Annotated in this window: 144 protein-coding genes, 1 tRNA gene, 1 pseudogene and 2 riboswitches (1 of these 148 cut by a window edge); of the genes and pseudogenes, 82 read left to right on the top strand and 64 right to left on the bottom strand. The window is 67.6% G+C overall.

Annotated elements, in window-relative coordinates; all coding sequences use genetic code 11:
* Positions 1–103 precede the first annotated feature (103 nt).
* Positions 104–178 (bottom strand) — tRNA-Gly (locus ACEVQ6_RS10380).
* Positions 179–537: 359 nt separating this feature from the next.
* Here ACEVQ6_RS10380 and ACEVQ6_RS10375 point away from each other — a divergent pair.
* The 4 genes from ACEVQ6_RS10375 (at position 538) to ACEVQ6_RS10360 (ending at position 3,086) form a co-directional block, all read left to right on the top strand.
* Positions 538–1,041: a prolyl-tRNA synthetase associated domain-containing protein gene (locus ACEVQ6_RS10375; protein WP_374888895.1), complete on the top strand. Its 504-nt coding sequence runs from the start codon at positions 538–540 to the stop codon at positions 1,039–1,041.
* Positions 1,042–1,109: 68 nt separating this feature from the next.
* A complete protein-coding gene (trxA, locus tag ACEVQ6_RS10370; RefSeq protein ID WP_374888894.1) occupies positions 1,110–2,087 on the top strand; it encodes a thioredoxin in 978 nt (325 codons plus the stop codon).
* 119 nt (positions 2,088–2,206) lie between these two features.
* Positions 2,207–2,887, top strand: coding sequence for an LON peptidase substrate-binding domain-containing protein (locus ACEVQ6_RS10365; RefSeq protein ID WP_374888893.1), 681 nt, complete (start codon positions 2,207–2,209; stop codon positions 2,885–2,887).
* A gap of 10 nt (positions 2,888–2,897) precedes the next feature.
* Complete coding sequence (locus ACEVQ6_RS10360) at positions 2,898–3,086, top strand: Trm112 family protein (RefSeq protein WP_374888891.1); 189 nt, start codon at positions 2,898–2,900, stop codon at positions 3,084–3,086.
* A 38-nt stretch (positions 3,087–3,124) separates the two neighbouring features.
* On the opposite strand, the gene ACEVQ6_RS10355 is transcribed toward ACEVQ6_RS10360, so the two are convergent.
* Positions 3,125–4,333: a ubiquinone biosynthesis hydroxylase gene (locus tag ACEVQ6_RS10355; protein ID WP_374888890.1), complete on the bottom strand. Its 1,209-nt coding sequence runs from the start codon at positions 4,331–4,333 to the stop codon at positions 3,125–3,127.
* Between the two features lie 98 nt (positions 4,334–4,431).
* Between ACEVQ6_RS10355 and tesB the strand changes: the two genes are divergently transcribed.
* The 5 genes from tesB (at position 4,432) to ACEVQ6_RS10330 (ending at position 11,041) form a co-directional block, all read left to right on the top strand.
* Positions 4,432–5,316, top strand: a complete 885-nt coding sequence (gene tesB / locus ACEVQ6_RS10350) for an acyl-CoA thioesterase II (protein WP_374888889.1) — start codon at positions 4,432–4,434, stop codon at positions 5,314–5,316.
* Positions 5,317–5,546: 230 nt separating this feature from the next.
* Positions 5,547–5,897 (top strand): P-II family nitrogen regulator, encoded by a 351-nt coding sequence (locus ACEVQ6_RS10345; RefSeq protein ID WP_374888888.1) that lies wholly within the window; start codon positions 5,547–5,549, stop codon positions 5,895–5,897.
* A gap of 29 nt (positions 5,898–5,926) precedes the next feature.
* Positions 5,927–7,291 carry an ammonium transporter gene (locus tag ACEVQ6_RS10340; protein ID WP_374888887.1) on the top strand — a complete coding sequence of 455 codons (1,365 nt, stop codon included), beginning with the start codon at positions 5,927–5,929 and terminating at the stop codon, positions 7,289–7,291.
* A gap of 219 nt (positions 7,292–7,510) precedes the next feature.
* Positions 7,511–10,111: an FtsK/SpoIIIE family DNA translocase gene (locus ACEVQ6_RS10335; protein WP_374888886.1), complete on the top strand. Its 2,601-nt coding sequence runs from the start codon at positions 7,511–7,513 to the stop codon at positions 10,109–10,111.
* A 279-nt stretch (positions 10,112–10,390) separates the two neighbouring features.
* Entirely contained in the window at positions 10,391–11,041 is a 651-nt protein-coding gene (locus ACEVQ6_RS10330) for an outer membrane lipoprotein carrier protein LolA (RefSeq protein WP_374888884.1), read from the top strand.
* A gap of 337 nt (positions 11,042–11,378) precedes the next feature.
* Here the strand turns inward: ACEVQ6_RS10330 and ACEVQ6_RS10325 are convergent, their stop codons facing one another.
* From ACEVQ6_RS10325 to ACEVQ6_RS10315, 3 genes are all read right to left on the bottom strand, one after another.
* Positions 11,379–12,521 carry an OpgC family protein gene (locus tag ACEVQ6_RS10325; protein WP_374888883.1) on the bottom strand — a complete coding sequence of 381 codons (1,143 nt, stop codon included), beginning with the start codon at positions 12,519–12,521 and terminating at the stop codon, positions 11,379–11,381.
* A gap of 96 nt (positions 12,522–12,617) precedes the next feature.
* Positions 12,618–21,125, bottom strand: coding sequence for a GH36-type glycosyl hydrolase domain-containing protein (locus ACEVQ6_RS10320; RefSeq protein WP_374888882.1), 8,508 nt, complete (start codon positions 21,123–21,125; stop codon positions 12,618–12,620).
* 439 nt (positions 21,126–21,564) lie between these two features.
* On the bottom strand, positions 21,565–22,476 hold the full coding sequence (locus ACEVQ6_RS10315) for a LysR family transcriptional regulator (protein WP_374888881.1): 912 nt from the start codon (positions 22,474–22,476) through the stop codon (positions 21,565–21,567).
* A gap of 113 nt (positions 22,477–22,589) precedes the next feature.
* On the opposite strand from ACEVQ6_RS10315, the gene hglS reads away from it, so the two are divergent.
* The 3 genes from hglS to amaB are packed head-to-tail and all read left to right on the top strand — an operon-like array spanning position 22,590 to position 26,996.
* Entirely contained in the window at positions 22,590–23,987 is a 1,398-nt protein-coding gene (gene hglS / locus ACEVQ6_RS10310; protein WP_374888880.1) for a 2-oxoadipate dioxygenase/decarboxylase HglS, read from the top strand.
* A 5-nt stretch (positions 23,988–23,992) separates the two neighbouring features.
* The gene (locus tag ACEVQ6_RS10305; RefSeq protein ID WP_374888879.1) at positions 23,993–25,444 is read left to right on the top strand and encodes an FAD-binding oxidoreductase; all 1,452 of its coding nucleotides are present in this window, start codon (positions 23,993–23,995) and stop codon (positions 25,442–25,444) included.
* 19 nt (positions 25,445–25,463) lie between these two features.
* Entirely contained in the window at positions 25,464–26,996 is a 1,533-nt protein-coding gene (gene amaB, locus ACEVQ6_RS10300) for an L-piperidine-6-carboxylate dehydrogenase (RefSeq protein ID WP_374888878.1), read from the top strand.
* An 18-nt stretch (positions 26,997–27,014) separates the two neighbouring features.
* Here amaB and ACEVQ6_RS10295 read toward each other — a convergent pair whose 3' ends face one another.
* A complete protein-coding gene (locus tag ACEVQ6_RS10295) occupies positions 27,015–28,496 on the bottom strand; it encodes a hypothetical protein (RefSeq protein WP_374888876.1) in 1,482 nt (493 codons plus the stop codon).
* 419 nt (positions 28,497–28,915) lie between these two features.
* On the opposite strand from ACEVQ6_RS10295, the gene ACEVQ6_RS10290 reads away from it, so the two are divergent.
* From ACEVQ6_RS10290 to ACEVQ6_RS10270, 5 genes are all read left to right on the top strand, one after another.
* Positions 28,916–30,229, top strand: a complete 1,314-nt coding sequence (locus tag ACEVQ6_RS10290; protein WP_374888874.1) for an ABC transporter substrate-binding protein — start codon at positions 28,916–28,918, stop codon at positions 30,227–30,229.
* Between the two features lie 244 nt (positions 30,230–30,473).
* Positions 30,474–31,355 carry a branched-chain amino acid ABC transporter permease gene (locus tag ACEVQ6_RS10285; RefSeq protein ID WP_374888873.1) on the top strand — a complete coding sequence of 294 codons (882 nt, stop codon included), beginning with the start codon at positions 30,474–30,476 and terminating at the stop codon, positions 31,353–31,355.
* The gene (locus ACEVQ6_RS10280) at positions 31,352–32,302 is read left to right on the top strand and encodes a branched-chain amino acid ABC transporter permease (RefSeq protein WP_374888872.1); all 951 of its coding nucleotides are present in this window, start codon (positions 31,352–31,354) and stop codon (positions 32,300–32,302) included. Before ACEVQ6_RS10285 ends, ACEVQ6_RS10280 begins: the two co-directional genes overlap by 4 nt.
* Positions 32,290–33,033 (top strand): ABC transporter ATP-binding protein, encoded by a 744-nt coding sequence (locus ACEVQ6_RS10275; protein ID WP_374888871.1) that lies wholly within the window; start codon positions 32,290–32,292, stop codon positions 33,031–33,033. The genes ACEVQ6_RS10280 and ACEVQ6_RS10275 overlap by 13 nt, the downstream gene beginning before the upstream one ends.
* Before the next feature lie 2 nt (positions 33,034–33,035).
* A complete protein-coding gene (locus ACEVQ6_RS10270) occupies positions 33,036–33,734 on the top strand; it encodes an ABC transporter ATP-binding protein (RefSeq protein WP_374888870.1) in 699 nt (232 codons plus the stop codon).
* Here ACEVQ6_RS10270 and ACEVQ6_RS10265 read toward each other — a convergent pair.
* The gene (locus ACEVQ6_RS10265) at positions 33,727–34,182 is read right to left on the bottom strand and encodes a MarR family winged helix-turn-helix transcriptional regulator (protein ID WP_374888869.1); all 456 of its coding nucleotides are present in this window, start codon (positions 34,180–34,182) and stop codon (positions 33,727–33,729) included. The genes ACEVQ6_RS10270 and ACEVQ6_RS10265 overlap by 8 nt on opposite strands.
* A gap of 319 nt (positions 34,183–34,501) precedes the next feature.
* On the opposite strand from ACEVQ6_RS10265, the gene ACEVQ6_RS10260 reads away from it, so the two are divergent.
* From ACEVQ6_RS10260 to ACEVQ6_RS10245, 4 genes are all read left to right on the top strand, one after another.
* Entirely contained in the window at positions 34,502–34,663 is a 162-nt protein-coding gene (locus ACEVQ6_RS10260; RefSeq protein WP_374888868.1) for a hypothetical protein, read from the top strand.
* A 249-nt stretch (positions 34,664–34,912) separates the two neighbouring features.
* Positions 34,913–35,848: a 5-oxoprolinase subunit C family protein gene (locus tag ACEVQ6_RS10255; protein WP_374888867.1), complete on the top strand. Its 936-nt coding sequence runs from the start codon at positions 34,913–34,915 to the stop codon at positions 35,846–35,848.
* Positions 35,849–35,858: 10 nt separating this feature from the next.
* Entirely contained in the window at positions 35,859–36,806 is a 948-nt protein-coding gene (locus ACEVQ6_RS10250; RefSeq protein WP_374888866.1) for an NAD(P)-dependent oxidoreductase, read from the top strand.
* The gene (locus tag ACEVQ6_RS10245; protein WP_374888865.1) at positions 36,803–38,065 is read left to right on the top strand and encodes a hydantoinase/carbamoylase family amidase; all 1,263 of its coding nucleotides are present in this window, start codon (positions 36,803–36,805) and stop codon (positions 38,063–38,065) included. Before ACEVQ6_RS10250 ends, ACEVQ6_RS10245 begins: the two co-directional genes overlap by 4 nt.
* Here ACEVQ6_RS10245 and ACEVQ6_RS10240 read toward each other — a convergent pair.
* From ACEVQ6_RS10240 to ACEVQ6_RS10230, 3 genes are read right to left on the bottom strand one after another with little or no spacing between them, the layout of a single operon-like run.
* On the bottom strand, positions 38,032–38,901 hold the full coding sequence (locus ACEVQ6_RS10240) for a D-amino-acid transaminase (RefSeq protein WP_374888864.1): 870 nt from the start codon (positions 38,899–38,901) through the stop codon (positions 38,032–38,034). The genes ACEVQ6_RS10245 and ACEVQ6_RS10240 overlap by 34 nt on opposite strands.
* Positions 38,902–38,932: 31 nt before the next feature.
* Positions 38,933–39,877 carry a 2-hydroxyacid dehydrogenase gene (locus tag ACEVQ6_RS10235; RefSeq protein ID WP_374888863.1) on the bottom strand — a complete coding sequence of 315 codons (945 nt, stop codon included), beginning with the start codon at positions 39,875–39,877 and terminating at the stop codon, positions 38,933–38,935.
* Entirely contained in the window at positions 39,865–40,671 is an 807-nt protein-coding gene (locus tag ACEVQ6_RS10230; protein ID WP_374888862.1) for a LamB/YcsF family protein, read from the bottom strand. The genes ACEVQ6_RS10235 and ACEVQ6_RS10230 overlap by 13 nt, the downstream gene beginning before the upstream one ends.
* Before the next feature lie 131 nt (positions 40,672–40,802).
* Here ACEVQ6_RS10230 and pxpB point away from each other — a divergent pair, with 131 nt between their 5' ends.
* Positions 40,803–41,582, top strand: a complete 780-nt coding sequence (gene pxpB, locus ACEVQ6_RS10225; RefSeq protein ID WP_374888861.1) for a 5-oxoprolinase subunit PxpB — start codon at positions 40,803–40,805, stop codon at positions 41,580–41,582.
* 69 nt (positions 41,583–41,651) lie between these two features.
* On the opposite strand, the gene ACEVQ6_RS10220 is transcribed toward pxpB, so the two are convergent.
* The 7 genes from ACEVQ6_RS10220 to ACEVQ6_RS10190 all read right to left on the bottom strand — a co-directional run bounded on the left by ACEVQ6_RS10220 (position 41,652) and on the right by ACEVQ6_RS10190 (position 46,743).
* Positions 41,652–42,065, bottom strand: a complete 414-nt coding sequence (locus ACEVQ6_RS10220) for a VOC family protein (RefSeq protein ID WP_374888860.1) — start codon at positions 42,063–42,065, stop codon at positions 41,652–41,654.
* Between the two features lie 42 nt (positions 42,066–42,107).
* Positions 42,108–42,785, bottom strand: coding sequence for a GntR family transcriptional regulator (locus ACEVQ6_RS10215; RefSeq protein WP_374888859.1), 678 nt, complete (start codon positions 42,783–42,785; stop codon positions 42,108–42,110).
* A gap of 62 nt (positions 42,786–42,847) precedes the next feature.
* A complete protein-coding gene (locus ACEVQ6_RS10210) occupies positions 42,848–43,636 on the bottom strand; it encodes a transporter substrate-binding domain-containing protein (RefSeq protein ID WP_374888858.1) in 789 nt (262 codons plus the stop codon).
* A gap of 28 nt (positions 43,637–43,664) precedes the next feature.
* A complete protein-coding gene (speB, locus tag ACEVQ6_RS10205) occupies positions 43,665–44,636 on the bottom strand; it encodes an agmatinase (protein ID WP_374888856.1) in 972 nt (323 codons plus the stop codon).
* Positions 44,637–44,654: 18 nt separating this feature from the next.
* Positions 44,655–45,311 carry an amino acid ABC transporter permease gene (locus ACEVQ6_RS10200; RefSeq protein ID WP_374888855.1) on the bottom strand — a complete coding sequence of 219 codons (657 nt, stop codon included), beginning with the start codon at positions 45,309–45,311 and terminating at the stop codon, positions 44,655–44,657.
* Positions 45,311–46,120: an amino acid ABC transporter ATP-binding protein gene (locus ACEVQ6_RS10195; protein WP_374888854.1), complete on the bottom strand. Its 810-nt coding sequence runs from the start codon at positions 46,118–46,120 to the stop codon at positions 45,311–45,313. The genes ACEVQ6_RS10200 and ACEVQ6_RS10195 overlap by 1 nt, the downstream gene beginning before the upstream one ends.
* Positions 46,117–46,743: a DUF1989 domain-containing protein gene (locus ACEVQ6_RS10190; protein WP_374888853.1), complete on the bottom strand. Its 627-nt coding sequence runs from the start codon at positions 46,741–46,743 to the stop codon at positions 46,117–46,119. The genes ACEVQ6_RS10195 and ACEVQ6_RS10190 overlap by 4 nt, the downstream gene beginning before the upstream one ends.
* A 386-nt stretch (positions 46,744–47,129) precedes the next feature.
* On the opposite strand from ACEVQ6_RS10190, the gene ACEVQ6_RS10185 reads away from it, so the two are divergent.
* Both ACEVQ6_RS10185 and ACEVQ6_RS10180 read left to right on the top strand, forming a co-directional pair.
* Positions 47,130–49,523, top strand: a complete 2,394-nt coding sequence (locus tag ACEVQ6_RS10185; protein WP_374888911.1) for a PAS domain-containing protein — start codon at positions 47,130–47,132, stop codon at positions 49,521–49,523.
* Positions 49,524–49,597: 74 nt separating this feature from the next.
* Positions 49,598–51,256, top strand: a complete 1,659-nt coding sequence (locus tag ACEVQ6_RS10180; RefSeq protein WP_374888910.1) for an AMP-binding protein — start codon at positions 49,598–49,600, stop codon at positions 51,254–51,256.
* A gap of 196 nt (positions 51,257–51,452) precedes the next feature.
* On the opposite strand, the gene ACEVQ6_RS10175 is transcribed toward ACEVQ6_RS10180, so the two are convergent.
* The 3 genes from ACEVQ6_RS10175 to secA all read right to left on the bottom strand — a co-directional run bounded on the left by ACEVQ6_RS10175 (position 51,453) and on the right by secA (position 57,017).
* The gene (locus tag ACEVQ6_RS10175; protein WP_374888909.1) at positions 51,453–52,724 is read right to left on the bottom strand and encodes a GNAT family N-acetyltransferase; all 1,272 of its coding nucleotides are present in this window, start codon (positions 52,722–52,724) and stop codon (positions 51,453–51,455) included.
* Entirely contained in the window at positions 52,724–54,145 is a 1,422-nt protein-coding gene (locus ACEVQ6_RS10170) for a lipopolysaccharide biosynthesis protein (protein WP_374888852.1), read from the bottom strand. Before ACEVQ6_RS10170 ends, ACEVQ6_RS10175 begins: the two co-directional genes overlap by 1 nt.
* A 190-nt stretch (positions 54,146–54,335) precedes the next feature.
* Entirely contained in the window at positions 54,336–57,017 is a 2,682-nt protein-coding gene (gene secA, locus ACEVQ6_RS10165; RefSeq protein WP_374888850.1) for a preprotein translocase subunit SecA, read from the bottom strand.
* 253 nt (positions 57,018–57,270) lie between these two features.
* Here secA and ACEVQ6_RS10160 point away from each other — a divergent pair, with 253 nt between their 5' ends.
* The 6 genes from ACEVQ6_RS10160 to ACEVQ6_RS10135 all read left to right on the top strand — a co-directional run bounded on the left by ACEVQ6_RS10160 (position 57,271) and on the right by ACEVQ6_RS10135 (position 61,395).
* Positions 57,271–58,131 carry a peptidylprolyl isomerase gene (locus ACEVQ6_RS10160; protein ID WP_374888848.1) on the top strand — a complete coding sequence of 287 codons (861 nt, stop codon included), beginning with the start codon at positions 57,271–57,273 and terminating at the stop codon, positions 58,129–58,131.
* 98 nt (positions 58,132–58,229) lie between these two features.
* The gene (argJ, locus tag ACEVQ6_RS10155) at positions 58,230–59,471 is read left to right on the top strand and encodes a bifunctional glutamate N-acetyltransferase/amino-acid acetyltransferase ArgJ (protein WP_374888847.1); all 1,242 of its coding nucleotides are present in this window, start codon (positions 58,230–58,232) and stop codon (positions 59,469–59,471) included.
* Between the two features lie 5 nt (positions 59,472–59,476).
* Complete coding sequence (locus ACEVQ6_RS10150; protein ID WP_374888846.1) at positions 59,477–60,250, top strand: GNAT family N-acetyltransferase; 774 nt, start codon at positions 59,477–59,479, stop codon at positions 60,248–60,250.
* Entirely contained in the window at positions 60,247–60,666 is a 420-nt protein-coding gene (locus ACEVQ6_RS10145) for a (deoxy)nucleoside triphosphate pyrophosphohydrolase (RefSeq protein WP_374888845.1), read from the top strand. Before ACEVQ6_RS10150 ends, ACEVQ6_RS10145 begins: the two co-directional genes overlap by 4 nt.
* Before the next feature lie 181 nt (positions 60,667–60,847).
* Positions 60,848–61,162 carry a hypothetical protein gene (locus tag ACEVQ6_RS10140; RefSeq protein ID WP_374888844.1) on the top strand — a complete coding sequence of 105 codons (315 nt, stop codon included), beginning with the start codon at positions 60,848–60,850 and terminating at the stop codon, positions 61,160–61,162.
* A 59-nt stretch (positions 61,163–61,221) separates the two neighbouring features.
* Complete coding sequence (locus ACEVQ6_RS10135; protein ID WP_374888843.1) at positions 61,222–61,395, top strand: Flp family type IVb pilin; 174 nt, start codon at positions 61,222–61,224, stop codon at positions 61,393–61,395.
* A gap of 208 nt (positions 61,396–61,603) precedes the next feature.
* Here ACEVQ6_RS10135 and ACEVQ6_RS10130 read toward each other — a convergent pair whose 3' ends face one another.
* Positions 61,604–62,488 carry a class I SAM-dependent methyltransferase gene (locus tag ACEVQ6_RS10130; protein ID WP_374888842.1) on the bottom strand — a complete coding sequence of 295 codons (885 nt, stop codon included), beginning with the start codon at positions 62,486–62,488 and terminating at the stop codon, positions 61,604–61,606.
* Positions 62,489–62,551: 63 nt separating this feature from the next.
* Between ACEVQ6_RS10130 and ACEVQ6_RS10125 the strand changes: the two genes are divergently transcribed.
* The 4 genes from ACEVQ6_RS10125 to ACEVQ6_RS10110 are packed head-to-tail and all read left to right on the top strand — an operon-like array spanning position 62,552 to position 64,921.
* Positions 62,552–63,322, top strand: coding sequence for a ComF family protein (locus ACEVQ6_RS10125; protein WP_374888840.1), 771 nt, complete (start codon positions 62,552–62,554; stop codon positions 63,320–63,322).
* Positions 63,323–63,365: 43 nt separating this feature from the next.
* Entirely contained in the window at positions 63,366–63,623 is a 258-nt protein-coding gene (gene grxC, locus ACEVQ6_RS10120; RefSeq protein WP_374888838.1) for a glutaredoxin 3, read from the top strand.
* 12 nt (positions 63,624–63,635) lie between these two features.
* The gene (locus ACEVQ6_RS10115; protein WP_374888837.1) at positions 63,636–64,496 is read left to right on the top strand and encodes a carbon-nitrogen hydrolase family protein; all 861 of its coding nucleotides are present in this window, start codon (positions 63,636–63,638) and stop codon (positions 64,494–64,496) included.
* A complete protein-coding gene (locus tag ACEVQ6_RS10110) occupies positions 64,493–64,921 on the top strand; it encodes a DUF1178 family protein (protein ID WP_374888835.1) in 429 nt (142 codons plus the stop codon). Before ACEVQ6_RS10115 ends, ACEVQ6_RS10110 begins: the two co-directional genes overlap by 4 nt.
* Positions 64,922–64,928: 7 nt before the next feature.
* On the opposite strand, the gene ubiG is transcribed toward ACEVQ6_RS10110, so the two are convergent.
* On the bottom strand, positions 64,929–65,678 hold the full coding sequence (gene ubiG, locus ACEVQ6_RS10105; RefSeq protein ID WP_374888834.1) for a bifunctional 2-polyprenyl-6-hydroxyphenol methylase/3-demethylubiquinol 3-O-methyltransferase UbiG: 750 nt from the start codon (positions 65,676–65,678) through the stop codon (positions 64,929–64,931).
* A 205-nt stretch (positions 65,679–65,883) separates the two neighbouring features.
* Here ubiG and rsfS point away from each other — a divergent pair, with 205 nt between their 5' ends.
* The 6 genes from rsfS to ACEVQ6_RS10075 all read left to right on the top strand — a co-directional run bounded on the left by rsfS (position 65,884) and on the right by ACEVQ6_RS10075 (position 71,677).
* Entirely contained in the window at positions 65,884–66,324 is a 441-nt protein-coding gene (rsfS, locus tag ACEVQ6_RS10100) for a ribosome silencing factor (protein WP_374888833.1), read from the top strand.
* A gap of 72 nt (positions 66,325–66,396) precedes the next feature.
* Positions 66,397–66,879: a 23S rRNA (pseudouridine(1915)-N(3))-methyltransferase RlmH gene (gene rlmH / locus ACEVQ6_RS10095; protein WP_374888832.1), complete on the top strand. Its 483-nt coding sequence runs from the start codon at positions 66,397–66,399 to the stop codon at positions 66,877–66,879.
* A gap of 133 nt (positions 66,880–67,012) precedes the next feature.
* Positions 67,013–68,434: a murein hydrolase activator EnvC family protein gene (locus tag ACEVQ6_RS10090; protein WP_374888908.1), complete on the top strand. Its 1,422-nt coding sequence runs from the start codon at positions 67,013–67,015 to the stop codon at positions 68,432–68,434.
* Positions 68,424–69,746, top strand: a complete 1,323-nt coding sequence (locus tag ACEVQ6_RS10085; RefSeq protein WP_374888831.1) for a S41 family peptidase — start codon at positions 68,424–68,426, stop codon at positions 69,744–69,746. Before ACEVQ6_RS10090 ends, ACEVQ6_RS10085 begins: the two co-directional genes overlap by 11 nt.
* A 142-nt stretch (positions 69,747–69,888) precedes the next feature.
* Positions 69,889–71,079, top strand: coding sequence for a divergent polysaccharide deacetylase family protein (locus tag ACEVQ6_RS10080; protein ID WP_374888830.1), 1,191 nt, complete (start codon positions 69,889–69,891; stop codon positions 71,077–71,079).
* Between the two features lie 76 nt (positions 71,080–71,155).
* Positions 71,156–71,677, top strand: coding sequence for an RNA pyrophosphohydrolase (locus ACEVQ6_RS10075; RefSeq protein WP_374888828.1), 522 nt, complete (start codon positions 71,156–71,158; stop codon positions 71,675–71,677).
* Between the two features lie 10 nt (positions 71,678–71,687).
* On the opposite strand, the gene ACEVQ6_RS10070 is transcribed toward ACEVQ6_RS10075, so the two are convergent.
* Positions 71,688–72,341, bottom strand: coding sequence for a glutathione S-transferase (locus tag ACEVQ6_RS10070; protein ID WP_374888827.1), 654 nt, complete (start codon positions 72,339–72,341; stop codon positions 71,688–71,690).
* Positions 72,342–72,461: 120 nt separating this feature from the next.
* On the opposite strand from ACEVQ6_RS10070, the gene ACEVQ6_RS10065 reads away from it, so the two are divergent.
* Together ACEVQ6_RS10065 and leuC are read left to right on the top strand one after the other, a co-directional pair.
* Positions 72,462–73,676, top strand: a complete 1,215-nt coding sequence (locus ACEVQ6_RS10065) for a polyhydroxyalkanoate depolymerase (protein WP_374888826.1) — start codon at positions 72,462–72,464, stop codon at positions 73,674–73,676.
* Positions 73,677–73,929: 253 nt separating this feature from the next.
* On the top strand, positions 73,930–75,339 hold the full coding sequence (leuC, locus tag ACEVQ6_RS10060; RefSeq protein WP_374888825.1) for a 3-isopropylmalate dehydratase large subunit: 1,410 nt from the start codon (positions 73,930–73,932) through the stop codon (positions 75,337–75,339).
* Positions 75,340–75,554: 215 nt separating this feature from the next.
* Here leuC and ACEVQ6_RS10055 read toward each other — a convergent pair whose 3' ends face one another.
* Positions 75,555–76,106, bottom strand: a complete 552-nt coding sequence (locus ACEVQ6_RS10055; RefSeq protein WP_374888824.1) for a L,D-transpeptidase family protein — start codon at positions 76,104–76,106, stop codon at positions 75,555–75,557.
* 148 nt (positions 76,107–76,254) lie between these two features.
* Here ACEVQ6_RS10055 and ACEVQ6_RS10050 point away from each other — a divergent pair, with 148 nt between their 5' ends.
* From ACEVQ6_RS10050 to ACEVQ6_RS10040, 3 genes are all read left to right on the top strand, one after another.
* Positions 76,255–76,938, top strand: a complete 684-nt coding sequence (locus ACEVQ6_RS10050; RefSeq protein WP_374888823.1) for a response regulator transcription factor — start codon at positions 76,255–76,257, stop codon at positions 76,936–76,938.
* Positions 76,939–76,984: 46 nt separating this feature from the next.
* Positions 76,985–77,254 (top strand): hypothetical protein, encoded by a 270-nt coding sequence (locus ACEVQ6_RS10045; protein WP_374888822.1) that lies wholly within the window; start codon positions 76,985–76,987, stop codon positions 77,252–77,254.
* A 106-nt stretch (positions 77,255–77,360) separates the two neighbouring features.
* Complete coding sequence (locus ACEVQ6_RS10040) at positions 77,361–77,816, top strand: cyclic nucleotide-binding domain-containing protein (protein ID WP_374888821.1); 456 nt, start codon at positions 77,361–77,363, stop codon at positions 77,814–77,816.
* Positions 77,817–77,837: 21 nt separating this feature from the next.
* Here the strand turns inward: ACEVQ6_RS10040 and ACEVQ6_RS10035 are convergent, their stop codons facing one another.
* Positions 77,838–78,647: an exodeoxyribonuclease III gene (locus ACEVQ6_RS10035; RefSeq protein ID WP_374888819.1), complete on the bottom strand. Its 810-nt coding sequence runs from the start codon at positions 78,645–78,647 to the stop codon at positions 77,838–77,840.
* A gap of 108 nt (positions 78,648–78,755) precedes the next feature.
* Complete coding sequence (locus ACEVQ6_RS10030; protein WP_374888818.1) at positions 78,756–79,925, bottom strand: CaiB/BaiF CoA transferase family protein; 1,170 nt, start codon at positions 79,923–79,925, stop codon at positions 78,756–78,758.
* 231 nt (positions 79,926–80,156) lie between these two features.
* Between ACEVQ6_RS10030 and ACEVQ6_RS10025 the strand changes: the two genes are divergently transcribed.
* Together ACEVQ6_RS10025 and bfr are read left to right on the top strand one after the other, a co-directional pair.
* Positions 80,157–80,468 (top strand): (2Fe-2S)-binding protein, encoded by a 312-nt coding sequence (locus tag ACEVQ6_RS10025; RefSeq protein WP_374888907.1) that lies wholly within the window; start codon positions 80,157–80,159, stop codon positions 80,466–80,468.
* Entirely contained in the window at positions 80,434–80,919 is a 486-nt protein-coding gene (gene bfr, locus ACEVQ6_RS10020; RefSeq protein WP_374888817.1) for a bacterioferritin, read from the top strand. The genes ACEVQ6_RS10025 and bfr overlap by 35 nt, the downstream gene beginning before the upstream one ends.
* 130 nt (positions 80,920–81,049) lie before the next feature.
* Here bfr and ACEVQ6_RS10015 read toward each other — a convergent pair whose 3' ends face one another.
* From ACEVQ6_RS10015 to ACEVQ6_RS10005, 3 genes are read right to left on the bottom strand one after another with little or no spacing between them, the layout of a single operon-like run.
* A complete protein-coding gene (locus ACEVQ6_RS10015) occupies positions 81,050–84,391 on the bottom strand; it encodes an error-prone DNA polymerase (RefSeq protein WP_374888816.1) in 3,342 nt (1,113 codons plus the stop codon).
* On the bottom strand, positions 84,388–85,872 hold the full coding sequence (locus tag ACEVQ6_RS10010) for a DUF6504 family protein (protein WP_374888815.1): 1,485 nt from the start codon (positions 85,870–85,872) through the stop codon (positions 84,388–84,390). Before ACEVQ6_RS10010 ends, ACEVQ6_RS10015 begins: the two co-directional genes overlap by 4 nt.
* Positions 85,844–86,788, bottom strand: coding sequence for an ImuA family protein (locus tag ACEVQ6_RS10005; RefSeq protein ID WP_374888814.1), 945 nt, complete (start codon positions 86,786–86,788; stop codon positions 85,844–85,846). Before ACEVQ6_RS10005 ends, ACEVQ6_RS10010 begins: the two co-directional genes overlap by 29 nt.
* Before the next feature lie 170 nt (positions 86,789–86,958).
* Between ACEVQ6_RS10005 and ACEVQ6_RS10000 the strand changes: the two genes are divergently transcribed.
* Positions 86,959–87,393, top strand: coding sequence for a metallopeptidase family protein (locus tag ACEVQ6_RS10000; protein ID WP_374888812.1), 435 nt, complete (start codon positions 86,959–86,961; stop codon positions 87,391–87,393).
* Between the two features lie 4 nt (positions 87,394–87,397).
* Here ACEVQ6_RS10000 and ACEVQ6_RS09995 read toward each other — a convergent pair whose 3' ends face one another.
* Together ACEVQ6_RS09995 and ACEVQ6_RS09990 are read right to left on the bottom strand one after the other, a co-directional pair.
* Positions 87,398–87,604 (bottom strand): DUF1737 domain-containing protein, encoded by a 207-nt coding sequence (locus tag ACEVQ6_RS09995; protein ID WP_374888810.1) that lies wholly within the window; start codon positions 87,602–87,604, stop codon positions 87,398–87,400.
* Positions 87,601–88,506 carry an HpcH/HpaI aldolase/citrate lyase family protein gene (locus tag ACEVQ6_RS09990; protein ID WP_374888808.1) on the bottom strand — a complete coding sequence of 302 codons (906 nt, stop codon included), beginning with the start codon at positions 88,504–88,506 and terminating at the stop codon, positions 87,601–87,603. The genes ACEVQ6_RS09995 and ACEVQ6_RS09990 overlap by 4 nt, the downstream gene beginning before the upstream one ends.
* Positions 88,507–88,603: 97 nt before the next feature.
* On the opposite strand from ACEVQ6_RS09990, the gene ACEVQ6_RS09985 reads away from it, so the two are divergent.
* The 4 genes from ACEVQ6_RS09985 to ACEVQ6_RS09970 all read left to right on the top strand — a co-directional run bounded on the left by ACEVQ6_RS09985 (position 88,604) and on the right by ACEVQ6_RS09970 (position 90,191).
* A complete protein-coding gene (locus ACEVQ6_RS09985; protein WP_374888806.1) occupies positions 88,604–88,849 on the top strand; it encodes a hypothetical protein in 246 nt (81 codons plus the stop codon).
* A 112-nt stretch (positions 88,850–88,961) separates the two neighbouring features.
* Positions 88,962–89,567, top strand: a complete 606-nt coding sequence (leuD, locus tag ACEVQ6_RS09980) for a 3-isopropylmalate dehydratase small subunit (protein ID WP_374888804.1) — start codon at positions 88,962–88,964, stop codon at positions 89,565–89,567.
* Between the two features lie 2 nt (positions 89,568–89,569).
* Positions 89,570–89,812, top strand: coding sequence for a DUF2798 domain-containing protein (locus ACEVQ6_RS09975; RefSeq protein ID WP_374888802.1), 243 nt, complete (start codon positions 89,570–89,572; stop codon positions 89,810–89,812).
* 1 nt (position 89,813) lies between these two features.
* On the top strand, positions 89,814–90,191 hold the full coding sequence (locus ACEVQ6_RS09970; RefSeq protein ID WP_374888801.1) for a RidA family protein: 378 nt from the start codon (positions 89,814–89,816) through the stop codon (positions 90,189–90,191).
* 12 nt (positions 90,192–90,203) lie between these two features.
* Here ACEVQ6_RS09970 and phaR read toward each other — a convergent pair whose 3' ends face one another.
* Positions 90,204–90,779: a polyhydroxyalkanoate synthesis repressor PhaR gene (phaR, locus tag ACEVQ6_RS09965; protein ID WP_374888799.1), complete on the bottom strand. Its 576-nt coding sequence runs from the start codon at positions 90,777–90,779 to the stop codon at positions 90,204–90,206.
* Between the two features lie 224 nt (positions 90,780–91,003).
* On the opposite strand from phaR, the gene ACEVQ6_RS09960 reads away from it, so the two are divergent.
* The 7 genes from ACEVQ6_RS09960 to ACEVQ6_RS09930 all read left to right on the top strand — a co-directional run bounded on the left by ACEVQ6_RS09960 (position 91,004) and on the right by ACEVQ6_RS09930 (position 100,125).
* A complete protein-coding gene (locus tag ACEVQ6_RS09960) occupies positions 91,004–92,185 on the top strand; it encodes an acetyl-CoA C-acetyltransferase (RefSeq protein ID WP_374888798.1) in 1,182 nt (393 codons plus the stop codon).
* A gap of 129 nt (positions 92,186–92,314) precedes the next feature.
* Positions 92,315–93,040, top strand: a complete 726-nt coding sequence (phbB, locus tag ACEVQ6_RS09955; RefSeq protein ID WP_374888797.1) for a beta-ketoacyl-ACP reductase — start codon at positions 92,315–92,317, stop codon at positions 93,038–93,040.
* Between the two features lie 892 nt (positions 93,041–93,932).
* Positions 93,933–97,079 carry a helicase-related protein gene (locus ACEVQ6_RS09950; protein WP_374888906.1) on the top strand — a complete coding sequence of 1,049 codons (3,147 nt, stop codon included), beginning with the start codon at positions 93,933–93,935 and terminating at the stop codon, positions 97,077–97,079.
* Between the two features lie 8 nt (positions 97,080–97,087).
* Positions 97,088–97,510 carry an RNA-binding S4 domain-containing protein gene (locus ACEVQ6_RS09945; protein ID WP_374888796.1) on the top strand — a complete coding sequence of 141 codons (423 nt, stop codon included), beginning with the start codon at positions 97,088–97,090 and terminating at the stop codon, positions 97,508–97,510.
* A gap of 181 nt (positions 97,511–97,691) precedes the next feature.
* Complete coding sequence (fdxA, locus tag ACEVQ6_RS09940) at positions 97,692–98,030, top strand: ferredoxin FdxA (protein WP_374888795.1); 339 nt, start codon at positions 97,692–97,694, stop codon at positions 98,028–98,030.
* Positions 98,031–98,443: 413 nt separating this feature from the next.
* The gene (locus ACEVQ6_RS09935) at positions 98,444–99,013 is read left to right on the top strand and encodes a CarD family transcriptional regulator (RefSeq protein ID WP_374888794.1); all 570 of its coding nucleotides are present in this window, start codon (positions 98,444–98,446) and stop codon (positions 99,011–99,013) included.
* 248 nt (positions 99,014–99,261) lie between these two features.
* The gene (locus tag ACEVQ6_RS09930) at positions 99,262–100,125 is read left to right on the top strand and encodes an RNA polymerase factor sigma-32 (RefSeq protein WP_374888793.1); all 864 of its coding nucleotides are present in this window, start codon (positions 99,262–99,264) and stop codon (positions 100,123–100,125) included.
* A gap of 15 nt (positions 100,126–100,140) precedes the next feature.
* Here the strand turns inward: ACEVQ6_RS09930 and ACEVQ6_RS09925 are convergent, their stop codons facing one another.
* The 7 genes from ACEVQ6_RS09925 to thiB form a co-directional block, all read right to left on the bottom strand.
* On the bottom strand, positions 100,141–100,902 hold the full coding sequence (locus ACEVQ6_RS09925; RefSeq protein WP_374888792.1) for an SDR family oxidoreductase: 762 nt from the start codon (positions 100,900–100,902) through the stop codon (positions 100,141–100,143).
* 131 nt (positions 100,903–101,033) lie between these two features.
* On the bottom strand, positions 101,034–102,050 hold the full coding sequence (locus ACEVQ6_RS09920) for an aldose epimerase family protein (protein WP_374888791.1): 1,017 nt from the start codon (positions 102,048–102,050) through the stop codon (positions 101,034–101,036).
* Positions 102,051–102,145: 95 nt separating this feature from the next.
* On the bottom strand, positions 102,146–103,069 hold the full coding sequence (gene metA, locus ACEVQ6_RS09915; RefSeq protein WP_374888790.1) for a homoserine O-acetyltransferase MetA: 924 nt from the start codon (positions 103,067–103,069) through the stop codon (positions 102,146–102,148).
* 49 nt (positions 103,070–103,118) lie between these two features.
* Positions 103,119–103,196: riboswitch (SAM riboswitch) on the bottom strand.
* An 80-nt stretch (positions 103,197–103,276) separates the two neighbouring features.
* A complete protein-coding gene (locus ACEVQ6_RS09910; protein ID WP_374888905.1) occupies positions 103,277–104,776 on the bottom strand; it encodes a M48 family metalloprotease in 1,500 nt (499 codons plus the stop codon).
* A gap of 237 nt (positions 104,777–105,013) precedes the next feature.
* Positions 105,014–105,748: a thiamine ABC transporter ATP-binding protein gene (gene thiQ / locus ACEVQ6_RS09905; protein ID WP_374888789.1), complete on the bottom strand. Its 735-nt coding sequence runs from the start codon at positions 105,746–105,748 to the stop codon at positions 105,014–105,016.
* Complete coding sequence (gene thiP, locus ACEVQ6_RS09900) at positions 105,741–107,375, bottom strand: thiamine/thiamine pyrophosphate ABC transporter permease (protein ID WP_374888788.1); 1,635 nt, start codon at positions 107,373–107,375, stop codon at positions 105,741–105,743. The genes thiQ and thiP overlap by 8 nt, the downstream gene beginning before the upstream one ends.
* Positions 107,376–107,388: 13 nt before the next feature.
* Complete coding sequence (gene thiB, locus ACEVQ6_RS09895) at positions 107,389–108,393, bottom strand: thiamine ABC transporter substrate binding subunit (protein ID WP_374888787.1); 1,005 nt, start codon at positions 108,391–108,393, stop codon at positions 107,389–107,391.
* 44 nt (positions 108,394–108,437) lie between these two features.
* A riboswitch (TPP riboswitch) is annotated at positions 108,438–108,558 on the bottom strand.
* 102 nt (positions 108,559–108,660) lie between these two features.
* On the opposite strand from thiB, the gene ACEVQ6_RS09890 reads away from it, so the two are divergent.
* The 3 genes from ACEVQ6_RS09890 to ACEVQ6_RS09880 are packed head-to-tail and all read left to right on the top strand — an operon-like array spanning position 108,661 to position 112,331.
* Positions 108,661–109,314 (top strand): thiamine diphosphokinase, encoded by a 654-nt coding sequence (locus tag ACEVQ6_RS09890; RefSeq protein WP_374888785.1) that lies wholly within the window; start codon positions 108,661–108,663, stop codon positions 109,312–109,314.
* Between the two features lie 3 nt (positions 109,315–109,317).
* Complete coding sequence (locus ACEVQ6_RS09885; protein ID WP_374888783.1) at positions 109,318–111,138, top strand: ABC-F family ATP-binding cassette domain-containing protein; 1,821 nt, start codon at positions 109,318–109,320, stop codon at positions 111,136–111,138.
* Entirely contained in the window at positions 111,135–112,331 is a 1,197-nt protein-coding gene (locus ACEVQ6_RS09880) for a multidrug effflux MFS transporter (protein WP_374888782.1), read from the top strand. Before ACEVQ6_RS09885 ends, ACEVQ6_RS09880 begins: the two co-directional genes overlap by 4 nt.
* A gap of 56 nt (positions 112,332–112,387) precedes the next feature.
* Here ACEVQ6_RS09880 and ACEVQ6_RS09875 read toward each other — a convergent pair whose 3' ends face one another.
* Positions 112,388–113,611 carry an argininosuccinate synthase gene (locus ACEVQ6_RS09875; RefSeq protein WP_374888781.1) on the bottom strand — a complete coding sequence of 408 codons (1,224 nt, stop codon included), beginning with the start codon at positions 113,609–113,611 and terminating at the stop codon, positions 112,388–112,390.
* Positions 113,612–113,789: 178 nt separating this feature from the next.
* Here ACEVQ6_RS09875 and ACEVQ6_RS09870 point away from each other — a divergent pair, with 178 nt between their 5' ends.
* Positions 113,790–114,431: a LysE family translocator gene (locus ACEVQ6_RS09870; protein WP_374888780.1), complete on the top strand. Its 642-nt coding sequence runs from the start codon at positions 113,790–113,792 to the stop codon at positions 114,429–114,431.
* Between the two features lie 49 nt (positions 114,432–114,480).
* On the opposite strand, the gene rlmN is transcribed toward ACEVQ6_RS09870, so the two are convergent.
* The gene (gene rlmN, locus ACEVQ6_RS09865) at positions 114,481–115,704 is read right to left on the bottom strand and encodes a 23S rRNA (adenine(2503)-C(2))-methyltransferase RlmN (protein ID WP_374888904.1); all 1,224 of its coding nucleotides are present in this window, start codon (positions 115,702–115,704) and stop codon (positions 114,481–114,483) included.
* A 423-nt stretch (positions 115,705–116,127) separates the two neighbouring features.
* On the opposite strand from rlmN, the gene ACEVQ6_RS09860 reads away from it, so the two are divergent.
* The gene (locus ACEVQ6_RS09860) at positions 116,128–116,820 is read left to right on the top strand and encodes a DUF1223 domain-containing protein (protein WP_374888903.1); all 693 of its coding nucleotides are present in this window, start codon (positions 116,128–116,130) and stop codon (positions 116,818–116,820) included.
* Positions 116,821–116,932: 112 nt separating this feature from the next.
* Complete coding sequence (locus tag ACEVQ6_RS09855) at positions 116,933–117,325, top strand: DUF2794 domain-containing protein (RefSeq protein WP_374888778.1); 393 nt, start codon at positions 116,933–116,935, stop codon at positions 117,323–117,325.
* A gap of 70 nt (positions 117,326–117,395) precedes the next feature.
* Here the strand turns inward: ACEVQ6_RS09855 and ACEVQ6_RS09850 are convergent, their stop codons facing one another.
* The 3 genes from ACEVQ6_RS09850 to ACEVQ6_RS09840 form a co-directional block, all read right to left on the bottom strand.
* Positions 117,396–118,130, bottom strand: a complete 735-nt coding sequence (locus ACEVQ6_RS09850) for a Bax inhibitor-1/YccA family protein (protein ID WP_374888777.1) — start codon at positions 118,128–118,130, stop codon at positions 117,396–117,398.
* Positions 118,131–118,341: 211 nt separating this feature from the next.
* A complete protein-coding gene (locus ACEVQ6_RS09845) occupies positions 118,342–120,897 on the bottom strand; it encodes an ABC transporter permease (RefSeq protein WP_374888776.1) in 2,556 nt (851 codons plus the stop codon).
* Complete coding sequence (locus ACEVQ6_RS09840; RefSeq protein ID WP_374888775.1) at positions 120,894–121,619, bottom strand: ABC transporter ATP-binding protein; 726 nt, start codon at positions 121,617–121,619, stop codon at positions 120,894–120,896. Before ACEVQ6_RS09840 ends, ACEVQ6_RS09845 begins: the two co-directional genes overlap by 4 nt.
* Before the next feature lie 83 nt (positions 121,620–121,702).
* Here ACEVQ6_RS09840 and ACEVQ6_RS09835 point away from each other — a divergent pair, with 83 nt between their 5' ends.
* Together ACEVQ6_RS09835 and thpR are read left to right on the top strand one after the other, a co-directional pair.
* Complete coding sequence (locus tag ACEVQ6_RS09835; RefSeq protein ID WP_374888774.1) at positions 121,703–122,341, top strand: arylesterase; 639 nt, start codon at positions 121,703–121,705, stop codon at positions 122,339–122,341.
* A gap of 100 nt (positions 122,342–122,441) precedes the next feature.
* Positions 122,442–123,032, top strand: a complete 591-nt coding sequence (thpR, locus tag ACEVQ6_RS09830) for an RNA 2',3'-cyclic phosphodiesterase (RefSeq protein ID WP_374888773.1) — start codon at positions 122,442–122,444, stop codon at positions 123,030–123,032.
* Here thpR and ACEVQ6_RS09825 read toward each other — a convergent pair.
* Positions 122,969–123,460, bottom strand: coding sequence for a low molecular weight protein-tyrosine-phosphatase (locus ACEVQ6_RS09825; protein WP_374888772.1), 492 nt, complete (start codon positions 123,458–123,460; stop codon positions 122,969–122,971). The two genes, thpR and ACEVQ6_RS09825, sit on opposite strands and share 64 nt — an antisense overlap.
* Before the next feature lie 160 nt (positions 123,461–123,620).
* Between ACEVQ6_RS09825 and ACEVQ6_RS09820 the strand changes: the two genes are divergently transcribed.
* Complete coding sequence (locus tag ACEVQ6_RS09820; RefSeq protein WP_374888771.1) at positions 123,621–123,938, top strand: 4a-hydroxytetrahydrobiopterin dehydratase; 318 nt, start codon at positions 123,621–123,623, stop codon at positions 123,936–123,938.
* A gap of 49 nt (positions 123,939–123,987) precedes the next feature.
* A complete protein-coding gene (locus ACEVQ6_RS09815) occupies positions 123,988–124,377 on the top strand; it encodes a YkvA family protein (protein WP_374888902.1) in 390 nt (129 codons plus the stop codon).
* 16 nt (positions 124,378–124,393) lie between these two features.
* Here ACEVQ6_RS09815 and ACEVQ6_RS09810 read toward each other — a convergent pair whose 3' ends face one another.
* Complete coding sequence (locus ACEVQ6_RS09810) at positions 124,394–124,966, bottom strand: sigma-70 family RNA polymerase sigma factor (RefSeq protein ID WP_374888770.1); 573 nt, start codon at positions 124,964–124,966, stop codon at positions 124,394–124,396.
* 442 nt (positions 124,967–125,408) lie between these two features.
* Here ACEVQ6_RS09810 and ACEVQ6_RS09805 point away from each other — a divergent pair, with 442 nt between their 5' ends.
* A complete protein-coding gene (locus tag ACEVQ6_RS09805; protein WP_374888769.1) occupies positions 125,409–125,912 on the top strand; it encodes an invasion associated locus B family protein in 504 nt (167 codons plus the stop codon).
* 360 nt (positions 125,913–126,272) lie between these two features.
* Here ACEVQ6_RS09805 and acnA read toward each other — a convergent pair whose 3' ends face one another.
* Positions 126,273–128,963 (bottom strand): aconitate hydratase AcnA, encoded by a 2,691-nt coding sequence (gene acnA / locus ACEVQ6_RS09800; protein ID WP_374888768.1) that lies wholly within the window; start codon positions 128,961–128,963, stop codon positions 126,273–126,275.
* 287 nt (positions 128,964–129,250) lie between these two features.
* Between acnA and ccmA the strand changes: the two genes are divergently transcribed.
* From ccmA to ACEVQ6_RS09770, 6 genes and pseudogenes are all read left to right on the top strand, one after another.
* Positions 129,251–129,889 (top strand): heme ABC exporter ATP-binding protein CcmA, encoded by a 639-nt coding sequence (ccmA, locus tag ACEVQ6_RS09795; protein WP_374888767.1) that lies wholly within the window; start codon positions 129,251–129,253, stop codon positions 129,887–129,889.
* Positions 129,886–130,545, top strand: a complete 660-nt coding sequence (gene ccmB, locus ACEVQ6_RS09790; protein ID WP_374888766.1) for a heme exporter protein CcmB — start codon at positions 129,886–129,888, stop codon at positions 130,543–130,545. Before ccmA ends, ccmB begins: the two co-directional genes overlap by 4 nt.
* 101 nt (positions 130,546–130,646) lie before the next feature.
* Positions 130,647–131,408, top strand: coding sequence for a heme ABC transporter permease (locus ACEVQ6_RS09785; RefSeq protein WP_374888765.1), 762 nt, complete (start codon positions 130,647–130,649; stop codon positions 131,406–131,408).
* A gap of 1 nt (position 131,409) precedes the next feature.
* Entirely contained in the window at positions 131,410–131,571 is a 162-nt protein-coding gene (gene ccmD / locus ACEVQ6_RS09780) for a heme exporter protein CcmD (RefSeq protein WP_374888764.1), read from the top strand.
* Positions 131,568–132,188 carry a DsbE family thiol:disulfide interchange protein gene (locus ACEVQ6_RS09775; protein WP_374888763.1) on the top strand — a complete coding sequence of 207 codons (621 nt, stop codon included), beginning with the start codon at positions 131,568–131,570 and terminating at the stop codon, positions 132,186–132,188. The genes ccmD and ACEVQ6_RS09775 overlap by 4 nt, the downstream gene beginning before the upstream one ends.
* Positions 132,189–132,547: 359 nt before the next feature.
* Positions 132,548–133,306 (top strand): annotated as a pseudogene (locus tag ACEVQ6_RS09770) (IS5 family transposase).
* A gap of 369 nt (positions 133,307–133,675) precedes the next feature.
* Here the strand turns inward: ACEVQ6_RS09770 and ACEVQ6_RS09765 are convergent.
* From ACEVQ6_RS09765 to ACEVQ6_RS09755, 3 genes are all read right to left on the bottom strand, one after another.
* Entirely contained in the window at positions 133,676–136,516 is a 2,841-nt protein-coding gene (locus ACEVQ6_RS09765; protein WP_374888762.1) for a beta strand repeat-containing protein, read from the bottom strand.
* 843 nt (positions 136,517–137,359) lie between these two features.
* A complete protein-coding gene (locus tag ACEVQ6_RS09760) occupies positions 137,360–137,668 on the bottom strand; it encodes a hypothetical protein (protein ID WP_374888761.1) in 309 nt (102 codons plus the stop codon).
* A gap of 29 nt (positions 137,669–137,697) precedes the next feature.
* Positions 137,698–139,734 carry a DEAD/DEAH box helicase gene (locus ACEVQ6_RS09755; RefSeq protein ID WP_374888901.1) on the bottom strand — a complete coding sequence of 679 codons (2,037 nt, stop codon included), beginning with the start codon at positions 139,732–139,734 and terminating at the stop codon, positions 137,698–137,700.
* 619 nt (positions 139,735–140,353) lie between these two features.
* Here ACEVQ6_RS09755 and ACEVQ6_RS09750 point away from each other — a divergent pair.
* Positions 140,354–141,364: an SIS domain-containing protein gene (locus ACEVQ6_RS09750; protein WP_374888760.1), complete on the top strand. Its 1,011-nt coding sequence runs from the start codon at positions 140,354–140,356 to the stop codon at positions 141,362–141,364.
* 162 nt (positions 141,365–141,526) lie between these two features.
* On the opposite strand, the gene ACEVQ6_RS09745 is transcribed toward ACEVQ6_RS09750, so the two are convergent.
* Entirely contained in the window at positions 141,527–141,985 is a 459-nt protein-coding gene (locus ACEVQ6_RS09745; RefSeq protein ID WP_374888759.1) for a hypothetical protein, read from the bottom strand.
* A 317-nt stretch (positions 141,986–142,302) separates the two neighbouring features.
* Here ACEVQ6_RS09745 and ACEVQ6_RS09740 point away from each other — a divergent pair, with 317 nt between their 5' ends.
* Complete coding sequence (locus ACEVQ6_RS09740) at positions 142,303–143,208, top strand: S1C family serine protease (protein ID WP_374888758.1); 906 nt, start codon at positions 142,303–142,305, stop codon at positions 143,206–143,208.
* Positions 143,209–143,290: 82 nt separating this feature from the next.
* Here ACEVQ6_RS09740 and ACEVQ6_RS09735 read toward each other — a convergent pair whose 3' ends face one another.
* Positions 143,291–143,509, bottom strand: a complete 219-nt coding sequence (locus ACEVQ6_RS09735; RefSeq protein ID WP_374888757.1) for a hypothetical protein — start codon at positions 143,507–143,509, stop codon at positions 143,291–143,293.
* Positions 143,510–143,723: 214 nt separating this feature from the next.
* The gene (locus ACEVQ6_RS09730) at positions 143,724–146,834 is read right to left on the bottom strand and encodes a response regulator (RefSeq protein WP_374888900.1); all 3,111 of its coding nucleotides are present in this window, start codon (positions 146,832–146,834) and stop codon (positions 143,724–143,726) included.
* 436 nt (positions 146,835–147,270) lie between these two features.
* Between ACEVQ6_RS09730 and ACEVQ6_RS09725 the strand changes: the two genes are divergently transcribed.
* On the top strand, positions 147,271–151,287 hold the full coding sequence (locus ACEVQ6_RS09725; protein WP_374888756.1) for a M10 family metallopeptidase C-terminal domain-containing protein: 4,017 nt from the start codon (positions 147,271–147,273) through the stop codon (positions 151,285–151,287).
* Positions 151,288–151,552: 265 nt separating this feature from the next.
* Here the strand turns inward: ACEVQ6_RS09725 and ACEVQ6_RS09720 are convergent, their stop codons facing one another.
* From ACEVQ6_RS09720 to ACEVQ6_RS09710, 3 genes are all read right to left on the bottom strand, one after another.
* Positions 151,553–152,755: a GTP-binding protein gene (locus ACEVQ6_RS09720; RefSeq protein WP_374888755.1), complete on the bottom strand. Its 1,203-nt coding sequence runs from the start codon at positions 152,753–152,755 to the stop codon at positions 151,553–151,555.
* Between the two features lie 595 nt (positions 152,756–153,350).
* Positions 153,351–154,223, bottom strand: a complete 873-nt coding sequence (locus tag ACEVQ6_RS09715; RefSeq protein WP_374888754.1) for a transposase — start codon at positions 154,221–154,223, stop codon at positions 153,351–153,353.
* Between the two features lie 154 nt (positions 154,224–154,377).
* Positions 154,378–154,869: a thioesterase family protein gene (locus ACEVQ6_RS09710; RefSeq protein WP_374888753.1), complete on the bottom strand. Its 492-nt coding sequence runs from the start codon at positions 154,867–154,869 to the stop codon at positions 154,378–154,380.
* A gap of 206 nt (positions 154,870–155,075) precedes the next feature.
* Between ACEVQ6_RS09710 and ACEVQ6_RS09705 the strand changes: the two genes are divergently transcribed.
* Entirely contained in the window at positions 155,076–155,882 is an 807-nt protein-coding gene (locus ACEVQ6_RS09705) for an enoyl-CoA hydratase/isomerase family protein (RefSeq protein ID WP_374888752.1), read from the top strand.
* 11 nt (positions 155,883–155,893) lie between these two features.
* Positions 155,894–156,679 carry an enoyl-CoA hydratase/isomerase family protein gene (locus ACEVQ6_RS09700; RefSeq protein WP_374888751.1) on the top strand — a complete coding sequence of 262 codons (786 nt, stop codon included), beginning with the start codon at positions 155,894–155,896 and terminating at the stop codon, positions 156,677–156,679.
* Positions 156,680–156,702: 23 nt separating this feature from the next.
* Here ACEVQ6_RS09700 and ACEVQ6_RS09695 read toward each other — a convergent pair whose 3' ends face one another.
* From ACEVQ6_RS09695 to ACEVQ6_RS09665, 7 genes are all read right to left on the bottom strand, one after another.
* Positions 156,703–157,566 carry an amidohydrolase family protein gene (locus tag ACEVQ6_RS09695; protein ID WP_374888750.1) on the bottom strand — a complete coding sequence of 288 codons (864 nt, stop codon included), beginning with the start codon at positions 157,564–157,566 and terminating at the stop codon, positions 156,703–156,705.
* Positions 157,563–159,155: a phytoene desaturase family protein gene (locus tag ACEVQ6_RS09690; protein ID WP_374888749.1), complete on the bottom strand. Its 1,593-nt coding sequence runs from the start codon at positions 159,153–159,155 to the stop codon at positions 157,563–157,565. The genes ACEVQ6_RS09695 and ACEVQ6_RS09690 overlap by 4 nt, the downstream gene beginning before the upstream one ends.
* Complete coding sequence (locus ACEVQ6_RS09685; protein WP_374888748.1) at positions 159,156–160,799, bottom strand: class I adenylate-forming enzyme family protein; 1,644 nt, start codon at positions 160,797–160,799, stop codon at positions 159,156–159,158.
* Positions 160,800–160,877: 78 nt separating this feature from the next.
* Positions 160,878–162,365, bottom strand: a complete 1,488-nt coding sequence (locus tag ACEVQ6_RS09680; RefSeq protein ID WP_374888747.1) for an aldehyde dehydrogenase — start codon at positions 162,363–162,365, stop codon at positions 160,878–160,880.
* Between the two features lie 136 nt (positions 162,366–162,501).
* Positions 162,502–163,611 carry a CaiB/BaiF CoA transferase family protein gene (locus ACEVQ6_RS09675; RefSeq protein WP_374888746.1) on the bottom strand — a complete coding sequence of 370 codons (1,110 nt, stop codon included), beginning with the start codon at positions 163,609–163,611 and terminating at the stop codon, positions 162,502–162,504.
* A gap of 114 nt (positions 163,612–163,725) precedes the next feature.
* Complete coding sequence (locus ACEVQ6_RS09670; RefSeq protein ID WP_374888745.1) at positions 163,726–164,487, bottom strand: SDR family NAD(P)-dependent oxidoreductase; 762 nt, start codon at positions 164,485–164,487, stop codon at positions 163,726–163,728.
* 91 nt (positions 164,488–164,578) lie between these two features.
* Positions 164,579–166,666: a 3-hydroxyacyl-CoA dehydrogenase NAD-binding domain-containing protein gene (locus ACEVQ6_RS09665; RefSeq protein ID WP_374888743.1), complete on the bottom strand. Its 2,088-nt coding sequence runs from the start codon at positions 166,664–166,666 to the stop codon at positions 164,579–164,581.
* A gap of 189 nt (positions 166,667–166,855) precedes the next feature.
* Between ACEVQ6_RS09665 and ACEVQ6_RS09660 the strand changes: the two genes are divergently transcribed.
* Complete coding sequence (locus ACEVQ6_RS09660) at positions 166,856–167,773, top strand: LysR family transcriptional regulator (protein WP_374888742.1); 918 nt, start codon at positions 166,856–166,858, stop codon at positions 167,771–167,773.
* A 75-nt stretch (positions 167,774–167,848) separates the two neighbouring features.
* Here ACEVQ6_RS09660 and ACEVQ6_RS09655 read toward each other — a convergent pair whose 3' ends face one another.
* Positions 167,849–167,927, bottom strand: partial view of an ABC transporter ATP-binding protein gene (locus tag ACEVQ6_RS09655; RefSeq protein ID WP_374888740.1) — the end only. The gene runs 1,592 nt beyond the window's last position; only the last 79 of its 1,671 coding nucleotides appear in the window; its start codon lies beyond the right edge, outside the window; its stop codon occupies positions 167,849–167,851.

Here is a 167,927-nt window from a genome sequence, read left to right as displayed (position 1 = left end):
TTAAATCAAACCGCTAGCGAGCCGCAAAATCCGTTCTTACAAAGCCTAAAAAGTCTCAAATCATTCGACGACGGACAACCGAGGCTTGGCAATCTGGAAGAATTGGAGCGGGTGAGGCGATTCGAACGCCCGACCCCAACCTTGGCAAGGTTGTGCTCTACCCCTGAGCTACACCCGCTCATCCTGCACGGCCCGGGGTAACTGCGTGGCCGTGGGCCGCTGCCATCCGGCGGCGACGGGGGCTATATGGCCTAAGGCATTTTGAATTGCAACAGGGAAATGAAATGTCCGCGCGAAAAAATGCGAACTCCCGTGCTGGCGTCGAATCGGCGCCCTGATGCGGCCGGCGGCATTGCGGAGGTCCGCCATTCGCCGTAAGGCCAGATGCGGGGAGATGTCCGCCGCTGCCGCCCTGAACGTGCGTCCGGCCGGAACGCGGTCGCTCGGCCCCGTCGCAATACGGCGAGAACAGCAGGGAGCATGGGTCGTGATCGGGTTTCATCGACGCGTGTTTCGAACTTCGGGAGCAAGCCACGAATGACCACACCCAAGACGGCCGAGGCGCTCTTCGCCTTTCTCGACGCGCTCGGCATCGCCCATTCGACGAAGCGGCATGCGCCGGTGTTCACCGTCGCCGAATCGGTCGCCCTTCGCGATGAAATCCCCGGCGCCCACACCAAGAACCTGTTCCTGAAGGATCGCAAGGAGCAGTATTTCCTCCTGACGGTCGAGGAGCATGCGACCGTCGACCTGAAGACGGTGCATACGATCATCGGAGCGGCCGGCAAGATCTCCTTCGGCAGGCCGGAAAAGCTGATGGAGTATCTCGGCGTCATTCCCGGCGCCGTCACTGCCTTCGGCGCCATCAACGACACCGAGGGCAGGGTGAAGATCGTCGTCGACGCGGATCTGATGGGCTCGGAGATCGTCAACGGCCATCCGCTGTCGAACGACGCCACCACTTCGGTCGCTCCCGCCGATCTCCTGCGTTTCCTGGAGGCCACGGGCCACGAGCCGCTTGTCTTGAAAGTCACGGCCTGACATACGATCTTCGGGCCTGAAGGATCGACAGCGCCGGGAGTGCGGCGAAGCAGGAAGGATTGCGAAGCATGAGCGGCAGCCAGAACCCCTATGGCGGATCATTCGGAGCGCAGATGACCGGAACGGTCAATTATGGCGCGCCGGCCGCAGCCGCGGCGCCGCCGGCCGGAGACCTGATCAAGGACACGACGACCGCGACCTTCTCCCGCGACGTGCTCGAGGCCTCGCGCCAGCAGCCCGTGCTGGTCGACTTCTGGGCGCCCTGGTGCGGCCCCTGCAAGCAGTTGACGCCGATCCTCGAAAAGGTCGTGACGGAGGCCGCCGGCCGTGTCCGGCTCGTGAAGATGAACATCGACGACCATCCTTCGATCGCCGGACAGCTCGGCATCCAGTCGATCCCGGCCGTCATCGCCTTTTCCGCCGGCCGCCCCGTCGACGGCTTCATGGGCGCCGTGCCGGAAAGCCAGATCCGCCAGTTCATCGACCGCATCGCCGGTCCGGCGGTCGACGAGCGCCAGGCGGAGATCGACGCGGTTCTCGCCGAGGCGGCGGCGCTTGCCGAAGCGGGCGATCACGAGAACGCGGCCGGCCTCTTCGGTGCCGTTCTGGATGCCGAGCCCGGCCATGCGGGCGCGATCGCCGGGCTCGCCGGCAGCCTGGTCGAGCTCGGCAGGCTCGAGGAGGCCCGCGGCGTGCTCGACGGCGTGCCCGAGGAGGCAGCGAAGGATGCGGCCGTGGCCGCCGTTCAGAAGAAGCTCGGCCTCTTCGAGGAGGCGCGCAAGTTCGGCGATCCGGCTGAACTCGAACAGCGCCTTGCCGCCGATGCGGACGATCACGACGCGCGTCTGAAGCTCGCCAAGATCCGCAACGCGCTCGGCGACCGGCAGGCGGCGGCCGATCATCTGCTGACGATCATGAGGAAGGACCGCGCCTTCGACGACGACGGCGCGCGGCGCGAGCTCCTGCAACTGTTCGAGGTCTGGGGCGCCAAGGATCCCGTGACCATCAATGCCCGGCGCCGGCTCTCCTCCATGCTGTTTTCCTGACCGGAGCGTCCGGGCGGACCTTGAGATTTGCGCCCGGAAGCCCATTTCCATGATGTCGAAGCCGGAGGCCGGCTTCGCGGGGAGGGCGGGTGTGATTCCCGCCGGAAATGGACGCCAGAATGCAGATCGGCAACGCACGCTACCTCGGGGCGAAGGATCTTCCGACGACACTGCCCGTCTTTCCCTTGACGGGCGCCCTGCTCCTGCCCGGCGCCCAGCTTCCCTTAAACATCTTCGAGCCGCGCTATCTCACGATGTTCGACGATGCGATCGCCGGTAACCGCATCGTCGGCCTCGTGCAGCCGGCGTCGGGCGTCGTTCGGGAGGGTTCCGGCGGCGTCCAGATCGACGATCTCTGTCAGGTCGGCTGCATGGGACGGATCACCTCGTTCGGTGAAACCGGCGACGGCCGCTACCTCGTGTCGCTGACCGGCATCTGCCGTTTCCGCCTGATCGAGGAGGTGGCGTCGGCAGCGCCCTACCGCACGTTCCGCACAGCCCCGTTCCTCGGCGACCTCGACTTTCCCGAGGATGACAGCCAGGTCGATCGGGCCTCGCTGCTGGCGACGTTCAAGGCCTATCTCGACGCCAACAAGCTCGAGGCGGACTGGGAGAGCGTCGAGCGGGCGAGCAACATGACGCTCGTCAACTCCATGGCGATGATGTCGCCCTACGGGCCGGCCGAGAAGCAGGCGCTGCTTGAGGCGCCGGATCTCAAGACGCGGGCGGAAACCCTGATCGCGATCACGGAAATCGTGCTGGCGCGCAATTTCGGCGATTTCGATTCGACGCTGCAGTAGGAGTACGACAATGGACGGCAGGACGAGCACGGTCGATCCGAAGCTGCTCGAGCTTCTCGTCTGCCCCTTGACCAAGGCGCGGCTCTCCTATCATGCCGACACCAACGAACTGGTCTCGGAGCGCGCAAGGCTCGCCTATCCGATCCGCGACGGCATCCCGATCATGCTGGTTTCCGAGGCGCGCAATCTCACCGACTGAGCGCTTCGGGGGCGGCACGGTTCCCGCCGGCGGCCCCGTCAGATCGGCTGGCCGGCGAGCAGCTTCGGTCCGCCGCCGGCGACGCCCGCGGCCTGGCGCATGAACATCGCCTTCAGCGACGGCATCCGGTCGACGAGGCCGAGGCCGACGTCGCGCAATACCCGGATCGGCGTCACGTCGTTGGAGAACAGCCGGTTCAGCACATCCGTCGTCACGCCCATGCGCACCGTGTCGAAACGGCGCCATTGCTGATAGCGTTCGAGCACGTCGAGCGCACCGATGTCGAGGCCGAGGCGCTCGGCGTCGACGATCGTTTCGGCGAGCGCGGCCGCGTCCTTGAAGCCGAGATTGAGGCCCTGTCCGGAGATCGGATGGATGCCGTGCGCGGCATCGCCGGCAAGGGCAAGGCGCGGCCGGACGAAGTCGCGTGCGAGCGTCAGGCCGAGCGGAAAGGCACGGCGGCCGCCGGTGACGCGGAGCGTTCCGAAGACATGGCCGAAGCGGCGTTCCAGTTCCTCCTCGAAGACGAGGTCGTCGGCGGCGACCAGGCGCTCGGCATCGGCCGTCCGCTCGGTCCAGACCAGCGACGAGCGGTTGCCGGGAAGCGGCAGCGTGGCGAAGGGGCCGGCGGGGAGGAAATGCTCGTTGGCGACGCCCTCGTGCGGCCGTTCGTGCTCGACTGTGCAGACGATGCCTGACTGGCCGTAATCGATGTCGACGGTGCGGATCCCGGCGGCGCTGCGCAGGGCGGAACGGACGCCGTCGCAGGCGACGAGCAGCCGCGCGCGTTGCGTTGTCCCGCCGGTCGCAACGGTGACGCCGTGCGGCTCGACGGAGAAGCCGGAGACGGGCGTCGAGGCGGAGAGCGGAAGGTCCAGCGCGGCACAGCTGCGGCGCAGCGCCCCGACCAGCACCGGATTGGGCACCATATGGGCAATGGCGCCCCCTGGCTCCTCCGTCGTCTCGAAGGTCAGAAAGACCGGGCGCACGGGATCGGCGGTGCGCGAATCGGTGATCACCATGCGCCGGATCGGCTCGGCGTCGCGCACGATATCCTGCCAGAGGCCGAGCGCATCCAGCATGCGCGCCGCCGCCGGCGCGATGGCGGAGGCGCGGCCGTCGCGCTGCCAGGCGCCCTCCGGTGCCCCGTCGACGACGCGGACGTCGAGATGCGGCGCGGCCTTCTTGATGGAAACGGCAAGCGACAGGCCGACATAGCCGCCTCCCGCGATCAGGACATCGATCATCGTCTCATCTCCGCATGCGGGGTCGCCCGCTTGAGCATCGCGTCCCGGCATTATAGACCATCCGCCATGCCGTTCCTACCCGAGGAGGGTCAGCCCGAATGCCGCACCTTCAGACCAAGGCGCAGGCGATGGCGACGCTGGTCGCCACGCTCGACCTCGAGACGCTGGAGGCCGATCTGTTCCGCGGCGTCAGCCCGGATGTCGGCTGGCAGCGCGTCTTCGGCGGCCAGGTGATCGGCCAGGCGCTCGTCGCGGCGCAGCGCACCGTTGCGGCGGAGCGCCCCGTCCATTCGCTGCATGCCTATTTCATCCGGCCGGGCGACCCCTCCGTTCCGATCCTCTACGAGGTCGACCGCATCCGCGACGGCGCCGGCTTCACCACGCGCCGCGTCGTGGCGAGCCAGCACGGCAAGGCGATCTTCGCGATGTCCGCCTCCTTCCAGATCGAGGAAGACGGGTTCGAGCACCAGATCGCCATGCCGGACCTGGCCGACCCAGACACGCTGCCGGGCGAGGACGAGTTCCGGGCGCGCTATCTCTCCGCCGCGCCGCCGGCGATCCGCGCCTATTTCGAGCGGCCGCGGCCTGTCGAGATCCGGCCGGCCTCGCTTTCGCGCTATGTCTCCCGCGACGGGCGCGACACGGTGCAGAATGTCTGGATCCGCGCCGCTGCCGCCGTTCCGGGCGACAGCGCCCTGCAGGCCGCCGTGCTCGCCTATCTCTCCGACATGACGCTGCTCGACACCGCGCTCTATGCGCATGGCACCTCGGTCTTCGATCGCGACCTCCAGGTGGCGAGCCTCGACCACGCCATGTGGTTTCACCGGCCGTGCGACCTCTCCGACTGGCTGCTCTACGCCCAGGACAGTCCGAGCGCGTCCGGCGCGCGCGGCATGACGCGGGGCAGCCTCTTCGACCGGGGCGGCCGGCTGATTGCCTCCGTCGCCCAGGAGGGGTTGATTCGGAAAAAGGCAACTGAGTAAATTTTGATCAAAAAAACAAATTTGCATATTTTTTAGACGTTTGTTCCGGTGTTTTTCTGGCGCTTTTCCGGGCGTTTTTCGCCAATCGTGACTTTTTCATGTCTTATCAGCCGGTTAACAGCACCGGCGCCAGTTGGCACGCCCCTTGTATAGCAAGGGGCGGCTCGGCGATGCGCACGCGCATGTCACGGCTTTGAAAGACGGCTGAAGCGCCGGCGTGAACACGAAGGATGGGAAACCAGATGAAAATTGTGATGGCGATTATAAAGCCGTTCAAGCTCGATGAGGTTCGCGAAGCCCTCACGGCGGTCGGCATTCAGGGCCTGACCGTCACCGAGGTCAAGGGGTACGGCCGGCAGAAGGGCCACACGGAAATCTATCGCGGCACCGAATACGCCGTCAGCTTCCTGCCCAAGCTCAAGATCGAGATCGCCGTGGCGAGCGAGATCGTCGACAAGGCGGTCGAGGCGATCGCCGCCTCCGCCAAGACCGGCCAGATCGGCGACGGCAAGATCTTCGTCTACTCGATCGACCACGCCGTGCGCATCCGTACCGGCGAAACCGACACCGAAGCGCTGTAAGCCAAGACCGTTCAGGGAGCTTTTTATCGATGTCCTCATTTAAACTTGCCACCTCTCTCGGACGCCTTGGCGCCGGCGCCCTCGCCGCGACGCTCGCGCCCGTCGTCGCCTTCGCCCAGGACGCCGCTCCGGCCGCCGCCGAGGCTGTCGCCGCCGCGCCCGTGCCGGACAAGGCGGATACGGCCTTCATGTATCTCGCCACGATCCTGGTGCTCTTCATGCTGATCCCGGGCCTCGGCCTGTTCTATGGCGGCCTCGTGCGCGCCAAGAACATGCTGTCGGTGCTGATGCAGTGCACGGTGATCGGCGCCGCGATGATGATCGTCTGGGTCGTCTACGGCTATTCCTTCGCCTTCGGCGGCTCGACCAGCGCCTATTTCGGCGGCTTCGGCAAGCTGTTCCTCTCCGGCGTGACGCTCGACAGCACGGCCGCGACCTTCACCGACGGCGTCGTCATCTACGAATACGCCTTCATCGCCTTCCAGATGACCTTTGCGGCGATCACGCCCGCGCTGATCGTCGGCGCGTTCGCAGAGCGCATCAAGTTCTCCGCGGCGGTGCTCTTCTGCATCCTGTGGGCGACCTTCGTCTACTTCCCGATCGCCCACATGGTCTGGGACGCCTCGGGCCTGATCTTCAACATGGGCGCGCTCGACTTCGCCGGCGGCACCGTCGTTCACATCAATGCCGGCATCGCCGGTCTCGTCGGTGCGATCATGGTCGGCAAGCGTACCGGCTACGGCAAGGACATGATGGCCCCCCACTCCATGACGCTCACCCTCGTCGGTGCCGCCATGCTGTGGTTCGGCTGGTTCGGCTTCAACGCCGGTTCGAACCTCGAAGCCTCCGGCGGCGCGGTTCTCGCCACGATCAACACCTTCCTTGCCACCGCCGGCGCGATTGTCGCCTGGTGCCTTGCGGAAACCTTCACCCGCGGCAAGGCCTCGATGCTCGGCGCTGCCTCGGGCATGATCGCCGGCCTCGTCGCCGTCACCCCGGCCGCCGGTTCCGTCGGCCCGATCGGTTCGATCGTGCTCGGCCTGATCGCCTCGCCGGTCTGCTACATCTTCTGCTCGACCATCAAGAACAAGTTCGGCTATGACGACACGGCAGACGTGTTCGGCGTTCATGGCGTCGGCGGCATCATCGGCGCCGTCGCCACGGGCATCCTGACGGCCCCGGTCTTCGGCGGCACGGGCGCCGAGGACTTCTCGATCGCTTCGCAGACCTACACCCAGATCGTCGCGGTGCTGATCACCATCGTCTGGTGCGCGGTCGTCTCGGCCATCCTCTACAAGATCGTCGACGTCGTCGTCGGCCTGCGCGTGCCGGTCGAGGCCGAGCGCGAAGGTCTCGACCTGTCGTCGCACGGCGAAGCGGCCTATCACAGCTGAGAATTCCGGCGCCGCTCCAAGAGGCGGCGCCGTCCACCGTCCCGTCGCGGCCGAAAGGCCGCCCTTCGCCCGGATCCAAAAGATCCGGGCTTTTTTCGTCGGCCGGGCTCTACGCCAAGGCAGATCTCGGGCGTCATGGTTAATTCGGCATTAACCGTCTTCGGCCTAGGGTGATGGCTGGCGCAGGCATGCGCCGGATCTTCCAACCGGGCGACAGACATGACGATGAGGAGCAATCCGGCAGCGATCGACAACCGGGCGACGCGCTTCGTTCTCTCCACCTTCCTGTGGCGCCAGGCGGTGGCGCTGACGGGCTATGCGGTCTTCATCGGCCTGGCGCTGGCGATCGCCGCGCTGTCGACCTGGAACGTCGCCGATCCGAGCCTTTCCTACGCCACCGACATGCCGGCCTCCAACATCCTCGGCCGGCCGGGCGCGATCTTCGCCGACCTGATGATGCAGTTCTTCGGCATCGCCAGCGTGCTGGCGCTCCTGCCCGTCGTCGCCTGGGCCCTCGTGCTGATCGGCGGCAAGCCGTTCGACAAGGTGATCAAGCGGGGGATCTGCTGGTTCCTCGGCGCCGTCGCCGCCGCCGCCGCGCTGAGCTGCGTCCCGGCGCCGGTGACCTGGCCGCTGCCGAACGGCCTCGGCGGCGTCTTCGGCGACATGATTCTCCGGGTGCCGGCGCTCTTCACCGGCGCCTTCCCGACCGGCGCCTTCGCGCTGACGCTGGGCGGCCTGCTCGCCGTGCCGGCCGCGATCCTGCTTGTCTACAGCGCCGGCCTCTTCGGCGTCGCGCCGCCGTCCGCTCCCGTCACGGAGGAGCGGATTCCGGCGAGCAAGGCGCGCACGGTCAAGCCGGACGATGCCGACGACGACGGCGAGGGGCCCTTCGTCCTGTTCATGGGCGCGATCGCCCACATGCGCTACACCGCCTCGGCGCGGCTGCGCCGCGTCTTCGGCGTCGCCGGCGCCCTGCGTCGCCGCGAGATCGAGGAGCCCTACGATTTCAACGACGACGAGTTCGGCACGCTGAACGAACCCTCCCGCCCGCGTTTGGCCGCCGACCGGATCGAGCCATCGCTCGACGGCTCCCCGTCGCGCCCGCGCGGCGAACGCCGCGACATCGCGTTCGACGACGACACGGTCGCCTTCGACGACGATCCGGACGAGGACGGGCCCGCCCCGTCGCCCATGCGGGGCAAGCCGGCCGCGCGCGCGACATCGACGCGGGTCGCCACGCCTTCGCCCCGACCGGAGATGAGCCGCCGCTTCCCGGACGAGGACGAGGGCGGGGAGGGGCGCTTCGCCCTGCCCTCGATCGCCTTCCTCGCCGAGCCGAAGCTTATCGGCCGGGACGCCACGCTCTCCGCCGACGCGCTGGAACAGAATGCCCGCATGCTGGAAGGCGTGCTCGACGATTTCGGCGTCAAGGGCGAGATCATCCATGTCCGCCCCGGCCCGGTCGTCACCCTCTACGAGCTCGAGCCCGCGCCCGGCATCAAGTCCTCGCGCGTCATCGGCCTTGCCGACGACATCGCCCGCTCGATGAGCGCGATCGCCGCCCGCGTCGCCGTCGTGCCGGGCCGCAACGCGATCGGCATCGAGCTGCCGAACCAGCGCCGCGAGACCGTCTACTTCCGCGAGATGATCGGCAGCCGCGACTTCGAGACCAGCAATGCCCGCCTCGCCATGGCGCTCGGCAAGACGATCGGCGGCGAGCCGGTCATCGCCGATCTCGCCAAGATGCCGCATCTCCTCGTCGCCGGCACCACCGGCTCGGGCAAGTCGGTGGCGATCAACACGATGATCCTGTCGCTGCTCTACCGGATGACGCCGGAGCAGTGCCGGCTGATTATGATCGACCCGAAGATGCTCGAACTCTCCGTCTATGACGGCATTCCCCACCTGCTTTCCCCCGTGGTCACCGATCCGAAGAAGGCCGTCGTCGCGCTCAAATGGACCGTGCGCGAGATGGAGGAACGCTACAAGAAGATGTCGAAGATCGGCGTGCGCAACATTGACGGCTTCAATTCCCGCGTCGAGCAGGCGCTGGAGAAGGGCGAGGCGATCTCGCGCACCGTGCAGACCGGCTTCGACCGCCAGACCGGCGAGGCGATGTACGAGACGGAGGAGTTCGACCTCCAGCCGCTGCCCTACATCGTCGTCATCATCGACGAGATGGCCGACCTGATGATGGTCGCCGGCAAGGACATCGAGGGCGCGATCCAGAGGCTCGCCCAGATGGCGCGCGCCGCCGGCATCCATGTGGTGATGGCGACGCAGCGCCCGTCGGTCGACGTCATCACCGGCACGATCAAGGCGAATTTCCCGACGCGCATCTCCTTCCAGGTGACGTCGAAGATCGACAGCCGCACCATCCTCGGCGAGCAGGGCGCCGAGCAGTTGCTCGGTCAGGGCGACATGCTCTACATGGCCGGCGGCGGCCGCATCCAGCGCGTGCACGGCCCCTTCGTCTCCGACCGGGAGGTGGAGGACATCGTCGCCCACTGGAAGTCGCAGGGCGCGCCCGACTATCTCGATGCCGTGACCGAGGAGGACGACGAGGAGGGCGGCGCGCTCGGCGGCGGCCCGGGCTCGTTCGAGGAATCGGACGACCCCTACGACCAGGCGGTCGCGGTCGTGCTGCGCGACGGCAAGGCCTCGACCTCCTATGTCCAGCGCCGCCTCGGCATCGGTTACAACCGCGCCGCCTCATTGATTGAGCGGATGGAGCGGGAAGGCATCATCGGCGCGGCCAATCATGCGGGCAAGCGCGAGATCCTGGTTCCGACCGAGGACGGGATCGTCGGCCGCTAGCCCATGTCCGGCGATCACCGGTTCACAGGGAATGCTCTATGTCTCTGTTTCCACGGATTTTCGGGACGCACACTCCGATCCGGATCTGACGGGAGATGCTTCCGTGCTTTCCGGGCCGCAGCGGATCGCTCCGGAACCGGAGACCGCCCCCGATCACGGGCAGGCGCATTCGGCAGGACAGGCGGTGGCGCTGCCGGCGCCGGCATCGAAGGCGCGCAGGCCTTGAAGGCGCCGCACTTGCGCGCCACATCATCGACGAACACGAAGGAGACGTTCACCATGCATACCGAAGCGACCGGGTCCCCCCTCCTTGCCGCGTCGTCGTCGCGCCGCCGCTTCGTGGCCGGCCTCACGGCGTTCGGCATGCTGGCGGCCTTCGGCGTGCCGGATCTCGCGCTGGCGCAGCAGAACACGATCGCCCAGAGCATCGCCGACCATTTCGCCTCGGTGAAGACGATGAGCGGCGAATTCGTCCAGTTCGGGCCGCGCGGCGAGCAGACGGGCGGCAAGTTCTACATCAGCCGGCCGGGCAAGATCCGTTTCAACTACGAGGATCCCTCGCCGATGCGCGTCATCGCCGACGGCAAGGCGGTCGTCATCGGCAATCGCAAGCTGAAGACGTGGGATCTCTACCCCTTGTCGAAGACGCCGCTGAACCTTCTCCTCGGCGACAAGATCGATCTCAGCAGCAAGACGGTGCGCCAGGTGAAGGAGGATCCCGACCTCATCACCATCGTGCTCGGCGACCGCAGCATCTTCGGCGATTCCACCATCACGATGATGTTCGACCCGAAGACCTACGAATTGCGCCAGTGGACGATCACCGACGCGCAGAAGAAGGACACGTCGGTGATGATCTTCAACGTTGCCACCGGCCTCAAGCTCGACGACCGCGTCTTCGCCATCCCCTATGACGAGGTCCGAAACTAGGGTTTTTCCAGTCAAATCCGCATCGGATCTGACGTCCGGACAATGCGTTAAAACAGAGAGATAGAGCCTTTCCGGAGGGGCGCTCCCTGCGGCGCAGGGCCATGGCGCAGCATTTGAACAACCTGGCATTCCGTTGGATCCGGTTCAACGGAGATCTGTATATCGTCCTCCCTATGCCGGCGGACGCTCCCCGCGGCCTCGCCTTTTTCCCCATGACGCGCCAAGCGCGATCGCGCCCCGGCGGAGCCTTGCGCCAACCGGAAGGCATGGGCGCCTCGATCGGAAGCGTGCAGCAGCGCGCGCCGCACGTCCGCCGCATCGCCCGCGCGTCCGCTCCTCAGCCGGGCGCGGTTACCCTGCTCCTGCCGAGCGACTGGATCGCATCGAGATAGCGGGCATAGACTACATGGAGGATGAGGCCGGCGGCGACGAAGGCGGTGCCGATCGGTGCGTTTCTGTCTGTGACGAAGACGACGACCTGGCCGATCATCGCGAGGATCGTGCCGAAGATGAACACCGGCAGCGAATGGCGGCCGATCGCGACCAGAGGATGGTCGATCCTGAGCGCCGCAGCGCGGTTCAGCGGCGCAACGACCGCGATCAGATAGGCGAGCGCCAGAACGTGCAGGAGGCGCGGCGTCGACAGGAAGGTCTTGTCGAAGCCGGTGAGGACGGCCGGCAGCCCATAGGAAAGATCGATGTCCCACCAGGAGAACACCACCCAGACGAAGGACAGACCGACATAGGCGGCGGCGAGCGCGATCAGCGCCGGGTGGCGCGGCAGCGCCCCACCCCGCCGGACATGGACCATCGCGGCGATGCCGATGACGAACAGGAACTGCCAGGAGAACGGGTTGAGGAACCAGTAGCCCTCGTCCATGAAGTTCGGCGGCACGACGGGGCCGATGCCGGCGACGAGCCAGAGAAGGCCGGAAAGGACGATCACCAGCGCCATGCTCCGGTTCATGAGGAAGAGAATGCCCGGCAGCATCAGGAACAGCACCGCATACATCGACAGGATGTTGTTGTAGCCGAGCTGGTGGCCGAGCAGCACCATGGCGACGACGCCCTGTTCGGTGTGATCGACCATGGGCCGTATGTTGATCTCGCTCAGGATATCGGGCCGGCCGAAATAGAGCGCCGCGCCGGCGAAGATCGCCAGCGTGACGATGCTGGTCATGATATGGGCGACATAGAGCGTCAGCGCCCGCCGCCAGATCCGGACGGTGACGGCGAGCCGGTGGCCGGCGGTGAATTTCGGCGCATAGGCGAGCCCGACGGCGAGCCCCGAGATCAGCACGAAGGCCTCGGCCGAATCGGAAAAGCCGGCATTCTTGTGGGTCAGATATTCGAAATACTGGCCTGGGACGTGGTTGATGAAGATCGACAGCAGGCAGAGCGCCCGGAACACGTCAAGGCGCGTGTCGCGCGGGGGAGGAATCGCGGTGACCCTCGGCTCCGCGGCGGTTTTCTGAAGCATGGTGGTCCGGTCGCTCCTCGCATGAGGGCCGCGCGACCGTATCGACCGGACATTCGCCCCCGGAAAACAGGCCGGAGGGCGGAGGTCCGGCCGGGGTCAGCGTGCCGTCAGCAGGTGACCTTCGTCGGGATTTGTGACAGTTTTATTGATCGTCACCGTGGGTGCGACGTTTTTACCGTTACCCGTCACCACGATCTCAAGGTCCTGCCCGTCGAGCCGGAGGCGTGCCGTGTAGCCGTCCCAGGCGGTGGGCAGTACGGGACGGACGAATAGGCGGTCGCCCTCCTTGCGGATGCCGAGAATGCCTTCGATGCCGACGCGATAGAGCCAGCCGGCGGATCCCGTATACCAGGTCCAGCCGCCGCGGCCGATCAGCGCGCCTTCCCCATAGATGTCGGCGGCGACCACATAGGGCTCCACCCGGTAGGTTTCGGCGGAGGCCGGATCGAGCGCATGGTTCACGGGGTTGATCATCGAGAAGGCCTGGTAGGCCTCGTCGCCGCGGCCGAGCTCGGCGAGCGCCAGCACGACCCAGGTGGCCGCATGGGTGTATTGCCCGCCATTCTCGCGCACGCCCGGCGGATAGGCCTTGATATAGCCGGGATCGCGCGGGGTCTTCTCGAAGGGTGGCGTGAACAGGCGGATGATGCCGTGTTCCGCATCGGCAAGCGTCGTCATCACCGCGTCCATCGCCTTTTGCGACCGCTCGGGCTCGCCCTCGCCGGAGAGCACGCTCCAAGACTGGGCGATCGAGTCGATGCGGCATTCCTCGTTGCGCGAGGCGCCGAGCGGCGTGCCGTCGTCGAAGGTGCCGCGCAGGTAATGGCCGCCATCCCAGCCCGTCGAGGAGAGCGCCGCCTTGAGGGCATCGAGATGGCTGGTCCAGCGTTCGAGGCGCATGGTGTCGCCGCGTTGCTCGGCATGCGGCAGGAAGGCGCGCAGCGTCGCCGCCAGGAACCAGCCGAGCCAGACGCTGGTGCCGCGCCCCTCGATGCCGACGCGGTTCATGCCGTCGTTCCAGTCGCCGCCGAGAATCAGCGGCAGGCCGTTGTCGCCGCGGCGGGCGATCGCGAGGTCGAGGGCGCGGGCGCAGTGTTCGTAGAGATCGGCGGTGTCCTGCGAGACGTTCGGCTGGAAAAAGCTGTCGTGTTGACCAGGCTCCAGCGCCAGCCCCTCGATGAAGGGGATCGCCTCGCCAAGAATGCCGGTCGTGCCGGTGACGGTGCAGTAACGCGCCGCCGCATAGCCGAGCCAGACGACGTCGTCGGAGATCAGGGTGCGCACGCCGGCCCCCGTCCCCGGCAGCCACCAGTGCTGCACGTCGCCCTCAGGGAACTGCCGGCCGGCGGCGTTGAGGATCTGCCGGCGGGCGAGGTCCGGGTCGTGGATCAGGAAGGCGAGCGTGTCCTGCAGCTGGTCGCGGAAACCGTAGGCGCCGCTCGCCTGATAGAAGGCGGAGCGGGCAAGGATGCGGCAGCCGAGGCTCTGGTAGGGCAGCCAGCCATTGACCATGTGGTCAAAGGCGCGGTCGGGCGTCTCCACCTGCAGCGTGCCGGCAAAGCCGTCCCAGAACCGGGCCGCTGCCTGGCACACGCCGTCCACGTCGAGCGCCTTCGCCTTTTCCAGCAGGCCGGACGCGCCTTCCGCGTCGTCGGCATCGCCGAGAAGGAGGGTGAGGTGCTTGACGTCGCCGGGGGCGAGCGTGACGTCGAGGGCGATCACCGCCGCCGGATCGCCGGCGGCATCGGTGGTGCCGGAAAGCGCATCGCCGTTCAGTACCGCCATCGGGGCGACGATGCTGCCGGTCCTGCCGATGAACTCGCGCCGGCTCGCCGTCAGGCTCGTCACCGGGGCGCCGGTCGCGGCGAGGAAGGCGGTGCGGCCGCCATAGTCGATGCTGTAGGGGTTGGTGGCGAAAAGGGCGTCCTCGCCCCCGCTCGACAGCACGAAAGGCGCGGTCCGGGCGCGGTTGTTGCCGAGAACCCATTCCACCGCCGCATAGACGCGCAGGGTGCGGGCACGCTCCGTCCGGTTTTCGAGCGACAGGCGGGTGAGCTTCACCGGCAGGTCGCGGTCGACCGTCTGCGTCGCGGTCAGGCGGATGCCCTCCTGCTCGCTTTCGAAGGCCGAGACGCCGAAACCGTGGCGCGCCTCGAACAGGATGCCGGGATCGCGCGACAGGGCTGCATAGGGCGTCAGCACGGCGCCGCTGACCATGTCGCGCACGAAGATCGCCTCGCCCGGCCGGTTGACGACCGGGTCGTTGGTCCAGGGCGTCAGCTGGTAGTCGCGCGAGTTGCGGCTCCAGGTGAAGCCGGCGCCGTCGGCGGCGACGTGGAAGCCGAAATTCTGGTTGGCGATGACGTTGATCCACGGGTGGGGCGTCGTCTCGCCGCCCGTCAGGCGCACCACATAGGTGCGGCCCTCATCGGAGAAGCCGCCATGGCCGTTCCAGAAATCGAGACCGTCTCCGGCGACCGCGACCGGCGTCGCGGGGGCTAGCCTGCGGGCAGGCGCCGGCAGGGCGTCCGTCCCCGCCTCGTCCTCGCCGGTTTGGCCTGGCAGCGTGAAGGAGAAGAGCGAGCCCGCCCGGGCGATCTGGTCGGCGAGCGTGCCGTTGCGCGCATGGAAGACGGCGCGCGCGGCGGCCATCAGCGTCGCCAGGGTCGCCGCGTCCATCAGGTCGCGGCGCACGGCGAAGATATGCTGGCGCGGCCCGTCGGAGAGCCCGCGCAGCCGCAGGTTCTCGCACATGCCGTCGATCGCGTGCTGCATGTCCTGCGCATAGGAGGAGGCGCGTTCGTTGACGATTACGAGGTCGGCGGTGACGCCGCGGGCACGCAGATATTCCTGCGCGCGCAGCGCCTCGCGGGCGATGCCGAGGTCGACGTCGTCGTTGATGCGCAGCACGAAGATCGGGAAATCGCCCGAGATCGCCAGCGGCCAGAGCGCCGACTGGCGGCCGAGGCCGGCGCGCACGGCGGCCGGATCGGCGCGAAGCTGCATGTCGGGATAGGTGAGATAGCGGCCGAGCGTCTGGAAGCTCGCCGCCTCCTGCGAGGTCACGCCGACCTGGCGCATCTGCACCTGGCTGCGGGTCCAGGCATGGACCATCTCGTGGTTGAAGCTGTCGGGATGGCGATAGCGGTCGACGGCACGGTCGACCTCGGCGCGCGACGGCGCGGCGATTGTCCAGAAGAGGACGCTCACCTTCTTGCCGGCCGGAACGCGCACGCTGCGGCGCAGCGCCATCACCGGGTCGAGCGTGAAGCCGTCCGTGCCGGACAGCGCGACGCCCTCGTCGAAGGCGCGCGCCTCCGCGAGCGTGCGGCCGACGCCGATGAAGGCGCGCCGGTCGGTCTCGGCCTCCGTATGCCGGCTGCTTCCGGCATTGTCGGTGATCAGGTGGGCGACGGCGATGTCGGGATCGGAGGGTGAACGCTTGTTGCGGGAGACGTGGATCACGTCGCCGCGCTTGCCGATCTCGGTCTTGAGGAACATCTTCGAAAACAGCGGATGGGCGCTGTCGGCATCGTCTGTCGACAGCACCGGTTCGGCATAGGAGGTGACCTCGATGAAGCGGTCCTCGGAGCCGGTGTTGAGAAGCGTCACGCGCCGGCCCTCGGCATCGTGCTCGGTGGCGACGATGCATTCGACCTCGCTCGTCAGCGTGCCGACCGTCTTGATGAATTCCGCCTTGTCGTCGCCGAAGCGGACGGTCGCCTTCTCGCCCTCGGCACGGCGCGGCTCCGCGCTTGCCGACCACCACGCGCCGCTCGCCGTGTCGCGCAGGAAGATGAAGGTGCCGTAACGGTCCTCGGACGGGTCGGGCTTCCAGCGCACGACCGACTGGCCGTTCCAGCGCGAGTAGCCGGCACCGCCCGAGGTGAGCATGATCGAATAATGGCCGTTCGACAGGAAGACCGTCTGGCGTTCCTTCGACAGCGGATTGACGATGGTGCGCACTTCCGGGCGCAGGAGATCGGCCTGGCCCTTGCCGAGCGTGCCCGGATCGTTCTTGGCGTTGATGATCGGAATGTCGCGCGGCGCCTTTTCCTGCAGCAGCAGTTCGGCCGCCTCGATCACTGGGTCGGCATGGAAGAGCTCGCGCAGCCTCCCGTTGAAGACGACATTGGCGACGGCGGCGATCGACATGCCGTGGTGGTGCGCCATGTAGTTGCGCACGACGGCGCAGGTCTGGCCCTCCGGCACGCGGGTCGGGGTGAAGTCGACGGCGTCGTGGAAGCCGTATTCGCCGAGCGCGCCGAGCGCCTGCAGCCGCTTGAGGTTGTCGAGCGCCGCCTTCGGATCGTACATGGAGGCGAGCAGCGAGGCATAGGGCGCGATCACCGCGTTCTGGCCGAGTCCCCGTTTCAGGCCGAGCTTCGGCACGCCGAAATTGGTGTACTGGTAGGTCAGCTCGTGGTCGCGGGCGTTGAAGGCGGCCTCGGAGATGCCCCAGGGCGTGCCGAGCCGGCGGCCGTGGTTGATCTGCTCGACGACGACGAGATTGTTGGTCTGGTTGAGGATGCCGCCCTGGCGTTCCTGCATGACGAGCGGCGGCATCAGATATTCGAACATCGAACCCGACCAGGAGACGAGCGCGCCGCGCGCGCCGATCGGCACGATCGGCCGGCCGAGCTTGTACCAGTGCTCGGTCGGGAGATCTCCCTTGGCGATGGCAAAGAGGCTCGTCAGGCGCGCCTCGGAGGCGAGCAGGTCGTAGCAGGCCTCGTCGAGCTCGCCGGTGGCGACGCGGTAGCCGATCGACAGCAGCCGGCGCTCGCGGCGGAAGAGGAAGGAGAAGTCCATCGAGAAGGCGAGGTCGCGCGAGCGGTCGCGCAGCACCACCAGGCGCTGGCGCAGCGCGTCGATGGCGGCGAGGTCGAAGACGCTGTCGGAGATATGGGCTTCGCAGGTGTTGACCAGCGACTGTGCCCAGTCGACGATCGCCGCGCTGTGGGCCGTCCGGATCTCGTGGTCGAGATTGCCGGCGAGCTTGTGGATGTCGCGGGCGAGCACGGCGAGGTTGATGACGCGCAGCGACGCGAATTCGCGCTCGCGCTGCACGGCGGCAAGCGCGTTGCGGAAGCCCTCGATGCGCTCGTCGATCTGCCGGCGCAGCGGCCGGATGGTGCGCCGGTCGTCCGGCAGGCCGGCGAGCACCTCGGCGAGGATCTCGGCGACGTCGCCGATGCCGTCGAGGCTGCCCTGGACATGGGCGGACGGCGCCTCCGCCCATTCGCGGCAGAGCGAGGATACGGCGATCAGGTGGCCGGCGAGATTGCCGCTGTCGACGGCCGAGACGTAGCGCGGCTCCATCGTGTCGAGCGTGTCGGTGCGATACCAGTTGTAGAGATGGCCGCGGAACTTCGGCATGCGGTCGATCGTGCCGACCGTCTGCTCCAGACGCCGGATCGTCTCCTCGAAGCCGATCCAGCCGAAGTCGCGCGCGGAGATCACCGACAGGAGATAGACGCCGATATTGGTCGGCGAGGTCCGCGTCGCGAGCACGGGGTTGGGGATTTCCTGGAAATTGTCCGGGGGCAGGAAATTCTGCTCCGCATTGACGAAGTGCTCGAAGTAGCGCCAGGTGCGCCGCGCGATCCGGCGCAACGCCTCGGAGACGTCCTCGGGAACGGCGAGCGTGTCCTCGGTCTCGGCCGACTGGCTGACGAACCAGGCGATCGCCGGCGAGACGATCCAGAGCGCCGCGAAGGGAACGCCGATGAAGGGCAGGCCGGTGTCGGAGACGGCGGCGAGCGCGACGGAGGCGATGGCGAGCGCCGGGGCGGCCCACATGGCCCGGTAATAGTCGAGCACGCCGCCATGGCCGGCGCTCTGCACCTGGGCGGCGGTGCGCCATTCCAGCATCAGCTTGCGCGAGACGAAGGTGCGGTAGAGGGAACGGACGATCGCGTCCGCCATCATCGCCGCCGAATGGGCGATGAAGACGATGCGCAGCGCGACCTGCGCGTTCGCCGCCTGGATTTCCGAAAGCACGGCATGCAGGTGGGCCCGGGCGACGATGTCGTTGCGGCGCGGCAGCAGGCCGTTGATCAGGGAGAGGGTGGGCGCGACGAAGAGCGAGAAGATCAGCACTGCCTGCCAGACCAGCGCTTCGGCCGGCTGCATGTAGTACCAGCCCATCACCGAGGCGACGAGCCAGGCGCAGGGGATCAGCGAGCGGCGGAGATTGTCATACATCTTCCAGCGGCCGAGCATGGAAAGCCCGTTGGCGGGGTCGACCATATAGGGCAGGAGCTGCCAGTCGCCGCGCGCCCAGCGATGCTGGCGCGACATCTCCACCTCGTAGCGCGTCGGGAAATCCTCGACGAGCTCGACATCGGTGACGAGGGCGCAGCGGGCGAAGGAACCCTCGAGCAGATCGTGGCTCAGCACCGCGTTCTCGTCGATCCGGCCCTTCAGCGCCGCCTCGAAGGCGTCGACATGGTAGAGGCCCTTGCCGGTGAAGGTGCCTTCCCCGGCGATGTCCTGATAGACGTCGGAGACGGTGAAGACATAGGGATCGACGCCGCGGTTGATCGAGAAGATGCGCTGGAAGGCCGAGGCGTTGCTTCCGGTCGTCAGCGAGGGCGTCACGCGCGGTTGCAGGATGCTGTAGCCGGCCGTCACCTTCTGCGTCTTCGCGTCGATGACCGGGCGGTTGATCGGATGGGAGAGCTTGCCGACGAGCTTGGTCACCGCGTCGCGCATCAGGCGCGTGTCGGAGTCGAGCGTCATCACGTACTGGACGCCCCTCGGCAGCACCGTCTCCTTGTCGAGGATGAAGGTCGTGTCGCTGTCGCCGCGCAGAAGGAGGTTCAGCTCGTGCAGCTTGCCGCGCTTCCTTTCCCAGCCCATCCACACGCCTTCGGATTCGCTCCAGAGGCGGCGTCGGTGCAGCAGGAAGAAGCGGGTGCGCCCGTCATGGCGGTAGCGCGCCGAGAGCGCCTCGATCTCGCTGCGCGCATAGGCGAGGACGTCGAGGTCGGCCTGCGTCTCCTCGACCGGGCTGTCGGCCCAGTCGCTGAGGAGTGCGAAGGAAATCTCGCCCTTCGGGTTGGCGAGGTAGTGGACCTCGAGATTGCGCACCAGTTCGTCGACATGGTCGCGCCGGGAGATGAGACAGGGCACGACGACGAGGGTGCGGGCATCGGCGGGAATGCCGTCGAGGAATTCGTAGCCGACGAGCCGTGTCGGGCGAACGAGCAGGGTGACAAGCGTGTTGAAGAGGCCGGTCGCCGCCTCGGAGGCCGGCAGGGCGACCAGCAGCAGCATGATCAGCGCCGCGCCGGACGGAATGTCCATGGCGCTGATGAAGGCATAGACCGCGACCATCGCCAGAATGGTGAGGAGGACGTTCGGCCCGGCGATCGCCAGCCATTCGAGCTGGCGGCTGAAGCGCAGGACCTTCTGCAGCACCGTCGGGCGGTAGCCGATGCGGGCCTCGAGCGCGAGACGCCTGCGGCCGACGAGCATCATGCCGACATTCGGCGCGGCATCTTCGGCCGGACCGGCCTCCATTTCCGCAACCATGGCAAGCGCGGTGCGGGTCACCTCGATCTCGCTGTGGCCGGAGCGCTTGGCGAGCTTCTCGATCGTCTCGCGATACTTGTTGCGCGAGCCGAAATCGAGGCGGGTATAGTCCGATCCCTCGCGCAGCGCCGCGTCGATGACGCTGACGCTCTCGACCCAGACCGCCCATTCGGTGTCGTCGATCTTGCGCAGGCTGCGCACGATGTTGCCCATCGTGACATTGCCGGAGGAAAGACGGTTCTGTTCGGCGACGAGCGCGCTCTCGATGTCGCTGCCGCGGTTCTCGAGCTGCTCTTCCAGCCAGTTGATGACGATGCTCGCCGATTGCGAGCCGTCGCGCAGCCGGTAGAGCAGCTGGGCGACGAAGGTGTTGTCGGCGGTGTCGGCGACGAACTGCGGGAGAAGCGCCTTCAGCCGGTCCGGATCGTTTTCGCGCGCGATGCGGTCGGCGGCCTCGTTCGCCTTCTGCCGCATGGCGCGCGAGCGGTCGACGCGGATGGCGATGCGGCGCAGGTTCTCGATCAGTACGAAGCGCAGGATCGAGGGCAGCGCCCATAATTCGCCGATCTTGAAGGCCTTGTGCGCCTGGAACCCCTCGACCATTTCGGTGAGGCTCTCGCGCGAGACGGTGCTGTGGGTATGGGCGACGTAGAGGAAGGCCATCGCCATCGTGCGCGGGATCTCCGCGCCGCCGACGGTGATGGTCGGCAGTTCGCGGTAGAACCTGCGCGGGAAATCGCGCCGGACCTCCTGGATCGCCTCCTCGATGACGTAATGGTTGTCGAGCAGCCATTCGGCGGCGGGCGTGATCGTCGCCCCGGCCTCGACATCGGCGGAGACGACCTTGTAGACGCGGAAGATCTCCCGCTCGTTCTCCTTGTGCCGGGCGCGGAAATCGAAGGGGCGGAAGCCGGGAAGAGCCGTGGCGCCGTTCTGCGCGAGGTCCTCGCCGAGCTGGCGCAGTTCCTCGACCGTGAAATAGGTCGCGCGGATCGAATCGTTGAAGTCCATCGGCCTGGACTCCTGGTCGCGGGGGGAGGCGGTCGGCGTTGAGAGCGGCGGCATGGGTTCTGTATCTGGGTCCAGGCGGGGTTGATCGGCAGGAACGTCGACGGCATCGTGCCGGCCCGACTGTCGTTTGGGCGGCATCCTTCGTGCCGCGGCGTCGTCAGCCATGAAGCGTCACCGCCAGGAGCGGCGCGGCGCATGCCTCGGCAGCGCCGCCACGACGACAGGGCGGACCGGAACGGGGCCGCGGACACTCGGGCAGGCAATGCCACGCTCGTTATCACGGCCGCGTGAGGGATGAAAACGGCATTTTTTGGCCGGGGTGCGGAATCTGCGGATGAGGCCGGCCTCGGATGCGTGCGTCGTCACGGTCCGGCCGCGGCCGGGTGAGGATCGTCGTTCCATCATGCGCTTCCGGTGTTGAGGGAGAAATCGTCGATTGCACGCGCAAGACAATGCGCAAGGCGGCGATCGGTTCCCCGTGCATCCGGATGAATCAGTCCGGCGGCAGGATTTCCTCGACCTCTCCGGCGATCCAGCGGCGGAAGGCCTGGCTTGCCGGGTTCTCCATTTTGGCCTCGGGAACGACGGTGTAATAGGCGTATTCGGTGCGCATCGGCAGGTCGAAGACGATGGCGAGCCGTCCCGATGCCAGCTCCTGGCCGATCAGGTAGCGCGGCAGCAGCGCGAAACCCAATCCCGCGACGGCCGCCTCGATCACCATCGAGAACTGGTCGAAGCGGTGGCCGGTGAAGCCGCCGGAAAGCGACAGGCCGCGCGCCTCGAACCATTGCGCCCAGAGGCGCGGCCGTGTGGCGAGCTGCAGCAGCGGCTGCCCGTCGAGCGCGGTGGGCGTCCGCTCGGACAGGCGTTCGATCAGCGCCGGGCTCGCGACCGGCACGATGATCTCGCTGCACAGATAGGTGCAGGTGGCATGGGCCCAGACCGGCTTGCCGTGGTGGATGGCGAGATCGACATTCTCGTCCTCGAAGCTGAACGGCTTCGAATGGGAGACGATGTTCAGCACCGTGCCCGGATGGCGGGCGAGGAAATCCGGTAGGCGCGGCGTCAGCCAGCGGCTGCCGAAGGTCGGCAGGCAGGCGATCGACAGCGAGGAACGCGCCTGCACCGAGGTCATGGCGCGCACCATCAGGTCCTCCGACTGGGCGAGCAGCCGGCGCACCTCCGGCAGCAGCCGCTCTCCCGCCGCCGAGAGCACGACGCGCTGGCGCACCCGCTCGAACAGCAGCGCGCCGATCTGGATCTCCAGGTCCTTGATCTGGCGGGAGACGGCGCTCTGTGTCAGATTGAGTTCGCTTGCCGCCCGGGTGAAGCTGCCATGGCGCGCCGCACATTCGAACGCCTGCAGCGTGATGACGTCTGGAACCAGCCTTCGGCTCAACTTCATTCCGGCCTCGCATGAACTTAGTCAGAAACGTCGCGATCAAAGCATAATTCCATCCTATATGATCGCGAAATCGAATGATCGCTGTTTTGCGCTGAAATTTTTGGGTCCGGACCATGCAAGAGTTGAATTTCGTGTCGCCCGACGACATCCGCGCCGCCTTCTCCGCCGCGATGTCGGCGATGTACCGCGCGGAGGTACCGGCCTACGGCACGCTGATGGATCTCGTGAAGGCGGTGAATGCGGAAACGCTTGAGCGCGATCCCGCCCTTGCCGGCCAGCTCCGCCAGACCGACGGGCTCGAGCGCATTTCCGGCGAGCGCCACGGCGCGATCCGGCTCGGCACGCCCGCCGAGCTGAAGATGATGCGCCGCGTCTTCGCGGTCATGGGCATGGAGCCGGTCGGCTATTACGACCTGAGTGCGTCCGGCGTGCCGGTCCATTCGACCGCCTTCCGCCCCGTTGGCGCCGCCGCGCTCGCCCGCAATCCGTTCCGCGTGTTCACCTCGCTGCTGCGCCTCGACCTGATCGCCGATGCCGGGCTGCGGGCGGAGGCGGAAGCGGTGCTGGCCGCGCGGTCGATCTTCACCGCCGAGGCCGCCGCGCTCACCGCCACCTTCGAGGCGAAGGGCGGGCTGACGCGCGCGGAAGCTGACCGTTTCGTCCTCGCGGTCCTCGAAACCTTCCGCTGGCACGACCGGGCCGCCGTCCCGGCGGCGCTCTATCGGCGGCTGCATGCGGCGCACCGGCTCGTCGCCGATGTCGTCTCCTTCCGCGGACCGCACATCAACCATCTGACGCCGCGGACCCTCGACATCGACGCCGTGCAGGCGCGCATGCCTCACCACGGCATCGCGCCGAAGGCCGTCGTCGAGGGGCCGCCTGCGCGCAACTGCCCGATCCTCTTGCGCCAGACCTCGTTCAAGGCGCTGGAGGAGCCCGTCTCCTTCCGCGACGCCGACGGCACCTGGACGCCCGGCTCGCACACGGCCCGCTTCGGCGAGATCGAAAGCCGCGGCATCGCGCTGACGCCCAAGGGCAGGGTGCTCTACGACACGCTGCTCGATCGTTCTCGCGCGCTCGTGCCGCCGAAGGCCGACGGTTCCAATGCCGACGCTTACCGCGCGGCGCTGGCCGACGCCTTCTCGCCCTTTCCCGACACGTGGGCGGAGATCCGCGCCGAAGGGCTCGGCTATTTCGAATATTCGCTGACGGACACGGCGTTCGGGGCGCCTGCCGCCGGCATGGACCTCGACGCGCTGGTCGCGGCCGGCTTCGTCCGCTTCGATCCGGTGATCTACGAGGATTTCCTGCCCGTCAGCGCCGCCGGCATCTTCCAGTCCAATCTCGGCGACGCGGCGGCGCAGGCCTTTTCCGCCGACCCGAACAAGGCGCGCTTCGAGGACGAGCTCGGCGCCGCCGTGCTCGACGAATTCGCCCATTACGCCGCGATCGAGCAGGCCTCGATCGACCGGTGCCTGTCGCGCCTTGCCGGCGCGATGGCGGCGGAGTGAGGCCGGTGGCGCATACGCTCGACCAGACCGTCCTCGATGCCTTCGAGGCGATCCTCGGATCGGCCGGCGTGATCACCGCCGAGGCCGACCGGCGCCCTTACGAGACCGGCGCCCGCTATGACGCGGGCAGGGCGGCGGCCGTGCTGCGGCCGCGCAGCACGGCGGAGGTTTCGGCGGTCCTCGCCGTCTGCGTCCGCGACGGCATCGCCGTCATCCCGCAGGCGGGCAATACCGGCCTCGTTTCCGGCTCCACCCCTTCGGCCGCCGGAGGAGACGTGGTGCTCAGCCTCGACCGGCTGGCGCGCAGGTTCGACCTCGATCCGGTGAACCGAAGCCTCAGGCTCGATGCCGGCTTCCGCCTGTCCGACGTCAACCGGATGCTGGAGCCGCACGGCCTGTTCTTTCCGATCGACCTGTCGGCCGATCCGCGCATCGGCGGGATGATCGCCACCAATACCGGCGGCTCCCGGTTCCTGCGCTATGGCGACGTGCGCCGCAACGTGCTGTCGCTCACCGTCGTGCTCGCGGATGGCGACGGCACGATCCTGCAGCTCGGCTCGGACCTGCGCAAGAACAATACCGGCGTCGACTGGAAGCAGGTCTTCATCGGCACGTCGGGCGCCTTCGGCATCGTCACCGAGGCGACGCTGTCGCTGGAGCGGCTGCCGCGCCAGAGCGCTACGGCCTATCTCGTGCCGTCGGGACCCGAGGCGGTGCCGCTGCTGCTCGCCCAAATGGAAGAACGGCTCGGCAGCCTGCTCAGCGCCTTCGAGGGCATGTCGCGCAATGCGGTCGCGGCCGCGCTCGACCATGTCCCGTCGCTGAAGAACCCGTTTCGCGGCGGCGAGATCCCGGATTACCTGATCCTCGCCGAGATCTCGCGCACCTCGGCGCCGCGCGAGGGGGAGGAGCCGCTCTCCGACATGCTGGAGGCGGTGCTGGCGGAGATCTGGGAGCAGGCCGAAGCCCCGCTCGCCGATGCCTTCGTCGGCCCGCCCGAGGAGATGTGGGCGCTGCGCCATGCGCTCTCCGAAGGAGTGAAGCACAAGGGCCGGCTGATTGCCTTCGACCTCTCCTTCCGCCGCGGCGACGTGACCGCCTTCTGCGCCACGCTCGGCGCGGAGATCGCCGAGGCCTTTCCCGGCATCGCCGTCTGCGACTTCGGCCATATCGGCGACGGCGGCGTGCATTTCAATCTCGCCGTGCCGAAGGACAGCCCGCTCTGGAGCGATCCGGGCTTCGAGGCGCGCCTGCGCGACCGGGTCTTCGAGGCGACGGTCGAGCGTTTCGGCGGCAGTTTCAGCGCCGAGCATGCGATCGGCCGCAAGAACCAGAGCTATTACGACCGCTACACGCCGGAGACTATCAAGGCGATGGCCGAGGGGCTGAAGGCGATGACCTCGCCGGGCACGCTCGGCAGCGTCCGCTTCGGCCGCGCGGCCGTCGACAACCGATAACCCGATGGGAGACGAACACATGGACAAGGCATCCACCAAGGCGACCATGGCGGCGGAAGCCGCCGCCATCCTCGGCCGGCTCGGCGTCGCCGAGACGCTTTATACCGGCGGCGGCATGGTGTCGCGCAGTCCGGTCAGCGGCGAGGCGATCGGCCATCTGGCGCCGGTCTCGGCGCAAGATGCCGCCGCGGCCATCGGGCGCGCCGACGCCGCGTTTCGTGCCTGGCGGCTGGTGCCGGCGCCGCGCCGGGGCGAGCTCGTGCGCCTCCTCGGCGAGGAACTGCGCGCCGCCAAGGCCGATCTCGGCCGGCTCGTCTCGATCGAGGCCGGCAAGATCCCCTCGGAAGGGCTCGGCGAGGTGCAGGAGATGATCGACATCTGCGACTTCGCCGTCGGCCTGTCGCGCCAGCTCTACGGCCTGACGATCGCGACCGAGCGTCCGGGCCACCGGATGATGGAGACCTGGCATCCGCTCGGCGTCGTCGGCATCATCTCCGCCTTCAATTTCCCCGTCGCCGTCTGGTCGTGGAACGCGGCGCTGGCGCTGGTCTGCGGCAATTCCGTCGTCTGGAAGCCCTCGGAGAAGACGCCGCTGACGGCGCTCGCCTCGCAGGCGATCCTGGAACGCGCGATCGCCCGCTTCGGCGACGCCCCGGACCATCTCTCGCAGGTGCTGATCGGCGACCGCGCCGCCGGCGAGGTGCTGGTCGACCATCCGAAGGTGGCGCTCGTCTCGGCGACCGGCTCGACGCGGATGGGCCGCGAGGTCGGCCCGCGCCTGGCCAAGCGCTTCGCCCGCTCGATCCTCGAGCTCGGCGGCAACAATGCCGGCATCGTCTGCCCGAGCGCCGATCTCGACATGGCGCTGCGCGCCATCGCCTTCGGTGCGATGGGCACGGCCGGCCAGCGCTGCACGACGCTGCGCCGCCTCTTCGTCCATGAAAGCGTCTACGACGCGCTGGTGCCGCGGCTGAAGAAGGCCTATGCGAGCGTGTCGGTCGGCAATCCGCTGGAAACGTCCTCCCTCGTCGGCCCGCTGATCGACAAGGCCGCCTTCGACGGCATGCAGAAGGCGCTCTCCGAGGCGAAGGCTCAGGGCGGCACGGTCACCGGCGGCGAGCGCGTCGATGCGGGGTCGGCGGACGCCTATTACGCCCGTCCCGCGCTGGTCGAGATGCCGGCACAGGCGGGGCCGGTGCTGGAGGAGACCTTCGCGCCGATCCTCTACGTGATGGCATACAGCGACTTCGATGCGGCGCTCGCCGACCACAACGCCGTCTCCGCCGGCCTGTCCTCGTCGATCTTCACCCTCGACATGCGCGAGGCCGAGACCTTCCTCTCGGTGGCGGGCTCCGACTGCGGCATCGCCAATGTCAATATCGGCACCTCGGGCGCGGAAATCGGCGGCGCCTTCGGCGGGGAGAAGGAGACCGGCGGCGGCCGCGAATCCGGCTCCGACGCCTGGCGCGCCTATATGCGCCGCGCCACCAACACGATCAACTATTCGAAGGCATTGCCGCTCGCCCAGGGCGTCTCCTTCGACATCGACTGACCGGCCCGCCGGCGCCGGTCACGCGACCGGCGTCGACAGCAGCCAGAGGCCGAACACGGTGTAGAACACCATGACGGCCGCGAGCGGGAGCTGGCTCCGGCTCGCGGCCGTCGCCGTCTTCAGGGTCCGGAGCGCCAGCCCGTGGGCAAGCACGACGCCGACGACATGGCCGGCGGCGATGATCGCCGTCTGCGCCGTCCAGAGCCGGCGCGCGCCGTCGAGATGGGTCATGAAGGAATCGGAGACGTGGATCCCGGCGGTGCCGAACAGGTCGGCGCCGGTGCCGAGCGGATCCGAAAGGGCCGCAAGGAAGAACTGGCCGTTGACGAGCAGAACCGGCAGGTAGTGGGCCGCATGGAAGGCGATCGAGATCGGCACGATCGAATAGACCAGCGCGCCGGCGGGCAGTTCACGCCCTCCGGCGAGGGCTGATCCGAGGCGGACGGCGGCGAGGAAGACGGCCGGGAGCAGCGCCGCCGCCGCGAGAAGGCCGATCGTGTTGGCCTCCACGACCGCGCTGCGGCCGGGAAACTCCAGCGGATTGATGCCGAGCCGGCCGAGCCAGGCGAAGGTCGCGGAAAACCCGTCGAAGGTGACGCTCGACAGCGTGACGAGGAGGAAGAGCGTGCCGCCGGGCGGCAGGGGCGGTGCGGAGAGGCAGTGGCGTCCCGGCATCACGAGGGCGAGCCTCGGCCTTCGCCGGCACCGCACCACCGCCAGCGGCGACAGCATGCCGATCAGCCGGTAAAGGATCGAGAAGGGTTCGGCGAAGCGCATCCAGGCCGCCTCGCCGAAGATGGCGATGCCGCCGGCATGGACGAGCCACCAGAGCGAGACGGCCAGCGCCAGCCCGCGCGGATCCTGCGGCGACAGCGACACCAGTTCATACCAGGCGAAGGCGAGGAAGAAACCGGTCGCCGGCACGTAGCGCAGCCGCCGGGGGAGGGGAAGGCGCGCCTTTCTGCCGATCGGCCGTCCCGTCGCGCGGCGCAGCAGCGCGAAGGCGCCGGTCCACGGGTTGAGCCAGGGCCAGAGGTTGCCGGTCAGTGCCTGCAGCAGCGTCAGCCCCACCCAGACGATCGACCACAGCGTCAGCGGCAGCAGGTTCCTGCCCGGATCGGTCGGGCCGACGGCGCCGACCGTTACGAGGGTGACAAGGACGGCGAGGCTCGCGGCGCTGGCGAAGGCGCGCGACGGCGGCCTGAACGGCACGAGGACGAGCCGCCACCGGCGGAGGCGCTCGAAAAGCGTTGCCGGCGCGAGCATCAGCACCAGGAAGGAGGCGGCGACGGCGAGCGCTGCTCCGGCGGTGGTGAAACCGGTCGGCAGCAGCATGACGAGCCCGCGTTCGCTGACATGGGCCGAGGCCGCCTGCGGCGGCAGCAGGATCGCGGCGAGCGCGGCCGCAAGCGCCATCATCGGCCCCGGACGGCGGACCTTGTCCGTCCGTTCGCGGGAAAAGACGGCGGCGGCAAAAAAAATCGTCCTGCGTCCCGTCATGGCTGCCACCCGCTTTCCCCAGCGCTTTGGTTTGCGCACGAATGCGCGCATCCGGTCGTGTTCCCCGGCGCCGGATGCGCCCGTCATCGCGGCGCCGGTGCGATCGCGCGCCGGCAAAGGCCGGCAGATGGCCGCAAAAGCCGTCCTTCCGCAAGAGCCACCTCTGCGGCCGGCCGCCGTCGGCAGGCCGGCCGTCTTTGATGCATCGCGGCGAAATTCGTTTGCGTGGCAGCAAATTTGCGCCTTGCCACCCTTCCTGCCTCGATTCCCGGCCGCTCTGGCGCTTCGATGACGCCTGTGGCAGGAGAAGGGCCGGCGGAAAGCCGGCTGCGAAGCGATTGATTTTGCTTCGTTCGCAGACGAACGAATGCGTTCCGGCGGATGAGCCGCGGCACGTCCTGTGCAGGGAAGGAAAAAACATGACGACACGGATCATCACCCCGGCAAGGGGCCTGACGCGGCGTTCGACGCTCATCGGCATGGGGGCTGCGGCGGGCGCGGGGCTTGTTGCCGGCGCGGCTCCCGGCTTCGTCCGCTACAGCCAGGCGCAGACCTCCGCGCCGATCCGCATCGGCCTGCAGCTGCACCGCACCGGCATCGGCGCCTCCTATGGCCGCTGGTACGACCGCGTGACGGCGGCGGCGGTGAAGCGCATCAACGAGGAAGGCGGCATCAACGGCCGTCCGGTCGAGATCGTCGTCGAGGACGACGGCACGGACCCCCGGCGCGGCGCCGAGGTGGTGGAGAAATTCGCCACCCAGCACAAGGTCGACGTGACCTACGGCACGCTCTTTTCCCACGTCGTCACCGGCTCGGCGCCGCGCGCGGGCGAACTGAAGATGCCCTATGTCGTCGTATCCGAGGGCTATCACGTCGCCTCCGGCGCGCTCAACCGCTACTGCTTCCAGCCGGGCATCACCGACGTGCGCTCGCAGGTCATGTCGATGGCGCCGTGGATCGCCGGCACTCTCGGCAAGAAGGTCACGATGATCTTCCCGGACTACGCCTTCGGCCATGACCATCGCGACTATTTCTCTGAAGCCATCAAGGCCCAGGGCGGCGAGGTGCTGGCGCTGATCGCCATCCCGCCGACGGAATCCTCCTTCACCCGCTATTTCCCGCAGATCCCGGCGGAGACCGAGGTGCTCTACCACGTCATGGTCGGGCCGGCGGTGCTGACCTTCGTGCAGGAACTCGGCCAGTTCTACGGCGCCAACCGGCCGCAGATCTTCGGCTTCATCGACAGTCTCGAGGCGGTCGACCTCGTCACCCCCCAGCTCGAATTCCTCGAAGGCACCTATTTCTGGGAGGGCATGCCGCGCTACGCCCAGAAGGACCAGACCGAGCACGACAAATTCTACCGCGCCGCCATCGGCGTCGACGACAACGGCGCGAGCACGGCGGATCCGAAGGACATCTCCACCTATGCCCACATGTTCGGCTGCTGGGAGACGCTGTTCGTCATCAAGCAGGCGATGGAGCTCAGCGGCTATTCCGGCCAGACGGCGAAGGACAAGCAGGGCTTCGTCGAGGCGATGGAATCGCTGACCCGCTTCGACGAGGGACGGGCGCATCCCCAAGGCGACAAGCTCTTCAACGGCCGGAACCACCAGTGCTACGGCCACCAGTACATTTCCAAGGTCGTCGACGGCCGGCTCGACGTGGTCCACAGGACGGCGATCGAGGACGGCCTTTACGAGGTGACCGCCGACTACACGACGATGCCGCTCTGACGGAGGGCGTTCCGGCCGGGATGCCGCTCCGGCCGGAGCCGGAGACGCGCGCTGTCGGGCACGGGCGAAACCGTCCGACGCGCCGTCACGGCGCCGCGATCCGCCGGCGCCGGCGATTTCATTTTCGCCGGATGTGCCCTACCTTCTCGTTTCCGAGGGCGCTGTCCGCCGGGGCGACCCTGCGCCGGCCTGATATGCGCTCGCTTCAACCGCCCGCCGGGCACATTGCCACAGGAGACCGGACGTGGCCTTCGGCCCATACTTGCTCCTCGCCACGCTGGAAGGGCTGGTGCAGGCGGCCGTGCTGATGCTGACGGCGCTGGGCCTGAGCCTCGTCTTCGGCGTCATGCGTGTCGTCAATGTCGCCCATGGCGAATTCTACATGCTCGGCGCCGTCGTCGCCTGGTTCGTGGCGGCGGAATTTCCCGGCCATCCGGCGCTCGGCTTCGCCGCCGCGCTCCTCGTCGCGCCGCTCGTCGTCGGCGCCCTCGCCCTCCTTGCCGAGCGCGCGGTCCTGCGCCGGCTGAACTACGATCCGGAAGCGACCATCGTCGCGACCATCGGCATGCTCTATATCCTCCAGCAGAGCGTGCTGATCCTGTTCGGCCCGGATGCGCGCCCGGTGCAGGCGCCCTTTTCCCTTCGCGTCCAGCTCCCCTGGTTCGGCTATTCCGGCTACAATCTCTTCGTCATCGCCGCCGCCTTCGCGCTTGTCGGCCTGTTCTGGTTCGTGCTGACGCGCACGCGCATCGGCCTCCTGATGCGCGCCACCCAGTTCGACCGCGAGACGGCGGAGGCCTTCGCCATCCCGGTCGGCCGCGTCTATGCCGGGGTGTTCGCCGCCGGCGCCATGCTGGCGGCCGTCGCCGCCGTGCTGATCGTGCCGATCCGGCAGGCGCATTACCTGATGGGGCTCGATCCGCTGCTGCTCTCCTTCATCGTCGTCATCATCGGCGGGCTCGGCAGCATCCGCGGCACGGTGATCGCGGCCCTCGTCATCGGCCTTTCCGACGGCATCGTCTCGGTGTTCTTCTCGCCGACGCTCGCCAAGATGATCTCGACGCTCGCCGTCGCCCTTGTGCTGGTGTTCAAGCCGGAGGGGCTCTTCGGAGTGAAGGCGCGATGAGGCTCAAGGTCCTTCTCCTCCATGCCGGCGTGCTTCTCCTGCTCTTCGCGCTGCAATTCGTGCTGCCGGCCTATCACCAACTCGCCCTGACGCGGATCATGGTGCTCGCCACCTTCGCCATGGGCTACAACCTGCTGTTCGGCTATACCGGGCTGCTCAGCCTCGGCCATGCGATGTTCTTCGCCGCCGGCCTCTACGGCGCCGGGCTTTCGGCCTATCATCTCGGCTGGAGCGTGCCGGCGGCCTTCCTCGCCGGCATCGCCGCCGGTGCCGCGCTGTCGCTCGTCATCGGCCTCGTCGCGCTGCGCACCAGCGGCGTCGCCTTCATGATCGTCACCATGATGTTCGCGCAGGTCGCCTATCTCTCGACGCTCTACTTCACCAACTACACGCGGGGAGACGAGGGGCTGGTCATGCCCGCCGCCGCCCGTGCCTTCACGCTTGCCGGCCATCGTTTCGACCTCACCGATCCGGCGCTGCGCTACAATCTCGCGCTCCTGCTGCTCGCGCTGACCATGGCGGTGGTGCTCGCCATCGTGAAGGGACCCTCCGGCCGGCCGCTGGTGGCGATCCGCGAGAACGAGCCGCGCACGCTGATGCTCGGCTACGACACGTTCCGGCTGAAGCTCAGGGCGCTGGTGCTCTCCGGCACGATCTCGGCGACGGCGGGTGCCGCCTACGCGCTCCTCTTTGCCTATGTCGGCTCGTCCTTCGCCGCGATCTCCTATTCGATCGACGCGCTGCTGCACACGCTGCTCGGCGGGGCCGGCACGGTGCTGGGTCCGCTTGTCGGCACGCTGGTGATGTTCTACCTCGTCGACCTGATCAGCGCCCATACCAGCGCCTACCTCCTGGTGACCGGCGTGGTGCTGGTCGCGCTCGTCCTCTTCTTCCCGAAGGGCCTGCTCGGGACGGTCCGGGAAAGGTGGCTGCCATGGCTGCCGTGACACTCCTGTCGACACGCGGGCTGACGCGCCGCTTCGGCGGGCTGACGGCGGTCGACGCCGTCGATTTCGACCTTGCCCAAGGGGAGATCCGCGCCCTGATCGGCCCGAACGGCGCCGGCAAGACCACCTTCGTCTCGCTTCTGTCGGGCCGCATCGCGCCCGACGCCGGCACCGTCACCTTCCTTGGCCGGGACATCACCACCGAGCCGGCGCACCGGCGCGTCGCCGCGGGCATCGCCTATACGTTCCAGATCACCAGCATCTATCCGCGCCTCACCGTCCTGGAGAACGCAGCCCTTGCGGCGCAGAGCGCCCTTTCCCGGAAAAACGGCCTTCTCGGCCGTGTGCCGGAGGCGACGGTCACCGCGCGGGCGGGCGCGGCGCTGGCACGCGTCGGCCTGTCGGAGCGCGCCGCCACCCCGGCGGGCGCCCTGTCCTATGGCCACCAGCGCCTGCTCGAGGTGGCGATGGGGCTCGCGCTCGAGCCGAGGCTCCTGATCCTCGACGAGCCGACCCAGGGGCTTGCCGACGGCGAGATCGAGGCCTTCTGCGTCCTCGTCCGCGAAATCGCGCGCGATGCCACCGTGCTCCTCATCGAACACAACATGCCGGTCGTCATGCGGCTCGCCGACCGCATCACCGTGCTCGACGGCGGCCGGGTTCTCGCCAGCGGCACGCCGGCCGAGATCCGCGCCGACGCCGCCGTGCAGGCGGCCTATCTCGGAGGGTGACCATGCTGACCATTGCCGGACTGGACGTCGACCATGGCGCGAGCCCGACGCTGAGGGACGTGTCGCTGACGGTCGCGGCCGGCGAGGTGCATTGCCTTCTCGGCCGCAACGGCGCCGGCAAGACGACGCTGCTGCGCGCCGTCATGGGGCTGATGCGGGCGCGCTCGGGCAGCATCCTGTTCGAAGGGCAGGAATTGACGGCGCTGCCGGCCCATGCGGTGCCGCGCCTCGGCATCGGCTATGTGCCGCAGGGTCGCCGCCTCTTTTCCGAACTGACGGTGCGGGAAAACCTCGAGATCGGCCTGATGGCGCGGCGGCGGCCGCGGGCGGCGCTGGAGGCTGCGCTCGCCCTCTTTCCGAGGCTTGGCGAACGGCTGGGCCAGGTGTCCGGCACGCTCTCCGGCGGCGAGCAGCAGATGCTCGCCATGGCGCGTGCGCTCTGCCTCGAACCGTCGCTGATCCTGCTCGACGAGCCGACCGAAGGGCTGATGCCGTCGATGATTTCGACGATCCGCCAAGCGATCGAAACGCTGCGCGGCGGGGGAAAGGCGATCCTGCTCGTCGAGCAGCGGGTCGATGCGGTGCTGTCCGTCGCCGACCGCGTGACCTTCCTTGAAAACGGCCGGACGCGGGCAAGTCTTCCGGCCTCGGCGCTCGGCGCCGATCCGTCGCTCCTGTCGCGCTATGTCGGGATCAGCTGATCTTCTGCAAGAGTTCGTAGAGCATCATCTGCTCGGCCGGCGTCAGCGGCTCCAGCGCCTTTTCGGTGATGGCGAAAGCGGGTCCGAGGTTGCGGCGGATCGCCGCGACGCCCTCGGGGGTGACGGAGAGGACACGGCGGCGCCCGTCCGTCTCGTCGGGCTCGGCCCGCACATAGCCGCGTAGCACGAGGCGATCGACCACGCCCTTGATGGTGGCGACATCGAGCGCGATCTCGCGGCCGAGCTTGTTCTGCGAACAGGGCTGCACCTCGTAGAGCTTGATCAGCGCCGCCCATTGCGTCGTCGTCAGCCGGTCGCCGATCATGCTGGTGAAGATGCCGACATAGCGCTGGTTGGCGAGGCGCAAATGGTATCCGACCTGCTCGAGGAGCCGGTACTCCTCGATCCTCGTCCTGTCGCGCTCCTCGCCCGCCGCTTGCTCCGTCACGCCGCGCCCGCCCTTTCGCTCCTGCAATTCCAGAGGTTTAGGCCCCGGCCGGCCGTGCCGCAAGCGGATTTCGCCACACAGGCGCAAACAATCGGGCCGCCCGACGTTCCCGCGTCCGGAGCGCGCTTGATCTCGGCGCCCGGTCTCCTTAAGCCCTGCCCCATGCCGTACCCGATCCCGAATCGGCGGCGCCGGGGTCCTTGCCCTCGGTTCCGCCCGACTGCCCCGTTGCGCCCTGCGCCGTCCAGCCCGGCGCAAGCCGTCGCGCCTAGCCTGCGGATCCTGCCGGAATGCAAGCCGGCCGCGACGGGACGAAGAGATGTCGAATGAATTCGAGCCGCAGGCCGGCCTTCACGAGAGCCTGCTGGCGCTCTACCTCGAGGAAAACGACGCCGATGCGCTGACCGACATCCTCGTCGGCGCGCTGACGGATGCCCATCGCATCCTCTGCGACGCGCTTCCGCAGCCGAGCGTCCACTGACGCCCTTGTCCCGATCGTCCCATCGCTCTCCAGGCGGCCTTCCACGCCTGTTGCAGGGATACATCTGGTATACCGAAAATCGCCTGAAGACGGCCGGGTCCCGTCTTTTGTGACGCCCGCACGCCGGACAAGGCTTGGGCGGGAGGGGTTGCGACGTTAAGCTCAGGCGACGATGCCTTCTCTGGACAATGCCATGCCCCGCGCTGATGCTTCCTCCCTTTCCTGCCGACCTTGCGCCGGACGCCCGGAATGACGGCGCTCACTCTCCTCCAGCCCGGGCTGATGATGACGGTGCAGGATCGCGGCCGGCTCGGCCTGCTGCGGTCCGGCGTCTCCCGCTCCGGTCCGATGGACGCCTCCGCCTTCGCGATCGCCAATGCGCTGGTCGGCAACGGCCCCGCGGCCGCCGCCCTCGAATTCGCCGTCATCGGCGGACGCCTCTCGGTCGACAGGCCGGTGCTGGTCGCCGTGACCGGGGGTGCCGTCGACATCCGCATCGACGGGCGTGCCGTGCCGGGCTGGGAGAGCCATCGGCTGTCGCCGGGCGAGGTTCTCTCGATCGGCGCGATGCGCGGCGCGGTCTGGGGCTATGTCGCGGTTTCCGGGGGCATCGACACGCCGCCGGTGCTCGGCGCCCGCGCGACGCATCTGCGCACCGCCGTCGGCGGCCTCGACGGGCGCGTGCTCGCGGGCGGCGACGTGCTGCCGCTCGGGGAGGGAGCGCCCGGGCCGGCGCGGCGCCTGACGGCGATCTGGCGCCGCAGCGGCGGGCCGGTGCGGGTGATCCCGGGTCCCCAGGCGGATCATTTCGACGCGGCCGGCTGGGCCGTCTTCCTTCGCCAGGCCTTTGCCGTCTCGTCCCGCCGCGACCGCATGGCCACGGTGCTCGAAGGGCCGCCGGTCGTCGCGGCGAAAGGGCACGACATCGTCTCCGACGCGACGCTCGCGGGCTCGATCCAGGTGCCCGGCTCCGGCAACCCGATCGTGCTGATGGCCGACCGGCAGACGACCGGGGGCTATCCGAAGATCGCCACGGTCGCCTCGGTCGACCTGCCGCGCCTGGCGCAGATGGTCACCGGTGCAAGGCTCCGCTTCGCCGCGATCGATCAGGCCGAGGGCGAGGCGCTTCTTCTGGCGGAACGCAAGGCGCTGGCCGACGCGATCGACAGCCTCGCCGCGTCATGAGGAGCCTCGGATGAAATGCCTGATCGTCCAGCCGGTCCATGCGGACGGCCTAGCCCTTCTGCGCGAGGCCGGCGTCGAGCCGGTCTCCTGTCCGTCGAGCGACATGGACACCGTCGCGCGCCTCGTGCCGGGCTGCGATGCCGCGATCACGCGCGACGCGGGCTTTTCCGCCGCCGCCTTTTCCGCCGCCGACAGGCTGCGCGTGGTCGTCGTCCACGGGGCCGGCCATGACGCGGTCGACAAGGAGGCCGCCAGCGCGCGCGGCATCCTCGTCTGCAACACGCCGGGGGCCAATGCCCGCTCGGTTTCGGAAATGGCGCTCGGTCTGGCGCTCGCCGCCGCCCGGCTCATTCCGGCGGCCGACCGGGCGGAGCGGGCCGGCGAGCACGGTTTCCGTGAGCGGGCCGGGACCGTCGAGCTTTCGGGCAAGACCGCGCTGATCGTCGGCTGGGGCGCGACGGGGGCCGGCCTCGGGCAGATGCTCGCTGCCGCGTTCGGCATGCGCGTGCTCGTCCATTCGCCGCGCGTTGCCGATCTCGGCGGTTTCGAACGCGCCCTCTCGCTGGAGGAAGGACTGGCGGCGGCCGACCTCGTCTCGCTGCACACGCCGCTCCGGCCCGAGACCCGCGGCCTGATCGGCCCGGCGGCGCTGGCGCGGGTGAAGCCCGGTGCCCTGCTCGTCAACACCGCCCGCGCCGGTCTCGTCGACGAGGCGGCCCTCGCCGAGGCGATCGCGGACGGCCGCGTCGCCGCCGCCGGCCTCGACGTCTATTCCCACGGCGCGCCGCAGGGGCCGCTCGCCCGCTCCGGCCGGGTGATCTTCACGCCGCATCTCGGCGGCGCAACGGGCGAAGCGCTGCGCCGCGTCGCCATCGGCAGCGCCCGCAACGTGCTCTGCGCCCTTGCCGGCACCCGGCCGGCGACGGCACTCAACCTGCCGGACTGGAGCCTCGCATGACCGATCCCGTCCGCGACACGCTCGAACGGCTGCTTGCGCGGATCAACGCGATCTCCGCCCCCGGCCCCGGCTTCACCCGCCCCTCCTACAGCCCGCTCGAAAGCGCCGCGCACGGTGTCGTGGCCGAGGCCGCCGGGCGGCTCGGGCTCGACGTCGGCCGCGATGCCGCGCTCAACCTCTTCGCCCGCCTGAAGGGGCGCGACCGCGATGCGCCGGCGCTGCATGTCGGCTCGCATCTCGACACGGTTCCGGCCGGCGGCGCCTTCGACGGGGCCGCCGGCGTCGCCGCCGCGATGGCGCTCGCCGCGCTCTTCGTCGAAAGCGGGGAGCCGCCGCCGGTCGATCTCGTCGTCACGGCGACGCGGGCGGAGGAGAGCGTCTGGTTTCCGGTGTCCTATGCCGGTGCGCGCGCCGGTCTCGGCCGGCTCCGGCCGGACGAGCTTGCCGCGCCGCGCGCCGACAGCGGCCGGTCGCTCGCCGATCACCTGCGCGAGGAGGGCGGCGATCCGGAGGCGGTGCTGGCCGGTTCCGGCCTGCCGCCCGCGACCTTCCTCGAATTCCACATCGAGCAGGGGCCGGTGCTGGCGGCGGCCGGCGAGGCCTTCGCCCTCGTCACCGGCGTACGCGGGGGATTGCGCTACCGCGCCGCCCGGATCGACGGCGTCTGGGCCCATTCCGGCGGCGCGCCCCGTCATCTGCGCGCCGACGCCGTCTTCGCGCTCGCCGATCTCGTCACGGCGCTCGACCGGCACTGGGGACGGGTGCTCGACGAGGGCGGCGATCTCGCCGTGACCGTCGGCCGCGTCGATGCGGCAAGCCCCGACCACGCCTTCGCCAAGGTGCCGGGCCGGCTCGATTTCTGCCTCGACCTGCGCAGCGACGACGCGGCCCTGCTCGATGCCTTCGACGGTGTCCTGAGGCGGGAGATCGGCGCGATCGAGGCCGCGCGCGGCGTGCGCGTCATCCTCGGGCCCGCCTCGCGCAGCGAGCCCGCGCCTCTGTCGCCGGCGCTGATCGACGGGCTCATACGGGCGGCGGGCGGCATGCCGCCGCGCCGGATGCTCTCCGGCGGCGGGCACGACGCGGCCGCCTTCGCCGCCGCCGGCTGGCAGGCCGGCATGGTGTTCCTGCGCAACTGGAACGGCAGCCACACTCCCGACGAGGCGATGGACCTCGACGACCTCGCCGAGGCCGTCCGCCTCGTCCATGCCGCCTTTCGCGACGGTCAGATCGCCGCGCCGCGCGCCCGCCCGATATAGATCTCGCGCAGCCTGCCGGCGACCGGGCCGATCGTCCCGTCGCCGACCGGCGTGCCGTCGATGCGGGTGACGGCGGTGACGAAGGAGGTGGCGGAGGTGATGAAGGCCTCGGCGGCCGCCTTCGCCTCGTCAAGGGTGAAGGCGCGCTCCTCCAGCCGGTAGCCGGCTTCACCGACGAAATGCAGGACCGCCTTGCGGGTGATGCCGTGCAGGATCGCGTTCGACAGCGGCCGGGTGACGAGGGTCCGGTCGCCGGTGACGATCCAGGCATTGGCGGAGGACGCCTCGGTGACGACGCCGTCCTCGACGAGGAAGGCATCGTCGGCGCCGGCCTTCACCGCTTCCTGCTTGGCGAGCGAGGGATAGAGGAGCTGCACCGTCTTGATGTCGCGCCGACCCCAGCGGATGTCGGGCAGGCTGATCACCGAAAGGCCGCGCCGGGCAAGCGGGCTGTCGATCACCACCTTTTCCTGCGTGAAGAGGAGGATGCCGGGCGGCGTCGCGGCCGGCGGGAAGGCGAAGTCGCGGTCGGCGACGCCGCGCGAGACCTGCAGGTAGATCAGGCCTTCCTTAAGGCCGTTGCGGTCCACGAGCTGCCGGTGGATCGAGAGCAGCGTCTCGCGGTCGACGCCGGCCGGCGTCATCGACAGCGCCTCGAAGGAGCGTTGCAGCCGGGCCATGTGACCGTCGAAATCGACGAGCCTGCCGTCGAGCACGCAGGTCACCTCGTAGACGGCGTCGGCGAAGAGGTTGCCGCGATCGAAGATGGAGATCCTCGCCTGCGATTCGGCGCAGTAGTCGCCGTTGACATAGACGATGCGTTCGGTGCTGCTCATGTCGGTCATTCCTGAGGTGGGATCGAAACGGTCAATAGCCGCGCCGGCGGTCGACGGTGGCGGGAAGGGATCCGGTGGCGCGGAACGCACGGATGTTTCCGGCGACGATCGCCGCCGCCGTGTCGCGGTCGGTCGGGGCGGAGATGTGCGGCAGGACGGTCACGGAAGGATGCGCCCAGAACGGATCGTCGGCCGGCAGCGGCTCCACGTCGAAGACGTCGAGCACGGCATGCCTGAGCGTGCCGGCGTCGAGGGCTGCGATCAGGTCCGGCGCGACCAAGACCGGCCCGCGGGCGAAATTGATCAGGCAGGCGCCTTTTGGCAGGTGCCGCAGCACGGCGCCGTCGACGCGGCCGCGCGTCTGCGCCGTCAGCGGCAGCAGGCAGACGAGGATGTCCGTCGAGGACAGCATCGCCTTGAGGCCCTCCTCGCCCGAAAAGGCGGCGACGCCGTCGAGGTGTTTTTCCGTCCGGCTCCAGCCCTGCACCCGGAAGCCGGCCTCGATCAGCCGGCCGGCGGCGGCGGCCCCGAGCGTGCCGAGCCCGAGCAGGGACACCGTCGTGTCGCCGGCGCGGCGGTAGGGCAGCGGGTTCCAGCGCCGCTCCCGCTGCTGGCGGGCATAGTCCGGCATGTCGCGGAAGAGGTAATAGGTCCAGGCCAGCACCGCCTCCGCCATCGTCGCGCTCAGCTGCGGATCGACCAGGCGGACGATCGGCACAGGCAGGTCGGCGAGCTCCAGCACCAGCCGCTCGACGCCGGCCCAGAGGCTGTGGATCCAGACGAGGTTCGGCAGGGCCGAAACCTCGGCCGGGTCGGGATTGGCGACGATGGCGATGTCGACGCGCGCCCGCGCAGCCACATCAAGGTCGCGGAACGGGACGATGGTTTCGTCCGGCAGCGCCGGGCGGAGCCGGTCGAGCCAGGCGTTTTCCGCCTCCGCGCCGGCGCGGGTGACGAGGGCGATCAGGCGCTGCATGGGCGATCCTCCGGGGAAGGGTGAAACGGGAGGCGGAAGGGACGGACGGCGATACCGGCCGCGTCGAGCTTGTCGCGCAGCCGGCGGGCGATGTCCACCGCCCCTTGCGTGTCGCCATGGATGCAGAGCGTGTCGGCGCTGACCGGCAGCCTTTTGCCGCCGACCGTGGGGACATGGCCGTCGAGCACCATCGACAGCACCTGGCGCAGGCTTTCCTCGGGATCGTGGATCACCGCGCCGGCGAGCCCGCGCGGCATCAGCATGCCGTTATCGGCATAGCGCCGGTCGGCATAGACCTCGCAGACGACGGTGACGCCGGCCGCCTCCGCCGCCCGCATCAGGGCGGAATAGGGCATGGCCACCAGCGCCAGCGTCGGGTCGACGGCGCGGAGCGCGCCGACGCAGACGGCGGCGAGCGCCGGATCTTCCGCCGCCATGTTGCCGAGCGCACCGTGGGTCTTCACATGGGTGATCGGCCAGCCGAGGCTGTCGGCCATCACCTTCACCGCGCCGATCTGGTAGACGAGCTGCGCCTTGAGATCCTCCGGGCGCTCGCCCATGATCCTGCGGCGGCCGAAACCGTAGAGGTCCATGAAGGAGGGATGGGCGCCGACGGCGACGCCTGCCGCCTTCGCCAGGGCGAGCGTCGCGCCGATGACCGGCGGATCGCCGCCATGGAAGCCGCAGGCGACATTGGCGCTCGTGATCAGCGGCATCATCGCCGCGTCGTCGCCGATCCGGTGAGCGCCGAAGGATTCGCCCATGTCGCAGTTGAGGTCGATGCTGGCCGTCATGGTGAAACCATTCCCGTCGCGACGGGTGGGACCGGCAGGAAGCCCCGGTTTTCTGGAAATACCTCGGGTATACCAAGAGCGCCTGTGCTATGCGAGAGGATATCCGCCTGCTGCGGCAGGTCGGGCGACATGTGGACACGAGCGGAGGCGAGACGGGGATGCAGCGGGCGGGCGGACAGGCGGCGAGTTCGGCGGATGATCCGGTGGTGCTGCCGGCGGGCGACCAGGCGATCGTCCTCGAATTCGGCACGGCGATCGACCCGGAGATCAATGCCCGCGTGGTCGCGCTCGACCGCGCGCTGGCGCGAAGGCCGGTCGCCGGCATCGTCGAGACGGCGCCGACCTACCGCTCGCTGATCGTCTGCTACGATCCGGAAGTGACGCGCGGCGCCGATCTCGGCCGCCGCTTGGTCGAGCTCAACCGGACGATCGAGGCGGGGCGTGAGGCGGCCCGCCTCTGGCACGTGCCGGTGCTCTACGGCCATGAGGCCGGCCTCGATTTCGAGGCGATGGCGCAGATGAAGGGGATCACGACGGACGAACTCGTCGCCCTTCATTCCGGCGCCACCTACCAGGTCTACATGATCGGCTTCACGCCCGGCTTCGCCTATCTCGGCGGCCTGCCGGAGATCCTGCACACGCCGCGGCTGAAGGTGCCGCGCCAGCTGACGCCGGCCGGCGGCATCGGCATCGGCGGCATGCAGGCCTCGGTCAATTCCGTCGCCTCGCCGAGCGGCTGGCGCTATCTCGGCCGGACGCCGCTGAAAAGCTTCGACACGCGGAGAGAGATGCCCTTCGTCTTCGAGGCCGGCGACCGCATCCGCTTCCATCCGGTCGGTCCCGCCGAGGCCCGGCGCCTCGATGCGCTGAGCGAGAAGGGCGAGATCTGCGCCGAATGCGAAGAGGCGTAGGCCAGCGCCGGCGAGGCAGGGCCGTCGGGCGGCCGGGATGCTCGGAGGTTTCCCCTTCACCGGACCGGCCTACCTGGCGAAGACGCCGTCGAAATCCTTGAAACCCTTCACCTCGATCGGGTTGCCGCTCGGATCGAAGAAGAACATGGTGCGCTGCTCGCCGGGCTCGCCCTCGAAGCGGACGACGGGAGGAATGTCGAAGGCGATCCCCGCCTCCTCCAGACGCGCCGCCAGCGCGAACCAGTCGTTAAGCGGCAGCACCACGCCGAGATGGGGCATCATCACCAGGTGGTCGCCGACCTTGCCGGTGCGGGTGGTCTCGAACGGCGTGCCGAGATGCAGCGAGATCTGGTGGCCGAAAAAGTCGAAATCGACCCAGGTGTCGGTGCTGCGGCCTTCCTCGCAGCCGAGCACGCCGCCATAGAAGCGGCGGCAGTCGTCGAGGTCGTTGACGTGGTAGGCGAGGTGGAAGAGCGAGCGCATGGGGCTTGTCCTTGTCATGGAGTTCAGGCGGAAACGGGCTGATCAGATCTCGCTCAGCTTGTCGATGATGCTGGTCTTCACATTGTCGATATGGCCGCGGATGCCGTTTCTGGCCGCCTCCGCGTCGCCGCGCCGCAGCGCGTCGATGATGGCGAGATGTTCGCGATGGCCGACCTCGAAACGTTCCGGCACGCGGAACATGTTGAACATGTGCGTCTTCAGCCGCAGCGTCTCGATCATGCCGGCGAGGACGGCATTGCCGCTGTACTGCGCGATCATGCCGTGGAAGCGGCTGTCGATGCGCCAGTCGTCCTCGGCGGTCGGCGTGTCGCTGGCGAGCAGCAGGATGATGTCGCGTTCGCTGGCGTCGAGCTCGGCGGGCGGGATGCGGCCGATCGAAAGCCGCGTCGCCTCCATCTCGAGGACGGCGCGCACATGCAGCGTCTCGATCAGCTCGCGGGTGGAGAAGGCCTTGACCACCAGGGCGCGGCCCGGCGTGCGGTCGAGAAAGCCCTCGTTCTCCAGCCGGTTCAGCGCGTGGCGCAGCGGCGTGCGCGAGATCTTCAGGAACTCGGCGAGCGGGCGTTCCTGCAGCACCGTGTTGACCGCCAGTTCCCGGCGGATCATCATGTCGAGCAGGCGCTCATAGGCCATTTCGCCGAGGCTGCTCACCTTCTCGTCACCGAAGATCTCCGGTGCCGTGTCGCCGGGGCTTGCCATGCGTCTCTCCCGTTCCGTCATCCCCGGGCACCCATAGCGATGCCCGGGCCCCTGGTCAGCCCTTATTCGATCGTCCGGATCGGTTCCTTCGGCGCCGGATCGATGCCGATCAGATCGGTGGTCAGCGTCGCATAGGTGCCGTCCGCCGTCATGTCGGCGAGCGCCTTGTTTACGGCGGCCACGAGGTTCGGCTTGCCCTTCTTGAAGGGAAAGCCCTTCTGCACGTGGCTGACATAGTCGTCGGTCATCTTCAGCGGCATGTTCGCGGTCTTGATCGCATAGGCGGCGGCGATCGCGTCGGTGATGACGGCGTCGACATTGCCGTTGACGAGATCCTGCATCGCGTCCGATTCCGCCTTGTAGCCCTTGACCGTCGCGCCCTTCTCCTCGGCGATCGCCGTCCAGCTGGAGGCGACCAGCGCGCCGACCGTGCGGCCCTTGAGGTCGGCGGCGCTCTTGATGTCGGACCCCGTGCCGACGACGACCCGGCCGCCCGATTCCAGCCAGCCGTCGGCGAAGGCGACCTGCTGCTGGCGCTTCTCGGTGATGTCCATCGCGGCGCTGATCACGTCATACTGGTCGGCCTCGAGCCCGACGAGCAGCGAATCCCATTTGATCAGCACGGGCACGTATTCGAGGTCGAGGCGCTTCGCCACCTCCTTCATCACGCGGATCTCCAGCCCGTCCAGCGTGCCGTCCGGCGCGCGCATGCTGAAGGGCGGATAGGTACCCTCGGTCGCGACCTGGAGCTTTCCGGCCTCGAGGAGTTCGAGGTCGGCGGCCGCGGCGGCGGAGGAAAGGGCTGCGGCGGCAAGGGCCGCGAGCGCGAAGGCGAATGTCTTCAGTGTCATCTGTCTGTTCCCTTGTTGTTGTCTGTCGTCATTCTGCATGCGGCCGGACGGCTCGGGACCGCCCGGAAGCGAGGAGGGCGAGAAGCTCGGCCATGACGGTGGCGGCGAGCAGCGCGGTGATCTGGCCGGGCCCGTCATAGAGCGGGTTCACCTCGACGACGTCGCAGCCGACGAGGTTGATGCCATGCAGCGCGCGCAGGAGCTTCAGCGTCTCGCGCGCCGTCGGCCCGCCGGATTCCGGCGTCTGCACGCCCGGCGCGGCCGCGGGATCGATCACGTCCATGTCGAAGGTGAGGAAGGCGGGGCGACCGGCGGTGCGCGCGGCGATCCGGTCGGCGAGCGCGGCAAAGCCGATCTCGAACATCTCGTCGGTGGTGACGACGTCGTAGCCGAGCTCGATCGACTGGCTGATGTCGGTGGCGCGGAACAGCGATCCGCGCAGGCCGATCTGGATCGAGCGATGCGGATCGACGATGCCCTCCTCGACGGCGCGGCGGAACGGCGTGCCAGCGCTGTACTGTTTGCCGGCGAAATATTTATCCCAGGTGTCGCTGTGGGAATCGAACTGGATCAGTGCCAGCGGCCCGTGTCTGGCCGCGACCGCCCGCAATTCGGCGAGCGTCACGGAATGGTCGCCGCCGATGCCGCAGGGCACGATGCCGGCCTCGACGAGGGCGGCGACCGACTGCCCGATGCGCTCGAGCGATTCGACCTCGTAGCCCGGCACCACCGCGGCATCGCCGACATCGGCCATGCGCAGCGCCTCGAAGACGTTGAGATTGCCGCGATAGGGGTTGATCGGCCGGAGCATGATCGACATGGCACGCACCGCGTTCGGCGCGAATCGGGCCCCGGTGCGGAACGGCGCGCCGGAATCGGAGGGCAGGCCGATGATGGCGGCGTCGAGCCCTTCAAGGGTCGTTGCCTGCGGCAGGCGCATGAAGGTCGGCACGCCGCAGAAGCGGGGGGTTTCAAGCGAGTCGATCGGCAGTACGGACATGGCGGTTCCCGGTGAAGATCAGCGCTGGACGGCGTAGCGCCGTTCCAGGAAGGCGGCGAGCTGGGTCAGGATGGTGGTCAGAACCAGGTAGATCAGCGCGACGGCGATGTAGAAGTCGAAGGGGCGGAAGGTCGCGGCGATCAGCGTCTGGGCGTAGAGCGTCAACTCGACCACGGTGATGGTCGACAGCAGCGAGGTGTTCTTCAGCGTGGCAATCGCCTCGTTGGTGAGCGAGGGCAGGATGATGCGGAAGACCTGCGGCAGGATGATGCCGCGCATGGTGTCCGCCGGGCTGAAGCCGAGCGCCAGCGCCGATTCCGTTTGGCCGCGCGGGATGGCGGAAAGGCCGGAGCGGATGATCTCGGCGACGTAGGCGCCGCTGTTGATGCCGAGCGCCAGCACGCCGGCGGCAAAGGGCGACAGCCGGATTCCGACCTGCGGCAGGCCGAAATAGATGATGAAGATCTGGATCAGCGTCGGCGTGCCGCGGACGAACCAGATGTAGAAGCCGGCCATCGCGCGCAAGGTCCGGTTCGCCGACGCGTGGCCAAGGGCGGCGGCGAGGCCGGCGATCCAGCTGACGAGGATGGTGGCGAAGGTCAGCCAGAGCACGGTCCAGGCCGCGTGGAGGAAGCCGGGGCCGTAGATGCCGGTCTCTTCGATCAGCCGCTCCATCAGTGCGGTCCCCTGCCGGCGGCCGCACCCGGCACGAGGTCGTCGCGCAGGATGCGGTGCAGGAACTGGCGCAGGCGGTCGCTTTCCGGCGCGCGCAGCACGCTCGCCGGGTCGCCGCTCTCGGCGATGACGCCGCGATCGAAGAAAAGCACGCGGCTCGACACGTCGCGGGCGAAGGCGATCTCGTGGGTGACGAGCAGCATCGTCATGCCCTCGGCGGCGAGCGAGGCCATCAGCACCAGAACCTCGTGCACCAGTTCGGGATCGAGCGCGGAGGTCACCTCGTCGAAGAGCATCAGCTTCGGCCGCATCGCCAGCGCCCGGACGATGGCGACACGCTGCTGCTGGCCGCCGGACAGGCGGTTCGGATAGGTGTCGCGCTTCTCCAGGAGGCCGATGCGCGCGAGCAGCGCCTCCGCCTCCTCGGTCGCCGCGCGGCGCGTGAGCTTGCGCAGCCGCATCGGCGCGTAGACGACATTGTCGAGGACGGTCATGTGCGGCCAGAGATTGTAGCTCTGGAACACCATGCCGATCCGGCTGCGCAGCGCCTGCAGCTGGGCGGGCTGCGGGTAGAAGCGCGACTCCCTGCAGAAGTCGAATTCCGCGCCGTCGAAGATCATCGTGCCGGATTGCGGCATTTCCATCGCGTTGATCGCCCGCAGGAAGGTGCTCTTGCCCGAGCCGCTCGCGCCGATGATCGAGACGACCTCGCCGGCCTCGACGTCGAGCGAGACGCCCTTCAGCACGGCGTTCTCGCCGAAACTCTTGCGGATGTCGCGCAGGCTGAGGAGCGGGCCGGCGGCACTCATCGGCGCGCCTCCGCCGGGGACGCGTCGAGGATGTCGCAGGCGATGTCGCGCGGCCTGCGTTCGGCACCGTTGATCGGCGTCACGTCCTGCGGGCAGGCCGACAGCACGAGGACGATGTCCATCTCGGCCCTCAGCGTCACGTGGTCGCCGGGCTTCGAAGCCGGCGGCACGCGGTCGACCCGGCCGTCCGGGGCGACGGGCACGTTCATGAAGAGGTTGAGGGAGGCCGGCGTGAAGGGCAACGTCAGGCCGAGCGCGCCGATCGCCTCGTGGAAATTGTCGGTGCAGCTGCGATGGTAGCCCTCGCATTTCAGTTCGCGGTAGATGGCCGCGTTGCAGGGGCAGAGCAGCGTGTCGTGGCGGCCGGGCGAGGTGTCCTCGACGAGCGTCGCCATCGGCCGGCGCACGGTGCTGACGCAGGCCATCGCGCGCTCGACGAAGATGTTGCTGTTGACGGAGCGCGTGTGTTCCATCGAGGCGTATTCGAAGGGATCGTCCGCGGAGAGCATCCAGGTGTCGACCACCTGCGATCCGTGGATGTTGCGGATGCGCGCCTGCTGGCCCCGGCGCAGGCGGAAGGCCATCCCCGTGCCCGCCGGAACGATGTGCCGCTCTCCGTTCATGCCGATCCTTCCCTAAGGGTGCGATGTGCGGACATTTGACGACTATGCTCGCGTGCCGCTCGGATAGTCTTGAGCGTTCACGGAGAAACATCAATCTAGACTGGAGATTATCTGGTATACCGAGGGAATTCAACATAATTTTCATCTATATTTAGATTGTTATTTCGGCATTCTGCCCAGACTTTGTGCGGCGGATTGCGCAGCTCTTGGGCATCACGAGCCGGGTGGCCTGCGTCCGGAGGCGTGTCGTCGTCTTGCTGCCTCAGTCTCCATCAAAATCGGCCGTCACCCCGCGAGGAGGTTGCCTTGGCGTATGAGTCGCCGTTAATTGACGCATCGCGGGAGCGCAGGGCCGTCCTTGTCGCCGGGAGGCGCGTGTGAAGGGCATGGATCAGTCGATCGCAAACCGGGATCTCGACAGGCGCGACGTCATTCTGGCGGCGGGCCTTGCCTATGCCGCGTTCGCCCTGCTCGGCATCGCGATCCAGGAAAGCGCCGAACCCCTCTCCTCCCTCTGGCTCGCCAATGCCACGGCTGTCGGCATCCTGTGGGACCGGCGGGAGGCGCGTTTCGGCGGTATCGCGGCCGTCGGCGCGGCAAGCCTCGCCGCCAATCTGCTGATGGGGCACACGCTCGCGCCCTCCGTCTTCTTTTCCGCCGTCAACCTCGTCGACGTGACGGCGGGGCTCCTGCTTTCGGAACGCGTCGTGCGGGTCACCCCGTCCGCGCCCCTGACGCCGCTCGGCTTTCTGGCGCGGGTCGTGATCGTCGGCTTCGTCGCGCCGGCGCTCTCCGGTCTTGTGGCGATGGTGCTCGGTCGCGCCGCCGGCTTCCCGGCCGGTTCGGGTTTCTTCATCGACTGGTGGCTCGGGGCAGCCCTCGGCGCGATCGTGATCCTGCCCGTCCGCCTTGCGCTGACGCGCGAGGCGGTGCGGGAGCTCCGCCGGCCGCGGGCGCTCGCGGGACTGGTGTTCTGGACCTTCGTCTGCGCGTTGACCGCCTCCCTCTCCCTCACCCATCTTGCCTATCCCTTCATCGTCATGCTGCTGCCGCTTTTGCTGGCGGCCCTCGTGACGGGCCCGCTCACCCTCGCGATCGCGGCGGCCACTTGCGTCACCGCCATCGTCGGGATCGGCTGGCTCGACATGCACAGTCCGCCGGCCTTTCAGGCCTATCCGCTGCGGGGAAACCTGCATGTCTTCGCAGCGCTCGTCGTCGTGGCGCCGGTGACGGCGAGCATCCTGATGGACACGCTGCGCCAGCAATACCGGCGCCTGCGCGAGATCGAGAGCCGCTGGGCTGTGGCGCTCGAGAGCGGCAACCAGGGGGTCTGGGATTTCGACGCCGGGACCGGGTCGACCTACACCTCGCCGGTGTGGAAGCGCATGCTCGGGCTTGCCGACGACGCCGTCGGCGGGCATCCGGACGCCTGGCTCGCCTTTCTCCACCCGGACGATGCCGGACGCGTGCGCGAGGCGCATCGGCGGTCCATCGAGGAAGGTGACGACGCCTACGAGGAAACCTTCCGCATGCGGCATGCCGATGGGCGCTGGATCTGGATCCTCGACCGGGCGCGCGTCATCGAGCGCGACGTCGCCGGTCGCGCCCGCCGGATGATCGGCACCCATACCGACATCACCGCGCAGAAGGAGGCCGAGGAACAGCTGAGGCTCCTGTCCCGGCGCATGCAGCTTGCCACCCGCGCCGGGGGCGTCGGCATCTGGGAATGGAACGAGACGCGCAAGCACCTCACCTGGGACGACCAGATGATGGCGATCTATGGCATCGACCGGGCCGGGTTCACCGGGACGGCGGCCGACTGGGAGGCGCGCCTCCATCCCGACGACCGCGAGCGCAGCATCGTCGAGTCTGAAAGGGGCCTCAGACACGGGACGCTGGTCGATTCGGAATTCCGCATCGTGACACCGGCGGGACAGGTCCGGACGGTGCGGTCGCTGTCTTCGCGCGTGACGCTGCCGGGGGTGGGAACCCTGCTCATCGGCTGTACCTGGGACATCACCCCGGCCAAGAAGGCGGAGGAACGGCTGCGGCTCGCCAATGAGAGCCTCGGCCATTTCGCCGCGATCGCCGCGCATGATCTCCAGGCGCCGCTGCGCCACATCGCGCTGTTCGCCGGCCAGCTCGACGACGACATCGGTGCGACGCTTGGCGGCGAACAGCGCGATGCGCTGCGCCATATCGCCGCCAGCGCCGAGCGGCTGCGCGTCCTCGTGAAATCCCTCCTGGCCTTCTCCGCCACCACCGATCCGCAACCTGTCTGCGCGCCGGTCGCGCTGCGCACGGTGGTGGATGCGGCGATCGCCCATCTCTCCGCCGAGATCGTCGCAAGCCGCGCCCGCATCGATATCGGCTGGCTGCCGGTCCTGCCTGTCGATGCGGTGCTGATGACCCAGGTGTTCCAGAACCTCATCGGCAATGCGCTGCGCTACGGCCGGCCCGAACGGCCGCTGATCCTCATCCGCCATGACGAGGACCGCGGCTTCCATCTCCTCTCCGTCACCGACGACGGACCGGGCATCGATCCCGCCGGCGCCGAAACGATCTTCGAGCCCTTCGTCCGGATGCCGGGCGCGGGACCCGGCGGGCTCGGCATCGGCCTTTCGCTCGTCCGGCGCATCGTCCAGGCCCATGGCGGCCGCGTCTTTCTCGACACGGACCACCGGCCCGGCTGCCGCATGGTCGTCGGTCTGCCGTCGCCGGCCGACGGTCGCGGGATGCCGGCCTCCCTGACGGCGGGCGAGGAGGCCCTGTCGCCATGACCACGGACGGGCGGACCGATCCGCCGCCATCCGCGAGCATGCCCGCCGTGGCGACAGGCGCCGAAGCCGGCCCGCTGTTGCCGCGCCTCGCCGATTACGACGCGCTGTACCGTGCGTTTGCCTGGCGGCTGCCGGCCCGCTTCAACATCGGCCGCGCCGTTAGCGACGACTGGGCCCGCCGTGACCCGGGCCGCGTCTGCCTGGAGCATTTCAGCCCGGACGGCGCCCATGCGCGCCTCACCTATGGCGAGTTTTCCGCGCGTTCCTCCTCGCTCGCCCATGGGCTGGCGGCGGCGGGCATCGGCCGCGGCGACCGGGTGGCGATCTTCCTGCCGCAGGGGTTCGAGGCGGCGATCGCCCATGCGGCGATCTACAAGCTCGGCGCCATCGCCCTGCCGCTGGCGCTGCTCTTCGGCGTCGAGGCGCTTGCCTTCCGGCTCGCCCATGCCGAGGCGCGCGCCATCGTCACCAGTCCCTTCGGCTTTGAAAAATTGTTGTCCGTGCGCGCCGACTTGCCGCATCTCGAAACGGTGGTCGTCGCCGGCACCGGTGCTGCGGCCCCGGAGGGGGCCTCCTCCTTCGAGGCGCTGGCGGGCGGCCATCCCTCCACCTTTCCGGTGGCCGACACGACGCCGGACGATCCGGCGATGATGATCTACACTTCGGGCACGACCGGCCCGCCGAAGGGCGCGCTGCATGGCCACCGCGTCCTTCTCGGCCATCTCCCGGGCTTCGAGTTCCACCATGATTTCCCGCCGCAGCCGGGCGACCGCCTGTGGACGCCGGCCGACTGGGCCTGGGCGGGCGGCCTGCTCAACGCGCTGCTGCCGGCGCTCTCTCTCGGCATTCCGGTCGTGTCCTCGCCCGGGCAGAAGTTCGATCCCCTTCTCGCCTTCCACATTCTGGAGGAGATGGAGATCCGCAACGCCTTCATCCCGCCGACGGCACTGCGGCTGATGAAGGCGGTCGAGGCCCCGCGCGACCGCTTCCGGCTGGTGCTGCGCAGCATCGGCTCGGCCGGCGAGATGCTCGGCCGCGAGACCGTCGACTGGGCGCGCGCGGCGCTGGGGCTGACCGTCAACGAGTTCTACGGCCAGACCGAATGCAACATGGTCCTGTCCTCGGCGGGCGCGCTCGGCGTGGCGAAGCCCGGCGCGATCGGCAAGGCGGTGCCCGGCCACCGCGTCGCCGTGATCGGCCGCGACGGACAGGTTCTGCCGCCGGGCGCCGTCGGCGAGATCGCCGTCGCCCGGCCGGACCCGGTGATGTTCCTCGGCTACTGGCGCGACGAGGCGGCGACGACGGCGAAATTCATCGGCGACTGGATGACGACCGGCGACCTCGCCACCATGGACGCGGACGGCTACGTCACCTTCTTCGGCCGCAACGACGACGTCATCACCTCGTCCGGCTACCGGATTGGTCCGGGCGAGATCGAGGACTGCCTCGCCGGCCATCCGGCCGTTCAGATGGCGGCGGCGGTCGGCAAGCCCGATCCTGTGCGCACCGAGATCGTCAAGGCCTATGTGCTGCTGAAGCCCGGCCACGTGCCGGGCGAGGCGCTCGCGCAGGAGATCCGCCAATGGGTGCGCCTGCGCCTGTCGCAGCACGAATATCCGCGCGAGATCGCCTTCGTCGACGCCCTGCCGCTGACGACCTCCGGCAAGGTCATCCGCCGCATCCTGCGCGACGCGGCGGCCGCGGAGGAGCCGGGGCCGCGCGAAAACGGGTGATCCGCGTTCCGGCGGGAGGAGAGGTGCGCCCGGCCTGCCCGGTGAACACGAGGATCACCCGACATGCTCCTGCGTTCCGTTTTCGAACGCGCCGTGCCGCGCCGGATCGATCCCGCTTCGGCCGGACATGCGCTCTCTCCTTTTGTTTCGCCGCATTGTCCGACGCCGAAGCGATCCCGCTTCGGCTGGACATGCTCTAGCGCCGGGCGAGGGCGCGGATCTTGTCGCGCAGCAGCCGGGCCATGTTGCGGGTGTTGCGGTAGAGATGGAGCTGGCCGGCGACCTGGCGCACGTCGCGGTCGCGGTTCTGACCGAGGCCGACCACCAGCGTTCCCATCTCGTCGCGCTCCTCCCAGAAGCGGCTCATCACCGGATGGTCGGGCACGGCGCAGCTGTCGGAGCGCATGATGTTGGCATCGTCCAGATGCCATTCGGTCAGCTCGCTGACGAGGAGCTTGCCGGGCGAGAACTTCGCGTAATCCTCGTTGAAGGCGGTTTTCCAGGTATAGGCATCGCCGCCCATCAGGAAGACGATCATCGAGGCGATCGCGGTGCCGTCGACGTCGAGCGTGTGGATGCGGACGCTGTCGGTCTCGGCGAGGTTGGTGATCGCCTCGCGGGCGAAGGCGGCGCGGTAGCGGTCCATCACCATGGCGCTGCGCTGGCGGCCCTTCCAGCCGCTCGCCTCCAGCGCCAGGAATTCCTCCATCCGGACGCGGATCTCGGCCGGGTTGCGGGCGACGTTGTAGCGGACCTCGCCCTTCGATTCGAGCAGGTGCCACTGGCGGCGCAGCTCGCGCAGATGCGAGGGGCGGATCGCCTTGCGCAGGTAGCTCGGCCCGTCCTCGAGGCTGTCGAGCATCGGCCGCTGATAGGTGTTGGTCACCGTCAGCGGCAGGTTGCGGCCGATGGCGACGGCGCGGGCGAGCTGGGCGAACTTGCCCTTCAGGCGGATGTCGGGCAGCACCAGCACGCCCGGCAGGCCCGCGTCCCGGCTGGCGAGCGCCTCGTAGAGATTGTCGACCGTCTCGGCCGCGTCTTCCGCGTCGAGAAGCGGTACGCCGAGCGGGCCGAAGGGATTGGCCCAGCCGCGGATGATCGGGCTGCCGATCGAGAAGCCGGGCTTTTCCACCGAGAACGGCATCAGGAAGCGGATGCGGCCGCTTTTCTCCTTGACGTCGCGGATCAGCGCCAGCCGGATCACGCGGTCTTCCAGCCGCGGCATGGCCGGGGCGAGGAAGCGGCCGGTGAAGAACACGTTCGGTTCGAGGGCGCGGTTGGAGAGGAAGTCGAGCTCCTGCTGCAGGTCGTAGCCGGCCTTGGCCGGGTAGACGCAGAACTGGCGTCCCGGGCGGCCGACGGCGACGCTCGTCTCGGCCTCCGGCGTCGCCATGGGCGGCGCGGCGAAGCTCGCGATCAGGCGGCTGGTGCGGCTGTCGGGATCGGCGGGATTGACGGGCGGTGACATCATCTTGGTCCGGCCTCCGTTGTGCGGGCCATGGCGTTCGGATTGGCAAAGGCGAAGAGCACGATGCCGAAGGTATGGCGCACGGCGAGATGCAGAAGGATCGCCTCGACCATCAGCGCGCCCGCGCCGGCGGCGGCGGCACCTTCCAGGCCGAAGCGCGGGATCAGCACCATGTTGAGCGCGATGTTGACGGCGAGCGCCACCGCATAGAGCGGCACGCAGAGATTCTGGTGGCCGGCCATGGTGAGGAATGCCTCGCCCGGCCCGACCAGCGCCTTCGCCATGATGCCGGCGAAGAGGATGACCATCACGACATAGCCTTCGGTGAAATCCGGCCCGAACAGCGACAGGAGGAACGGTCCGGCGGCAAGGACCGAGAGGCCGACGCCGAGCGAGGGCCAGAATGTCCAGCGCGCGCTCTCGACGGCGATGACGGCGAGCTGCCGGCGGTCCGGATCGGCCATGGCGGCGGAAAAGCGCGGCGCCACGGCCGCCTTCACCGAGAACATGACGAAATGGACGAGCGCCATCGTCTTGGCGGCGGCGAAATAGACGCCGACGCGGTCTGGCTCCAGATAGAGGCCGACGACGACGGTGTCGGAATTGGTGAGCAGGAAGCCGAAGGCCTCGACGACGAAGATCGGTACGGCCGCCTTGAGCCAGAGGGCGAATTCGAGGCTGCGCGGCCCCTGCTCGTAGCGCCGTTCGAGCCGGCGCGTCAGGATCAGGAACTGCGTCACCGTGGTGAGGTAGGTGGCGCCGAGCGCCGCCGCCATGGCGGTCGCGGCGGTGTGCGGCTCGCCGAGCGACACGGCGAGCACCATCAGCACCAGAATCAGTACGGGACGGATGATGTAGGTGGGGCTCAGCGCCTGCACCGGCCAGCTGTGCGCCCGCGCTGTGCCCTCCATGATGTCGCCGAGCGCGACCATCGGCAGGCAGAAGAGGGCAAGGAACAGCGGCGCGACGTAATAGGCCTCGATCAGCGGCGCGAGGAGATGCAGTGCGGCGAGGCCGACCACCATCAGTCCGGTCGCCGAGACGAGGGCGAAGATGCGGGTGGCGGTCGTCAGGCCCCGGATCTCGGCAACCGCGTCGCGGGCGTGGTAGAGCGGCAGGAAGCGGATGATCGCCGAGTGGAAGCCGAGGCAGGACAGGTTGCCGAAAAGGACGGCGAGCACCCAGACGAAGACGAAGATGCCGTATTCGAAGCCGCCCATCATGCGGGCGAGGATGATCTGCGAGACGAAGGCGATGGCCGCGCTCACCACGCGGATGGCGAAGGCGACGAGCGCCATGCGCTGGGCGAGGTGCCGGGGATCGCTGCTGCGGATCAGCGCCGGCAGCTTGCGCAGCACAGGCGAAAGCCGCGCCCGCATCACCGCGGGCAGGATCCGTTCCGCCGATTGAAACACCGCCATGAGCAAGACAGCCCCGCGCCAAACGCATCACCAGAGCCGTAGTCATGCCAGAGCCGAGTTAACAAATCATAGGAAGGTGCTGCAATCTTTTCGGGATTTTCCTTTTATGAACCCGTTTTGAGGGTATTTCCTTAAGTAAAAAAAGCCGGCCTCGCGGGCCGGCCTTGCCGAGGCGGCCAATCCCGATGCCTCAGGCCTCGAAAGCGCCGTGGCAGTGCTTGAACTTCTTGCCCGAACCGCAGGGGCAGGCCTCGTTGCGCGAGACGAAACCCCAGGTTGAGGGATCGTTCGGATCGCGCACGGGCGGCGACATTTCGTCGTCGCCGGTCAGCGGGTCCTCGTGATGGGCCTGCATCTCGGGCAGGTCCGGATCGGCCGGCGGCGCGTCGCGCACCAGCTCGACCCGCATCAGCTGCGAGGTGACGGCCTGGCGTAGGTTGCCGAGCAGCGTCTGGAACAGTTCGAAGGCTTCCGCCTTGTATTCCTGCAAGGGGTCGCGCTGGGCATAACCGCGGAAGCCGATGACCGAGCGCAGGTGGTCGAGATTGACGATGTGCTCGCGCCAGAGATGGTCGAGCGTCTGCAGCACGACCGAGCGCTCGACATAGGTCATGATCTCCGGCCCGAAGCGCTCGGCGCGCTCCGTCACCGCCGCATCGACCGCCGCCGTCAGGCGCTCGCGGATGTCGTCCTCAGCGATGCCTTCCTCGGCGGCCCATGCATCGACCGGCAGGTCGAGGTTGAAATATTGCCGCACGTCCTCCTTGAGGCCGGCGATGTCCCACTGCTCGGCATAGGCGCGCTCGGGGATGCGCCTTGCGACGACGTCCTCGATCACCTCGCGGCGCATGTCGGCGACGGTCTCGCTGACGTCCTTGGCGTCCATCAGCTCGATGCGTTGCTCGAAGATCACCTTGCGCTGGTCGTTGAGCACGTCGTCATATTTCAAAAGGTTCTTGCGGGTGTCGAAGTTGCGCGCCTCGACCTTCTTCTGTGCCCGCTCCAAGGCCTTGTTGATCCAGGGATGGACGATCGCCTCGCCTTCCTTGAGGCCCAGGCGCTGCAGCATCGAATCCATGCGCTCGGAGCCGAAGATGCGCATCAGGTCGTCCTGCAGCGACAGGAAGAATTTCGACCGGCCGGGGTCGCCCTGGCGGCCGGAGCGGCCGCGCAGCTGGTTGTCGATGCGCCGGCTTTCATGACGTTCGGTCGCGAGAACGTAGAGGCCGCCGGCGGCGAGCGCCTGCTGCTTCAGCCGCTGCACCTCCTGGCGGATGCGTGTCTCTGCTTCCGTCCGGTCGGGGCCGGGCTCGACGTCGGCGAGCTCGCGCTCGAGGCGCATGTCGAGATTGCCGCCGAGCTGGATGTCGGTGCCGCGGCCGGCCATGTTGGTCGCGATCGTGACCGCGCCCGGCACGCCGGCCTGGCTGACGATATAGGCTTCCTGTTCGTGGTAGCGGGCGTTCAGCACCTGGAAATCATCGAAGCCGTCGCGCTTCAGCAGCGCCGCGAGCGTCTCCGATTTCTCGATCGACGTCGTGCCGACGAGGACGGGCTGGCCGCGGCTGCGCGCATCCCGGATCTCGGCGATGATCGCCTTGTACTTCTCCTCGACGGTGCGGTAGACCTCGTCGTCCTCGTCGATGCGCTGGATCGGCAGGTTGGTCGGCACCTCGACCACTTCGAGGCCGTAGATGTTGCCGAACTCCTCCGCCTCCGTCGAGGCTGTTCCGGTCATGCCGCCAAGCTTCGCATACATGCGAAAATAGTTCTGGAAGGTGATCGAGGCGAGCGTCTGGTTCTCCGGCTGGATCTGCACGTGCTCCTTGGCTTCCAGCGCCTGATGCTGGCCTTCGGAGTAGCGCCGGCCCGGCATCATGCGGCCGGTGAACTCGTCGATGATGACGATCTCGCCGTTGCGGACGATGTAATCCTTGTCTCGGGTGAAGAGCTTGTGGGCCTTCAGCGCGTTGTTGACGTGGTGGACGATCGCGACATTCTCGATGTCGTAGAGCGTCTCGCCCTTCAAGAGGTTCGCCGCGCGCAGGAGGTTTTCGAGCTTCTCGGTGCCGACCTCGGAGAAGTTCGCCGAACGCTGCTTCTCGTCGATCTCGTAGTCGTCCGGCGTCAGCTGCGGGATGAAGGTATCGATCGTGTTGTAGAGTTCGGAGCGGTCGTCGAGCGGTCCGGAGATGATCAGCGGCGTGCGCGCCTCGTCGACCAGGATCGAGTCGACCTCGTCGACGATGGCGAAGAAATGGCCGCGCTGCACCATCTGGCCGCGCTCGTATTTCATGTTGTCGCGCAGATAGTCGAAGCCGAGCTCGTTGTTGGTGGCGTAGGTGATGTCGCAGGCATAGGCCGCGCGGCGCTCCTCGTCGGAAAGTCCATGGACGATGACGCCCGTGGTCATTCCGAGGAAGCCGTAGAGCCGGCCCATCGTCGCGCTGTCGCGCGTCGCCAGATAGTCGTTGACGGTGACGACATGCACGCCCTTGCCGGCGAGCGCGTTGAGGTAGACCGGCAGCGTCGCCACCAGCGTCTTGCCCTCGCCGGTCTTCATCTCGGCGATGGCGCGCTCGTGCAGGATCATGCCGCCCATCAGCTGCACGTCGAAGGGCCTGAGCCCGAGCACCCGCTTGGCCGCCTCGCGCACCACGGCGAAGGCGGGCGCCAAAAGGTCGTCCAGCGTCTTGCCGCCGGCGAGCTCGGCGCGCAACGCGGCGGTCCTTCCCTTCAGCGCCTCGTCGGAGAGGGCCGACATCTCGGCCTCGAGCGCATTGATCTCGGCGACACGGGAACGGTAGCTGCGGATGCGGCGGTCGTTCGCCGAACCGAACAGTTTGCGGGCAAGCCCGCCGAGGCTGACCATCCGGATGGTCCTTTCTCTGGTGCGTGTCGGCGTCCGGAGGTCACGTTTCAGCCGGCGATCGTCGCGCGCAATGCCTGAAAATGCCCGGAAACGGTTCTGGACGCGGGTTTGCGTGACAGATAAGAGGGGGGTCGAATGATGTCAACGGCATCGACCGGGACCCCAAGCTATCAAATGGCCACATTGTGATGATGTTGAGCCGGGCGGAACGCGGGGATCGGATCGCGCGGCACGACTGTGAAAGGTTTTGAACATGCTGAAATTTCTGAGGCTCGCCCTCGTGGCGTCGGTGGCCGTGGCCGGGCTTGCCGCGCCGGTCCTGGCCGAGGACAAGCCCGATCCGGTGGTCGCCACCGTCGGCGGCGAGGAGATCCGCCAGTCGGACATCGATCTCGCTATCACCGGGCTCGATCCGCAGCTCGCCCAGCTTCCGCCGGAACAGAAGCGCGTGGCCGCGCTCTCGGCCATGGTCGACGTCAAGCTGCTTGCCCAGAATGCCGGCAAGGAGGGGCTGGAAAACGATCCGACCTTCAAGCAGCGCATCGCCTATCTGACCGAGCGCGAGCTGCACAACGCCTATTTCAAGAAGCATGTCGTCGACGCCGTCACGCCGGAGCAGGTCAAGGCGCGCTACGACAAGGAGATCGCCGCCATCCCGGCGCAGGAAGAGGTGAAGGCCCGCCATATCCTGCTGAAGACCGAGGACGAGGCGAAGGCGGTGATCGCCGAGCTCGATGCCGGCAAGGACTTCGTCACGCTCGCCAAGGAGAAGTCGACCGATCCGAACAAGGACGACGGCGGCGACCTCGGCTATTTCACCAAGGGCCGCATGGTGCCGGAATTCGAGGCGGTCGCCTTCACGCTTGACAAGGGCGCCTATACGAAGACGCCGGTGAAGACCCAGTTCGGTTATCACGTCATCCTCGTCGAGGACAAGCGCCCGCAGGCGCCGCCGGCGCTCGAGCAGGTCGAGCAGCAGGTGCGCCAGCTCGTCATGCGCGACGCCTACATCGCGCTCCTCACCGATGCCCGCAAGGCTGCCGGCGTCGAGATTTCCGACCCGGCGCTGAAGAAGGCCTATGACGAGGCCAACGAGGAAAAGCCGGCGAACTGATCCGCCGGTCACACGCCCGTCACGCGCGGGATGAGAGAAGAGAATTGAGACGGGGCCGATCGGCCCCGTCGACCGTTGATCGAACCGCCGAGGACCAGATGTCGACCGCCGTTTCCCCGCTCGCCCCGAAACTTTATCCCGACATGCCCGTGCTGCGCGGCGTGCGCATGGCGACGGCGGCAGCCGGCATCAAATACAAGAACCGAACCGACGTGCTGATGATGGTCTTCGACCGGCCGGTGGCGGCGGCGGGCGTCTTCACCCGCTCGAAATGCCCCTCCGCGCCGGTCGATTTCTGCCGGGCGAACCTTGCCGGCGGCGTCGCCCGCGCCGTCGTCGTCAATTCCGGCAACGCCAATGCCTTTACCGGCCGGCGCGGCCGCGAGGCGACCGAGATGACGGCGCAGTCCGCCGCCGCCGCCGTCGGCTGCGCGACGGGCGAGGTCTTCCTCGCCTCGACCGGCGTCATCGGCGAGCCGCTCGACGCGACGAAGTTTTCCGGCGTGCTCGACCGCCTCAACGAAACGGCCAGCGGCGACTTCTGGCTGGAGGCGGCCAAGGCGATCATGACCACCGACACCTATCCGAAGGTCGCCACCGCGCGGGCGACGATCGGCGGCGTCGCGGTCACCATCAACGGCATCGCCAAGGGCGCCGGCATGATCGCGCCCGACATGGCGACGATGCTCTCCTTCGTCGTCACCGATGCCGACATCGCGCCGGCCGCGCTGCAGGCGATGCTCGCCGAGGGCGTCGGCCCGAGCTTCAATTCGGTCACCGTCGACAGCGACACCTCGACCTCCGACACGCTGATGCTGTTTGCGACGGGTGCCGCGGCCGAGGACGGGCAGGCGCGCATCGAGGAGGCGCAGGATCCGGCGGCCGCGGACTTCCGCCGGGCGCTCAACGCGCTCCTGCACGATCTCGCGCTCCAGGTGGTGCGCGACGGCGAGGGCGCGCGCAAGATGGTCGCCGTCACGGTCGAAGGGGCGGAAAGCGACGCGGCGGCCAAGCGCGTGGCGCTGTCGATCGCCAATTCGCCGCTCGTCAAGACGGCGGTCGCCGGCGAGGACGCCAACTGGGGCCGCGTCGTCATGGCCGTCGGCAAGTCCGGCGAGAGGGCAGAGCGCGACCGGCTGGCGATCTGGTTCGGCGACGTGCGTGTCGCCGTCGACGGCGAGCGCGATCCGGCCTATTCGGAAGCCGCCACGACGGCTGTTATGAAGGAGGAGGACATCACCGTTCGCGTCGATCTCGGCCTCGGCGCGGGGCGGGCCACCGTCTATACCTGCGACCTCACCAAGGACTATGTCGAGATCAACGGCGACTACCGGAGCTGACCGGGATGGGGCAGGGGGCCCCTCGCGCGAACCTTGCGACGGTGCGCCGGCTGGAGGCGGCCGGGTTTCGCGCCTGGCCGGCGCGCCAGTCGCTCTATGACGGCACCTGGCTGCTGCGGCTGACGCCGGATCACGCCTCGAAGCGTCTCAACTGCGTCAATCCGCTCGATCCCGCCGACGGTGCCGAGGCCGCTCCCCGGCTCGCCGAGGCGGCGCGGCGCTTCGCCGCTGCCGGGCAGGTGCTGACGGTGCGCCAGTCGCCGCTCGCGCCGGCGCCGCTCGTCGCGCATATGGCCGCGGCGGGCTGGCGGTCCTTTTCCGAAAGCATCGTCATGGCCGCCGATCTCGGCCGGGCGGAGCCGCCCGGCGGGGTCGACCTGCTGCCGGTGCGCGATCTCGACCGCTTCGCGGCGGCGCGGGCGCGAATCGAGGGCGAGGCCGACGGCGGCGCTGCGGCGATCGCCGCGGTCATCGGCCGGATCGAGGCGGAGACGGGGCTTTTCCTGCTCGACAACGACGCCTTCGGCCCGGCGGCCGTCTGCCTCCTCGTCCATGACCGCACCCTCGCCGGCATCCTCCAGCTCGCCGTCCATGCCGGCCTGCGGCGCCAGGGCACCGGCTCGGCCATCCTGTCGGCCGGGCTGCGCTGGGCGCGGCTGCGCGGCGCCGAGGCGGCGTGGCTGCAGGTCGATGCCGTAAACCTGCCCGCGCTCGCCCTCTACCGCGCCTTCGGCTTCGAGGAAATCTACCGCTACCGCTACTGGAGGCCCGCGCCGTGACCGATGCATCGAAAGACAGGAAGATCGTTCTCGTCGCGGCCTGCGCGCTGATCGACGCCGACGGGCGCGTGCTTCTGGCACAGCGCCCCGAGGGCAAGGCGATGGCCGGGCTCTGGGAGTTTCCCGGCGGCAAGGTCGAGCCGGGCGAGACGCCGGAGGAGACGCTGGTGCGCGAGCTTTCGGAAGAGCTCGGCATCGTCACCCGCGTCCCCTGCCTCGCGCCGCTCACCTTCGCCAGCCATGGCTACGACGATTTCCACCTGCTGATGCCGCTCTATGTCTGCCGGCGCTACGACGGGGTGGCGACGGGCCGCGAGGGGCAGGCGCTGAAATGGGTGCGGCCGCAGGCGCTGCGCGACTATCCGATGCCCGCGGCGGACGAGCCGTTGATCCCCTTTCTCCTCGACCTCCTGTGAGCCCGGCGCCGGTATCCGAAGAAATCCCGTCCGGGAATTAACCCCTCGTTTATCATTCCCGCGCATGATGGGTGCGTGAGGCTATCTGGCAACAGTTTCGACATGGATCGTCGAGACGGCCGGACGGGCCGAGGGCGGCCGGCGGACGGCCAGCTCCTCCCCCGATCGTGAGAGGCTGGGAATGGTGGACGAGGATTTCTGGAGAACGGTTCAGGAAAAGGACCTGGTCGCGGCGCAGTCGCGCCGCACGGGCGCGCTGAACCTCGCCCTGCTCTTCGGCACGGCGGTGATCGCCCTCAGCCTGATCCTGACGCCCATGCTGTCGTCGAAGGACGACAGTCTGTTCGCGCGGGCGCCGCTCGCCTATGACGACGTCGTCACGGGATCCGTGCCGAAGGACAGCGGCAAGACCTACACGATCCGCCGCAGCATTCTCGAGGAAACGCCGGGCGCCGTCTGCATCATCGACGGGGAAGGCAATTCCAGCGGCTGCTGAGGGGCGCCGGTCTGTCTGGCCGTGAATCTGTCTGGCCTTGAAGGAGCAGGGGCGCCGTGATGAGCATTCTTCGCCGACTGATCAGGGACCGCTCCGCGGCGACCGCCGTCGAATACGGACTTCTGACCGCGCTGATCAGCATCGCCATGATCAGCGGCATGACCGCGTTTTCGACCGAGATCCAGGCGGCCTTTGACGCGATCCGGGAAGCGATCGTCACCGCGCGCGACTGACGCCCGAAGCATGATCCGGCCGGAGCCAAGCGCGCTTCGGCACGATGACGCTGCGAAACAGAGCGTTCCGAGCGCCGTTCCGTGTCAGCCGGATCGAGCCGCGGCCTGCGGCATTTCCCGTAGAAGCGGGATCGCTTCGGCCTCGGACACTGCGACAAGAACAAAAGGTGAGAGCACGTTCGGTGAGCCGGTGGTCACCGAACGTGCTCTATCCGTCGTCCTTGAGTTTTTTCTCCACTGTCGACAGCGCGTCGGCCAGTCTGCGGCGGGCCGAGCCGGGACGCAGCGGCTTCTGCTGGCTCTCATGCGGCTTCCAGGCCGAGGCGTAGATGAACGAGAAGGTGGCGCGCACCCGCCCGTCGGCGTCGGAGTAACGCTCCGCATAGATCTCGGCCGCGCGCGCCAGCACGTCGCGGCGCAGCGGCCGCCGGCTTCGCGCGGCGAGCGGATTGCTCATGCCCATCGCCCTCAGGTCCGCCATCAGCGGGAAGAGGGAATCGTAGCGCACGGTGTGGTGCTCGGCATCGACGACCGGAAGCGCCAGGCCCGCCCGTTGCAGCAGCGCGCCGACCTCGCGGATGCCGGCGAAGGGGATGACGCGCGGGCTCGCGCCGCCGGTCAGTTCGGTCTCGGCGGCAAGCAGCGCGTCGCGCAGTTCCTGCAGCGTGCCGGCACCGGGGATCGCCGCGAGGAACAGGCCGTCGGGTGCCAGCGCCCGCGCCACCTGCACCAGCACCCCCGGCGTGTCGTTGGTCAGGTGCAGCGACAGCGGCGAGACGATCAGGTTGGCGCTTGCCGCGGGGAGCGGTACGGTGTCGGGGCGTGCGATCTCGACCGGGTCGTCGGCCGTGCCGAAGGCGGCGTCGGCCTCGATGCGGGTGACACGGCCGACCTTGCCGGACTGGCGCAGCAGCCGCGCCGTCAGTCCGGTATGGCCGTTGAGCTCGACAGCATGGTCGAAATGGCGCTCGACCACGCCGAGCCGCTCGACGAGTTCGCCGGCCGCCAGCCGCAGCAGGAAATCCTCGCCGCCAGCGCGGAGCGCCCGGCGCCGCCGCGCGGCGATGAAGCTCTGGTCAAACAGGATTTCCACGATAGTCTTCTCCAGGCGCGATGATGGCGAGCGAATGGGGCGATGACGGCGGGAAGTCAATCCATGGCCGGGGAAGACGGCGAAAAACCGGCGGCAGCCTCGCAGGCGGCGGCAGTGTTGCGCTGGCTCGCCGCCTGTCTCTATCCGCCGGTCTGTCCCGGATGCGGCCGGCTCACGGGCCGGCACAGCGCGCTCTGCGCCGGCTGCTGGCAGGAAATGCCCTTCATCGCCCGGCCCTATTGCGAGATCCTCGGCCTGCCCTTTGCCCGCGACCATGGCGAGGGTGCCGTGAGCCCGCTTTCGATCGCCGCGCCGCCGGTCTTCGACAGGCTGCGGTCGGCCGCGCTGCACGAGGGGGTGGCGCGGCGGCTCGTCCACGGGCTCAAATATCGCGACCGCACCGATCTCGTCGAGATGATGGCCGGCTGGATGGTGCGGGCCGGCGGCGACATCCTGCCCGCCTGCGACGCCGTCGTCGCCGTCCCCTTGCATCCGTTGCGGCTGATGGGTCGGAAGTTCAACCAGTCGGCCGAACTTGCCCGCTCGGTGGCGCGCCAGGCGGGCAAGCCTTTCCTCGCCGACGGGCTCCAGCGCCATCGCCACACGATGCGCCAGGTGGGCCTCGGCGCGCGCCAGCGGGCGGAGAACGTGCGCGGTGCCTTCGCCGTTCCGGCCGCGGCCGCGCCGGAGGTCTTCGGCCGGGCGATCGTCCTCGTCGACGACGTCTATACGACCGGCGCCACCGTCTCGGCCGCGACACGGGCGCTGAAGCGCGCCGGCGCGGCAAGCGTGGCGGTTTTGACCTTTGCAAGGGTGATGACGGCTCCTATATGATGGCGGTTGGACGAAACGGGGGCCGCGACAGGCGGCGGGATCGATGGCATCGGTGGATATCTATACGCGTCAGTTTTGCGGCTACTGCTCGGCGGCGAAGAAGCTGCTCGAGACCAAGGGCGTCGCCTTTGTCGAGCACGACGCCACTTATTCGCCGGAGATCCGCAAGGAGATGATCGCGCGCGCCAATGGCGGCTCGACCTTCCCGCAGATCTTCATCAACGGCACCCATGTCGGCGGCTGCGACGATCTCCACGCGCTGGAGCGCGCCGGCCGTCTCGATCCGCTGCTCGCCGCCTGAGGATCCCTGCCCATGCCCTTCGTCGCCGCCGCCATCCAGATGTGTTCGGGCACGCAGCCCGCCCGCAATATCGACGCGATGGAGCGGCTGGTGCGGGAGGCTGCATCGCAGGGCGCGACCTATGTGCAGACGCCGGAAATGACGGGTGCGCTCGTACGCGACCGCGCGGCGCTGAAGGCGATGCTGAAGGGCGAGGCGGAGGATCCGGTCGTCGCTGCCGCGCGTCGTCTCGCCGTCGAACTCGGCATCCATATGCATCTCGGCTCGACGGCGATCGCCGTCGAGGACGGCAAGGTCGCCAATCGCGGCATCCTGTTCGGCCCGGACGGGGCGCGGATCCTGGCCTACGACAAGATCCACATGTTCGACGTCGATCTCGACGGGGGCGAGAGCTGGCGGGAGAGCGCCACCTACCGGCCGGGAGAGACCGCCCGCATCGCGCGGACCGCGCTCGGCACCCTCGGCTTCGCCATCTGCTACGACCTCCGCTTTCCCGAGCTGTTCCGCCGGCAGGCGGTCGCCGGCGCCGAGGTGATGACGCTGCCGGCCGCCTTCACCCGCCAGACCGGCGAAGCCCATTGGGACGTGCTGGTCCGGGCGCGGGCGATCGAGAACGGCGCCTTCGTCGTCGCCGCCGCGCAGGGCGGCCTGCATGAGGACGGCCGCGAGACCTTCGGCCATTCCATGATCGTCGATCCCTGGGGGCGGGTGCTCGCCTCTGCCGGCGGCATCGGCGAGGCGGTCGTACTCGCCGAGATCGATACCGGCGCGGTGCAGGCGGCCCGCGCGAAGATCCCCAACCTCAGGAACGCCCGCGCCTTCGCGCTCGAGGACGTCGAAGCGCCGCGCCCGACGGGAGAGGCTGCGGCTTGATCCACTTCAGTCTCGCCTGCGACAACGGCCATGGCTTCGACGGCTGGTTCGCCTCCGGCGCGGATTTCGACGCCCAGTCCGAGCGCGGTCTCGTCTCCTGTCCCGTCTGCCAGTCGGCGCGGGTGCGGAAACGGCTGATGGCGCCGGCGGTGGCGGGCACACGCGAGCGCGAGGAGCGCCATGCGCTCGCCGTGGACGCCCAGCAGAGGGAGGCGCTCGGCAAGATCCGCGCCCTCGTCGCCGCCATCCGGGAAAATTCCGACGATGTCGGAGAGCGTTTCGTCGAGGAAGCGCGCCGCATCCATTACGGCGAGGCGGAGGCGCGCGGCCTAATCGGCAAGGCGACCATCGACGAGGCCCGGGAACTCAGCGCCGAAGGCATTTCCGTCGCGCCGCTGCCTTTTCTTCCGGACGACGTCAACTGAGAACGGCTCAGGCGGCCGGCCGGCGGGCGACCAGCATGTAGTTGACGTCCATATCCGGCGAGAGCGCCCAGCGGTTGGCGAGCGGATTGAAGAAGACGCCGGTTCGCGCCGTCACCTCCATGCCGCTTGCCGTGATCGGCCGTTCGAGTTCCTCCGGACGCACCAGCTTCTCGTATTGATGCGTCCCGCGCGGCAGCCAGCGCAGCAAGTATTCCGCGCCGATGATCGCGAGCGCTGCCGCCTTCATCGTGCGGTTGATCGTCGCGACGAACATCAGCCCGCCCGGTTTGACCAGGCTGGCGCAGGTCTCCATAAAGAAGCCGACATCGGCGACATGCTCGACCACCTCCATGTTGAGGACGATGTCGAAACGTTCGCCCGCCGCCGCCAGCGCCTCCGCCGTCTCCGCGCGATAGTCGACGGCAACGCCGCTGCCCTCGGCGTGGATCCGGGCGACGGCGATGTTCTTCTCCGAGGCATCGGCGCCGACGACGTCGGCCCCCATGCGCGCCATCGGCTCGGAGAGCAGCCCGCCGCCGCAGCCGATGTCAAGCAGCCGAAGGCCGCTCAAAGGGCGCGGGCCGTGCGGATCGCGGCCGAAATGGGCGCTGGCCGTGTCGCGGATATAGGCGAGGCGCACCGGGTTGAAGCGGTGCAACGGCTTGAACTTGCCGGTCGGATCCCACCATTCGGCCGCGAGCGCGGAAAACCTGTCGACTTCGCCCTGGTCGATCGTCGTGCGCGCCGTGTCGCTCATGAAAGGTCTCCTTTGCGTCGTCTTCGTTGAGTTGACCCTCGCCGCGCGGAAGTCAAGGCGCCACGATGCCGCTGTCTTCGGGCGTCGGGGCGGAAAAAGCGGGGCAACATTGCATCGGTCATTTCTCGCGTCTTGAAACGTGAACGCATTGATGCCTACATTTACCATACGATCCGGCGACGACTGCGGATCGTGATGTGCTTGTTTGGTCACTTGGAAAGGAAGACCCCTGACAACAGTACACGCCAAGGGAAACGCCTTCGGCGCCTTCCCGAAAAGCCCGGATCGCGGCTCCGACGCTGCCGATCGCGCGCTTCAACTGGTCCTTGAAAGCCTCGAGGACTCCAAGGCGGAAGATATCGTCACCATCGACATTGCCGGGAAATCCGCGCTGGGCGACTACATGGTCGTGGTCTCCGGGCGCTCTGGGCGGCATGTGTCGGCGATCGCCGACCATCTCCTGAGGGATCTCAAGGAGGAAGGGTTCGGGTCGCTGCGCGCGGAGGGCCTGGAAACGGGCGACTGGGTGCTGATCGACACGGGCGACATCATCGTCCATATCTTCCGGCCCGAAATCCGGGAATTCTACAACATCGAGAAGATGTGGGCGGCCCCGGATATGGAGGACGGCACGCTGCTGCATTGACGGCACCGTGCAATCCGTGAAGGACATGCTCCTGTGGCCGGATGACGGCATTCGACAGGGGGCGGACGAGGCATGCGGATCGGACTTTTTGCTGTCGGACGCCTGAAGGCGGGTCCGGAGAAGGACCTCGCGGCCCGCTATCTCGACCGTTTCGCCAAGGCCGGCCCCGCCGCGGGCCTCGACCTCTCCCGCGTGGTCGAGGTGGCGGAAAGCCGCGCCTCGAACGCCGAGACCCGCAAGCGCGAGGAGGCGGCTGCGCTCGAGAAGGCACTGCCGGACGGAAGCCTGCTCGTCCTGCTCGACGAACGCGGCAGGGCGATGGGGTCCGAGGATTTCGCCGGCCTGATCGGTGCCTGGCGCGACGGCGGCCGGCGCGACCTGATGATCGCCATCGGCGGCGCCGACGGGCTCGACTCGGCGCTCCATGCCCGGGCCGATGCCGTGGTCTGCCTCGGCAAGCTCACCTGGCCGCACCAGATTGTCCGCATCCTGATCGCCGAGCAGCTTTACCGCGCCGTCACCATCCTTTCCGGCCATCCCTACCATCGCGGTTGACGTTTCCTTCACGCGAATGTGCGCGAAGTCGGTCCGGCGCAAGCCTGATGCGGCAGCCTCTGCCGATTGGCATCCCCTGGCAAATCGGCGAGAATGCCCGATCTGACGCGGAACGCGCGTGAACGGGAAAGACATGGCGAAGCATCCGGCAAGGCGGATCAGGCGAAGAGATGCGCGTCCGCGCCCCGGCGCGGCGCTGCCGTCATGCCTTCTCGCCTGTCTCCTCCTCCTCGGCCTGCCGCTCGTGAGCCCGCTTCGGGCGCAGGAGCCGGTCGCGACGGCGCTTACGCCTGCCGATCCCGCCGCCGATCTCACCCGCAAGCGCGAAACGACGCGCCAGGAACTTGACGGCCTGTCGCAGACGATCACGCTGTCGCGCGAGCGCGCCGCGGCGCTCGAGGAGAGCATCGCCGATCTGGCGCGGAGCGCCGACGCGATGCGCGACGCGCTGGTGACCTCGGCGGCGAAACGGCGCGAGATCGAGGAGAAGATCGCTGCCGGCGAACTGCGCCTTGCCGACCTGCGCGGCCGCGAGCAGGCGGTGCAGCTGTCGCTGAAGGCCCGGCGCGGCCTTCTGGCCGAGGTGCTCGCCGCCTTGCAGCGCATGGGACGCAATCCGCCGCCCGCCCTCCTGGTGACGCCGGACGACGCGCTGTCTTCGGTGCGCAGCGCCATCCTGCTCGGTGCCGTCGTTCCCGGCATCCGCACCGAGACGGAGAACCTCGCCGCCGACCTCGCCATCCTCGCCAATGTCCGCCGCGAGATCGGCGCGGAACGCGCCTCGCTCGCCGCGCGCATGACCGACCGGCTTGAGGAGGAGCGGCGCATGACGCTGCTGATCGCGGAGAAGGAAAAGCTCGGACAGGAGAATGCCGAGGCGCTTGTCGCCGAGCGCCGCCGCGCCGAGGATCTCGCGGTCCAGGCGACCAGCCTCGAAGGGCTGATCGGCACGCTCGAAACCGAGATCGCCTCGGTCAGGCAGGCCGCCGCCGCGGCGCGGGCGGCGGAGGACGAGCGCCGCCGCATGACGCTCGCCGAGCGCGAGGCGGCGCGCGAACGCGCCAAGCGCGACGTGCCCGACAAAAACCGTATTGCACCCGCATATGCGTTCTCGGATCTGCAGGGCAAGCTCGCTTACCCTGCGGCTGGCGATGTGGTCTCGCGTTTCGGCGACATCGACGGGACGGAGCATCCCCTGCAGGGCATCATGGTGGCGACGGCACCCGGCGCCCTGGTGACGGCGCCTGCCGATGGATGGGTGGTCTATTCCGGCCGCTTCCGCAGCTATGGCCAGATGGTCATCCTCAATGCCGGCGATGGCTATCACATCGTTCTTTCCGGCATGGAGGGTGTCAGCGTCCGGCAGGGCCAGTTCGTCGTCTCCGGCGAGCCCCTGGCGGCGATGGGCGCCAAAAGAGTGGCGAGCGCCGCGGCTTTGGCGCTGGAATCGGACAGGCCGACACTTTACATTGAATTCAGGAAAGACGGTAAACCGGTTGATTCCCGACCCTGGTGGACCGCCGCACACACCGGAAAGGCACGCAATGATTCGTAGGGCTTCACTTGTTCTGGTCGGCGCACTGATGGGTGCCACCGCCATGAGCGTCGTCTACACGGCCACCGCTCCCGCCATCGCCGCCAATGCATCGACCTACCGCGAGCTGTCGATCTTCGGCGACGTCTTCGAGCGCGTCCGCGCCCAGTACGTGACGCCGCCCCAGGACGACAAGCTGATCGAGAACGCGATCAACGGCATGCTCTCCTCGCTCGATCCGCATTCGAGCTACATGAACTCCCGCGACGCCGAGGACATGCGCACCCAGACGCGCGGCGAATTCGGCGGCCTCGGCATCGAGGTGACGATGGAGGAGGATCTCGTCAAGGTGACGAGCCCGATCGACGACACGCCGGCCGCGCGCGCGGGCGTGCTTGCCGGCGACCTCATTTCGAAGATCGACGGCCAGGACGTGCGCGGCCTGAAGCTCGAGGAAGCGGTCGAGAAGATGCGCGGCGCCGTCGGCAAGCCGATCAAGCTCACCATCCTGCGCAAGGGCGCCGAGAAGCCGATCGAACTGACCATCGTGCGCGACGTGATCGCGGTGCGGGCCGTCAAGTTCCGCACGGAAGGCGACGTCGGCTATCTGCGCGTCATCTCCTTCACCGAGAAGACCTTCGAGGACCTGAAGAAGGGCATCGAGAAGATCAAGTCGGAGGTTCCGGCCGACAAGCTCAAGGGCTATGTCCTCGACCTGCGCCTCAATCCGGGCGGCCTGCTCGACCAGGCGATCAACGTCTCCGACGCCTTCCTGGAGCGGGGCGAGGTCGTGTCGACCCGCGGCCGCAACCCGGACGAGACGCGCCGCTTCAACGCGACGGCGGGCGACCTCACCGACGGCAAGCCGGTCATCGTGCTGGTCAATGGCGGTTCGGCCTCGGCCTCCGAGATCGTCGCCGGGGCGCTGCAGGACCTGAAGCGGGCGACCGTGCTCGGCACGCGCTCCTTCGGCAAGGGTTCGGTGCAGACGATCATTCCGCTCGGCGATGCCGGCGCGCTGCGCCTGACCACCGCGCTCTACTACACGCCCTCCGGCAAATCGATCCAGGGCACGGGCATCACGCCGGACATCAAGGTGGAGCAGCCGCTGCCGCCGGAACTGCTCGGCAAGGTGGAGGCTTCGGGCGAATCCAGCCTGCGCGGCCATATCCAGGGCCAGAACGAGACCGAAGAAGGCTCGGGTTCAATCGCCTATGTGCCCCCGGAAACCAAGGACGACCTGCAGCTGAACTATGCGCTCGACCTCCTGCGCGGCAACAAGACGGACCCGGCCTTCCCGGCCAATCCCGAAAAAGCGGAACTGAAGCCTTAAGGGCTGCGGTAAAGCCCCGCCGCGGTTCGGCCCTGGCGGGGCCACCCGATGCCGGCGCCGAGGGGGCGGCGGCCGGGATTTCTCGCGCTTTGGCGCAGGCATCTTGAGACGATGGACGTGAGACGATCGACTGGGGCCACTCTTGGGGACTGATCTCAACGCTCCGCTCGGGCAGAACCGTGCCGGCCGGCCGGGAAGCGGGCGGTCCTTTCCCCGGCCGTCGGCCCAACGCCTGCTTGGCGGCATCGCGGTCGCCGCACTTGCGGGACTGTCCGCCTATTCGGTGATCCGTACCGATCCGCTGCGTCTCTCCATGCCCGAAGCACCGGCGGTGGTGGCGGATGCCGGAGAGAAGGCGCCGGAGCGCCGTCCGTCCGACCGTGGCCGCAGGCAGCAGAATGGCGGCGCCAATGTCGAGACGATGCTGACCAATGACGGTTCGGTCGTGACGAAATATTCGCCGCGCGCCCGCGAGACGGGCGGGCCCGCCTTCCTCAAGGTCGGGCCTGTGCGCGGCCAGGATCCGCGCATGGCCGCCTTTCCGAACGAGGACCTGCTGGAGGAGACGCCGGACGGCCGGCTCCCTGTCGTCGGCCCGGACGGATTGCGGCCGATGGACCAGTATGCCCGGCCCTGGTCGGGCGCGCGCGGCACCCGCATCGCGCTCGTCGTCGGCGGGCTGGGCCTCAGCCAGACCGGCACGCAGAAGGCGATCCGCGACCTGCCGGCCGATGTGACGCTCGCCTTTGCCGCCAGCGGCAACAGCCTGACGCGCTGGATGCAGGAGGCCCGCCGCGGCGGCCACGAGATCCTGCTGCAGCTTCCGCTCGAGCCCTATGATTATCCGGACAACGATCCCGGCCCCGACACGCTGCTGGTCGACAGGCCGGCGCAGGCGACGCTGAAGACCTTCCGCGCCGCGCTCGGCCGCATCACCAACTATACCGGCGTGATGAACTATCTCGGCGGCCGCTTCCTCTCGGATGCCGATGCGCTGGAGCCGGTCATGCGCGATGTCGGCAAGCGCGGCCTGCTCTTCCTCGACGACGGCACCTCCGCCCAGTCGCTGTCGGGCACAGTCGCCGATGCGATCGACGTGCCGCACGGTTTCGCCGATCTCGTCGTCGACACCGACGTCAACGAGACGGCGATCCTGAAGCGGCTCGACGACCTGGAGCGGATCGCGCGGCGCAACGGCAGCGCCATCGGCGTTGCCTCCGGCTTCGACCAGAGCGTCAGGGCGATCACGCGCTGGATGGGTGAGGCGGAGGCGCGCGGCATCGAGTTCGTCGGCGTGGCGGCCCTCGTTAAGGATCCCGAGCAGCAGCCGTGAGCGGATGGCCGCTGGCGCCGGCGCGCCGGCGGTGCTATCGCCACGGACGCGATGCGTCGTTCGAGCGAGGAAACCGATGAGCAAGGCAAGGGTGCGCGCCGAGGATCTGCCCTATCGGCCCTGTGTGGGCGTCATGGTGCTGAATGCGGAAGGACTGGTCTGGGCCGGCCGGCGCATTCCGGACGGCAATTCGGAATATGACGGCTCGCCGCAGCTCTGGCAGATGCCGCAGGGCGGCATCGACAGGGGCGAGGATCCGCGCGCGGCGGCCTATCGCGAGCTCTACGAGGAAACCGGCATGCGCTCGGTGACGCTGATCGCCGAGGCGCCGGGCTGGATCAACTACGACCTGCCCGAACCGATGATCGGCATCGGCCTCAAGGGAAAATATCGCGGCCAGACCCAGCGCTGGTTCGCCTTCCGCTTCGAGGGCGACGAGAGCGAGATCGCCATCAACCCGCCGCCGGGCGGTCACGAGGCGGAATTCGATGCCTGGGAGTGGAAGCCGATGGCCGATCTTCCCGGCCTGATCGTGCCCTTCAAGCGCAAGGTCTATGACGAGGTGGTGGCCGCCTTCGCCCATCTTGCCGGCCGCTGATGCCGGCCGTTCAGAAGTCCACCTCGAGCTCGACGATCTCGTCGGGCTCCGCCACCGCGCCCTCGGTCCATTCGCCAAGCAGCGGCCAGGAAAAGACCGTCTCGCAATAGGCGGCGAGCTTCGGTTCCAGGTCCACGGCATAGGTGCGGAAGCGGGTGCAGACAGGGGCATACATCGCGTCCGCAACGGTCGGCGCCGCGCCGAACAGCCACGGGCCGCCGCTCGCCTCCAGGCATTCGCTCCAGATCGCCTTCACCCGCTCGACGTCCGGGCGCGCGCCGGAAAAGATCTTGAAGCGCTCGTGGCGCGCCTTGAGGTTCATCGGCAGCGCCGAGCGCAAATTGTGGAAGCCGGAATGCATTTCGCCGGAAACGGACCGGCAGCGGGCGCGCGCCACCGCGTCCTTCGGGAAGAGCCCGGCCTCGGGCGCGATCTCGTGCAGATACTCGGCGATCGCCAGCGTGTCCCACACCGTCACCGTCCCATGCGTCAGGCGCGGCACGAGCACGGAGGGCGAGAGCAGCAGCAGTTCCTGCCGGGCCTGATCGGTCAGCTCGACCAGCACTTCGGCGAAGTCGAGCCCGGCCATGCGGCAGAGCAGCCATCCGCGCAGCGACCAGGAGGAGTAGTTCTTCGAAGAGATCGTCAGTGTCGCCCGGCTCATCGCGTGCTGCTCCTCATCAAGCGGAAGGATTGCGCCCGGCATCTTCTCCGATCGGCATGGAGATTGCACTAGCATTTTTTGCATCGCCACATATTCTGTCGCGATGCGGGAGACCACGCGATGCTCTACCATGCCTATCAGTTCCAGGACGACCTGATCGCCCCGCTGCGCGACGGGGCGAGCGTGATGCGCGGCCTCTGCCGCTCTCTTCTTTGGCACTTTGGCGAGGATCAGGCCCGCCGCGCCACCGCCGCGCTGGAAATGGTCTCGCGCTTCCGGCTGACGCATGAGCGGCCGGATTTTACCATCCGCCCGGTCCGGATCGGCAACCGCGACGTGCCGGTGACGGTGGAGACAACGCTGTCGCTGCCCTTCGGCCGGCTCCTGCATTTCGTCGCCGACGTCGACACGCCCCGGCCGCGCATCCTCGTCATCGCGCCGCTCTCCGGCCATTTCGCCACGCTTCTGCGCGGCACGGTGCAGACGCTGATGCGCGACCATGACGTCTACATCACCGACTGGGCGAATGCCCGCGACGTGCCGGTTTCTGCCGGGCGTTTCGGCATGGACGACTATGTCGACTACGTCATCCGCTTCCTGGAGGAGATCGGGCCGGGCGCCCATATCCTCGCCGTCTGCCAGCCCTGCGTCCAGGGGCTCGCGGCGGTCGCCGTCATGTCGGAGGAGAAGCATCCGGCCACGCCGCGCACGATGACGCTGATGGCGGGTCCGATCGACCCGCGCGAAAGCCCGACCGAGGTCAACGAACTCGCCGTGTCGAAGTCCCTCTCCTGGTTTAAGGCGATGCTGATCAGCCGCGTGCCCTGGCGCCATGCCGGCGGCGGGCGGCGCGTCTATCCGGGCTTCCTGCAGCTGACCGCCTTCATGATGATGAACATGGACCGCCACGAGACGGCGCACAGGAAGCTCCATGACCATCTGGCGAAGGGCGAGGCGGCGGAGGCGGAGAAGATCAAGTCCTTCTACGACGAGTATTTCGCCGTGCTCGACCTGACGGAGGAATTCTACCTCGAGACGATCGACCGGGTGTTCCAGAAGGCGGAGCTTGCCACCGGCGCCTTCACCCATCACGGCCGCCCGGTCGATCCGGGCCAGATCCGCAACACGGCGCTTTTGACCGTCGAAGGGGGGCGCGACGACATCTGCGCGCTTGGCCAGACCTCGGCCGCCCACGACCTCTGCCGCTCGCTGCGCCCGCACCTGAAGCGCCACCATCTCCAGGCCAATGTCGGCCATTATGGCGTCTTCAACGGCCGGCGCTGGGAACAGGAGATCTACCCCGTGGTGCGGAACATGATCCTGGCGATGGAATAGCGCGTCGCGACGGCGGACCGCGCGTCCCCGTTGCCGAAGGGCGGCAAAATTGTTATAGGGCGGCGATGGAGTCCAAATTCGGATTGAACGCGCGCCATGTCGTCGTGCTGCAGGATCACAAGCGCCTGCCGGCCCGCTTCTTCGCGCGCGTTTCCGGCGCGCTCAACAGCCGGATCGGCTGACGGCGCTGCCGTCGCCGGCGGCCCTTCCGGCACGCATCCATTCTCTCAAAGACATCACGGGATGAAACGCCATGAGCGCACCGCGTACACTCTATGACAAGATCTGGGACGATCACGTCGTCAGCCGCCAGGACGACGGCACCTGTCTTCTCTACATCGACCGCCACCTCGTGCACGAGGTGACGAGCCCGCAGGCCTTCGAGGGCCTGCGCATGGCCGGCCGCAAGGTCCGCCATCCGGAAAAGACGCTCGCCGTCGTCGACCACAACGTGCCGACCTCGCCGGACCGCAAGACCGGCATCAAGAACGAGGAAAGCCGGATCCAGGTCGAGGCGCTGGCGAAGAATGCCGCCGATTTCGGCGTGGAATACTATTCCGAGAACGACATCCGCCAGGGCATCGTCCACATCGTCGGCCCCGAGCAGGGCTTCACCCTGCCGGGCATGACCATCGTCTGCGGCGACAGCCACACCTCGACGCACGGCGCCTTCGGCGCGCTCGCCCACGGCATCGGCACGTCGGAGGTCGAGCATGTGCTCGCCACCCAGACGCTGATCCAGAAGAAGGCGAAGAACATGCTGGTGCGCGTCGACAACCGGCTGCCGCCGGGCGTCACCGCCAAGGACATCATCCTCGCCATCATCGGCGAGATCGGCACCGCCGGCGGCACCGGCTACGTCATCGAGTTCGCCGGCGAGGCGATCCGCGCTTTGTCGATGGAAGGCCGCATGACCATCTGCAACATGACGATCGAGGGCGGCGCCCGCGCCGGCCTGATCGCCCCGGACGAGACGACCTTCGCCTATGTCAAGGACAAGCCGCGCGCGCCGAAGGGTGCTGCCTGGGACATGGCGCTCGACTACTGGAAGACGCTGACGACCGACGAGGGCGCCCATTACGACCGCGTCGTCGTGCTCGACGCCGCCAACCTGCCGCCGATCGTCTCCTGGGGTTCGTCGCCGGAAGACGTCATCTCGGTCCAGGGTGCGGTGCCCAATCCCGACGACATCCAGGACGAGGTCAAGCGGGCGTCGAAATGGCGCGCGCTCGACTATATGGGCCTGAAGCCGGGCACGAAGATCACCGACATCGCCGTCGACCGCGTCTTCATCGGCTCCTGCACCAATGGCCGCATCGAGGACCTGCGCGCCGTCGCCAAGGTGGTCGAAGGCAAGTCCGTGGCGCCGACCGTCGATGCGATGATCGTTCCGGGCTCCGGCCTCGTCAAGGAACAGGCGGAAGCCGAGGGCCTCGACGTCATCTTCAAGGCCGCCGGCTTCGACTGGCGCGAGCCGGGCTGCTCCATGTGCCTTGCGATGAACGACGACCGGCTGAAGCCGGGCGAGCGCTGCGCCTCGACCTCGAACCGCAATTTCGAGGGGCGCCAGGGCTTCAAGGGCCGCACCCATCTCGTCTCGCCGGCCATGGCCGCCGCCGCCGCGATCGAGGGCCATTTCGTCGACATCCGCGACTGGGCCTGACGCGACTGGATCTGGGTTTTCGCGACGCCGGGGCGGCCTTCGCCCCGGCGTCGTCGGCATTGTCTTTGCCGCAGGCTCCTGCGCCGAGGCGACACCGCCTCGGTGGGCCGGACGCTGAAACGTGTCGCGATCTTTCAGATTCGCTCCTACGGTTTAGGTCTTTGTTTTACGCGTGTCTTTTCGCAAAGCTGCTGCACACCTTTGCGAGACACGCTTTAACGCGTGACGCGCACCAGCGTGCCGCGTGCCATCGCCCGGATCAGCCGTTTCATCGCCGGGAGGCTGACGGCGATGCAGCCCTCCGTCGGCCGGTAGCCGTCGCGGGCGATGTGGAAGAAGATCGCCGATCCGCCATCACGCTTCCGCGAGGTGATGTTCCAGTCCATGACGAGGCAGATATCGTAGAGCGCGTCGTCGCGCATCAGCCGCTCGTGGCTCGGGGCGAACGGCGCCGTGACCGGCCGGTTGTAGGCGCCGTGCCGGGGCGCGTCGCACCAGAGCATGCCGGCGCGGATCGGCCGCATCGGCAGCGCGGTCTGCGGCCGCGGCGTCCGGTCTCCGCGATAGTAGCCGCAGAGGAGCCGCATCGCGGCAAGCGGCGTCGCCCCGTCGCCCTCGCGCTTCGTCGCGCCGATGCCGGAGCGGCCGATCGCGGCGCGTTCGACCCGGCCGTTAAGGATGACGAGTGCCTCGGTGCGGCTTCCGGGCTTTGCGCGGACGAGGAGGGTGCGGCGCGGTCTGGGCCCGGCTTTCAGCGGTCTGCTCACAGAATTTTGCCTTGTCCGTGATGGAAATTTCGAAGGATAGCACGCAGATGACAGGGCGACGCAAAAGCCGCCGCGCGTGGAAAGCGGTTTGGCTTTGCCGGCGCCTGCGCTACTGTGCCGCCCGAGAACCGTTCAAGGATACGCGATCATGACGTCCCGGACCATCCTTCTCGTCGACGATGACGAAGACCTGCGCGAGACGCTGGTCGAGCAACTGTCGCTCTACGAGGAATTCGACATCCTGCAGGAGGCGACGGCGACGAAGGGCATGGCGACGGCGCGCTCCCGCCAGATCGACCTGCTTGTCATGGATGTCGGCCTGCCGGACATGGACGGGCGCGAGGCGGTCAAGCTCCTGCGCAAGGGCGGCTTCAAGCCGCCGATCATCATGCTGACTGGCCACGACACCGATTCCGATACGATCCTCGGGCTGGAGGCGGGCGCCAACGACTATGTGACGAAGCCGTTCCGCTTCGCCGTTCTGCTCGCCCGCATCCGGGCACAGCTGCGCCAGCACGAGCAGAGCGAGGACGCCACCTTCTCCGTCGGTCCCTACACGTTCCGGCCCGGCCAGAAGCTGCTGACGCTGGAGAACGGCCAGAAGATCCGGCTGACGGAGAAGGAGGCGGCGATCATCCGCTACCTCTACCGCGCCGACCAGAAGGTCGTCACCCGCGACGTGCTGCTGGAGGAGGTCTGGGGCTACAATTCCGGCGTCACCACCCACACGCTCGAAACCCATGTCTATAGGCTGCGGCAGAAAATCGAGCGCGACCCTTCCAATGCCGAGATTTTGGTGACAGAAAACGGGGGTTACAAGATCATTCCCTAGGGTCTATTGACAAAATGCGAGAGCCATATCGGATATGAGCGAAAGCATGGCAGCAGCGCCAGTGGAAACTGATGAGTACAAGGAAGTTCTCTACGTACTCGGGTTGGTATTTGTAGAAATAAGAGTGACCGAAAGCCTATCGAAGGCACAAGCCCTTGCCGATGTCTTTCACAATGTCCCCGCCATGATGAATCGGCATTTCGGCCTGGAGGCGATCATGGCGGAGATTGATCAAAAGTCCGCTCGTCATGGTTGTGGACGAATGGTTTCGGCGCTTTTCGAGACGGCTTACAAAAAAAGCGGACGGTGTCTGTGACGGTTTTGTCAATGGAACCTAGAGCACAATCTGATCGGCGCAGAGCGAGAATCGACGGGATCGTGGTTTTGAAAAAGCTTCCCGGCGCGCAGGGAGGGCGGTCCCCGTGTCGCTGAACGACGATATCGCCCTGCTCGCCAGCCTGCCGCTCTTCGCCGATCTCGGCGGCGACAAGCTGCGGCTGATCGCGTTTGGCGCCGAGCGCCGACGGGTCGCCGAGGGGCAGGAGCTCTTTCGCGAAGGTGCGCCCGCCGACTGCGCCTATGCGATCGCCGCCGGGCGCTTCCGGCTGACGCGGGCCGACCGCAGCGGCCGGGAGGTGGAGACGGGCATCGTTTCGCGCGGCACGCTGCTCTCCGAACTGGCGATGATTTCCGTCGTCGAGCGCAAGGCGACCGCCACCGCGCTGGAGGACGGCGAGGTGCTGCGCATCAACCGGCCGCTCTTCCACCGCATGCTCGAGGAATTCCCCGATGTCGCGACGCTGGTCGACCGGCGCATCCGCGACAATCTCGCCGGCATGATCGCGCGTGCCGGCGCGATGGCCGGCCGTTTCGCCTGAGGTTCCGTCGCCCGAGATGCGTCAGAGGCTGAAGCGGGCGATGACGGGCACGTGGTCGGAGGGGCGTTCCCAGCCGCGCGCCTCCTTCAGGATCTCGACGCCCGCAAGTTGGGCGGCGAGGTCTGCCGACGACCAGACATGGTCGAGACGGCGACCGCGATCGGCCGCCTCCCAGTCCTTGGCGCGGTAGCTCCACCAGGTGTAGAGCCGCTCCGGCTCCGGCCAGTGCCTTCGCATCAGGTCGACCCAGCCGCCCCCGGTCATCACGGCAATCAGCCCTTCCGTTTCCACCGGCGTGTGGCTGACGATCTTCAGGAGCTGCCTGTGCGACCAGACATCGCTCTCGTAGGGCGCGATGTTGAGGTCGCCGACGAGGATCGACGAGACGCCGGCCTCGGCTTCGGCATGGAGGAGCTTCATCTCGTCGATGAAATCGAGCTTGTGGCCGAATTTCGCGTTGATCGTCCGGTCCGGCTCGTCGCCGCCGGCCGGTACGTAGAAATTGTGCAGGCGGATCGTCTTTCCGCCCCAGGCGAAACCGACCGAGAGGTGGCGCGCATCGCCGACGCCGCAATAGTCGCGCCGCTCGGTCAGTTCATGCAGCGGCAGGCGGGAGATCGTCGCCACGCCGTGATAGCCCTTCTGGCCGTGGATGGCGATATGCGGATAGCCGAGCGCCTCGAAGGCCGCGCGCGGAAACATCGGATCGGCGCATTTCGTCTCCTGCAGGCAGAGGATATCGGGCTGGCGCGTCAGGATGAGATGCTCGACGATCGGCAGGCGCAGCCGCACGGAGTTGATGTTCCAGGTGGCGATGGAAAGCGTCTGCATCGGAAGGACCAAGCCTCGTCGGTGGCGGGGCCTTCCGATAGCCGAGTTTACCGCGAAGGTGAAGGGCGGCGCTGCCACCTCCGCAGCGTGGACGTGCGTGCCGCCGTTTCAGTCCTGCCGCTCGGGCCAGCCGCCTCCCGCCGCAAGGGCGTCGAGGATGTCCGACGTGTGTTCGCCGAGCCGGGGCGAGCGGTGGCCGAGCGCCAGCGGCGAGCGTGAGAAGGTGATCGGCGTGCGCAGGCCCGGAATGCCGTCCGGTTCGATCTTCATGCCGCGGGCGGCAAACTGCGGATCGGCGAAGACGTCGGCGACCGTGTTGATCGGCCCGGCCGGCACGCCCGCCGCCTCCAGTTCGGCGAGGAGCGCGTCGCGCTGCCATGTTTTCGTCCTCGCCGCCAGCAGGTCGTTGAGATCGGCGCGATGGCGCACCCGCGCGGCATTGGTGGCGAAGCGTGGGTCTTCGGCGAGCGCCGGCGCGCCGAGGACGGCGCAGACGCGCCGGAACTGGCCGTCATTGCCGCAGGCGATGATCAGGTGGCCGTCCGCGACGGCGAAGGTCTGGTAGGGCGCGATGTTCGGATGGACGTTGCCGAGCCGGCGCGGCGCGATGCCGGAGGCGAGATAGTTCATCGCCTGGTTGGCGAGGATGCCGGCCATGCAGTCGAACAATGCCATGTCGACCGACTGGCCGAGGCCGGTCTTCTCGCGCTCGATCAGCGCCGCCTCAATGGCGATGACACCGTAGAGGCCGGTATAGATGTCGGCGATCGCCACGCCGACCTTCTGCGGCTCGCCGGCCGGGTCGCCGGTGATGTCCATGATGCCGGCCATGCCCTGCACCATGAAGTCGTAGCCGGCGCGCGCCGCATAGGGCCCGTCCTGCCCGAAGCCGGTGATCGAACAGGTGATCAGACGCGGGTTGCGGCGGCGGAGCGCCTCGGCGTCGAGGCCGTATTTGACGAGGCCGCCGACCTTGAAGTTCTCGACGACGACATCGGCGCTGTCGGCGAGCCTCGTGACCAGCGCCTGACCTTCCTCCGTGGCGAAATCCGCCGTGATCGAGCGCTTGCCGCGGTTGCAGGCATGGAAATAGGCGGCCGCCTCCTCCCCGTCCGTCTCGATATAGGGCGGGCCCCAGCGCCGTGTGTCGTCACCCTCGGCGCTCTCGACCTTGATGACGTCGGCACCGAGATCGGCGAGCGTCTGGCCGATCCAGGGGCCCGCGAGAATGCGCGCGAGTTCGAGGACCTTCAGGCCTTTGAGGGGGGCATCGGACATGGGAGGCGGCGATCCTTGCATGGTGTGCTGACGGCGCGCACTATGCCGTCCGCGGCCGGGATCGGCAAATCGCCTTTCGGCATGGGGCGATCGCGAATGCGCATGGCGGGCGGTCCCCGTCTGGCGCGGAGCCTGCGCCATCACGACCGGGCGGCCTTTTTTCTTGACATTGACAGTCCGCTTTTGCTTTATGGGGCAAATGGATGCCTGAGCCTGACGGACTGTCGTGACATGCTGGTATGCAGCTGCAACTTCATCACCGAAAAAGAGATCGTCGACGTGATCAACGGTCTGCTCGACGAGGATTGCTGGCAGCTGATCGTGCCCGCCAAGGTCTATCATGCGATGGAGAAGCGCGGCCGTTGCTGCGGCTGCTTCCCGAACGTGGTCGACATCATCATCCGCACGACGGAAGCCTATCACACCCGGCGCGACTCGACGGAAGCCGAGATTTTTGATTTCATGTCCCGCCTGAAACGATTCCATGAAGACAACAGGAGAGCGGACATTGAAAGGCGACAAAAACGTCATCGAGCGGCTTAACGAGGCCCTCTTTCTGGAACTTGGCGCCGTCAACCAGTACTGGTTGCATTATCGTCTTCTCGACGACTGGGGCTTCAAGCAGCTCGCCAAGAAGGAGCGGGCCGAATCGATCGAGGAAATGCATCACGCCGACAGGCTGATCGACCGCATCATCTTCCTCGAAGGCCACCCCAACCTGCAGACCGTGGCGCCGCTGCGCATCGGCCAGAACGTGCAGGAGGTTCTGGAAGCGGATCTTGCCGGCGAGTATGACGCCCGCACGGCCTACAAGACATCGCGCGACATCTGTCACGACGCCGGCGACTATGTCAGCATGAAGCTCTTCGAGGAACTGCTGATCGACGAGGAAGGCCATATCGACTTCCTCGAGACCCAGATCGACCTCCTGAAGGCGATCGGCGTCGAGAAATACGGCCAGCTCAACGCCCTGCCGGCCAGCGAAGCCGAATAAGCCCGCAGCGACACGGTTGCGGACAGAAAAGGCCCCGGTGTCCGGGGCCTTTTTCGTAGAAGCCTTTTCGTCTGGCCCTTTTTCGTCTGGTCCTTGTCGTCGAGTGAGGCGCACCCTCACTTTGCCGGTGTCAATGGAAATTGCGGCCGCCGGGCATCACCCTGGCCGTCTTAGCGGCGGAGGGCAGAAGGGTGCCGTCCGCCGGCGCGCGGGGTGCTGTTTTCTTGCTGCGCTGATCGACGGCCGGGCGCAGCACCTCGTCGGCGCGGTCGCCGGCGCCGAAGCGGCGTGCCTCGCGATGCAGCAGGCCGAGCATCGCCGTCATGTCCTCGATGCGCCGGGCGACGAGGTGGATGACGCCGTTCTGCCGTTGCAGTTTTCCGGTGACGCTGACGAGCCGCGCCGCCATGATCTCGGGGCGAAAGCGCTGGAACACCTTCTGCCATACGATGGCATTGGCAATCCCCGTCTCGTCCTCGATCGTCATGAAGATCACGCCCTTGGCCGAGCCCGGCCGCTGGCGCACCAGCACCAGGCCGCAGACCGAGACGGTTGCGCCATCGGGCAGGACGGAAAGATCGCGCGTCGGCGCGATGCGGCGCCGGTCGAGTTCCTCGCGGAGGAAGGAGACGGGATGCGCCTTCAGCGACAGGGTCAGCGCCCGGTAGTCCTCGATCACCTCCTCGCCCGCCGGAATGGCCGGCAGTGCCACGGGCGGTTCGCGCTGCAGCCCGTCGCCGGCCCCGACGAAGAGCGGCAGGCTTTCGGCGGCCTGTCCGGCATCGAGGCCGCGCGCCTCCCAGAGCGCCGCGCGCCGGCCGGTGCCGATCGAGCCGAAGGCGTCGGCGTCGGCGAGCCGTTCGACGGTCGCGCGCGGCAAGCCGGAGCGCAGCCAGAGGTCGCGGACGGAGGCGTAGCCGTCGCCCCGCCTTTCGACCAGCCGGTCCACGGCCTCCCGTTTCAGGCCCTTGACCAGCCGGAAGCCGAGCCGGACGGCAAGGCGCGACCGGATCACGCCGCGCATGGAGGCATGGGCGGGGGCGATGCGGTCGGGATCGAAGCCGTCGCCGTCGGCTTCGAGCTGCGCGTCCCAGGTGGACCGGTTGACGTCGACCGGCAGCACGGCGATGCCGTGCTCGCGCAGGTCGCGGACGAGCTGTGCCGGCGGGTAGAAACCCATCGGCTGGGAGTTGAGCAGGGCCGCGCAGAAGATGTCCGGATAGAAGGTCTTGAACCAGGAAGAGGCATAGACGAGCAGGGCGAAGGAGGCGGCATGGCTCTCCGGAAAGCCGTATTCGCCGAAGCCCTCGATCTGGCTGAAGCAGCGCTCGGCGAAATCGCGCGGGTAGTTCTTCGCGACCATGCCCTCGACCATCTTCGTTCGGAAGCCGGACACCTGCCCGCTGCGCTTGAAGGTCGCCATGGCGCGGCGCAGGCGGTCCGCCTCGCCGGGGGAGAAGCCGCCGGCGGTGATGGCGATCTGCATCGCCTGCTCCTGGAAGAGCGGCACGCCGAGGGTTCGTTTCAGCACCTCTTCCAGTTCCGGGCTCGGATAGGCGATCGGCCTGCCCCGGCGCAGGTCCTCGCGCCGCTTCAGGTAGGGATGCACCATGTTGCCCTGGATCGGCCCCGGGCGGACGATGGCGACCTCGATGACGAGGTCGTAGAACTCGCGGGGCCTCAGCCGCGGCAGCATGCTCATCTGCGCCCGGCTCTCGATCTGGAAGACGCCGATCGTGTCGGCCCGGCAGATCATGTCGTAGACGGCGTCGCCGCTCCTTTCCGCCCGCATCAGGCCGTAGAGCGACTGGACGATGCCGTAGTGACGGTGCAGAAGGGAAAAGGCCCTGGCGAGGCAGGTCAGCATGCCGAGCGCCAGCACGTCGATCTTCAGGATGCCGACCGTGTCGAGGTCGTCCTTGTCCCATTCGACTATGAAGCGGTCGGCCATGCCCGTCTTCATGATCGGCACGACCTCGTCGAGCCGGTCGCGGGTGATGACTAAGCCGCCGGTGTGCTGGGACAGGTGCCGGGGAAAGCCGATCAGATCGCCGGCGCAGTCGAGCACCTTCCGCGTCGTCGCGTCCTTCATGTCGAGGCCTGCCGCCTTCGCCTGCTCGTCGGTCGGCGCCTCCGTCCACCAGCCCCAGATCGAGCCCGCCAGCGCGTCCTGCACGTCCTGCGACAGGCCGAAGGCGCTGGCGACCTCGCGGCCCGCCGAGCGGGCGCGGTAGGTGGTGACGGCGGCGGCAAGCCCGGCATGCTCGCGGCCATAGGTGTCGTAGATATACTTGATCACCTCCGGCCGCCGCTCATGCTCGAAATCGACGTCGATGTCGGGCGGCTCGTCGCGCTCGGCCGAGATGAAGCGGGCAAACAGCAGCGTGGTCTTCTGCGGATCGACCTCGGTGATGCCGAGGCAGAAGCAGACGGCGGAATTGGCGGCCGAACCGCGCCCCTGGCAGAGGATCCCTTGCGAGCGGGCAAACCGCATGATCCGGTGCACGGTGAGGAAATAGGCTTCGTAGCGCTTCTGCGCGATGATCGCGAGCTCCTCGGCGATCAGCGCCCGCACCTTCTCCGGAACGCCGCCGGGAAAGCGCGTCGCCGCCCCGGCATGGGTGAGGCGGGACAGGGTCTGCGCCACCGTCTCGCCGTCCCGGCTTTCGTCCGGATACTGGTAGCGCAGGTCCTCGAGCGAGAAGGAAAGCGGCGCGAAGAAACGCTCGGTCTGCGCCACCGCCTCCGGATGGTCGCGAAAGATCCTTGCGATTTCCGCCGGCGGCTTCAGGTGGCGCTCGGCATTGGCGAGAAGACGGTAGCCGGCTTCCGAAAGGCTCGAACGGGTGCGGATGGCGGTGACGACGTCGGCGAGGGCCTTCCGGCCGGGTTCGTGGAACAGCGGCCGGTTGGTGGCGACGGTGCGCACGCCGGCGCGGGCGGCGATCGCGGCGAGGGTGGCGAAGGAGAGCCGGTCGAGGCCGTCGTAACGCGGCGTCAGCGCAAGGTGGACGGCCTCGCCGAAACGGGCGGAAAGCCGGGCGAGCCAGCCCTCGAGGGCCGCGGCTTCGGCATCGGTCGTGACCGGGCCCGGCAGCACCGCCATCCTGAGGCCCGCGCCCCATTCGAGGAGGTCGGCCTCGTGGAGATGGCATGTCCCCTTTTCGGCGCGCAGGTTGCCGGCGCTGAGCAGGCGGCAGAGCCGGGCCCAGCCGGGCCGGTCCTCGGGGAAGGCCAGCATGTCCGGCGTGCCGTCGCAGAAGACGAGGCGGGCGCCGGGCTGGAGGCGAAACCCCTCGATCCTTGCCCGCGCATGGGCGCGCACCACGCCCGCGACCGTGTTGCGGTCGGCGATCCCGAGACCGGACAGGCCGAGCCTGGCTGCCGCGACCACCATTTCCTCCGGCTGCGAGGCCCCCTCGAGGAAGGAGAAGTTCGTCGCCGCGCCGATCTCGAAGACGCGTCCGCTCATGCGAAAAGACCATGCAGGAACCAGCGCGGCGGCTCGTCCCCGTCCCTGCCGTAAAGGCCCTGCCGGAACAGCCAGAAGCGGCGGCCGGCCTCGTCCTCGACCCTGAAATAGTCCCGCGCCGGAGCAGGGCCTGCCGCGTTCCACCATTCCGCCGTCAGCCGTTCGGGCCCTTCGGCCGCGCGCACGCGATGGACGGCGCGGCGCCAGCGGAACTGCCGGGGCGCGCCTTCGGGGATCTCGATCGCCGTCGCCTCGACCGGCTCGGGCCGTTCGAGCAGCCGCAGCGGCCGGTCGGCGCGCGGTCCTTCCGCCCCGGTGCGGCGCGGCGCCGCCGGCCGCTGGGCGTAAGGGGCGAAGCCGGCGGCCCGTTCGGGACAATGGCTCTCGGCGAAGACCGGCACGAGCAGGCCGTCGCGGCCGAAGCGGGCGAAGAGCCGGTCGGCAAAGGCGGCCAGCGCCGCCTCGCCGGCAGCGCCGCCGGCAAGATCCGCCTGCAGCCCGTCGAGACGCTCGGCCCGAAGCACCGAGAGGCGCAGGGTTTCGAAACCGAAGCCCGCATCGATGTCGTCATGGAGCGCCTGCAGCCGCTCGGCAAAGAGGCCAGCGATGCGCTCCGGCGCCCGGAGGGGAGCGGCCGTGCGGGTCTCGATGCGCAGGACGCGGCCGTCGACGCGGAACAGGGCGAGCTCGAACAGCCGTCCGCCCTCGCCGCGCCGGTCGAGGCGGACCTTCAGCCCTTCCGCCAGCCGCGCGGTGACGGCGAGAATGTCGTCCTCGCCGGTGACGGGATCGGCGAGGTGACGCTCGCAGGAGAGATCGGCCGCCGGCAGGCGCGGCGAGATCGGCTCGTCCTCGCGGCCGAGCGCCTGGTCGAGCCGCTTCAACGGCAGCGGACCGAACCGGCGCGCAAGCGGGGCGCGCTCTGCCCGCATCAGTTCGCCGACACGCTTCAGGCCGACCCGGGCGAGGGCCGCGACCGTATCGGCCGGCAGCCGGAGGGCCGCGACCGGCAGGGGCTCCAACACGCGCGCGCCGCCCTCGGGGGCGACGACGGGGCCGCCGCCATAGCGGGCGGCCGCCCAGGCGAGGCCGGGCGTGGCGGCGATGGCGGCACGCCCCTCGATGCCGAGATGGAACAGGCGGGAGAGGAGGTCGTCCAAGAGCGCCTTCTCGCTGCCATGCAGGTGGATGCAGCCGGTGACGTCGAGAGAGAGCCCGTCCGGCGCGTTGCTCGCCACCAGCGGTGTGTAGCGGCCGCACCAGTCGGCAATGCCGTTCAGCAGGGCCTGGTCGGCCGCCGGATCATGGGGCACGACCTCGATGTCCGGCCGGATCGCCCGCGCCTCGGCAAGCGCCTGGCCCGGCCGCAGCCCGGCGGCGCGCGCCGGATGGTCGAGGGCGGCGATGCGCATCGCGGTGCCGTCCTTCTCGGCGAAGACGACCGGCGGATGCTCAGGACGCCCGTCCAAAAGCCAGGACATGCCCCAGCGCCGGCGCGCCAGCCGGTTGGCGGCCAGCCAGGGCAGATGGAGCGAGACGATCCGCTGCGGCCGGGACGGGCCCGGAAACGGCAGGGCGGGCGGGCGAGGCGTCGTGGAAGCGGGGTTCATCGGCATTCCATTCGAGGGCGAAGGTGGGGGGAAAGGCAAGGCGGCTTTTTTCGAGCGTCACGGCGAAGGCCGGCGCGCCGAGGCTTTTGGGCAGGCTTCCGCCTCCGGGCAGGCGCCGGGGTGCCGCCGGAAGGGGAGCGACATGGAGGCGGAACCGGGCGCTGCTCGCCTCCTCAGCGCCGGCCTGGCGCAGCAAGAAGAGCGGCGCGCCGGCATCGCGCGCCTTCAGGTGAAGCCGGCGGCTTTCGGTCAGGCCGCAGGCCTTCGGATTGCCGCGCAGTTCGAGGACGACCGCGGCGAAGACCGGCGCGGCAAGGGCCGCCTCGGCGATGAAGAGGAGATCCTCCACCCTCCCGGCCACGGCGAGAAACAGGGCATGCGTGTCGATGCCGTAGGATTTCAGTCCTGACGGATGCGGCAGTCCCGCCTCGCGCAGGGCGAGGCTTTCGGCAATCCACAGCACGCTCCTTCCGGCCGTGCGTTTCTGGCAGAGGGCGGCGAGGGCAAGGGTAAAACCGGCCGCCGCGCCACTGCCGGCGGTATCGGCGCTGCGGATCTCCGTCAGGCCCTTCAGCGGCAATCCGCCCCCCGTCGCGGCGTCGAAGGCCGGAATATCGAGGGAAAGACGGTCGGTCGGCTGGTTCTCGGTCCAGGACGCCACGATGTCCCGCCCGTCCTGCCCTTCGTCCAGAAGATCCGTTCCCACAGGCGCGTCCCGGTTTTCGATCGCCGCGATGGTCTGCCGTAGCGCATGAAGTTCCGGCCGCTGCACGGCCTTTTTCGCCATGACGGGTCTTCCTCTGTCTTTGTTCGCTTTATGTTCTTATAGATTCCAGAGGTGCCGGGAAGAGTCAACGGCGGAATTCTATGAATTTATTCCTTGTTTATAAGCGCCTGAATTGTTTCCTCGAAATCGGCGGGTGAAATGGCTATATCAGGGGAAAAAGGAGTGGCTTTATGGCCCAGATGGACCAGACCGGGGATTGGCGCGAACGCCACGCCCCGACGATCAGCACGTTCGAATCCCTCGTCATCGAGGCCTATGGCAATCTGCCGGAGGAATTTCGCGCGCTGGCGAACGACCTTTCGATCGAGGTCACTGATTTTCCGACCGACGAGGTGTTCGAGGACATGGCGCTCGAAACGCCGTTCGACCTGCTCGGCCTGTTCGAGGGGCGCGGCATCGGCGAGCGCTTCAGCATGGAGACCGGCCAGCTGCCGAACCGGATCACGCTCTACCGCCGGCCGATCATCGACTACTGGGCCGAAAACGACGAGACGCTCGGCGACATCATCACCCATGTGCTGATCCACGAGATCGGCCACCATTTCGGCCTGTCGGACGAGGACATGGAGCGGATCGAGGCGAGCGCCGACCACGTTTCTCCGTGACGCCTCACTGCTCGGACAGTTTCATGTCCGGATGGTAGTCCTTGCCCTCGACCGTCTTCACCACCGCCTGGCCGCCCTGCATCTGGCCAGTGGCGCTGTTGAAGGCATAGGTCGGGGCGCCGTGCAGGTCCCAGCCATTGTTGAGCGCGGCGGTGACCTTGTGGCAGAACTGGGCGTCGTCGACGCCGGTGAGGAAACGGTAGAGTTTCACGGCATGTCCTTTCGTGCGGCCATCGCCGCCCGGGCGGCGGTCGCGGTCGCCTCCTCGAGATGTAGGCGCTCGACCATCCGTCCGGCAAGGTCGATCACGGCCTTTCCGGCATTTTCCGGCAGCGCGAAGGCGGAAACGATCGCCTGCGCCTCGGCAAGCCTCTGCGGATCGACGCCGAAATGGCGGTTGGCGGGGGCGATCTGGTCCGGATGGATCAGCATCTTGCCGTCGAAGCCCATCTCCGCCCCCTGCCGGCAGTCCGCCTCGAAGCCGTCTTTATCGGTGTGGGCGTTGAAGACGGCGTCGATCGCGTCGAGGCCGCTGCCGCGCGCGGCGAGCAGCACCTGCATCAGCCAGGGCACCAGATAGGTCCGGCCGGGCAGGGGCCGGACGCGCGTCTCCTTGCGCAGGTCGTTGAGGCCGACGACGAGGCAGTCGAGGCCGCCGCCGAAGGTGCGGCCGGCTTCCGCGATGGCGCCGGCATTGAGGACGCCGCGCGGCGTCTCGATCATCGCCCAGAGGCGCAGCGTGTCGCCGAGATCGTTCTCGGCTAGCCAGTCGGCGGCGGCCTGGACCGTGCCCGGGCTTTCCACCTTCGGCAGCAGCACGGCATCAGGCCTGCATTCGGCCATCAGCGCCAGATCGGCGGCGGCGGCCTCCGACCCCATCTCGTTGATGCGGATGATGCGCTCCTGCGGTCCCTTCGGCGTCGACGCGAAATGGGCGGCGAGCGCGGCGCGTGCCTCCCTCTTTCCCTCGATGGCGACCGAATCCTCCAGGTCGTAGATGACGGCGTCGCAGGAAAGCCCGGGCGCCTTGGCGAGCGCGCGCGGATTTATCGCGGGCACGCTCAGGACCGAACGGCGCAGGCGCTGGGGATGGTGGTCGAAGATCCGGCTCATGGCCCTTCTTGCCCGCAATCGCGCCGGCCGGCAAGCGTCCGCCCCTTGCAAGCCGACCCGCGCATCCACATATCGCCTGTGACAGAAAGGGAAGACCATGACCTCCATCCGCTCGTTCCTCATGACCGTCCTCGGCGTGACGATCGCTTTCGCCGCCTTCGTGCTGACGGCCTCGATCGGCCTGGCGCTTGCCGGCATCGCGCTCGTCGTGATGGTCGCCGGCACCGTCGCGGCGCGGCTGTCGCCGGGATCCGCCGCCGCGCCGGCCTATGTGCGCACCCGCGACGGGCGCCGGCCGGCCCGCGTCTGGAACGACGGCCGCGGCACGATCATCGACATGTAAGGCCCTGGCGCCTGGGCGGCCGCCGCACGTTCCGGCGATATTTTTCTTCATTTCGGGGCGAAACTGATCTAAATGCGGGGCAGAAACCCGCTGGATCGAAGGCCGCATCTCCATGGACAAGTTCGTCAAGCTCACGGGCGTCGCCGCCCCCCTGCCGGTCGTCAACATCGACACCGACATGATCATCCCGAAGGACTACCTGAAGACCATTAAGCGCACCGGCCTCGGTACGGGCCTCTTCGCCGAGGCCCGCTACAACGAGGACGGCACGCCGAACCCGGATTTCGTCCTCAACAAGCCCGCCTACCAGAATGCCAGGATCCTAGTCGCCGGCGACAATTTCGGCTGCGGCTCGTCGCGCGAGCATGCGCCCTGGGCGCTGCTCGACTTCGGCATCCGCTGCGTCATCTCGACGAGCTTCGCCGACATCTTCTACAACAACTGCTTCAAGAACGGCATCCTGCCGGTCGTCGTCAGCCCGGAAGACCTGGACAAGCTGATGGACGATGCCGGACGCGGTTCCAATGCCATCATCACCGTCGACCTCGAGGCCCAGGAGATCACCGGGCCGGACGGCGGCCGGATCTCCTTCGAGATCGATGCCTTCAAGCGCCACTGCCTGCTGAACGGCCTCGACGACATCGGCCTGACGCTGGAAAAGGTCGGCAGCATCGACACGTTCGAGAAGGCCAACGCCGCCGCCCGCCCCTGGGCGTGAGGGTGAAACCGTTCCTGCCCGGGCGTTACGAGGCGGTCGCCTTCGGCCTGCTCCTGTCGGGGACGATGTCCTTCATCGTCTCCGGCCTTTCGACGCTGCTCTCCTCGGGAGTGTCCGCCGACCTGCCGCTTCTCTGGCTCCGGGCCTGGTCGGCGTCCTGGATCGTCGCCTTCCCGACCGTCCTCGTCGTCGCGCCCTTCGTGCGCCGCACGCTCTCGCGGATCGTCATCCGCAGAGAGGGCTGACATGCGCCGGCTGATCTCCTCCGGCTCGCCCTTCGAGCGCACGGCCGGCTATTCCCGCGCCGTCGTCGAGGGAAACTGGTGCTTCGTCGCCGGCACGACCGGCTACGACTATGCGACGATGACCATGCCGGAGACTGTGGAGGCGCAGGCGCGCAACTGCCTGAAGACCATCGCCGCGGCGCTGGACGAGGCGGGGTTCTCGCTGAAGGACGTGGTGCGCGCCCGCACCCATGTCACGGAAGCAGGCTTCGCCGAGCGGGTCTTCCCGATCCTCGGCGAGGTCTTCGGCGACATCCGTCCGGCCGCGACCATGATCGTCTGCGGCCTCATCCGTCCGGAAATGCTGATCGAGATCGAGGTGACGGCGCTGCGCGGCTGAGGCGCCCGCATCTCAGCCCAGGCTGTCGAGCTTGGTCTGCAGGGCGCGCAACTGTTCCTTGAGCTCGTCGATGTCCTTGGCGCCGGCCTTGCGCGGTTCCTTCTGTTGCGGCGCCATGAAGGGCGAGAACATCTGCATCGCCTTGTGGAACATCTCGGTGTTGCGCTTCACCTGTTCCTCGACGAGCTGCAGCGGCGCCGTCAGGTTCTTCGTCAGCGGCGTGTCGCCGAAGGCGCGGTTGATCTGTTCCTTGATCTGCGCCTGCTGCTCGGTGAAGGCCTGCATCGAATGTTCGAGGTAGCTCGGCACGACCATCTGCATCTGGTCGCCGTAAAACGAGATCAGCTGGCGCAGGAAGGAGATCGGCAGCAGCGTGTTGCCGGTCTTGGATTCCTGCTCGAAGATGATCTGCGTCAGCACGGAATGGGTGATGTCGTCGCCGGACTTGGCGTCCTGGACGACGAAGTCCTCCCCCTTCTTCACCATCACGGCCAGATCGTCGAGCGTGACATAGGTGCTCGTGCCCGTGTTGTAGAGCCTCCGGTTCGCGTATTTCTTGATGATGATCTGGCCTTCGGTTTTTGCCATTCCAGGTCTCCTCTCACCTGTCATCCCGTTTTTATTATTGGAATTCAGAGTATCCGGAAAAAAGAGGTCCTGACAATGGACTTTGTGCGATGCGGCGACGGGCTGTGGACAGCCCGCCCGGCACGAAGGGCGGGGGGCACTTCAGGGCGTGCTGATATCCGTTTGACTTGGCCTCCAGGCTTTGCCAGTCTTCCGTTCCGAACGATAAATAGAGGAGAAACCCCATGAGCACCCCCTCCATCGTCATCGCGAGCGCGGCCAGGACGGCCGTCGGCGCGTTCAACGGCGCCTTTGCCAGCACGCAAGCGCATGAACTGGGCGCGGCCGTGATCCGGGGCGTGCTGGAGCGCGCGGGCGTCGAGGCGGCGGAGGTCGACGAGGTGATCCTCGGCCAGGTGCTGTCGGCCGGCGAGGGGCAGAACCCGGCGCGCCAGGCGGCGATCAAGGCCGGGGTACCGAAGGAGGCGACCGCCTGGGGGATGAACCAGCTCTGCGGCTCGGGCCTGCGCGCGGTTGCCCTCGGCATGCAGCAGATCGCTACCGGAGACGCCTCGATCGTCGTTGCGGGCGGCATGGAATCCATGTCGATGGCGCCCCATTGCGCCCATATGCGCGCCGGCGTGAAGATGGGCGACTTCAAGATGGTCGACACCATGATCAAGGACGGCCTGACCGACGCCTTCTACGGCTATCACATGGGGATCACGGCGGAAAACATCGCCCGCCAGTGGCAGCTGAGCCGCGACGAGCAGGACCAGTTCGCGCTCGCCTCGCAGAACAAGGCGGAAGCCGCGCAGAAGGCCGGCCGCTTCGCCGACGAGATCGTTCCCTTCGTCATCAAGGGCAGGAAGGGCGACACGACCGTCGACCAGGACGAATATATCCGCCACGGCGCGACGCTCGACAGCATGGCGAAGCTGCGCCCCGCCTTCGACAAGGAGGGCACCGTCACCGCCGCCAATGCCTCCGGCCTCAACGACGGCGCGGCGGCGACGCTGCTGATGAGCGAGGCGGAAGCGGCCAGGCGCGGCATCGCGCCGCTCGCCCGCATCGTCTCCTGGGCGACGGCCGGCGTCGACCCGCAGATCATGGGCACCGGGCCGATCCCCGCCTCGCGCAAGGCACTGGAAAAGGCCGGCTGGACCATCGACGACCTCGACCTCGTCGAGGCGAACGAGGCCTTCGCCGCCCAGGCCTGCGCCGTCAACAAGGATCTCGGCTGGGATCCGTCGATCGTCAACGTCAATGGCGGGGCGATCGCCATCGGCCATCCGATCGGCGCGTCCGGCGCGCGCGTCCTCAACACGCTGCTGTTCGAACTGAAGCGCCGCGGCGCCTCGAAGGGGCTGGCGACGCTCTGCATCGGCGGCGGCATGGGCGTCGCCATGTGCGTCGAGCGTCTCTGACGCTTCGTTCTTCCGTATCGTCAAGGACATGAACCATCCGGCGGGCATTCACCCGCCGGAAACGAGAAACCGACGCCGGCCGGCCGGCGTCCCATCCATCACCAGGGCAGGAACGACAGGGAGTGAGACATGGCAAGGGTGGCATTGGTCACGGGCGGATCGCGCGGCATCGGCGCGGCGATCTCGATCGCGCTCAAGGAGGCGGGCTACAGCGTCGCGGCGAACTATGCCGGCAATGACGAGGCGGCGAAGGCGTTCAGCGACGCGAACGGCATTCCGGTGTTCAAATGGGACGTCTCGGACTATGCCGCCTGCGCGGCCGGCATCCAGGCGGTCGAGGCGGCGCTCGGGCCGGTCGATGTGCTGGTCAACAATGCCGGCATCACCCGCGACGCCATGTTCCACAAGATGACGCCGGAACAGTGGGGCGCGGTCATCGGCACCAACCTGACCGGCCTCTTCAACATGACGCATCCGGTCTGGTCGGGGATGCGCGACCGCGGCTTCGGCCGGGTGATCAACATCTCCTCGATCAACGGCCAGAAAGGGCAGATGGGCCAGGCGAACTATTCGGCCGCCAAGGCCGGCGACCTCGGCTTCACCAAGGCGCTCGCCCAGGAGGGGGCGGCCAAGGGCATCACCGTCAACGCCATCTGCCCGGGCTATATCGGCACGGAAATGGTGCGCGCCATCCCGGAAAAAGTACTGAACGAGCGGATCATCCCGCAGATCCCGGTCGGCCGCCTCGGCGAGCCGGAGGAGGTGGCGCGCTGCGTCGTCTTCCTCGCCTCCGACGATGCCGGCTTCATCACCGGCTCGACGATCTCCGCCAATGGCGGCCAGTTCTTCGTCTGAGGCAAAGGTTAACGGTACCGGTCGCTACCGGTGCCGTTTTGTCCCGAAAGCGACGCACTCCTATGGTTAATGAATTGTTTTTCCACAAGATCCTGTGGTGAACAAAGCGCGAAACCGGCCGGGTCGGCGATTCGTCGCCGATTCGTTCCCGCTTTGGCGCAAGCGTTAACGCGCCTGGAGGTGGCGCATCGCCCCCGTTCCCGGCGGACGATGCGCGCGCCCCTCCCGCGTCAGCCTTTGCGGTGGGTCAAGCGTCACCGACGCATTCGACGGCATTTTTCCGCCCCGAACGGCATCGTGGTTAATAAATTCATAATATACTATATGTGGTATGGAACAAAAAGGGAAAGAGCGTCGGTCGGCGATTCGTCTTTGTTTCGTTCCCGGTTTGGTCAAGAGACGGATCGGGATTTTCTTTACTAATTCTTCACGATCACGGCCGTGCAACGGTTAATTTTTCTTAAACGGTCCAGAGTCTTGGATTCGGAATCTCAAGCGGCGGCTTACGCTGCGTGAGGCGAATCTCGCCGGATCCCGGCCTTTCCGGCATGGAGCGTTTGCCGATTCACGATGTGGTGGATGGTCCGCCGTCGAAATCCACATCTTGTGTAGAACAAAGAAGGAACAAGAATGCGTCAGCGATTCGTCGCCGATTCGTTCCGGCGCTGTTCTATTTCGAGACGCGGTGGCCGCTGCCACACTTTCCGGCCTCCGGGGCGCGAGAGGACGGGCCCCGCCCCTTGCCATATCGACCGGCGATGGGCATCTGTTGGCAAGGAGAGGACCGTGCCGCCGGCGCGCATGCGGGCTTCCCTCTCGCCGGCGTCCCTCCTGTCGGCAGGGGCATGAACCCGCACAGGCCTTGGAACGAACGAACGTGCCCCATCACCCCATGATCCTGAGCGGCCGCGGCGTCACCGCCGTCCTCGGGCCCACCAACACCGGCAAGACGCACTACGCGATCGAGCGCATGGTGGCGCACGAGTCCGGCATCATCGGCCTGCCGCTCAGGCTGCTCGCCCGCGAGGTCTATACCCGCCTGGTCGAGAAGGTCGGCGTCCACAACGTCGCGCTCGTTACCGGCGAGGAAAAGATCACGCCGCATCTCGCCCGCTATTCGGTCTGCACGGTCGAGGCGATGCCGCGCGAGACCCTTTCCGCCTTCGTCGCCATCGACGAGGTGCAGCTCGCCGGCGATCTCGAGCGCGGCCATATCTTCACCGACCGGCTGCTGCATCTGCGCGGGCGGGCGGAAACACTGCTGCTCGGTGCCGCGACCATGCGGCCGATCCTCGAACGGCTGCTGCCCGGCATCACCGTCGTCGAGCGGCCGCGCCTGTCGCAGCTTCTCTATGCCGGCTCGAAGAAGATCACCCGGCTGCCGCAGCGCTCCGCCATCGTCGCCTTCTCGGCCGACGAGGTCTATGCGATCGCCGAACTGATCCGCCGCCAGCGCGGCGGGGCCGCCGTCGTCCTCGGCGCGCTGTCGCCGCGCACGCGCAACGCCCAGGTCGCGCTCTACCAGGAAGGCGATGTCGAATATCTGGTCGCCACCGACGCGATCGGCATGGGCCTCAACCTCGACGTCGACCACGTCGCCTTCGCCCAGGACCGCAAGTTCGATGGCTACCAGTTCCGCAACCTCAATCCGGGTGAGCTCGCCCAGATCGCCGGCCGTGCCGGGCGGCACCTGCACGACGGCACCTTCGGTGTCACCTCGCGCGTCGAGCCCTTCGAGCCCGAGCTTGTGCACCGGATCGAGGCGCACCAGTTCGATCCGGTCCGGGTGCTGCAATGGCGCTCCAAGGCACTCGACTACACCTCGCTCGACGCGCTGCGCGCCAGCCTCGACGCGCCGCCCTCGGTCGCCGGGCTGACCCGGGCGCTTCCCTCCGTCGACCTGCAGGCCTTCGAGCATCTGGTGCGCTATCCGGAGGTGCGCGAGCTTGCCTCGACGCCCAAGCGAATCGAACGGCTCTGGGAGGCCTGCGCCCTGCCGGATTACCGCCGCATCGCGCCCGCCCAGCATGCCGACCTGATCCTGACGCTTTACACCGACCTCGTGAAACGGGGCACGGTGAACGAGAATTTCCTTGCCGAACAGGTCCATCGCGCCGATCGCACCGACGGCGAGATCGATACCTTGTCGGCGCGTATTGCCCAAATCCGAACTTGGACCTATGTGTCCAATCGACCGGGCTGGCTTGCCGATCCGACACACTGGCAGGAAAAGACGCGCGAAATCGAAGATCGCCTGTCCGACGCCCTGCATGAACGGTTGACGAAACGCTTTGTTGATCGCAGGACATCTGTCCTCATGAAGCGCCTGAGAGAGAATGCGATGCTTGAAGCTGAGATCAGTGTGAACGGTGACGTCTTCGTCGAGGGCCACCATGTCGGACAGCTCGCCGGCTTCCGGTTCTCGCTCGCAAACGGCACGGAAGGTCCCGACGCCCGCGCCGCCCTCGCCGCCGCCCAGAAGGCGCTGGCGCTCGAATTCGAGGCGCGCGCCGCGCGGCTGCACGCCTCGGGCAACGGCGATCTCGCGCTCGGCGCCGACGGCTATGTCCGCTGGCTCGGCGAGCCGGTGGCGCGCCTTGCCGCCAGCGACCATGTGATGCGCCCGCGCCTCATCGTGCTTGCCGACGAGCAGCTGCAGGGGGCTGCGCGCGACCACGTCGCCGCCCGCCTCGAGCGCTTCGTCAACCATCACATCTCCACCGTGCTGAAGCCGCTCGACGACCTTTCGCGCGCGGAGGATCTCGAGGGGCTCGCCAAGGGGCTCGCCTACCAGCTCGTCGAGAATCTCGGCGTGCTCTTCCGTCGCGACGTCGCCGAGGACGTGAAGTCGCTCGACCAGGAGGCGCGCGCCTCGATCCGCCGCCACGGCATCCGTTTCGGCGCCTACCACATCTTCATGCCGGCGCTGCTGAAGCCCGCGCCGGCGGAACTGATCACGCTGCTCTGGGCGCTGAAGAATGACGGGCTCGACAGGCCGGGCTATGGCGAGCTGATCCCGATGCTCGCCGCCGGCCGCACCTCGGTCGTCACCGATCCCGGTTTCGAGCGCGCCTTTTACAAGCTCGCCGGCTTCCGCTTCCTCGGCAAGCGCGCGGTACGCATCGACATCCTCGAACGGCTCGCCGACCTGATCCGTCCGCTGCTGCAGTGGAAGCCCGGCACCGGTGCGCGCCCCGACGGCGCCTATGACGGCCGCCGCTTCATGACGACGACCGGCATGCTGTCGATCCTCGGCGCGACCCCGGACGACATGGAGGAAATCCTCAAAGGACTCGGCTACCGCGCCGACAGCGTGAAGGCGGAGGAGGTCGCGGCCTTCCTCAAGCCGGAAGCGGACGCCGCGCCGGTGGCCGACGCCGCGCCCGCGGCTGATGCCGAAGCAGCGCCCGAAGCAGCGGTGGAGGCAGACGTTTCGGCCGAGCCCGAGCCCGAAGTCGTTGCTCCGGCGGACGGGGCCGTCGCGACGGAAGCGGCGCCGGGTGCCGAGGAGGCCGCGGCCGAGCCGGTGACGACCGCCGCAGACGGCGAGGCGCAGCCCTCGGCCGAGCCGGTCGAACCGAAGCCGGTCCTGCTCTGGCGTCCTGGCGGGCGCAACGACAATCCGCAGCGCAATGCCGGCCGTCCCCACCAGGGCAACAGGCGCCAAGGGCAGGGGCACGGGCAGGGGCAAGGGCAGCCGCGCGCGGGCCAGCCGGCAGCCGCCGCCGAAGCGGGCGCACGCGGCGAGGGTCGCGAGGAGCGACACGATCGGGGCGGGCGGCCGGACCAGCGCAACGACCGGCCGAAAGGCCGCGACGGAAAGCCGCAGCACGGCAAGCGCAACGATCGCGGCGAGCGCGACCCGAACCGGGGCGATCGGCCGGAGCGCGGCGAACGCTCCGAGCGTCCGGACCGCAAGGACAATCGCGGTGGCAAGCCCGCCCATTTCGAATCGCGTCCGCCGCGCGCCGAAAAGCCGGTCGATCCGGATTCCCCCTTCGCCAAGCTCGCCGCTCTCAAGGAGCGGATGAAGTCCTGACGCCGGCGATGGCCGACGACGCGCCGGGGCCTGCCGCCGTGCCGCGCCAGCGGCTCGACAAGTGGCTTTTCTTCGTCCGCATGGTCAAGTCGCGCTCGCTTGCGCAGAAGGCGATCGAGGCCGGCGACGTGCGGGTGAACGGCACGCGCGCGACCTCCGCCTCGTTCCAGGTGAAGATCGGCGACGAGGTCTCGGTGTCGCTGCGCGAGCGCGCGGTCCTGCTGCGCGTCCTGTCCGGCGGCACGCGGCGCGGCCCCTATCCCGAGGCGCGCCATCTCTACGAGGACCTGACGCCTCCGCCGGACGCGCCCGCTTCCGCCGGGGCCCTGCCGCATGCGTCGCGCGTGCCCGGTGCCGGACGCCCGGAGAAGAAGGAGCGGCGCGAGATCGCCCGCCTGCTCTCGCCGGCCTGGTGGCAGCAGGACGACTGAGGCTTTGCGTCAAAGGGCCTTGAGGCGCGCTATTCTTTCTTGCCAAGCACCGCCAAAGCCATTACCTCACGGTCGATATCGCGGGGCGGAGAATCGCTGACCGCAGGGCGGTAGCCGGCCGGACATCGATCGTTTCCTCCGGTTCGGGCGCGCCTTCCGAACGTGTGACCTGGAGTGCCTCATGACGTATGTCGTGACCGACAACTGCATTCAGTGCAAGTATACGGACTGTGTGGAGGTCTGCCCCGTCGATTGCTTCTACGAGGGCGAGAACTTCCTCGTCATCCATCCGGACGAATGCATCGATTGCGGCGTCTGCGAGCCGGAATGTCCGGCGAACGCCATCAAGCCGGACACCGAGCCGGGACTGGACAAGTGGCTGGCGATCAATGCGGAGTTCGCCGCCAAGTGGCCGAACATCACCGTCAAGCGCGACTCCCTTCCCGACGCCAAGGAGATGGACGGGGTCGACGGCAAGTACGAGAAATATTTCTCCGAGGCACCCGGCGAGGGCAGCTGACCCGCGCCGCCGCGGCCTCCGGCGCCATGCCGGACGCCCTGATCGATACCGGTCCTGCAAACCGGACGCGTCGCGCGCTGCTGCATCGCACCTGAAACGGGGCGGTGCGGGAGCCCTTTGGCGGTGTTGCAGCAAATTATTGATTTCGACAGTTTTTTGTGGTAGGTATAACACACTGATCCACTTTGCGGCGTCGCGCGCGCCCGAAACCATCACGAACGCGAAACTCTCAAGCACGGCTCCATCACCTCCGCAACGGGCCTTCCCCGTGACTGTCGCGACGGTTTCCGTGTTTTTTGTGTTCTCCTGGATGGACCAGACCGCAGAGAACCAGACGGTGTCCCGTCGATACCGGGCCGAACGGCCCGGCCCCCGTCCCCATCGGGGAGCGTAACAGGGAGTTTTTGAAACGAATGACGACCCAGCAGAAGAAATCCTCCAACCGCCACGGCTTCAAGACCGGTGAATCCATCGTCTATCCGGCGCATGGCGTCGGTCAGATCGTGGTCATCGAGGAACAGTTCGTCGCGGGCATGACGCTCGAGCTTTTTGTCATCGATTTCGAGAAGGACAAGATGCGTTTGAAGGTGCCGGTGGCCAAGGCGGTGTCGATCGGCATGCGCAAACTGTCGGAGAACGATTCCGTCGAGCGGGCGCTGAAGGTCGTGCAGGGCAAGGCACGGGTCAAGCGCACCATGTGGTCGCGCCGTGCGCAGGAATATGATGCCAAGATCAATTCCGGCGACCTGATCGCCATTGCCGAGGTCGTGCGCGACCTCTACCGCGCCGAGAACCAGCCGGAGCAGTCCTATTCCGAACGGCAGCTCTACGAGGCCGCCCTCGACCGGATGGCCCGCGAGATCGCCGCCGTCAACAAGATGTCGGAGACCGAGGCCGTTCGCCTCGTCGAGGCCAACCTGACGAAGAATCCGAAGCGCGGCAAGGCCGTCGAGGAGGACGAGTCCCAGGAAGAGGCCGCCTGAACCGGGCACGCGCCCGGCTCCTGTGTCCCGTCATGAAAATTTCAAGGCCCGATCTCCGGATCGGGCCTTTTTCTATGGAACCAATCTCCCCTTGCCGCGTTCCTGGATCGTCCCGTGTAAAGATCAAGGCGCGTTGCCTCTCTCTTTCGAAGGACTTTCTGGATGACGGCATCCGGTTCGCCTCCCCGGCGATCCTTCCGGCTGTGCGCATCGAATGGACGCACGGGGCCGTGCCGAGAGGGAGCAAGATGAGACAGGTTTCCGCAGACCGCCGCATGATCAAGGCCGCGATGGCCGCTCCCTATCTCGCCCGGGACGAGGAACAGGAACTTGCCAGGGCCTGGCGCGAAGCGAGCGACCAGAACGCCCGCAACAAGATCGCCATGGCCCACATGCGCCTCGTCGTCTCGATGGCGGTGAAATTCCGCAATTTCGGCCTGCCGATGGGCGACCTGATCCAGGAAGGCCATGTCGGTCTTCTGGAGGCGGCCGCGCGCTTCGAGCCGAGCCGCGACGTGCGCTTTTCCACCTATGCGACCTGGTGGATCCGCGCTTCGATGCAGGATTACGTGCTGCGCAACTGGTCGATCGTGCGCGGCGGCACAAGTTCGGCGCAGAAGGCGTTGTTCTTCAACCTCCGCCGGCTGCGGGCAAAGCTCGCCCAGGGCGACCGGCAACTGACCGCCCAGGCCGTGCACGAGGAAATCGCCGCCGCCCTCGGCGTCAGCCTCGCTGATGTGCAGACGATGGATGCGCGCCTCTCTGGAAGCGACACGTCGCTGCAGGCGCCGATCTCCTCGTCGGATTCCTCCGGCGGCGAGCGGCTCGACCTTCTGGCGAGCGAGGCCCCGCTTCCCGACGAGCAGGTCTCGATCCTCATCGACGAGGAGCGCCGCCGCGCCTGGCTCGACCATGCGATGACCAACCTCAACGAACGCGAGATGAAGATCATCCGCGCCCGCCGCCTTGCCGACACCGGCGCGACGCTCGAGGAACTCGGCGCCGATCTCGGCATCTCGAAGGAGCGCGTGCGGCAGATCGAGACACGCGCCATGGAAAAGCTGAAGGTCGCCCTGCTGGCCCAGGCTCCGGGGCTGGCCGTCGCGCACTGACGCGACGGCAACGCCTCATCCCCGGCCGACCAGCGGCATGCCCGTCGCCATGATGGTCATAGTGAGGATATTGACGTCGAGGGGCAGGGACGCCATCTGCACGACCGCCTCGCCGACATGGCGGACGGGCATCACAGGCTCGGCCGCCACCGTTCCGTTCGCCTGCAGCACCCCGGTCTGCATGCGCGCCGTCATCTCCGTTTCCGCGTTGCCGATGTCGATCTGGCCGCAGGCGATATCGAAGGCGCGACCGTCGAGCGCCGTCGATTTCGTCAGGCCGGTGATCGCATGCTTGGTGGCTGTATAGGGCGCGGAATGCGGCCGCGGCGTGGTCGCCGAGATCGATCCGTTGTTGATGATGCGGCCGCCGCGTGGAACCTGCGCCTTCATCAGCCGCATCGCCTGCTGGGTGCAGAGAAAGGCGCCGGTCAGGTTCGCGCCGACGATCGCGGTCCATTGCGCGAAGGTGATCTCTTCCATGGGCACCGGGGGGGCACCGATCCCGGCATTGTTGACCAGCAGGTCGAGCCGGCCGAAGCGCCGCCGGATCGCCTCGAACAGGGCGTCGACGGAGCCCGGATCGCCGACATCGGCGGGGATGGCCGTCACGCGGCCCTGATGGTCGGCACCGATCGCCCTCGCCGCCGCCTCGATCACCTCGACGCGCCTTCCGCTGACGACCACCTGCCAGCCGGCCGCCGCCAGCGCCCGGGCAATCTCCTTGCCGATCCCGCTTCCTCCGCCGGTGACCAGCGCGATCCGTTCCGCGTCTGCCATATCCTGATGCTCCCCTCAGGCATGTCTCGCGGGGCGGGCAGCGCTCTCGCGAAAGACATGCGTCCAAAACAAAGACCGGAAGCGCGGGGGCGAACGTCGAGGATCGCGGCACGCTCCCGTCGTCCGCGGTGTCAGCCCTTGCGGAAGATATAGTCGGTTTCCTGGCGCAGGACCTTGCCCGGCCTGAGCACGGCATCGGGGAAGTTCGGATGGTTGATCGCGTCCGGCCAGGTCTGCGTCTCCAGGCAGAATCCGGCGAAGGGTCCGTAGCGGCGGCCTTCGAGGCCCGGCACGGCGAGGTCCATCTTGAAGCCGGTGTAGAGATGCATGCCGGGTTCGCCGGTCCTGACCTCGAGCGTCACGCCGGAGGCATGGCTGCGGACGCGGGCCGCGAGGCGTTTCGGCGTCCGGGTCAGCGACAGGGGAAAGGTGTGGTCGTAGAGCACGCGGTCGCCTTCCGTCTGGCGTCGCAGCGGCGTCATCGACCGCAGGTCGAAGACGGTGCCTTCGACCGGCAGGACCTCTCCGGTCGGGATCTGCAGCGCGTCCGTCGGAATATAGTGATCGGCGGGGATCTCGATCTCGTGGTCGAGCGCGTCGGGCGCGCCGTCGAGATTGAAATAGCTGTGCTGGCAGATGTTGCAGGGGGTCGGCTTGTCGCTTTCCGAGTCGTAGGTGACGGAGAGCACGCCGCCGTCTTCGAGGCTGTAGGTGCAGGTCGTCGTGCAGGCGCCGGGATAGCCGGCCTGTCCGTCGGGGTCGGTCACCGTCAGCGTCACGGCATTGTCCGTCTGCGCGGCGATCGTCCAGTTGCGCCGGGCGATGCCGTTCTCGCCGCCATGGAGATGGGTGACGCCGTTCTCGTTCAGTTCGAGCTGGTAGGCCTTGCCGTCGATCGTGAAGCGGCCGCCGGCGATGCGGTTCGAGCAGCGTCCCGGCGTCGCGCCGAAATAGGGCGAATGGACGAGATAGTCTTCGAGGGTGTTGAGGCCGAGGACGAGCGGCGGGGCGTGGCCGTCGAGCCTCAGGTCCTGGATCACGGCGCCGAAGGTCAGTATCCTGGCGGTCAGGCCGCCGCCCCTCAATGTCAGCCGCTCGACGGTTTCGCCCGACGGCAGACGGCCGAAAACCGTGTTCCCTTCCCGCATGTCTTCCTCCCCGATGCGTTGCGGGCCGCACGCTAGCCGATAATGCGGCCGAGCGATATCGCGCGCCCGCAAAAATCGCCCGTGCCGCCCCGCCCTCAGCCGGTGCTGCCGATCGCCTGCGGATCATAGGGCGTGGTCTGGTAGATCTCGTTGATCCAGTTGCCGAAGAGCAGGTGGGCGTGGCTGCGCCAGCGGTTCTTCGGCGCCAGTTCCGGATCGTCATGCGGGAAATAATTGTGGGGAATGCGGATCGGCGTGCCGGCGTTCACGTCGCGGAAATACTCGTCCGACAGCGAGGTGGAGTCGTATTCGACGTGGTTGAAGACGTAGAGACGGTTGTAGGCGCGCTCGTGGATGAGGCAGAGGCCCATCTCGTCGGAGTCCATCAGGATCTCCAGGCCCGGCACCCGCTCGACATCGGCGCGCCTGACCTCGGTCCAGCGCGACACCGGCACCTCGAAATCGTCGGAAAAGCCGTTGAGGTAGACGGAGGCCGGGTTGAGATTGCGGTGGCGGTAGACGCCGAAGGCCTTGTGGTCGAGCGTGTATTTCGGCACGCCGTGGAAGTGATAGATCGCCGCCATCGCGCCCCAGCAGATGTTCAGCGTCGAATGGACGTTGGTCTTCGTCCATTCGAAGATCCTCTGCATCTCGCTCCAGTAGGTCACGTCCTCATAGGCGAGCGTCTCGATCGGCGCGCCGGTGATGATGAAGCCGTCGAACTTCTTCTCGCGCACCTCTTCCCATGTCTGGTAGAAGGCGAGCAGGTGTTCCTCGGAGGTGTTGCGCGCCTTGTGGCCGCCGATCCTCACCAGCGACAGGTCGACCTGCAGCGGCGAGGCGCCGACGAGGCGCGCCATCTGGATCTCGGTCTTGATCTTGTTCGGCATCAGGTTCAGGAGGCCGATCTGCAAGGGGCGGATGTCCTGACGGATGGCGGCCGTTTCCGTCATGACCCGCACGCCCTCGCTCACCAGCGTCTGGACGGCGGGCAGCGTATCGGGAATCTTGATGGGCATCGAAGCACTCGATCAAACAAAAAGCCGGCTCGCGAGGAATCGCTACCGGCCTTGCTTGCGCACGGCCCTTTAGCGACTTGTTTAACGTGGCTGCAAGCCGGCCGGCCAAATCACCACGGTGCGTGTCATAATCCCGGGCGCCGGCGAAATCAAGCGGCGCCTTTTCGACGCAGGCGTGCCCCTGTCTGGAGCAACGGAGGCGAAGGCCTATTCGGCGATGATCTTCACCCTGTCGCCTGGGCGGATCTGCGAGGTGACCTGCATCGCATTGATCAGGCGGAAGAGGTCGAGCTTGCGCTCGGTGCCGAGCATGCGCCCGGCAAGTGCCGCGATCGTCTCGCCCGGCTTGACCTCGACGACGCGCACGCGCAGCGGCTTCAGCGAGGCCGCCTCCTCGGGCGTCATGCGGCGGAAGCTCGCCTTCAGCACGGACGCGGTCGCCTCCAGCGCCGGCGATCCCTTCGGAACGGCCGTCAGGAAGCGGTAGATGCGCTGGTCGATGCGGATGACGGTGACGTCGAAATCCCAGCGGTCGGCGGTCGCCCGGGCGCTTGCCGCATCGAGGCCATTCAGCCTGAAGGCGCGGATGGTCTCCGGCTGCAGGCCGGTCACCCAGCCGCTGGCGATGTAGTCGGTCAGGCTGCGGTTCTTCGCATCCGCGACGCCGTCGAAGCGGATCGCCACGTCGTCCGGTCCGGTCGCGAGCACGGCTTCCGCCTTGTTGTCGATCTGGAATCCCGGCGGCACGTCGAAGCGGATTCCGAGCGTGCCGTGCAGGAAGGTCTGGCCGCGCACATAGCCTTCCTCCGGACTGTCGCCGTAAAGGAGGCCGTCGATGCCGGCGAGATAATAGTCCCGGCCGCGATCGCCGACCGTTCCCTCCGCGCCGAAGGCACGGGCGTGGCGGCGGGCGAGATCGACGCGCTGCGGCGCGTTCGGATGGCTCGACAGGAAGTCGAGGCTCATGTCGGCGTCGGGGTCGACGGAGGAAAAGCGGGCATAGGCGGCCATCGAATCGAGGAAGCGCGCCGCCGCATAGGGATCGTAGCCCGCCTCGCCGAGCATGCGCACGCCGATCACGTCGGCCTGGAGCTCCTGGTTGCGCGAGAAGGCGGCAAGGCGTAGCTTGCCGCGCGCCAGCGCCTGCTTGCCGGCGAGATCGCTGGAAAGCACCTCCGAGACGACGCGGCTGGCGATCACCTCGGCCTCCTCGCGCTGCTGGCGCTCGATGCCGTGATTGGCGGTGACATGGGCCATCTCGTGCGACAGCACCGCCGCCACTTCCGAGGCGTCGTTGGCAAGCGCCAGCAGGCCGCGCGTCACGTAGAGATAGCCGCCGGGGAGCGCGAAGGCATTGATCGCCGGCGAGTTGAGGATGGTGATGCGATAGGACTGCTGCGGGTTTTCCGAGACGGCGGTCAGCGCGCCGGCGATGCGGGCGACCAGCCGCTCGGTCTTGGCGTCCTTGTATTCGCCGCCATAGCTCGCGACGATGCGCGGGTGCTCGCGGGCGCCGAGCTGGGCGCGCGGATCCTTCTTCTGCACCTCCTCGACGATCTGCGGCGTGGCGGAGGGCGCGACCACCGGCTCGTAGGTCTGCTCGATCGCCGACTGGCAGCCGGCAAGGAGCGTGAGCACGGCCAGGCCCGCGACGGCGAACAAAGGCCGGGCCGTCCCGCGGATCCGGGTATCCCTGCGACCGATCATCCTCATCGCTGCCAAGCTCGCTTTCCGTTCCTTCGCGTCGCCGAAGGCCGCCCACTCTGCCAGAACGGCGGGAAGCGGAAGAAAATTCGGCATTTTTTACAACAATCTAACCACGGCGTCCGGCAAGGTGGCCGCTTTTCTCCTGTATCCTATTCGAAGGATCGTCTCCAGCATGCTTTCCCACAAATAGTGTCGTCGTGGTAAGGCGGCAACGCATCGGCGGGGAATAAGGGCGGTTCAGCCCCTGCCCGCCTGCGGCAGTCCGAGGAAGCGGGCGACCTCCGGCCTGCCGCCGGCCTCTGCGAAGAGCCCCTCGACCGTCTCGTGCAGCAGGATCCTGCCGCCCTCGAGGAAGAGCACGCCGTCGGCGAGCTTGCCGAGGTCGTCGGGCTGGTGGGTGATCACCAGCACGGTCAGGCCTTCCTCGCGGGCGAGGTCGCGGATCAGGCCGATCATGTCGTCGCGCCGTCCGGGATCGAGGGCGGCGAAGGGCTCGTCGAGGAGCAGCAGCGGCCGGCGGCGCACCAGCGCGCGGGCGAGCGCCACGCGCTGGCGTTCGCCGCCGGACAGCGTCCCGGGCTTGCGTGCCCCGAAGCCGCCGAGGCCGACGCGAGCAAGCGCCTCGGTGATGCGGGTGCGCTCCGCCGCCGTCAGCCGCAGCGCCGGATGGATGCCGAGGCCGACATTGGTGAAGAGGTCGAGATGGGCGAAGAGATTGTGGTCCTGGAAGACGATCGAGACCGGGCGTTCGGCCGGCGGCCGGCCGGCCATGTCCTCGCCGAAAAGCTGGATGCCGCCGCTCTCCGGCGTTTCGAAGCCGGCGATGAGGTTGAACAGCGTCGACTTGCCGGCGCCGGACGGGCCGACCACGGCGACGGTCTCGCCGGCGGCCACCACGGCATCGAAACGGAAGGCGATGCCCGGATAGGAGAGGCGGACATCCGAGAGGACGAGGGCGGGCGTATCAGGCATCGGTGTCGATCCGGGCGGCTCGGGAGCGCTGACCGAGGGTGCCGATCACGGTCAGGCCGAGGCAGAGAACGCCCATCAGCAGCGCCAGCCCGTCGGCATCGGTGGTGCGGTAGCTGCCCATGCGGCTGTAGAGAAGATAAGGAAGGGTGACGATCTCCTGCGAGCCAAACAGCGCCACCGCGCCGAGATCGCCGAGCGACAGCGCGGCCGCGAAGGAGAAGGCGGTCACAAGCGGCAGGGCCAGCGCAGGACCGTCGATCCATCGCAGGCGATGAAAACCCTTGACGCCGAGGCTCTCGGCAAGCCGTGCGGTGCGTGCCGCATGTTCCGCCATGGCGGGTTCGACCACGCGGTAGCTGAAGGGAAGCGCCATCAGGCTGTTGATCGCGACGATGATGGCGGGTGCGAAGCGCGCCACGTCGCCGAGGGAGCGCAGGGCGAGGAACCAGCCGGCGCCGAGGATCAGCGGCGGCACGAGGAGCGCAAGCGATGCACTGGAGGCGATCGCTCCCGAAAGCACGCGCGCGGCCGGTCCGGGCCGGCGCAGCCGCAATGCCGCAAGCCGCGCGTCGATGAGGAGGAATGTCAGCGCCACGGTCAGCGCCGCCGAGATCGCCGACAGGATGAGGCTGGTCGATAGCGCGCGATGCACCATCGGATCGCCGGCGAGCTTTGCGAGGTCCGCCTGAAGGCCGGCGGTCAGCACGGCGGCGAAGGGCGCGCCGACGAAGAGGACGGCGAGGAGGATGACCGCGGCATCGGCGGCCTTGCCTGCCGCAGAAGCTCCGTCCGGGCGAAGCCCTGTCCGGCCGAGCGTCTGGCCGGGTTCCGGCACCGGTGCCGCGAGCCGCAGGGCGAGGAGCAGCAGGCCCGTCAGGCCGATCTGCAGCGCGGAGAGCGCGATCGCGCGCGGCGGATCGAAATCGAAGCGCAGGGCCTGATAGATCGCCACTTCGAGCGTGCTGGCCGCCGGTCCGCCGCCGAGCGTCAGCACCAGGGTGAAACTGGTGGCGCAGAGCATGAAGACCAGCCCGGCGACGCCCGGCAGAAGGCCGCGGATCGCCGGCCATTCGATGAAGCGGAACAGCGCGAGGGGCCCCATGCCGAGATTGGCGGCGATCCGCCAGTATTCGCCGGGAAGCCGCTCCAGTCCGGCAAGCAGCAGCCGGGCGGCGAGCGGCAGGTTGAAGAAGACATGGGCGATCAGGATGCCGGTCAGGCCGTAGATGCCGAAGGGCGGCAGGCCGGCCTCGGCGAGGAGGCCGTTGACATGGCCCTGCCGGCCCCAGACGGCGACGATGCCGAGCGCGCCGACCAGGGCCGGGAGGCCGAGCGGCAGCGCCATCAGCCGGACGATCCAAATCCGTCCCGGAAAGGCGGGCCGCCGCGCCAGCGCCCGCGCCACGGGAATGGCGAGCAGCACCGAAAGCAGGGTCGAGAGCATCGCCTGAAGCAGGGTGAAGCGGGTCACGCGCCAGACATAGGCGTCGAACAGGCCGGCACCGCCGGTCAGCGCGGCCCCGTCTCCCGCGGGCACGCCGAAGGAGAGGAGAGTCACAAGCGCGACGCCGACGAAGCCGCCGATTGCGGCGAGCCCGATCCACCCGCCGCCTGCCGTCCGTCCCATCAGCGCGGCGCGCTCAGTTGAGGCTCATCGCGGCCAGCCATTCGTCGATCCAGGCCTTGCGGTTGGCGGCAACGGTGTCGGACGGGATCAGCAGGGTCTTTTCCGGCGTCACCAGCCGGCCGAAGGCGTCCGGCAGCGGCGTCCCGGTCGCGGCGACGGGCATCATCCAGTTCGTCGTCGGGATGATCGACTGGAAGTCCGGGCCGGTCATGAAGGCGAGGAAGGATTTCGCCAGTTCCGGATCGCGCGCGCTCTTCGTCAGGCCCGCCACCTCGATCTGGATGTAATGGCCTTCCGAAAATGCCGCTGCCTGATAGCGGTCCGTGCCTTCCTCGACCATGTGGTAGGCGGGCGAGGTGGTGTAGGAGAGAACCATCGGCGCCTCGCCCTTGGTGAAGAGGCCGTAGGCCTCCGACCAGCCCGGCGTGACCGTCAGGATGCGGCCCTTCAGCCTGCCCCAGGCTTCGCCGGCCTTGTCGCCATAGACGGCCTTCATCCAGAGGAGCAGGCCGAGGCCCGGCGTCGAGGTGCGCGGGTCCTCGATGACGATCTTCTGCGACGGATCGCCCTCGACGAGGTCCCTGAGGCTCGCCGGCGGGGTCTTGAGCGCTTCGGTGTCGTAGACGACGGCGAAATGGCCGTAGTCATAGGGGACGAAAACGTCGTCGGAAAAGCGGCCCGGAACGGTCAGCGTCGTGCTGATGCCGCCATGCGGGGCGAAGAAGCCGGTCGCCTTCGCCTCCGCGACCAGATTGGTGTCGAGTCCGAGGACGATGTCGGCCTTCGAGGCCGGGCCTTCGAGCTTCAGCCGGGTCAACAGTTCGACGCCGTCGGCGACGCCGACATAATCGACCGTGCAGCCGCAGGTCTTCTCGAAGGCGTCCTTGACCTTCGGCCCCGGGCCCCACTCGCTGACGAAGCTCTCATAAGTGTAGATGGTGAGCGTCCTGTCGGCGGCGGCGGCCGGTGCCGCCAGCGCCATCAGGGTCGCGATCGAAAACAGAATCCTGCCGCGCATCCGCGCCTCCTCCTCAACGTCATCGTTCAACGGGAATAGGGCGCTTGAGCGTGCCGTCTAATCCCTCCGCCGGTACAAACCGGATCAGGTTCCGCGGGTTGGCCTTCTGCCTCTCAGCCGGCCGATCCCCTGAAAAGACGATCCCCGGCACCCCGTTAGAGCAGGTTTGACATAGGCTTTCCCTCCGACCTTGGCAAGGCGGGCGGCGTTCCCCCTTCAGGGAAAAAGGCGTTCAACTTTCGGCCCCGATGCGCTATGGCCTTGGCGATGACCGAAACCTTCTTCGCAATCCTGATGGGCGGGGCGCTGACCGTGACGCCGCGCCTGACGCGCCAGATCGCGGGCGCGCGGGTGATCGCCGCCGATGGCGGCATCCGCCACGCCCGCGCGCTCGGCGTGACGCCGGAGGTCTGGGTCGGCGATTTCGATTCCGCCACCGCCGCCATGGTCGCCGACTGGCCGAAGGTGCCGCGCGAGCCCTATCCGCCGGCGAAGAACGAGACCGACGGCGAGATCGCCGTCGCCGGCGCTATCGCGCGCGGCGCGCGAAAGGTCCTGCTCGCCGGTGCGCTCGGCGGCGAGCGCAGCGACCACGCCTTCATGCACCTTCTCTACGCCGTCAGTCTCGCGCTCGACGGCATCGAGGTGATCCTGACGACCGGCGAGGAGGAAGCTTATCCGCTGCTTTCGGGCGCGCTTGCCCTCGAACTGCCGCAGGCGAGCCTCTTTTCCGTGCTCGGCCTCGACCGGCTCGACGGGCTGACCATCGAGGGCGCCCGCTATCCGCTTACCGATTTCCACCTGCCCTTCGGCTCGTCGCGGACGATCTCGAACGTGGCGGCGGCCGAAACGGTGACCTTTTCGCTTGTCTCCGGCCGCGCCGTCGTGCTCGCCCGGCCCTACGACCTCTCGGGAGCCTGATCCTTGGCGCCGCCCATCCTCAAACTCGACGATATTCGTTTAAGCTTCGGCGGCACGCCGCTGCTCGCCGGCGCCCATCTCCAGGTGGAGCCCGGCGACCGCATCTGCCTCGTCGGCCGCAACGGTTCCGGCAAGTCGACGCTGATGAAGATCGCCGCCGGCCTCGCCGAGGCGCAGTCCGGCGAGATCTTCCGCCACCCCTCCATCACGCTGCGCTACCTGCACCAGGCGCCGGATTTCGACGGTTTCGACACCGTGCGCGCCTATGCGGAGGCAGGGCTCGGCCCCGGCGACGATCCCTATCGCGTCGCCTACCTGCTCGAACATCTCGGGCTTTCCGGCGACGAGGATCCCGCCTCGCTCTCCGGCGGCGAGGCGCGCAGGGCGGCGCTTGCCCGCGTCATGGCACCGGAGCCGGACATCCTGCTCCTCGACGAGCCGACCAACCATCTCGACCTCACCACCATCGAATGGCTGGAAGGCGAGCTGACCCGCAGCCGCTCCGCCATCGTCGTCATCTCGCACGACCGGCGTTTCCTCGAAAAGGTGTCGAACGCCACCGTTTGGCTCGACCGCGGCCTTTCCCGCCGGCTCGATCGCGGCTTCGGCGCGTTCGAGGCCTGGCGCGACAAGATCCTCGAGGAGGAGGAGATCGAGCAGCACAAGCTTGGCAAGGAGATCCAGCGCGAGGAACACTGGCTGCGCTATGGCGTCACCGCAAGGCGCAAGCGCAACATGCGCCGTCTCGGCGCGCTGCAGGACCTGCGCGCCCGCCATCGCGGCCACAAGGGGCCGCAGGGCACGCTTCAGGCGACCGTCTCAGAGGGGCGCGAATCCGGCAAGCTGGTGATCGAGGCGGAAAAGATCGCCAAGCGCTATGGCGACCGCACCATCGTCGCGCCGTTTTCGCTCAGGGTGCACCGGGGCGACTGCATCGGCCTGATCGGCCCGAACGGCGCCGGCAAGACGACGCTCCTGAAGATGCTGACCGGCCAGCTTTCCCCCGACGAGGGCGTGGTGAAGCTCGGCACCAATCTGGAGATCGCCACGCTCGACCAGCGCCGCGAGGACCTCGACCTCGACGCGACGCTGGCGCATTACCTCACTGACGGGCGCGGCGAGAACCTCCTCGTCAATGGCGAGCAGCGCCATGTCACCGGCTACATGAAGGAATTCCTGTTCCAGCCGGAGCAGGCCCGCACGCCGATCCGCAACCTCTCCGGCGGCGAGCGCGCCCGGCTGATGCTGGCGCGCATCCTCGCCCGGCCGGTCAATCTCCTGATCCTCGACGAGCCGACCAACGACCTCGACATCGAGACGCTCGACCTCTTGCAGGAGATCGTCGCCGGCTTCTCCGGCACGGTGCTGCTCGTCAGCCACGACCGCGATTTCCTCGACCGCACCGTCACCTCGACGATTGCGCCGGCGAACCCCGATGCACCCGACGGCCGCTGGATCGAATATGCCGGCGGTTATTCCGACATGATGGCGCAGAGGAACGGCGCGGCGGAGGAAAAACGGCGGCAGGAGCGGGCGGAAAAGGCAAAGGCGCCGGCCGAGATGTCCGCCGGCCCCGCCAAGGCGAAGGGCAAGCTTTCCTTCAAGCAGAAATTCGCGCTCGAAAACCTGCCGAAGGAGATGGCGAAGGCGCAAGCCGGGATCGCCGCCCGCGAGGCGAAGATGGCCGATGCGGCGTTGTTTGCCCGCGATCCGCAGGGCTTCTCCAGGCTGGCGGCCGAGATGGAAACGCTGCGCGCCTCGCTTGCCGCCATGGAAGAGGAGTGGCTGGAGCTCGAAATGCTGCGCGAGGAACTGGAGGGGTGAGCCCCTCGCGCATGGGGGAACGGCGCACCAGCCTGCTCGGCGCGCTGCTCGCCACGCTCGGGCCGATCTCCATGTCGATCTATACGCCGGCCATGCCCGACCTGGTCACGGCCTTCGACAGTGATGCGTCGATGATCAAGGTGACGCTGTCGGTCTATTTCGGCGGCTTTTCCCTTGCCCAGCTTGTCGCCGGGCCGATGGCGGACGCCTTCGGCCGCAGACGTGCGACGCTCGCCTTTCTCCTCATCAACATTCTCGGCAGCCTGATCTGCCTTGCCGCGCCGGCCGTCGAATGGCTGGTCGCCGGGCGGCTGGTCCAGGGCATCGGCGCCTCGGTCGGCATCACGGTGGCGCGCGCGATCGTGCGCGACCAGTTCGTGGGCGACGAGGCGTCGCGGATCATGAACCTGATCGGCATCATGCTGGCCGTCGGGCCGGGGCTGGCGCCGACGGTCGGCGGGCTGGCACTCGCAGCCTTCGGCTGGCAGTCTATCTTCGTCCTCCTCGTCGGCTTCGGCATGGTGACCGCCGCGGCCGTCCTCGTCTTCCTGCGCGAGACGGGTTCGCCCGATTCGCGTCGTGCCCTGCCGGGGCCGCTGGTCGCGACCTATGCGACGCTCGCCACGGATCTGCGCTTCATGGCGGCGGCGGTCGTGCTCGGCGGCTCGGTCGGCGCGCTCTACGCCCAGTCGACCATGCTCGCCTTCATCCTGATCGACCGCGTCGGCCTGAGCCCGACCGCGTTCGGCGTCGGCATGCTGATGCAGTCCGGCTCCTATTTCCTCGGCTCGGTGGTGCTGCGGCTGGTCGCGCGCCGCCTCGGCGGCGAGGGTTCGGTGCGTGCCGGCCTCGGATTGCTCGGCGCGTCGGGGCTGATGATCCTCGTCTCGGTGCACGCGCTCACACCAAGTTACCTTTCGATCATGCTGCCCGTCGCCTTCCTCGGTTTCGGCATCGCGTTCCTCACGCCGCACATGACGACGGCGGCGCTTCAGGGGTTCCCGCAGGTCGCCGGCTCGGCCTCGGCGATGATGGGCTTCATCCAGATGGCGGGCGGTTTCCTCGGCGGCTCGGCCGCCGCGCTGGTCGGCGAACCGCTCGACGCCTTCGGCCTGATCATTCCGCTGATGGCGGCGATCGCCATCGCAAGCTACGCCGTATTCGCCGCGGCGAGCCGGCGCGCGGTCGTATGAATGAAAAAGCCCGCGTCGCGAGGAGGCGGGCTTTGTGGAGAGGCGATTGACCGGGGTCAGCTGCGGCGGTTGCGGGCGGCGAGCGTGCGCAGGCGCAGCGCGTTCAGCTTGATAAAGCCCGCCGCGTCCTTCTGGTCGTAGGCGCCCCGGTCGTCCTCGAAGGTGACCAGCGCGTCGGAATAGAGCGACTTCGGGCTTTCGCGGCCGATGACCATGACATTGCCCTTGTAGAGCTTCAGCGTCACCTCGCCCTCGACGTCCTTCTGGCTGAGGTCGATCGCCGCCTGCAGCATCTGCCGCTCCGGCGAGAACCAGAAGCCGTAATAGATGAGCTCGGCATAGCGCGGCATCAGCTCGTCCTTGAGATGCGCCGCGCCCCGGTCGAGCGTGATCGATTCGATGGCGCGGTGGGCGGTGAGCAGGATCGTGCCGCCGGGCGTCTCGTAGACGCCGCGCGACTTCATGCCGACGAAGCGGTTTTCGACGAGGTCGAGGCGGCCGATGCCGTTGTCGCGGCCGTAATCGTTGAGTTTCGCCAGCAGCGTCGCCGGCGACAGGCGCTCGCCGTTGATCGAGACGGCATCGCCCTTCTCGAAGCCGATCGTGATAACGGTCGCGACGTCGGGAGCGGCTTCCGGCGAGATCGTGCGCATGTGCACATATTCCGGCGCCTCAACGGAGGGGTCTTCCAGCACCTTGCCCTCGGAGGAGGAGTGCAAAAGGTTGGCGTCGACGGAGAAGGGGGCCTCGCCCTTCTTGTCCTTGGCGACCGGGATCTGGTTCTGCTCGGCGAAGGCGAGCAGGTCGGTGCGGCTCTTGAACGACCAGTCGCGCCAGGGCGCGATGATCTTGATGTCCGGGTTCAGCGCATAGGCCGACAGTTCGAAGCGGACCTGGTCGTTGCCCTTGCCGGTCGCGCCATGGGCAATCGCATCGGCGCCGGTCTTCTTCGCGATCTCGATCAGGTGCTTGGAGATCAGCGGCCGGGCGATCGAGGTGCCGAGCAGGTAGACGCCCTCGTAGACGGCGTTGGCGCGGAACATCGGGAAGACGAAATCGCGCACGAATTCCTCGCGCACGTCCTCGATGAAGATCTCCCTGATGCCGAGCATCTCGGCTTTTTTCCGCGCCGGCTCCAGTTCCTCGCCCTGGCCGAGATCGGCGGTGAAGGTCACCACCTCGGCGCCGAGTTCCGTCTGCAGCCATTTGAGGATGATCGAGGTGTCGAGCCCGCCCGAATAGGCGAGCACGACCTTCTTTACGTCTTTGGGAAGTGCCATGGTTGTCGGTCCGTCCGTAGTGCGAGCCTTGCAGCGCTCGAAGAAATCGGCGGCACTCTTAGCGAGATTGGCGCGCCATGCAAGGCGAAGCGGCGACAAAGCCCGCCGAACGCGCCAGCGACTTGACATTCCGCCGGCGACCGCCGATGGCAATGCGGTTTCACGGAGCTTCCGCATCATGGATGTCCTGCCGAGCCTGCCGACCTTTCTCGCCTTCACCGCCGCGACCCTGCTTCTGGCGCTCACCCCCGGGCCGGACATGACGCTCTGGATCAGCCGCGCGCTCGGGCAGGGCCGGCGCAACGCGATGATGGCGGTGATCGGCACGCAGGGCGGGCTCGTCGTCCACACGATGCTGGTCGCCTTCGGCGTCTCCGCGCTCATCGTCGCCTCGCCGACGGCCTTCCTGATCCTCAAGACCGGGGGGGCGGCCTATCTCTTCTTTCTGGCGGTGCAGGCGCTGCGCAAGGGCTCGTCCTTCGCGCTCGACGGGACGGCGCCGCCGCGCGGCTCCGGCCTCGACGCGCTGTTTTCCGGCTTCTGGGTCAATCTCCTCAACCCCAAGGTCATCATCTTCTTCATGACCTTCCTGCCGCAATTCGTCAGCGCCTCGGATCCGCACGTCACCGGCCGGCTGCTCTTCCTCGGCGCCTGGTTCATCGTCGCCTCGCTGCCGGTCTGCTTCCTGACGGTCTTTGCCGCGCACGCGCTGTCGTCCTGGCTCGCGAACAACCGCAAGGTGCTGCGGTCGATCGACTATCTCTTCGCCGGGGTCTTTTCCGTCTTCGCGCTCAAGATCCTGACGGCGCAGGCGCGCTGACCCGCCTTGCGGGGCATTTCGGGTGTCGGGGAAGGGGTGGCACCCCTTCTCAGTCGTCCTCGCCATGGCCGGCGATCATCATCGCCTCGAAGGCCATGCGGTCAACCTTGCGCATGCGCTCCGATTCCGATTTCAGCTGGCCGCAGGCGGCGAGGATGTCGCGGCCGCGCGGCGTGCGGATCGGCGAGGCATAGCCGGCCTGGTTGACGAAGTCGGCGAAGCGCTCGATCGTCTCCCAGTCGGAACACTGGTAGTTGGTGCCGGGCCAGGGATTGAACGGGATCAGGTTGATCTTCGCCGGCACGCCCTTCAAGAGCTGCACCAGCAGCTTGGCGTCCTCCAGGCTGTCGTTGACGTCCTTCAGCATCACATATTCGAAGGTGATGCGCCGCGCGTTCGAGAGGCCCGGATAGGCGCGACAGGCGGCGATCAGCTCCTTCAGCGGGTACTTCCTGTTGATCGGCACCAGCATGTCGCGCAGCTCGTCGCGCACCGCATGCAAGGAGATCGCCAGCATCACGCCGATCTCCGAACCGGTGCGGAGAATCTCCGGGACGATGCCGGAGGTCGAGAGCGTCACGCGGCGCTTCGACAGCGACAGGCCGTCGCCGTCGGTGGCGATCAGCAGCGCCTGCTTGACGTTGTCGAAATTGTAGAGCGGCTCGCCCATGCCCATCATGACGATGTTGGTGATCTTGCGGCCCTCGTTCGGCACGATGGCGCCGGCCGGCGTGTCGCGGTCGGGAAAGTCGCCGAGCCTGTCGCGGGCGAGCAGCAGCTGGGCGAGGATCTCCTCGGCCGTCAGGTTGCGCACCAGCTTCTGCGTGCCGGTGTGGCAGAAGGAACAGGTGAGCGTGCAGCCGACCTGGCTGGAAATGCACAGCGTGCCGCGGCCTTCCTCGGGGATATAGACCGTTTCCACCTCGACCGGGCGGCCGGCGCCGCGTGGCGGAAAGCGCAAAAGCCACTTGCGCGTGCCGTCGTTCGACACCTGCTCCTCGACGATCTCCGGCCGGGCGATGGTGAAATGGGTCTTCAGCATCTCGCGCATCTCGCGCGAGACATTGGTCATGTCGTCGAAATCGGAAACGCCGCGGACATAGAGCCAGTGCCAGAGCTGGCTGACGCGCATGCGCACCTGCTTCTGCGGCACGCCGCGTTCGGCGAGCGCGTCCCCCATCGCCTCGCGCGAGAGGCCGACCAGCGTCGGCTTTTCGAGGGCCGCCGCCGGACGGCGGAGCGGAGGGGCGGCAACGGCTTCACTGCGGGGCATATCGATGGCGGCCATGGCGGCGATCTATCCTGGCGTGGTCAAGGGTGCGGACGAGGACCGGCGCGCGCGGCCGGAAAGCCGGATGCGGAAGGGCCGGGCGACAACCGTTGCGGATCGTCCGGTCAGGCGCCTCCTGACAGCAATTCGGGATCCCGCGTCCATGGCAGGGCGCATAGCACGGATTCTTTACCGCGTCACCCTCATGCTCGCCTTATCGTCCGCGATCCTCACTCCCCCGCGACCCTCACTCCAACGTGACTTCCTGTTGAAGGTCGGCGGGCGTATGTACGGCGGGCCTCCTGCCGGCCGTGCGCGCCGGACCGACGTTGAACCATGGAATTCGCGATGCCCCCGACCCTCCGCCTCCGCCGCGCCGTCCTGAGTTCGGGCCTGGGCCTTGCCCTTGGCCTGTGCCTGGCCGCCATGCCGGCCGGCGCCGGGGAGGCGGCCAGACCGGCCGGCGTGGTCGAGCTCTTCACCAGCCAGGGCTGCGCCTCCTGTCCGCCGGCCGATGCGGCGCTGAAGACGCTGATCGACGAGGGCAGCGTCGTGGCGCTCGCCTATCACGTGGATTACTGGAATTATCTCGGCTGGAAGGACACGCTCGCCTCCAAGGAGAACACCAGCCGGCAATATGCCTATGCCAAGATGTTCGGCAAGAACGGCGTTTACACGCCGCAGGCCGTGCTGAACGGCCGCGACCATGTCAACGGCGCCGATCTTGCCGGGATCCGCAAGAAGATCGCCGGCCTCACGGCGCTCGGCAAGGGCATGCAGGTGCCGGTCTCCGCCGAGATCCGCGACGACGAGATCACGATCTCGATCGGCGCTGGCAGCGGCAAGGCGAATGTCGTGGCGGTCTATTTCGACCGGCGGCAGACGGTCGACGTCGAACGGGGCGAGAACAGCGGCAGCCGCATGTCCTACTGGCACGCCGTGCGCGCCGTCGAGACGATCGGCATGTGGGACGGAAAGCCCGCGACCTACGTGCTGCCCGCCTCCGTGCTCGCCGGCGAGAAGGGCGAGGGCTGCGCCATCCTGCTGCAAAAGATGAAGAACGCCGAAACGCCGGGCCCGATCCTCGGCGCGACGACGGTGATGGCCTCGCGCCGATAGGCCGCCCCTGCCGCCGCATCTTGCATTTCGGCGGTTGTCAGGCACACTGTCATCCGCCCGTCATCATCGGTTTGCGTCGGCGGGATCGTGCAGGGAGCATGCCGGAGCCGAGATGAACGACCAGCCGGATCCACCGTCTTTCGAGAGCCAGATGCATGGCGGCGCCGATGTCGTCGACCTTCGGGACTATCGCAACACCCGCGTCGCCCTGCCGGTCACCTTCCACCGGCGCGAGCTCGACCAGATCCTCTGGATCTACGGCCGCATGGTCGGCGAAGGCGAATGGCGCGACTATGCGATCGACCATCTCGCCGACAGGGCGGTGTTTTCCGTCTTCAAGCGCGCCGGCGAACTGCCGCTCTACCGCATCGAGAAGAACCCCAAGCTCGCCGCCAAGCAGGGCGCCTTCAGCGTGGCGAACACCGCCGGCATGATCCTAAAGCGTGGCCATGACCTGAAGCAGGTGCTGAAGGTGTTCGACAAGTCGCTGCGGCTGATCGACTGACCGAAATTCAAACGGCGCGCATGAAAAAAGGCGGCCAAGGCCGCCTTTCTCTTATGCGTCCGCTTGCCTGTCAGTTGCGGTTGCCGAGGAAGCGCAGCAGGAACAGGAAGAGGTTGATGAAGTCGAGGTAGAGCGTCAGCGCGCCCATGATCGCCTTGCGGCCGGCCATCTCGTCGCCGTCGGCCTCGACATACATTTCCTTGATCTTCTGCGTGTCCCAGGCGGTCAGGCCGGCGAAGACGACGACGCCGATGGCCGAGATGGCGAAGGCAACCGCCGAGGAGGCGAGGAAGATGTTGACGATCGAGGCGATGATCAGGCCGAAGAGGCCCATCACCAGGAACGAGCCCATCGCCGAGAGATCGCGCTTCGTCGTGTAGCCGAAGAGCGACAGCGCGCCGAAGGAGGCGGCGGTGACGAAGAAGGTCTGGACGATGCTTTCGCCGGTATAGACGAGGAAGATCGACGACAGCGACAGGCCCATCAGGCCCGAATAGATCCAGAAGGTCGTCTGCGCGGCGCCGACGCTCATGCGGTGGATGCGGAAGCTCAGGAAGAAGACAAGCGCCAGCGGCGCCAGCATCACGACGAAGCGCAGCGGCGAGCCGAACAGGAGCTCAGCGAAGGCGGGGTTGTTCACCGCGCCCATATAAGTGGCGTAGGCGGTCACGCCGGTGATGCCGAGCGCCAGCGCCATGTAGTTGTAGACGCGCAGCATATGCGCGCGAAGCCCCTGATCGATGACGGCACCGGCATCTGCACCGGCGGTCCTCATCCGGGTTTGATACTGTCTCGGGTCGGCCATGGTGATCCTCACGTCAGGCGGTTGCTCGATGAGCGCAGGCGCCCTGGGCACCCGCGACGGGCGGCGTCACGCCGTTTCGTCCGTTCTCCGGGAATATGAGGGCGAAAGGGGGCGGACACAAGGCCCGGCTCGGACGCCGGGGAGGCGAATCGGGCCGGACGGCCCGATTTTGAGGCGAAGGTTACCAAGGTTTAAGATTGCCCTGCCGCCTCTAGAGCGTCCGCAGCACCGGCGCCGCCTTCTGGCCGAGGATGCGCCAGGTGCCGACGAGGCCGATGCCGACGGTCATCACCAGAGCGACGACGATCGTCGTCACCGCCACGTCCGGCAGGAAGCGCGACGGCAGCGTCATCACCCTTGCGACGACGAACCAGGCGGAGACGCCGCCGGCAAAGAGCGCGAAGACGGCGGTCGCAAGCCCGAGGATGGCGTATTCGTAGCTGAAGGCGCGGATCAGCGTCGAACGGGTCGCGCCCAGCGTCTTCATCACCACGGCATCGTGGACGCGGGCGCGATTGCCGGCGGCAAGGGCGCCGGCGAGCACCAGCACCGAGGCGGCGAGCGCCACGGCGGCGGCGGCGCGGATCGCGGTCGCGAGCTGGCCGAGCAGTTCGTTGACGATGTCGAGCGCGTCCTTCACCCGGACGCTGGTGATCGTCGGGAAGGTGTTGGTGATCCGCCTCAGCGCCGCCGCCTCCATCTCGGGCGTCGCCGCCGGATCGATGACGGTGGCGAGCCAGGCATGCGGCGCGCCGGCGAAGGTGTTGGGCGAGAACACCATGACGAAGTTGATCGACAGCGATTCCCACTCGACCTTGCGGAAATTGGCGATCTTCGCCGTGATGTTGCGGCCGAGCACGTTGACGGTGACGGTATCGCCGAGCTTCAGGCCGAGCTCGCCGGCCTCCTCCGCCGAAAACGAGACGAGCGGCTCGCCGGTATAGTCCGCGCCCCACCACTGGCCTTCCGTCAGGACGGAGCCTTCCGGCAGGTTGCGGGCATAGGTGATGCCGCGATCGCCGCGCAGCACCCACTGGCCGGAGGGCGGCACGTCCCTCTTCGCGACATCCTCGCCGTTGAAGGCGAGGATGCGGCCGCGCAGCATCGGCACCTCGATCACCTTGCCGCCGGGCAAGGTCTCGTTCAGCACGGCGCGAAACCCCTCGATCTCGCTGCCCTGGATGTCGACGAAGAAGAAGTTCGGCGCGCGCTCGGCCATGTTGCCGGTCAGTTCGCGCCGGAGGTTGCCGTCGATCAGCGCCAGCGTGACGAGGAGGGCGAGGCCGAGGCCGAGCGACAGCACCACCGAAGGGGTGAGCGCGCCCGGCCGATGGATGTTGCCGACCGCCAGCCTCAGTGCCGGGGAGGAGAGGCGCGGACTGCGCCTGGCGAGCGCCGTGATCAGCATCGACACGCCGCGCAGCAGGATGAAGGCGAAGGCGATGGCGGCGAGGAAGATCATCGAGATCTGCCGGTCATAAGCGGTGGCGATGGCAAGCCCGGCGATCGCCGCGAGGCAGAGGCCCGCCGCCGCGAGGAAGCGCCAGTTCGGCCATCGCGCCGCGTCGAAGCCCTGCTGGCGGATCAGCGCCGTCGCCGGCACCCGCCTTGCGCGGCCGAGCGGGGCGATGGCGAAGGCGAGCGCCGTCAGCAGGCCGAAGACGGCGGCGAGCAGGAGCGCGCCGGGGAAGATCTCGAAGCCCGTCGAGACCGGCAGCACGCCGGCGAGGAACTGGGCGGCGACATAGGGGATCAGCATGCCGGCGACGAGGCCGATCACGATGCCGATGCCCGTGACGATCAGGATCTGGAACAGATAGATGGTGACGACGAAGCCGGCCGGCGCCCCGAGGCACTTGAAGGAGGCAATCACGCCGCGCTTCGATTCGAGGAAGGCGCGCACCGCATTGGCGACGCCGACGCCGCCGACGATCAGCGCGGTCAGGCCGACCAGCGTCAGGAACTGGGAGAAACGGGTGACATTGGCCGTCAGCGCCGGCGCTGCATTGTCGCTGGCGCGGATCGACCAGCCGGCGCTCGGGAAATCGCGCTCGGCACGGCTGCGCGCCTCGGCCGCCGTGATCCCGTCGGACAGCCGGATCTTGTAGGCATGCTCGACGAGGCTGCCGGTCTGGACGAGACCAGAGGCGGCGAGCGCTTCGGGCGACAGCATCAGGCGCGGCGCGAAGCCGAAGCCTTCGGAAAGCGCGTCCGGCTCGCTGACCAAGGTCGCCCGGACGACGATGCGCGCCTTGCCGAGGAGGATCTCGCCGCCCGGCGCGATGCCGAGCCGGTCAAGCAGCAGCGGCGCGGCGATCGCGCCGTAGGTGTCGCCCGTCCGGCCGACGAGCTCGGCCAGGGGGCCGGCCGGTTCCGTCTTCACCGCGCCATAGAGCGGATAGGCGCCGTCGACGGCCTTCAGTTCGACCAGCGCCTGGTTGGAGCCGTCCGGAAGGCGCGCCATCGAGCGCAGGCCCGAACTTTCGGAGACGGTGCCGAGGCCGTCAAGAAAGGCGCGCTCCTCGGGCGTCGCGACACGGTTGTTGAGCTCGAAGCGGATGTCGCCGGCGAGCAGTTCCTGGCCCTGCGTGGCGATCGTCGCGGTGATCGAACGGGAAAGGGAGTTGACGCCGGCGATCGCCGCCGTGCCGAGCGCAATGCAGGCGAGGAAGATGTAGAAGCCGCTTAACCCCCCGCGCATCTCGCGAAGGGCGAAACGCAGCGCGAGGCCGGGACGCAGGCGGGCGAGTGCGGCGCCGGCACTCATGCGGGCACCCGCTGGTCCCCGGTCCGGTCGCCGGCGGTCCGGGCGGCCCCGTTGCCGGCGATCTCGCCGGAACGCACCTGGATCTGCCGGCCGCAGCGCGCCGCAAGGTTCGGATCGTGGGTGACCAGCACCAGCGTCATGCCGCGCCCCGCCTGTTCGGCGAAGAGCAGGTCGGCGATCTGCCGGCCGGTCTCGCCGTCGAGATTGCCGGTCGGCTCGTCGGCGATCAAGAGCTTCGGCGACGGCGCCAACGCCCGGGCGATCGCCACGCGCTGCTGCTCGCCGCCGGAGAGCTGGCCCGGATAGTGGCTCAGCCTGTTGCCGAGCCCGACGGCCGTCAGTTCCTTTCGGGCGATGTCGAACGCGTTTGCCCGGTTGGCGAGCTCCAGCGGCACGGCGACGTTTTCCAGCGCCGTCATGTTGGGGATCAGGTGGAAGGACTGGAAGACGATGCCGATGTTGCGGCCGCGGAATTCGGCGAGCCCGTCCTCGTCGAGCGCATGCAGCGCGGTGCCGTCGATGGTGATCTCGCCGCGATCGAGCCGTTCGAGCCCCGCCAGCACCATCAGCAGCGTCGACTTGCCGGATCCGGACGGGCCGACGATGCCGACCGATTCACCCGCGCCGATCGACAGGCTGATCGATTTGAGGACATGGACGGAGGCCGCCGCCTGGCCGAGCGTCAGGTCGGCGTTTTTGAGCTCGATGATGGTTTTCGTCACCAATAACGATCCTATATCTTAAGAAATGGAATGGGATATTGCCGGCCATGGCGATCATGCGTTCGGGATGTAGGATGAGTGCCATGGGTTTGAAAGCTCTTGCAGGTGTTTTCGTCGCGCTCGCGGTCACGTTTTCGGGAGCGTCCGCCCGCGCCGAGCCGATCGCGCTGGTAGGGTTTGGCGACAGCCTGATGGCCGGCTACCAGCTGCCGCCGGGCGATGCCTTTCCCGCCCGCCTCGAGGCGGCGCTGAGGGAAAAGGGCCATGACGTGGCGATCGTTAATGCCGGCGTCTCCGGCGACACGACCTCCGCGGGCCTTGCCCGCGTCGACTGGTCGGTGCCGGACGGCACGAAGGGCGTGATCCTCGAGCTCGGCGCCAATGATGCGCTGCGCGGCATCCCGCCTGAGGAAAGCCGCCGGAACCTCGAGGCGATCGTCGCGCGGCTGAAGGAGCGCGGCATCGCCGTGCTCCTCGCCGGCATGCTGGCGCCGCCGAACATGGGTGGCGACTATGCCGAGCGGTTCAACCCGATCTACCCCGAACTTGCCGAAAAGCATGGGCTGGAGCTCTATCCGTTCTTCCTCGACGGGGTGGTCAACGAGGCCGCGCTCCAGCTCGAGGACGGCATGCATCCGAATGCCGACGGCGTCGGCGTCATGGTCGAGCGTTTCCTGCCTGCGGCGGAGCGCTTCCTGGCCTCGCTCAAGGCCGGAGGCTGAGGCCGCCGGGGACAAAAGTGACGGGTGGGAAATAACAGTTGCACCGCCTGTCCTCGCATGTTTCGTTGAAGGGCAGCAGTCGAGAATCGAGGAGGTCCCCATGCCGAGACTTTTCACCGCCCTCGAAATTCCGCGCACTGCCGCGTTGAGTCTCTCCCTGCTGCGCGGCGGTCTCCCCGGCGCCCGCTGGATCGACGTCGAGAACTATCACATCACGCTGCGCTTCATCGGCGATGTTGACGGACGCACCGCCGACGAGGTCGTCGACCGGCTCGACAGGATCGAACGGCCGGAATTCCCGCTGCAGCTGAACGGCATCGGCGCCTTCGGCTCGAAGAAGCCGCATTCGGTCTGGGCCGGGGTCAGCGCCCATCCGGAGATCTTCGCCCTTCAGGCCGAGATCGAGCGGATCTGCCAGAGGCTCGGCCTTGCGCCGGACCCGCGCAAGTTCACGCCGCATGTGACGCTGGCCCGGCTGCGCGCCTCGCGCGTCGAGGATGTCGTCTCCTATCTCTCCGGGCGCGGCAATTTCCAGACGCCGACCTTCACGGTGTCCCGTTTCGTCCTGCTGTCGTCACGCGATTCCGTCGGCGGCGGGCCCTACCTGACCGAGGAAGTCTTTCCGCTTCACGAGGCGAGCCCGTCGCTGGCCGCCAGCAGCGCGCCGCAACCCTTGAAGAGCTGGCTGTAGACCGCCTCGAACCCGTCCGCGCCGCCGAAATAGGGATCCGGGACGTCCTCATCGAGCCCGAGCGTGTGATCGAGGAAGAGCGCGATGCGCGCCGTCGTTCCGGCCGGAGCGAGTGCGCGCAGGGTTGCGACGTTCTGCCGGTCCATGCCGAGGATCAGGTCGAAACGGGTGAAATCGGCCCGTTCCACCTGCCGCGCCGCCTGCGCCGAGATGTCGACGCCATGGCGCCGCGCCACCGCGATCGAGCGCCCGTCCGGCGGATCGCCGATATGCCAGCCGCCGGTTCCGGCGGAATCGACGTGGATGGGGGAGGGCGCGCCGCCGGCCAGGTGACGCGCGATACCCTCCGCCAGCGGCGAGCGGCAGATGTTGCCGAGGCAGACGAAGAGGATGCGGAGCGGGGCGGGATCGGTCGTGCTTCGCGCCATCGGCATCCTTTCCTGTGGGCCTTCGCGAACCTTGGCAAGGATCGCGCGTTGTTGGTAACCCATGACGGGCGCCGGGGAAACCGGGTCCGGGAAACGGATTGCAGGAAATGGACGCAGAGGCAACGGGCCGGGAGCGCGGCCATCGCACAGGGAGGGACGAATGAAACCGGAAAAGCTGGACGCAGAGGCGATCAAGGCGGGGCTGGCGGCGCGACCGGGCTGGGCGCTCCTGACGGACGGGCAGGCGATCCGCAGGGCTTTCCGCTTCGCGAGCTTCGTCGAGGCCTTCGGCTTCATGACCGAAGTGGCGCTTTCGGCGGAAAAGCTCGACCACCATCCCGAATGGACCAATGTCTATAACCGCGTCGACGTGACGCTCTCCACCCACGATGCCGGCGGGCTGACGGAGCGCGACTTCGCGCTCGCGGAAAAAATCGACCGGGCGGCCGCGCGCCGGGCGGCGGCGGATTTGAAATGACGGCCGGGGCCCCCATATCTCGTTTCGACGAAGGAGCAAGGTCGCGATGATCGACAACGTGAAGATCGGAGAAATCCTGATGCCGGGCGAGGAATCGGAGCAGGAAAAGCGGGCGCACAGGGTCAAGCGGCGGTTCTGGCCGACGTTCCGGCGGGCCGTCCGGCAGATCCCCTTCTCGCGCGACCTCGTCGCCGCCTACTACTGCGCGATGGATCCGGCGACGCCGACGCGCACGCGCGGCATCCTGCTCGCGGCGCTCGCCTATTTCGTGCTGCCGTTTGATCTTCTGCCGGATGTCCTGGCGGTCGTCGGCTTCTCCGACGACATCGCGGTCCTGACGGCCGCCTTCGCCGCGATCAGCGGACAGATCAAGGAAAGCCATTACCAGCGCGCCGACGAGACGCTGGCCGGCGAGGCCGAGACGTCCCGCGCCGGCTGAGTGGGTTTTTTCCCTCTCATGCCCTGCCCTGCACCCCCGGTTCGAGCTGGGCGCGAAGCCTGCTGAAGGCGAGGCGGATGCGCGACTTGACGGTGCCGAGCGGCAGCCCGGTCTCCTCGGCGATCTCGCTGTGGGACTTTCCCTGGAAAAACGCCAGGCGCACGAGGTCGAGCTGCTCCTGCGGCAGGACCTGCAGCGCCTTCCTGACGGCAAGCTCCCGGTCGGCCGCTTCGAGGATCTCGTCGGCGGCCGGCGGCTGCGCCGGCACCAGGGCCGGATGGTCCTCGGCAGTCAGCGCAGGGCCGCGCTGGCGGCGCGCCGCATCGATGCGGCGGTTGCGGGCGATGCGGAACAGCCAGGTCGAGAGCGACGAGCGCGCCGGATCGTAGAGATGGGCCTTCTGCCACAGGATGACCATCACCTCCTGCGCCAGGTCCTCGGCCTCCTGCGCCGGTTGTCCCTGGCGCATGAGGAAGGATTTGAGCCTCGGCGCGAAGAAATCGAAGAGTTCCCCGAAGGCGGCGCGATCGCGCTGCTCTGCGACCCTGGCGGCAAGGCCAGCGAAGCGTTGTCGTGCGTCAACATTCATTCGCCGCCTCCCATGGTTCCGCGTTGCCGTCTGCCGACAACAGGTACATCGCTTTTGCCAAAGGTCAAACTCTCGCCTGAATCTTTGTGTTTGAAATCGAAACACGGCTTCCGGCCGGCCTCCTTCCAGGGCGAAGGCGGCGGGACGGGCGGGAGATGCGCGGAAACGGCCGTCCCATCCATTGCTCCATCCCGGGTGGAACGCCGGGCCTTCGGGGTCGCCGCATCAGGGGGCGCGGTCCCGGATCATCGCAGTCGCATAGCCTTGGAACAGAGGGGAAACCGGCAGATTTTTTGGCAGTCTACCAGGCATCACGGGGCGGAAAATCAGCGCGCATTGACGGTTTGGTAACCAAAATAACGTCAAGTTCCTTCAGATCGTGACCTACTGTGCCCGGCCACCCGTGAAGGGGTCGGACAGGGAAAAAACCGGCAGGACAACAATGTTTGTAAAGAAACTCACCACCGCGCTCGTTTTTGTCGCCGCCTCGGCCACATTCGCCCTGGCGCAGTCGCCGACCCGCATCCAGCAGTTCAACGACTGGGGCGCCTATTCCTATCAGTCCGGCGGCAACAAAGTCTGCTACGTGCTGTCGGTGCCGAAGGAAAAGAGCCCGGCCAGCGTCAACCATGGCGACATCTTCTTCCTCGTCTCCCAGCGCCCCGGCCAGAATATCAGCTATGAACCCCAGGCGATGATGGGCTATGCGCTGCAGGAGAACTCGAAGGTGACGGTCACCATCGACGGCCGCGCCTTCTCGCTGTTCACCAAGGGCAATTCGGCCTGGGTGGAAAACGCCGCCGAGGAGCCCGCGCTCGTCAACGCGATGAAGTCCGGCAAGGCCATGTCGGTTGCGGCGAAATCGGGCCGCGGCACGGCGACGTCCTACTCCTATTCGCTCTCCGGCATTTCCGCCGCCCTGAAGCAGATCGAGCGCTGCAAGTAAGCGCCAAAGACGGGGGGACCTCCCCCGCCGCTGAAGCCTTCGCGCCTCCCTCGCCCATGGACCCGGGCAGGGGAGGCGTTTTTGCGTTTTGGAGCATTTCCAGCCGAAGCGGGATCGCTTCGATGTCGGATCATGCGGCAAAAACAAAAGGAGAGAGCATTTCCAGTCAGATCCGGATCGGATTTGACGCCCGGACAATGCGTTGAAACGCAGGAGAGAGCATTCCCGGTGAGCCAGTGATCACCGGGAATGCTCCAGGACATCGCCGCCCCTTTCCCGGGGTGCACGGCTCGGGAACGCAAAGAGCCGGCGGACAGGATCCGCCGGCTCTTTTTATTGCCCGATATGGAGGTGACCGGATCAGGCCGCGAGGTCGCGCAGCACGGTCTGCAGGATGCCGCCATTGTTCATGTAGGTGACCTCGTCCAGCGTATCGATGCGGCAGATCAGCGGCACCTCCTTCACCGAGCCGTCGCCATAGGTGATGACGGCGGTGCGCTTCTCGCGCGGCTGGACGTTGGCGAGATTGTCGATCGTCACCAGTTCGTCGCCCTTGAGGCCGAGCGTCTCCCAGGTGGTTCCCTCCTCGAAGACGAAGGGCACGATGCCCATGCCGACGAGGTTGGAGCGGTGGATGCGCTCGAAGGACTGGGCGATCACGGCCTTAACGCCGAGCAGGTTGGTGCCCTTGGCCGCCCAGTCGCGCGAGGAGCCGTTGCCGTATTCGACGCCGGCGAAGATGACCAGCGGCACGCCTTCCGCCTTGTACGTCATCGCGGCGTCGTAGATCGACATCTCCTCCTTCGAGGGGTAGTGGATCGTGTAGCCGCCTTCCTTGCCGTTCGGACCCATGATGTGGTTGCGGATGCGGATATTGGCGAAGGTGCCGCGCATCATCACCTCGTGATTGCCGCGCCGCGTGCCGTACTGGTTGAAGTCGGCGACCGCCACGCCGTGGTCGATGAGATAGGCGCCGGCGGGGGAGGCCGCCTTGATCGAACCGGCCGGCGAGATGTGGTCGGTGGTGATCTTGTCGCCAAACAGGCCGAGGACGCGCGCGCCCTTGATGTCAGAGATGCCGGAGCCGGTCTTGCCCATGCCGACGAAATAGGGCGGGTTCTGCACATAGGTCGAGGCGTCGTCCCAGGCATAGGTCTGGCCGGCCGGCACCTGCACCGCCTGCCAGTTGGCGTCGCCCTTGAACACGTCGGCATATTTGGTCGCGTAGAGCTCGCGGGTGACGTATTTCATGATGAATTCCTGGATCTCCCGCGAGGAGGGCCAGATATCCTTGAGATAGACCGGGTTGCCGTCAGAACCGGTGCCGATCGGCTCCGTGGTCAGGTCCTTCTGCACCGAGCCGGCCAGCGCATAGGCGACGACGAGCGGCGGCGAGGCGAGGTAGTTCGCCTGCACGTCCGGCGAGATGCGGCCCTCGAAGTTGCGGTTGCCGGAGAGCACGCCGGCGGCGATCAGGCCCTTGTCGTTGATCGTCTTCGACACCGGCGCCGGCAGCGGGCCGGAATTGCCGATGCAGGTGGTGCAGCCGAAGCCGACCAGATTGAAGCCGAGCGCGTCGAGGTCCTTCTGCAGGCCGGACTTTTCGAGATACTCGCCGACGACCTGCGATCCGGGCGCGAGCGACGTCTTGACCCAGGGCGCGCTCTTCAGGCCCTTCGCGACCGCGTTGCGGGCGAGAAGGCCTGCGGCGATCAGCACCGACGGGTTGGAGGTATTGGTGCAGGACGTGATCGCGGCGATCGCGACGTCGCCATGGCCGAGGTCGAAATCCTCGCCCTCGACCGCATAGCGGTCATGAAGCTGGCCGGGCTTCTTGTAGTCGGTCTCGAGCGACTTGGCGAAGCCGGGCGCGATGTTTTCGAGCGGGATGCGGCCTTCGGGACGCTTCGGACCCGCCATGGCCGGGACCACGTCGCCGAGGTCGAGTTCCAGCGTGTCGGTGAAGACGAGGTCGGCGCCGTCGCCCTCACGCCACATCCCTTGCGCCTTCGAATAGGCCTCGACCAGCGCGATGCGGTCTTCCTCGCGGCCGGACATGGTGAGGTAGTTGATGGTCTCGGCGTCGACCGGGAAGAAGCCGCAGGTGGCGCCGTATTCCGGGCCCATATTGCCGATCGTGGCGCGGTCGGCGAGCGTCATGTTGTCGAGGCCGGGCCCGAAGAATTCGACGAACTTGGAAACGACGCCCTTCTTGCGCAGCATCTGCACGACCATCAGCACGAGGTCTGTGGCGGTGACGCCTTCCTTCAGCTTGCCGGTCAGCTTGAAGCCGATCACTTCCGGCAGCAGCATGGAGACCGGCTGGCCGAGCATGGCGGCTTCCGCCTCGATGCCGCCGACGCCCCAGCCGAGCACGCCTAGCCCGTTGATCATCGTCGTATGGCTGTCGGTGCCGACGCAGGTGTCGGGATAGGCGATCGTCTCGCCGTCCTCTTCCTTCGTCCAGACGGTCTGGCCGAGATATTCGAGATTGACCTGATGACAGATGCCCGTTCCGGGCGGGACCACGCGAAAATTCTTGAAGGCCTGCTGGCCCCATTTCAGGAAGCGGTAGCGCTCGCCGTTGCGCTCGTATTCGAGCTCGACATTGCGGGCGAAGGCCGAGGCCGTGCCGAACTCGTCGACGATGACGGAGTGGTCGATGACGAGGTCGACGGGGACGAGCGGGTTGATCTTCTCCGGATCGCCGCCGAGCGCCTTGATGCCGTCACGCATGGCGGCAAGGTCGACGACGGCGGGAACGCCGGTAAAGTCCTGCATCAGCACGCGCGCCGGGCGATAGGCGATCTCGTTTTCTTCCAGGCCCTTGTTCTTAAGCCATTCCGCCACCGCGAGGATGTTCTCCTTCGTCACCGAGCGGCCGTCCTCGAAGCGCAGCAGGTTCTCGAGCAGAACCTTCATCGAATAGGGCAGCTTGGAAACGCCGGAAAGGCCGTTTTCCTCGGCTTTCGGCAGGCTGTAATAGACGTATTCCTTGTCGCCCACGGTGAGCGTCGAACGACAATTGAAACTGTCAAGGGATTTGGACACTGGTAACCCGCTCCGTCTGATCGCCAAAAACTGACGTACGAACGCCCGAACGCCTGGCGGCGCATGATGGGATGCGGGTGCAGCCATTTCCGCTGTCCGTACGTGGAAGAAAATCCAGGTTCGGCGCTAGGATGACATTCACGCCGGCTGCTGGCGCGTTGAGCGGGTTATAGATAATTTCCGCGAAACGTGCCAGACCGCGGGCGGCGAAACAGAGACAATTTTTTCGCACTGCGACGAAGGTCTGAGACCGGCTTGTGCAGGTGGGGAAAGGGCGGGAAAGACCGATGCGCCTGACGGTGGAAGGCTTGAGCGCCGAACGTGGCGGAGATTTGATTTTCAAGGATATTTCCTTCGAGCTCGGCCCCGGTGACGCCCTCCTCGTCACCGGGGCCAACGGCTCGGGCAAGTCGACGCTGCTGAGGGTCCTGGCAGGGCTTCTGCCGCCCCTTGCCGGACGCGTCGAGATCACGGGCGAGGGCATCGAGACCACGGCCGGTTCCTGCCACTATCTCGGCCACCGCAACGCGATGAAACGCGAGCTCACCGTCGACGAGAACCTTTCCTTCTGGACATCCTTCATGGGCGATTTTCCCGGCGGGCGCGGACGTCCGGTTGCGGACGCGATCGCGGCCTTCGGCCTGACCGGCGTCGGCCACCTGCCCTTCGGCTATCTCTCGGCCGGCCAGCAGCGGCGCATCGCCATGGCGAAGCTCCTGGTCGCGCATCGGCCCGTCTGGCTGCTCGACGAGCCGACGGCGGCGCTCGACGCGGCATCCGAGGCGGGGTTCTCGCGGCTGATCGAAGACCACCGCGCCGGCGGCGGGATCGTCGTCGCCGCGACGCACCAGCCGCTCGGCCTCGCCGGAACGAAGAGCCTGCGGATGACGGGCTTCAGCGGCGCGGATGGGGAGGACGCGGAATGAGGGCGCTGTTTCTCCGCGACCTCCAGCTTTCCGTGCGCGCCGGCGGCGGGGCGCTGACCGGCGTTCTGTTCTTCATGGCCGTCGTCGCCGTCATTCCCTTCGGCGTCGGTCCGGATCTCGACCTCCTGTCGCGCATCGGCCCGGCCATTCTCTGGATCGGGGCGCTGCTTTCGAGCCTGCTCGGCCTCGACCGCCTGTTTCAGGCGGAGCGCGACGACGGGTCGCTCGACCTGATGCTGATGCAGGACCAGCCGCTGGTCATGACCGTGCTCGTCAAATGCCTCGCCCACTGGATGGCGACCGGCCTGCCGCTGGTGATCGCTGCGCCCGTGCTCGGCTTGTTCATGAACATGGCGCCGGTCGCGATCGGCGCCTGCGCGCTGACGCTCCTCGTCGGCTCCCCCGGGATCACGCTGATCGGCGCCGTCGGGGCGGCCGCCGCCGTGGCGCTGCCGCGCGGCGGTCTGATCGTCTCGATCCTCGTCCTGCCGCTGGCGATCCCGCTGCTGATCTTCGGCGTCAGCGCGACCTATGCGGCGGTCGAGGAGCCGGCGCCGTTCCTGCCGCCCTTCCTGATGCTGACGGCGATCACCCTGTTCTTCGCCGTGCTGGGGCCGCTTGCTGCGGCCTTCGCGCTGCGCGCCGCATCGGAATGACCACGCGCCGCGTCCCCGCACTGAGCCAATGACACGAAAGTGCGACGCCGGCTTGATCGCGGTCAATTGAAGGGCCACGCGTTCGGGAGTATGAGGGAGCGATGAGCGACAACAGCCTGACCATCCGCAGTTTAGCCGATCTCGCCAATCCGACGCGCTTCCTCGGCCTCGCCGAGCGCGTGCTGCCCTGGCTCGCCGGGCTGACGGCCCTCTGTTTCGTCGCCGGCCTCTGGCTCTCCTTCACCACCGAGGGCGATTACCAGCAGGGCGAGACGGTCAGGATCATGTATATCCACGTGCCGTCGGCCTGGCTGTCGATGATGTGCTACACGGTGATGGCGGTCGCGGCCCTCGGCACGCTGGTCTGGCGCCATCCCCTCGCCGACGTCGCCGCCAAGGCCGCCGCTCCGATCGGCGCGGCCTTCACCTTCCTGGCGCTCGTCACCGGCTCGCTCTGGGGCAAGCCGATGTGGGGCACCTGGTGGGTCTGGGACGCGCGGCTCACCTCCGTCTTCGTCCTCTTCCTGATGTATCTCGGCCTGATCGCGCTCGGCCGCGCCTTCGGCGAGCCGGGGCGGGCGGCCAAGGTGTCGGCCATCGTCACGCTCGCGGGTTTCGTCAACATCCCGATCATCAAGTTCTCTGTCGACTGGTGGAACACCCTGCACCAGCCGGCGAGCGTCATCCGCCTCGACGGGCCGACGATCGACCCGGAATTCCTGCGGCCGCTCCTCGTCATGGCGGTCGCCTTCACGCTTCTGTTCTTCACGCTGCATGTCGCCGCCATGCGCAACGAGATCTGGCGCCGCCGCGTGCTGTCGATGCGCCGGCAGGCCGCCCGCGGCATCGGTCGGGGAGCGTGAGATGAGCGATCACCTTGCCTATGTCACCGCCAGCTATGCGGTCGCCGGTCTGACGGTCGCCGGCCTCATCCTCTGGGTGATCCTCGACGGCCGGGCGCGAAGGCGCGAACTGGCGGTGCTCGACGCCTCCGGCATCCGCCGCCGCTCGGAGGGCGGCGCATGAGCGCGCCCGGGGAAAGCCTTCCGCCGGCAGCGCGCGGCGCGGGGCCTGGCAAGGGGCTGCGCCTGCTGCTCGCCGTGCTGCCGCTCGCGCTGTTCCTCGGTCTTGCCGGCATCTTCTGGAGCCAGTTGAATTCCGGCCGCGATGTCAGCGAAATCCCCTCGGCGCTGATCGGCACGAAGGCGCCGCCGCTCGACCTGCCGCCGCTCGAGGGGGCGCGGCTTGCCGGCAAGCCGGTGCCGGCGCTGACCGACGCGGCGATTTCCGGCAGGCTGACGCTGGTCAATGTCTGGGCGTCCTGGTGCGTGCCCTGCCGGCAGGAGCACCCGCTGATCCTCGAACTTTCGCGCGACCGGCGCCTCACCATCGTCGGCATCAACTACAAGGATCGCAACGACAACGCATTGATGTTCCTCGGCGAACTCGGCAATCCGTTTTCCGCGATCGGCACCGATCCCAAGGGACGCGCCGCGATCGACTGGGGCGTCTACGGCATTCCCGAATCCTACCTCGTCGGCCCGGACGGCACGATCCTCTACAAGCGCATCGGTCCCTTCGACGAAAAGAGCATCGCCGAGGGGCTGATGCCGGCGGTCGAGAAGGCGCTGGCGGGGAGCTAGAGCATTTCTGGTTATCTCGGGATCACCTTCAACGCTCTATGCCCTTGTTTTTACAGAATTGTCCGACGCCGAAGCGATCACGCTTCGGCTGGAAATGCTCTAGAGTATCTCAGGTTATTCTGAACCGGGCAGACTCTCTGCTCTTCTGTTGTCGTTTGTCTTTTCGGGACAACCGGATCCCGCTTATCCCTGACACACTCTGGAGCACATTCGGTGACCGCCGGTTCACCGAATGTGCTTTCTCCTTTCGTTGTGCCGCATTCTCCGACGCCAAAGCGATCCCGCTTCGGCTGGCCAGGCTCAGGACCTGTTCATTTGATTTGATCGGTGAGTCGCCGTCTCTGTTGAAGGAGACCGTGATGACTGAGGTGTTTCCGCCGAGCGAAAGCCAGATGGCGCGGATCGAGCCGTTCTTCCCGCTGTCACACGGCGTTTCACGCGTTGATGACCGCCGTGTCGTCAGCGGCATTGTCCACGTCCTCACGCATGGCCTGCAGTGGAAGGATGCGCCGAAGGACTGAGGCCCGCACAGGATGCTCGACACCCGCTTCATCCGCGGGAGCCGGCCCGGCGTTTTCGACCGTATTTTCGCGGGCTTTTCCGGCGAAGGGCCGAGAGCGGAGCCCATCACGATCAACGCCTCGCACCTGAAGGCTCGCCGCACGGCGGCGAGCCTCTTGAAAAAGGGGATGTTCCCCGTCGTATCGGGCGCACCGAAGGTGGACGGAACGCCAAACTGTAGACCGTTTGCGATGGCAGGGGACGCCCGGTCATCCTGCGCTTGAGCAAAGGCCGGAGTGGCGACCACAAAGGCGCTCGCCCTGTCCTTGCATGCCCTCTGCCGCTCGCCAGGACGCTGATTGCTGATCGTGGCTATGACAGCAAAGCCTTCCGGAACGTCTCGCAGGCAAAGGGTATCGAGCCCTGCATCCCCTTCGCGTTGCAGCAGGAAGGTGCCATATCCCTGTGACACGGCGCTCTACAAGAAACGCCACAAGATCGAGAACCTTTTCGCCAGGCTCAAGGACTGGCGCCGCATTGCAACCCGCTACGAGCGCTGTGCCCACGCCTTCTTCTCAAGCACCTGCCTCTTTGCAACCGTCATCTTCGGGTTGTGATTTTGTGAGCCTGAACATAGGCGGCGGTTCAACGGCCTTGCGACACCTCGTTGTTGGCCGCCTTATCACCAAAGAGAACTTTGGATGCGGCAAAGCGCGGCAACGTCTTCCGCGCCTCCGGTTCCCGGCATACTGCCGTGTTGATGAGCCGAAGGCCACGTGTCTCACCTGTTCGGATTTGCCGAGCCACCCTCTGTCTGCGCCGGATGCGTGGCGGCTTGCAAAGGTGGGCGTTCAAATTCGCCTCACCGCCATCCTCTTCACTGTGAAGCGGGTCTGAGAGTGATTGCCGACGCCGGATAGGGCCGCAGCAAGACATGTCCGTGCACGCGTCTCGTTCATTCCCCCTTCGATGCAAAGAACGTCGGTTCAGGCAACGACGAGGAAATCCGCCGCCGTCAGGAAGGGTCTGTTATCGAGCGTGGCGAACCTGATGGCGGCGGCGGCACCGCTGCCGTCGCGGTCATAGAGCAATACCCCCGTCCTGCTGTTGTAGATGAACTGGTCGTCGGCATCGACGGCGGCACCCTCAATGCCGAGATCCTTGAAGGCATTGGCCGGGAGCGCGCCCGGTGTCGTCAGGCCGAAGACGCTCCGGCTGACGAGGAGCGTGTCGTCCGCGACCGAGAAATCGGTGATCCGTTCGATGTTTGTGCCGCCAGGCGCCGCGGTAAAAGCGAAGGTGTCCTTGCCCGCACCTCCGGTGAGGATGTCCGCGCCGGTCGAGCCATCGATGAGATTGTCGCCTTTGTTGGCGATGATGATGTTGGCGCCGGAATTGCCCGTCGCATTGATGTTGGCCGATCCCGTCAGTGTCAGGTTCTCGATCGCCTGACCGGAAAGGGAAAAGGAAACGGAGGTGCGGACGAGGTCTGTGCCTTCTCCCGTCCGCTCAAGGACCCGGTCGCGGCTGTGGTCGACGACATAAGTGTCGTTGCCGGCACCGCCACTCATCGTGTCGGCACCGATACCCCCGTCAATGATGTTGCGGCCGTTGTTGCCGACGATGATATTGGCAGCGGAATTGCCCGTCGCATTGATGTTGGCCGACCCCGTCAGTGTCAGGTTCTCGATTGCCTGGCCGGCGAGGGAAAAGGAAACCGAAGCGCGCACGAGGTCCACGCCTTCTCCGGTCCGCTCGAAGACCCTGTCGGCGATCGTGTCGACGTGGAACGTATCGTCGCCTTCATCGCCAGACATGATGTCGGCACCACCACCGCCGTCGAGAACGTCGTTGCCGGTGCCGCCCTTGAGACTGTTGACGGCACCGTTGCCCGTTATGACATTGCTGTAGTGATTGCCATATCCGTTGCTCGCGGCCTCGCCGAGCAATGTCAGGTTCTCCACATAGGGGACAGCCGCGAGATCGAACGTATACGTGCTGCGGATCTCGTCGATGCCTTCCCGAATGGCTTCATAGATGCGGTCGACTCCCGGGTCACCGGTCAGAATATAGAGGTCATTGCCGCGGCCGCCTGCCGCGAGCCCGCCATCGTCTCCGAGATCAAGCGTATCGTTGCCCTCCAAACCCTCAATGTAATCCCGTCCCACACCGCCATGGATGACGTCGTTTCCGGCCCCGCCGGCGATCCTGTCGGCACCCTCACCGCCGCCGATAACATCATGACCATTGCCGCCGCCGATCATGTCGTTGCCGGTGCCCGTGACGATATGGTCGTTGCCAGACCCGCTCTGGATGTCGAAACGCTCGACACCGACGACCGTCGAACCAATGCCGACGGCTGTCGTGACGGCATCGACGCCGGCGAAATCAAGGACGATGGCAGCGCTTCTGTCGCGCCAGTCGAAGAAGACGACATCGGTGCCGTCGCCACCAATGATCCTGTCGATCCCGGCATCCGAATAGATCTGGTCGTCGCCTCTGCCGGCATTCACGGTATTTCGTCCCGCCCCGCCAAACAGCATGTCATCGCTGGAACTGCCAATGAGGCTGTCGTCCCCCTGGTCGCCACTGGCGGTGCCAAAGCGACCGCTGAGACGCAGAACGTCGTTGCCATCCTCGCCATAGAGCGAGCTATTGCCTTCGAGCCGGTCGTTTCCGGCACCACCCCGGATCCGGTCCTCACCGAAGCCGAGCGTGACGGTGTCGTTTCCGGAGCCGAGAACCATGTCGAAATTCTCGACGCCGACCACCGTCGTGCCGTCGCCGACAAGGGTCGTCACCGCAGAGACCGACGTCATGACGAAGGTCAGGCCGGCCGTGGCGCCGGTGCGGTTCAGGGTCAGGCTATCGACACCCCCGCCACCGTCGATGATGTCGCGGCCTCCCCGGGACGTTATCCTGTCTCTCCCTGCGCCTCCGCTCAGCATATCGGCGTCGGGGAGGGGGATGAGGTCGCCGTCCGTCAAGACATCGTCACCGTTCTCGCCGTAGAGAATGTCGTCACCGCCGCCGCCAAAAATCTCGTCACCGCCACCACCGGCCCGGATGACGTCGTTACCGCCTTCTCCGCCAAGGACGTCGTCACCCGTTCCCGTCTGGATCGTGTCATTGCCGCCGCCGGTCACGACCCAATTGCCACCGGCATCGGTTTTCGAAAGGTCGATCCTGTCATCGCCGCCGCCGGTCCAGATCGCAAACAGGTTGATACCCGTCACCGTCGTGCCGTCACCGATGACCGTCACTGTGTCGCTCTCGGAAACGAACGTGAAGACAAGGTCGTTCAAGGCGTACTCGCGATAGAAATAGAGGGTATCGAAAGCCCCGGCACCGCCGTCGATGACATCTGCGCCGCCGTAGGATCTTATTCTGTCGTCGCCGTCGCCTCCATCCATGACGTCGCTGGAGGCAAGGTCGCCATATGCTCCATCCGTGAGGTCGTCCGTCCCGCCGCCGCCCAGCAGCGTATCGTTCCCGTCGTCACCGATCAGGTGGTCAGTGTCGTTACCGCCAATCAGCCTGTCGTTGCCGGCGCCACCCGAAGCAAAGGCGCCGCCGAACATGTTGTCGGAGCCGGTGCGAATTGTGTCGTCGCCATCGTCGCCGTAGAGGTCGTCATAGCCCTGACCGCCATCGATCGTGTCCTTGCCGCCGCCGCCATGTATGATGTCGTTGCCAGCGAGACCGTTCAGAATGTCGTCACCGGTATCCGTCGCCGCGGTGCCGTTCTTCGACCACCCGTAGAGGATGTCGCCACCATTGGTGCCATTGCGGATATCGCTGCCATTTGTTCCGTAAACCGTCGCCATGTGTCCTACTCCGCTGTGCGTCCCATCAATGCGACCCGACGCACGGCGATGGCACCATGGCCTCACTGATATCTCCGTCAAGGACGGGCCGAAAGGATGAAAGTACAATCATTTGGTGTTTTTCCTGCCTTGCCGGCGGCGGGAGCGCAGTGACCTCCGGACAGGTGTGGCGGCGGATCGGGTTACCGTGTGGATCTCGCCGGCAGGGGCATCGCCAGTGCGGATGAGGGGCGTCGCGCGTCCTTCAGATTCCAAGCGGACCCCCCCTTGTGTGGCACTTTCGCCTTCAGAGGTTTCATCCGTGACTCACTACGCCGCCTCGCCGATCTCGATTGCTTGGCCTTCCCGAAACGGGTGAATCCGTATCTCCGGCGGGAAAGGAAGGTGCTCGATGCGATCAGGGATTTGATAACGTGACGATTTCGATGAAGACGGTCTCCGGCGGGGGGCGCGGCGGACGAAGGCTGCCGCTCAGGCACGGCGTCTTTGGGCGCCGGCGTCGATCGACGATGGCGGCTCGCGGTCGGAGGCCGCCCGCCTCGGCAATGTCACGCATCGGATTGGCCGCGACTGGGGCATGTGCTTCGATGAACGCCGTCCCCAAGGCCTGTTGAATGGCAAGGCTCCCGGTCAGCGACCGCGGCTGAGCGACCAGCAGCGCGCGACGCTGGCGCACGCCATCGCGCGTGGGCCGCCACCTCTCTCGACGACGGTGTTCGCCGGCGTCCGTGCGATCGGGCGCACCGGCTTTTTGAGGCTGAGCGAGCCGACGTTTGGCCGTGAAATGTAGGCCGCAGGCCTGCCGCAAGCCGGCACATGTCCCAAACATCACGCGCGAGATCCTCAAGCTATCGAGGATTTCAGGATAGGTTCGCCGCAGTGGCAGGGATTGCCGCCTGAGTGGTCTGAGTAAAACGAAGAGATCGGGTTCGAGGACGAGGCGCATGTCGGCCGGTGGAACAGGATCCACGCGTCGCCGGGCAAGACGTGGAGCTCGACCCGCAGCGCCATACGACCAGCGCGCCGGATCGGTGCCACCATCGTCGGTCCGATCTGCCCGAAGCCCGGCAAGGCGGCGGCGCTGGTCATGCCTTGGGTAGCGATACCCGCATGACGCAGCATCCGGCCGAAACCTCCCGTCATGTCGATCACGGCGCGCGATCCCGCCTCGGCGGGAAACGCTAGCCGCGCTTGGCGCTGGGTTTTCCCCGAAGCTTGCCGCCGCCCGGCCGGTCGCCCGTCTTGCGGTAGGGCTTGCCGGGCGTCTCCGCCGCGCCGGCGCGCTGGGTCTCGGCCTTGCGGGGACCGGCCTTCGGCTTCGGGCTGCCCCAGACCGCGTCGTCCATCCGGCGGGCGTCCGCGTCGCGGTCGACGGCGGCCTTCGCCGGCCGGTCCTGCGCGGGCAGCTCCCGGCGCGGCTTGTCCTTCCAGGATCCGTCCTTCCAGGCCGCGTCCTGGCGGGGCCCGTCCTTTCCGGGCTTCTCCTTTCCCGGCTTTTCCTTCCACGGCTTGTCCATGCGCGGGCCCTCGCGACGGGTGAAGCCGTCCTCGTCGGTGCCGCGCGAGAAATTCCTGAAATCCGGCACCGCGTCGAGGCGGGTGACGCGGATGCCGCGCTCCATCATCCGGTCCTTGCCGAGTTTCTCCAGGAAGCGCTCCGCATGGTCGGCCGAAATCTCGACGAAGGTCTCGTCGGCCTGCATCTTGATCGCGCCGATCTCCTGCTTGGTCAGGCCGCCGTTGCGGCAGAGCGTCGGGATCAGCCAGCGCGGCTCGGCGCGCTGCTTGCGGCCGACGGAGAGCGAGAACCAGACCGCCGGACCGAAATCGCCGCGCGGGGTCAGCGGTCGCGATGCCGGATCGCCGGACGCCGTCTCGCGCGGCTTGCGCGCCGGCGTCAACGACACCTCGGCGATGTCTTCCGGCGCCGACTGGCGGCCGCGATGCAGCGCGACGAAGGCGGCGGCAAGCGTCGACGCGTCGAAGCGGGCGGCGAGCCGGTCGATCAGGCCCTGCTCCTCCTCGCTCCGCGCCGTCTCGGAAAAGACCGGATCGGAAAACAGCCGCTCCTCGTCGCGCGCATTGACCGCGTCGGCGGAGGGCGCGTTCGCCCAGACCGGCTCGACCGCGGCGCCCGCCAGCAGGCGTTCGGCCTTGCGGCGCTGGTTGACCGGCACGACGAGCGCGCTCACCCCCTTGCGGCCCGCCCGCCCGGTGCGGCCGGAGCGGTGCAGCAGCGTCTCTGAATTGGTCGGCAGATCGGCATGGATGACGAGTTCGAGGCCGGGCAGGTCGATGCCGCGCGCGGCGACGTCGGTGGCGATGCAGACGCGGGCGCGGCCGTCGCGCATCGCCTGCAGCGCATGGGTGCGCTCGTTCTGGCTGAGCTCGCCCGAGAGCGCCACGACGGAGAAATTGCGGTTGGACAGCCGCGCCGTCAGGTGGTTGACAGCGGCCCGCGTCGCGCAGAAGACGATCGCATTGGCCGCCTCGTAATAGCGCAGCACGTTGACGATCGCGTTCTCGCGGTCGGAGGGGGTCACGAGCAGCGCGCGGTATTCGATGTCGACATGCTGGCGCGTCTCGGCCTGGGTGGTGATGCGCACCGCGTCGCGCTGGTAGCTTTTCGCCAGCTTGGCGATCGACGCCGGGACGGTCGCCGAGAACATCAGCGTGCGACGCGTCTGCGGCGCCGCGTCGAGGATGAATTCGAGATCCTCGCGGAAGCCGAGATCGAGCATCTCGTCGGCCTCGTCGAGCACGGCGACGCGCAGCGCCGACAGGTCGAGCGCCTCGCGGCGGATATGGTCGCAGATGCGGCCCGGCGTCCCGACGACGATATGGCTGCCGCGCTCCAGCGCCCGGCGCTCGTTGCGGATGTCCATGCCGCCGACCCCTGCGGCGATCACGGCGCCGGCATCGGCGAAGAGCCAGTCGAGCTCGCGCTTGACCTGCAGCGCCAGTTCGCGCGTCGGCGCGATCACCAGCGCCAGCGGCGCGCCGGCGCGGCCGAAGCGCTCCTCCTCCGACAGCAGCGTGCGCGCCATGGCGATGCCGAAGGCGACGGTCTTGCCGGAGCCGGTCTGGGCCGAGACCAGCGCGTCGGCGGTGGCGAGCCCCGGGTCGAGCATCGCCTGCTGCACGGGCGTCAGCGTCTCGTAGCCGCGCCGTGCCAATGCGCTGGCGATCGCCGGGACGGCGCCGGAGAGATCGGTCATCATGTCTGTCTTTCGGATCGGGCGGGAGCCGTCGGCCCCGGGGCCGCAGGGAGCACGGCCGGATATCGGCGGTTCCTAGTCCCTTGGACGCAAAATGTCAAAGCGGGCGGCGGCAGGGCGAGGCTCGGGCCGCTACACACCGCGGCGAAACGTGCGCAACCCGGGTGCGGCGACGCAACGGTCGGGGCGATCGCGGGCGAACGCCGCGCCTGCGGGGACTGCGCCAGGCGTGACGTCGTCGTGCGGAGTGCAGGGGGGAGCGGAAGAGACATGCAGGGGCGACGGCGCGGGAGGTGGCCAAGGCCGGCGGCCACGCCCTTCAAGCCGCCGCGGACGGCCGGGCCGCGCGTCCGCTTCGGTTCTCCACGCTCCGGCATGCCGAATGCGTCCCGCTCCGGCCGGACGTGGCCGGACATGCCCTCAGGCGCGGTCCGATCGCGTCCAAGCGACGCTGCGCTCTGAACGCATTGTTCTGAAGCGTCATCTTGCCGATCCGCGTTTCACTCCGGCCGGATTATGCCCTAGGCTGAGGGGTGAGCCTGCCGCGCGCAAGCGGCGGCGCCCATTCCCGTCGGCCGGCCGCACGTTGCCGCGCCGGCCGCAACCGGAGGGACCCCGCATGCGCCGTGACTTCAATGTCGACCGCCAGATCGCCGCGATTCCCGAGGTGGTCGACGGGCTCCTCGGCATGGAGGTGCCGGCGCTCGACCCCGCAAGGCCGATCCTCTTCACCGGTATCGGCACGTCGCTGCATGCCGCGCGCGTCGCCGCGGGCTGGATCGCGATGCTGACCGGCGGCAGGGTGCGGCCCCAGGCGCTCGACGCGCATGACGTCGGCACCTTCGTGCCGCTTCGCGCCGAGGACCAGGTGGTCGTCATCAGCCACCGGGGCTACAAGATCTTCCCGACCGCCGCGCTCGTCCGGGCGCGCGAGGCCGGGGCCCGCACGCTCGCCATCGTCGGCACCGCGGCACCGGAGCAGGCGGCCGACGAGGTGCTGCGCACCTGTGCCAACGAGACGGCGGGCACCTTCACCGTCTCCTATCTCGGCTCGCTCACCGTCCTGGCGCTGCTGGCCGCCGCCTTCGACGGTTCCCCCGACCGCGCCTTCGCCAGGGCGCTGCGGGCGCTGCCGCAGGCGCTGGCCAAAACCCTTCGGCGCGGCAATCCGGCCGCGGCGGCGCAGGCGCTTTCGGATGCCGAGGTGCTGCTCGTCGTCGGCTTCGGCCTCGACCTTTCGACGGCGGCGGAAGCGGCGCTGAAGATCAAGGAGGGCGCCTGGCTCTGGACCGAGGCGATGTCGCCGGAATTCGCCCTGCACGGCACGCCGGCGAGCTATCGTCCGGGGATGGCGGCGGCGATCATCGAGCCGGCCGAGGACGACGGCGGGCGCACGGCGCTGCTCTTCTCCGTGCTCGACAGGCTCGGGCTCAAGACGCTCGCCGTCGGCGAGCGCGACGGCCTCGACCTTTCCTTCGTCTCGCCCCATCCCCTGCTGCGGCCCTTGACCGGCATCGTTCCGCTGCAGCGCCTGACGGCCGAGCTCGCCCGCCTGCGCGGCACCAATCCCGATACGATGCACGGCGACCGCGAGCCCTGGCGCAGCGTCATGACGGGGATCCGGCTCTAGGGCCCGTCCTGCCGACGCGGGATCGCTTCGGCGTCGGACAATGCAGCAAAAACAAAAGGATGGAACACGTTCGGTGAACCAGTGTTTGCCGAACGTGTTCTGGGCGGGTTCCGGCATCGACGGATCATGGAAGCGGGAACCGAACACAGGCCGAGGACAGAATCATGTCAGCCTTTGCCGGCGGGGTCTCAGGATACCGTCGTCGACGAGGCTTTGAAGAAGCGGAGAGATGTCCTGACACCGGACGACGGCAAAGCGTTCGTGACCGACGGTTTCCAGGAGAACGGTCGCGCCTGACGTCATGAACACGTCCTCGGGAAACGACGGCCGAGACCAGTCGAACACGCCGTCGGCGACGTGTGCCAGGGCTTCCAGCACCGATGGGCTCGCGGGATATTCCAGCACTCTGGCAAAGCCGTCAAGCAGCCTCGTGCCGGGCCAGGATTGCCGAAGGCCGTCGCTGATCTTGAGGCTGTCGATTGTGTCGAGGAGCTCCCGCGTTTCCGCCGCCATCTCCCCTTGAACGACGAAGCCGATCGTGTCGGCATGCCGGCCGAGTTCGGTCAGGAGGGCGGCGAACCTTTGCCCTCGCAGGTCGGCCACGACGTCATAGACCTTCATCCGCCGCCCTAAGCACCGCACGCCTCCCCTTGTGTCCTTGACGAGAAGCCCTGCGGCGAAGGATAGCCCGATGGCTGGCAGAGGTAAAACGGTTCCCGTTGGGCGCAGGCGCGCGCAGGACCGGTGTCGGCGCGGGCCTCCTTAAGGGGCGGCGCAAGGAGGGCCGAAGATGCCGCCTCCGCCGGCCCGGCGCCGGTGTCCATGACCGCGCGATTGATACCGTGCCTGTGCACAACGTCCCCGGGGCCCGGCGAAAACTTGCGGAGAGGCGGCCGCGTTCATATCTCTTCACCAGAGTTTTCAGTCGAGGTGTTTCCATGGACAAGAACACGATCTCCCGTTCGGTGGTGGCGGTGCGCACGTCGATCCCGGATGACGCCTTCACCGCCCAGGCGCTCGGCACGCTGCGCGAGGGCAGTGGTGTGGTCATCCGCGACGACGGCCTCGTGCTCACCATCGGCTATCTCGTCCTGGAGGCCGAGGAGGTCTGGCTGCGGCGCTCCGACGGCCGGACGGTGCCGGGCCATGTGCTCGCCTTCGACCAGGAGAGCGGTTTCGCCCTCGTCAAGGCGCTGGGGGCGCTCGATTGCCCGGCGCTGCCGCTCGGCGATTCCGACCGCGCGTCGATCGGCGACGCCGCCGTTCTCGTCGACGGCACCGGCCATGCCGTGATGACCGGCATCGTCGCCAAGCAGGAATTCGCCGGCTACTGGGAGTATCTGCTCGACGAGGCGATCTTCACCGCGCCCGCCCATCCCTCCTGGGGCGGGGCGGCGCTGGTCGATGCCGCGGGACGGATCATCGGTATCGGCTCGCTGCGGCTGCAGATGAGCCAGGGCGGCTCCGTCTCCGACATAAACATGATCGTGCCGATCAACCTGCTGAAGCCGGTCCTCGACGACCTCCTGACGCGCGGCCGGGTCAACCGGCCGCCCCGCCCCTGGCTCGGCGCGATCTCGGCCGAGCGCAACGGCGACGTCGTCGTCGTCAGCGTCTCGCCCGGCGGCCCGGCGGCGCGCGCCGGCCTCAAGGACGGCGACGTGATTTCCGAGGTGCGCGACGGCGAGGTCGGAAGTCTCGCCGATTTCTACCGGCAGGTCTGGGAGAGCGGCCCGGCAGGCGCCGAGATCCCCTTGCGCATCCTCAGGGACGGCCGCGAGGCCTGGCTCAGGATCAAATCCGCCGACCGGGACAGCTACCTGAAGAAGCCGCAGATGCAGTGACGGGCCGTCCCGGCCCGCCGGTGCCGCCGTCGCCGTCCGGAAAGGTGAGGGCCGGCATGACGGCAGGCCCCCCGCCAGCCGCTTAGCGCGCCCCGTTCCCGTCTTCCGGATCGCCATCCTTATGCTTCTTCCGGTCCGTCGGCGTCCGGTGGGCGGTCGCATCCTCGCAACCGGTGATCACCGTCGGCTTGGCGCTCGCGACGCCGGATGCCTTGCTGTGGCGCATCGGTCGGGCGAACTGGCCTTTCGCATCATCCTCGATGCGCGCGGCGCGGTCCGTCCTTGCGTGGTCGTTTGCCATTTCATGCCTCCTTTCGCCGGCCTGTGCTGGTCCAACCGCCGGAGGACCCGGATGTTCCGGCCGGCCGTGCCTCTAAGGGGCGGGAACGTTGCCAATCCAGGCTGTCCCGGCATCGCGTTTTTACGGACGTCCGGGCTTCTCCACGGCACGGCTTCCAAAGGCCGGTACCGGATGGTCGGGAAAGTCGCTCCCGTCGGACGCCGGCGCAAAGGTGCTATCTCTTAGCCGTCACGTTTGCCAGGACCGCGCTCAGATCGTCGATGGTAAACGGTTTCGACAGCTGGAAGGCGTCGTCAATCCCAGATGCGAGCCGGGCGCGGTCGTCGCCGCTGGCAAAGACGATGGCGATCGAGGGCCATCGGTCGCGCACCGTTCGAGCAAGCACCGTGCCGGACATGCCGGGCAGGCCGGCATCGGTGAGGAGCAGATCGATGCTCTCCGTTTCGAGCAGGGCGAGGGCATCCTCCGCAGAGCCGGCCTCGTAGGCAGGGTGGCCGAGGTCGGCCAGCATGTCGACGGTTGCCATCAGGATCAGCGGTTCGTCCTCGACGACGAGGATGCGCAGCGGCGCGGGCGCCGGACGGCTTGGCCCGGCCGGTGCATCCGCACGCGCCGGCCGCTCCGCCGCCTTCTGCTGCCGGGCGTTGCCGAGCACGTGGCGAACCTTGCGGGCCAGCGCCTCGCGCGTATAGGGTTTCGACAGGAGCTCCACGCCGGCGTCGAGCCGGCCGCCATGGACGATCGAATTCTCCGTGTAGCCGGACGTGAACAGAACGGCGATTGCGGGGAAAAGCGCCCTCGTCTTCTTCGCCAGCTCCGTGCTGCGCATCGGGCCCGGCATCACGACATCGGTGAAGAGCAGATCGACATGCACGCCGCTGGTCAGGATGGCGAAGGCGGACTGGGCGTCATGGGCCCTCAACACCCGATAGCCGAGATCGGTCAGCAGCGCGACCGAGGTCTCCCGCACATCGTCGTCGTCCTCGACGACGAGAACGGTTTCCGTGCCGCCTTCCGCGGGATCGGCCGTCACGTCCGCGAGAGCATCCTCGGCCTGCAGGGTGCGCGGCATGTAGAGCTTCATCGTCGTGCCATGGCCGACCTCGCTGTAGATCTTCAGGTGCCCGCCGGACTGCTTCAGGAAGCCGTAGACCATCGACAGGCCGAGCCCGCTTCCCTTTCCCTCGGTCTTGGTGCTGAAGAACGGTTCGAGGACGTGATCGATGATCTCCGGGGCAATCCCCGATCCGGTATCGCTCACGGCGACGAGAACATACTGGCCCGGCGACACATCCTCATGCAGGCGGGCGTAGTCGTCGTCGAGCACGGCATTGGCGGTCTCGATCGTCAGGCGTCCCCTTCCGTCCATCGCATCGCGCGCGTTGATGGCGAGATTGAGGATGGCGTTCTCCAGCTGGCCGGGATCGATGAGCGTGTTCCAGAGCCCGCCGGAGACGATGGTTTCGAGGTCGATCTCTCCGCCCAGCGCCCGGCGCAACATGTCGTCCATGTTCTGGATCAGTTTGCGGGCGTTGACGACCTTCGGCTCGAGCGGCTGACGGCGGCCGAAGGCCAAGAGCTGCGAGGCGAGTTTGGATCCGCGCGAGACACCGGCGAGCGCGTTCTGGATACGCCGTTCCGCACGGGAATGGCCGCCGACGTCCTTCATCAGGAGCTGGAGGTTTCCGCTCACCACCTGGAGCAGGTTGTTGAAATCATGGGCGACGCCGCCGGTCAGCTTGCCGAGCGCCTCCATCTTCTGGGCCTGGCGCAGGGCAAGCTGGGCGGTCTCCCGCTCGGCGGTCTCCTTCTCGAGGTCGCGCAGGGCCGCCCGAAGCTCCCGGGTGCGTTGCTCCACCCTTTGTTCCAGCGTGTGGTTGAGGCTCTGCAGCGCGTCTTCCGCGCGCTTTTGCAGCGTGACGTCGAACCCGTCGACGAAAATGCCGGTGACGTCGCCCGCCTGATCCAGGATCGGCTGGTAGATCAGGTTGATGAAACGCTCGTCCGGTTCTCCGCCCGGCACATTCTGTAACGAAACCGGCAGAGAGGATCCGACAAAGGCCTCCTTCGAGCGGAAGACACCGTTGAGCAGCTCGAAATATCCCTGGCCGACCAGCTCGGGGAGGGCCTCCCGGACGCTCAGCCCGATCAGTTGTCGGTGGCCGACGAGCCGGAGATAGGAATCGTTGACGAGTTCGAACACATGGTCGGGCCCGCGCAGGATGCACATGAAGCTCGGCGCCTGCTGGAACAGGTCCCTCATGCGGTCGCGCTCGGCCGTGCGCTGTTCGACCTCCGACATCAGCTGGCGGTTCAGCTGCTCGAGGGCGACGGCCGCCTTCTCGCGCATCGCCGCCGCCTCGGCAAGGGCCGCGGCGCGGCGCCGTTCCATGTCGAAGGCCTCGGCGCTGGCGAGGCGCGACGCGATCTGGCCGGCGATCAGCTTGAGAAAATCGAGATAGTCCTCGCCGGCGGGACGGTGGGGATTGAGACCGCAGACGAGCACGCCCTTCGGCCTGTCCCCGCCCTGTCCGATCAGCGGGACGATCGCGGCGCGGGCCGGCGGTTTCGGCCATGGGCCCAAGGGCACGTTCATGCCGGCAGGCAGGTCGACCAGCGCGGTCCGCTGGCGCTCCCATGCGTCCTCCAGGCTCCAGACCGTCGTTCCCGGTCCGATTTCGGCGGGCAGGAACGTCTGGTCGGCGGCGGCCCCGCTGATCCACTGGCGGCGTGCCCCGCCGTCCGCGTCGAAGGTGTAGAAGGCGCTGAACGGAAGGTCCTGGAGGTTTTCGCCGAGGGCGGCGCAGGAGGTATCGACGACATGGCGCGTCGTGTCGGCAGCGGCGAGCGCCGATGCGAGCGTTCTGAGGGTCGCCATCCTGCGCTCGCCGATCACGCGGTCGGTCTCTTCGGTGACGGCGCAGAACACCCCGGCGACACGGCCGCCATCGTCGATCAGCGGGCTGTAGGAAAACGTATGGTAGGTCTCCTCGAGATAGCCGTCGCGCTCAAGGAGCAGCAGCAAGGCGCGGTCCCAGGTGGACCGGCCGGTGTCGTAGACGGTCGCCAGCCGATCCTTCACGTCGTCCCAGATCTCCGACCACAGCACTTTCGTCGGAACGGCCAGGGCATGGGGATGCTTGTTGCCGAGCGTCGGCCGGTAGGCGTCGTTGTAGAAAAAGGCGATCTCCGGGCCCCATCCGAGCCACATCTCGAATTTCGACGTCAGCAACAGGCGCAGCGCCACCTTCAGCGCGTCCGGCCAATGGTCCGGCGAGCCCATGGAGGTGTTCTCCCAGTCGTGTTGGCGCATCCGTTGCGCCATCTCGCCGTCACCGACGAAAATATCCTCGTGCCGGTGGGAAAACTGCAGGCTCATGAACCATCCATCGCGCGTGACAGACGTCAATTAGGCCGCGATCGGCGCTTGTCCAGTCTGCCGGCGTGGCCGGGCCGGCGGCCGCGCCCTCGCCGGTCGGCCCGCGGTGGAGCGCAGGCGCCCGCTCGGGCTCGCGGCAGGGTGCGCCGCAACGTGCCCGCTCCCGGCTTCGACGAGGCCGCTTCGCCGGGGACGGAGGCAACCCGCGACACGCGGGCGCGAAAATATGTCGCCCGCCCGCGATTTTCATTTGACGACAAGCGTTCGCTGGACACAATCGGATTCGCTTTATGAGACAGTGCTGGCGGTCCCGGGGGCCGCCCGACGCGACGCGGTGCGGCAAACGCCCACCCTCCACTCCGGTCTTCGGGAAGGAACGATCATGCCGAATGCGCCGAGTGCCGGCATCGCCGCCGACGGATCCAGCACCAGCGCAGGCGTTTCGCCTTCGGGAAACGCCAATATCGACTCGCTTCTTGCAGGAACCCGCTGGACCGGCACGAGCCTGACCTACAGCTTCCCGACCTCCGGTTCGTTCTATTCCTACTATCCGGACGGCCCGCTCGACCATGGCGGCTTCCAATATGATCCGATCGGCGGACGGCCCTGGTGGGCGGAGCACGTTTCCTTCACCGCGGCGCAGCAGCAGGCCGTAACCGCCACCCTCGGCCTGATGTCCACCTATACCGGCCTCGCCTTCACCAGGATCGCCGAGACGGAGACGCGCCACGCGACGCTGCGCTTCAGCCAGTTGCAGACCGTCTACGACAGCGACCACCCGCCGATCTCGGGCTTCAATTCCACCGTGTTCCATGCCCCCGGCGCGACGCCGGAGGCGGGCGACGCCTGGTTCGATACGGGCAACTTCACCCGCGGGGCGCCGGGCAGGGGCAACTTCGGCTTCCTGAACATCATGAGGGGCGTGGCCGAAACCCTTGGCCTTCAGGACGGCGGGCGCTCGTCGGACGTCTCGATCTTCTTTAGGTCGTCGTCCAATCAGTGGTTCGACTACAACGCCTCCCATCAGATGCCGCAGAGCCTGATGCAGGACGACATCGCGGCGCTGCAATATCTCTACGGCGCCAATTTCAGCGCCAATGGCGGCGCCACCACCTATTCCTGGAACGCCGCAACGGGCGAGATGTCGGTCAACGGCGCGCGCCAGGGGGCGCCGGTGACGAACACGATCTACGCGACGATCTGGGACGGAGGCGGGATCGACACCTACGACCTATCGACCTATGCAACCAACCTGAAGATCGACCTCGCGCCCGGTGCCTTCTCGACCTTCTCCGACGCCCAGATCGCTCGGCGCAGCGCCGTGGTGGCGGGAAGTCCGGCCTTCACGGCGGCGGGCAACATCGCCAATGCGCTGCTTTACGACAACGATCCCCGCTCCCTGATCGAAAATGTCATCGGCGGCACCGGCCATGACACGATCCTCGGCAACATCGCCGCCAACGTGCTCGCCGGGCGCGCCGGTGACGACATCCTTTCGGGCGGCGCGGGCAATGACACGCTCGAAGGCGGCATCGGCCGCGACAGGCTCGACGGCGGTGCCGGCAACGACACGCTCGACGGCGGAAAGGATGCCGATACGCTGACCGGCGGCAGTGGAAACGATACCTATGTCATCCGGGCGGGCGACGCCGGCGCCGCCGCCCCCTATGACCGCATCGTCGAGAAGGCGGGCGAGGGAGCCGACACGCTGCGGCTCATCGGCGTGAAGCCGGCCGACGTCTCCGTCGTGGTCGACCAGACCTATGGCGGGGTGCAGTTCGGCCTGAAGGGCGCAGATGGCGCCTATTCCTTCGTCAACGTGTCCGCCGGTACGACGGCGAGCGGCGCCTCGGCGCTGGGCTCCGTCATCGAGACGGTCCGGTTCGACGACGGCACGGTCTGGACCCTCAGCAAGGGCTTCGCCTTCGTCGGGACGACCGGCGCCGACAGGATGGAAGGCTCGGATCTCGCCGACCGGCTCTCGGGCGGCGCCGGCGACGACACGATCACGGGCTATGGCGGCAACGACACGCTCGACGGCGGCGCCGGCGCCGACAGCCTCGTCGGCGGCGCGGGCGACGACCTCTATATCGTCCGGGCGGGCGAGACCGGCAGCGCCACCGCCTATGACCGGATCACCGAAACGGCGGGCGGCGGCACGGACACGCTGCGGCTTGTCGGCGTCAGGCTCGCCGACGTCTCCGTCGTCACCGATCCGCTTCAGGGCGGGGTCCGCTTCGTCCTCACCGCCGGGAATGCCGTGTCTTTCGTCAACGTCCCTGCCCCGGTGACGGCGAGCGGCGCCTCGGCGCTCGGCGCGGTTCTGGAAAAGGTGGCGTTCGACGACGGCACGGTCTGGGATCTGACACAGGGCTTCACCTTTGCCGGAACAGCGGGCGCCGACCGCATGGACGGTTCGGATGCCGGCGACAGCCTGAAGGCGCTTGCCGGCAACGACATCCTCTACGGCTACAACGGAAACGACACGATGGCCGGCGGCGCGGGCAATGACGGGTTGGTGGGAGGCGCCGGCAACGACACGCTCAACGGCGGCAGCGGCGCGGACCTGTTCTACGGCGACGGGCAGCCCGCGGGCGTCGGCCTCGGCAGCGGGTCGATCACGCTGCCGGCCGGCTGGAACAGCTTTGGCAACAGCATCAAGAACGCCGTCGACATCACCGACGATTTCTACGTCTACGACGATCCCGATGTGTTCAATTCCGACATGGCCGCGCATCTGACCATCCGCTTCACCGGCACGGCGCAGTACAACACCGATTACTACAAGATCCGGCTCACGGCCGGCACGACGCTGAAACTCGACTTCGACGGGGAGCCCGGAAAGGCGGACGGACCCTATACGTCGACCGGCGGCAGCACCGGCGCCGTCTACGACGCATCGCAGACCCAGCTCGCCTATTTCCGCGGCATCGGCGGAACCTATCCCGATCGCGGCTCGGCCAGCTACAATGACGGATACTTCGTCTTCACCGCCCCTACGACGGGCGACTACTACATCCAGAACAGCTACACCACGTCGCACGAATTCCACATCTCGGTCGAAAACCCTGTCGCGCAGACCGGCATGGGCAGCGGCACGCTGGTGAAGCCGGACACGCTGGTCTTCGACCTTTTCGACCCGTTCGACGCCCTTGTCCGCAAGGCGCCCGACCTCACGAAAAGCTTCAGCCTCGCCGCCAATGCCGACATCGCCGGGTCGACGACGACGCCGCACGTCACGGTGAACGCGTCGACCGTCGAAAACGGCGTGGATTATTACCATGTCCGGCTTCTTGCCGGCACCGTGCTGACGCTCGACATCGACAGGACGACTCCGGCCGCGACCACGGACATCGTTCTCTACCTGCGCGACGCCCGGAACAACGCCCTTGCCTACGGCTCCGACATGAGCGGCCCCGTCGACGCCGGGTCGACCAGCGTCAGGGACCCGTATGTGACCTACACGGTGCAGCATACCGGCGACTACTACATCTCCGTCGACAATTATTACAACCGCGCCTACCAGTACCAGCTCCACGTCTCGGCCAGGGAACCGGTCTATCCCGGTATCGTCTCCGGAACGGACATGGTCACCTATTCGGACGCGACGCGAGGGGTGACGGCCAGTCTCGCCGATCCGTCCCGAAACACAGGCGACGCGGCGGGCGACAGATATTTCTCGATCGAGAACCTGACCGGCTCGGCCTATGCCGACAGGCTGACCGGCGACTGGCGCGCCAACATGCTTGACGGGGGCGCCGGCGCCGACACGCTGTCCGGCGGCTACGGCAACGACATCTACGTCGTCGACAATATCGGCGATACGGTGATCGAGGCGAAGGACAGCGGCGTGGATCTGGTGCGCGCCTCGGTCGGCTTCTCGCTTTCCGGGCAGGCGATCGAGAATCTGACCCTCACCGGCTCCGCCGCGATCGGCGGCACGGGCAACAGCGCCGCCAACATCCTGACCGGCAACGCCGCCGCGAACCTGCTTGCCGGCCTCGACGGCAACGACACGCTGGCCGGCGGCAGGGGCAACGACACGCTGGCGGGCGGCAGGGGCAACGACATGCTGACCGGCGGCGCGGGGGCGGACAGCTTCCTCTTCGACACGCTGCCGGGCGCGACGAACCGCGACACGATCACCGATTTCAACGTCGCCGACGACACGATCCGGCTCGACGACGCGGTCTTCGCCGCGCTGGCCGGCCGACCGTTTCAGGCAGGCGACTTCGGCATCGGCGCGGCGGCGGCGACCGCTGCGCAGAACATCGTCTACAATCCCCTCAGCGGCGCCCTGTTCTACGACCCCGACGGAACCGGCAGCGTGGCGCAGGTCCAGGTCGCGGTGCTTGCGCCGAATCTCGGCCTGACCTTCCGTGACATCCTTGTGGTGTGAAAGGAAGGCGAGGGTCGAAGCGGCATGGTCCTGCCCGGGACGCAAGGCCCGGGCTTGCGGATCTCCAGCCGACGCGCGAAGTCTGCGGTGCCGGACGATGCGGCAGGGACAGGAGATGGGCGCCATGATGCGCTGAATCGGCCACCACCGCATGGCTTTGAACAGGCGTTCGGTGCGCGCAGCCGCTGCGCCGGACGATTTTCCGAACGGGAGAGGGGCAGGCGCGACGCGTCCGGGCGGCCCCGGCCGGAACCCCCGCGCCCGCTCACGCGGCCCTTCGCCCCCAGTCCGGGAAGGGATCGGGCAGGCCGCGCCACCGGTCGGGCCTGAAGGCTGCCTCGTCGATCAGGCAGGCGTCCAGCGCCGCCCTCAGCGCCGTTTCGTCCATCGGGTCGGCGCCGATGAAGACGATCTCCTGGCGGCGGTCGCCCCAGACCGGATCGAGATAGGGCGCCATCGTCGCGAGGAAGCGCGGATCGTCCGGCCATTGATCGCGCGGCACGGCGCTCCACCACAGCCCCATCCTGCCGGTCCTGACCAGCGCGCCCGCCTGGCTGATCTCGCCGACATGCTCGGGGCGGGTCGCCAGCCAGAAGAAGCCCTTGGCGCGCGCGACCCCCGGCCAGGCGCTGTCGATGAAGGCCTGGAACCTTGCCGGATCGAAGGGCTTCTTCGCCCTGTAGACGAAGGAGCGGATGCCGTACTCCTCCGTTTCGGGCCTGTGGTCCCTGAAGCCGTGCAGTTCCTTGTACCAGAGCGGATGGGTCTCGGCCCTGGCGAAGTCGAAGCGGCCGGTGCCGAGCACCGCCTTCAGGTCGACGCGGCCGAAATCTGCCTCGACCAGCCGCGCATCCGGGTTCAGCGCGGTGACGATCTTGCGCGCGGCATCGCGTGCCCCGGGTGTCGCGGCGCTGATCTTGTTGAGGATCACGACATCGGCGAATTCGATCTGCTCGACGAGGAGATCGACCAGCGTGCGCGCATCGCCCTCGCCCGCCGTCTCGCCCCGATCCGAGAGGAAGTCTGCGGAACTGTAGTTCGCGAGGAGATGGGCGGCATCGACGACGGTAACCATGGTGTCTAGCCGCGCCACGTCCGACAGACTTTGCCCATTCTCGTCGCGGAAATCGAAGGTCGCGGCGACGGGCAGCGGTTCGGCGATGCCCGTCGATTCGATCAGCAGGCAGTCGAAGCGGCCCTGCTCGGCAAGCGCGCGCACCTCCCGCAGCAGGTCGTCGCGCAGCGTGCAGCAGATGCAGCCATTGGTCATCTCGACCAGTTGCTCCTGCGTGCGCGACAGGTTGGCGCCGCCGTCGCGCACCAAGGCCGCGTCGATGTTGACCTCGCTCATGTCGTTGACGATCACCGCGACGCGCAGACCGTCGCGGTTCGTCAGGATGTGGTTGAGGAGCGTCGTCTTGCCGGCGCCGAGAAAGCCGGAAAGCACGGTGACCGGGAGTTTCTTCATGCTGGATCCCATCTGGTTGGATCTGGTGTTTGCGTGTCGGACGAGGGGTCCGGACGGACGTCCGGATGTTTCCATGGCGGGCCTGCCGAAGCGGCCGCTCCGGCGCATGCGGGTGGCGATGGCGGGGCCGGGCCGTGCGCTTCTCCGGGAGACGCGGACATGTCTGCCTCCACCGGGGGATGCGCCGCGCCGGCTGCGCGGAGGATCGCCGGGCCGCGACCACCCCTGGCCCTGTGAAAGCGGGGACGAGACCGACTGTCCTTGCCGCCCGGCGACTGCCGGCGGGAACAGGCATGTGCCGTGATCCCCCGTCCACGCCGTGACATGGCCCGGTCCCGGCCGTCCTTGGAGAGCGATTGCATCTTATGTTATACCGTTACATCATGGAGAAAATGTAATAACATTACATGAACCGGTGCTGTCAATCCCCAAGGGTCGACACGCGGGCTTTCACTGACCCTCCCCGGTCCGGCGCGGGCCGCCAGCAGCAGCACCGCGCGCCGTCATCGACGCGGCCAACGCGCGAACGGGGGCTGACGGCGCGTGTCGAGGTGAGCGGGTCCGGGGTGCGGGGGCTGCGCAAGGGCGCGGCCCGTCAGGTCGCGACGGCCGGCGGCGCGAGACCGGCCGCTTGCCGCCCGCCATCGCCGGCAGTCGCAACGCGACCGGCGTTGTGCCGCACGCTGCAGATGTCCGCCCGGTGTCGGGCGGCGCGGACGTTCCACGGTGGCGTGAGGCGCGGCGGTCTCCTTGCGGCCGTTCGGAGCCGGCGTCGGGCGTTCCTTCCCCTGCGTGCCGGTTGTTGAATGCCCCGATCCGGTGTCCCGCACCCGGTCAGAACGACCGGCGGGCCTGCGGGGCGATGCGCGACGTCCTCCGGAAGGATGGCCGCGGCCGCGTCTCTTTCCGATCGAGGGAGGCCCCCGCGCCTAGAGACGCCATCGCCCTGCAGAGGGCAGACAGACTCCTTGCCTCCGGCGGTCCCTCCGGGGTGCCGAGGCATACTGGCGGCGGCGCTCTGACATGCCGACGGCGAGCACGGGGATGCGGCCCTTGACGATCGGCTGGAAACAGGTCGGGCGCGTCCGCCGGTGATCCCGTCGAAGAGCGATGTGTCCAGGCCGTGAGCGACGGGGTTCCGGCAGAACCGGACGAAGACGGCGCGCTCTGGCGTCGCCTTCGATCGAAAAAACCTGCAGGACCGCCGGAACGAGGCCTGATCGCCCAGGGCTTCCGCCAGCTTTCCATCCGACAGGTCGTACCGGATCGACAGGAGCGCTGCTTTGGACACGGCTGGTGGCGACGAGACCGGCTCATCCCTGGCCGCGCAGAATGCGACGGCAAGCGTGTCGTCGGCGGGTCTCCGGTCGATCAGGCAGCCAGGATCATCAAGCGAGGCGGCATGGCGGTCGAGAGCACATCCGAAAGCGTCCCGCCCGATTCGGCGACAGCTCGTCACAACCTCCATCTTTCGACGGCGCTGTTGAACCTCTCACGATCACGTCGCGAGCGACGGTTCGGGACGCCAATACGTTCATCGTCGACCTGGTTCTATCAGTTTTGCCGCGCGTCGCTGGCCATGTTGGCCTGCAAAACAGGATCGGCGACCGCCTTAAACGTCCCTACGCGCCCCGGTGCGCCAGCCCCGGAGCCTTTCCGATGCCGTCGGGTTTTGGCACATGCTCGAAGGCAGCGACGAGCTTTGCGAATATCCCGATATGGTCCGGGCCAAACGGGGTCGAGCGCGCCGCCTCGCCCTCCCTCTGCGAGACATGGACCGAGATGCATTCATAGGTCGCGAGAAGGCCCGCCGGGCCGAACATCTCGAAGTAGAGATGGAGCCTCTTGTCGCTCCGGTCGAGCAGCCGGTATCCGATCGTCACCTTCGTACCGCTGTGGGCTTCGCGCAGGTACCGGATCCGGGTTTCGACTGTGTACATCGTGCAACCGGTGCGGCGGCGATACGCGGCCTCGAGATCGAGCCGGCGGAAGAGGTGGGCTGCTGCGGTGGCGAACAGTTGCGCATAGGCCGCCTCGGTCATGTGGCCGTTATAGTCCACATGCGCGTCATCGATGGTGGCGCTGTAGACGGTCTCGGACGTCTCCTGGTGCATCAGCGTTTCTCCGGTCGGGCAACGGCACTTGGGTATCAGGGCGCGAGCGCCTGCGCCAATGCGTCGGCGGCGCCGGGGCCGGGCTTCCGGGTTATGGGTGGCACGCCATAACCGTGCCCGGGCGGCCGGCGCCGAAAAGGCTATTGGAAACCCCGCCGCGACGCGGGCTAGAAGGGAGTTTCCTCAACAGAGCTGGAACCGTGACCATGACCGACCGCTTCGCCCGTTACACCCGCCTCGTCTGCGACCGGCCGCACCCCAACGTCCTGCGCGTGACGATGACCAACGGGCGGATGAACACCGTCGATTCGATCATGGCACGCGAGCTGATCGACATCTGGCGCGACGCGGACCAGGATCCGTCCGTCCATACCGTCCTGGTGACGGGGGCCGGCAAGGTCTTTTCCGCCGGCGGCGATTTCGACGCGGTGGAAGAGGTGATGAACAGCTTCGACGCCCGCGCGCGCAGCTGGAAAGAAGCGCGCGACCTCGTCTACAACGTCATCAACTGCAGCAAGCCGGTGATCAGTTCGATGCGCGGCGTCGCCGTCGGCGCGGGCATGGTGGTCGGCATGCTGGCCGACGTCTCCATCGCCACCCGAGACTGCAAGCTGATCGACGGCCACACGCGCCTCGGCGTCGCGGCCGGCGACCACGCGGCGATCATCTGGCCGCTCCTGTGCGGGATGGCCAAGGCGAAATATTATCTTCTGACCTGCGACAGCCTGAACGGCGAGGAGGCCGAGCGCATCGGTCTCCTGTCCATGGTGACGGACGACGCGGATCTCGACGCAAAGGCGCTCGACGTGGCCGTCCGCCTCGCCACCGGCGCCCAGAGCGCGATCCGCTGGACGAAATATGCGCTGAACAACTGGCTGCGCCAGGCCGGGCCGATCTTCGATGCCTCGCTGGCCCTGGAATATATGGGCTTCAACGGTCCCGAGGTCGCCGAGGGCGTTGCCTCGTTCAAGGAAAAGCGCGCGCCCAACTTTCCCGGCAACGTGCCCCTTTGAGGAGACCGCCAGTGACGCTTGCCTACGACACGAACGGCCCGATCGGCACGTTCACGATCGAGAACGGACCCGTCAACGTCTTCAATCCGGCGACCCATGCCGCGCTTTACGAAGCCCTTAGGGCCTTCGAGGCGGACCCCGACATCAAGGTCGGGGTCATGCGCGGCGCCGGAACCCGGGCGTTTTCGGCCGGCGACGACCTGAAGTTTCCCACGCCGGTGCTCGATGTCGAGCAGAAGCTGACGCGGCACTTCTACCACACCCATTTCGCCGACACCGAGCCCGGCTATCCGGGCTGGGACCGCGAGGTGATGGCCCTCAGGCGCTTCAAGCCGATCGTGGCCGCGGTCAATGGCTGGTGCCTCGGCCGCGGCTTCATGTATCTCCTGCATCTCACCGACATCCGCGTCGCCGGACAGTCGGCCCGTTTCGGCATGCCGGAGATCAAGTTCGGCATGGGCGGCGGCGGCGCGATGATGCTGGCGCACCGGCACCTGCCGCGTGCCGTCGCCATGCAGCTCCTGCTGACCGGCGAGCCCATCGACGCGAACGAGGCCCACCGCGTCAACATCATCAACCGCGTCGTCCCCGACGCCGAGGTCGGGGCGGCGGCGCTGGCGATCGCCGAAGGCATCGCCGCCCATCCGCAGACGGCGATCCGCACCGAAATGGAGGCCTATCTTCGCACAGAGGACATGGACCGCGAGAATGCGCTCGCCTTCGCCGAACACCTCTACCGTCTCCAGCGCCTCGCCGCCTCCGGACAGAATGCCGACATCGACTTCAAGAAGGGCTGAGCCGGGCGCGGCCTCATCCGCGCTCAGCCCTGCGGCGTGAGGCCGAGGAAGGCCGCTGCATTGTCGTGCAGCCACTTGCGTTTCACCGCGTCCGCAAGCGGCAGGGTCCGGATCTCGTCGACCGAGCGCTCGACCGGCGTCATCGGATAGGACGATCCGAAGAGGATGCGGTCCGCCATCAGCCGGGCGCCATATTGCAGCAGGCCGCCATAGCCCGAATGGGGGATGGTCAGCAGTTTGGGCCGCACCGCCACGAGGCCGATCCAGAGGGTCGGGTGCCGCCATGCGACGCCGATCAGCTCGTCGATCCATGGCCAGCCGGGCGGGGAGGCGCAGACCCTCAGTCCGGGGAAGTCGACCAGCACCTGGTCGATGTGCTCCGGCCTGCCGAAGCTCATCGGCGTCGCCTGCGAGAAATTGATGCCGCAATGGATGTTGACCGGGATGTCCAGCTCCAAGCACACCTCGTAGAGCGGATAGAGCAGCCGGTCGCAGGCCTTCAGCCGATGCTCGAAGCCCTGCACGTTCAGCCCCCTCAGGCCGAGATCGAGCACCGCGCGCCGCAACTCCGTCACGGCGGCCGCGCCCTTGTGCGGGTCGACGCCGGCAAAGCCGATGTAGCGGCTGCCATGCTGCCGGCAGAAGGCGGCGACGTCGTCGTTGGTGATCGCGAAACCGAATGTCGTCTCCAGGTCGCGTGCCTTGATGACGACCGCCTGCGCATCGAGTCGATCATACATGGCGAGATAGGCGGCAAGGTCGTCCTCGGGGCTCAGGGGCGCCGTCAGCTGCTCGCTTTTCTCGTAGACCCGCCGGTAGTTCGACAGATGCGCGCCGGTCTTCATGAACTGCGGAAGCGGCGGCTTGCTGGAAAAATCGATGATCATCGCCCGAAATCCCTCAGGATGACCTCGGCGGCATTGTGGCCGGGAATGCCGGTGACGCCGCCGCCGGGATGGGCGGACGCGCCGCAGAGATACAGCCTGTCGATCGGCGTCCTGTAATTCGCATAATGCGGTGCGGGCCGGCCGAAGAACATCTGGTTGAGGCTCATCTCGCCGTGCTGGAGATGCCCGCCGGGCAGATCGAAGATCCGCTCGTAATCCAGCGGCGTCAGGACCTGGCTGTGCAGGATCAGATCACGAAAGCCGGGGGCCTGCGCCTCGATCGCCGCGGTGACATGGTCGAGCAGGACGCCGCGTTTCTCGTCCCAGCCGCCGCCCGCCGGACGGTTCGGGACATGGCCGCCGAAGATGCTCATCACATGCTTGCCGGCGGGCGCCAGCGAAGGGTCGACCAGGCTCGGCGTCATGACGGTCAGGAAGGGTTCGCTGTCGATCTCGCCGCGCTGGGCCGCCATGTAGGAGCGCTCGACGGCCTGCGTGCCGGAGGCGAGCCGCAACTGCACCGGATAGTCGAAACCGAGCCGGCGTTCGGAAAAGTTCCTGAAGACCGGCAGGCCGTCGAGCGCGAGATGGACCTTGAACACGGTCGACTCGGCGCGGAAGCCGCGAATCCGGGAGACGAAGGCGGGCGGCAGTTCCTGTTCGGGCAACAGCGTCAGGAAGGTCGTCCGGGCATTGGCGTTGGACACGACGGCCTTCGCCTCGATGACATCGCCATCGTCGAGAACGACCCCGGTCGTCCGGCCGTTCCCGACCCTTATGGCGCGGACGGCGACGCCCGTCCGGATCTCCATGCCGGACGCGACACCCGATGCCGCAATCGCCTTCGTGATGGCGCCCATGCCGCCGACGACGAAGCCGGTGCCGCCGGCCGCCGTCGTGTTGTCGCGAAGGTAGGATCGCGACAGGGCGAAGGCGGTTCCCGGCGTCTTGTAGGCCGCGTTGCCGCCACCGCCGCCGGCGGCGTAGAAGCCGAGCGCGGCGATGGTGATGTCGGACTCGAACCATTTTGCCAGGTAATCATATGCGCTGAGCGTGAAGAGGTCGTAGAGCTCGTAGAATTTCGAGACGGCGCCCCGGTGGCGCCAGGCGAATTTCAGCGTGTCCAGGACGTCGCCCGGCCGCCGCGACGTCGGGTCGATCGGCCGCGACCACATCAGGCTCCTGACGAGGGGCGCGAGCTGCTGCATATGCCGGCGATAGCGCGGCAGGGCTTCGGCGTCTTTTTCCGAAAATTGCCGCAGCTGATCGGCAAAGGCGGCCGTGTCGTCGTGGAACACGAGATGGCGGCCGTCGGGAAGGAGCTGCACCAGCGGATCCGGCTTCATCACGGCAAAACCGTGCGCCTTCAGATCGAGATCGAGAATGACCTTCGGCTGCAAGAGGCTCATCACATAGGAGGCGGTCGTCAGGTGAAAACCCGGCCAGAGTTCCTCGGTCACCGCCGCGCCGCCGATGATGTCGCGGCGCTCGACCACGCAGACGCTTAAGCCCTTGCGGGCGAGATAGGCGCCGCAGACGAGCCCGTTGTGCCCGGCGCCGACGATCACGGCATCGTAGGACGTCTTCATTCAGCCGATCCATGTCCCAAGCGTTCGATCGTAGGTCGCAGTCTGCGCATCGGCCGTCTCCTGCACGAGAATGTGCTTGGCGATCTTGGACGAGCCCGTCCGCGGGAACGCGTCGCGGAAGGCGAAGAAACGCGGCACCTTGAAGTCCGCCAGGTTCGCCCTGCACCGGTCGATCAGCAAGGACACCAGACGGTCGTCCCGGTCGATGTCCGGCTTCAGCACGATCCATGCCTTGACCTCCTCGCCGCGCATGGCGTCCGGGACGCCGACGATGGCGGATTCGGACACTTCCGGAAAGCTGTTGAGGACCGATTCCAGTTCCCGGGCCGCGATGTTCTCGCCGCTGCGGCGGACCATGTCCTTGCGCCGGCCGATGATGGTGAAGAAGCCGCGCTCGTTCTGCGTGAAGAGGTCGCCGGTCCGGAACCACTCGCCGAAAAACGCCTCAGCCGTGGCGGCCGGGTTTCCGTAGTAGCCTTTGAGGATCCCGGTCCCGCGGACGACGAGTTCGCCCACGTCCCCGACGGAAACGGCCCTGCCGGCCTCGTCCACCAGCTTGCAGTCGCGAAAGGGTGCCGGACGCCCGCAGGAGCCCGACCCGACCATGTCGGCCGCCTCGATGGGCATGAACAGCGTCGGCCCGAGCTCCGTCATGCCGAAGGCCTCGCGGGCGGTGAGGCCGAACCGGGCCTGGATCTCCGCATGCAGGGTCTTCGGAACGCCGTAGACATTGGCGCGGACGATCCGGTTGTCGCGGTCGGAGGCGGCCGGCGGCTGCTTGTGCAGCACCCACGGGAAGAGGCAGAAATTGATCTCATAGATGCGCAGCCAGTCCAGGAACCGCGAGGTGCTCTGCCGGCGGGCCACATGCAGCGTGCCGCGCTGGAGGATGGTCATCAGCAGGATCCATTGCGGATCCATGTAGTAGAACGGCGTGGAGGCCAGGAGGTTCTCGTAGCGCTTCCCGTCGCGGAAGGCATTGGAGTAGCCCGAGACGATCCAGTAATCCTGGGTCAGCATGCAGCCTTTCGGAAAACCGGTCGTGCCGGACGTATACTGGATGTTCATCAGATCGTCGCCGCCGACCGGCTCGGCGGGGGTGAAGCTTTCCCGCGGCGCTGCGGCCAGTGCCTCCCAGGTCGCGGCTCCCGCCGTGTCCCCGCCATAGACGATGATCCGATCCGGGCGGATCGAGACATCGTGATCGGCCATCGCGCCGGCAAGCGTCGGCAGGTGGTCGGCATGGAGGATGATGTACTCGGCGCCGCTGTCCTTCAGGATATAGGCGAGCTCCCGTTCCTTGTAGCCGACATTCACGGGCACCATGACGGCGCCGATCCTCGCGAGCGACAGCCAGGTCAGGGGAAAGGCGGGCACGTTCGGCAGCATGACGGCGACATGCCGGCCCTTGCCGATGCCGTGGGCGGCGAGAGCGGCGGCAAGGCCGTTCGTGCGCCGCCGCAGCCCGTCATAGGTCTCGCGCTCGCCAGTCTCGATGAAGTGCCAGACCGTCCGGCCGCCGGCCTCGGTCGCTGCGTCATCGACCAGCGTCGCCAGCGACCCCGGCAGCGGTCGTTCCTCCACGGACCGGACCCGCTCCTTGACGAGCGGGAGATAGTCGTTCAGCGGCTCAGGTCTATCCATGAAATCACACACAGCTCAAACGGTCCGGTCAGCGACCAGATAAAAAATGTCCAGGATGTCGTCGTGCCTCGGGCGGTGCTAGTGAGCGATCCAGATCGACTTGAGATCGGTGTATTTCTCAAGCGCGTGCAGGGACTTGTCGCGACCGAAGCCGGACTGCTTGAAGCCGCCGAAGGGGGCCGACATGCTGCCCTTGTCGAAGCAGTTGACCCACACGACCCCGGCGCGAAGCGACTTGGCCGCCCGGTGCGCCTTGCGGATGTCGTCCGTCCAGACGGCGGCCGCCAGGCCATAGATCGTGTCGTTGGCGACCGAGATCGCCTCGTCGAAATCCCTGACGGTCAGCGCGCAGAGCACCGGGCCGAAGATCTCCTCCTGGGCGATGCGCATGCTGTTGGAGACGCCGTCGAACACGGTCGGGGAGAGATAGTAGCCGTTGCTGTCCAGTAGGGTCCGGGCGCCGCCGGCGACGAGCCGGGCGCCTTCCTTCTGGCCGATATCGATATAGTCGAGGACGCGGCCGAGCTGGGTGTCGTCGACCAGCGGCCCGAGACGGGTCGCAGGATCGAGCGGATCGCCGGGCGACAGCGCCTTGGCGATGGAGACGACGCGCTCCAGGAACGCATCGCGGATGCCCTCCTCGACGATCAGCCGCGATCCGGCATTGCAGACCTGGCCGGCATTGGCGAAAATTCCCGCCGCGACCGCCTTGGCCGCGCCGTCGAGGTCGCTGCAATCCGCCAGCACGATGTGCGGGCTCTTGCCGCCGAGTTCGAGGCTGACGCGCTTGGCGTTGGACTGGGCCGAATACTGGAGGAAGTATTTCCCGACCTCGGTGGAGCCGGTGAATGTGATGCAGTCGACGTCGGCATGCAGCCCCAGCGCTTTGCCGGCGGTATGGCCGAAGCCCGGGATGACGTTGAACACCCCGTCGGGAACCCCCGCCTCGGTGGCGAGCGCCGCGAGGCGGATGGCGCTGAGCGGCGACTGTTCCGCCGGTTTCAGGATCATGCAGTTGCCGGTTGCAAGCGCGGGGCCGATCTTCCAGGCCGACATCGACATCGGATAGTTCCAGGGAACGACGGCCGCGACCACGCCGAGGGGTTCGCGCACGACCAGCGTGGTCATGTCCCAGGCCCCCGGCGCCACCTCGCCGTAGATCTTGTCGATCGCCTCCGCCGACCAGGCGATGCAGTTGGCGGCACTCGGGATGTCGCCGGTCGTCGTGTTCGTGATCGGCTTGCCGACATTGAGCGTCTCGAGAAGCGCCAGCTCGTCGCGGTTCGCCAGGATGAGCTCGGCGAACCTCAGCAGGATCTTCTTCCTGTCGGCCGGCGCCATCCGGGCCCAGCCGTCGAAGGCGCGCCGGGCGGCCCCGACCGCGATGTCGACGTCACGGACGTCGCAGGAGGCGACGTCGACGAAGCCGAGGCCGTTGGCGGGATTGACGCTCCGGAACGTCTCGCCCGTCACGCTCGCGACGTAGCGGCCGTCGATATAGGCCCGCCCTTCGATCTTCAGGCCCTGCGCCCGCTCGAACCAGTAGTCGCGGCTTTGAATGGTCATGTTCGGCTCCAAGATGCTTTCCGTGTCGATCGCGGCGGCGACCGGGCATTTCCGATGTCAGATCTAAGCAATGATGGCAGCGCCCGGCCAATATCCTTTGATCGGTCGCGCGCCTGCGCAATGTTATGAGGCGAGGCTATCTCCACAGCGCCGCTGCGTCCGCCATCGCGTATTCGACGAATCCCCGGCGCGGGGCCGGCGGTGCCCCGTCGATCCAGCTCGGACGGTTGACATCCACCACCGCGCCGCGCCGCGAGATCATCGCGCGATCGGCGAACTGCGGGAAGGCGACAACCTCGTCGGGCATCAGGACGCGCTGGAAGCAGCAGTCGGCCGGCGCCAGCAGCGCCTCCCACGCCGCAGCCTCGCGGGTCGAGAAGAGCGCGCCGAGCAGCGCGATCAGCTCCGTCTGCGGTGCCGGGTCCGCATTGCGGCCCATGAGATCCGGACGGCCGACGGCGGCGCAGAAGCGCTGCCAGAAACGATCCTCCTCGGCCGCGAGCGTCACGAACGTCCCGCAGGCCACCCGGTAGAGATTGTAGCAGGCGAGGCCGCCCGTTTCCGGATCGACGCCCCGTGCCACCGCCCCCTCGGCGCCGAGCGCTTCGGAAAGCGTGGGGCCCTGCCAGGCGAGAACGACGTCGCTCATGGCGATGTCGATGTAGCAGCCCCGGCCGGTCGTCTCGCGCCTGAGGAGCCCGGCCAACACCGTCATTCCGGCCTGGAGGCCGGCGGCGAAATCGGAGACGGGCGGACGCGTCATGACGGGCGCGGCCGCCGTACCCGACAGGCCGAGCCCCCCGCCGGTCGCCATGTAGGTCAGGTCGTGACCCGCCGCCTGGGCCAGGGGTCCGTTCTGGCCAAAGCCGGTGATCGCACAGTGCACGAGGCGCGGATTGATCCGCTGCAGCGTCTCCCGGTCGAGCCCCAGCCGGTCGAGAACGCCGGGCCTGTAGGATTCGATCAGCACGTCGGCGCGGGCGACGAGGTCGCGCGCGACCGCCCGGGCCGGCGCCGTCTTCAGGTCGAGGCGCAGCACGCTCTTGCCGCCGTTCATCGTTTCGTAGGAGACGGAGACCGGCCCTTGGCGCACCCGCCCGACCTCACGCATCGGATCGCCCGCCGGCGGCTCGATCTTGATGACGTCGGCGCCGAGATCCGCAAGGCTGAGCGCCGCGTAAGGGGCGGGAACATACTGGCCGAGTTCCAGAACCTTCACGCCGGCAAGCAGGGGAGGGGTGGCCATGGCAGCGGATCCTAGAGCATGTTCCGCCGAAGCGGGATCGCTTCGGCATCGCACAACGGGGCAAAAACAGAAGGAAAGAGCACGTTTGGGGAATAGGTGCTCACCGGACGTGTCCTAGAGCGCCGGCCATGTGCCGCCGGAGACCGGCAGCACGTCGCCCGTGATGTAGGAGGCTTCCTCGCTCGCCAGGAACAGCACGGCATTGGCGATCTCGCGCGGCTCGCCGAAGCGCTTCATCGCCATGACACTGCTCCACTGGTCCTGCTCTTCCTGCGACAGGCGATCGATCACGGAGGTGCGGATCGTCGCCGGCGCGATGCAGTTGACCGTGACATGCGGCGCGAATTCGAGCGCCAGGCTGCGCGTCATCGAGGCGACGGCCGCCTTTGCCGCGCCGTAGTCCACCTGTCCGGCCGCTCCGGCGAAGATGATCGAGGAGACGTTGACGATGCGCCCGTATTTGCGCTCCAGCATGCCCGGCGCCACCAGCTGGGTCAGGTGGAAATTCCCCTTGAGATTGAGCGCGAAGGTGGCGTCGAAACGCTCCTCCGTCATGGTGAGGAAGGGCTCGAACATCTGCTGGCTGCGAATGCCGCCGACAATGTTGATCAGGATGTCGACCGGCCCCACCTCGGCGACGCCGTCCTCGACCAGCCGGGCCGCCTCCTCGCGCACGAGCACGCTGCCGCGCTGGCTGAAAAGCTTCGTGCCCGGCGCCATGCCGGGGCCGATGCTCTCGACCGCCGCGTTGAGGCGGGTGGCGGAAATGTCCGTGAGGATGAGGGAGGCACCCTCCTCGGCGAAACGCTTCGCCACGGCGGCGCCCATGGGGCCGCCGGCGCCACTGACCAGCGCGACACGATTGGCTAATCTCATGTTGTTTCCCACGATTGCAGTTGCCGGGAACGCTATCGCCCGTTGGCGTCGAAATCCAATAGCCTTCGCTGAGCAGGCCGCCGCTTCGAGGTTATCGGTCCGCCGACGGCGCGCGGCGTGGCAGGGAGGCGAGGGGTTCGCCGGTGTCTGCGAGCTTTCTCAGAAGCGGCGCGACCTCGCCGACGCCGCCGCCCGCCCGGATCGCCGCCTCCATCTCGTCCACCACCCGGGAAAGGCCCGTCCGGTCCGCGGCATACATGGGGCCGCCTTTGGCGCGCGGAAAGCCGTAGCCGCTGATCATGACCACGTCGATGTCGGAGACGGACGCCGCCACGCCTTCCGCCAGCAGGGCCGCGCCCTCGTTCGCCATGACCGAGAGGGCCCGCGCGACGATCTCCTCATCGGTGAAGGGACGCCGTTCGATCCCCCGGGCCGCGCGCTCCTCGTCGATGACGGCGGCGGCGCGTGCGCTCAACCGCCGCTCGGTTCCAGAATAGTCGTACCAGCCTTGCCCGGTTTTCCTGCCGAAATCGCCTGCCTCGCAGAGCCGGTCGGCGATCCTTACATAACGCTCGCGCGGGTCGCGGGTCGCGGCCTTCCGCTTGCGCATCGCCCAGGCGATGTCGAGCCCCGACAGGTCGAAGACCGCGAATGGGCCCATGGCAAATCCATAGGCCTCCAGCGCCCCGTCGATGCGGTCGGGATCGGCGCCGTCCTCCAGCAGATATTCCATATGCCTGCGATAGGCGTCGAAGATGCGGTTGCCGATGAAGCCTTCGCGGTTGCCGGAAAGCACCGGCGTCTTCGACAGGCGCCGGACGATCGCCATCGCCGCCTCGATCGTCCCGCGCGATGTCGCCGCGGCCGGAACGATCTCGACCAGCTTCATGACATGGGCCGGCGCGAAGAAGTGGAGCCCGACGAAGCGGGACGGCGTGCCGACGGCGCCCGCGAGCGCGTCGAGGTCGAGATAGGACGTGTTGGTGGCAACGAGCGCGTCATCGGTGATGTGACGGACGATGCCGGCAAGCGCCTCCTTCTTCACGGCCGCGTCCTCGTAGACGGCCTCCACCACCAGCCCGCAGGGTCTAAGCGCCTGCCAGTCGGTCGAGACTTCGGTCGCGCCGAGGATCTCGAGCGACCGGACCTGCGTCACCCTGCCCTTGCCGACGAGGATCGCGAGCTGGTCGGCGAAACGGGTCCGCGCGGCCGCGCAGGAGGCGTCGTCGCGTTCGATCACGGTCGTCGAAACGCCGGCAAGGCCGAAGGCGAGGGCGATGCCCGTGCCCATGGTTCCACCGCCGACCACGCCGACCTGTCGCAGCGACGCCATGTCCCACTTCGCCATTCCGGCGCCGGTGCCGCGCTCGGCGAGGAAGGCGTAGCGCAGCGCGCGTGCGGTGTCCGAGTCCTTGAGCGTCAGAAAGGCGGCCCGCTCCCGGGCGACGGCCTCCTCGAACGGCACCTTCGTCGACGCCACCACAAGGTCGATCGCGGTCGTCGCCGCCACCGAACGACGATGGCGGGCCTTGAGCGCCGCGACCGTTTCCGCGAACGCTTCCGAATCGTCGGCCATGCAAGGAAGATCCGAGACGCGCCGCTTGCCGAGGCCGAGACCATATGTCAGGGCTGCGGCGAGCGGCGACGGATCGAGGAGGTCGACCAGGCCGCCATCGCGCGCTTCGGCGCCGGTCAGCAGACGGGCGGAACCGATCATCTCGGCCGCCATGCGCGGGCCGACGAGCCGGGGAAGGCGTTGCGTCCCGCCGGCGCCGGGAACGATCCCGAGCGTCGTCTCCGGCAGGCCGAGCCGGGCGTCAGCCGTGGCGATGCGGGCATCGCAGGCCATGGCGATCTCCAGGCCGCCGCCGAGGCAGGCACCTGTGATCGCCGCAAGGGTGGGGATCGCCAGCCGGTCCAGCGCCTGCACCACCTCCGGCAGGCTCGGGGCCTCAGCCGGCAGGTCCATCTCCCGGATGTCGGCCCCGGCGACGAACGACGTCCGCGCACCGTGAAGAACGAGGAAGGTCAGGTCGCCGCGGCCGGCCACCGTGTCGAGAACCGCCTTGAGATCCCTCCGCACGGCATTCGACAGCGCATTGACCGGCGGGCTGTCGATGGTGACGATTGCCACGGTTCCACGGATCTCAAGGTGAACGCTGCGTGAGGTTTCATCCATGGTCGCGGTCCTTCTGCGGGCGGAAAAGCAGGGGGAACTGCCTTGGCTTCGCGCCCAGTCTAGGAAGGGCCACGCGCGCGGACCAATAGTATTTCCTGCGCCGGCATCGGCGTCGCGGCTATGTTTCCACCGCCTGCCCGGGCGGCTCGACGCTTTGACCTCGGGTGGAATCCGATATAGGCTCCGGCCATGCTAAATGTTCGATATCTTGCGGTTTTCCGTACAATCATGCAGATGGGAACGGTCTCCGGCGCCTCGCGGATCCTCAACGTTTCCCAGCCTGCCCTGACCAAGTCGCTGCAGCTCCTCGAGACCCGGCTCGGGGTCGTTCTCTTCGAGCGGATCAAGGGAAAACTCTATCCGACCCCTGACGCGCAGCTCCTCATGCCGGAGGTGGAGCGCCTGTTCGGCATGCTGCGGTCGATCGAGCACATGGCGAACGAGGTGAAGCACGGACAGGTGGGCCGCATCGTGCTCGCCGCCGTTCCGACGCTTGCCGCGACGATCCTGCCGGAGGCCGTGGCGCGGTTCCGGCGCGAACACCCCAAGGTCGCCATCGAGATCCTGTCCCTGTCCACAAGCGTCGTCATGCAGGAGGTCTCCAACAACCAGGCGGATATCGGGCTGGTCGACGTCCAGTTCGGCGAGGATTATTTCGAGACGATCCCGCTCTGCCACGCCCAGATCGGCTGCGTGGTACGGGCCGACAACCCGCTCGCCGAACTGGAATTCGTCACCCCCGCCCATCTGGCCGGACAGGAGCTGATCACCTTTGCCGACGACACGCTGTCGGGCACCATGATCCGCAGCGCCTTCGAGGAATGCAAGGTCAGTTTCCCGCGCACCCTGATCGTCAACCAGACGCTGGTTGCCTGCGCGCTGGTAAAAAGCCTCGACGGCGTCGCCCTGGTCGATCCCTTCCCGCTGATTTCCGCGCAGCCGGGCGATGTGAAGGTCCTGCCCTTCCGGCCGATCCGCGAGATCAAGCCCTGCATGATCCTGCCGCCGGAGCGCCCCCAGTCTGTGGTCAGCGACCTCTTCCTGACGACGCTGAAGAAGACGATGAACGATCTCATGTCCCGGTCGAGCCTGCTGCGCGCGGTCTGACGCGTTTCCGCCCGGGCCTGACCGCGCCAGCGGGACGATCGGCTCCAGGCGGGCGCTCAGGCCTTGGCGGGTCGCTCAGGCCTTGGCGGGGCCGGCGGCCAGCGTCTCTTCCAGCCAGCCGGGACGAAGCTGCGGCACCGAACGGATCAGGAGA

The sequence above is a fragment of the Ensifer soli genome, from assembly GCF_041928815.1.
GTDB lineage: Bacteria > Pseudomonadota > Alphaproteobacteria > Rhizobiales > Rhizobiaceae > JBHFEI01.
The sequence above is the reverse complement of the archived record's forward strand: the minus strand, read 5'-3'. Positions and strand labels throughout refer to the sequence as shown.

What these genes read in the sequence shown, in the direction of transcription:
- thiQ (WP_374888789.1), bottom strand. Translation starts at nt 105,748, where the DNA reads ATGCCTGATACGCCCGCCCTCGTCCTCTCGGATGTCCGCCTCTCCTAT.
- rlmH (WP_374888832.1), top strand. Translation starts at nt 66,397, where the DNA reads ATGCGGATCGGACTTTTTGCTGTCGGACGCCTGAAGGCGGGTCCGGAG.
- ACEVQ6_RS09835 (WP_374888774.1), top strand. Translation starts at nt 121,703, where the DNA reads ATGGGTTTGAAAGCTCTTGCAGGTGTTTTCGTCGCGCTCGCGGTCACG.
- ACEVQ6_RS10125 (WP_374888840.1), top strand. Translation starts at nt 62,552, where the DNA reads ATGGCCGGGGAAGACGGCGAAAAACCGGCGGCAGCCTCGCAGGCGGCG.
- ACEVQ6_RS10200 (WP_374888855.1), bottom strand. Translation starts at nt 45,311, where the DNA reads ATGGAGCGGCTGATCGAAGAGACCGGCATCTACGGCCCCGGCTTCCTC.
- ACEVQ6_RS10195 (WP_374888854.1), bottom strand. Translation starts at nt 46,120, where the DNA reads ATGAGTGCCGCCGGCCCGCTCCTCAGCCTGCGCGACATCCGCAAGAGT.
- ACEVQ6_RS10175 (WP_374888909.1), bottom strand. Translation starts at nt 52,724, where the DNA reads ATGTCACCGCCCGTCAATCCCGCCGATCCCGACAGCCGCACCAGCCGC.
- ACEVQ6_RS10045 (WP_374888822.1), top strand. Translation starts at nt 76,985, where the DNA reads ATGGCAGCAGCGCCAGTGGAAACTGATGAGTACAAGGAAGTTCTCTAC.
- ACEVQ6_RS10315 (WP_374888881.1), bottom strand. Translation starts at nt 22,476, where the DNA reads ATGAAGTTGAGCCGAAGGCTGGTTCCAGACGTCATCACGCTGCAGGCG.
- ACEVQ6_RS09945 (WP_374888796.1), top strand. Translation starts at nt 97,088, where the DNA reads ATGGCCGACGACGCGCCGGGGCCTGCCGCCGTGCCGCGCCAGCGGCTC.
- ACEVQ6_RS09810 (WP_374888770.1), bottom strand. Translation starts at nt 124,966, where the DNA reads ATGAATGTTGACGCACGACAACGCTTCGCTGGCCTTGCCGCCAGGGTC.
- ACEVQ6_RS10135 (WP_374888843.1), top strand. Translation starts at nt 61,222, where the DNA reads ATGAGCATTCTTCGCCGACTGATCAGGGACCGCTCCGCGGCGACCGCC.
- ACEVQ6_RS10065 (WP_374888826.1), top strand. Translation starts at nt 72,462, where the DNA reads ATGCTCTACCATGCCTATCAGTTCCAGGACGACCTGATCGCCCCGCTG.
- ACEVQ6_RS10090 (WP_374888908.1), top strand. Translation starts at nt 67,013, where the DNA reads ATGGCGAAGCATCCGGCAAGGCGGATCAGGCGAAGAGATGCGCGTCCG.
- ACEVQ6_RS09920 (WP_374888791.1), bottom strand. Translation starts at nt 102,050, where the DNA reads ATGCGGGAAGGGAACACGGTTTTCGGCCGTCTGCCGTCGGGCGAAACC.
- ACEVQ6_RS10365 (WP_374888893.1), top strand. Translation starts at nt 2,207, where the DNA reads ATGCAGATCGGCAACGCACGCTACCTCGGGGCGAAGGATCTTCCGACG.
- ACEVQ6_RS09735 (WP_374888757.1), bottom strand. Translation starts at nt 143,509, where the DNA reads ATGGCAAACGACCACGCAAGGACGGACCGCGCCGCGCGCATCGAGGAT.
- ACEVQ6_RS10115 (WP_374888837.1), top strand. Translation starts at nt 63,636, where the DNA reads ATGCCCTTCGTCGCCGCCGCCATCCAGATGTGTTCGGGCACGCAGCCC.
- ACEVQ6_RS10140 (WP_374888844.1), top strand. Translation starts at nt 60,848, where the DNA reads ATGGTGGACGAGGATTTCTGGAGAACGGTTCAGGAAAAGGACCTGGTC.
- ACEVQ6_RS10275 (WP_374888871.1), top strand. Translation starts at nt 32,290, where the DNA reads ATGGCTGCCGTGACACTCCTGTCGACACGCGGGCTGACGCGCCGCTTC.
- secA (WP_374888850.1), bottom strand. Translation starts at nt 57,017, where the DNA reads ATGGTCAGCCTCGGCGGGCTTGCCCGCAAACTGTTCGGTTCGGCGAAC.
- ACEVQ6_RS10150 (WP_374888846.1), top strand. Translation starts at nt 59,477, where the DNA reads ATGGGGCAGGGGGCCCCTCGCGCGAACCTTGCGACGGTGCGCCGGCTG.
- ACEVQ6_RS09710 (WP_374888753.1), bottom strand. Translation starts at nt 154,869, where the DNA reads ATGCACCAGGAGACGTCCGAGACCGTCTACAGCGCCACCATCGATGAC.
- ACEVQ6_RS09730 (WP_374888900.1), bottom strand. Translation starts at nt 146,834, where the DNA reads ATGGCGCAACGGATGCGCCAACACGACTGGGAGAACACCTCCATGGGC.
- ACEVQ6_RS09845 (WP_374888776.1), bottom strand. Translation starts at nt 120,897, where the DNA reads ATGAGTGCCGGCGCCGCACTCGCCCGCCTGCGTCCCGGCCTCGCGCTG.
- ACEVQ6_RS09660 (WP_374888742.1), top strand. Translation starts at nt 166,856, where the DNA reads ATGCTAAATGTTCGATATCTTGCGGTTTTCCGTACAATCATGCAGATG.
- ACEVQ6_RS09665 (WP_374888743.1), bottom strand. Translation starts at nt 166,666, where the DNA reads ATGGATGAAACCTCACGCAGCGTTCACCTTGAGATCCGTGGAACCGTG.
- ubiG (WP_374888834.1), bottom strand. Translation starts at nt 65,678, where the DNA reads ATGAGCGACACGGCGCGCACGACGATCGACCAGGGCGAAGTCGACAGG.
- ACEVQ6_RS10340 (WP_374888887.1), top strand. Translation starts at nt 5,927, where the DNA reads ATGTCCTCATTTAAACTTGCCACCTCTCTCGGACGCCTTGGCGCCGGC.
- ACEVQ6_RS10070 (WP_374888827.1), bottom strand. Translation starts at nt 72,341, where the DNA reads ATGAGCCGGGCGACACTGACGATCTCTTCGAAGAACTACTCCTCCTGG.
- ACEVQ6_RS10235 (WP_374888863.1), bottom strand. Translation starts at nt 39,877, where the DNA reads ATGCAGCGCCTGATCGCCCTCGTCACCCGCGCCGGCGCGGAGGCGGAA.
- ACEVQ6_RS09950 (WP_374888906.1), top strand. Translation starts at nt 93,933, where the DNA reads ATGATCCTGAGCGGCCGCGGCGTCACCGCCGTCCTCGGGCCCACCAAC.
- ACEVQ6_RS10290 (WP_374888874.1), top strand. Translation starts at nt 28,916, where the DNA reads ATGACGACACGGATCATCACCCCGGCAAGGGGCCTGACGCGGCGTTCG.
- ACEVQ6_RS10345 (WP_374888888.1), top strand. Translation starts at nt 5,547, where the DNA reads ATGGGAAACCAGATGAAAATTGTGATGGCGATTATAAAGCCGTTCAAG.
- ACEVQ6_RS10030 (WP_374888818.1), bottom strand. Translation starts at nt 79,925, where the DNA reads ATGTCCGATGCCCCCCTCAAAGGCCTGAAGGTCCTCGAACTCGCGCGC.
- ACEVQ6_RS10245 (WP_374888865.1), top strand. Translation starts at nt 36,803, where the DNA reads ATGACCGATCCCGTCCGCGACACGCTCGAACGGCTGCTTGCGCGGATC.
- ACEVQ6_RS10215 (WP_374888859.1), bottom strand. Translation starts at nt 42,785, where the DNA reads ATGGCAAGCCCCGGCGACACGGCACCGGAGATCTTCGGTGACGAGAAG.
- ACEVQ6_RS10025 (WP_374888907.1), top strand. Translation starts at nt 80,157, where the DNA reads ATGCTGGTATGCAGCTGCAACTTCATCACCGAAAAAGAGATCGTCGAC.
- fdxA (WP_374888795.1), top strand. Translation starts at nt 97,692, where the DNA reads ATGACGTATGTCGTGACCGACAACTGCATTCAGTGCAAGTATACGGAC.
- ACEVQ6_RS09925 (WP_374888792.1), bottom strand. Translation starts at nt 100,902, where the DNA reads ATGGCAGACGCGGAACGGATCGCGCTGGTCACCGGCGGAGGAAGCGGG.
- leuD (WP_374888804.1), top strand. Translation starts at nt 88,962, where the DNA reads ATGGACAAGTTCGTCAAGCTCACGGGCGTCGCCGCCCCCCTGCCGGTC.
- argJ (WP_374888847.1), top strand. Translation starts at nt 58,230, where the DNA reads ATGTCGACCGCCGTTTCCCCGCTCGCCCCGAAACTTTATCCCGACATG.
- ACEVQ6_RS10335 (WP_374888886.1), top strand. Translation starts at nt 7,511, where the DNA reads ATGACGATGAGGAGCAATCCGGCAGCGATCGACAACCGGGCGACGCGC.
- speB (WP_374888856.1), bottom strand. Translation starts at nt 44,636, where the DNA reads ATGTCCGTACTGCCGATCGACTCGCTTGAAACCCCCCGCTTCTGCGGC.
- ACEVQ6_RS10170 (WP_374888852.1), bottom strand. Translation starts at nt 54,145, where the DNA reads ATGGCGGTGTTTCAATCGGCGGAACGGATCCTGCCCGCGGTGATGCGG.
- ccmD (WP_374888764.1), top strand. Translation starts at nt 131,410, where the DNA reads ATGAGCGATCACCTTGCCTATGTCACCGCCAGCTATGCGGTCGCCGGT.
- ACEVQ6_RS10260 (WP_374888868.1), top strand. Translation starts at nt 34,502, where the DNA reads ATGTCGAATGAATTCGAGCCGCAGGCCGGCCTTCACGAGAGCCTGCTG.
- grxC (WP_374888838.1), top strand. Translation starts at nt 63,366, where the DNA reads ATGGCATCGGTGGATATCTATACGCGTCAGTTTTGCGGCTACTGCTCG.
- ACEVQ6_RS09740 (WP_374888758.1), top strand. Translation starts at nt 142,303, where the DNA reads ATGGACAAGAACACGATCTCCCGTTCGGTGGTGGCGGTGCGCACGTCG.
- ccmB (WP_374888766.1), top strand. Translation starts at nt 129,886, where the DNA reads ATGAGGGCGCTGTTTCTCCGCGACCTCCAGCTTTCCGTGCGCGCCGGC.
- ACEVQ6_RS10255 (WP_374888867.1), top strand. Translation starts at nt 34,913, where the DNA reads ATGACGGCGCTCACTCTCCTCCAGCCCGGGCTGATGATGACGGTGCAG.
- ACEVQ6_RS09910 (WP_374888905.1), bottom strand. Translation starts at nt 104,776, where the DNA reads ATGATCGGTCGCAGGGATACCCGGATCCGCGGGACGGCCCGGCCTTTG.
- ACEVQ6_RS09715 (WP_374888754.1), bottom strand. Translation starts at nt 154,223, where the DNA reads ATGGAGGTTGTGACGAGCTGTCGCCGAATCGGGCGGGACGCTTTCGGA.
- ACEVQ6_RS09930 (WP_374888793.1), top strand. Translation starts at nt 99,262, where the DNA reads ATGAGACAGGTTTCCGCAGACCGCCGCATGATCAAGGCCGCGATGGCC.
- ACEVQ6_RS09755 (WP_374888901.1), bottom strand. Translation starts at nt 139,734, where the DNA reads ATGACCGATCTCTCCGGCGCCGTCCCGGCGATCGCCAGCGCATTGGCA.
- ACEVQ6_RS10375 (WP_374888895.1), top strand. Translation starts at nt 538, where the DNA reads ATGACCACACCCAAGACGGCCGAGGCGCTCTTCGCCTTTCTCGACGCG.
- ACEVQ6_RS09820 (WP_374888771.1), top strand. Translation starts at nt 123,621, where the DNA reads ATGAAACCGGAAAAGCTGGACGCAGAGGCGATCAAGGCGGGGCTGGCG.
- ACEVQ6_RS09850 (WP_374888777.1), bottom strand. Translation starts at nt 118,130, where the DNA reads ATGGCCGACCCGAGACAGTATCAAACCCGGATGAGGACCGCCGGTGCA.
- ACEVQ6_RS10000 (WP_374888812.1), top strand. Translation starts at nt 86,959, where the DNA reads ATGGCCCAGATGGACCAGACCGGGGATTGGCGCGAACGCCACGCCCCG.
- ACEVQ6_RS10220 (WP_374888860.1), bottom strand. Translation starts at nt 42,065, where the DNA reads ATGCGCTCGCTCTTCCACCTCGCCTACCACGTCAACGACCTCGACGAC.
- ACEVQ6_RS09695 (WP_374888750.1), bottom strand. Translation starts at nt 157,566, where the DNA reads ATGATCATCGATTTTTCCAGCAAGCCGCCGCTTCCGCAGTTCATGAAG.
- ACEVQ6_RS10075 (WP_374888828.1), top strand. Translation starts at nt 71,156, where the DNA reads ATGAGCAAGGCAAGGGTGCGCGCCGAGGATCTGCCCTATCGGCCCTGT.
- ACEVQ6_RS09890 (WP_374888785.1), top strand. Translation starts at nt 108,661, where the DNA reads ATGACCGAAACCTTCTTCGCAATCCTGATGGGCGGGGCGCTGACCGTG.
- ACEVQ6_RS09825 (WP_374888772.1), bottom strand. Translation starts at nt 123,460, where the DNA reads ATGGCGCGAAGCACGACCGATCCCGCCCCGCTCCGCATCCTCTTCGTC.
- ACEVQ6_RS09935 (WP_374888794.1), top strand. Translation starts at nt 98,444, where the DNA reads ATGACGACCCAGCAGAAGAAATCCTCCAACCGCCACGGCTTCAAGACC.
- ACEVQ6_RS09860 (WP_374888903.1), top strand. Translation starts at nt 116,128, where the DNA reads ATGCCGGCCGGCGCCGGGGAGGCGGCCAGACCGGCCGGCGTGGTCGAG.
- ACEVQ6_RS09855 (WP_374888778.1), top strand. Translation starts at nt 116,933, where the DNA reads ATGAACGACCAGCCGGATCCACCGTCTTTCGAGAGCCAGATGCATGGC.
- ACEVQ6_RS10320 (WP_374888882.1), bottom strand. Translation starts at nt 21,125, where the DNA reads ATGCCGCCGCTCTCAACGCCGACCGCCTCCCCCCGCGACCAGGAGTCC.
- ACEVQ6_RS10250 (WP_374888866.1), top strand. Translation starts at nt 35,859, where the DNA reads ATGAAATGCCTGATCGTCCAGCCGGTCCATGCGGACGGCCTAGCCCTT.
- leuC (WP_374888825.1), top strand. Translation starts at nt 73,930, where the DNA reads ATGAGCGCACCGCGTACACTCTATGACAAGATCTGGGACGATCACGTC.
- ACEVQ6_RS10355 (WP_374888890.1), bottom strand. Translation starts at nt 4,333, where the DNA reads ATGATCGATGTCCTGATCGCGGGAGGCGGCTATGTCGGCCTGTCGCTT.
- ACEVQ6_RS10160 (WP_374888848.1), top strand. Translation starts at nt 57,271, where the DNA reads ATGCTGAAATTTCTGAGGCTCGCCCTCGTGGCGTCGGTGGCCGTGGCC.
- phbB (WP_374888797.1), top strand. Translation starts at nt 92,315, where the DNA reads ATGGCAAGGGTGGCATTGGTCACGGGCGGATCGCGCGGCATCGGCGCG.
- ACEVQ6_RS10035 (WP_374888819.1), bottom strand. Translation starts at nt 78,647, where the DNA reads ATGCAGACGCTTTCCATCGCCACCTGGAACATCAACTCCGTGCGGCTG.
- ACEVQ6_RS09745 (WP_374888759.1), bottom strand. Translation starts at nt 141,985, where the DNA reads ATGAAGGTCTATGACGTCGTGGCCGACCTGCGAGGGCAAAGGTTCGCC.
- amaB (WP_374888878.1), top strand. Translation starts at nt 25,464, where the DNA reads ATGGACAAGGCATCCACCAAGGCGACCATGGCGGCGGAAGCCGCCGCC.
- ACEVQ6_RS09685 (WP_374888748.1), bottom strand. Translation starts at nt 160,799, where the DNA reads ATGGATAGACCTGAGCCGCTGAACGACTATCTCCCGCTCGTCAAGGAG.
- ACEVQ6_RS09785 (WP_374888765.1), top strand. Translation starts at nt 130,647, where the DNA reads ATGAGCGACAACAGCCTGACCATCCGCAGTTTAGCCGATCTCGCCAAT.
- ccmA (WP_374888767.1), top strand. Translation starts at nt 129,251, where the DNA reads ATGCGCCTGACGGTGGAAGGCTTGAGCGCCGAACGTGGCGGAGATTTG.
- ACEVQ6_RS10280 (WP_374888872.1), top strand. Translation starts at nt 31,352, where the DNA reads ATGAGGCTCAAGGTCCTTCTCCTCCATGCCGGCGTGCTTCTCCTGCTC.
- ACEVQ6_RS10270 (WP_374888870.1), top strand. Translation starts at nt 33,036, where the DNA reads ATGCTGACCATTGCCGGACTGGACGTCGACCATGGCGCGAGCCCGACG.
- metA (WP_374888790.1), bottom strand. Translation starts at nt 103,069, where the DNA reads ATGCCCATCAAGATTCCCGATACGCTGCCCGCCGTCCAGACGCTGGTG.
- ACEVQ6_RS10360 (WP_374888891.1), top strand. Translation starts at nt 2,898, where the DNA reads ATGGACGGCAGGACGAGCACGGTCGATCCGAAGCTGCTCGAGCTTCTC.
- rlmN (WP_374888904.1), bottom strand. Translation starts at nt 115,704, where the DNA reads ATGCCCCGCAGTGAAGCCGTTGCCGCCCCTCCGCTCCGCCGTCCGGCG.
- phaR (WP_374888799.1), bottom strand. Translation starts at nt 90,779, where the DNA reads ATGGCAAAAACCGAAGGCCAGATCATCATCAAGAAATACGCGAACCGG.
- ACEVQ6_RS09675 (WP_374888746.1), bottom strand. Translation starts at nt 163,611, where the DNA reads ATGGCCACCCCTCCCCTGCTTGCCGGCGTGAAGGTTCTGGAACTCGGC.
- ACEVQ6_RS10295 (WP_374888876.1), bottom strand. Translation starts at nt 28,496, where the DNA reads ATGACGGGACGCAGGACGATTTTTTTTGCCGCCGCCGTCTTTTCCCGC.
- ACEVQ6_RS09690 (WP_374888749.1), bottom strand. Translation starts at nt 159,155, where the DNA reads ATGAAGACGTCCTACGATGCCGTGATCGTCGGCGCCGGGCACAACGGG.
- ACEVQ6_RS09720 (WP_374888755.1), bottom strand. Translation starts at nt 152,755, where the DNA reads ATGAAGAAACTCCCGGTCACCGTGCTTTCCGGCTTTCTCGGCGCCGGC.
- ACEVQ6_RS09725 (WP_374888756.1), top strand. Translation starts at nt 147,271, where the DNA reads ATGCCGAATGCGCCGAGTGCCGGCATCGCCGCCGACGGATCCAGCACC.
- ACEVQ6_RS09805 (WP_374888769.1), top strand. Translation starts at nt 125,409, where the DNA reads ATGTTTGTAAAGAAACTCACCACCGCGCTCGTTTTTGTCGCCGCCTCG.
- ACEVQ6_RS10185 (WP_374888911.1), top strand. Translation starts at nt 47,130, where the DNA reads ATGGATCAGTCGATCGCAAACCGGGATCTCGACAGGCGCGACGTCATT.
- ACEVQ6_RS09670 (WP_374888745.1), bottom strand. Translation starts at nt 164,487, where the DNA reads ATGAGATTAGCCAATCGTGTCGCGCTGGTCAGTGGCGCCGGCGGCCCC.
- ACEVQ6_RS10005 (WP_374888814.1), bottom strand. Translation starts at nt 86,788, where the DNA reads ATGGCGAAAAAGGCCGTGCAGCGGCCGGAACTTCATGCGCTACGGCAG.
- ACEVQ6_RS09680 (WP_374888747.1), bottom strand. Translation starts at nt 162,365, where the DNA reads ATGACCATTCAAAGCCGCGACTACTGGTTCGAGCGGGCGCAGGGCCTG.
- ACEVQ6_RS10240 (WP_374888864.1), bottom strand. Translation starts at nt 38,901, where the DNA reads ATGAGCAGCACCGAACGCATCGTCTATGTCAACGGCGACTACTGCGCC.
- ACEVQ6_RS09750 (WP_374888760.1), top strand. Translation starts at nt 140,354, where the DNA reads ATGCGCCGTGACTTCAATGTCGACCGCCAGATCGCCGCGATTCCCGAG.
- thpR (WP_374888773.1), top strand. Translation starts at nt 122,442, where the DNA reads ATGCCGAGACTTTTCACCGCCCTCGAAATTCCGCGCACTGCCGCGTTG.
- thiP (WP_374888788.1), bottom strand. Translation starts at nt 107,375, where the DNA reads ATGGGACGGACGGCAGGCGGCGGGTGGATCGGGCTCGCCGCAATCGGC.
- hglS (WP_374888880.1), top strand. Translation starts at nt 22,590, where the DNA reads ATGCAAGAGTTGAATTTCGTGTCGCCCGACGACATCCGCGCCGCCTTC.
- ACEVQ6_RS10190 (WP_374888853.1), bottom strand. Translation starts at nt 46,743, where the DNA reads ATGAACGGAGAGCGGCACATCGTTCCGGCGGGCACGGGGATGGCCTTC.
- ACEVQ6_RS09775 (WP_374888763.1), top strand. Translation starts at nt 131,568, where the DNA reads ATGAGCGCGCCCGGGGAAAGCCTTCCGCCGGCAGCGCGCGGCGCGGGG.
- tesB (WP_374888889.1), top strand. Translation starts at nt 4,432, where the DNA reads ATGCCGCACCTTCAGACCAAGGCGCAGGCGATGGCGACGCTGGTCGCC.
- ACEVQ6_RS09705 (WP_374888752.1), top strand. Translation starts at nt 155,076, where the DNA reads ATGACCGACCGCTTCGCCCGTTACACCCGCCTCGTCTGCGACCGGCCG.
- thiB (WP_374888787.1), bottom strand. Translation starts at nt 108,393, where the DNA reads ATGCGCGGCAGGATTCTGTTTTCGATCGCGACCCTGATGGCGCTGGCG.
- ACEVQ6_RS09960 (WP_374888798.1), top strand. Translation starts at nt 91,004, where the DNA reads ATGAGCACCCCCTCCATCGTCATCGCGAGCGCGGCCAGGACGGCCGTC.
- ACEVQ6_RS10325 (WP_374888883.1), bottom strand. Translation starts at nt 12,521, where the DNA reads ATGCTTCAGAAAACCGCCGCGGAGCCGAGGGTCACCGCGATTCCTCCC.
- ACEVQ6_RS10010 (WP_374888815.1), bottom strand. Translation starts at nt 85,872, where the DNA reads ATGTCCTGGCTTTTGGACGGGCGTCCTGAGCATCCGCCGGTCGTCTTC.
- ACEVQ6_RS10085 (WP_374888831.1), top strand. Translation starts at nt 68,424, where the DNA reads ATGATTCGTAGGGCTTCACTTGTTCTGGTCGGCGCACTGATGGGTGCC.
- trxA (WP_374888894.1), top strand. Translation starts at nt 1,110, where the DNA reads ATGAGCGGCAGCCAGAACCCCTATGGCGGATCATTCGGAGCGCAGATG.
- ACEVQ6_RS10210 (WP_374888858.1), bottom strand. Translation starts at nt 43,636, where the DNA reads ATGACACTGAAGACATTCGCCTTCGCGCTCGCGGCCCTTGCCGCCGCA.
- ACEVQ6_RS10050 (WP_374888823.1), top strand. Translation starts at nt 76,255, where the DNA reads ATGACGTCCCGGACCATCCTTCTCGTCGACGATGACGAAGACCTGCGC.
- ACEVQ6_RS10230 (WP_374888862.1), bottom strand. Translation starts at nt 40,671, where the DNA reads ATGACGGCCAGCATCGACCTCAACTGCGACATGGGCGAATCCTTCGGC.
- ACEVQ6_RS10330 (WP_374888884.1), top strand. Translation starts at nt 10,391, where the DNA reads ATGCATACCGAAGCGACCGGGTCCCCCCTCCTTGCCGCGTCGTCGTCG.
- ACEVQ6_RS10015 (WP_374888816.1), bottom strand. Translation starts at nt 84,391, where the DNA reads ATGAGCGGACGCGTCTTCGAGATCGGCGCGGCGACGAACTTCTCCTTC.
- ACEVQ6_RS09765 (WP_374888762.1), bottom strand. Translation starts at nt 136,516, where the DNA reads ATGGCGACGGTTTACGGAACAAATGGCAGCGATATCCGCAATGGCACC.
- ACEVQ6_RS09985 (WP_374888806.1), top strand. Translation starts at nt 88,604, where the DNA reads ATGACCTCCATCCGCTCGTTCCTCATGACCGTCCTCGGCGTGACGATC.
- ACEVQ6_RS09870 (WP_374888780.1), top strand. Translation starts at nt 113,790, where the DNA reads ATGGATGTCCTGCCGAGCCTGCCGACCTTTCTCGCCTTCACCGCCGCG.
- ACEVQ6_RS09990 (WP_374888808.1), bottom strand. Translation starts at nt 88,506, where the DNA reads ATGAGCCGGATCTTCGACCACCATCCCCAGCGCCTGCGCCGTTCGGTC.
- ACEVQ6_RS09970 (WP_374888801.1), top strand. Translation starts at nt 89,814, where the DNA reads ATGCGCCGGCTGATCTCCTCCGGCTCGCCCTTCGAGCGCACGGCCGGC.
- ACEVQ6_RS09875 (WP_374888781.1), bottom strand. Translation starts at nt 113,611, where the DNA reads ATGGCACTTCCCAAAGACGTAAAGAAGGTCGTGCTCGCCTATTCGGGC.